Annotated in this window: 214 protein-coding genes, 7 tRNA genes and 1 riboswitch (1 of these 222 running past the window's edge); of the genes, 129 read left to right on the top strand and 92 right to left on the bottom strand. The window is 54.7% G+C overall.

What is annotated here, in order from left to right; genetic code table 11:
- Positions 1–679: 679 nt before the first annotated feature.
- Positions 680–2,017, top strand: coding sequence for an MATE family efflux transporter (locus tag TH468_RS14675; protein WP_085645284.1), 1,338 nt, complete (start codon positions 680–682; stop codon positions 2,015–2,017).
- Positions 2,018–2,048: 31 nt separating this feature from the next.
- Here TH468_RS14675 and TH468_RS14670 read toward each other — a convergent pair whose 3' ends face one another.
- On the bottom strand, positions 2,049–2,525 hold the full coding sequence (locus TH468_RS14670) for an Lrp/AsnC family transcriptional regulator (protein ID WP_007091953.1): 477 nt from the start codon (positions 2,523–2,525) through the stop codon (positions 2,049–2,051).
- A 481-nt stretch (positions 2,526–3,006) separates the two neighbouring features.
- Here TH468_RS14670 and TH468_RS14665 point away from each other — a divergent pair, with 481 nt between their 5' ends.
- The gene (locus tag TH468_RS14665; protein ID WP_246832346.1) at positions 3,007–3,504 is read left to right on the top strand and encodes a GNAT family N-acetyltransferase; all 498 of its coding nucleotides are present in this window, start codon (positions 3,007–3,009) and stop codon (positions 3,502–3,504) included.
- A gap of 4 nt (positions 3,505–3,508) precedes the next feature.
- Complete coding sequence (locus TH468_RS14660; protein ID WP_007091951.1) at positions 3,509–3,955, top strand: Rrf2 family transcriptional regulator; 447 nt, start codon at positions 3,509–3,511, stop codon at positions 3,953–3,955.
- Positions 3,956–4,046: 91 nt separating this feature from the next.
- On the opposite strand, the gene TH468_RS14655 is transcribed toward TH468_RS14660, so the two are convergent.
- Positions 4,047–5,996, bottom strand: a complete 1,950-nt coding sequence (locus TH468_RS14655; protein ID WP_085645280.1) for a DEAD/DEAH box helicase — start codon at positions 5,994–5,996, stop codon at positions 4,047–4,049.
- A gap of 214 nt (positions 5,997–6,210) precedes the next feature.
- Between TH468_RS14655 and TH468_RS14650 the strand changes: the two genes are divergently transcribed.
- A complete protein-coding gene (locus TH468_RS14650) occupies positions 6,211–6,771 on the top strand; it encodes a hydrolase (protein WP_085645278.1) in 561 nt (186 codons plus the stop codon).
- Complete coding sequence (locus TH468_RS14645) at positions 6,768–7,505, top strand: alpha/beta fold hydrolase (RefSeq protein ID WP_085645276.1); 738 nt, start codon at positions 6,768–6,770, stop codon at positions 7,503–7,505. The genes TH468_RS14650 and TH468_RS14645 overlap by 4 nt, the downstream gene beginning before the upstream one ends.
- On the opposite strand, the gene TH468_RS14640 is transcribed toward TH468_RS14645, so the two are convergent.
- Together TH468_RS14640 and TH468_RS14635 are read right to left on the bottom strand one after the other, a co-directional pair.
- Positions 7,502–8,434 carry an ABC transporter substrate-binding protein gene (locus TH468_RS14640; protein ID WP_168177151.1) on the bottom strand — a complete coding sequence of 311 codons (933 nt, stop codon included), beginning with the start codon at positions 8,432–8,434 and terminating at the stop codon, positions 7,502–7,504. The genes TH468_RS14645 and TH468_RS14640 overlap by 4 nt on opposite strands.
- Positions 8,435–8,683: 249 nt before the next feature.
- Positions 8,684–9,286 (bottom strand): hypothetical protein, encoded by a 603-nt coding sequence (locus TH468_RS14635; protein WP_139834726.1) that lies wholly within the window; start codon positions 9,284–9,286, stop codon positions 8,684–8,686.
- A 138-nt stretch (positions 9,287–9,424) separates the two neighbouring features.
- Here TH468_RS14635 and TH468_RS14630 point away from each other — a divergent pair, with 138 nt between their 5' ends.
- Complete coding sequence (locus tag TH468_RS14630) at positions 9,425–9,985, top strand: cytochrome b (protein WP_085645270.1); 561 nt, start codon at positions 9,425–9,427, stop codon at positions 9,983–9,985.
- Between the two features lie 23 nt (positions 9,986–10,008).
- Here TH468_RS14630 and TH468_RS14625 read toward each other — a convergent pair whose 3' ends face one another.
- Positions 10,009–10,929 (bottom strand): glutaminase, encoded by a 921-nt coding sequence (locus TH468_RS14625; RefSeq protein ID WP_085645268.1) that lies wholly within the window; start codon positions 10,927–10,929, stop codon positions 10,009–10,011.
- A gap of 86 nt (positions 10,930–11,015) precedes the next feature.
- Positions 11,016–12,998, bottom strand: a complete 1,983-nt coding sequence (parE, locus tag TH468_RS14620) for a DNA topoisomerase IV subunit B (RefSeq protein WP_085645266.1) — start codon at positions 12,996–12,998, stop codon at positions 11,016–11,018.
- A 273-nt stretch (positions 12,999–13,271) separates the two neighbouring features.
- Here parE and TH468_RS14615 point away from each other — a divergent pair, with 273 nt between their 5' ends.
- Complete coding sequence (locus tag TH468_RS14615; protein ID WP_007091942.1) at positions 13,272–13,697, top strand: acyl-CoA thioesterase; 426 nt, start codon at positions 13,272–13,274, stop codon at positions 13,695–13,697.
- Between the two features lie 110 nt (positions 13,698–13,807).
- Here the strand turns inward: TH468_RS14615 and TH468_RS14610 are convergent, their stop codons facing one another.
- From TH468_RS14610 to TH468_RS14565, 10 genes are all read right to left on the bottom strand, one after another.
- Positions 13,808–14,098: a type II toxin-antitoxin system RelE/ParE family toxin gene (locus tag TH468_RS14610; protein ID WP_085645264.1), complete on the bottom strand. Its 291-nt coding sequence runs from the start codon at positions 14,096–14,098 to the stop codon at positions 13,808–13,810.
- Positions 14,095–14,337, bottom strand: coding sequence for a type II toxin-antitoxin system ParD family antitoxin (locus tag TH468_RS14605; RefSeq protein WP_085645262.1), 243 nt, complete (start codon positions 14,335–14,337; stop codon positions 14,095–14,097). The genes TH468_RS14610 and TH468_RS14605 overlap by 4 nt, the downstream gene beginning before the upstream one ends.
- Positions 14,338–14,454: 117 nt before the next feature.
- Positions 14,455–15,477: a dipeptidase gene (locus TH468_RS14600; RefSeq protein WP_085645260.1), complete on the bottom strand. Its 1,023-nt coding sequence runs from the start codon at positions 15,475–15,477 to the stop codon at positions 14,455–14,457.
- 38 nt (positions 15,478–15,515) lie between these two features.
- The gene (locus tag TH468_RS14595) at positions 15,516–16,280 is read right to left on the bottom strand and encodes an ABC transporter ATP-binding protein (protein ID WP_168177153.1); all 765 of its coding nucleotides are present in this window, start codon (positions 16,278–16,280) and stop codon (positions 15,516–15,518) included.
- A 16-nt stretch (positions 16,281–16,296) separates the two neighbouring features.
- The gene (locus TH468_RS14590) at positions 16,297–17,139 is read right to left on the bottom strand and encodes an ABC transporter ATP-binding protein (protein ID WP_085645256.1); all 843 of its coding nucleotides are present in this window, start codon (positions 17,137–17,139) and stop codon (positions 16,297–16,299) included.
- 2 nt (positions 17,140–17,141) lie between these two features.
- The gene (gene nikC / locus TH468_RS14585; RefSeq protein WP_085645254.1) at positions 17,142–18,065 is read right to left on the bottom strand and encodes a nickel transporter permease; all 924 of its coding nucleotides are present in this window, start codon (positions 18,063–18,065) and stop codon (positions 17,142–17,144) included.
- A gap of 6 nt (positions 18,066–18,071) precedes the next feature.
- Positions 18,072–19,139 carry an ABC transporter permease gene (locus tag TH468_RS14580; RefSeq protein ID WP_085645252.1) on the bottom strand — a complete coding sequence of 356 codons (1,068 nt, stop codon included), beginning with the start codon at positions 19,137–19,139 and terminating at the stop codon, positions 18,072–18,074.
- Positions 19,140–19,154: 15 nt separating this feature from the next.
- Positions 19,155–20,744 carry an ABC transporter substrate-binding protein gene (locus tag TH468_RS14575; protein ID WP_085645249.1) on the bottom strand — a complete coding sequence of 530 codons (1,590 nt, stop codon included), beginning with the start codon at positions 20,742–20,744 and terminating at the stop codon, positions 19,155–19,157.
- 299 nt (positions 20,745–21,043) lie between these two features.
- Positions 21,044–21,120, bottom strand: a tRNA-Asp gene (locus tag TH468_RS14570).
- A 330-nt stretch (positions 21,121–21,450) separates the two neighbouring features.
- Positions 21,451–21,527 (bottom strand) — tRNA-Asp (locus tag TH468_RS14565).
- 268 nt (positions 21,528–21,795) lie between these two features.
- On the opposite strand from TH468_RS14565, the gene TH468_RS14560 reads away from it, so the two are divergent.
- Complete coding sequence (locus tag TH468_RS14560) at positions 21,796–22,134, top strand: hypothetical protein (protein ID WP_085645247.1); 339 nt, start codon at positions 21,796–21,798, stop codon at positions 22,132–22,134.
- 67 nt (positions 22,135–22,201) lie between these two features.
- Here TH468_RS14560 and TH468_RS14555 read toward each other — a convergent pair whose 3' ends face one another.
- The 3 genes from TH468_RS14555 to TH468_RS14545 form a co-directional block, all read right to left on the bottom strand.
- Positions 22,202–22,750 carry a transcriptional regulator gene (locus tag TH468_RS14555; RefSeq protein WP_085645245.1) on the bottom strand — a complete coding sequence of 183 codons (549 nt, stop codon included), beginning with the start codon at positions 22,748–22,750 and terminating at the stop codon, positions 22,202–22,204.
- Positions 22,750–23,244 carry a response regulator gene (locus TH468_RS14550; protein WP_007091654.1) on the bottom strand — a complete coding sequence of 165 codons (495 nt, stop codon included), beginning with the start codon at positions 23,242–23,244 and terminating at the stop codon, positions 22,750–22,752. The genes TH468_RS14555 and TH468_RS14550 overlap by 1 nt, the downstream gene beginning before the upstream one ends.
- 279 nt (positions 23,245–23,523) lie before the next feature.
- Positions 23,524–24,018, bottom strand: coding sequence for a dCMP deaminase family protein (locus TH468_RS14545; RefSeq protein ID WP_085645243.1), 495 nt, complete (start codon positions 24,016–24,018; stop codon positions 23,524–23,526).
- 310 nt (positions 24,019–24,328) lie between these two features.
- On the opposite strand from TH468_RS14545, the gene pyk reads away from it, so the two are divergent.
- The 3 genes from pyk to TH468_RS14530 all read left to right on the top strand — a co-directional run bounded on the left by pyk (position 24,329) and on the right by TH468_RS14530 (position 28,515).
- Positions 24,329–25,753, top strand: coding sequence for a pyruvate kinase (gene pyk, locus TH468_RS14540; RefSeq protein WP_085645241.1), 1,425 nt, complete (start codon positions 24,329–24,331; stop codon positions 25,751–25,753).
- A gap of 345 nt (positions 25,754–26,098) precedes the next feature.
- Positions 26,099–27,571 carry a DUF2336 domain-containing protein gene (locus tag TH468_RS14535; RefSeq protein ID WP_085645239.1) on the top strand — a complete coding sequence of 491 codons (1,473 nt, stop codon included), beginning with the start codon at positions 26,099–26,101 and terminating at the stop codon, positions 27,569–27,571.
- 5 nt (positions 27,572–27,576) lie between these two features.
- Positions 27,577–28,515: a hypothetical protein gene (locus tag TH468_RS14530; RefSeq protein WP_085645237.1), complete on the top strand. Its 939-nt coding sequence runs from the start codon at positions 27,577–27,579 to the stop codon at positions 28,513–28,515.
- 38 nt (positions 28,516–28,553) lie between these two features.
- Here the strand turns inward: TH468_RS14530 and TH468_RS14525 are convergent, their stop codons facing one another.
- The 3 genes from TH468_RS14525 to TH468_RS14515 all read right to left on the bottom strand — a co-directional run bounded on the left by TH468_RS14525 (position 28,554) and on the right by TH468_RS14515 (position 30,700).
- Positions 28,554–28,871, bottom strand: coding sequence for a ribbon-helix-helix domain-containing protein (locus TH468_RS14525; protein WP_071241408.1), 318 nt, complete (start codon positions 28,869–28,871; stop codon positions 28,554–28,556).
- Between the two features lie 102 nt (positions 28,872–28,973).
- On the bottom strand, positions 28,974–29,555 hold the full coding sequence (locus tag TH468_RS14520) for a DJ-1/PfpI family protein (RefSeq protein ID WP_085645235.1): 582 nt from the start codon (positions 29,553–29,555) through the stop codon (positions 28,974–28,976).
- A gap of 164 nt (positions 29,556–29,719) precedes the next feature.
- Positions 29,720–30,700, bottom strand: a complete 981-nt coding sequence (locus TH468_RS14515) for a mechanosensitive ion channel family protein (RefSeq protein WP_246832345.1) — start codon at positions 30,698–30,700, stop codon at positions 29,720–29,722.
- Between the two features lie 244 nt (positions 30,701–30,944).
- On the opposite strand from TH468_RS14515, the gene TH468_RS14510 reads away from it, so the two are divergent.
- Together TH468_RS14510 and TH468_RS14505 are read left to right on the top strand one after the other, a co-directional pair.
- A complete protein-coding gene (locus tag TH468_RS14510) occupies positions 30,945–31,844 on the top strand; it encodes an OmpA family protein (RefSeq protein ID WP_071241406.1) in 900 nt (299 codons plus the stop codon).
- A 173-nt stretch (positions 31,845–32,017) separates the two neighbouring features.
- Positions 32,018–32,659 carry a hypothetical protein gene (locus TH468_RS14505; protein ID WP_007091645.1) on the top strand — a complete coding sequence of 214 codons (642 nt, stop codon included), beginning with the start codon at positions 32,018–32,020 and terminating at the stop codon, positions 32,657–32,659.
- A gap of 84 nt (positions 32,660–32,743) precedes the next feature.
- Here the strand turns inward: TH468_RS14505 and TH468_RS14500 are convergent, their stop codons facing one another.
- Entirely contained in the window at positions 32,744–33,187 is a 444-nt protein-coding gene (locus TH468_RS14500) for a CoA-binding protein (RefSeq protein ID WP_085645351.1), read from the bottom strand.
- 208 nt (positions 33,188–33,395) lie between these two features.
- Here TH468_RS14500 and TH468_RS14495 point away from each other — a divergent pair, with 208 nt between their 5' ends.
- The gene (locus tag TH468_RS14495) at positions 33,396–34,277 is read left to right on the top strand and encodes a sulfite oxidase heme-binding subunit YedZ (RefSeq protein ID WP_085645233.1); all 882 of its coding nucleotides are present in this window, start codon (positions 33,396–33,398) and stop codon (positions 34,275–34,277) included.
- On the opposite strand, the gene TH468_RS14490 is transcribed toward TH468_RS14495, so the two are convergent.
- Together TH468_RS14490 and TH468_RS14485 are read right to left on the bottom strand one after the other, a co-directional pair.
- Positions 34,249–34,884: a LysE family translocator gene (locus TH468_RS14490; protein WP_085645231.1), complete on the bottom strand. Its 636-nt coding sequence runs from the start codon at positions 34,882–34,884 to the stop codon at positions 34,249–34,251. The two genes, TH468_RS14495 and TH468_RS14490, sit on opposite strands and share 29 nt — an antisense overlap.
- Positions 34,885–34,971: 87 nt before the next feature.
- The gene (locus TH468_RS14485; protein WP_085645229.1) at positions 34,972–35,781 is read right to left on the bottom strand and encodes an enoyl-CoA hydratase; all 810 of its coding nucleotides are present in this window, start codon (positions 35,779–35,781) and stop codon (positions 34,972–34,974) included.
- 154 nt (positions 35,782–35,935) lie between these two features.
- On the opposite strand from TH468_RS14485, the gene TH468_RS14480 reads away from it, so the two are divergent.
- The 6 genes from TH468_RS14480 to rpsI all read left to right on the top strand — a co-directional run bounded on the left by TH468_RS14480 (position 35,936) and on the right by rpsI (position 39,680).
- Complete coding sequence (locus TH468_RS14480) at positions 35,936–36,838, top strand: hypothetical protein (protein ID WP_085645227.1); 903 nt, start codon at positions 35,936–35,938, stop codon at positions 36,836–36,838.
- A 208-nt stretch (positions 36,839–37,046) separates the two neighbouring features.
- A complete protein-coding gene (locus tag TH468_RS14475; protein WP_139834725.1) occupies positions 37,047–37,385 on the top strand; it encodes a hypothetical protein in 339 nt (112 codons plus the stop codon).
- The gene (locus tag TH468_RS14470) at positions 37,382–37,948 is read left to right on the top strand and encodes a hypothetical protein (protein WP_085645223.1); all 567 of its coding nucleotides are present in this window, start codon (positions 37,382–37,384) and stop codon (positions 37,946–37,948) included. The genes TH468_RS14475 and TH468_RS14470 overlap by 4 nt, the downstream gene beginning before the upstream one ends.
- A gap of 160 nt (positions 37,949–38,108) precedes the next feature.
- The gene (locus TH468_RS14465; RefSeq protein ID WP_085645349.1) at positions 38,109–38,567 is read left to right on the top strand and encodes a PaaI family thioesterase; all 459 of its coding nucleotides are present in this window, start codon (positions 38,109–38,111) and stop codon (positions 38,565–38,567) included.
- A gap of 160 nt (positions 38,568–38,727) precedes the next feature.
- A complete protein-coding gene (gene rplM, locus TH468_RS14460; RefSeq protein WP_007091636.1) occupies positions 38,728–39,195 on the top strand; it encodes a 50S ribosomal protein L13 in 468 nt (155 codons plus the stop codon).
- Positions 39,195–39,680: a 30S ribosomal protein S9 gene (rpsI, locus tag TH468_RS14455; protein ID WP_007091635.1), complete on the top strand. Its 486-nt coding sequence runs from the start codon at positions 39,195–39,197 to the stop codon at positions 39,678–39,680. The genes rplM and rpsI overlap by 1 nt, the downstream gene beginning before the upstream one ends.
- 188 nt (positions 39,681–39,868) lie before the next feature.
- On the opposite strand, the gene TH468_RS14450 is transcribed toward rpsI, so the two are convergent.
- Complete coding sequence (locus TH468_RS14450) at positions 39,869–41,032, bottom strand: alpha-hydroxy acid oxidase (protein ID WP_085645221.1); 1,164 nt, start codon at positions 41,030–41,032, stop codon at positions 39,869–39,871.
- A gap of 387 nt (positions 41,033–41,419) precedes the next feature.
- Between TH468_RS14450 and TH468_RS14445 the strand changes: the two genes are divergently transcribed.
- The 3 genes from TH468_RS14445 to argC all read left to right on the top strand — a co-directional run bounded on the left by TH468_RS14445 (position 41,420) and on the right by argC (position 44,889).
- A complete protein-coding gene (locus tag TH468_RS14445; RefSeq protein WP_085645219.1) occupies positions 41,420–42,313 on the top strand; it encodes a GNAT family N-acetyltransferase in 894 nt (297 codons plus the stop codon).
- A gap of 27 nt (positions 42,314–42,340) precedes the next feature.
- The gene (locus TH468_RS14440) at positions 42,341–43,669 is read left to right on the top strand and encodes a hypothetical protein (protein ID WP_085645217.1); all 1,329 of its coding nucleotides are present in this window, start codon (positions 42,341–42,343) and stop codon (positions 43,667–43,669) included.
- A 173-nt stretch (positions 43,670–43,842) separates the two neighbouring features.
- Complete coding sequence (gene argC, locus TH468_RS14435; RefSeq protein ID WP_085645215.1) at positions 43,843–44,889, top strand: N-acetyl-gamma-glutamyl-phosphate reductase; 1,047 nt, start codon at positions 43,843–43,845, stop codon at positions 44,887–44,889.
- A gap of 62 nt (positions 44,890–44,951) precedes the next feature.
- Here argC and TH468_RS14430 read toward each other — a convergent pair whose 3' ends face one another.
- Positions 44,952–46,358, bottom strand: a complete 1,407-nt coding sequence (locus TH468_RS14430) for a PLP-dependent aminotransferase family protein (RefSeq protein ID WP_139834724.1) — start codon at positions 46,356–46,358, stop codon at positions 44,952–44,954.
- A 109-nt stretch (positions 46,359–46,467) separates the two neighbouring features.
- Between TH468_RS14430 and TH468_RS14425 the strand changes: the two genes are divergently transcribed.
- Positions 46,468–47,343 carry a DMT family transporter gene (locus tag TH468_RS14425; RefSeq protein ID WP_085645347.1) on the top strand — a complete coding sequence of 292 codons (876 nt, stop codon included), beginning with the start codon at positions 46,468–46,470 and terminating at the stop codon, positions 47,341–47,343.
- A gap of 15 nt (positions 47,344–47,358) precedes the next feature.
- Here the strand turns inward: TH468_RS14425 and TH468_RS14420 are convergent, their stop codons facing one another.
- Positions 47,359–48,153: an ABC transporter substrate-binding protein gene (locus tag TH468_RS14420; protein ID WP_168177150.1), complete on the bottom strand. Its 795-nt coding sequence runs from the start codon at positions 48,151–48,153 to the stop codon at positions 47,359–47,361.
- Between the two features lie 202 nt (positions 48,154–48,355).
- Between TH468_RS14420 and TH468_RS14415 the strand changes: the two genes are divergently transcribed.
- From TH468_RS14415 to TH468_RS14405, 3 genes are all read left to right on the top strand, one after another.
- Entirely contained in the window at positions 48,356–48,889 is a 534-nt protein-coding gene (locus tag TH468_RS14415) for a gamma carbonic anhydrase family protein (protein WP_085645211.1), read from the top strand.
- A 136-nt stretch (positions 48,890–49,025) separates the two neighbouring features.
- Positions 49,026–49,925 carry a DMT family transporter gene (locus tag TH468_RS14410; RefSeq protein ID WP_085645209.1) on the top strand — a complete coding sequence of 300 codons (900 nt, stop codon included), beginning with the start codon at positions 49,026–49,028 and terminating at the stop codon, positions 49,923–49,925.
- Between the two features lie 136 nt (positions 49,926–50,061).
- A complete protein-coding gene (locus TH468_RS14405) occupies positions 50,062–51,360 on the top strand; it encodes a cytochrome-c peroxidase (protein WP_246832344.1) in 1,299 nt (432 codons plus the stop codon).
- 2 nt (positions 51,361–51,362) lie between these two features.
- Here TH468_RS14405 and TH468_RS14400 read toward each other — a convergent pair whose 3' ends face one another.
- Positions 51,363–52,334 carry an NAD(P)-dependent oxidoreductase gene (locus TH468_RS14400; protein ID WP_168177149.1) on the bottom strand — a complete coding sequence of 324 codons (972 nt, stop codon included), beginning with the start codon at positions 52,332–52,334 and terminating at the stop codon, positions 51,363–51,365.
- Positions 52,335–52,383: 49 nt separating this feature from the next.
- On the opposite strand from TH468_RS14400, the gene TH468_RS14395 reads away from it, so the two are divergent.
- The gene (locus tag TH468_RS14395) at positions 52,384–53,172 is read left to right on the top strand and encodes a hypothetical protein (RefSeq protein WP_139834723.1); all 789 of its coding nucleotides are present in this window, start codon (positions 52,384–52,386) and stop codon (positions 53,170–53,172) included.
- Positions 53,173–53,205: 33 nt separating this feature from the next.
- Here TH468_RS14395 and TH468_RS14390 read toward each other — a convergent pair whose 3' ends face one another.
- Positions 53,206–55,008 carry an alpha/beta hydrolase gene (locus TH468_RS14390; RefSeq protein WP_085645201.1) on the bottom strand — a complete coding sequence of 601 codons (1,803 nt, stop codon included), beginning with the start codon at positions 55,006–55,008 and terminating at the stop codon, positions 53,206–53,208.
- 265 nt (positions 55,009–55,273) lie between these two features.
- On the opposite strand from TH468_RS14390, the gene TH468_RS14385 reads away from it, so the two are divergent.
- The 5 genes from TH468_RS14385 to TH468_RS14365 all read left to right on the top strand — a co-directional run bounded on the left by TH468_RS14385 (position 55,274) and on the right by TH468_RS14365 (position 61,934).
- Positions 55,274–56,602 carry an OmpA family protein gene (locus TH468_RS14385; RefSeq protein WP_085645199.1) on the top strand — a complete coding sequence of 443 codons (1,329 nt, stop codon included), beginning with the start codon at positions 55,274–55,276 and terminating at the stop codon, positions 56,600–56,602.
- A 137-nt stretch (positions 56,603–56,739) separates the two neighbouring features.
- Positions 56,740–57,981, top strand: a complete 1,242-nt coding sequence (locus tag TH468_RS14380) for an LL-diaminopimelate aminotransferase (protein WP_007091618.1) — start codon at positions 56,740–56,742, stop codon at positions 57,979–57,981.
- 124 nt (positions 57,982–58,105) lie between these two features.
- Entirely contained in the window at positions 58,106–59,410 is a 1,305-nt protein-coding gene (locus tag TH468_RS14375; protein WP_085645197.1) for a homoserine dehydrogenase, read from the top strand.
- Positions 59,411–59,547: 137 nt separating this feature from the next.
- Positions 59,548–60,507 carry a class II fructose-bisphosphatase gene (gene glpX, locus TH468_RS14370; RefSeq protein WP_062951815.1) on the top strand — a complete coding sequence of 320 codons (960 nt, stop codon included), beginning with the start codon at positions 59,548–59,550 and terminating at the stop codon, positions 60,505–60,507.
- Between the two features lie 134 nt (positions 60,508–60,641).
- On the top strand, positions 60,642–61,934 hold the full coding sequence (locus tag TH468_RS14365) for an Hsp70 family protein (RefSeq protein WP_085645195.1): 1,293 nt from the start codon (positions 60,642–60,644) through the stop codon (positions 61,932–61,934).
- Here TH468_RS14365 and TH468_RS14360 read toward each other — a convergent pair.
- A complete protein-coding gene (locus TH468_RS14360) occupies positions 61,931–62,248 on the bottom strand; it encodes a hypothetical protein (RefSeq protein ID WP_085645343.1) in 318 nt (105 codons plus the stop codon). The two genes, TH468_RS14365 and TH468_RS14360, sit on opposite strands and share 4 nt — an antisense overlap.
- Positions 62,249–62,399: 151 nt before the next feature.
- Between TH468_RS14360 and TH468_RS14355 the strand changes: the two genes are divergently transcribed.
- From TH468_RS14355 to recJ, 4 genes are all read left to right on the top strand, one after another.
- Positions 62,400–62,648, top strand: a complete 249-nt coding sequence (locus TH468_RS14355; protein WP_371268755.1) for a type II toxin-antitoxin system ParD family antitoxin — start codon at positions 62,400–62,402, stop codon at positions 62,646–62,648.
- Positions 62,635–62,955 (top strand): type II toxin-antitoxin system RelE/ParE family toxin, encoded by a 321-nt coding sequence (locus TH468_RS14350; protein WP_168177148.1) that lies wholly within the window; start codon positions 62,635–62,637, stop codon positions 62,953–62,955. Before TH468_RS14355 ends, TH468_RS14350 begins: the two co-directional genes overlap by 14 nt.
- A gap of 195 nt (positions 62,956–63,150) precedes the next feature.
- Positions 63,151–63,687: a peroxiredoxin gene (locus TH468_RS14345; protein ID WP_085645191.1), complete on the top strand. Its 537-nt coding sequence runs from the start codon at positions 63,151–63,153 to the stop codon at positions 63,685–63,687.
- A gap of 47 nt (positions 63,688–63,734) precedes the next feature.
- Positions 63,735–65,537, top strand: coding sequence for a single-stranded-DNA-specific exonuclease RecJ (gene recJ, locus TH468_RS14340; protein WP_085645189.1), 1,803 nt, complete (start codon positions 63,735–63,737; stop codon positions 65,535–65,537).
- Positions 65,538–65,623: 86 nt separating this feature from the next.
- Here the strand turns inward: recJ and TH468_RS14335 are convergent, their stop codons facing one another.
- Complete coding sequence (locus tag TH468_RS14335) at positions 65,624–66,160, bottom strand: hypothetical protein (protein WP_085645187.1); 537 nt, start codon at positions 66,158–66,160, stop codon at positions 65,624–65,626.
- 536 nt (positions 66,161–66,696) lie between these two features.
- Between TH468_RS14335 and TH468_RS14330 the strand changes: the two genes are divergently transcribed.
- From TH468_RS14330 to TH468_RS14310, 5 genes are all read left to right on the top strand, one after another.
- The gene (locus TH468_RS14330; protein ID WP_246832347.1) at positions 66,697–67,512 is read left to right on the top strand and encodes an ABC transporter substrate-binding protein; all 816 of its coding nucleotides are present in this window, start codon (positions 66,697–66,699) and stop codon (positions 67,510–67,512) included.
- Positions 67,513–67,707: 195 nt separating this feature from the next.
- Complete coding sequence (locus TH468_RS14325) at positions 67,708–68,889, top strand: MFS transporter (RefSeq protein WP_246832343.1); 1,182 nt, start codon at positions 67,708–67,710, stop codon at positions 68,887–68,889.
- A gap of 250 nt (positions 68,890–69,139) precedes the next feature.
- Positions 69,140–69,215: transfer RNA gene (locus TH468_RS14320), tRNA-Glu, on the top strand.
- A gap of 32 nt (positions 69,216–69,247) precedes the next feature.
- Positions 69,248–69,323: transfer RNA gene (locus TH468_RS14315), tRNA-Glu, on the top strand.
- Positions 69,324–69,361: 38 nt separating this feature from the next.
- Positions 69,362–69,437: transfer RNA gene (locus TH468_RS14310), tRNA-Glu, on the top strand.
- A 90-nt stretch (positions 69,438–69,527) separates the two neighbouring features.
- Here TH468_RS14310 and TH468_RS14305 read toward each other — a convergent pair.
- Positions 69,528–70,898, bottom strand: a complete 1,371-nt coding sequence (locus tag TH468_RS14305) for a DNA polymerase IV (protein WP_085645180.1) — start codon at positions 70,896–70,898, stop codon at positions 69,528–69,530.
- Between the two features lie 105 nt (positions 70,899–71,003).
- Positions 71,004–72,254, bottom strand: a complete 1,251-nt coding sequence (locus tag TH468_RS14300) for an EAL domain-containing protein (protein ID WP_085645178.1) — start codon at positions 72,252–72,254, stop codon at positions 71,004–71,006.
- A 321-nt stretch (positions 72,255–72,575) separates the two neighbouring features.
- On the opposite strand from TH468_RS14300, the gene TH468_RS14295 reads away from it, so the two are divergent.
- From TH468_RS14295 to TH468_RS14285, 3 genes are all read left to right on the top strand, one after another.
- Complete coding sequence (locus tag TH468_RS14295; protein ID WP_085645176.1) at positions 72,576–74,000, top strand: tetratricopeptide repeat protein; 1,425 nt, start codon at positions 72,576–72,578, stop codon at positions 73,998–74,000.
- 62 nt (positions 74,001–74,062) lie between these two features.
- Entirely contained in the window at positions 74,063–74,809 is a 747-nt protein-coding gene (locus tag TH468_RS14290; protein WP_085645174.1) for an S-adenosyl-l-methionine hydroxide adenosyltransferase family protein, read from the top strand.
- Positions 74,810–74,907: 98 nt separating this feature from the next.
- Positions 74,908–75,732, top strand: coding sequence for an MBL fold metallo-hydrolase (locus TH468_RS14285; protein ID WP_085645172.1), 825 nt, complete (start codon positions 74,908–74,910; stop codon positions 75,730–75,732).
- A 29-nt stretch (positions 75,733–75,761) separates the two neighbouring features.
- Here TH468_RS14285 and TH468_RS14280 read toward each other — a convergent pair whose 3' ends face one another.
- The 3 genes from TH468_RS14280 to TH468_RS14270 all read right to left on the bottom strand — a co-directional run bounded on the left by TH468_RS14280 (position 75,762) and on the right by TH468_RS14270 (position 79,272).
- Complete coding sequence (locus TH468_RS14280; RefSeq protein ID WP_085645170.1) at positions 75,762–76,454, bottom strand: flagellar motor protein MotB; 693 nt, start codon at positions 76,452–76,454, stop codon at positions 75,762–75,764.
- Positions 76,455–76,488: 34 nt separating this feature from the next.
- Positions 76,489–77,283 carry a motility protein A gene (locus tag TH468_RS14275; protein ID WP_085645168.1) on the bottom strand — a complete coding sequence of 265 codons (795 nt, stop codon included), beginning with the start codon at positions 77,281–77,283 and terminating at the stop codon, positions 76,489–76,491.
- 276 nt (positions 77,284–77,559) lie between these two features.
- On the bottom strand, positions 77,560–79,272 hold the full coding sequence (locus tag TH468_RS14270; RefSeq protein ID WP_246832342.1) for a methyl-accepting chemotaxis protein: 1,713 nt from the start codon (positions 79,270–79,272) through the stop codon (positions 77,560–77,562).
- 261 nt (positions 79,273–79,533) lie between these two features.
- Here TH468_RS14270 and TH468_RS14265 point away from each other — a divergent pair, with 261 nt between their 5' ends.
- From TH468_RS14265 to TH468_RS14245, 5 genes are all read left to right on the top strand, one after another.
- The gene (locus tag TH468_RS14265; protein ID WP_085645166.1) at positions 79,534–79,800 is read left to right on the top strand and encodes a hypothetical protein; all 267 of its coding nucleotides are present in this window, start codon (positions 79,534–79,536) and stop codon (positions 79,798–79,800) included.
- A gap of 240 nt (positions 79,801–80,040) precedes the next feature.
- Entirely contained in the window at positions 80,041–80,262 is a 222-nt protein-coding gene (locus tag TH468_RS14260; protein ID WP_085645337.1) for a hypothetical protein, read from the top strand.
- A 123-nt stretch (positions 80,263–80,385) separates the two neighbouring features.
- Entirely contained in the window at positions 80,386–80,913 is a 528-nt protein-coding gene (locus TH468_RS14255) for an adenine phosphoribosyltransferase (RefSeq protein WP_085645164.1), read from the top strand.
- A 125-nt stretch (positions 80,914–81,038) separates the two neighbouring features.
- The gene (locus TH468_RS14250; RefSeq protein WP_085645162.1) at positions 81,039–81,485 is read left to right on the top strand and encodes a hypothetical protein; all 447 of its coding nucleotides are present in this window, start codon (positions 81,039–81,041) and stop codon (positions 81,483–81,485) included.
- Between the two features lie 112 nt (positions 81,486–81,597).
- Positions 81,598–82,140 (top strand): Panacea domain-containing protein, encoded by a 543-nt coding sequence (locus TH468_RS14245; protein ID WP_085645335.1) that lies wholly within the window; start codon positions 81,598–81,600, stop codon positions 82,138–82,140.
- A gap of 34 nt (positions 82,141–82,174) precedes the next feature.
- On the opposite strand, the gene TH468_RS14240 is transcribed toward TH468_RS14245, so the two are convergent.
- On the bottom strand, positions 82,175–83,230 hold the full coding sequence (locus TH468_RS14240) for a ChaN family lipoprotein (protein WP_085645160.1): 1,056 nt from the start codon (positions 83,228–83,230) through the stop codon (positions 82,175–82,177).
- Between the two features lie 48 nt (positions 83,231–83,278).
- The gene (locus TH468_RS14235; RefSeq protein ID WP_085645158.1) at positions 83,279–84,460 is read right to left on the bottom strand and encodes a PLP-dependent aspartate aminotransferase family protein; all 1,182 of its coding nucleotides are present in this window, start codon (positions 84,458–84,460) and stop codon (positions 83,279–83,281) included.
- A 69-nt stretch (positions 84,461–84,529) separates the two neighbouring features.
- Between TH468_RS14235 and TH468_RS14230 the strand changes: the two genes are divergently transcribed.
- Positions 84,530–85,852: an FAD-binding oxidoreductase gene (locus TH468_RS14230; protein ID WP_085645156.1), complete on the top strand. Its 1,323-nt coding sequence runs from the start codon at positions 84,530–84,532 to the stop codon at positions 85,850–85,852.
- A 118-nt stretch (positions 85,853–85,970) separates the two neighbouring features.
- The gene (locus tag TH468_RS14225; RefSeq protein WP_210402252.1) at positions 85,971–86,699 is read left to right on the top strand and encodes a DUF4198 domain-containing protein; all 729 of its coding nucleotides are present in this window, start codon (positions 85,971–85,973) and stop codon (positions 86,697–86,699) included.
- Between the two features lie 108 nt (positions 86,700–86,807).
- Here TH468_RS14225 and TH468_RS14220 read toward each other — a convergent pair whose 3' ends face one another.
- The 5 genes from TH468_RS14220 to TH468_RS14200 all read right to left on the bottom strand — a co-directional run bounded on the left by TH468_RS14220 (position 86,808) and on the right by TH468_RS14200 (position 93,448).
- A complete protein-coding gene (locus tag TH468_RS14220) occupies positions 86,808–87,851 on the bottom strand; it encodes an MBL fold metallo-hydrolase (protein WP_085645152.1) in 1,044 nt (347 codons plus the stop codon).
- Between the two features lie 136 nt (positions 87,852–87,987).
- Positions 87,988–88,941, bottom strand: coding sequence for an ABC transporter substrate-binding protein (locus TH468_RS14215; RefSeq protein ID WP_085645150.1), 954 nt, complete (start codon positions 88,939–88,941; stop codon positions 87,988–87,990).
- Between the two features lie 72 nt (positions 88,942–89,013).
- Positions 89,014–89,811 (bottom strand): ABC transporter permease, encoded by a 798-nt coding sequence (locus TH468_RS14210; protein WP_085645148.1) that lies wholly within the window; start codon positions 89,809–89,811, stop codon positions 89,014–89,016.
- Complete coding sequence (locus TH468_RS14205; protein WP_210402251.1) at positions 89,808–90,632, bottom strand: ABC transporter ATP-binding protein; 825 nt, start codon at positions 90,630–90,632, stop codon at positions 89,808–89,810. Before TH468_RS14205 ends, TH468_RS14210 begins: the two co-directional genes overlap by 4 nt.
- Positions 90,623–90,734: riboswitch (TPP riboswitch) on the bottom strand. It overlaps the preceding gene by 10 nt.
- Positions 90,735–92,050: 1,316 nt before the next feature.
- Positions 92,051–93,448: a CoA transferase gene (locus tag TH468_RS14200; protein WP_085645330.1), complete on the bottom strand. Its 1,398-nt coding sequence runs from the start codon at positions 93,446–93,448 to the stop codon at positions 92,051–92,053.
- Positions 93,449–93,549: 101 nt separating this feature from the next.
- Here TH468_RS14200 and TH468_RS14195 point away from each other — a divergent pair, with 101 nt between their 5' ends.
- Positions 93,550–94,695, top strand: a complete 1,146-nt coding sequence (locus TH468_RS14195) for a citrate/2-methylcitrate synthase (protein ID WP_085645146.1) — start codon at positions 93,550–93,552, stop codon at positions 94,693–94,695.
- Positions 94,696–94,927: 232 nt separating this feature from the next.
- Positions 94,928–95,524 (top strand): N-acetyltransferase, encoded by a 597-nt coding sequence (locus tag TH468_RS14190; RefSeq protein ID WP_085645144.1) that lies wholly within the window; start codon positions 94,928–94,930, stop codon positions 95,522–95,524.
- Positions 95,525–95,530: 6 nt separating this feature from the next.
- On the opposite strand, the gene TH468_RS14185 is transcribed toward TH468_RS14190, so the two are convergent.
- Together TH468_RS14185 and TH468_RS14180 are read right to left on the bottom strand one after the other, a co-directional pair.
- Complete coding sequence (locus tag TH468_RS14185) at positions 95,531–96,619, bottom strand: S9 family peptidase (RefSeq protein ID WP_085645142.1); 1,089 nt, start codon at positions 96,617–96,619, stop codon at positions 95,531–95,533.
- Between the two features lie 54 nt (positions 96,620–96,673).
- The gene (locus TH468_RS14180) at positions 96,674–96,979 is read right to left on the bottom strand and encodes a DUF6506 family protein (RefSeq protein WP_085645140.1); all 306 of its coding nucleotides are present in this window, start codon (positions 96,977–96,979) and stop codon (positions 96,674–96,676) included.
- 119 nt (positions 96,980–97,098) lie between these two features.
- Here TH468_RS14180 and TH468_RS14175 point away from each other — a divergent pair, with 119 nt between their 5' ends.
- The 5 genes from TH468_RS14175 (at position 97,099) to TH468_RS14155 (ending at position 99,605) form a co-directional block, all read left to right on the top strand.
- Positions 97,099–98,259, top strand: coding sequence for an acetoin utilization protein AcuC (locus TH468_RS14175; protein ID WP_085645138.1), 1,161 nt, complete (start codon positions 97,099–97,101; stop codon positions 98,257–98,259).
- Positions 98,256–98,702 carry a DUF192 domain-containing protein gene (locus TH468_RS14170; RefSeq protein ID WP_062951848.1) on the top strand — a complete coding sequence of 149 codons (447 nt, stop codon included), beginning with the start codon at positions 98,256–98,258 and terminating at the stop codon, positions 98,700–98,702. Before TH468_RS14175 ends, TH468_RS14170 begins: the two co-directional genes overlap by 4 nt.
- A 184-nt stretch (positions 98,703–98,886) precedes the next feature.
- A tRNA-Pro gene (locus tag TH468_RS14165) sits at positions 98,887–98,963 on the top strand.
- A 127-nt stretch (positions 98,964–99,090) separates the two neighbouring features.
- A complete protein-coding gene (locus TH468_RS14160) occupies positions 99,091–99,384 on the top strand; it encodes an ETC complex I subunit (protein ID WP_062951849.1) in 294 nt (97 codons plus the stop codon).
- Positions 99,385–99,528: 144 nt separating this feature from the next.
- Positions 99,529–99,605: transfer RNA gene (locus tag TH468_RS14155), tRNA-Arg, on the top strand.
- Positions 99,606–99,614: 9 nt separating this feature from the next.
- Here TH468_RS14155 and TH468_RS14150 read toward each other — a convergent pair.
- The 6 genes from TH468_RS14150 to hisI all read right to left on the bottom strand — a co-directional run bounded on the left by TH468_RS14150 (position 99,615) and on the right by hisI (position 105,106).
- A complete protein-coding gene (locus TH468_RS14150) occupies positions 99,615–100,247 on the bottom strand; it encodes a hypothetical protein (protein WP_139834722.1) in 633 nt (210 codons plus the stop codon).
- A 201-nt stretch (positions 100,248–100,448) separates the two neighbouring features.
- On the bottom strand, positions 100,449–101,207 hold the full coding sequence (locus tag TH468_RS14145; RefSeq protein ID WP_085645134.1) for a hypothetical protein: 759 nt from the start codon (positions 101,205–101,207) through the stop codon (positions 100,449–100,451).
- 394 nt (positions 101,208–101,601) lie between these two features.
- Entirely contained in the window at positions 101,602–102,240 is a 639-nt protein-coding gene (locus TH468_RS14135) for a YitT family protein (protein WP_085645130.1), read from the bottom strand.
- A 183-nt stretch (positions 102,241–102,423) separates the two neighbouring features.
- On the bottom strand, positions 102,424–103,254 hold the full coding sequence (locus TH468_RS14130) for an aldo/keto reductase (RefSeq protein ID WP_085645128.1): 831 nt from the start codon (positions 103,252–103,254) through the stop codon (positions 102,424–102,426).
- A gap of 307 nt (positions 103,255–103,561) precedes the next feature.
- Positions 103,562–104,686 carry a GTP-binding protein gene (locus TH468_RS14125; RefSeq protein ID WP_085645126.1) on the bottom strand — a complete coding sequence of 375 codons (1,125 nt, stop codon included), beginning with the start codon at positions 104,684–104,686 and terminating at the stop codon, positions 103,562–103,564.
- A 9-nt stretch (positions 104,687–104,695) separates the two neighbouring features.
- Positions 104,696–105,106, bottom strand: a complete 411-nt coding sequence (hisI, locus tag TH468_RS14120; RefSeq protein WP_085645124.1) for a phosphoribosyl-AMP cyclohydrolase — start codon at positions 105,104–105,106, stop codon at positions 104,696–104,698.
- Positions 105,107–105,240: 134 nt separating this feature from the next.
- Here hisI and TH468_RS14115 point away from each other — a divergent pair, with 134 nt between their 5' ends.
- From TH468_RS14115 to TH468_RS14100, 4 genes are read left to right on the top strand one after another with little or no spacing between them, the layout of a single operon-like run.
- The gene (locus tag TH468_RS14115; RefSeq protein WP_085645328.1) at positions 105,241–105,717 is read left to right on the top strand and encodes a Fur family transcriptional regulator; all 477 of its coding nucleotides are present in this window, start codon (positions 105,241–105,243) and stop codon (positions 105,715–105,717) included.
- Positions 105,698–106,549, top strand: a complete 852-nt coding sequence (znuC, locus tag TH468_RS14110) for a zinc ABC transporter ATP-binding protein ZnuC (protein ID WP_085645122.1) — start codon at positions 105,698–105,700, stop codon at positions 106,547–106,549. Before TH468_RS14115 ends, znuC begins: the two co-directional genes overlap by 20 nt.
- Positions 106,546–107,349 carry a metal ABC transporter permease gene (locus TH468_RS14105; RefSeq protein ID WP_231886955.1) on the top strand — a complete coding sequence of 268 codons (804 nt, stop codon included), beginning with the start codon at positions 106,546–106,548 and terminating at the stop codon, positions 107,347–107,349. The genes znuC and TH468_RS14105 overlap by 4 nt, the downstream gene beginning before the upstream one ends.
- Before the next feature lie 58 nt (positions 107,350–107,407).
- The gene (locus TH468_RS14100) at positions 107,408–108,409 is read left to right on the top strand and encodes a homoserine dehydrogenase (protein ID WP_085645326.1); all 1,002 of its coding nucleotides are present in this window, start codon (positions 107,408–107,410) and stop codon (positions 108,407–108,409) included.
- Between the two features lie 14 nt (positions 108,410–108,423).
- On the opposite strand, the gene TH468_RS14095 is transcribed toward TH468_RS14100, so the two are convergent.
- Positions 108,424–109,347, bottom strand: coding sequence for a LysR family transcriptional regulator (locus tag TH468_RS14095; RefSeq protein WP_085645120.1), 924 nt, complete (start codon positions 109,345–109,347; stop codon positions 108,424–108,426).
- A gap of 220 nt (positions 109,348–109,567) precedes the next feature.
- Between TH468_RS14095 and TH468_RS14090 the strand changes: the two genes are divergently transcribed.
- Positions 109,568–110,668: an alkene reductase gene (locus TH468_RS14090; RefSeq protein WP_085645118.1), complete on the top strand. Its 1,101-nt coding sequence runs from the start codon at positions 109,568–109,570 to the stop codon at positions 110,666–110,668.
- Between the two features lie 77 nt (positions 110,669–110,745).
- On the opposite strand, the gene metC is transcribed toward TH468_RS14090, so the two are convergent.
- Entirely contained in the window at positions 110,746–111,930 is a 1,185-nt protein-coding gene (gene metC, locus TH468_RS14085; protein WP_085645116.1) for a cystathionine beta-lyase, read from the bottom strand.
- A 225-nt stretch (positions 111,931–112,155) separates the two neighbouring features.
- Here metC and TH468_RS14080 point away from each other — a divergent pair, with 225 nt between their 5' ends.
- Positions 112,156–113,112, top strand: a complete 957-nt coding sequence (locus TH468_RS14080) for a threonine/serine dehydratase (RefSeq protein ID WP_085645114.1) — start codon at positions 112,156–112,158, stop codon at positions 113,110–113,112.
- 127 nt (positions 113,113–113,239) lie between these two features.
- Here TH468_RS14080 and rpmF read toward each other — a convergent pair whose 3' ends face one another.
- The 5 genes from rpmF to TH468_RS14055 form a co-directional block, all read right to left on the bottom strand.
- Positions 113,240–113,419: a 50S ribosomal protein L32 gene (rpmF, locus tag TH468_RS14075; protein ID WP_007090029.1), complete on the bottom strand. Its 180-nt coding sequence runs from the start codon at positions 113,417–113,419 to the stop codon at positions 113,240–113,242.
- A 41-nt stretch (positions 113,420–113,460) separates the two neighbouring features.
- Positions 113,461–114,135 carry a GNAT family N-acetyltransferase gene (locus TH468_RS14070; RefSeq protein WP_085645112.1) on the bottom strand — a complete coding sequence of 225 codons (675 nt, stop codon included), beginning with the start codon at positions 114,133–114,135 and terminating at the stop codon, positions 113,461–113,463.
- Positions 114,132–114,689, bottom strand: coding sequence for a GNAT family N-acetyltransferase (locus TH468_RS14065; protein ID WP_085645110.1), 558 nt, complete (start codon positions 114,687–114,689; stop codon positions 114,132–114,134). Before TH468_RS14065 ends, TH468_RS14070 begins: the two co-directional genes overlap by 4 nt.
- A 17-nt stretch (positions 114,690–114,706) precedes the next feature.
- A complete protein-coding gene (locus TH468_RS14060; protein ID WP_085645108.1) occupies positions 114,707–115,564 on the bottom strand; it encodes a sulfurtransferase in 858 nt (285 codons plus the stop codon).
- Positions 115,565–115,733: 169 nt separating this feature from the next.
- Positions 115,734–116,444 (bottom strand): alanyl-tRNA editing protein, encoded by a 711-nt coding sequence (locus TH468_RS14055; RefSeq protein WP_085645324.1) that lies wholly within the window; start codon positions 116,442–116,444, stop codon positions 115,734–115,736.
- A 282-nt stretch (positions 116,445–116,726) separates the two neighbouring features.
- Between TH468_RS14055 and TH468_RS14050 the strand changes: the two genes are divergently transcribed.
- From TH468_RS14050 to TH468_RS14035, 4 genes are all read left to right on the top strand, one after another.
- Complete coding sequence (locus tag TH468_RS14050) at positions 116,727–117,497, top strand: hypothetical protein (protein WP_139834721.1); 771 nt, start codon at positions 116,727–116,729, stop codon at positions 117,495–117,497.
- A gap of 84 nt (positions 117,498–117,581) precedes the next feature.
- The gene (locus tag TH468_RS14045) at positions 117,582–118,103 is read left to right on the top strand and encodes a hypothetical protein (protein ID WP_085645104.1); all 522 of its coding nucleotides are present in this window, start codon (positions 117,582–117,584) and stop codon (positions 118,101–118,103) included.
- Between the two features lie 380 nt (positions 118,104–118,483).
- Positions 118,484–119,725 (top strand): tyrosine--tRNA ligase, encoded by a 1,242-nt coding sequence (gene tyrS / locus TH468_RS14040; protein ID WP_085645322.1) that lies wholly within the window; start codon positions 118,484–118,486, stop codon positions 119,723–119,725.
- 360 nt (positions 119,726–120,085) lie between these two features.
- On the top strand, positions 120,086–120,364 hold the full coding sequence (locus TH468_RS14035) for a tyrosyl-tRNA synthetase (protein ID WP_085645102.1): 279 nt from the start codon (positions 120,086–120,088) through the stop codon (positions 120,362–120,364).
- Positions 120,365–120,444: 80 nt separating this feature from the next.
- Here the strand turns inward: TH468_RS14035 and TH468_RS14030 are convergent, their stop codons facing one another.
- Together TH468_RS14030 and TH468_RS14025 are read right to left on the bottom strand one after the other, a co-directional pair.
- Positions 120,445–121,608 (bottom strand): PA0069 family radical SAM protein, encoded by a 1,164-nt coding sequence (locus TH468_RS14030; RefSeq protein ID WP_085645100.1) that lies wholly within the window; start codon positions 121,606–121,608, stop codon positions 120,445–120,447.
- Positions 121,609–121,739: 131 nt separating this feature from the next.
- Positions 121,740–123,365 (bottom strand): inverse autotransporter beta domain-containing protein, encoded by a 1,626-nt coding sequence (locus TH468_RS14025; protein WP_085645098.1) that lies wholly within the window; start codon positions 123,363–123,365, stop codon positions 121,740–121,742.
- A gap of 362 nt (positions 123,366–123,727) precedes the next feature.
- Here TH468_RS14025 and TH468_RS14020 point away from each other — a divergent pair, with 362 nt between their 5' ends.
- The 3 genes from TH468_RS14020 to TH468_RS14010 all read left to right on the top strand — a co-directional run bounded on the left by TH468_RS14020 (position 123,728) and on the right by TH468_RS14010 (position 126,192).
- On the top strand, positions 123,728–124,360 hold the full coding sequence (locus tag TH468_RS14020) for a LysE family translocator (protein WP_085645096.1): 633 nt from the start codon (positions 123,728–123,730) through the stop codon (positions 124,358–124,360).
- Between the two features lie 114 nt (positions 124,361–124,474).
- Entirely contained in the window at positions 124,475–125,002 is a 528-nt protein-coding gene (locus TH468_RS14015; RefSeq protein WP_085645094.1) for a TetR/AcrR family transcriptional regulator, read from the top strand.
- Positions 124,999–126,192: an MFS transporter gene (locus TH468_RS14010; RefSeq protein ID WP_085645092.1), complete on the top strand. Its 1,194-nt coding sequence runs from the start codon at positions 124,999–125,001 to the stop codon at positions 126,190–126,192. Before TH468_RS14015 ends, TH468_RS14010 begins: the two co-directional genes overlap by 4 nt.
- A 3-nt stretch (positions 126,193–126,195) precedes the next feature.
- Here TH468_RS14010 and TH468_RS14005 read toward each other — a convergent pair whose 3' ends face one another.
- The 3 genes from TH468_RS14005 to TH468_RS13995 form a co-directional block, all read right to left on the bottom strand.
- Positions 126,196–126,381, bottom strand: coding sequence for a hypothetical protein (locus TH468_RS14005; RefSeq protein ID WP_062959664.1), 186 nt, complete (start codon positions 126,379–126,381; stop codon positions 126,196–126,198).
- 4 nt (positions 126,382–126,385) lie between these two features.
- Complete coding sequence (locus tag TH468_RS14000) at positions 126,386–127,954, bottom strand: L-lactate permease (protein ID WP_085645090.1); 1,569 nt, start codon at positions 127,952–127,954, stop codon at positions 126,386–126,388.
- Between the two features lie 177 nt (positions 127,955–128,131).
- Positions 128,132–129,151, bottom strand: coding sequence for an LLM class flavin-dependent oxidoreductase (locus tag TH468_RS13995; protein WP_085645088.1), 1,020 nt, complete (start codon positions 129,149–129,151; stop codon positions 128,132–128,134).
- Positions 129,152–129,287: 136 nt separating this feature from the next.
- Here TH468_RS13995 and TH468_RS13990 point away from each other — a divergent pair, with 136 nt between their 5' ends.
- Complete coding sequence (locus TH468_RS13990) at positions 129,288–129,812, top strand: AAA family ATPase (RefSeq protein ID WP_085645086.1); 525 nt, start codon at positions 129,288–129,290, stop codon at positions 129,810–129,812.
- On the opposite strand, the gene TH468_RS13985 is transcribed toward TH468_RS13990, so the two are convergent.
- Positions 129,801–130,718, bottom strand: coding sequence for a LysR family transcriptional regulator (locus TH468_RS13985; protein ID WP_085645084.1), 918 nt, complete (start codon positions 130,716–130,718; stop codon positions 129,801–129,803). The two genes, TH468_RS13990 and TH468_RS13985, sit on opposite strands and share 12 nt — an antisense overlap.
- A gap of 109 nt (positions 130,719–130,827) precedes the next feature.
- On the opposite strand from TH468_RS13985, the gene TH468_RS13980 reads away from it, so the two are divergent.
- Positions 130,828–132,108 carry an MFS transporter gene (locus TH468_RS13980; protein ID WP_085645083.1) on the top strand — a complete coding sequence of 427 codons (1,281 nt, stop codon included), beginning with the start codon at positions 130,828–130,830 and terminating at the stop codon, positions 132,106–132,108.
- Between the two features lie 64 nt (positions 132,109–132,172).
- On the opposite strand, the gene TH468_RS13975 is transcribed toward TH468_RS13980, so the two are convergent.
- Together TH468_RS13975 and TH468_RS13970 are read right to left on the bottom strand one after the other, a co-directional pair.
- A complete protein-coding gene (locus TH468_RS13975; RefSeq protein WP_085645081.1) occupies positions 132,173–133,171 on the bottom strand; it encodes a cysteine synthase A in 999 nt (332 codons plus the stop codon).
- Positions 133,172–133,301: 130 nt separating this feature from the next.
- Positions 133,302–133,934: an NUDIX domain-containing protein gene (locus tag TH468_RS13970; RefSeq protein ID WP_085645079.1), complete on the bottom strand. Its 633-nt coding sequence runs from the start codon at positions 133,932–133,934 to the stop codon at positions 133,302–133,304.
- Positions 133,935–134,242: 308 nt separating this feature from the next.
- Here TH468_RS13970 and TH468_RS13965 point away from each other — a divergent pair, with 308 nt between their 5' ends.
- The 3 genes from TH468_RS13965 (at position 134,243) to TH468_RS13955 (ending at position 138,028) form a co-directional block, all read left to right on the top strand.
- A complete protein-coding gene (locus tag TH468_RS13965) occupies positions 134,243–135,877 on the top strand; it encodes a diguanylate cyclase (protein WP_085645077.1) in 1,635 nt (544 codons plus the stop codon).
- A 47-nt stretch (positions 135,878–135,924) separates the two neighbouring features.
- A complete protein-coding gene (locus tag TH468_RS13960) occupies positions 135,925–136,434 on the top strand; it encodes a GNAT family N-acetyltransferase (RefSeq protein ID WP_085645075.1) in 510 nt (169 codons plus the stop codon).
- Between the two features lie 133 nt (positions 136,435–136,567).
- Positions 136,568–138,028 carry an aminoacyl-histidine dipeptidase gene (locus TH468_RS13955; protein WP_085645073.1) on the top strand — a complete coding sequence of 487 codons (1,461 nt, stop codon included), beginning with the start codon at positions 136,568–136,570 and terminating at the stop codon, positions 138,026–138,028.
- 56 nt (positions 138,029–138,084) lie between these two features.
- Here TH468_RS13955 and TH468_RS13950 read toward each other — a convergent pair whose 3' ends face one another.
- On the bottom strand, positions 138,085–139,455 hold the full coding sequence (locus tag TH468_RS13950) for a DnaJ domain-containing protein (protein WP_085645071.1): 1,371 nt from the start codon (positions 139,453–139,455) through the stop codon (positions 138,085–138,087).
- A gap of 187 nt (positions 139,456–139,642) precedes the next feature.
- On the opposite strand from TH468_RS13950, the gene TH468_RS13945 reads away from it, so the two are divergent.
- A complete protein-coding gene (locus TH468_RS13945; RefSeq protein ID WP_085645069.1) occupies positions 139,643–140,689 on the top strand; it encodes a methyltransferase domain-containing protein in 1,047 nt (348 codons plus the stop codon).
- 150 nt (positions 140,690–140,839) lie between these two features.
- Positions 140,840–140,965, top strand: coding sequence for a type B 50S ribosomal protein L36 (gene ykgO / locus TH468_RS13940; RefSeq protein ID WP_007090004.1), 126 nt, complete (start codon positions 140,840–140,842; stop codon positions 140,963–140,965).
- Between the two features lie 92 nt (positions 140,966–141,057).
- On the opposite strand, the gene TH468_RS13935 is transcribed toward ykgO, so the two are convergent.
- The 3 genes from TH468_RS13935 to TH468_RS13925 all read right to left on the bottom strand — a co-directional run bounded on the left by TH468_RS13935 (position 141,058) and on the right by TH468_RS13925 (position 145,322).
- On the bottom strand, positions 141,058–142,896 hold the full coding sequence (locus tag TH468_RS13935; protein ID WP_168177144.1) for an adenylate/guanylate cyclase domain-containing protein: 1,839 nt from the start codon (positions 142,894–142,896) through the stop codon (positions 141,058–141,060).
- A gap of 97 nt (positions 142,897–142,993) precedes the next feature.
- Complete coding sequence (locus TH468_RS13930; RefSeq protein ID WP_085645065.1) at positions 142,994–144,838, bottom strand: adenylate/guanylate cyclase domain-containing protein; 1,845 nt, start codon at positions 144,836–144,838, stop codon at positions 142,994–142,996.
- Positions 144,839–144,884: 46 nt separating this feature from the next.
- Entirely contained in the window at positions 144,885–145,322 is a 438-nt protein-coding gene (locus TH468_RS13925; RefSeq protein ID WP_085645063.1) for an Lrp/AsnC family transcriptional regulator, read from the bottom strand.
- 177 nt (positions 145,323–145,499) lie between these two features.
- Here TH468_RS13925 and TH468_RS13920 point away from each other — a divergent pair, with 177 nt between their 5' ends.
- Both TH468_RS13920 and TH468_RS13915 read left to right on the top strand, forming a co-directional pair.
- A complete protein-coding gene (locus TH468_RS13920; protein WP_085645320.1) occupies positions 145,500–146,582 on the top strand; it encodes a saccharopine dehydrogenase family protein in 1,083 nt (360 codons plus the stop codon).
- A gap of 187 nt (positions 146,583–146,769) precedes the next feature.
- On the top strand, positions 146,770–149,181 hold the full coding sequence (locus TH468_RS13915) for a tetratricopeptide repeat protein (RefSeq protein ID WP_085645061.1): 2,412 nt from the start codon (positions 146,770–146,772) through the stop codon (positions 149,179–149,181).
- Positions 149,182–149,237: 56 nt separating this feature from the next.
- On the opposite strand, the gene TH468_RS13910 is transcribed toward TH468_RS13915, so the two are convergent.
- The gene (locus tag TH468_RS13910) at positions 149,238–149,744 is read right to left on the bottom strand and encodes a universal stress protein (RefSeq protein ID WP_037988523.1); all 507 of its coding nucleotides are present in this window, start codon (positions 149,742–149,744) and stop codon (positions 149,238–149,240) included.
- A 35-nt stretch (positions 149,745–149,779) separates the two neighbouring features.
- Here TH468_RS13910 and TH468_RS13905 point away from each other — a divergent pair, with 35 nt between their 5' ends.
- Positions 149,780–149,971 carry a hypothetical protein gene (locus TH468_RS13905; RefSeq protein WP_085645059.1) on the top strand — a complete coding sequence of 64 codons (192 nt, stop codon included), beginning with the start codon at positions 149,780–149,782 and terminating at the stop codon, positions 149,969–149,971.
- A gap of 12 nt (positions 149,972–149,983) precedes the next feature.
- Here the strand turns inward: TH468_RS13905 and TH468_RS13900 are convergent, their stop codons facing one another.
- Both TH468_RS13900 and TH468_RS13895 read right to left on the bottom strand, forming a co-directional pair.
- On the bottom strand, positions 149,984–150,742 hold the full coding sequence (locus TH468_RS13900; protein WP_085645057.1) for a TIGR02186 family protein: 759 nt from the start codon (positions 150,740–150,742) through the stop codon (positions 149,984–149,986).
- The gene (locus tag TH468_RS13895; RefSeq protein ID WP_085645055.1) at positions 150,742–151,665 is read right to left on the bottom strand and encodes a sulfite exporter TauE/SafE family protein; all 924 of its coding nucleotides are present in this window, start codon (positions 151,663–151,665) and stop codon (positions 150,742–150,744) included. Before TH468_RS13895 ends, TH468_RS13900 begins: the two co-directional genes overlap by 1 nt.
- 118 nt (positions 151,666–151,783) lie before the next feature.
- Here TH468_RS13895 and TH468_RS13890 point away from each other — a divergent pair, with 118 nt between their 5' ends.
- Both TH468_RS13890 and TH468_RS13885 read left to right on the top strand, forming a co-directional pair.
- On the top strand, positions 151,784–152,038 hold the full coding sequence (locus tag TH468_RS13890; protein ID WP_085645318.1) for a sulfurtransferase TusA family protein: 255 nt from the start codon (positions 151,784–151,786) through the stop codon (positions 152,036–152,038).
- Between the two features lie 45 nt (positions 152,039–152,083).
- Positions 152,084–152,566, top strand: a complete 483-nt coding sequence (locus tag TH468_RS13885) for a GNAT family N-acetyltransferase (RefSeq protein ID WP_246832341.1) — start codon at positions 152,084–152,086, stop codon at positions 152,564–152,566.
- 26 nt (positions 152,567–152,592) lie between these two features.
- On the opposite strand, the gene TH468_RS13880 is transcribed toward TH468_RS13885, so the two are convergent.
- The 4 genes from TH468_RS13880 to TH468_RS13865 all read right to left on the bottom strand — a co-directional run bounded on the left by TH468_RS13880 (position 152,593) and on the right by TH468_RS13865 (position 158,424).
- Positions 152,593–153,954, bottom strand: coding sequence for a DUF2336 domain-containing protein (locus TH468_RS13880; protein WP_085645050.1), 1,362 nt, complete (start codon positions 153,952–153,954; stop codon positions 152,593–152,595).
- Positions 153,951–155,600: a diguanylate cyclase domain-containing protein gene (locus TH468_RS13875; protein WP_246832340.1), complete on the bottom strand. Its 1,650-nt coding sequence runs from the start codon at positions 155,598–155,600 to the stop codon at positions 153,951–153,953. The genes TH468_RS13880 and TH468_RS13875 overlap by 4 nt, the downstream gene beginning before the upstream one ends.
- A gap of 86 nt (positions 155,601–155,686) precedes the next feature.
- Positions 155,687–157,510: an EAL domain-containing protein gene (locus TH468_RS13870; protein ID WP_246832339.1), complete on the bottom strand. Its 1,824-nt coding sequence runs from the start codon at positions 157,508–157,510 to the stop codon at positions 155,687–155,689.
- A gap of 227 nt (positions 157,511–157,737) precedes the next feature.
- Complete coding sequence (locus TH468_RS13865) at positions 157,738–158,424, bottom strand: GGDEF domain-containing protein (RefSeq protein ID WP_085645046.1); 687 nt, start codon at positions 158,422–158,424, stop codon at positions 157,738–157,740.
- 149 nt (positions 158,425–158,573) lie between these two features.
- Between TH468_RS13865 and TH468_RS13860 the strand changes: the two genes are divergently transcribed.
- Positions 158,574–158,885 (top strand): DUF5818 domain-containing protein, encoded by a 312-nt coding sequence (locus TH468_RS13860; protein ID WP_063092899.1) that lies wholly within the window; start codon positions 158,574–158,576, stop codon positions 158,883–158,885.
- A 39-nt stretch (positions 158,886–158,924) separates the two neighbouring features.
- Here the strand turns inward: TH468_RS13860 and TH468_RS21620 are convergent, their stop codons facing one another.
- The 3 genes from TH468_RS21620 to TH468_RS13845 all read right to left on the bottom strand — a co-directional run bounded on the left by TH468_RS21620 (position 158,925) and on the right by TH468_RS13845 (position 163,749).
- Complete coding sequence (locus TH468_RS21620) at positions 158,925–159,212, bottom strand: SPOR domain-containing protein (RefSeq protein WP_168177143.1); 288 nt, start codon at positions 159,210–159,212, stop codon at positions 158,925–158,927.
- A 495-nt stretch (positions 159,213–159,707) separates the two neighbouring features.
- Positions 159,708–161,969 carry a Lon protease family protein gene (locus TH468_RS13850; protein WP_246832338.1) on the bottom strand — a complete coding sequence of 754 codons (2,262 nt, stop codon included), beginning with the start codon at positions 161,967–161,969 and terminating at the stop codon, positions 159,708–159,710.
- A gap of 337 nt (positions 161,970–162,306) precedes the next feature.
- On the bottom strand, positions 162,307–163,749 hold the full coding sequence (locus TH468_RS13845) for a PLP-dependent aminotransferase family protein (protein ID WP_085645040.1): 1,443 nt from the start codon (positions 163,747–163,749) through the stop codon (positions 162,307–162,309).
- Between the two features lie 139 nt (positions 163,750–163,888).
- Here TH468_RS13845 and TH468_RS13840 point away from each other — a divergent pair, with 139 nt between their 5' ends.
- From TH468_RS13840 to TH468_RS13795, 10 genes are all read left to right on the top strand, one after another.
- Positions 163,889–164,113 carry a DUF1127 domain-containing protein gene (locus TH468_RS13840; RefSeq protein ID WP_246832337.1) on the top strand — a complete coding sequence of 75 codons (225 nt, stop codon included), beginning with the start codon at positions 163,889–163,891 and terminating at the stop codon, positions 164,111–164,113.
- Positions 164,114–164,229: 116 nt separating this feature from the next.
- Positions 164,230–165,198, top strand: a complete 969-nt coding sequence (locus TH468_RS13835; RefSeq protein WP_085645036.1) for a threonine dehydratase — start codon at positions 164,230–164,232, stop codon at positions 165,196–165,198.
- Positions 165,195–166,628: a pyridoxal-dependent decarboxylase gene (locus tag TH468_RS13830; protein WP_085645034.1), complete on the top strand. Its 1,434-nt coding sequence runs from the start codon at positions 165,195–165,197 to the stop codon at positions 166,626–166,628. Before TH468_RS13835 ends, TH468_RS13830 begins: the two co-directional genes overlap by 4 nt.
- 48 nt (positions 166,629–166,676) lie before the next feature.
- Positions 166,677–167,504: a PhzF family phenazine biosynthesis protein gene (locus tag TH468_RS13825; RefSeq protein ID WP_085645032.1), complete on the top strand. Its 828-nt coding sequence runs from the start codon at positions 166,677–166,679 to the stop codon at positions 167,502–167,504.
- Positions 167,505–167,783: 279 nt separating this feature from the next.
- Positions 167,784–169,655 (top strand): SLC13 family permease, encoded by a 1,872-nt coding sequence (locus TH468_RS13820; RefSeq protein WP_085645030.1) that lies wholly within the window; start codon positions 167,784–167,786, stop codon positions 169,653–169,655.
- A 160-nt stretch (positions 169,656–169,815) separates the two neighbouring features.
- A complete protein-coding gene (locus TH468_RS13815; RefSeq protein WP_085645314.1) occupies positions 169,816–171,021 on the top strand; it encodes a phosphoserine transaminase in 1,206 nt (401 codons plus the stop codon).
- Between the two features lie 143 nt (positions 171,022–171,164).
- Positions 171,165–172,331, top strand: coding sequence for an ATP phosphoribosyltransferase regulatory subunit (locus TH468_RS13810; protein WP_063092906.1), 1,167 nt, complete (start codon positions 171,165–171,167; stop codon positions 172,329–172,331).
- A 36-nt stretch (positions 172,332–172,367) separates the two neighbouring features.
- The gene (locus TH468_RS13805; RefSeq protein WP_062949251.1) at positions 172,368–173,663 is read left to right on the top strand and encodes an adenylosuccinate synthase; all 1,296 of its coding nucleotides are present in this window, start codon (positions 172,368–172,370) and stop codon (positions 173,661–173,663) included.
- A 225-nt stretch (positions 173,664–173,888) separates the two neighbouring features.
- Positions 173,889–176,012, top strand: coding sequence for a serine/threonine-protein kinase (locus tag TH468_RS13800; protein WP_085645028.1), 2,124 nt, complete (start codon positions 173,889–173,891; stop codon positions 176,010–176,012).
- An 11-nt stretch (positions 176,013–176,023) separates the two neighbouring features.
- Positions 176,024–176,500 carry a hypothetical protein gene (locus TH468_RS13795; protein WP_085645026.1) on the top strand — a complete coding sequence of 159 codons (477 nt, stop codon included), beginning with the start codon at positions 176,024–176,026 and terminating at the stop codon, positions 176,498–176,500.
- Positions 176,501–176,597: 97 nt separating this feature from the next.
- Here the strand turns inward: TH468_RS13795 and rpoH are convergent, their stop codons facing one another.
- A complete protein-coding gene (gene rpoH, locus TH468_RS13790; RefSeq protein WP_085645024.1) occupies positions 176,598–177,464 on the bottom strand; it encodes an RNA polymerase sigma factor RpoH in 867 nt (288 codons plus the stop codon).
- A gap of 111 nt (positions 177,465–177,575) precedes the next feature.
- Complete coding sequence (locus TH468_RS13785; protein ID WP_085645022.1) at positions 177,576–178,577, bottom strand: RluA family pseudouridine synthase; 1,002 nt, start codon at positions 178,575–178,577, stop codon at positions 177,576–177,578.
- Positions 178,578–178,784: 207 nt separating this feature from the next.
- On the opposite strand from TH468_RS13785, the gene TH468_RS13780 reads away from it, so the two are divergent.
- Positions 178,785–179,150 (top strand): hypothetical protein, encoded by a 366-nt coding sequence (locus tag TH468_RS13780; RefSeq protein WP_085645020.1) that lies wholly within the window; start codon positions 178,785–178,787, stop codon positions 179,148–179,150.
- Positions 179,151–179,176: 26 nt separating this feature from the next.
- The gene (locus TH468_RS13775) at positions 179,177–179,629 is read left to right on the top strand and encodes a Mov34/MPN/PAD-1 family protein (protein ID WP_085645018.1); all 453 of its coding nucleotides are present in this window, start codon (positions 179,177–179,179) and stop codon (positions 179,627–179,629) included.
- Here TH468_RS13775 and TH468_RS13770 read toward each other — a convergent pair whose 3' ends face one another.
- Together TH468_RS13770 and TH468_RS13765 are read right to left on the bottom strand one after the other, a co-directional pair.
- A complete protein-coding gene (locus tag TH468_RS13770; RefSeq protein ID WP_085645016.1) occupies positions 179,630–180,823 on the bottom strand; it encodes a glycosyltransferase in 1,194 nt (397 codons plus the stop codon).
- Positions 180,820–181,320, bottom strand: coding sequence for a MarR family winged helix-turn-helix transcriptional regulator (locus TH468_RS13765; protein ID WP_085645014.1), 501 nt, complete (start codon positions 181,318–181,320; stop codon positions 180,820–180,822). Before TH468_RS13765 ends, TH468_RS13770 begins: the two co-directional genes overlap by 4 nt.
- 455 nt (positions 181,321–181,775) lie before the next feature.
- Between TH468_RS13765 and TH468_RS13760 the strand changes: the two genes are divergently transcribed.
- The 14 genes from TH468_RS13760 (at position 181,776) to rfbC (ending at position 200,375) form a co-directional block, all read left to right on the top strand.
- On the top strand, positions 181,776–183,437 hold the full coding sequence (locus TH468_RS13760) for a type I secretion system permease/ATPase (protein WP_246832335.1): 1,662 nt from the start codon (positions 181,776–181,778) through the stop codon (positions 183,435–183,437).
- Positions 183,434–184,816 carry an HlyD family type I secretion periplasmic adaptor subunit gene (locus TH468_RS13755; RefSeq protein ID WP_085645010.1) on the top strand — a complete coding sequence of 461 codons (1,383 nt, stop codon included), beginning with the start codon at positions 183,434–183,436 and terminating at the stop codon, positions 184,814–184,816. Before TH468_RS13760 ends, TH468_RS13755 begins: the two co-directional genes overlap by 4 nt.
- 334 nt (positions 184,817–185,150) lie before the next feature.
- Positions 185,151–185,945, top strand: coding sequence for a calcium-binding protein (locus TH468_RS13750; protein WP_007089967.1), 795 nt, complete (start codon positions 185,151–185,153; stop codon positions 185,943–185,945).
- Between the two features lie 69 nt (positions 185,946–186,014).
- Positions 186,015–188,267 (top strand): glycosyltransferase, encoded by a 2,253-nt coding sequence (locus TH468_RS13745; protein ID WP_085645008.1) that lies wholly within the window; start codon positions 186,015–186,017, stop codon positions 188,265–188,267.
- Positions 188,264–189,109 carry a class I SAM-dependent methyltransferase gene (locus TH468_RS13740; protein ID WP_085645006.1) on the top strand — a complete coding sequence of 282 codons (846 nt, stop codon included), beginning with the start codon at positions 188,264–188,266 and terminating at the stop codon, positions 189,107–189,109. Before TH468_RS13745 ends, TH468_RS13740 begins: the two co-directional genes overlap by 4 nt.
- The gene (locus tag TH468_RS13735; protein WP_085645004.1) at positions 189,106–190,368 is read left to right on the top strand and encodes a glycosyltransferase family 4 protein; all 1,263 of its coding nucleotides are present in this window, start codon (positions 189,106–189,108) and stop codon (positions 190,366–190,368) included. The genes TH468_RS13740 and TH468_RS13735 overlap by 4 nt, the downstream gene beginning before the upstream one ends.
- A gap of 21 nt (positions 190,369–190,389) precedes the next feature.
- Positions 190,390–191,172: a hypothetical protein gene (locus tag TH468_RS13730; protein ID WP_085645002.1), complete on the top strand. Its 783-nt coding sequence runs from the start codon at positions 190,390–190,392 to the stop codon at positions 191,170–191,172.
- A 159-nt stretch (positions 191,173–191,331) separates the two neighbouring features.
- Positions 191,332–193,524: a glycosyltransferase family 2 protein gene (locus tag TH468_RS13725; RefSeq protein WP_085645000.1), complete on the top strand. Its 2,193-nt coding sequence runs from the start codon at positions 191,332–191,334 to the stop codon at positions 193,522–193,524.
- Positions 193,511–194,833 (top strand): glycosyltransferase family 4 protein, encoded by a 1,323-nt coding sequence (locus TH468_RS13720; protein WP_085644998.1) that lies wholly within the window; start codon positions 193,511–193,513, stop codon positions 194,831–194,833. Before TH468_RS13725 ends, TH468_RS13720 begins: the two co-directional genes overlap by 14 nt.
- Before the next feature lie 36 nt (positions 194,834–194,869).
- On the top strand, positions 194,870–196,060 hold the full coding sequence (locus TH468_RS13715) for a polysaccharide pyruvyl transferase family protein (RefSeq protein WP_085644996.1): 1,191 nt from the start codon (positions 194,870–194,872) through the stop codon (positions 196,058–196,060).
- Between the two features lie 105 nt (positions 196,061–196,165).
- Positions 196,166–197,164: a UDP-glucose 4-epimerase GalE gene (gene galE / locus TH468_RS13710; protein ID WP_085644994.1), complete on the top strand. Its 999-nt coding sequence runs from the start codon at positions 196,166–196,168 to the stop codon at positions 197,162–197,164.
- Complete coding sequence (locus TH468_RS13705) at positions 197,145–198,464, top strand: polysaccharide pyruvyl transferase family protein (RefSeq protein ID WP_246832334.1); 1,320 nt, start codon at positions 197,145–197,147, stop codon at positions 198,462–198,464. The genes galE and TH468_RS13705 overlap by 20 nt, the downstream gene beginning before the upstream one ends.
- Before the next feature lie 189 nt (positions 198,465–198,653).
- Positions 198,654–199,739, top strand: coding sequence for a hypothetical protein (locus tag TH468_RS13700; RefSeq protein ID WP_246832333.1), 1,086 nt, complete (start codon positions 198,654–198,656; stop codon positions 199,737–199,739).
- Positions 199,740–199,751: 12 nt separating this feature from the next.
- Complete coding sequence (rfbC, locus tag TH468_RS13695) at positions 199,752–200,375, top strand: dTDP-4-dehydrorhamnose 3,5-epimerase (protein ID WP_085644990.1); 624 nt, start codon at positions 199,752–199,754, stop codon at positions 200,373–200,375.
- Here the strand turns inward: rfbC and TH468_RS13690 are convergent.
- From TH468_RS13690 to proV, 6 genes are all read right to left on the bottom strand, one after another.
- A complete protein-coding gene (locus TH468_RS13690) occupies positions 200,351–201,424 on the bottom strand; it encodes an HD-GYP domain-containing protein (protein WP_085644988.1) in 1,074 nt (357 codons plus the stop codon). The two genes, rfbC and TH468_RS13690, sit on opposite strands and share 25 nt — an antisense overlap.
- 158 nt (positions 201,425–201,582) lie before the next feature.
- Positions 201,583–202,602: a glycine betaine/L-proline ABC transporter ATP-binding protein gene (locus TH468_RS13685; RefSeq protein WP_085644986.1), complete on the bottom strand. Its 1,020-nt coding sequence runs from the start codon at positions 202,600–202,602 to the stop codon at positions 201,583–201,585.
- The gene (locus TH468_RS13680) at positions 202,599–203,465 is read right to left on the bottom strand and encodes a proline/glycine betaine ABC transporter permease (protein WP_085644984.1); all 867 of its coding nucleotides are present in this window, start codon (positions 203,463–203,465) and stop codon (positions 202,599–202,601) included. The genes TH468_RS13685 and TH468_RS13680 overlap by 4 nt, the downstream gene beginning before the upstream one ends.
- Positions 203,466–203,670: 205 nt before the next feature.
- Positions 203,671–204,687, bottom strand: a complete 1,017-nt coding sequence (proX, locus tag TH468_RS13675) for a glycine betaine/L-proline ABC transporter substrate-binding protein ProX (RefSeq protein ID WP_085644982.1) — start codon at positions 204,685–204,687, stop codon at positions 203,671–203,673.
- Between the two features lie 63 nt (positions 204,688–204,750).
- On the bottom strand, positions 204,751–205,845 hold the full coding sequence (gene proW / locus TH468_RS13670) for a glycine betaine/L-proline ABC transporter permease ProW (protein WP_085644980.1): 1,095 nt from the start codon (positions 205,843–205,845) through the stop codon (positions 204,751–204,753).
- On the bottom strand, positions 205,838–207,043 hold the full coding sequence (proV, locus tag TH468_RS13665; protein WP_007089950.1) for a glycine betaine/L-proline ABC transporter ATP-binding protein ProV: 1,206 nt from the start codon (positions 207,041–207,043) through the stop codon (positions 205,838–205,840). The genes proW and proV overlap by 8 nt, the downstream gene beginning before the upstream one ends.
- Before the next feature lie 239 nt (positions 207,044–207,282).
- Between proV and TH468_RS13660 the strand changes: the two genes are divergently transcribed.
- Positions 207,283–207,777, top strand: coding sequence for a MarR family winged helix-turn-helix transcriptional regulator (locus tag TH468_RS13660; RefSeq protein ID WP_085644978.1), 495 nt, complete (start codon positions 207,283–207,285; stop codon positions 207,775–207,777).
- A gap of 135 nt (positions 207,778–207,912) precedes the next feature.
- Here TH468_RS13660 and TH468_RS13655 read toward each other — a convergent pair whose 3' ends face one another.
- Positions 207,913–208,917, bottom strand: a complete 1,005-nt coding sequence (locus TH468_RS13655) for an ABC transporter substrate-binding protein (RefSeq protein WP_246832332.1) — start codon at positions 208,915–208,917, stop codon at positions 207,913–207,915.
- A gap of 385 nt (positions 208,918–209,302) precedes the next feature.
- Between TH468_RS13655 and TH468_RS13645 the strand changes: the two genes are divergently transcribed.
- The 17 genes from TH468_RS13645 to TH468_RS13560 all read left to right on the top strand — a co-directional run.
- A complete protein-coding gene (locus tag TH468_RS13645; RefSeq protein ID WP_085644974.1) occupies positions 209,303–210,136 on the top strand; it encodes a 3'-5' exonuclease in 834 nt (277 codons plus the stop codon).
- A 159-nt stretch (positions 210,137–210,295) separates the two neighbouring features.
- On the top strand, positions 210,296–211,312 hold the full coding sequence (locus tag TH468_RS13640; RefSeq protein WP_139834719.1) for a Fe(3+) ABC transporter substrate-binding protein: 1,017 nt from the start codon (positions 210,296–210,298) through the stop codon (positions 211,310–211,312).
- Between the two features lie 227 nt (positions 211,313–211,539).
- Complete coding sequence (locus tag TH468_RS13630; protein ID WP_139834718.1) at positions 211,540–212,562, top strand: Fe(3+) ABC transporter substrate-binding protein; 1,023 nt, start codon at positions 211,540–211,542, stop codon at positions 212,560–212,562.
- Between the two features lie 12 nt (positions 212,563–212,574).
- On the top strand, positions 212,575–214,344 hold the full coding sequence (locus TH468_RS13625; RefSeq protein WP_246832331.1) for an iron ABC transporter permease: 1,770 nt from the start codon (positions 212,575–212,577) through the stop codon (positions 214,342–214,344).
- Positions 214,345–214,407: 63 nt separating this feature from the next.
- Complete coding sequence (gene glp, locus TH468_RS13620) at positions 214,408–215,712, top strand: gephyrin-like molybdotransferase Glp (RefSeq protein WP_085644970.1); 1,305 nt, start codon at positions 214,408–214,410, stop codon at positions 215,710–215,712.
- A 76-nt stretch (positions 215,713–215,788) separates the two neighbouring features.
- Positions 215,789–217,369, top strand: a complete 1,581-nt coding sequence (locus TH468_RS13615; RefSeq protein ID WP_085645302.1) for an MBL fold metallo-hydrolase — start codon at positions 215,789–215,791, stop codon at positions 217,367–217,369.
- A gap of 126 nt (positions 217,370–217,495) precedes the next feature.
- The gene (locus TH468_RS13610) at positions 217,496–218,698 is read left to right on the top strand and encodes a glycosyltransferase family protein (protein WP_007089940.1); all 1,203 of its coding nucleotides are present in this window, start codon (positions 217,496–217,498) and stop codon (positions 218,696–218,698) included.
- A 21-nt stretch (positions 218,699–218,719) separates the two neighbouring features.
- On the top strand, positions 218,720–219,988 hold the full coding sequence (locus tag TH468_RS13605) for a glycosyltransferase family 4 protein (protein ID WP_085644968.1): 1,269 nt from the start codon (positions 218,720–218,722) through the stop codon (positions 219,986–219,988).
- A 12-nt stretch (positions 219,989–220,000) separates the two neighbouring features.
- Positions 220,001–221,149, top strand: a complete 1,149-nt coding sequence (locus tag TH468_RS13600) for a glycosyltransferase family 4 protein (RefSeq protein ID WP_085644966.1) — start codon at positions 220,001–220,003, stop codon at positions 221,147–221,149.
- On the top strand, positions 221,146–221,751 hold the full coding sequence (locus TH468_RS13595; RefSeq protein WP_085644964.1) for a histidine phosphatase family protein: 606 nt from the start codon (positions 221,146–221,148) through the stop codon (positions 221,749–221,751). Before TH468_RS13600 ends, TH468_RS13595 begins: the two co-directional genes overlap by 4 nt.
- On the top strand, positions 221,748–222,875 hold the full coding sequence (locus tag TH468_RS13590; protein WP_085644962.1) for a glycosyltransferase family protein: 1,128 nt from the start codon (positions 221,748–221,750) through the stop codon (positions 222,873–222,875). Before TH468_RS13595 ends, TH468_RS13590 begins: the two co-directional genes overlap by 4 nt.
- Positions 222,872–223,630, top strand: a complete 759-nt coding sequence (locus TH468_RS13585) for a polysaccharide deacetylase family protein (RefSeq protein ID WP_085644960.1) — start codon at positions 222,872–222,874, stop codon at positions 223,628–223,630. The genes TH468_RS13590 and TH468_RS13585 overlap by 4 nt, the downstream gene beginning before the upstream one ends.
- Entirely contained in the window at positions 223,621–224,235 is a 615-nt protein-coding gene (locus TH468_RS13580; protein WP_085644958.1) for a hypothetical protein, read from the top strand. The genes TH468_RS13585 and TH468_RS13580 overlap by 10 nt, the downstream gene beginning before the upstream one ends.
- A complete protein-coding gene (locus tag TH468_RS13575) occupies positions 224,232–226,160 on the top strand; it encodes an ABC transporter ATP-binding protein (protein WP_085644957.1) in 1,929 nt (642 codons plus the stop codon). The genes TH468_RS13580 and TH468_RS13575 overlap by 4 nt, the downstream gene beginning before the upstream one ends.
- Positions 226,157–228,106, top strand: a complete 1,950-nt coding sequence (locus TH468_RS13570) for an ABC transporter substrate-binding protein (protein ID WP_085644955.1) — start codon at positions 226,157–226,159, stop codon at positions 228,104–228,106. The genes TH468_RS13575 and TH468_RS13570 overlap by 4 nt, the downstream gene beginning before the upstream one ends.
- 78 nt (positions 228,107–228,184) lie before the next feature.
- Entirely contained in the window at positions 228,185–229,183 is a 999-nt protein-coding gene (locus tag TH468_RS13565) for an ABC transporter permease (protein ID WP_085644953.1), read from the top strand.
- Positions 229,180–229,899 carry the 5' portion of an ABC transporter permease gene (locus TH468_RS13560; protein ID WP_085644951.1) on the top strand. The gene runs 450 nt beyond the window's last position, so only the first 720 of its 1,170 coding nucleotides appear in the window; it begins with the start codon at positions 229,180–229,182; its stop codon lies off the right edge, out of view. Before TH468_RS13565 ends, TH468_RS13560 begins: the two co-directional genes overlap by 4 nt.

Raw genomic sequence — 229,899 nt, 5'->3', positions numbered from 1 at the left:
TGTTCCTGATTAGCAATGCTGCGTCGCAACGGCCAGTCTTTTTATATCTGCTTATCTCTGGCGATTTCCCGTGGCAGAAATTTGACCGCCTTGGGTTCCCCTAAATGATGTGAAAGATGATCGGTTTGCCAAGGATTGCATCAGGCCAAAGAGCAGGTCCGTCGGACAAATGCCGGATGGGTATGCATCGGGCATGTAAATGACGGAATAGGGTCGTGATCCGGGCTATGATACAGCCTGTGGATAACTGTGTGGATGATTGGCCCGGTATAGTCGGAATTGATCAGGATTTCTGTTGTGAAAGTATGAATTTGCGCAGAAATACTATTCAATGGGATAGTATTTGGGGTGAAAATCATGACCAAATGGTCGAAAATTTTGTCACAAATTTATCGCGGTTTCACAGTCATTTGACGGGAATTGTGAAAAAACTGTGACACATTGTTTCGGGTGAAACCGGAAATTTGCCGGTATCGGATGCATACCAGAATAACCTTAAGGGTGAATAAGTCGCGGAGGTTATTCACGAATGTGGATTCTTTGATGCATAACAGTTCCAAAGGTGCCTTTTGCGCCGCTGCAAACTGTGTCACAAGAAGTCATCCGGGTGATCCGGAATTCGCCCCATCCGATCAGACGATTTTCCGAGGCCCCGATGAGTTCCCCGACGAGTTCCCGAGTGAGCCGCACGCGCCGCTGGTTCGGCAAGGGGGATCGACGCGTTCTGGCGTTGACCTTGCCGATCATTCTGTCCAACGCCACCGTTCCGTTGCTGGGCGCGGTTGATACCGCTGTGGTCGGCCATCTGGACAGTCCGCATTATATCGGGGCGGTTGCGGTAGGGGCGCTGATCTTTTCCTATGTGTTCTGGAGCTTTGGCTTTTTGCGCATGGCGACCACCGGGCTTGCGGCACAGGCCTATGGGCGGCGTGATCCCAACGGGGTCAGGGCGGTGTTTGCCCGCGCGGCCCTGATTGCGGTGACGGCGGGGCTTGCGGTTATGGTGCTGCAATGGCCGATCATCGAACTGGCCATGGCCTTGATCCGGCCGACCGCGGCGGTCGAGGCGGCGGCCCGGGATTATTTCCATGTGCGCATCTGGGCATCGCCTGCGACATTGATGCAGTACTGCATGCTGGGCTGGTTGCTGGCGATGCGCGACGCGCGCGCGGTGTTTATTTTTCAGGTGGTTCTCAACAGCCTGAACATGGTCCTGGATATCCTGTTTGTCCAAGGCTTTGGCTGGGACGTCAAGGGGGTGGCAGGTGCCACGGTGATTGCCGATTATTCCGGAGTGATGCTGGGCTGGTTTTTGATGCAGCCGCATCTTAAGCGGCTTGGCGGGACGTGGCGCGGGATTGGCATTTTTGATCGAACCCAACTGGCGCGGCTGATGAAAATCAATGGCGATATCTTTGTGCGCACCATGGCGCTGACATCGGCCTTTGCAATTTTCACCAGTTTCTCGGCGCGTTTTGGCGAGGTGACACTGGCGGCCAATGCGGTTTTGCAGAATTTCATGGTGTTCGGGTCATTCGCGCTGGACGGGTTTGCCCATGCGGCGGAAACGCTTGTCGGGCAGGCATATGGGGCAGAACGGCGCAAACAGTTCCTTTGGGCGGTGCGCAAAACAACAATCTGGGCGATTGTATCGGCGGTGGTTATGGTCGTGATTTTCGGCCTTGCCGGCCCGTGGATCATTGATGGCCTGACCACGATCCCGGAAGTGCGCGCCGCGTCATATGACTATCTTTTGTGGTCTGTCATCCTGCCGGTGACGGGGGTTCTGGGTTTTCAGTTTGATGGTGTGTTTCTTGGCGCAATGCAGACACGGCAATGGCGCAACATGATGCTGTTGTCGGTGGCAATCTATGCCGGGATGGCGTGGATGGCGGTTGTGTATGACAGCAATCACCTGCTGTGGGCGTCGCTTAACGCGTTCTTCCTGCTGCGCGGGGTGACGCTTGCGGTGCTGTTTCCGACGATCATTCCCGAAGGTCGAAAAGTACCTGCCTAACCCGCTGATCCGGATGTCGAAAGACCCGAGATCAGGCTTCGGGCACGGGCAGGGTGGTGCTGTTTTTGACTTCGTGCAGGGTGAAGCTTGATTTGATGTTGGCGACACCGGGCAGCTTCATCATGACGTCGGACAGGAAACGCTGATAGGCGGCCGGGTCCTGAACGACGATGCGCATCATGTAATCCTGATTGCCGACCATGGCATAGCAATCAACGATTTCCGGATGGGATTGCACGGCGGTTTCAAAACGGCGCAGCGACGGTTCGTCATGCTGTGTCAGGGACACGGTGACAAAGACATTCACACCCAGACGCAGATGTGACGGGGCCAGTAGGGCGACATATTTGCGGATCACGCCGCTTTCTTCGAGTTTGCGCAGGCGACGCAGACAGGGGGATACGGAAAGACCGACCTTGTCGGCCAGTTCGACCATCGAGATGCGCCCGTCTTCCTGAATCTCACGAAGAATTTTGCGATCAATTGCGTCGAAACCGTTGCGCGCCATGGCGTGCCCCACTCCTTATACTCGATGGATATTATTGTGATCCGGGTTGATTTTGCCGCATTGCGGGCTTTGCATAAATTACCCGCCAACGCAAAAATCATGCTGCGCGATAAGCCATGACTTCGCGTTCCTGTCAATCTTTGCGTGATCCGTGCGCGATGTTTTTACGGTAACAGATTGTGATTTCGAAGCCGGATCAGAGGGAGGCGAAATTCCCGGTTGCGGGACATGTCAGAATAGTCTGGTTTGCGGTGCCGAAAACGTTAGGACTTGCATAGAACAAATATCGGGGTTATGTCGTTCAAATCCTTGCATTGCTTTGCTTTGTTCGCACCTGCGGCGGAACTTATCGTTGCCGCGTGTGGTAATGACAGTGTAGTATAATCGTACCAATTTACGTATTTTTACGATGGTTATTCTCCTGTCAGGAGCTGGGGGGTTGGGGTTTTGCCAACCTGCAGGACAAGAAAGGCATTACGTGGTGGACGCTGCGCAAGATACACCGGGATATAACCTGGTCTCGATTGGCGAGCATAAAATCAATATCCGTCCGGCGGTCAAGGATGACCTTGCCAATGTGGTCGCACTTGACGACCGCACAACGGGCCTTCGCAAGCCGGAATATTGGGATGACCTGTTCACCCGTTATGGCAACAGGAAGGATTCCCGGTTTTTCCTGGTTGCCGAAGAAGGCGATACGTTGCTGGGCTGCATTTTCGGGGAAGTCCGGTCATGGGAATTCAACTCGGTCCCGTGCGGCTGGGTCGGCACGGTCAGTGTCGAGCCGAATTTGCGCATGGGCGGGATAGGCAGCATTCTTTACAAGGAAATCTGCCGCTGTTTCCGCAAGGCCGGTGTGACCAAGATCCGCACCATGATCCCGCGCGATGCGACCGACCTTATGTCGTTCTTCCGCGCGCAGGGCATGATGGCCGGCCCCTTTATCCAGCTTGAAACCGATATGGACGAAGGGGTGTAACGCCATGATGTCTTTGCAAAAGGCGACCCTGTTTGCGCTGTATGCCGTGCTGGAACTGGCCGAGGATACTGACCGGCAGCTTTCGGCATCCGAAATCGCCGAGAGATACAATATCTCGACCAACCATCTGGCGAAGGTCCTGCGTGATCTGGGCCGGGCGGGGCTGGTTGAATCGGTCCGTGGGGCCGGTGGCGGTTATCGTTTCTGCGGCAATGCCAAGCGCACGACGTTGCTTGATGTTGTCAGGCTGTTTGAGGAGGTCGGTGCAGGCCCGACAAGCGGCATTGTGCAGGACACCAATGCCGGTGTTGCGCTGTCGCAGGTGATGGACGAGATCGAGGAAATCACCCATGCAACCCTGCTGTCGATTTCGATTGAAACCATGCTGAAACTGATGCGCAAGCGCCGCCCGGAAAAACCGCGGTCGACAGGATTGTTCCGCGCGGTATAAGCCGCCATTTACGATAATCGCACCAAAATCAAAAGGCCGTCAGAGCAATCTGACGGCCTTTTGTGCATTCGATGAACCGGAAAGGAAAGGGTCAGCTTTCGCTGGCGGTTGATCCGGTTTCTGCGGGTTCCGCGGTCTCGGTTTTGGCGGCCTTTTTCGGGGCCGGTTTTTTGCGCGGACGACGGGCGGCTTTCGGTTTTTCTTCCTTGGCGGGGACGTCATCGGCCACCGGTGCAGATGCAGGCTCCTGAGCCGGAGCTGGAGCTGGAGCAGAAACGGCTGCTGCCTCGTCCTTGGTCTCTGGTGCCGGGCTTGCCTTTTTTGCGGTTGCCCGTGTGGTTCTGGTGCGTGTCGGTTTGGCGCGTGCGGTTTTCGCCGTACCCGTTTTTTCCGACGCGGATTTTTCAGCCGTTACTTTTTCGGCAGAGGCCTTTGACGATGTTTTTCTGGCCGGTGCCTTTTTCTCTACCTCGTCGGCGCGCGGCTTGCCAAGGCTAGAGGCCGGGACCGGGGTCAGAAGGAAGGCCGGAGTATGGTCAGCAAAACCGATGACCGGCTTGTCGTCACGATCATGCCGGTCATAACGATCATCGCGATCACGACGCGACGCGGAACGGCCAGAAGAACGATCATTACGATCCTGACGTTCAGGACGGTTCGAACGTTCGTTGCGCGGCTTTGCGTCACGCTGTGGCGCATTGTCACGCGGCTGCTGGGCCGGACGTGCGTCCTGCTGCTTTGCTTCTGGCGCGGCAGGGGCATTGGCACCAGCATTAACAGCCTTGCTGTCGCGTTCTGCGCGGTCGTTACGGTTATTGCTACGTGCCGGACGATCATTGCGCGGGGATGCATCACGCTGCGGCGCCTTGCGGCTTTTCTTCACACGGCGTTTCTTGCCGGTGAAGTCCAGTTCAAGGGTTTCGATGCCTTCAAGCTCGGTCAGGGGAATGTCCATGTTGATGGATTTGTTGATCGCGGCAACAAGTTTGCCGTCTTCGGGTACGGCCAGCATGAAGGCCTTGCCTGCGCGACCGGCACGACCGGTACGGCCGGTACGATGGACGTAATCCTCGGCGTTGAAGGGCACGTCGAAGTTAAAGACGTGCGAGACATCAGCAACGTCAATGCCGCGTGCGGCAACGTCCGAGCAGATCAGCAGGGTGATTTCGCCCGACTTGAATTTATCAAGCGTTTCGGTGCGTTCGCTTTGGACCAGATCACCATGCATGCGACCGGCATTGAAGCCGTGCTTCGTCAGCGATTTGAACAGGATATCGACGTCTTTTTTGCGATTGCAGAACACGAAGGCGTTCTTGACGTTTTCCTGACGAACAAGTTTGCGAAGGGCTTCGCGTTTGTCCATTTCATCCATGACAAGGAGTTTATGTTCCACCGTGGTCGCCATGGTCGAGGGCGGGGAAACGGTGATTTCCTTGGGGTTAGACAGGAATTTGTCGGCAAGGCGGCGGATTTCCTTGGGCATGGTCGCCGAGAAGAAAAGCGTCTGGCGCTGCTTGGGCAGCATATTGACGATTTTTTCAATGTCGGGGATGAAGCCCATGTCAAGCATGCGGTCGGCTTCGTCGATCACCAGCAGTTTGCAGTCCGACAGAAGCAGTTTGCCGCGTTCAAAGGTATCGATCAGGCGACCCGGGGTCGCGATGATGACGTCGGCACCCTTTTCAAGGATTTTCTGCTGTTCGACGAAGGATTCCCCGCCGATGATCAGCGCCTTGGACAGCGACATGTATTTGCCGTAGGTGTCGAAGTTTGCTGCTACCTGGGTCGCGAGTTCGCGGGTCGGTTCGAGAATGATCGAACGGGGCATCCGCATGCGCGCACGGCCATGATGCAGAATATCGAGCATCGGCAGGGTAAAGCTGGCTGTCTTGCCCGTACCTGTCTGTGCACAGCCCAGAATGTCACGTGCCATCAGGACGGACGGAATGGCCTGGCTCTGAATGGGGGTCGGGGTATCATAGCCGGCGTCTGCGACGGCTTTGAGGATATCTTCGCTCAGACCGAGATCGGCGAAATTCATATGGTTCGTTTTCCCGCAATAGAATGCGTTATGATGTGATTATCGCTGCGATAAAGCAGCTTGCGTCGTAAAGCGAAGCCTTAATTAAGTCAAGAAAAACGCCTCAAAAAAGGGTTAAAGAGGTAAATTAACCCGGTGCGAGAGGCTTGTTTGCCACAGACCGGAAGCGTAATCTGGTGAAATAGACAATGAAACGGGGAGAAAAACGGTGTTGATGGACGCATCACGTGCAAGTCTGGTGATTATCGATGTTCAGGAAAAGCTCTATCCGGCCTGTCAGGACCCTGACCAGACTGTCGAGAATTGCTGCTTTCTTGTCAAATGCGCCAACCGTTTGAATGTTCCTGTCATTGTGACTGAACAATATCCCAAGGGGCTTGGCCATACGGCGGCCTCGATCCTTGATTTGATGATGAAGGCGTCCGATACCGCCGATGGCGGCAATGTTGTTTCCAAGGTCAGTTTTTCCAGCGTGCCGGCCGACGGTTTCATGGAAAAGATCGAAGAAACACCGGGACGTGACCAGATCGTCATTGCCGGGATGGAAACCCATGTGTGCGTGCTTCAGACCGTGATGGAGCTGATTGATCGCGGGCGCGAGGTTTATGTGGTGGCCGATGCGGTGACATCGCGCAGCATGCACGACAAGATTTTCGGGCTGGAACGGATGCGCGATGCCGGGGCGAAAATCGTGACGCGGGAAAGCGTGATGTTTGAATGGCTGCGCGTGGCGGGGACCCCGGAATTCAAGGAACTGAGCGCACTGATTAAATGACGGCCATTCCCCATACGACCATTCCGGTTGTCTTTCTTTCGGGGATGCTGGCCGATCATCGGATGTGGCAGCCGGTGATCGCACGCATGGATGCGCGTGCCCGGCGGGGTGTCGCCCCGGCGATTACGCCGATGATCCCCGAACTTGATACCAAGGACGATGTGGCGGCGATGGCAAGGGATGTCCTTGATCTGGTGCCGGATCGTTTTGTGTTGGTCGGGATGTCGATGGGCGGGTATGTCGCGTTTGAAATCCTGCGCATGGCGCGGGAACGGGTATCGCATCTGATGCTGGTCAATACGCGCGCGACGGCCGATGACCCGGTGATGCGACGGCGCAGGATTTTGCTTGCCCGGCTTTCGGGGGTGAACCTGCCGTTTCAGGGGGTGAATGACGCGATGCTTGATGACATGCTGCATCCCGATCATCGGCACAATCACGAACTTGTCGGCCTGCTTTCGGATATGGCGGAGGATCTTGGCGAGGATGTTTTCAAACGTCAGATCATAGCCGTTGCCAACCGACCGGACAGCATGGCGTTGTTGCCGGAACTCGATATCCCCTGCACCGTGATGGTGGGGGAGGCTGATCGGGTGATCAGCCCGGTATCGCATTACGACATGGCGGCCCGCATCCCCGGTGCGCGGATGATCGAAGTTGCCGGGGCAGGGCATTATGTGCCGCTGGAACAGCCCCATATATGCGCCGATGCGCTTTGCGAGCTTATTACCTAGGGCGTTGATATTCTGGTGTCGGACGGGGTTAGCGTATCGCTCAGGACCATTTCGATGGTGTTTTCAAGGGTCAGATACCGCGCATAGAGTTTTTCCAATGCGCCACTGCTGCGCTGTCTGGCGAGGTAGCTGTTAAAGTGCCGCATCAGGCGGGCATTGCCGGGGGTGGCGGGCAATATCAGGCGGTTGATCGTATTCATCAGCGATGTCGGGTGGATCGACAATGCTGCAATTTCATCATCGGTCAAATGGGCGATCTGTTTAAGCGATGCCTTTTGGGCATATCCGCAATAGATCAGCGCAACATCAACCCGCCCGGCAAGCAGCAGGGCAATTGACTGACGAATTGAATTGAACCGGGTGATATCAAATCGACCTTCGCGCAGATGGCGGGCCAAGGGGCCATGCAGTTCAAGGCCGCGCGCGATGGAAACCTGAAGCCCGTCAAGGTCGGAGGCGGTTGTGATGTTAAGGTCGCGCTGCTTAAGGGTAAGGGCAAGGAGGCTTGTCGTGCTGATACCGTCCGAAAAGATGACGGTATTGCTTGCCGTGTTGCCGGGAATGCCGATGAAACCCGCGCGATTGTTGCCGCTGTTTTCAAGCGCGCGTTTGAGCGGCAATTGCTGAAAGGACATATCGATCTGCTGAAGTCTGCTGAAATCACGCAGCAGATCGTATAGCGCGCCATTGGCATGGCCGTTAAGCTGATAGCTTTGGGGATAGGATTCCTGATCGGCAAGCACGGTCAGATGCAGGTCATAGGCACTGTTTGCACTGGCGGGATCGGTTGCCGTATCGGGATGGCCATCATTGGCCTTTGCGACCACGCCAGAACCTGTGGATACAACGGCGATAGCAAGACCGGCACACGCCACGCGGCGCAAGGAGGGCCGGATCGTTTGCCAGACGGACAGAATATGCGACGTCAAGTGTACCCTGTTTTTCATTTCAGGGTTGCCAGCCAGTGCCAGAGGCAACCAGATGGGCGCGCGCAATTTGCCGATACGTGCCATTTCTGGCAACGGTCTTTCCCCATTCGAGTAGTCTTCCCTGTTTTTATCGGCACTTATTTTTATGCCTGATGCCTACCCTTCAGGGTAGTTGGCAACAGGGTGCCCGGAATAAAGGGCAAGAGCAAGCACGATGGGTGCAGAATTATACCAATTGCTATTTCCGGTTTAGCAGCCTGCGCGGAACATGCCACAGCGGCGATCGCTGTCATCGCGGATTTCGCGGGGGAAAAGCTGTGTGATGATGCTGCCACCAGTATTGGTAACCTGTTGTTCAAAATCCGCTTTTACGAAATGCGCCCGCAGTTCCGAGATCGGTTTGTCGCCCGCGCAAAAGGCAAGGCGAACCGGGATTTTGGTTGCATCTGCGGGATAGTCGGTAGCCTCGGGCGTGGTGCAGATTTTTTCACCCATCGTGGCTTGTGACGGGCTTACGACGACAACAACACGATACCCGTCACGCAAGACCTGATTCGGACCGAGTTTGGTGGAATCGGTGATGAAATCAAGGCGCGGTGGAAAGCCGTGACCGGACAGGGCGGATGCCCATGTTTCGGGCGATACAGATGATTGCTTGTCATGGACTTCGACCATCATGACCTGGTTTGGCGCGCCGTAAACCTTGAAGGTCTGCACATCATTGACCTGATAGGTTGGCGGTTCAATCGTTGTGATGTTGCCACATCCCGCCAGCAGCAGGACGCTTCCCAAAACGCCACCAGCAAGCACGCGCAAAGACAATCGTTTCGAAGCGTTGGAAAGGGTTCTCATGGGGGCTCCTTGCGGGGGTGGGCGATAAAAATGCTGGTCTGCGACAAATTGATACAGATGCGACAAACCCTTGCGAAACTTTGCGCCTAAGGTTTGGACGGGATCAGTTTCGTCATATTCCGTCATGAGGGTACAATTATGTCTGTTATCTCTGAAAGGCAAATTTCGCGATGGCCGCACTGGTCGGTTCCGGTGCTGCACTGGATCATGGCGCTTCTGATCATCGGAGCCTTTGCCATTGGTCAGGTCATGGAAGATTTCCCGCGCTCTGAACGGGGCGCCATCATGGGATATCATGCCCTGCTTGGGCTTTCGGTGCTGGTTCTGTTCCTGCCGCGCATTTGGGCGGTCTTGCACCAATCCCCGGCGACCGCGGGCGATGATCCGCGTATCGTTAAAATGATGGCACGCATCGCGCATGGTTTGCTGTATCTGGTGATGATTGCGATGCCGGTCACCGGGCTTTTGGCGGTGATGACATCGGGGCGCAGTTTTTCGGTCGCCGGATTGTTTTCATTACCCGATCTGGGGCGGATCGAATGGCTGCATGAAGGGGGCGAGGAAATTCACGAATTTTTCGTCCCGGTTCTGGTGACACTGGTCGTGCTGCATGTGATTGCCGCCCTTTGGCATCACTTTATCCGCCATGATGAGGTTCTGGCACGCTATGTGCCGTGGTTGCGAAGGCGCGATTCCTGATCCTTTTTGATCGGCAAATCCGGTCAGAAAACGGATCGTCCGATGGCGCGGATCAGCATTTCAAGTGCCTTGATGCCCGCGGCGGAATTGCCGCGTGTATCAAGGCGCGGCGACCAGACACAGACGGAAAATTCACCGGGAATGACGCCGATGATCCCGCCGCCAACCCCGCTTTTGGCCGGGATGCCAACGGTGAAGGCAAAATCGCCCACCCCGTCATACATCCCGCATGTCAGCATCAGGGCGTTGATGCGGCTGGTTTCCCCGGGTGCGATCACGGTGCGACCGTCAATGCCGACACCCTTGTTGGCAAGGAAGAAGGCGGCCCGCGCCATTTCACGGGCGGTCATCGCGACCGAGCATTGCTTGAAATAGGCGCGTACGACGTCTTCGACCGGGTTATCAAGCTTGCCGAAGCTTTTCATCAGATAGGCAATCGCCCGGTTGCGATTACCGTGCTGATCTTCTGACAGATAGACATCGTTATCGACGCGAATGCCGGGGTTGCCGCAAAGCTGACCAAGGAATTCGGCCACCGAACGGTCCGGATTGGCGTAGCGTGATGCGATCAGATCAGCAACACGGATCGCACCGGCATTGATGAAGGGATTGCGCGGGATGCCGTGTTCCTGTTCAAGCAGGATCAGGGAATTGAAGGCCGAACCGGATGGTTCGCGCCGGACGGCCTTCCATAAATCGTAACCATGCGCACGCTGCGCCAGCACAAGGGCGAAGACCTTGGAAATGCTTTGGATGGAAAAGGGCAGGTCGGCCTGGCCAATGGCAAGTTCGTTTCCATCGGCGGTGCGCAGCACCATGGCAAAATGATCGTCGGGGACGCTGGCGAGGGCCGGGATATAGTCGACCTTGCGGGCATCGGCAAAATCGGTCTGATGGATCGCGTCCGAAATATCCTGGAGGATGGCGGCATAATTGTGGGTCATTATGTGTCCGCTTTGTTTGTCAGGCTGTCAGGGACAAAAAACCCGGCGCAGGGCACCGGGTTTGATGATGAAGAATTTTAATCCGATCAGACGTCGATATCCTCGACAAAGCGGGCATGTTCCTGAATGAACTGGAAGCGGAGCTCCGGCTTTTTGCCCATCAGGCGATTGACCAGATCCTTGGTCTGGCCTCGGGCATCGGGTTCGGCCGCATCGGGCAGGCAGACGCGCAGCAATGTGCGTTTTTTGTGCGCCATCGTGGTTTCGCGAAGCTGCTGGGGCGGCATTTCACCCAGACCTTTAAATCGGGAAATCTCGACCTTGCCACGGTTTTTGAATTCGGTATCGAGCAGGACCTCTTTTTCCGCGTCATCCATGGCATAGATGGATTTTCCGCCCTGTGTCAGGCGATAAAGCGGCGGCATGGCAAGATACAGGTTACCGTTTTCAATAAGACCGGTCATTTCCTGATAGAAGAAGGTCATCAGAAGCGATGCGATATGCGCGCCATCAACGTCCGCATCGGTCATGATGATGATGCGTTCATAGCGCAGATCGGAAAGCCGGAAATCGGAGCCGGAACCGCAGCCAAAGGCTTCGATCATGTCCTTGATTTCCTGGTTGGCCATCATCTTTTCACGCGTCGCGGAGGCAACGTTCAGGATTTTACCGCGCAGCGGCAAGACGGCCTGTGTTTCACGATCACGTGCCTGTTTGGCAGAACCACCTGCCGAGTCACCCTCGACCAGGAAGATTTCAGTGCCAGCCGCGATGGAACGTGAACAGTCGGCAAGCTTGCCCGGAAGGCGCAGGCGGCGGGTTGCCGACTGGCGTTTGGTTTCTTTCTTTTCCTTGCGGCGCTGGCGTTCTTCGGCGCGTAGGATAATGCGTTCAAGCAGGCGCTTGGCATTTTCGGTATCACCGGTCAGCCAGTGATCGAAATGGTCGCGAACCGCGGTTTCAACCAGCTTGGTTGCCGATGCGGTGCCAAGCTTTTCCTTGGTCTGGCCCTGGAACTGCGGATCGGGAATAAAGACCGACAGCATAATACAGCCGCCGCCAAAGACGTCCTCGGCGGTGATCGCCGCGGCCTTTTTCTGACCGACCATGTCGCCATAGGTCTTGATCGCCTTGGTCAGGGCATAGCGGAAACCGGCCTCGTGCGTGCCGCCAAGCGGGGTCGGGACGGTGTTACAATAGGAATGGAAGTAGCCTTCGCCGCCATCCGGCCATGCAATCGCCCATTCGACGCGACCGGCACTTTCGGAAAACCTGGCTTCGCCTGCGAACGGGCGTTCGGTGATCAGATCACGACCTTCGATGGTCATGTTCAGGTAATCGAGAATCCCGTTGGGGAATTTCAGGACTTCGCTTTGCGGCGTCGGGTCATCACTGGTCAGCAATTCCGGATCGACCGACCAGCGGATCTCAACACCCTTGAACAGATACGCCTTGGAGCGCGCCATACGGAAGATCGTGGCGGGTTTCAGCTTTGCCCGGTTGCCGAAAATTTCGGGATCGGGGCGGAAGATGACCGTGGTGCCACGGCGGTTATTGACCGCACCACCATCCTGAAGTGGACCGAGCGGGGTGCCTTTGGAATATTCCTGAAATACCAGTTTGCGATCACGTGCGACTTCGACCCGGAATTTGTCGGTCAGTGCGTTCACGACCGACATACCCACACCATGCAGACCGCCGGATGTTTCATAGGCCTTGCCCGAAAACTTGCCGCCCGAATGAAGCGTGGTCAGGATGACTTCAAGGGCTGATTTATCGGGGAATTTCGGATGCGGATCGGTCGGAATCCCACGACCGTTATCGCGCACCATGACGGTGTTGTCAGGGCGCAATTCCAGCTCGATCCAGTCGGCATGGCCGGCAACGGCTTCGTCCATCGAGTTATCGAGGATTTCGGCAACCAAGTGATGCAGTGCGGCATCGTCCGTACCCCCGATATACATACCGGGACGGCGGCGCACAGGCTCCAGGCCTTCGAGAACTTCGATGTCCTTGGCGGAATAGGCGTTTGTGGTCGATTGGTTTGAATCTTCGAAAAGGTCGGTCATGCCCCGGAACGCAACTTCTTTATTATGTTAAAACAAGGTCCAACGACGTATATCTGTTAATTGATTTTACGAAGTTTGTGACCCTAGGCTTAACGAGTATCATATGTTTTCAGATGCGGCCCATAAAAATGTTTTTTGGGCGTGAATGCAAGCGGTGGTCTTGCCAGAGATCATAATTTCGTTGTGGCAGCGCAGAAAACGGTGCCAGACTTGTCGCGAAAACCTAGACCGTCAGGTCCAATAAAAATACCGGCTCAGACAGGAGTAAGCCCGATGGCGAATGAGAGTGAGATCACACACGGTACCGACAACAGCATGCCGCGCGGCGACATGTGCACCCGAACCCTTGCCATGCCTGCCGACACCAACCCGAGCGGCGATATTTTCGGCGGCTGGCTAATGTCGCAGATGGATATCGCGGGCGGTGTGATGGCAAGCCAGATCGCCGAGGGCCGCGTCGCCACGGTCGCGGTTGACGGCATGACGTTCCATCGCCCGGTCTATGTCGGGGATGTGGTGTGCGTGTATGGCGATATCGAACGGATCGGCAATACATCGATGGTGCTGCATCTTGAAAGCTGGGTACTGCGCAAAAACCAGCCGCCGCGCATCAAGGTGACAGAGGCAACCTTTACCTTTGTTGCCATTGACGCCGAAGGCCGCCCGCGCCCGGTGCGCAAGGATGAGGTTGCGGTTTAAAGAGGCAAATTCGGGTTTCCGGACGGTGCGAGGTGCCGAGCCGGAAACCGTCGTTGCGTCAAGTCTGGATTCCCGCTTTCGTGGGAATGACACGTGGAAATGGGGCGTCGTTATGCCGCCGATAAATCTGGGTTTTCGCGACCCAGAATGCGCATAATCAAAGGGATATTACCGTCCATGCGGTAATAAATGGTGTGTGCTGCAAAAACACAGCGACGATATCCGGGGTGGATATCGTCGACAGCCTGATAAATGGCGGGCGACCGCGCGATTTTGTCGAACTGTTCAAACAGTGCGTCAAAATAAATGTCCGCGTGTTGCTGCCCGAAAGTTTCAATGCCGTATCGATACAAGCGTCTGATATCGTCTTCTGCGAGTTTGCTAAGACGATACGCGGTCATTTGAGCTTCATGTCCGCCTTGACGCTCGCGCGTATATCTTCTTTATCCATTGAGGAAAAACCGCTTTCCTCGGCAGCATTCAACGCATTGCGAATGCGTTCGATTTCTGCCATGCGCATCTGTTTTTCACGCAAGGCTTCGCGCACGACCTCGCTGTCGGATGCGTATTGACCGGTTGAAAGCTGGGCCTGAATCCAGGCTTCCTGCGTTTCGGTGATGGTGATGCTCTTTTTGATCATAAGGTGATCTCTCGTCTTTTGATCCTACTTTATCCTACCATCGGCAACGTGGCCGACGCAAACATTTGCCGTAGAGAAAACGACAAGGCAACGGGGCAGGGCAATGGGCTGGGCGGTTCAGGCCGTCCAGCATTCCTTTGCCACGCGGATAAAGTTTTCACCCATGATCTTGTCGACGTCGTCGGGTTTGTAGCCCCCGGTGATCAGGGCGTCGGCAAGGGCGGGGAGCTTTTTCGGATCGAATACGGAAGCACCGCCTGCATTGGGGCCATAGCCGCGTTCTGCGGGCCAGTAATAGGCGCGGTCAACACCATCGGGGAAGTCGTTGGTGCCCGCGACACTGGGCATCGTATCAAGGCCGATGCCGACATGGTCCACGCCGACCAGTTTTACCGCATAGTCGATATGGCGGATCATGTCGGGGACTTCGGGGGCGTTGGGTGATTTGATGAATCGCTGGAAGCCGCAAATGCCGATCACCCCGCCGGTATCGGCACAGGCCTTGATCTGTTCATCATCAATGCAGCGTTCATGCCTGCCAAGCACCTTGGGGTTGGCATGGCTGAAGACGACCGGTTTGGTCGATGCCTTCATGATATCAAGGCTGCTTTGACGACCGGTGTGCGAGCAATCCATGATCATGCCGCCGTTATTAACAGCCCGGACCATGGCATGGCCAAGCGCGGTCAGCGGGATGTCGTCATCATGGCAACCGCCCGCCACCGAATTGTTGCGGTTATAGGCAAAGTGGATCTGCTTTACGCCCAGTTTGGCAAAGAGCGGGACCATTTCGGGCATGTCCTGTAACATGACCGAGCCTTCAAGGTCGAAACCAACCCCCAGCAACCCTTTTGATTTGGCAATTGCCAGATCATCAAAGCATTCGATCTGCATGTATTTGTCCGGGTGGGCGGCGATTTTGGCCCGGAAGGCGGCAATCACGCGCAGGATATGGGCAACGGAATTCATATCCATGCCGACATTGACACAGACATAGTCAACATCGCCCGCGACATAGTTATCAAGCAGGCTGATCGGTGTTTTGGGATCAAGCGGCAGACAGGCATGCGCATCCCACGTGAAGGCGGGGCGATGGCGTGACGGGTTGGCGGGGGTATGCGGGGCGGTGGTGACGTTCATGATGTCCCTTGTTCTTCTGGCGCGTGCGGGGCCGGTGTTCAGTCCCAATCCACGAAACTGTCGATGACGGCGCGGTCATATCCCCCGGCGGCCTTGAAAAGCTGCTGCGAATAGGGATTTTCCAGTTTGCCGTCGGCAAGCTGGCCCGCGGTGGCGCGTTCGACGATGCGGCCGTGGTTCATGATCGCGATATCGTCGCACATATGGGCGACCACGGCGAGATCATGACTGACCATGATATAGGTAAGGCCCAGATCATTGCGCAACCGGGTTAGCAGGTTCAGCACTTCGGCCTGGATCGAGACATCAAGGGCCGAGGTCGGTTCATCGAGCAGCAGAATTTTCGGTTCAAGAATAAGCGCACGTGCAATCGCGACACGCTGGCGCTGCCCGCCGGAAAGCTGATGGGGGTAGCGGAAGCGGAAGGAATTATCGAGCCCGACCTGTTTAAGGGCCTCGACCACGCGGGCATCCGAATTGCCGAGTTTGTGGATATTGACCGGTTCGGTCAGGATGCGGTCAATCGTGTGGCGTGGATGAAGCGAGCCGAATGGATCCTGAAAGACCATCTGCGCCAGACGGTAAAATGTCTTGTCGCGCTTTTTGGTCAGTTCCTTGTTATTCACAAGTATGTTGCCTTCCCAGTCATCTACAAGGCCGGTGATGGTGCGAAGGACGGTTGATTTGCCCGAACCGGATTCGCCCACCAGACCAAATGATCCGTTGGAGGGGATCGAAATATCGATGTCCTTGAGGACATGGTTGTCGTCAAACCAGGCATTGAGTTTGGTGATTTCAATCATGGCAGTCATTTTTATCTCAGGCCTCCGCCCAACTGGCTTCGCGGGTCAGGACGGGAAGTTCGGCATGATTGCCATCCATTTTCGGCAGGCAGTTCAAAAGGCCCTGCGTATAGGGGTGTTTGGCCTGATCCAGTTCGGATGCGCGGATTTCTTCGACGACATGGCCCTGATACATCACCAGAACCCGGTCGCAGAAGCTTGAGACCAGATGCAGGTCGTGGCTGATGAAGACCAGCGCCATGCCGCGTTCGCGCACCAGATCATCAAGGATCGCCATCACCTGAAGCTGTACCGTGACATCAAGGGCTGATGTCGGTTCATCGGCAATCAGGATTTCCGGATCGGGGATCAGCATCATGGCGATCATGACGCGTTGGCCCATCCCGCCCGAGACTTCGTGCGGGTAGGAATTGAACACGCGTTCGGGATCGCGGATTTTAACCGCGGCGAGCATATCAAGGGCGCCGCGTTTGGCCTCGGTCGCGTTGACCTTGTGATGTTCGCGGTAGGCTTCGATGATCTGATCACCGATGGTCATCACAGGATTTAGCGAATATTTCGGGTCCTGCATGATCATGGAAATGCGCGCACCGCGGACCTTGCGCCAGTCGCGTTTGGACAGGTTGCGCAGGTCCAGATCATGGAATTGCATCTGATCGGCGGTGATTTTGCCATTCGCCGCCGTCAGGCCCAGAATGGCGCGTCCGGTCTGGGACTTGCCCGAACCGGATTCGCCAACAATCCCAAGCCGTTCACGCCCAAGATCGAACGACACACCTCGCACGGCATGGACCGGTCCCTTGGAGGTCGAAAAGGTGATGGCGAGGTTTTTGACAGACAGAAGGGTTTCGTTCGTCATGATCAGTCGCCCCCACGTGGATCAAGAACATCGCGCAGGCCATCGCCCAGCAGGTTGAAGCCGAGGCTTACGATAAAGATCGCAAGGCCCGGCACGGTCGAGACCCACCATTGTTCCAGAAGGAACTGGCGACCTTCGGACACCATTGCGCCCCATTCAGGCATCGGCGGCTGTGCGCCAAGTCCAAGGAAGCCAAGCCCCGCCGCAATCAGGATCATGCCCGCCATATCAAGGGTGACACGCACGACAAGCGAGCTTATGCACATGGGGGTGATGTGGCCGAGGATCAGACCCATATTCGAGACACCCTGCAAGCGGGCGGCTTCGATATAGTCGGACCTGCGGACCGTGATGGTTTCGGCGCGCGCAATGCGGGCATAGGGTGGCCATGCGGTCAGTGCAATGGCCAGAACCGCATTTTCGATCCCCGGTCCCAATGCGGAAACAAAGGCCAGCGCCAGGATCAGTTTCGGGAAGGCCAGAAAGATATCGGTGATGCGCATCAATGTCGCATCAATCCAGCCGCCAAAGAACCCGGCGGCTGTTCCGACCAGAAGGCCGACGGGGGCCGCGGTAATCACCACAAGAGCCACGATCATCAGGGTGTATTGTGCGCCGTAAATCAGACGCGACAGGATATCGCGGCCCAGCTGATCGGTGCCAAACCAGTGTTCGGCACTAGGTGACTGAATACGGTTGGTAAGGTCCGCCGCCAGCGGGTCATAAGGGGCCAGAAGCGGGGCAAAGATGGTGACAAGGATCAGGGCCAGCACGATCGACAGGCCGATCATGGCGAGCCTGTTTTCGGTGAATTTAAGCCAACCCAGCCATGCGCGACCGCATTTTGCCTGCCAGCGCGATTGCGGGGTATCGGATGTCAGCCACTGTTTCAGGCCGGGTTTTTCGGTGGTGCTTGAGATATTCATGGTGACCTATCTCCGTGCGCGCGGGTCAAGCAGGCGATAGAGCACATCGGACAGCATATTGACCCCGATGAACACCGCACCCACGACGACGGTACCGCCCAGAACCGCATTCATGTCGGCATTGAGCAGCGAATTGGTGATGTAAAGACCCAGTCCCGGCCAGGCAAAGATAATTTCGGTCAGGACTGATCCTTCGAGAAGGTTGGCATAAGACAGCGCAATCACGGTGACGAGGGGCACCATCACATTGCCAAGGGCATGACGCCAGATGATCCGGGTTTCCGAGATGCCCTTGACCCGTGCGGTCAGGATGTATTCCTGACTGAGCTGTTCGAGCATGAAGGAGCGGGTCATGCGCGCAATATAAGCCAGCGAGAAATAAGCAAGGATCGATGCCGGCAGGATGATGTGCGAAACGGCGTTCCAGAACAGGTCCATATCGCCTTCGATCAGGGTATCGACCAGCATAAGCCCCGTGGTCGGTTCGATGAAATCGACATAGAAGGCATCCAGACGGCCCGGACCGGCAACCCAGTCGAGTTTCAGGTAAAATACCAGAAGCCCCATCAGACCCAGCCAGAAGATCGGCATTGAATACCCGGCAAGCCCGATGATGCGCACGATATGGTCGGGCCATTTGCCCTTGTTGATCGCGGCAAAAACACCAGCCGGAACCCCAAGGAAAACACCGATGATGGTGGCAAGGGTGGCCAGTTCCAGTGTTGCGGGGAAGACGCGCTTGATGTCTTCGAGGACCGGGTTTGACGTCAGAACCGATGTTCCGAAATCACCCTGAACCACATTGCTGATATAGACAAAGAACTGCTGCCAAAGCGGCAGGTTCAGGCCCATTTCTTCCTTGACGCGCTGATAGACCTGTTCGGAGGCATGATCGCCAACGGCGGCCAGAACCGGGTCAATGGGCAGGACGCGCCCGATCAGGAAGGTGACCAGCAACAGGCCGATAAAAGTGATCAGCAGCGAGAAGACGATCCGCACAAGGCTTGCGCCGGTGCGGGAAAAGAGACGGGCGCGTTTGCGCCCGTCCGATGCCTTTCGAGTAACGGCGAACATTCGACCGTTGTCTCCCTAGTCCTTGGTTACAAAGCGATAATAATTATTATCGAACGACGGACCGAGGACGAGATTGTTCACATTGCCCCGCATCGCGGCGATTTCGGTTTCCTGGAACATGATCACGAACGGACCGCTTTCGAGAACCTTTTTCTGAAGGTCTACATACATTGCAGCGCGTTTTTCGCCATCACGTTCAAGAATGGCCTTATCGACCTCGGCGGTCATGTCACCCGGATTCCAGGAGTTGCGCCATGCAAGCGGCTTGGCCGATGCATCGTCGGAATTGTCCGGGTTCCAGGCGAAGGTGGAGGCGTTGGTGTGCGGATCCTGATAGTCCGGGCCCCAGCGACCGATATAGATATCGTGCTGACGAGCGCGGTATTTGGTCAGGGTCTGTTTGTTATCACCCGGAATGATTTCCAGATTGATACCTGCCTGTGCCCAGGTCGCCTGGATCGACTGTGCCATCGACATCACTGCCGTGGTGTTGCGCGTATCCATGGTCACCTTGAAGCCATCAGCAAGGCCGGCGTCAGCGAGCAGCGACTTGGCTTTTTCGACGTCAAGCGAGTAGGGGTTTTCGTTATAGGCGCCAAGGAAACCTTCGGGCAGGAATGCCTGATGGGTCTGAGCGCGGCCCGCCATGATGGTCTGGGTGATCCCCTCATAGTCGACGAGATATTTCAGGGCTTCGCGAACTTCCGGTTTGGACAGGAATTCGTTTTTCTGCGACAGGCCAAGATACCAGAGCGCGCCTTTGCCTTTGGACAGCAGTTTGATGTTTTCGTCACCCTTGACCGAGGCAAGCTGATCGGCTTCGAGGTTACGCGCGATATCGATATCGCCTTTCTGCAATAGGAGCTGCTGGGATGCGGCTTCTTTGACGTTGCGGATGATGACGCGCTTCATGGCCGGTGCGCCGTCCCAGTAATCCTCGTTCGCCGTCAGGCTGAGGCTTTCACCCGGGGTCCATTTGTTCAGGGCGAACGGACCTGAACCAGCATAGTTGGTTTTCATCCATTCTGCGCCAAGGTCGCCGTCCTTTTCATGTTCAAGGACGAGTTCCTTGTCGACAACGGCACCGACGCCCGCGGTCAGGCAGTACAGCACGAAGCTTGGTGCGTAGGGCTGATCGACTTCCATGACCAGCGTGTTTTCGTCGGTTGCGCGGATCCTGTCCTTGACGTTATCGGCGGTAAAGCCGAACTGGCCAAGAATGAAGGCTGGAGACTGATCGAGCAGGACAACACGTTGCAGCGAGAAGGCAGCGTCTTCGGCGGTCAGGTCATTGCCTGACGCGAATTTGATGCCGTCGCGAATCTTGAAGGTAAAGGTCAGGCCATCTTCGGAAACGTTCCAGCTTTCGGCGACGACGCCATAAATTTTCGAGACGTCGTCATTATCGAAGCCGATCAAACGATCATATGTGTTGCCAGCATATTCCAGAGCGGAAAATTCGAACATCCCGGCCGGATCAAGCGTGATGAGATCGTCGATGGCAAACGCCATGACGAGTGCATTTTTCGGTGTTTCGGCCTGTGCGGCCATTGGCGTGGTAGCCAGTGCGGTTCCCAGAACCAGCCCTGCGATCAGTCTGCGCATTTTGCGCCTCCCGTTTTGTTGTTTGTTGGGTCAGCAGGCCATTCTAAGTGGGGCGACCTGCGTGATCTTCGACTAGAACCTGCAGAGCGAAGCATAAATTATACGATTAATCAATGACCAGACGGTCAGGAATGCCTAAAAAGCACGCAAGATATTATGTGGTATCTTGCCTGTTCTCGTGTCGGTTGTGACGACTGGATCGGGGATGGCTCGGAGAGCAGTTTGGGATGAGAAGGTGCCAGATTTCAGGCACAAAAAAAGCCGCTGTTAAAGCGACTTTCCGTACTCTTTAAAAAGAGTGGCGCGAGTGACGGGACTTGAACCCGCGGCCTCCGGCGTGACAGGCCGGCGCTCTAACCAACTGAGCTACACCCGCTTGGTGTGGCGCGGTTTATATAAGGGGTGGTTCGGTCTGGCAAGGGCTTTTTTTCAAAAAAATGAAGCCCTGATTGGTCAGGGTAAAAGGGGCATTGCAAATGCGTTGAAAACCGGGTGTCGGAATGCGTGGGCGGTGGGGTAGAAATGCCGTTTTCGCGCGGTACAGGATTGGGAAATCGACTTGGCTGTTTTTGCAACATGTTGCGCATGAGCGATGGATGCCATGTCGCTCGTCGGCATGTCAGTTCAATACGAAAAGGGGATGGGAAACAAAAAACGCCAACGGCGAACCGTGGCGTCTTTTTTGAACTTTCCATCAGGTGGAAAGTGGCGCGAGTGACGGGACTTGAACCCGCGGCCTCCGGCGTGACAGGCCGGCGCTCTAACCAACTGAGCTACACCCGCTCGGTGTGTGGCGCGGTTTCTAACAGCAGGTCCGAGGGGGCGCAAGACCTTTTTTGATCGTGTTCGATACTTTTTTGGCTGTCGCCACCATGGCGCGTTTTGTGTCTTGCAAAATATATCCTTGAGGTGATGGATTTCTGCTGCAGATTGTTTCCGGGACCTGTTTGATGCTGATCAAAGTACAGGTCTGTAAGCAGATGTAAAAGTTTGGGATGATTCAAAAACAGGGTGCGGGGCCCTGACAGGGAATAATCGAAGCGGGGGCTTCATGGGGAACACGATCCTTGCCGTGCTTGATGACATAGATGCCGGACTAAAAGCCGATCTTGCGACGAGATCAAACGCGATAACGTCTGCAATCCGCCCCAGAGGCGGCGTGACGTGCGATCTGCGGATCGTGCGCAGCCTGATTTTGCTGTGGAGTGGACAGAACGCCGCCTTGGCCGGGGGTAGTGACGAAGTCCGTCAATGGATCATGGATCAGCTGCCCGAAATTACCGAGCGGCTGGAGCGGATCGAGGCGCGCATGGAGCATGCCATTGATGACAATGAGCGTGACGCGGCCAGACAGGTCATGTTTTTCGCGGTGAACGGGAACGCACGGTGATGGCACGCATCGCCAGCACCCCTGTCCGATGCGGCCAAAGGCCTTTGATGGCTGGGTTGCTGGCAGGCTATTCGCGCGGCAGTTCGTAGCGTTCAGCAAGCTTGGTCAGTGCGGCAACGGTTGCCTGTTCGACGGTGGTGCCAAACCCGGTGACGCGGCTTGCCAGAATGACGTAAAGAGAATCAATATGAAGCTGAATGACGAGAAGCTGCTTCATGTTGGCAGTGGTCCGGTCTGCGACAAAGATTTCAAGTGACTTTGCGATCTGTGTCATCAGCGGATACTGGAATGTTCCCCCCAGTGCCTTCACCGAATAGGCAAGGTCGGAACTGTTTTCCAGCGCGGTTGATGCCTTTGAATTATCGCTGATGGCGGCAACGACCAGTTTGCGGCAGTCGGCAAGGTCCTTGCCTATATCGCGAACAAAGGTTTCCGTGCTGCGCTGGACGACCTGCTCAAGTTCGTCGAGCTGTTGAGGGGACAGATTGATGTCAAAGCCCTTGACGAAATTGACCGTACGTCGCTTCAGATCCGTCTGAGGCGGAATGATCTGGGCTTTTTTCTTTTTCTTTTCGGGCGTCACGATTGCTCCGGTCCCCCAATCATAATGGGTCATTAATCATCGGGGCTCCGTCTGTCGGGGCCGTCGAAGGCGACCTGTCTGCGGCGGCGATCCGGCCCGAAATAGGTGCCGGTATTGACGAAATGCCGCGGACGGGTGATGACCGATACCAGTCTGCTATAAAGTGCCTTGGCATTGAACGGTTTGGCAAGAAATTCCGTGATGCCGAGGTCACGCGCAGTGGTGACGTATCGCTGCTCCGAATGTGCTGTCAACATGATTACCGGAATGAACCGGTTGGGAGAATTGACCGAATTCCTGAGAACATCAAGGAATTCAAGGCCATCCATCCCGCGCAGACGCCATTCGGTGACGATGATATCAATCTGCTGGGTCCGGAGAACCTCGAACGCATCGTTCGGGGAGCGGACACGCTGCACGGCTGTCGCACCAAGATACGAAAGTGTATCGAAAACTACCTGGGCCGAAATCTTGTCGCCATCGACGACCAGAAAACTGATTTTACTGAAATCGATCTTTGCGCTCATTCGGCCTTTTATCCTGTGCGTCGTCACGGTCCCGGTCCTTGTTCTGGTCAGGGCCTTTTTTCGCGTGATGATCGTACTAGCGTGATCCTAATTGCTTATACCTTTGTCTGATTAGCAGCAAGGCTAAAGCGGCGTTTTGTCAGCTTGGAATTCTGGCAAATACTGACGCCTAACCTTGTGCAGATATTGAACAAACGACGTTTGCGTTCTATTTGTTCACGCTCATGACCCCACAGATCACCCTATATTGGGCGGGTCTGCAAAATTAAAAGGGCAAGATCAGGAATGATCGGGAACGGTGTCGGGCAGGGGTTCGGTTGTGCCTTCTTCGTCAATGACCTGAACGGCCACGCCCGCCTCGCCAAACATTTCGGTCGAGATGGTCATGTCCTGCTGCCAGCGTTCGAGAAAATCGTGGGTCAGTTTGCTTTTATCGACAAATACTTCGGCGATGCCGGCCTGAATGATGGCGCGCGCGCAGTCACAGCAGGGGAAATGGGTGACATAAAGCGCGCAGCCGTCAAGCGATGTGCCGGTGTAGCTGGCATTATAGATCGCATTGCGTTCGGCATGTTCGGTATAGGCGTATTTTTCCGGGCGTTGATGGCGGCTTTCGACATTGTCATCGACACCGCGGGGAAACCCGTTATAGCCAACGGCGCGAATTTCTTTTTTCGGGCCAATGACAACCGCGCCGACCTGGGTGCTTCGGTCTTTTGACCATTCGGCAATATGGGATGCCAGTCCCAGGAAGCGATGATGCCATTTGCTCATTTGTCCGATCCCCGATGTGTTCGCGCACGGTTGTAAATGTGCGGTTATCAAAAGCGATTGCCGGGCAGGGCCGCCTGCCAGCAATTGATTGCTGCACTGCTTCTTTAAAGGAGTGCCTGCTTGTAATTGTCCAGAGAAAAATCACATTTTTGTAAAGGCATTTAGCGAAAAGTCCCTGTTCAAACAGGGCTTGATTGACTATTAAGGGGGTACCCCCAGAGAAAAATCAGGACGTCTCGACGCCTCGCCGGGAAGCTATGGCCGAAGCGGAGAGACCCAATGGAAACCAAAAAACAAGAGGTAAGAGCCGATGCGCCGACAACGTAAGGCGAAGATCATCGCAACCCTGGGGCCAGCGAGCTCTCATCCGGAAACTCTGGAAAAGATCGTAAGGGCGGGTGTTGATGTATTCCGGCTGAATTTCTCGCATGGTGAACATGCAGAGCATCAGGCGCGTTTTGAAACAATCCGTGAAGTCGAGGCCAAGCTTGGCCGTCCGATTGGCGTGCTGATGGATTTGCAGGGGCCAAAGATCCGCTGCGGTACCTTTGCCGACGAAAAGATCGAACTTGAAGCCGGTGCGACCTTCCATTTCGATATGGACAAGAAGCCGGGGGATAAAACCCGCGTTTCATTGCCCCATCCCGAAGTTTTTGCAGCACTCAAGCCCGGTGCGAACCTGTTGCTTGACGATGGCAAGCTGCGCATGCGGGTGGAAAAATGCGATAGCAAATCAGCCGAGTGCACCGTTATTACCGGTGGGCCGCTGTCGAACCGCAAGGGCGTTAATCTGCCCGACGTGATGCTGCCGATGTCGCCCCTGACCGAGAAGGATCGTATTGATCTGGATTACGGTCTTGAGATGGGCGTTGATTTCGTCGCACTTTCATTCGTACAGCGTCCTGAAGACGTTGCCGAGGCGCGCAAGATCATCAATGGTCGTGCGGCAATCGTTTCCAAGTTGGAAAAGCCGCAGGCGATTGAGCATCTTGATGAAATCGTGGCCCTTTCGGATATCATTATGGTCGCACGTGGTGATCTGGGTGTTGAATGCCCGCCGGAAGATGTTCCGATCCTGCAGAAACGCATCATCAAGGCGTGCCGCGAAGCTGGCAAGCCGGTGATTGTTGCGACCCAGATGCTGGATTCGATGGTTAGCAACCCGGCCCCGACCCGTGCCGAAGCATCCGACGTTGCGACCGCCATTTATGACGGTGCCGATGCGGTGATGCTGTCAGCCGAAAGTGCGGTGGGCAAATATCCGATCGAAACCGTCAGCATCATGGACCGGATCATGATCCGGGTGGAGCAGGACGAGCTTTATTATCGTCTGCGCGATGCCAACCGTCCGGATCCCGAGCATAATGCGCCGGATGCGATCAGTGCTGCGGCCCGTCAGGTTGCTGGAACGATTGGTGCCAAGGCGGTCGTGACTTATACTACGTCGGGTTCAACGTCGCTTCGTGCGGCGCGTGAACGCCCGGAAGTTCCCATCCTTGGGCTGACGCCGAAAATCCAGACGGCACGCCGTATGACGTTGTGCTGGGGCGTGCATGCGGTCTTTACCCGCGATGCGACCAACTTTGCCGAGATGGTCGGCATTGCCTGCGAGGTGGCCAAACGTGAAGAGTTTGCGGCGGCTGGGGATTCGCTGGTGATTACCGCCGGTGTCCCGTTTGGGACCCCGGGGGCGACCAATATCCTGCGCATTGCGTGGTTGTCCGCGAAAAACTGATCAGACTATTGCGTGACGAAACGAGACGGGCGGCAACAAGCCGCCCGTTTTTTTGTGTGAGAGTTTCGCGATGTTCGAAATACCGGCCATACCGCCGGATAGTGGTTTGTATTGTTAATGTTTTTTTGAGTGTTTGCCGTGATAGTCAAAGTGTTCTGACCTGTATCCTTGGTGTTTCCGAGAAACGGTCATGACCATGAGTTTAAAAGGTTTTTGGCTCTTGTATTGTTGTTTGGGGTGGATTGCTTTGCTATAAGCGATCCAAGACCAGATAAAAAATGTTGGCGTTGCAAGGGGTTGACGCCGATTTGCCGAAAGGCAGGGGACAGGGGAATTACTGCGATAATGCTGAACTGGATGTTCAATCGGCAGAAATCGAAGGATGACGGCGTGCTTGACGACAAGTCGGCGGCGAAACTTCGTGATCTGGCGGAAACGGTCCGGAGCATCGCGCCAGACGAGTTTGGCGCGGCCGAACAGGCAAATTCGCGTGCCACCCGTATCCCGCGTAAAAAAGATTCCGATGGTCAACTGGCGCAAAGTGGCCTTGATTATGCCGCGCGCCTGTCTGCCGACCTTGCAGATGATGACGAAGATGAAGACGGCCAGCCGGATTTTGACAGCGACGTCCGCATGGATGTTGCGCGCCGCCTGCGCCGGCATCTGAATGATCTTAGCCCGTCCGAACGCCTTGATATGGTCGAGGAATTCGTAACGGCGATCGGCAATATGGCCGATTGTTATCGCCCGCAGGTCATTGCCCTGATCGAGCAGGAACTGAGCCATACACCTTATATGACACGCCAGGCCGCGATGCGTTTGCGTCAGGATATTGCGGCGATTGGCCGGGTGTCGCTTGGCGAATATGTCGAACTTTTAAGCGATGCCGATTTTCTTGATATTCTGCGTGGGCGCGGCGAGTTTGTGCAAACAGCCGCCGAGAAGCTGGAAGCCGAACAGGAGGCCGCCGCGCAGGCACGTCTGGCACGGGATCGTTCGGAAAAGGAAAAGGGCGGGTTGCTTAACCGGTTGCTGTCGTCGGATGACGCACCGCGCAATGTCGTTGCCCTGACCCCGAAATTCGGCAGCAGGAAAGAAAGCGCCAGCAAGACGCCACATGATGAAATGGCGGATGGTCGCAACAAGATTTCCCGTCAGGCGCAGCGCCGTGTGGCGCATTTCATTCTGGCATCTTTGTTCGACACGCTGGTCGAACGCGGTCGCATGCGGGCCGAAGTGGCACGCGCCATGCGCCAATCAGTGCGCCAGCGTATTGAAAAAGCAAAGTTCGAGAGTCGCATTGTAAGCCGCACGGCACCGGTTCCGGTGGAACATGAGTTTGACGATGTGATGCATGACGATGCGGGCGAGCAGGGCGGGCCGGTCGAGCCGGTTACCATCGATCATTACATTCTTGATGCGTTGTCGCGTAACGAAGACGCGCTGGTGGTTCAGAGCCTTGCGCATTATGCGCAGATGCCTGCTGCAATCGTTTCCAAAATCCTTGATTCGGGAAGTGCACGCGCGATTACCGCGCTGGCATGGCGTGCGGGGATGAGTGCCCCGTCGGCGGTTGTCCTTCAGATGAGTGCTGCGATCCCCGAAGACAGCATCGAGCGCCCGGCAGCGGGTGGCCGTTATGCCATGGCATCGACGGATATGGATTGGTATATCGATTTCTTTAACGAGCTTCAGCCTTCCGGACCGCGTGGTCGTGCGGCGGGTACGACGGCTGCGGCATCGCCGCACGGTTCCGAAAAGTCTGGTCGTACACGCCGCCTGTCGGATGATCGACCCCAGGGGCCGAAAGGAGAGTAAACGGGATGCGCAAGGATCTCGGAATCTCCTATGACGGGCTGAAATATGCCCTTTCCATCAAAGATAATTATCGCAGTGGCGAACCGCTGACTGTTACCGGGGCAGGGGCGCAGCAGCGGCTTCTTATGCCGGAGCATTTGCTGAGCAATGATCTGGCATTGATGCAGTATGATGATCCGCTGGCACTTGCGGTGATTGCAATCAAGGATCCGGAAAGCCCGATGGCATTGGCCGCCGCGATCCGTATGGGACCGCACGCCAAGTGCAAGGAACTTATTACCGGTGTTTTTGAAGTGGTGTCAGAAGCAACCAAGCATGAACTGGTGGCCGATTGCGCCAAGCTTCTGTCACGGAATGCGTTCAGCCCGGAAGCGTTCCAGTTGGTGCGCAACCGCGCAAGCAACCATGTTGTCGAAATTCGCGAAGCCTATCGCCGGGCGATGGCGGGTAATTTGCGCGCGCTTCTGGATGGCAAGATGGCCGCGCGCGAATTTGTCGAGGAATTCATCGAACTGGCATCGCATGGCAATTTGCGGATTGATATCTATCGTCGTCTGGTGATGAAGCTGATGCGTTCCGACGCTGTGCGCCCAAGTGTCAAATTCATGCTTCTGGAGCGGCTGGATAAGTTTCCGCAGATGGTCAAGCTGCAGATTGTTAACGAGGTTAACTCTGCGCCGGATACGCCGGAATACCAGACCCTGAAACAGGAACTGCGCTGGATCTACGAAAGCAAGGCACGGGAAAAGACCACGCCAGAAGCGCCGGAAACATCGAAAAACTGGTTTGGCGGTTCGTCACTTGATTACGGTGCCGCAGCAGGGCTTCAAAGCCGCAATGCGATCATCAAGCCCCAGCCGCCAACCCTGAAACGGCAAAGCGTTCCGTCGATGATGGCCAGTGGCGGGTTCAGTTCACGTGAAATTTCATCCTGGCTGAACTGATTTAAGCCAGACGTGCTGCAACACCCGGCAATGCCTGTTCAGCCCGCCAGACGACTGGCGGGTTTTGTTGTTTCCGGGGGCTGCGTGGCCAAGCCTGCCTGATGTTCCAGATAAACCGTACAGACAACACGCAGAAGCGATGCGAAATTGGGAATATCGCCGCGCTGGCTGACAACTTCATCATGGAGTTTGCCAAGGAATTGCGGGGTGCTGAAGCCCTCGCCCGCGGCGATTTCATCGAGGATCTGCCAGAATCGCTGTTCAAGGCGGACACTGGTTACAACGCCATTGATGCGCAAAGATCGACTGACGGATTGATAAAGTTCGGGATTGGTGCCGGAATAGATCTGACACATGATGACGACCTCTCCTGTTTTTGCCACCGACGATGGAACGTCGGTGGCTGGTTACAGGGTCATGGTCCGGCAAACCGTGCCGAAAGGCAATCGCCGATTGTTCTAGAGGCTGATTTCAGTCCCAAGCAGGGTCAGGAAACCGGCCAGCCATTTCGGATGTGCCGGCCATGCCGGTGCGGTGACAAGATTGCCGTCGATGCAGGCATCATCAATCGCGATTTCAGCATAAATCCCACCGGCAAGGCGTACTTCGGGGGCGCAGGCCGGATAGGCAGATACACGGCGATCTTTGAGGATATCCGCCGCAGCAAGAATTTGCGCACCGTGGCAGACCGCGGCAATCGGTTTATCGGCATCGTTAAAGTCACGAACCAGACGGATGACATCCTCGTTCAAGCGCAGATATTCCGGGGCGCGACCGCCGGGGATCAGAAGGGCATCATAGTCCTGCACCCGGGCTTTTTCGAAATCGGCATTCAGCGCAAAATTGTGCCCGCGCTTTTCGCTGTAGGTCTGGTCGCCTTCGAAATCGTGAATGGCGGTCGCAATCGAATCACCAGCTTTTTTGTTGGGGCAGACGGCGTCAACCGAATGGCCAACGGCAAGCAGCGTCTGGAACGGAACCATGGTTTCGTAATCTTCGGCATAGTCGCCGACCAGCATCAGGATTTTTTTCGCTGACATTATTTTATCCTCCCGTTTGTTGTGATCCTGAAACTATAGATCATGGCGGGGATCAGCAGGTAACAGCGGGCTACTACGCGCGAAAACGAGCGGGAAGAGCTGTGTAAAATAAAAAAGACGGCCCGGGTGGGGCCGTCTTTGGCAGATCAAATTTTTATGACAAATCAGCTTTTGGTGGTTGTTGATTTGCTGGTGGCAGGTTTTTTGGCTGCCGTCGATTTTGTTGCGGTTGTTTTAGCCGCAGGCTTTGCCGCCGTAGTGCGGGTTGCCGGTTTTTTTGCCGGTGCAGCTTTTGCCGGAAGAGCGGTTGATGCTGTTTCGACACCTTCCTTGATATGAAGATCGCGTTGCGGGAAGGGAATCGAGAAACCGGCGGCTTCCAGTTCGGTTTTCGAGCGGCGGCTAAGATCCCAGAAGGCGGCCCAGAAGTCAGCCGTATTGGTCCAACCGCGTGCGGTCAGATCAACCGAGCTTTCGCCAAGGTTGGCAACGAAGCTCATGGGTTCCGGATCTTTCAAGACGCGCGGATCGCTTGCGACCAGATTTTTGAGGAAGTCGAGTGCGGCATCGACATCGTCGTCATAGGAAATACCAACCTTGATATCGAGACGGCGGGTCGGGTTGCGCGAATAGTTTTTGATCGAGCTGTTCCAGATCTGCGAGTTCGGGGCCGACACATAGATACCGTCCGGCGTTTTAAACAGTGTGGTGAACAGGGTGATTTCGACCACGGTCCCGGAAACCGAACCGGCTTCGACAAATTCGTCGACTTTGATCGGGCGCAGGATCAGGATCATGACGCCAGCGGCAATGTTTGAAAGCGTGCCTTGCAGGGCCAGACCGATAGCAAGACCGGCGGCACCGAGTACGGCGATAATGCTTGCTGTCTGGACGCCGAAGTTCGACAGAACCGCGATCAGAACAAAGATCAGTATCAGATAGCGCACAATGCTTGCAGCAAGCGGCTTGATTGTAGAGTCGACGAATTTTGCGTTCTTCAGGGAATGGCGGACCAGGGCGGAGGCGCGACCAGCGACCCACCAGCCGACAATCAGAATAAGAACTGCACCCAGCAGGTCCATTCCGAAGCCCAGCGCAAATGCCTTTAGCATCTCGGCAATTGTCGCCATATCTGTTTCCATCATTTAAACCTCACTTGCTCAGATAATGTATGTGCTGCTAACATGGGTTGTAGTCTAAAGCCCACATACTAGCGTATGATGCTTCAGCATCGCAGGTTTAGGCGATCTTGAAAAGTGACCACAAAATACCACCTGAACCTAATGTTATGGAACTTTTCGTATTTTCGGTCGTTTAGAGACATAATATGACCATCATTGGTGATATTGTAGGTTACTGAATAACAACCTGAACTATAGGGGCAAAAACATGCAGCTTCGTCCGTCTTTTATCTGTGCTATCGGGGGCATCGCCCTTCTTAGCGCGTGTAGCAGTGTCGATAACTCGGGTACGGCCGTCATGTACGGTGGTAACCCGCTGACTTATGGCAACTCCGTCAACAGTGCCGTTACCGGTGCAGAGCCGACCACCGCGTTTGGCAAGGCACTTAAAGCCGAATACATCGCTTACGCACAGCGCGAAGCCGATGAATGGTACGATTTCTTCGACGCCGACTTCTTTGCTAAGAAAGCAGGCAAGGTCGCCGAAAACGAAACCATCCTTCCGGAAGATCCGGCCAACTGGCGTTTTGACGCCGAAGAAATCGCACAGAAGCGCGCCGTTCGTGATGAACTGATTGCTCTTCTTGACGATGGCAAGCGTGAAGCAAAACCGGATACAGCCGCAATTGCGCAGGCTCGTTTCGATTGCTGGATCGAAGAAAGCGAAGAAGGCTGGCAGACCGAACTGATCAGCCAGTGCTGGAAAGATTTTGAAGCAGCAATGACAGAATTGCGCGCAGAAGAGCCGAAAGAAATGGCACCGGCACCGGTTGCAGCCGCACCGCGCCTGTTCACCATCTTCTTCGACTTTGACAGCACCGCGATCACCCCGGTTTCCGAGCGTGTCCTTGATGCCGCTGCCGAGCAGTGGGCTTCGAGCATGAGCAACGTTACCGTTGTTGGTCACACCGATGCGTCTGGTTCGGCTTCGTACAACCAGGGTCTGTCGGAGCGTCGTGCTTCTTCGGCTCTGTCCGAGCTGACCAAACGTGGTGTTAAAGGCGACATGGTTGACAGCGAAGCTGTTGGCGAGAGCGATCTGCTTATCCCGACTCCGGATGGTGTTCGTGAACCGCGTAACCGTCGCGTGACCATCTCGATCGACTAATCCGCGATCGTTTACCAAATCTTCGGCAACGGGGTGGCATGATGCCACCCCGTTGTTTTTTATGGATAGTCTATTAAATACAGAATCTATCCTGTGAATAACGGTTGAAATTGGACGCAATACACCTAATGTCTGCGGGATATCCGAGCCGCGAAAGGGAGAGACGGGGGAAGATGATCAGAAATTTGTGCCGTTCATTGCGCGGTGCCGGTATCTGCGCGATGGCCGTTGTTATCATGGCCGGAAGTTTTGCCCGACCAGGGGCTGCTGCAGATAAAACGCCACCAGTACCATTTGAAAAGCTTTATGCCGCCGAGCGCGGTGACGGCAAGTATCTTCGTTTCAATGCCTTTTCGGGCGAAATTCCGGGCAAGCGGATCAAGGCACTTTTGCGGTCCGGTCAGGTCATCGGTGATCGCATCCTTCTTGCCGAGGACGTCGCGGTTTATTTCCCGGACGGTTATATCGTCCAGTCACAGGTTCGTTTTGGCAAATATATTCCGCGTCCCGGTCTGATCGCCGGTGCTGTTGCCAAACGTGATCATCTGATCGAAAACCCGCGCTATGCGCTTGTCGGGCAGTTTGACCAGATTCTTGGTAAGGAATGCGCGCGCACCGAATATGCCAATGGCTTTGCTGCGCTCCGGATCAAGTCCGATGGCGTGATGTCGCTGGTGATGGAAACATCGGGTCTTTATGACCCGCTGGTGGACGAAGCGACGACAACCTACACGGTGACCAGTGCCGTGCAGCCGGATTTCATCGGCAATCAGGGGCTGGTTCCCGATTTGATGAAAATGTGCGGTCGCGGCTGATTTCGGTCTGCTTGGTATGAAATGAAGGGCACCGCCATTCACGCGGTGCCTTTTGTGTTTTAGGGGTCGGTCCGGCAGGCCGTGTCAGGCGACTTTCCAGTCCGGGGCGAAAAGACGGGGGGTTTCGATTGCCGGGCAACGGTTCATCACGACATCAAGCCCGGCATCCTGCGCGCGGGTGGCAGCCGCGACATTGATGACGCCGAGCTGCATCCAAACGGATTTGGCCCCGATGGCAATTGCCTCGTCGATTACACGACTGGCATCCTCGCTATTGCGGAAGATATCGACCATATCGACCGGCTCATTGATATCGGCAAGGGTTGCAAAGACCCTTTGGCCGTGAATTTCACCGCCGGCCTGACCGGGATTGACCGGAATGACGTGATAGCCGCGCGATAAAAGGAACTTCATGACGCCATTTGACGGGCGTTCGGGTTTCGGGCTGGCACCGACCAGCGCAATTGTTTTGGTACGTTCAAGTAATGCCTGCGTGGCATTGTCGTCGGGATTTTTAAAATCGCTCATATCATCTGCCTTTGGTTTGCGATGCGGCATCTTTATGTCTGTATGATACATAAGGTTTTGATTTGCTGCCGCAATCTTCTGGCGTCGGGATTATGTGATGCCGCGACGCTCGCAGAAAGTTGATGGCAAATTTAACTGACGGATTGAACGAAACAGGGTTGAGTAGGGGATATATTGCCCATTACCCAAAACACAAAAGGTATCCCGCATGTTTCCATGGCTTGATCCGTCCGGTAGATTTTCGGTTTTTAAGCTGACCGTGTTTGTGCTGCTGCTTGTGCCGGGCTGTTTCATTCTCTGGCCGGTGATTGCCGAAGGCGGGGCGACCATTCCGGTCAAGGAAGCGATCCTTGAAAGTGGCGATTGGGCGATCAGGATGTTGCTGATCTCGCTTCTGATCACGCCGCTTCGCCGGATTACACGTGCCAGCAAGCTTGTCCAAATTCGCCGTCAGGTTGGTTTGGCGGCGTTGGGATATGCCGTGATCCATCTGTTGTTATATATGCTGAGCCAGTCGTGGGATGTCTTGCGCGTTGCCAATGAAATTCTGGTGCGGATTTATCTGACCATCGGCTTTGTGGCGCTAACAGGGCTTGTCATCCTTGGGGTGACGTCAACCAAATCCGCGATGCGCAGGCTGGGTAAGAACTGGACCCGATTGCACAAGATCAGTTATGGCATCGGTGTTCTTGCAGCGCTTCATTTCTTCATGCAGTCGAAAATCGATGTCAGCGAAGCGACCCTGATGGCGGGCTTCTTTGTTGCCCTTATGCTGTATCGCGTCGCGCATGCCCGGGACTGGTCGTTGCGATCACCGTTTGTCCTGGTTTCAGTCGCGGTTCTGGCCGGGCTGGTGACTGCGGGGATTGAATATGCGTGGTATGGCCTTGCGACGGGGGTGCCGCCATCGGCAGTTCTGGCCGCCAATCTGGATTTCATGTGGCCGTTGCGACCGGCATGGAATGTTTTTCTAAGCGGATTGTTTGTCGCGGTGATCAGCCTGTTCGGGCAGGATGCGATCGGCCGTGAATGGCTGGGTCAAATCGCATCCACCCTGTTTGTCAGACCGCAGCGCTCGCGCGGCGGGTAAAGGCAGTCAGAAGACCCGCACCGATCATGACGGCACCACCGGCACGCGTGAGGCGAAGCATGGCGGCCGGTTTGCGGAATTTTTCGCGCAAGGCGCCCGCCATGGTGGCCCAGATTGCGACATTGACCGCCGCCAGCGAGACGAAGGTCGCGGTCATGATCACGAACTGCGGCAGAATGGGCATCGAGGCGTTAACGAACTGCGGCACAAAGGCAATGAAGAATACGATGCCCTTTGGGTTTAAGGCCGTCACGATATAGGCCTGCAGGAACATGCGTGACGGTCGGTTGCGTTTGGCATCCGGGTTATCTTCCAGTGCGCCCGGCTTTTCGCGCCACATTTTGATGCCAAGATAAATCAGATATCCCGCCCCGCATAATTTCAGCACGGTAAAGGCATTTGCCGATGTCGCCAGCAATGCACCGGCACCAGCCAGCGAAATCGTCATCGCGGTCAAGTCGCCCAGTGCAACACCGGGAACCGTCGCCCATGCGGTCTGGCGACCCTTGCCAAGAGCGTAGCTGACGACAAGCATGATGGTCGGGCCGGGGATGGCCAGAACAATTGTGCAGGCCAGAACGAAGGCCAGCCAGATTTCCAAACTCATGATTACCCTCCTTCGGGTGATGTTCCGTAATGATCAAGCCTGAGCCAAATGGGGAAGTCGAGGCCAAAATAACGCGCGATATCGCAATTATTCGTGCTGCCATTCAGGATGGCGTTTTTCAACGAATGCGCCGATCCCTTCGCGGGCATCGTGTTTTTGCATGTTGTCGGTCATAATCCCGGATGCGTAATCATAGGCGTAGGATAACGGCATTTCGAGCTGGCGGTAAAATGCTTCCTTGCCCAGTTTTACCGTCATCCCCGAACGTGATGCGATGCGTTTGGCAAGGTCGTCAGTCGCGGTGATCAGGTCGTCATCTTCGACGACATCGGAAACCAGCCCCATCTGCCACGCTGTCCGGGCGTCTATCGGGTCACCGGTCAACAGCATGCGCATGGCATGTTTGCGCGATACATTGCGGCTGAGTGCGACCATCGGGGTCGAACAGAACAGCCCGATATTGACGCCGGGTGTGGCAAATTTTGCAAGTGTTCCGGCAACGGCAAGATCGCAGCTTGCCACCAGTTGGCAACCGGCCGCGGTCGCCACGGCATGAACGCGTGCGATCACCGGTTGGGGCAGGGTGACAATCCGCATCATCAGCGCGCTGCATTGGGAAAACAGAGCTGCATGGCCGTCGCAGGTGGAAATGCCGTTCATTTCCTTAAGGTCATGACCGGCACAAAAAGCCGCACCGTTTGCCGCAAGGATCACACAGCGAATGGCAGGATCGCCTGCGATCTGATCCAATGCCGTGTGCAGAGCCGCCATCATCGCCCCGGAAAGGGCATTGCGGCTTTTGGCGGCATTCAGGGTCAGGGTTGCGACCGGGCCCTCGTCTTTGCGCAGGACAAGGCTGGTTTCATCTGTGTGGCTGTTGGGCGAGTTACTGGTCATTTATGCCTCCCTGTGATGGCGCGCACTGTATGTTTTTTACTTTTACGTCAATATATTGTCGTTGTAGAATTTCACGTCCCGGTTTTGTTGGAAACTAAAAATACCGCAATAATGATCTAGACCGGTGGGCGGTCCCGTTTATGGGCAGTGGGAAATGACCGACGACGAAAAACGTAAACCACAACGGGCTCCTGGTCGTTTTGTCACGACCAAGGAAATCGTTAAAAAGCGCCAGCCGGTTTCGCCGGTCGCCAAGACGAAAATGAAACGCTATGACCGTAAGGAGGCCATAGACTGGGAGATGGAACGTCAGCGCGCCGAGGCACGCGCCCGGTTGTTAAGCCGCGGGTTTGACGTTCCCGAAATCCTTCAGCCCCGCCGACCGGAAAAAGATCCGGATAACCCGGATGTCAGCGCCCCTGATCCCGATATGGCGCGTGATATTTCCGGGACGGCAATGGCGGGACCGAAACCCGCCGCGCCGAAAAAGATAAAGCCGGTTACCGCAAATGATCTGAGCAGTACCGGTAAACCGGGCGACAGGCCGAAACCCAATCGTCACGTCCTTGCCGGAAATGCCGCCCTGTATCAGGCCCAACCCAATAGGGCGCGGGCAAATGCCGCGCAGGAAGACCTGCGGGGCGGGAATGACGGGACAGGAAGTGCGTATAAGGAATATCTGGAAAGTCTGGGCGATGGGGCGCAAACCGGTCTGGATATGCATAACGATATTGCCGGTCGTGTAGATGATCTGAAATCCACATCGCGCAATGGATCTGGCAATATCGATCTGCCTGATAACAGTGCAAACTGGCTTAGTCAGGAAGAAGCCCGACGACTTAATGCCGGCATCGTATCGCCGGCACATTCGGCACGCGTGGGCGGCCGGAAAGCTGCCAAGCAGCGCCGGGTCAACAAAAAAGCAACGGAACGCAGAAATGCTTTGGCGCTTGATAAAGTCCTGCCAAAGCTGGGTGCATATATGGTTGCAGCCATTGCTGTCGGTTATGTTCTGGTGCTGGTTTATACCGAGCTTGGCAAATTGATCAGCGGATAGCGTAAAAGCAATCCAGAATAGAATATCAATTCCTGAACTTTGCCTCAAACCTGCCTAAATGTGGGGACTATTATACCGTGTTGCACGCTGAAGCGTGTGACAGGGGATTTTATGATTTGTAATTATGCTTAATGGGGAGGGTGCAAGACGAGGGGGGAATCCTGTATTGGCTGGCAAGGTATGTCGGGTAAGGCAGGGTTGCTGGAATGTGACATTAACCCTTGTTGCAGGAGACGGCGGAGGTACCGCCGTAGTCGCCATGAAAAGTGACGTAAAAGGTCAGGAAGACCGCCACCCGGTTTACCTTCCGGAAAACCGGTATCGCTGGGCGTCCAACGATGAAGTGGACAAGCCCACAGTTATCCTGCGTGGTCCGGTCAGGCCAAGATTTAGACGGCCCGCATCCGATATCAGTTCCAATTTCGATCTGAATGACTGGTTGCGGAAAAAATTACCGCGCGCCAGTGCATCCCTGATTGTCAGTATCGTAATTGCGAGTGTGATCCTCGCGACCTATTCAGAACTTGCTGTTCTGTTATCGCGATGATGGCACGCATATCAGGGGCTGATCGCGCGGCGCCAGTGCGTCTGGTGTCGGCCGGTATCCGCCGTCGGGCGCAGATGCAGGGCATGGATAATCCCCAGCCAGATGGTAATATATCGGGGGTGCAGGACCCGATTGATCCGAACCCGGATCAGGATGCCCGCGACAGTGATCCACGCGAAAGCGGGGGGCAGCCCAAAAAAACAAATCCCAGTATCGCAGCGACCGAAACGATATCCGAAGACGGTAAACCGTTTGCAGATTTCATTTCGATCCTGACGCCCTTTGGGGACCGCTCCGTTGCCCAAGATGGTGACGACACGATGCATTCCAAGCCCCCACAAACCCGGCCCGGTGTGTTTTCCGAAGCCTTGCCGGGGCATCCACAAGAAATTCCTGTCCATGCAAATGATGTCAGGCCGACTGCATTGTCTGAGGGGGGCGTGAAGCGGAGCGGAGTGGAAAAGTGGTTGCCCAATATCGGATCCTTCCTGATTACGGTCATTGTGATTTTGGCCGTGATCTGGATAACGGTGATCGAGCTTTCGTCAATTCTTGGCGGGTAGAAGAAGGGGGGGGGCCGAGGTCGTTTCTATGCGGCACCGGTTGTGAACATCAAGGGGGGCTGGTTTGAAAATATTGACGTTAACGTAAACGTTATGTCAGGCTGTGCTCAAAGGGAACAGCGCCACCAAAGGCAAGGGTGGCGACAGGGAGGAACCCGCAATGACAGCCATGCCACCCCGCACGGGCATAATGCCTGCTGATTTTGATGTGATCATGCGTGAGAAAGTTCCGTTCGTTGGGGACATGAACGTACGAACCGAAGAACTTTCGGGGGACCGTGCCCTGTTGCGCCTGCCGTTCAATGAACGGCATATCCGGCCGGGCAATGTGATTTGTGGCCCGGCAATCTTTGGGTTGGCGGATATCGCGCTTTATGCGGTGGCGTGGCTTGTGGTACCCAAGGCCGATCTGGCGGTGACGACCGAGGCGACGGTGCACTTCCTTTCCGGGGCAAAGCCAGGTGATTTGCTGGCGGAGGCGAAAATCCTCAAAGCCGGGAAGCGCCTTTTGATTGCGGAATGTCATATCCGGTCAGCTGTTGATGGCGCACTTTGCGCGCATGTCATCGGGACCTATGCGATGCCGCCCGAAAAGGGAGCAGAGCCGAAACCGGTATGAAAATGATGAAAACTAGTGTGGTAAAATAATACCTATTGATTTAAGTATTTGAAATACAACGAAATATTCCTGTTGCTTTCCTGTTTAATGCTGGCATACTGCGCCGACTTTCAACGAGGGGCGATTCCCTCCGTGGAACCCAGTTTTCGAGTATTAAATTATGAAAACCTTCACTGCGACACCGAGTGACATCGAGCGCAAATGGTTTGTAGTCGACGCAGAAGACGTCGTACTCGGCCGTCTTGCAGCCGTTGTTGCCAACCGTCTTCGTGGTAAACACAAAGCGATGTTTACCCCGCACATGGATTGTGGCGATCACATCGTCATCGTCAATGCCGAAAAAGTCAAACTGACCGGCCGTAAACTTCAGAACAAGAAGTTTTACTGGCACACCGGTTATCCGGGCGGCATCAAAGAACGCACCATGGACAAGCTGCTGAATGGCGAGCATCCGGAACGTGTGATCATCAAAGCTGTCGAGCGTATGATGTCCCGTGGTCCGCTGCGCAGCCAGGTTCTTTCCAAGCTGCACGTCTATGCCGGTACCGAGCATCCGCATGATGCACAGAAGCCGGAAGTTCTCGATCTTGCCGCAATGAACGACAAGAATAAGCGGAGTGCTAAGTAATGGCCGACACCAAAACTCTTGAAGATCTCAAGGATCTCGCACAGGGCGGTGAAGCTGCTGCTGCAGAAGGCACCCTGCCGGAGCCGAAGATCGACGCACAGGGCCGTTCCTATGCAACCGGCCGTCGTAAGAACGCAATTGCACGCGTCTGGATCAAACCGGGCTCGGGTAAAGTCACCGTCAATGGCCGCGAATTCGAAGATTACTTCGCACGTCCGGTTCTGCGCATGGTGATCAACCAGCCGTTCGGCGTTGCCAATCGTAAAGATCAGTTCGACGTCGTTTGCACCGTTACCGGTGGTGGTCTTTCCGGTCAGGCCGGTGCCGTTCGTCACGGTATCTCGCGCGCGCTGACCCTGTTCGAGCCGGCACTGCGTCCGTCGCTCAAGGCAGGCGGCTTCCTGACCCGTGACTCCCGTGCTGTTGAACGTAAAAAATACGGTCGCGCCAAAGCACGTCGTAGCTTCCAGTTCTCGAAACGTTAATTCGTTTTCGGGCATCAGGCTCGCGATTTTATCGGGAAAGCGTCACCTTCTGGTGGCGCTTTTTCTTTTTGCGGGTTTGCGTTCGGTAGGGGCTTGCTTCCCAACAGAACCAGATAAAAACGGTGTCTTCTAGTGCTGAAGACGCCGCTTTTTATTTGATCTTGAAAGACGTAAGTGTCTCTGTCGCGTTATTGCCAGCGATCCGAGAAATCGCGCGGGATCATCAGAATATCGCGATCCACCTTGGTCACGTCAGTATGACCGCAAAGCGCCATGGAAACTTCAAGTTCCTTGTGAATGATCTCAAGCGCCTTGGTCACACCGGCTTCGCCCATTGCGCCCAGTCCATAAACATAAGCGCGCCCGATATAGGTGCCCTTGGCGCCCAGTGCCAGTGCCTTCAGCACATCCTGGCCGGAACGGATCCCGCTATCAAGATGGACCTCGATCTTGTCACCGACGGCATCCATGATGGCTGGCAATGCACGGATTGAGGACAGGGCACCATCAAGCTGGCGTCCGCCATGGTTGGAAACAATGATGGCATCTGCGCCAACGTTAAGTGCTTCCAGGGCATCACGCGGATCAATGATCCCCTTGATGATCAAGGGCCCATCCCACATTTTGCGGAACTCGCGAATACGGTCCCAATCAAGTGATTCATCGAACGCTTCGGCGGTCCAGGTGCTCAGTGATGAGGGGTCGCCAACCCCCTTGGCATGGCCGACGATGTTCCCAAAGAAGCGGCGCTTGGTGCCAAGCATGCCCAGCCCCCACTGTACCTTTGTCATCATGTTGGCGACCGATTTGACGGTCAACTTGGGCGGGGCCGAAAGACCGTTCTTCAGATCCTTGTGACGTTGGCCGAGCATCTGAAGGTCCACCGTGATGACCGCGGCCGAGCATTTGGCTGCTTTGGCCCGGTCAAACAGACGCTTCATGAAGTCATCGTCCTTGAGCGTATAAACCTGCAACCAGAAGGGCTTGGAGGTGTTCTCGGCAACATCTTCGATCGAACAGATCGACATGGTCGACAATGTGTACGGGACACCGAACTTCTCCGCCGCGCGGGCAGCCTTTATTTCGCCGTCGGCACATTGCATGCCGGTCAGTCCGACCGGGGCAAGGGCGACAGGCATGGCGACATCCTGACCGATCATCTGGCTTTTGGTTGAGCGTCCGGCCATGTCGATCGCGACCCGCTGACGGAGATGAATATCCTGAAAGTCGGCGGTGTTTTCGCGGAATGTCTGCTCGGTCCAGCTTCCGGATTCTGCGTAATCGTAAAACATGCGCGGTGCGCGACGTTTATAGATACGTTTCAGGTCTTCGACGCAGGTAATCACTGGCATGAGGTCAACTCCGAATAAAATGCGCTCGGTAATGGTAATACCAGTTTCGGAGGTTATCGCAAACCGAATTGAAAATCAGCTTCTTGTAGGGCCCAAATTGTTTCCGTATTCCGGAATCAGGGTGATGTTGTGGTCGGAAAAGAATTTTAAAAAGAAGGATCGAAAATTCGGTAGGTTGTGATAATAACAATCCATCGAAGAGACATTTTTTGAATTTAAGGTGACATCCAATGGTTGGAACAATGCGACGAGCTTTCAAGACATAAGTGTTTGAACCTCTGTTGGATTACCTTGCGATATGTGAAGGGCCGCTAATGGAGCGGTCTTTTTTTATGCCAATTCGGAAGGTTGGCAATTACCTGAAGCCCAAAGAAAGGGACCCCCGATATGCAGTACAGAAAGCTGCAAGATGATGATCTTCATGCCCTTGACGCATTTCTCGCGACCCATGCCGAAACCAGCATGGTTCTGCACAGCAATTTGCGAAAAACCGGCATGAACCGACGTCATCATCCGCTTTCAGGCTGCTATTACGGTGAAGTTTCCAGCGATGGCACGGTGACGGCGGTTTTGACGATATTTGGCAACGGTAATGTCTTTGTGCAAACCGGCGGTAAACCGGTGCCGAGCGATTTGATTGACCAGTTTCGTGCAGAGAATACGCAGGCAGTGGCAGGTTTCTATGGTCCGGCGGATCAGGCGAAAAGCGTGATCGAGATGCTTGGGCTTGGCGATGCGGAATTTGCAATCAATGCATGCGATGCCTTTTATCGGCTTGATCTTGCCAACCTGATCCTGCCGCAAAATATGCGGTCGGACAGTTTCCAGATGGTTGATGCCGAACGGATTGATCGCAATACGCTGCTGCGCTGGCTGCGCGCCTACGAGATCGAGGCACTGGGCGGGCAGGATACACCGGCCCTTGATAGCCGGATCGCCGGAAGGCTTGTTCATGCGCTTAATGATCGCAACATGTGGGCGCTTGTCGTTGATGGTGTTCCGGTCAGTCTTTCGGGGTTCAACGCCGAACTGCCCGACATGGTCCAGATCGGTCCGGTCTGGACGCCGCCCGAGCAGCGCGGCAATGGCTATGCCCGTATCCTGGTCGCGAAAACACTTCTGGCGGCACGGGCGCGCGGCGTGACCCATGCGGTGCTGTCAACAGATAGCCCGGCGGCGGCGAAGGCCTATGAGGCAATTGGATTTGAGAGGGATGGGGCGTATCGCTTGGCGTTGCTGGCGAGCCCGGTTAAGCTGATCGAAGAGCTTTCATGTCAATGAGGTGCGCCGGTGACGGGGCCTGAGAGATTGCTGCGCTTTAAACAAATCCTGCTGCCGGTCCTTGGGCTGGCAGCATGGATATTTGCCGGTGCAATGCCCATTGATGCAGTCGCACAGAATTTATCCCAGGTTTTATACCGTTTCGAAGACCGGCCGCTGGTTTTGGGGAAATACGGTGCGATTGCCGATTTTCAGAGCCGGTTGTTTGTTGCCGCGGCAAGTTGCAAGCGTGGCAGTACGTCTGCCTATGGAGCGACGGATGGTATTGTTGGCGCCAAGACGCGCAACGCAATCATGGATTTGCAGCCCTGCCTTGATCCAAGCGTTAAAGCGGCCATCGGGGTCGGGAACCCCGGCGCGATCACGGTCGGTTTGTGGAAACTGTTGATGCCAGCAGAGCAGCCCTTTCCCGACGCGATCACGCGGGCCAATCATCTGACCTTTGCGCTGGAAGGCACGGATTATGATGCCATCCAGTTCAATTTCTGCCAGTCGCGCAACCCGCGGAGCGGCAAGCGGTATCTGGAAGGCGATCCGTGGTGTTACACCAATGATCCCAATGCCTATCTGACTTGGGGGCCGCGTGGGGCAACCGCCGGGGCGGGGGCGGAAATCCAGCAGATTGTCTTTGCCGCCGAACGTGCCAATCCCGGATTGCTTAATGCCGTCTTTGGCCCGCATACGGATGCGATGCACCGGTTGGCGCTGGGCAATAATCAAAGCGCGTTTGATATCCTGTGTGCGATCTGGATCGATCCGGATCGCCGGGCCGATTTCACCGCCCGGTTTGCACGGTACGGCGCATTGCCCGAAGTGCAGCGCGCCTATCGCCGCGTTTATGATGCGGCCAATGCCGATGGCGGAAAAATCGCCCGGTTTTTTAAAATTTATGCTGCGCTAAAGCCTGTTATCGGTCGTGATCCGACAGAGATTGATCTGGCCTATTTTATCGACATGGCGACCCATGGCATGGCTCCGCCCGGCAATGTCTCCGATCTGTCGGCAAAGATGGTCAAGTTTGCCAGCCGGACGCGCAAGGTGCCAAGCCCGGGAGAATTGCGCCGCCAGCTTGCCGCGTGGTTGCCATCACAGCACAAATATAACGACCGGATCGCACGTGATGCGATTTTCCTGATTGATGATCCGGAAATCACATTGTCCGATACCCATCGCCGTATCTGGCAACAGCGATCGGGCTTGAAAGCCAGCGATTTTGGTCTTTCGGATCATCGATATGTTTCGGATTATCCGGTGGCAGCACCGACGGGGTTTGAAAAAATCGAACGGTTTTATACCGTTCTGCCCGAGGATAAGCGGGCCTGTCCGGCCAATGTGCGCAAATCCCGACGTCCGTAAAAGGCAACTTTTCCCTGTGATGCATGTCATCCCTGCATGGGGCATGATCGCGCAATGCACGGCAAATACCGCCTAAGGGCTTGCATCTGCGGGGCTTGTTTGCCAACATCCGCCCGTTAATCGCGCCCGGTGACCATAAAGGTCAGGGCGAGCCTATAGGAGCAAGATTTGAAATGAGCGACGTTAAGGTCAAAGTCGGAATTCTCGGTGCCAGTGGATATACCGGGGCGGAACTGGTTCGTATTCTTGCGCACCATGCCGCTGCCGAAATCACCCTGCTGACCGCAGACCGACGCGCCGGACGTCCGTTCGGGGAGGTTTTCCCGCATCTTGCCCATCTGAAATTGCCGACCATGATCCGGATCGAGGATGCCGATTGGTCGATGGTTGATGTGATTTTCTGCGCGTTGCCGCATGGCACGACACAGGAAGTGATTGCCGGTTTGCCTGATCATGTCAAAGTTGTCGATCTGTCGGCGGATTTCCGGTTGTTCGATGCCGCGACCTACAAGGAGTGGTACGGCGCCGAGCATGCTGCGCAGGATTTGCAGAAAGAGGTCGTTTATGGCCTGACCGAGCTGCATCGTGAAAAGATCAAAAAGGCACGCGTGGTGGCCAATCCTGGGTGTTATCCAACTCCGGTGCAGCTTTCGCTGACGCCGCTTCTGGAGCAGAAGCTGGTATATGCGGACGACATCATCATTGATGCCAAATCCGGTGTGACCGGTGCGGGCCGTTCGCCCAAGGAAGGCATTCTGTATGCCGAAGTCACCGAGGGTATTCATGCCTATGGCACCGGCGGGCACCGCCATGCGCCAGAAATCGAGCAAGGCCTTGCCTGGGCCGCAGGGCAGGATGTTGTGGTGAACTTTTCACCGCACCTGATGCCGATGAGCCGCGGCATCCTTGAAAGCATCTATGTCAAAATGACCGATGGTACCACGGCCGATGACATTCAGGCCGCCCTTGAAAAACGTTATGCCGATGAGCCGTTCGTTCGGGTCCTGCCGTTTGGCGTAACCCCGCAGACACGTCACGTACGTGGATCGAACTATGTTCTGATCGGGGTGGTCAAGGATCGCGTGCCGGGCCGGGTGATCATTGTGGCGGTCGAAGACAACCTTGTTAAAGGGGCTTCGGGCCAGGCTGTTCAGAACATGAATGTCATGCTGGGCCTGCCGGAAACCATGGGGCTTGAGATCGAGCCGCTGTTCCCGTAATCCGGTATCGGATCGTCAAAACAGAAAAAAAGGGGCGCTGTCCAAAAGGATTGCGCCCTTTTTTATTTTTCAAGCGCACGTTCAAGCACCTTGAAGATGCGTTCGTCCTGACATTGGGCGACGTTAAAGCGCATCAGGTTTCCAGCTGTTTGCGAGATGCTGAAAACATTTCCTGGGGCAAGAACCACACCATCGGAAAGCGCGTTTCGGGCCAGGGTTGCCGCATCCATGTGATCGGGCAAGCGGCACCATAAAAACAGACCAGCATCGGGATTGATTGCCGGTGTGATACCAAGGTTGCGAAGCCGGGTTTCTGTGATTGTCATGGTGCGTGTCAGTCTATCGCGCAGGGTTTCCATATATTTGCGATAGGTACCGTCTTTCAGAACGGTAAAAATCAGTTCGGCGGAGAAATTCGGACTGGAAAAGCCGGTTGCAATTTTAAGATCGGTCAGGCCTTCGATCCAGTCTGCAGAAGCCGCGATATAGCCGCAACGAACCGACGCCGAGAGTGTTTTGGAAAAGCTGCCGATATGGATTACGCGCTCTAGCCCGCCCAGTGCGGCCAGCCGCGGGGCAGGGGTGTTTTCGAAATCGGCAAAGATATCATCTTCGATGATGATCAGGTCGTGTTCTTCGGCGATGTTCAAAACCCGATGCGCAACCATTGGCGAAAGTGACGCGCCGGTCGGGTTGTGCAGGCCGGAATTGGTGATGTAAAGGCGCGGCTTGTGTGCGCCAGCAACCCGTGCGAAGGCATCGACATCCGGGCCATGTTCGTTAAAGGGGACGCCGACGATATTGGCGCGATGGGCGCGCAAGAGTGCCTGAAAATTGAAGTAACACGGATCATCAACCAAAACCGTATCGCCCGGTGCAATCAAAAAACGGCACAGCATGTCGATTGCCTGGGTTCCTGACTCTGTCAGAAGCAGATGGTCGGGATGGGCATCAATGCCGTAACCTGCCATGCGACGGGACAGGAAATGACGCAAGGATGCCAGACCAAGCGGAGTTCCGTAATCGACCAGTGTAGCGTCCTCCGCGCGCGACAGGCTGCGCAAGGCGCGCCTGATTGCGGCTTCGGGCATCCAGTCCGCCGGAAGCCAGCCGCAACCGGGTTTTAGCATATCGGGGCGTGCATCAAGCGACTGGCGTGAGACCCAGAACGGATCAATCGCCCGGTCCAGTTTCGGTCCAATCCGGGCGATTGAAAGCGGGACGGTATGAGGGGCGACATAAAACCCCGATCCTCGTCTGGACTGAATAACGCCTTCAGCCACCAGGCGATCATAGGCTTCAACAACCGTCGAATTCGACACCTTCATTTGACGGGCAAAGCCACGGATGGATGGCAGGCGATCCCCCGCAAGCAGGTTGCGTGTGCCAATCCGGTCGCGAATGACATTCATGACGCGGGTGACAAGTGTTCCGTCATCGGGTTGTTTTGATGCCCCGTTAGGCGCCACTGTATTGCTCCTGTAATCAGTACAGTTTGTTCAAATTGTATTTTATTGTGTCTGTTCGATTCGATGCTGGCAAGCCATAGATAAACCTTCGCACATGACGGAGGTTTTGATGGCAATTGCAGTTCAAAGATCAAGTGGTGGCTGGATCAGCGGGTTGATCGGTATCCTGATTTTCAGTGGATCGCTGCCTGCGACCCGGATTGCTGTCATGGATTTCGATCCCCTGTTTCTGACCGTTGCGCGCGCGGCAATTGCAGGTCTGCTGGCGGCGATATTGTTGCTGGCATCGCGAACCGCCCGGCCGCAGGCATCGGATTGGATGTCGTTGCTGGTGGTGGCGGGCGGGGTTGTTGTCGGTTTTCCGTTGCTGACAGCTCTTGCGCTTGAACATATCACCTCGGCCAGATCGATTGTGTTCATCGGTTTGCTGCCGCTGGCGACGGCGATTTTCGGTGTGCTGCGCGGTGGTGAGCGGCCAAAGGCCGTGTTCTGGCTTTTTTCGGTTCTTGGCAGTGCGCTTGTCGCTGGTTTTGCTGCCATGGAAAGCAATGTCGGGTCATTGCGCGGTGATCTTTGTATGTTGGGGGCGGTTATCGTTTGTGGGCTCGGTTATGCCGAGGGTGCAAAACTGTCCCGAGGTCTTGGCGGATGGCAGGTGATCTGCTGGGCGCTGGTGATTTCGCTGGTGCCGATGCTGGTGCTTTGTATTGCGACCCTGCCGGATAGCTTTGCGGGCATTGGCGTTCCCGCTTGGTTTGGTCTTGGTTATGTCTCGCTTTTCAGCATGCTGATCGGGTTTTTCTTCTGGTATCGCGGATTGGCGCTGGGCGGCATTGCGGCGGTCGGACAGTTGCAATTGCTGCAACCATTCTTTGGTCTGCTGCTGGCAGGGTTGCTCTTGGCCGAGCCGGTGGGTGGTCTGATGATCGTGGTAACAGTCGGCGTGGTTGCCTGTGTCGCCGGAGCCAAGCGATTTGCCCGATAGATTTTAAAAATCCAGCTATTCCGTCGGTTTGGGGCTGTCCGGATATTTCGCATCGTCACTGGCGGGCCAGTACCGGGCATGCACCCTAGCAATAAAGCCTTCTTCGCGTAGGTCGGTGATGATCTTCGATATCTGGTCTGTCTGGCTCATCAGCGGGGAATTGTGCGATATTGCGATATGAATGTCATTGTGATGATCGGGTCTGAAATCGGCCTTGCGGATGATATCTCCAAGGTTGTTGCGCCGGATTTCAAAATCGACATTGGCGTCGGACCCGACAATGACATCGACACGGCTTGCCTCGAGCATGCGCAGAAGCAGCATTTCGCTACTGGCTTCGAATTTGTTCAGTGATGTGTCGCTGTCGAATGGCTCGAAATAGCGCGAATCAACTACGGAGCCGACTGCAAGCGTTTTAAGATCGGCATATTGCGCGACGTGCGTATTTTTGCCTTGCCGGACATAGAAAACCGGGCTGACGCGGCTGTAGGGTGGTTTGACGTAAAACGCGAATTTTTCGCGCTCGGGCGTATAGGCAAAGCTTGAAAGAATGTCGATATCGCCATCTTCAAGCATTTTAAGGCATCGCCGCCAAGGGCAGGGGTTAAGCGACAGAACCTTGCCCATGCGGCTGGCGAGTTCCGTCAGGATCGCCAGATCGATCCCGTGTCGCCCTGTTTCATCCTCGATCACGAATGGTTCCCAGATCGAAAAGGCGACGCGCAATTCGCCCGGGTCTGAGGGGGAAGATTGCGCGGACGCCTTGCCATTCATTTGGATCGTGCCGCACACCACCACCGTCACCATCATCAAAATGATGCCAACCCGTCGTACGCCTGCGAAGAGGGTTAAATACCGAATTGCGTGCATCTTCACGATTTGAATGAGAACAGGGTTTCCATATGCACATGTTAGAATTTAAACTGTCAAATCAAGATGCCGCTATTTTCCCGGTAACGGGCAAGTGCAGTGCCAGTGAAAACCGATCCCAGAAGTGAAAGGTCGTTAGACCATGATCCTGTCCTATCGCGGGGTACGCCCGACTATTGACGAGACGGCCTTTATCGCGCCGAATGCAACCATCATTGGTGATGTTGAAATTGGGGCCGAAACCGGGATCTGGTTTGGATGTGTCATTCGTGGTGACGTGCATGAAATTCGCATCGGGTCGCGGACCAACATTCAGGATCTGGCCATGGTGCATGTCGCCAAGGGGAAGTTTGGCACCTATATCGGGGATGACGTCACGATCGGCCATTCCGCGGTTATCCATGCCTGCACGCTGGAAGACAGAAGTTTCGTCGGCATGAGTGCCACCGTCATGGATGGTTGCGTGATCGAGCAGGGGGCGATGCTTGGGGCGGGGGCGCTTTTGGCACCCGGAAAACGCATTCCGGCGGGGGAACTTTGGGCCGGTGTTCCTGCGCGCAAGGTGCGTGACCTGACACAGGAAGAAATCGAATTTTTCAAAGTTTCCGCGGATCGTTATGCCGATCTTGGACAGGAATATCGCGTGACAATTCCAGATGACCTGAAATCTGAATGACAACTGAGATTGTTGAACGCAAAGGATCTTCTTGCCTGTGTCAGGACCCTGCGTTAGCAAGCAATTCAGATATACATAAAAACATATAACCTGCCGCGCGCCACCACGCCCGGCGACCAGGAAACGGAACCGGGAAATGACGCGTTGGCAGGCGAATGCCGTAATCGTTTTTGTTGCCCTTATTTGGGGCACGACTTTTGTCGTCCAGCAAACCAGCATGGACAATATCGGCCCGCAATATTTTACCGGCGTGCGGTTCCTTCTGGGGACGTTTGTGGTGCTGCCGTTTGCCCTTCGTGAATGGCGGAGAATAAAGCGCGAAGGACGACCGCTTTCAGGGACCAACAAGCTTGGCCTGATTTTTACCGGCATTTCGATGTATCTGGCCAGCATCCTGCAGCAGATCGGCATCATGGATACCACCGTAACCAATGCGGCGTTTCTGACGGCGTTTTATGTGCCGTTGGTGCCGGTTCTGGCATTTCTGGTTTTCCGGGCAAAGCCGCATTGGTCGGTTTGGCCGGGCGGAATAATGTGCGTTTTTGGTACATATCTTCTGAGTGGCGGGAACCTCTCGGCACTTGGTGAGGGTGACTTCTGGGTGATGGGAAGTGCGCTGTTCTGGGCTGTTCAGGTGGTGATGATCGGTGTGATGGTAACACGCACCAATGCCCCAGCACTGGTCGCGACCGTTCAATTCTTCATTACCGGTCTGCTTGGCATGGCGATGGGCGGCATGTTCGAGACTTTCAGCTTTGCCGATATCCACAATGCCGGATTTGAAATCCTTTATGCCGGGATCATGTCGGCCGGGATCGCCTTTACCCTGCAGGCGGTAGCGCAGAATTATACCGAAGCAGCAGATGCCGCGATCATCATGAGTGCCGAGGCGGTATTTGCCGCAATTGCCGGGGCGTTTTTCCTGGGCGAGCGGTTGGCACCCGCCGAATATGCCGGATGCGGTGTTATCCTTGCCGCGATTATCGGAGTGCAGTTGCTGCCGATGATGGGGCGTCGGCCCAAAGTTGCCATTTGATCAATATCCGAGGTTTCATCGCCCTGAATTAAAGGACGGTAACCATTGACCTTTATCAAGGCAGGGTGCAATTAGGGTATTGTAAGTGATTATTGGTCGCGATCATGCGGCCACCAGTGAATACCGGATATCGAATATGCCTGTCTTGTCGCGCGTTTCCAGCATGCCCCTTCGCGGGTTTCTTCACCTTGGTTGTGCTTTTGCAACTACGATGCTGATGATTGGTGCCGGTGGTGTCGGGATTACCAGTGCAAAGGCGCAAAATGGCCATGGCGCGCCGAATTCGTCCGCAGCCTTGCTGACGGAACTGGCAAGCAATACGTCTTCGTTTGCAGATAAAGCGGCACTGGGCGAGGCACTTTATTTCGATACCAACCTGTCAAAAAACCGGACGCAGGCCTGTGCGAGTTGTCATGAACCGACAACTGGGTTCCGCGATCCGCGTTCCGAAATCGCCCATGGGGCCTATTCGCTTGGCGATGATGGTGCATCGCTTGGCGACCGCAATGCGCCGATGGCGGCATATGCGAAGTTCGCACCCGATTTCCATTTCAAAGAAGACGGCACGCCGGTTGGTGGGCAGTTCTGGGATGGACGTGCGAAGGATTTGGCCGAGCAGGCCGGAGGGCCGCCGCTGAACCCGGTTGAAATGGGCATGCCTGACAAGGCAACCGTTGTTGCGCGCCTTCAGGAAGATGAGGATTACGTCGAAAGTTTCAAGGTGTTGTTTGGTGACGATGTCTGGAGCGATACGGATCGTGCCTACGGGGCAATGACCGATGCGATTGCCGCGTTCGAACGCACCGATCAGTTCGCACCCTTTGATTCAAAATATGATCGTTTCCTGCGCGGGGAATACAAAATGACGCCGCAGGAAGAACTGGGAAGGGTGCTTTTCTTCTCGCAGCAATTCACCAACTGCAATGTCTGCCATCAGCTTAAATCATCGCCGACGGCAGAGGGTGAGACATTCACAAACTACGAATATCATAACATCGGCGTCCCCAGAAACGTTGCCGTGCGGCTGGAAAATGCCAAGGATCCGGACTTTACCGACAATGGATTGCTTGATAATCCGGCAATTGATGATCCGGCCCATAAGGGCAAGTACAAAACGCCGTCGTTGCGCAATGTCGCCGTCACCGGACCGTATATGCATAACGGTGTGTTTTCCGATTTGCGCACGGTGATCAAGTTTTACAACAAATATAACAGTCGCGCGAAATCGGCCCAGTTGAACCCGGAAACCAAACAGCCGTGGGGCGAGGCCGAAATCCCCGAGACCATTTCCCTTAAAGAGCTGGAGCAGGGGGACGCCCTTGATACCAAACGTATAGATGCGCTGGTCGCGTTTCTTAAAACCTTGACCGATGCCCGTTACGAGCCGCTTCTGGCCGAGCAGGAAGAAGTCGCAGCCAAAGCCAAGAAGAAATAGGATTACCGGCCGCGAATGGTTTCCAGCACGGCACTTTGTGCAAGGTCGCCAAACCCGGCTTCGATGGCGCGGTCAAACATTTCGGTCGCTGATCTGCCAACCGGCAGGTCAACGCCAAGTTCATTGGCAAGCCACATGGCATAACCGGCATCTTTGGCGCGTAACGCAGTTGTAAAATGAATGCCTTCGTTATGGTTGCCGCTGATCATGCCTGGGATTGTCATGACACCGGCCCGGCTGGCGACGGCACCATTGGCAAATGTTTCGGCAACCAGATTTCCATCCAGACCGGCCTTTTGCGCAACCGCAACCAGTTCGGCAGCCGCCGCAATATGAACGGCACCCAAAAGGTTGTTCATCAGCTTGTAGATTGTCCCCGATCCGATGGGGCCGAAATGTACGATACGGTTGGCAACCGATTCCATGATTGGGCGCGCCTGTTTCAGCACGGTATCATCCGCACCGACCAAAAACATCGTTTCACCCACTGCAACCTGTGCCGGAACGGCAGTGACCGGCGCATCAATGTAAAGGCAGCCTGCCGTCATGATCTTGGTGGATAGTTCCACAACAAATCCGTGCGAAAGGGTCGAGCATTCAATGGCAAGCGCGCCGGGTGTCATCGCACCAAGTGCACCATTGTCGCCCAGCCAGACGGTTTCGGCAGCGATGTCATCGGCCATGAACGAAATGACAGCATCAACATCATTTGCCGCTTCGCCCGGTGAGGTACAGGCGATTGCGCCCTTGGCGACAAGCGGGGTGATCTTGGCGGCACTACGGTTCCAGACCTTGACCTGATACCCCTGTTCAAGCAGGCGGGAAATCATTGCCGATGCCATGCGACCAGCGCCGAGAAAACCGATTTTCAATGCCATTAACCCATATCCATTTTTCGTCTGTTGTGTGGTAGTCCAAACCCGGGTGATGAGATGTTTAAAACTTAGCACCAATTTTAAAAACAAAGCTGCCATAAAGTGTTGCCAGTTTTGTGGGGGACAAAAAAATCGTAAGGAAATGGATGTGAATAAAGCCCTGTGTCTTTTCTCAACCCTGATTCTGGCCGGTTGCACCACTGCGGGTTCCGGGCCGGGTGAAGCCCGGTATCGGACGGAAGTTCTGGGCAAGGCGGCAGACGGGGAAAAGTTTTGTACCAATGATCTGCAATGGTGTGCTGGCATCGGAAATGATGGTTTGAACGACCCGGTTCTGACGGTTCAAAACGATGGCAAGATCATCGCACAACATGGCATTTTGAATATTCAGGGCGATCACGATCCTGTTGGTGGGACGGATTTTGCAATCTGGCCAAATATTATCCGCGGACAGGATGGGAATGTCCTTTTGGGGGTGCAAAGCAGTCTTCAAACCGGATATTCCGGCGGTGGCGCATCCGCGACCGCGCTGCGGCTGTTTCATATTGATCGGGGAAACCCGGATGCAAGCGGGTTTGTGCTATCGGTGCCGGTTGAAGGATCAAAGATGATCCGGGCCTGCTTTGACGAAGATGATTTGGTGAAGCGCCGCGAAGCCTGCCACGATGAATATGCATTTAGTGGAAGTGTTTCTTTGAACGGCAAAGAAAGTGGATTGCTGCCCGATATTTCCTATCGTACTGAGGCATCGACATATCCGGGCAGGGTATCGCTGTTTGAAGATTCAACCGAAAAGCCCACCCTTGGTGAGGAAGACCTTGTCTGGGTGCGTGACGAGACTTGCAGCTACAGCCGCGTCTTTGTTTTTGACGCGGCTGCCGAACGATATCGGCCAGATAAAAAGCTTCCTGATTGTTCGTCCTATACCGTGCCGTAAGCGCTGTTTGCGGGCGCGCGGCGCTTTGCAATATCAGGAAAGTTGCACTTTTACATATTCTCCGGGGGCGGGGCCAAGCACCTTAAGCTTGCCATCACCCGGTTCGCGGGCGTCAACCTTCCCGCCGGAACGGCGGCTGATCCAGTTTTGCCAATCGGTCCACCATGATCCTTCATGCTGGACCGCCTTGGCGAGCCAGTCCTCGGGTTCGGCGGGGTTGCGGTTATAGGTCCAGTGGCAATATTTGTTGGCGGCAGGTGGATTTACCACACCGGCAATATGGCCAGATGCTGATAGCACGAATTTCACCTGGCCTGACATCAATTGCGTGCCGGCATAAGTTGCTTTCCATGGCGCAATATGGTCTTCGCGGGTGGAGAGAAAATAGACCGGGATTTTGATGTCGCGAAGGTCGATCTTTTCGCCAAGAATCGTAATGCCACCCGGTTCACGCAGCAGGTTCTTGTTATACATGTTGCGCAGATAGAAGCTATGCATTGCCTTGGGCATCCGGGTCGAATCGGAATTCCAGTACAAAAGATCGAACGGGAAGGGATCCTTGCCCAGCATGTAGTTGTTGACCACAAATGACCAGATCAGGTCATTGGCACGCAGCATGTTGAACGACATCGCCATATCGCGGCCGTCAAGATAGCCTTCCTTCGACATGCGGTTTTCAAGGCTTTCGATCTGTTCGTCATCGACAAAGACCGAAAGCTCGCCGGGTTTTTCAAAGTCGGTCAGGGTGGTAAAGAACGTCGCCGATTTGATGCGTTCATCGCCAACCTTGGCCATGTAGGCCAGCATGGCCGCCAGAAGCGTTCCACCAAGGCAGTAGCCGATAGCGTTGACTTCCTTTTCGCCGGTTGCCTTTTCGATCATGTCGAGTGCCGCAAGCACGCCGTCACGCCCGTAATCTTCAAAGCTTTCTTCGGCAAGTTTGCTGTCCGGGTTGACCCACGACAGGACAAAAACCGTGTGGCCCTGATCAACAGCCCATTTGATGAATGAATTTTCCGGGCGCAGATCAAGGATGTAATATTTGTTGATCCATGGCGGCACGATCATAAGCGGCCGTTTCGCGACCTTGTCGGTTGCCGGTTTGTATTGCAGCAGTTCCATCAGAGGTGTTCTGCCGATCACCGATCCTTCGGTGGTTGCGACATTTTCACCGATTTTGAAAGCATCCAGATCTGTCATTTTGATCTGAAGCTTGCCCTTGCCACGTTCGAGATCGTCCAGAAGGTTGCTGAGCCCCTTAAGAAGGTTTTCACCGCCACTTTCGATGGTGGCGCGCAGGACTTCCGGGTTGGTCATCATGAAATTGGTCGGTGATATCGCATCGGCAAACTGGCGGGTGTAAAACTCGACCTTCTGGGCGGTTTTTTCATCCAGCCCGTCAACATCATGCACAACATTCTGCATCCATTGCGAGGACAGCAGATAGGACTGCTTGATGAAATCAAAAAGTTCGTTGTTTTCCCACGCCTCGTCGCGGAATCGGCGATCGCCCTTTTGCGGGGAAGCCACAGGTTCCGATTCCTGCCCCAGCATACGCATCGTTGTATTGTGCCAGAGCATATAATATTGCTGCCAGAGATCCATTTGTGCTTCGACCAGCTTGGTCGGATTTTGCATCATATGGGTGGTCAGTTCGACAAATGCCGATCCGATATTAAGCGGGTCCGGGTCGGAAATTTCCGGGTCTTCTGCCTGTTTTGCAAGGAAGTCGGACACAAGTCTTTGACTTCTCTCTGCTATTTCTGCCATCGCTGATGACAGCTCTTCGGGATCAGGAAGATGAATTTCGGTTTCTTTGGCCTGTTGATCGTTCATGGCGCATTCCCTTATGATACGGCCGCCGGTGCATCGGAACATAAAACGGGAAATCCGATCTTTGCGATATCGCAATCATTTTCCCGTTTTATGATCCAATGCTCTCAAACTGCGTGCTGGGTTGAAACTCTGCTTGATCCCAAGCTTATCATGGCCTTAGCCTAGCTCGCTGATGAGGGGTAATACAAGAATTATAAGGTGACGGATTTGTCGCAATCTTCAACGGCAACGTCACACATAACATAGTTTGGAGCAGCGAAATCAAATGGGCGTTCTGAAATCGACGACATGGCGGTGGTCGGGGCACGGGTCCGCGAAAGTTAAATTGCGGCCCTTGCTGCATGCCGGATCGGCGCTTGCTGTTGTGCTGATGCTGGGCGCCTGTTCTTCGGTCCCCGATGCAATCAATCCGGTCGAATGGGGAAAATCGATTGGTGATGCTTTTGACGGCGACGAGGAAGCTGCTGCCAAGTCGGATCAGCCGATTCCGGGTGAAGACGAAGATTATCCGCGTCTGGCCGATACGCCGGCCAAGCCGGTTGTGACCGGTGATGCGGAACGTGATGCGCTTGTCGCAGGTTTGGCTGCAGACCGCGCCAATGCGCAATATTCCCAGTCGGGCCGTCGTCAAAGCACGCCGCCGGTCAACGCGCTTCAGCCGCAGCCGCAGCAAAGTGCCGAAAGTGTTGATATGCCGACGATTGCGCCGGCACCAACCACATCTGTTAGCAGTAGCGCCATGGCGGAGCCGCAAAAAGCAGCTGAAACCAAAGCAGCCGCAACTGCTAGCGCCGCAACGGGCAGTGCTGTGACTTCGGCGCAGTCCGGTTCTAGGATTGCCGATGAATGGAGTGCCAAGGCACCGGCGTCTGGACCCGTTCCAACACCGCAACCTGCGCCCGAGAAGCCCGATGTTCTGAAATCTGAACAGGAAAGAGCCGAGTCTTCACAAGTCGCGCCCGGATCGTCAGGATCATCAACCGGTGACCCGGTGATGAATCAGTACAATCGGCGTCTTGCAGAAGGTCAGGGCGTGTTTGCCAATGAACCGCCGGCACAATCATTTGATTATTCTGCCTATTCCGATAATGGGGCGGTGATTGTCGATGAAAGCCAGCTTGGTAGCGATGGCAATGCCTATCTGTCCGATTCTGCCATGCCCTATGCCGAAACCGCGAACGAGGTTCTGGCATCGCGTCTTGGTGTGCGTTCCGTTGATACGCTGGGACCAAGTGTGAATGGTGTGCAGGTCGCACAAATCCAGTTTGGCCATGGTTCGTCGAATCTGTCGGGAACGGATAACAATGTCCTGAGCCAGGTTGCCCAGGCGTGGCGTCAGACCGGCGGTATCCTTCGTATTATCGGCCATGCGTCGATGCGTACCGCGAATATGAGCCTTGAAGAACATCTGGCGATCAACCGTCAGGTTTCGGAACAGCGCGCTTCGGCGGTGGTGTCGCAGCTTGTGTCTCTCGGTGTTAACCCTGACGCGATCTTTGTCGGGGCCGACGGATCGGCTGACCCGCGCTATTATGAAGGCGTTCCTGCCGGTGAAGCCGGAAACCGCCGTGTTGAAATCTTTATGGATTATTGATCCTAAAAAAGGTACATCCTTCGAATTGTACGGCGCGCCACCCGCATTTTGTCGTGTGGCGCGCAATTTTTTTCAATTCGACGACCCGGTTTTCGCAGGAAATTCGAAAATCGGCGAAATGACGAGGATGTAGGATAATGTCCCAGGAATTCCATCGCATAAAACGCCTCCCGCCATACGTATTTGCTGAAGTAAATGCGATGAAAGCGGCGGCGCGGCGAGCGGGAGAGGACATTATCGACTTTGGCATGGGCAACCCGGACCCGGCCACCCCGCAACATATTGTCGACAAGCTGGTTGAAACGATCAAGAACCCGCGCACGCATGGTTATTCCATGTCGCGCGGTATCCCCGGTCTGCGCAAGGCGTTGGCGGCTTATTACGGGCGCCGGTTCGGGGTGGATATTGATCCTGAAACCGAAACCGTTGTGACGCTGGGCTCCAAAGAAGGGCTTGCGAACCTTGCCGCAGCCATCACCAGCCCTGGTGACATCATTCTGGTGCCCAATCCGTCCTATCCGATCCATGCGTTCGGTTTCATCATTGCCGGTGCGGCATTACGCCACATTCCGATTGGTCATGACGAACAGGGCGAATTCAACGCCGAAAGCTTTATGGAGCAACTGCATCGGGCTGTGAAACATTCGGTCCCGAAACCGAGTGCGGTGGTCCTGAACTTCCCGGCCAACCCGACATCGCTGGTGGTTGATCTTGATTTCTATAAGGAAGTTGTCGATTTCTGCCGGGCGCAGGAAATCTATATCCTGTCGGATATCGCCTATTCGGAAATCTATTTTGATGGCAATCCGCCGCCCTCGATCCTTCAGGTCGAAGGGGCGAAAGACATTGCCGTTGAATTCTATTCCCTGTCGAAAACCTATTCGATGGCGGGATGGCGCATCGGTTTTGCCACCGGCAACAAAAAGCTGATCAATGCACTGACGCGGATCAAATCATATCTTGATTACGGTGCATTTACCCCGATTCAGGTGGCGGCAACGGCGGCATTGAACGGCCCGCAGGATTGTGTCGAAGAATTCCGTAACCTGTATCGTGACCGTCGCGATATCTTTATCGAAGGTATGCAAAGTGCCGGATGGCATATTCCGGTCCCGGCGGCGACCATGTTTGCCTGGGCCCCGATTCCCAAGGCGTTTGAAGAACTCGGATCGCTTGATTTCTCGAAGCTTCTTTTGCAGGAAGCGGGCGTTGCGGTGGCACCGGGACTTGGCTTTGGCGAATATGGTGATCGCCATGTGCGTATCGCGCTTGTTGAAAACAAACATCGCATCCGGCAGGCCAATCGTAATATCAAGGCATTCTTCCAGAAATATCCCGATGCAGAATCTGCACGTGAACTGTTGAAGAAATCCGTCTGATATTCGATAAAGCATTCTATGTTTCGCCCGGGACATTTCCCGGGCGAAGTTTTGTGTGCGTATCAGATGTTGTAAAAGACTCCGTCGCGCATGCGCAAATCCAATCACGGCATGAGGAGTTATCGTGCAAAACGTCGTAAACATCGGTGTGGCAGGCCTTGGTACGGTCGGTGCCGGAACCGTTAAACTGCTGAGCGAACACAGGGATAATCTGACGGACCGTTCCGGTTCCCCGATGATTGTCACAGCAGTATCGGCGCGCGATCGAACTCGGGACCGTGGATTTTCGACCGAAGGCATTACCTGGTACGAAGATGCCCGTGACCTTGCAACTGACAAGAATGTCGATGTGGTTGTTGAAACTATTGGCGGTTCGGACGGCATTGCCTATGACGTCTGCAAGGCCGCCCTTGAAAACGGCAAGCATGTCGTGACGGCCAACAAGGCGCTAATTGCATTGCATGGGGTGGAACTGGCGCGCATTGCCGATGCAAATAACGTGACCATCGCCTATGAGGCCGCGGTTGCAGGCGGTATTCCGGTGATCAAGGCGCTGCGCGAAGGATTGGCGGGTAATGTCATTTCGCGCGTGACCGGGATTCTGAACGGGACGTGCAACTATATCCTGACCACCATGCGCGAACAGGGGCGTGACTTTGCCGATGTTCTGGCCGAGGCGCAAAAACTTGGCTATGCCGAAGCCGACCCGACCTTTGACGTTGATGGCATTGATGCCGCGCACAAGCTTGCAATCCTGACCAGCCTTGCCTTTGGCGTCGAGGTCGACTTTGACGCGATTGCAGTTGAAGGCATTCGTAGCGTTTCCGCCCTTGATATCCAACTGGCTGAAGAGCTTGGTTATCGCATCAAGTTGCTGGCGATTGCCAAACAGACGTCTGAGGGCATCGAGCAGCGTGTTTCACCGGTTCTTGTTGACCGCAGCACCCAGATTTCAAAAGTTGAAGGTGTGTTTAACGCGGTCGTGCTTGAAGGCGATTATGTCGGGCCGGTCGTCCTGCAGGGGCGTGGGGCGGGCGAACGTCCGACCGCATCGGCTGTGGTGGCCGACCTTGTTGATATTGCGGCCGGGCGCAATGCGCCGGTCTTTGGTGTTCCGGCGGATCGTTTGAAAAAGAATGTGCGCGCCTCGCTCGAAAAACATGTCGGGCCTTATTACCTGCGTCTGATGGTATGGGATCGCCCGGGTGTCATGGCCGAGGTCACCGCGACCCTTGCCAAGCATGGTGTGTCGATGGCTTCCATGATCCAGCATGGGCGGGCCGAGACCGAGGGTGGGGTTGTTCCGGTGGTGTTCGTGACCCACGAAACCAGCGAAGCGGCGATGTCCGGGGCGCTTTCCGACATTTCGGCGTTTGAAAGCAATTCGCAGCCGCCGGTCCTGATGCGGATCGAAGGATTTACTTCGTAACAAAACAAAAAAAAGACATATGCGCCTCGCAGGTATAATACCGCGAGGCGTAATTATAAGTCCCGAGCCAAACGGGACACGCCGGGAAACAGAAAGACGGGGCCCCCAGACCCCGCGTTAATGACGAGGATGAAGTTATGGATCGAAATCTCGCGCTTGAAACCGTTCGTGTTACCGAAGCCGCAGCACTTGCCTGTTCCGGGCTTATGGGGCGCGGTGATGAAAAGGCCGCTGATCAGGCCGCCGTGGACGCAATGCGCAATGCCCTCAACAGCATGGATATTCGCGGTACCGTGGTGATCGGCGAAGGTGAACGCGACGAAGCACCGATGCTGTTTATTGGCGAAGAAGTTGGTTCGGGCGAAGGCCCGGAAATCGATATCGCGCTTGATCCGCTTGAAGGCACGACCATCTGTGCGACCGGTGGCCCGAACTCGCTGGCCGTTGTTGCCATGGCGGAAAAGGGCGGGTTCCTGAACGCACCGGATACCTATATGGACAAAATCGCCGTTGGTGGTGGTTTGCCTGATGATGTTGTCGACCTTGATGCCAGCCCGGCCGAAAACCTGAAAAGCCTTGCCTTGGCAAAGGGCTGCGACGTTTCCGATCTGGTGGTTTGCATCCTTGATCGCCCGCGCCATCAGGAAATCATCGCCAAAACCCGCGAAGCCGGTGCGCGTATCATGCTGATCGGTGATGGTGACGTTGCCGGTGTTATCGCGACCTCGCAGAAAACGTCGGGCATCGATCTTTACATGGGGACCGGTGGTGCGCCCGAAGGTGTTCTTGCGGCTGCCGCCCTTCGTTGCATTGGTGGTCAGTTTCAGGGGCGTCTTGTTTTCCGTAATGATGACGAAATCGCGCGCGCCAAAAAATGGGGTATCGAAGACCTGACCCGCAAATACAAGCTGACCGAACTTGCAAAAGGCAATGTCATGTTTGCGGCAACCGGTGTGACCGATGGGGCGATGTTGCGCGGTGTACGCCGTTTCGCCAATGGTGCGGAAACCGAAAGCATCGTGATGCGGTCGCAGTCGGGCACGGTGCGCTATGTGCGCGCGGTTCACGATTTCAGCCGGAAAATCTGGTACAAGTAATTCGCCAAAGCGGATCGCGAAAACAAGGGAGTGCCTTTGCGCTCCCTTTTTTCGTTTATCGCTTGCGGGGGTAGGCTGTCCGGGTTACATCCTCCGCCCCCTTGAAAATGAAACGCCTTTGCCGGAGCCACCATATGTCCGAGATTATCGCCCTTGATTTTGGTACGACCAATTCGGTGCTTGCCGTGGCCGACAGCAACGGCAATGTGCAATCGGCAACGTTCGAGGTCGGGCAGAACAGTTTTGATACCTATCGAACCATCCTGTATTTCTGGGAAGAACAGAAGCTGACCACACCAGGTGCGCCGATCAGTTTGCAAAGCTGTTCCGGGCCGTTTGCCATGGCCGAATATCTGAAGGAAAGTCAGGATTGCCGACTGATCCAGTCGATCAAATCCTATCTGGCGTCCAAGGATTTCGAGGGCACCGAGATTTTTGGTAATGTCTATACGATCGAAGATCTGATCGCGACGTTCCTGACCCAGATACATCATCACGCGCAATACAGCCTTGGTGGCCTTGGCTATCGTGTTATTTCCGGGCGTCCGGTCGCGTTTGCCGGAACAAATCCCGATAACGATTATGCCGAAATGCGCCTGCGTGCGGCCTATGAGCAGGCCGGGTTCGAGGTCGAGGCAATGGTGTTCGAACCCTTGGCGGCAAGCTATTATTACGGTCGGCAGCTTGATAAGCCCGAAACCGTTCTGGTCGCCGACTTTGGCGGTGGTACCAGTGACTTTTCGGTTATCCGCTTTACACCGGGTATGGGCATTCGCGGGGTCAAGGCGCTGTCGCATACCGGTCTTGGCATTGCGGGCGACAGTTTTGATTACCGCATCATCCAGAAAGCCATCTGGCCGCGTCTTGGCTTTGGCAGCGAATATCGCACCATGGGGGCGGCATTGCCGGTGCCGCGCCAGTATTACACCGCGTTTTCGCGCTGGCATTATCTTTCGATGATGCGCCAGCCCAAGGTGATCAACGAAATCCGAAGCCTGATCCGTACCGCGGAACAACCCGACGATATCGAAGATCTGGTAACAATCATCGAAGAAGAACTTGGCTTCCACCTGTATCAGGCGGTGTCAAAAGCCAAGGCGGAGCTTTCAAGCGAGGAAAGCACGATCCTGCAATTCAATCATGCCGGGGTCGAGATCGAGGAGCGCCTGACACGTGCCGATTTCGAAGCCGCGATTGCACCTGATATTGCCGAGATCGAAAAGGCCGCCAAGCTGTGTCTCGAGCAGGCGGGTATACAGGCCCACGAAGTTTCGCGCGTTTTCATGACGGGTGGGACGTCCTATGTCCCGGCGGTGCGCAAAATTTTTGAAGACGACTTTGGCCAGGAACGGGTCGAAATTGGCCAACCATTCCTGTCGGTTGCGCATGGTCTTGCGCTAATTGCAGCGGATGAGGGGATCGTTTAGCAACTAAAACTGCCCTGGCATTGGGTTTCAAGCAGGATCACGGCCACCGTTATCAGGACAAACCCGATCACGCCAAGCCCGTAAAGCCAAAGCGATTTCGGGTGGTTCTTTAAAATCCACGGCAGGATGCCGCCCATCAGGCACAGCACCGGAAACGCCAGAACGGCAAAAAACAGAAACCAGGTCAGGTTGTTTTCGTCCGACCTCGGTGCACCGAATATCATCGGTGAAAACATCACCAGTGGGGCGGCCATCAGTGCACCCATAATGGAAAGGACGGTCAGCCCGATCCGAAGACCTTTTCTATGGTTCATTGCGCGGATCCGTTTTTGTTTATCGCGCAAGGTATGCACAGCCTAAAGCTGTGTTCAAGTAGAACAAGGGTTTTACGGATGGCAATCTTTGTCATTGGGTTTGACATTTTTTGTCATTTTGCCGTATTCTGCTTGGAGCAATGAAGAGGTCATGATGGCAACCATGAATGTATCCCTGCCTGATCCCATGCGAGAATGGGTTGAGCGCCAAAGCAAAGATGGTAGATACAGCAATGCCAGTGATTATGTACGAGACCTGATCCGGAAGGATCAGGAAAGGCAGTCTGCGATTGCCACCTTGCAGGCCGCGATCACGGACGGCATCAACAGTGGCGAGCCGCAAGAGTTTGATGCTGACTCCTTCAAATTGCGTATGCGCGAACGCCATGTCGTTCGATAAGCTGACGCATTACAGGCTTTCTCCGCGTGCGTTTGACGATCTTGACGATATCTGGCGCTATACCGCAGAAACCTGGTCGCTTGATCAGGCGGACACCTATGTCGACAGGCTGACGAAAGTCTTTGATGGCATAGTTGCCATGCCCGATATCGCACGTGAAAGGATGGAATTTGATCCGCCTGTGCATATTCACGTGTATCAAAATCATTTGATCGTTTACGTAATCAGGCAAGATCATATTGTTATTGTGCGCATTCTCGGCAGTCGGCAAAACTGGCAGGCGATGTTGCGTGCGCTTGAGCCCTGATCAATCTGCACCGCGATTTGCGCGTATCCCTCAGCTTTGGCGTTTGCAAGAGGTTGCAGGCAGGCTCACGTTTTTCACGATGCGAAATCGTCACTTCTTTTTGTGAAAGATCGATCACACTTATCTTCAGATTATCAAGGGGCGGGCATTCGTGGCTGTATAAGCCCCGATGAGCTTTTTCAGGGAGGATGATTGATGAGTAGTGAAAGTGATGCACACGTTATTGCACGGTTGACGGGCCAGATGCTGCCGTCCCTTGCGTTGGCGGCAACCGATGGCCAGGCGGTTGATCTTGCGACCCTGACCGGGCGCACGGTTGTCTATGCGTATCCGCGCACAGCCGAACCAGACAAGCCAGCCCCCGATGGGTGGGATGAAATCCCCGGTGCCAAAGGTTGCACGCCGCAATCCTGTTCCTTCCGCGATCACGCCAAGGAGCTGTCGGCTGTCGGTGTCGATCATCTTTTCGGGCTTTCCAGCCAGACCGCGGAATATCAGAAGGAAGCCGCCGAACGGCTGCATCTGCCATTTGCGCTTTTGTCCGATGCCGATCACCGGTTCAAGGAATCCATGGCGATGCCGGACTTCATCGTTGATGACATGCGGCTGTTCAAGCGTCTGACCATGATCATTGATGATGGCAGGATTGCCAAGGTTTTCTATCCGGTTGATGCTCCGGCCGAGGATGCCGAAAATGTCTTGCGCTGGTGCCGCGATAATCCGAAGGGCTGATGGATTGAAATATCCGGTTTAAGCGCGCCCCGGATTAGGCTATTTCAATGAGCATGACAGACCATGCGCAAGAAAAGACATTTTTGGGAATAGAGCGATCCGTTACCGGAAAGTGGTGGCGCGAACGCAATCTGGATGACCGGCTGGCAACCACCATTGCCCAGCGTTTTGGCGTTCCCGAAGTTGTCGGGCGGGTGATGGCCGCCCGCGATATCGGGCTGGATGATGCCGAAAGTTTCCTGAACCCGACCTTGCGCGATCTGATGCCCGATCCATCGACCTTAAAGGATATGGACAAGGCGGCATCGCGCATTGCCGATGCGGTGATCAAGGGCGAGAATATCGCCGTTTTTGGTGATTATGACGTCGATGGTGCCACCAGTACCGCGCTGTTAAAGCGCCTGTTTGCGGCACTTGGGCGCGATGTTGTCGTGCATATCCCTGATCGCCAGAAAGAAGGATATGGCCCAAATAGTCCGGCCTTGCTCGATTTGCAGCGCCGGGGGGCCAATCTGATCCTGACGGTCGATTGCGGGGTGACGGCCTATGCGCCGCTGACCGATGCCAGGGAAGCGGGGATTGAGATCATTGTCGTCGATCACCACGCCGCCGAGCCAGAATTGCCGCCCGCCGTTGCGGTGGTCAACCCGAACCGTCTTGATGATGAAAGCGGCCTTGGGCATTTGTGTGCGGCGGGTGTCGCCTTTTTGCTGGCTGTTGCGATCCTGCGCGAATTGCGTTCGCGCGGCTGGCTGGAACAGGCAGGCATTCGTGCGCCCGATTTGCGCAACTGGCTGGATCTGGTGGCCCTTGGTACGGTCTGCGATGTGGTGCCGCTGCGCGGGCTTAATCGCGCATTCGTGACGCAAGGCATCAAGATCATGCGCCATCGCCACAATGTTGGCATGGCGGCGCTGGCCGATATTGCCGGGGTAAATGAAACGCCCAGTGCCTATCATCTTGGATTCATGCTGGGGCCGCGTGTGAATGCCGGTGGGCGTGTCGGGGAATCGTTCCTTGGGACGACGTTGCTTTCGGGCGATGATCCCGCCCAGGCGCTGGATATCGCGCGCAAGCTTGATGAATATAACCGTGAACGCAAGGCGATCGAGGATATCGTGCTTGATCAGGCGATCAGCGCCGTTGAAAGCCAATCAAAGGTCGGTGCAATGGTGCTGGTCGGCGGCGAAGACTGGCACCCTGGCGTGATCGGTATTGTCGCCAGCCGTTTGAAGGATCGTTATCATGTTCCCGCCCTTGTGATGGGCATGGTTGATGGCGTGTTCAAGGGATCTGCGCGTTCGGTACGCGGGATTGATCTTGGGGCTGCGATCATTGCTGCACGGCAGGCAGGGCTTTTGATCAATGGCGGCGGGCATGGGATGGCGGCTGGTTTCACCCTTGATCCGGAAAAACGCCCGGCATTCGAAGAATTTCTTGAAACCCGGTTTGCCAAAATCATCGCTGAAAATGATATTCGCCCGACCATGACGGTTGATGGTGGCCTGCATGCAATGGGGGCGACGCTTGATCTGATCGAAGCCCTCGAAAAGCTCGGCCCGTTTGGTGCCGGCAATGCCGAGCCGCGCTTTGTTTTCCCGGAATGCCGGGTAGTCAAGGCTGACGTAGTGGGCGCTGATCACGTGCGTTGCATATTATCGGGCAGCAATGGCAAGGGACGCCTTAAGGCCATCGCATTCCGCTGCCTTGATAATGATATGGGCCAGACCCTTCTGAAGCATGGCGGCCGTCCCTTGCATGTCCTTGGTCATTTGCGGCGTGACAGCTGGCAGGGACGTGAGGGCGTGCAATTGATGATTGACGATGTTGCCATGCCAGTTCTGGGGTAAGGTCCATTTTCAGGCCTTTGTACCGGGCCGTCCAAGCGGCCCGGTAATGCGCGGAAATAAATGCGGAAACTGCCTTGGCCATTCTTTCAGTTTTTGTCCGCGCGGCGTTCTTGCTGCCGATCAAGAATAATGGTGATCGCCTGCGACAATATGGTGGCCATCTCGCTGCTATCTCGATTATTTTCGAGGTTCTCGACGATCTGGTCATAGGCACCAATAATGTCATTGGCAATTTGAGGGCTGTTCGTGATGCCTTCGGCTGCGAGAAATCCGCTTATGATGGCGATAAGAACCTCGCGTTCTGCTGGCCCGGTACAATATGGATTTGGTGACCGGGTTGTTTCAGGTTCGTTCACTATATTCTGTTTCTTCGCGGTTCCTCTTGGGGGCTCACCGGTTGCGATCCACTGCAAAGAGATGCCTTTTGAAATGGCAAGGCGGGCAACGCCTACAAAGCGAGGTTCCGATCGTGCCTGACACCATCTGTTCAATTGTTCAGGGATGATGCCGGCGATCCGGGCGGCATCCTTTTTTCGATCAAACATATCGACGACATGGCGAATGCGATCCCCGAGCGCGCTGTCTAGTACGGGCAAAGGGGCGTCTGTGTCGCGCCTATCCATGATGTACGCAGTATATTGCGGGCTTTAAAGCATCATTACCCGTTTTCCGGCAAATACCGGAATAGCGAAATTTTTTAGTTGAATGTCGAATTTTTTCGTTGTAAATCTTGCTCATGTTCAACTTTAACTGGCTTTTTTAACCAAAGAGCTTGGTTTTGTTGTTCTGACTTGGGGATCGGCGAAGAGTGGGCGCCGAAAGAATCGAAAACAGCATACTACATCAACATGTTCTAAAATTAGATCGCTACCCTATTGGGCAGAATCCATCTTGCGCGCGGATTAATGGCGTCACGTGACGGCGCATTCCTGTCCAAATGGATGGTTCCCTTTGAATCTAGATATGTACGACGTTACTGGCAATCAACATGTCGGGCTACCATGTTGAATAAACAGGTTATGTGACAGTTCGTTCTTTCGGTTCTGCAAGTTTCTTCTTTGCGGCTTTTTTCATTTTATGGCTGACAGGGAAACATATGCGACGGACGGGTATATTCTTTCAACCAAGGGAGCGGCGGGGGATTACGATTTTGCGGCGCGTGATCGTAATTGGTGCCTTTGCTGTTGTCGTGCTTTGGTCGCACGGCATGTTAGCGGCTGCCCAAACGGGGGATACGCTTGCCGCGGCCCGGTCGGTAAAAATATATACCGAGGACTTTGCACCCTTTAACTACATGACGGATGCGGGCCTGACCGGTGCGGGGACGGATGTGGTTCGCGAAATGGCGACGCGCCTTGGACATGACGGAAAGTTTGAAGTGCTGCCTTGGAAGCGTGCCCTGCAAATTGTCGACAATGAACCCGGCACAGCTGTTTTTTCAATGGTGCGTACGTCTGAACGCGAAGATGAATACAAATGGGTTGGCCCGATTATTGTTACCCGCGGCTGGCTTTATAAGATGGCCGACAGCAATCTTGAAATCCGCGATTTGAGTGACGCGCGCAAGGTCGCTGCGATTGGTGTGCAAGCAGGTGGGGCGGCGGAACGAGTGTTGCGCGAACAGGGTTTTAAAAATCTTGCGGCTCTATACACGCCGGGGAATGCATTGCAGCTTCTGGCGAGCAATCGGATCGACCTGTGGGAAGCATCCGATCTGGTCCTGGAACATCAGCGTCGCAAGTTCGGAATTGACCGGTCCGAAGTTGAACCGGTTATCGGCTTGGGAATTTACGAGCTTTATCTGGCATTCTCACCGCAAACGCCGGACTTCATCGTGGATCAATGGCAGATGGTTCTTGACGATCTGCGCAGTGACGGGACATTTGCCGAAATCGGCCGAAAATACGGTGTTTCGATGCTGTATGAGGGGGCCGAAGTTCCGTCAGGTGAAGAATTCAATCTGATGACGCGTTGATTGCGACAGAGGGTGATCTGAACCCGCCTGTGTCATTGCGCCAAACGTATCACGGCAATACATCAGGATATATCTTACGGGGGCTTGCGGGTATCCCGTGATCGGATTATGCCATTTGGCATCATGAATGATCGTACAAAAACACCAAAGCAAGTGACGCATGGAGTAGGGGCCTTTTTATGGATCCTGGCACCCGTGGTGCTTGCCTTTTCGCTTAGCCAGTTTTTCCGTTCAGCACAGGCCTTGCTAGCCGAATCCCTTCGGGCGGAGCTTTCGACGTCGCCCGAGGAGCTAGGCCTTATATCGGGCAGTTTTCATTTTGCTTTCGCCCTGATGCAAATTCCCGTCGGTGTGATGCTGGACCGGTACGGTCCGCGTTTGACCAATGGGGTGATGATGATCATCACCGTTGCCGGTGTGCTGATTTTTGCCAATGCGCATAGTGTGGCCGGGTTGATGATCGGGCAGGCGGTGATTGGCCTTGGCTGTTCAGCGGCCTTCATGGCGGCATTGGTACTGGCATCGCGGTGGGTGGCTCCGGAAAAGTTTGCTGCGACCTCCGGGCTGATCGTGGCCTTCAGCCTGCTGGGTGTTCTGGCATCGGCAACACCCTTGGCGGCCCTGATCGAGCTGCGCGGCTGGCGCGACGTTTATTACGGGCTTGCCGTGCTCAGCGCGCTTTCGGTTATTCTGACATTCACCATGGTGCGCGACGCGCCGCCAAACCACAGTTTCCATTCCCGAAAGGGCGAAACCGTGGGTGAGGCATTGCGCGGCATGATCTCCGTCTGGAAAAACCGGCAGGTCTGGTTTCTGGTTGGTGTCGCCTTCTTCAGCTATCCGGCAATCCTGACGGTGCGCGGGCTTTGGGGCGGGCCGTACCTGCATGATGTTTTCCAGCTCGGGGCGGTGGATGTCGGTAACGTTCTTTTGGTGATGACAATCGGCATGATCATCGGACCGCCCGCCTATGGGCAGCTTTCGCGCCTGATGGGCGGTGCGGCACATCCCCTGATCGTCTTTGCCGTTCTGATTGCGGCTGTGCTGTGCCTGTTGCAGGCACTGCTGGGGACGACCGCCCTTTGGCTCGCCGCGGTCCTGATGGTCGCGCACGGGCTTCTGGGGAGCTGTGCAACGCTGAACTATGCCGCATCGCGCGCGGCTGTGCCCGAACATCTGATTGGCCGTGCCCTGACCACGGTCAATCTGGCGACCTTTGGCGGGCTGTTTGTCCTTCAGGGGATTGCCGGAGTGATCATCGGCCGGTTTGAGCCGGGCGCAACGGAAGGTTATCGTGTCATGTTTGCCTTCCTTGGTATCTGTCTTGCGATTGCCGGGGCGGCCTTCTGGATGGGCACGCGCAAGCGGGCGAATTGATTTCAAACGTTTTTGTGCCGGATGCCTTTGCGGTTGTCGTGGCGGGTATGCATTAGCATATATGTTGAACAGGGATATTGAAGGATCGGGCTATGATCCTTGCGGTTAAACAGGATGCTTGGATTTCCCGGCTTTTGGCGTGTTATCGCCCTATTTAAGGTGGGGGATTAAAAAAAACGTCACAGCGGCGAAAAACGCGCTTGACCTTACCCGACCCAATCGCTAAAAACCGGCCTCGTTAACGCGCTGCGTCCCCTTCGTCTAGAGGCCTAGGACACTGCCCTTTCACGGCGGCAACAGGGGTTCGAATCCCCTAGGGGACGCCACTCGTTAACACGGACTGCATTTTGGTGACTGTGTCCCCTTCGTCTAGAGGCCTAGGACACTGCCCTTTCACGGCGGCAACAGGGGTTCGAATCCCCTAGGGGACGCCACCAGAGCAGACCATACATAAGATCGCACCGCGATTTGCGTCCCCTTCGTCTAGAGGCCTAGGACACTGCCCTTTCACGGCGGCAACAGGGGTTCGAATCCCCTAGGGGACGCCATCTTCTTCCAAAAAAGATTATACTGATTGCAATGCTCGTTCGGTTCATGACGGGCATTTTTCGTTTTCAGCCAATCAAGCAACTGAAACGCTAAAACCTGAACCGGTGCTGGCGCGATGTTTTTTTGTGCAGGCGATACCGCCGTGTAAGGCTTTCGCGCAATTGTTCTGCCGTCGGGCGTGGGATTTGCGGGATCAGGCGGGCCGGGGGCAGGGTGCTTTCGCCATTATCCTCGATCAATTCGACGGGGGCTGTTTCCTCGGCTTCGCCAAACAGGTCGGCAGGGTCGGCTGTTTCGGCCGGGAAAAGATCGGCAACGCCAACACCCAGCAGACGATAACGCGTGCCATCGACTTCCTTTTTCAAAAGTGTCAGCGCGGTTTCAAGGATCAAATCCTCGCGTAATGTCGGGTAGGTCAGGCGCATGTTGCGCGTCCGCGTTTTGAAATCCGCTGATTTCAGTTTCAGGACAACGGTATGGCCCGCGATTTCCTTGCGTGCCAGATCACTCGCAACGCGCGCGGTCAGGCGTTTGGCGATATCGATCAGTTCATCGAGGTCGGAAATGTCTTCGTTAAAGGTTGTCTCCGATGACAGGCTTTTACGTTCGCTGCTTTGTTCGACCCGGCGATTGTCCTGCCCACGCGAAAAATGGAAGAACCGTTTGCCAATGCTGCCGTAACGGCCCTGCAGGGCATGTATATCAAGCTGTTGCATCTGTCCGATGGTTGTGACGCCATCGTCACGCAGCTTGCGCTCCATCGACGGTCCAACGCCCCACATCATGCGTACCGGCTTATCGGCAAGGAAGGATACGGCTTCTGCCGTGCCAATCATTGAAAAACCGAACGGTTTATTGAGGTCGGATGCGATCTTGGCCAGAAACTTGTTGTAGGAAAGCCCGATGGAAACCGTGATGCCGACTTCGCGCCTGATTTCCGCCTGAAGTTCGATCAGGCATTCGGCGGCTGTTTTACCATGCGCGCTTTGCGCGTTGGTCAGGTCAAGGAACGCCTCGTCAATTGAAAGCGGTTCAATATCCGGGGTGATGGCACGCATCATGTCACGTACCCGGTATCCTTCGTGCTGATACTTTGCCATATCGGGTTTCAGGAAAACGCCGTCGGGGCAAAGTTCGCGCGCCTTGAAGGCTGGCATGGCGGATCGCACACCGAATTTGCGCGCGACATAACAGCAGGTGGAAACCACCCCGCGATGCCCGCCGCCAATGATGACGGGCTGATCAATCAGTTCCGGTCGGTCACGCTTTTCGATTGATGCATAAAACGCATCGCAATCCAGGTGCCCGATGAAAAGTTCGGGCAGTTCGGCATGCGCGATCCCGCGTTTTCCGCCACATACCGGGCAGGGCACGTAGGCCCCTTCGCCGCTTTTGGCGAGCGGCCGGTCTGCATGGAAACGCCATTTGTGATGGCAATCGGGACAAAGCGCATAGATCATGCTTATTTGTACCGCTTTTGTTCCATTTGTGCCAAGCAAAGAAACGCGGCAAATCCCTGTCAGGTGACAGGATTTGTCAGGAGCAATAATCGGATTGGGGCGAGGTTAGCGTTTCTGTGCGGCGGCCGCACGTTTCGCGCGGCGCTGGCGGGCGATCATGTTATCGATATAGCGCCCCTGGAACAGGGTGATGCCCAATGACTGGCCGAATTTAATGGCGGTCGGGCTGTCACAACGGCACAGGATTACACGTTCCCGGCCAGAGTTTTTCACAAGATTGTCCATTTCGGAGTATTTCTTGCGAATGACGTTGTCTGTCATTTCCTCACGCCAGGCGACCTTGATGAAATCGGCCTTAAGGCTTTTGCGATCCACAAACGAAAGGGCTTCGACGGTCAGGTTATCGATCAAAACGCGATAGCCGCGTTCATGGAATTCGTCACGCAGCCGCAGATAGGTTTCGAGGTTTGAGAACAGATCGACCTGATTGAGCTCGATGATTACATTGCCCGGCCATTTTTTACGGACAACTTCATCGAACCGCTCGAAATCCTTGGATGTCAGTGTTTCCAGATTGAGGTTGATTGAGAACGAGCTGGCATGTGTCTTGAACGTCCGCTTGCACAGATAGTTCAGCATGCGTTTATCAAGCACTTCCGTCATGTGCTGAAACAGCCAGCGGTTGGACGCAAGGTCAATGTTGGGCATGATCGCGTTGCGCAAATCCGAGATCGAGACAAAGAATTCGTCAAAAACCGGATGCAGTTCCTTGGAGCCCGCGCGGGCAAATACGCAAACAGGTTGCTGGCGGATATGTTCGGAAAGATCGGCCGAATGAATGGTGTCTTCCAACTGGGCCAGATTTTCCGCATTGATCGGGCTCAGAACATTGGTTGGCTTCTGGGCCGGGCGCATATTGCTGCTTTGCTGCAGCTTTTTGGCGCGTTCATCAAGATGCTGGCACAGCAGCAGGAATTCCTGGAATTCCGTATTCAGATTGTACCATGTGCAGAATCCGGTTTCCTCGCTTTCGTCCTGCGAAAGCGGATCATCGCGGAACAGGTAGCGCAGCGTGTCAACTGCCGGTTCCACGTCGGCGATCGATTTGTCTTTCCAGATGAACAGAAGGTCATCGTTGCTTAGGACAAAGATACGGCCGACATAAAGCTTTACGTAGCTTTCAAAGGTATTGGTCGCGACCCGGATATGGTAATCACGCCGGTGAAATGGCTTGAGCCGGGACAAATGGATATGAACAGCGCGGTGCCCGAATTTGCGGGTTTCCAAGCGCTGGACATAATCAAGCATCAGGTATTCCTGAAGGGCCTGTTGGCCATATTGTTTTGGCTCAATCAATCTACTTCCCCGAAAGAGACAGGATTAATTCCTGATATTTTGAATTCATACAATGGTATGGGACGATCTATCAAACCATATTGTCCCTGAATGCCGCGTTAACAGGTGCGACAGTTATATAGTTTACTTTTACGAATTATATTTTGGACATGCCCTATTGCATAGTTTCTGACATTGGAAAATGCTTTTAACGAATTGTTCGCAGCCATCGGGCAGACTGGATCACCATCAGGGAAATGATGGGGCGGTGCGCGTTGGACTTGACGACAGCCTGGGAAACATGCTCCCTGAATTGTCTTTTAATAATAGGGGGTTGACACCATGAAGGTATCCGCAATGCGGACCGGGAACTGGCTGAAGATCGGCGGCAGAAGCCTTGCCGTTGTCGGCATGGTTTCATGGGTGTCTGGTTGTGCGCCACTGCTTGATCAGGATTTCTGGGACGAGGCGACTTCATTTACCGATGAAAATTATACAGCCAATGGTTTGCAGCAGCTTGCAACCGGTGATTATGCCTCTGCGGAAAAATTCTTTGACGAAGCATTACGCAAAAATCCCCAGGACGGGCATGCTCTTTTGTGGCGGTCGGTGATGTATCAAAACACCAACCGTGCCGATCGCGCACGGGATGGTTACGATACCCTTATCGCCATGAACCCGCCCGGAACGGTTCTGATGACAACGGCCAACGGCACGCAACCGCGCCCGTTGCGCGATGCGGCTGAATTCAACCTGATGCGTTTGCAGCGCGGTCTTCCGGGATCTCTTAGCATCAATGACCAGATTGCGACGGCTCCGGCCGGGTTGGGGACGGTAAATCAATCCGTCATGGCACCGTCGAATGCCATGGTCGCCCCCCCGATGGTCGCCAGCAATCAACCGCGTACGCGAAGTGCCGATATGCCTGCCGGTGCTGCATTGAGCACCGGTGACGAAGCCATCGCAAAGCGGTTTGCCATTCTGCGTGATTTACAGGCCGCTGGCCTTGTCACACCGGAGGAATTTTCAGCGCGCCGGTCTGCCAATCTGGGGGCATTGCTGCCCATGAGCCAGTCAGCACCGGCGGCATTTCTTGATAATCCGCCACCGGATAGCACGCAAATCGAGCAGCGCCTGAACCAGTTGAACCGTGCCCTTCAGATCGGGGCTATCACGGTGCAGGAACATGTCAATGAACGTACCGCTATTCTGGATGCGCTTTTACCGGCCCAACCGCGCCAGCGCGCAACCCCGCCGCCGGCGCCACAAGGCTTGATGGATGCCGCACGCCAGATTGCGCGTATCGAAGATTTTTCGCAGATGAAACTGGTGACGCCCGACGAATTCAAACGAGAGCGTGATGCAATCGAAGCCGCCATTGTCGAACCGGCAAAGGCCAATGTAACGACCTTAAGCGCGGGCGAGCCTGTTCGTCGTGTTGCCACCGGCGAAAGCCGTGCGGTTCAGTCGGGCGGCGAAATGGCAGCGGCCCCGACCATGGGGACGGCAAATCCGGTTGCTGCAACGGCCGGGGGCAAAAGCCTGCATCTGGCATCTTATCGCAATCAGGCACAGGCCGAACGCGGTTGGCAAATCCTGACGCAGCGTTATGCCCAGCTTGCACCGCTTCAGCACGGTGTCACGCAGGCAAACATTCCTGGCAAGGGGACCTATTTCCGTTTGATGGCGACCGGGCTTAGTGACAGTTCTGCCAGTTCAATCTGTGCTGAGCTTAAACGTCGCGGTCAGTTCTGCGAGGTCAAGTAACGGCGCTTTGCGCGCAACCTGACTGAAATCAGGCAGGTTTGCCGACGATCCGGATATCCGACATGATCCTGATTTTCAGCGATTTTGGCGTAATCGGCCCTTATAGTGGGGCGATGCGTGCGGTTGTTCATCGTAATGCCCCCGACATTACGGTTTGCGATCTTATGGTCGATGCGCCGGATCGCAATCCACGTGCATCAGCCTATCTTCTGGCCGCACTGTCGCGCGAATTTCAACCGGGCGATGTCGTGCTTTGCGTCGTTGATCCGGGTGTTGGCAGCCAGCGTCGCGGCATTGTTGTTGAATGCGACTGCGTTTTTTACGTCGGTCCCGACAACGGCTTGTTTGAAATACTGATTCGGCGGTCGAAAACATGCCGGGTGAGAGTGATCAACTGGCATCCCGAAAATGCGTCGGCAAGCTTTCACGGGCGCGATATTTTCGCCCCGGTGGCCTGCATGATTGCCAAGGGTGAACCAGTGGCACTTGGCGATATCGATGTCGGGTTGCGTTATGTCCCACCCCAGAGCTGGCCGGATGAGCTTTCAGAAATCATTTATATCGACAGCTATGGCAATCTGATGACCGGTCTTCTTGCCGCACCGGGGTGGCAGAACCGCAATCTGACGCTTTTGATCAACGGACAGTCTCTTTCGCCTGCCCGGACATTCTCCGATGTCGCGCTGGGGCAGGGCTTTCATTACCTAAATTCAATCGGACTTTGTGAGGTTGCCGTAAACTGTGGACGTGCCGATCAGGCGTTCGGGGCAGAGATCGGTACAGCGGTGTTTATCAAGCCGCAGAATTAGAACGCGGGTAATTTTCTTTTGCGAAATGAGTGTTATAAAGGGATTGATGCATTCGTCTGTCGCCGACGACAGCCACAGACATATGTGAAGGGCAGCGAATGGCAATTGATGTAAAGTTCTGGGGAGTCCGTGGGAGCATTGCCTGTCCTTCCCCCGACCATGTTGTTTATGGCGGCAATACCAGTTGTGTCGAAATGCGGATCGGTGATCATACCCTGATCTTTGACGCAGGAACAGGTATTCGCAATCTTGGCAAGGATCTGATCCGGCGCAAGGTAACCGAAGCCAGCATTTATCTGACGCATACCCACTGGGACCATATCAACGGGTTCCCGTTTTTTGTCCCGGCCTATAATCCTGCTGCGCGGTTTCACGTGCTGGCCGGACATTTGAAAGAACAGGGCGGGGTCGAGCGCGTGTTTTCGGCCCAGATGGCCGATCCAACCTTTCCGGTACCGCTTTCGGCCATGCAGTCAAAACTGACATTCGAAGATTTCACGGTCGGGACGGTTTTATACCCGGCCGATGGGATTACCGTTCGGACCGCGCCGTTGCGTCATCCCAACGGAGCGACGGCGTATCGTGTGGAGCATGGCGGCAAGTCTGTCTGTTATGTCACCGATACCGAACATATGCCGGGCCAACCTGACGAGGTGATTCTTGATTTCATCCGGAATGCTGATCTTGTGATTTATGACAGCACCTACACCGACGATGAATTCCCGGCCAAAGTTGGTTGGGGGCATTCGACCTGGCAGGAAGGAGTTCGGCTGTGTCAGGCGGCAAACGTCAAACGGCTTGCCCTGTTTCATCATGATCCCGATCACAATGATGTGGTAATGGCCGGGATCGAACAGCAGGCGCGCAGCCAATGGTCAAATGTCTTTGCCGCGCGCGATGAAATGGTCGTCGTTATCGAATAGGGTACCCGGCAGAACGCGCACCACCAACATCAGAATACGCGTGAATATTTTGGGAAAATACGAATTTCGATACGACGGTTGGCTTCGCGGTTTTCTTCGATCGGGTTGCCATCATCGCCGCGGTTTGGCAATTTCGGCTTGGTATCGCCATAGGAAATTGCCCGCATGCGGTCACTTTCCGGATCAACCCCGACCGCAGTTAAAAAGCGCACAACGGCAATGGATCGCCCGGCCGCCAGTTCCCAGTTCGACGGGAAACGTGGTGTGTTGATCGGGCTATCATCGGTATGACCGGTCACTTCGACCTGAAAGCCAAGATAACGGGGTTCTTTTAACAGGTCCCCAACATCTTTAAGGAACAGGACCGCATCCTGCTTTAAATTGGCCGATCCGGGATGGAAAAACGCACCGCCGCCAAGTTCCATCAGAATACCTTCGTCGTCGGTCGAAACATTGACGGCATTATCCATTGATGTGTTGAACACAACATCCTTCAGATCGGTTTCGAGAACCTGCGTCGGGCGGACGATCTCGCGTTTGCCAATCTGTTCGGCAATACCTGATTGTACCTTTTGGAAAAGCGGGATTTCGACCTTGGAAAAGCTGACCAGCATCACAAAGAACGCCATCAGAAGCGTGATCGCGTCGGCATAGGTGGCCATCCAGTCCTCATCGACCGGTTCGTCCTTGCGTTGTCCCATGGGTGATTTACGCCGGGCCATTATGGCCTCCTGTCTTCAAACGTATCGCTAGTCGCTATTTGGCGGACTTGTCGATATTGAAATGGATCGCCGGATCAAGGAACGAGTTCATCTTATCCTGTATGGCACGCGGTCCCTTGCGATCGGCCAGCATGATCAGGCCTTCGGCAATCAGATAATTGCGAAACCGCATGATTTCCTCGCGCTGCTGGATTTTGCTGGCGGCCGGCATGAAAAAGAACCGGGCGGCGACAATCCCGTAAAGGGTCGTGATCAGCGCAATCGCAAGACCGGCACCAAGCTGTGTCGGGTCGTCGGCCATTTTATCAAGCATGATGACAAGACCAACCAACGTTCCGATCATGCCAAATGCCGGTGCGGCACCCGCCATGTTTTTAAGGATGGATACCGGTACCAGATTGCGGCTGAACGCGTTTTCAATCGCGTTATGGAGCATTTCGGCGGTTTCGTCACCGTTATAACCGGTGATGACGACTTCCATTGCCCAGCCCAGAAATGGCTCGTCCTTGCCGACGCGCTGTGCTTCCTGTTCCAGCGCGTTGATGCCCTTTTTCTGAAGCAGATAGCCCCATTTGACAACACGGCCTACTTCGCCGGTCAATTGGCCCCGGCCCATCTGTGGTGCCCGAAAGATTTTGAAAATCAGCTTGAGCGCAAGCAGAACATAGCGTGCCTCATAGGCAATAAAAGTCGCTGCCAAGGTCCCGCCGATCACCATCAACGCACTCGACAGACTGATAAACACAAAGTAGTTGTCGGTCGAAATGAAGATGGAGCCGACAAAAAGCCCCAAACCGACCAGAATCCCCAAGATCGTCGTAAAAGACATTGTCTTTTATTTTCTCCAAGCGTGAGCCGCTCGAATACCCCCAACCCGATTAGAATTTTAAAGGTTTAACACCTTTTTTTTCAGAATAGACAAATTGCCGGTTATCGTCAGGTTAATTTTGATGTCAAGATTTTAGGCAGGCCCATATTTTTCGAAAATTTGTGACATTAATTCAATTTTGGATTTTGCCGGGGAATTGCAATACACCAAAAAACAAGCCCCGCATCACCAGATAATGTTGCGGGGCACAAAATGCAGTTCTGGAAAATTTTAGGATCAAGCCGACCGGATACTGATCAGGAAACTATCGACCTCTCGGCGAAGTTCTGTTGAAAGTTGTCCCAGTTCTTCAGCCACATTCAGGACCTGGTGGGCGGCCTGATCGGTTTCGGCCACCGTATCGCTGACGCGTTCGATATTGCTGCTGACTTCCTGTGTGCCAATCGCGGCCTGTTCGACATTCTGTGCGATTTCCCCGGTGGCATCGGCCTGTTCACGAACTGCATCGGAAATTGTGTTTGTGATGTCGGTAATCCGCGAAATAACGTTGGAAATGTCGTCCATTGACTGGACCGTTTTGCCGGTTTCTTCCTGGATGGCCAAAATCTGTTCGGAAATTTCGCTGGTTGCGCGTGCTGTCTGATTGGCAAGGTTTTTGACCTCTGCGGCAACAACGGCAAAGCCTTTACCTGCTTCGCCTGCGCGGGCGGCCTCGATAGTCGCGTTAAGCGCCAGAAGGTTGGTTTGGCCAGCAATGTCGCTGATCAGCTCGACAATCTCGCCAATGCGGCCTGCGGCCTCTGAAAGGCCGGCGACGGTTTTGCTGGAAACTTCGGCTTCGCGCGATGCTTCGGCGGTGATTTCAGTTGAATGATGGGCCTGATCACCAATCTGGGTGATCGAATGCGACAGGTTTTCGGCGGCGTCCGCCACGGTGCGGACATTGACGGTGGCTTCTTCGGAGGCGGCAGCGACGGTTGTGGCACTTTTGCTTGCCAGATCGGCAGCACTGACCAGTGCGCGGGCCGTACTTTGCATACGGTCGGCCGATGTGGCAACCGAACCGACGATATTGGCAATAACCCCTTCGAAGCCGCCAATATGTTTTTCAAGCATCTGCATGCGTTCTTCGCGTTTGCGCGATGCCGCTTCCTGTTCGGCTTCCATGCGTTTTTTGGCGATTGCATTGGTGCGGAATACATCAACCGACTGCGCCATACGACCGATTTCATCCTTGCGCTCAAGATCGTGGATGGTCAGGTCAGTTTTGCCATCGGCAAGTTCGGTCATCACCGAACCCAGCTTGCTAAGCGGTTCGGTAACGATTTTCGACAGCAGCAACCGCATGCCAAAGATGGTTGCAAGTGCAATGACGATGCCGCCAATCACAATACCGATCAGGATCTGATTGGTTTTTGCCTGTTCGGGGGCAACCGAAAGACTTGATGACAGAACCGCAATCACGTCGCCCTTTTCGGCTTCCATTGCGCCATGGCAGCTAAAGCAAACCTCGCGATCAGCACCTTTGGTCACACCAAGAACAATTGGCATCGACAGGCGATAGGTACCTTCGTCGGTATAACGTCCAATGGTTTGACCGGTTTCAATGGCTTCCTGATCAATCGCATCGCGCGGCGTTTTCAGGTCCTTGTCGCCATATTCCTTCATATAGGCCAGCGTGGTAGGGCCCCATGCCGACCATAATTCGCCGGGATAATCCAGATTTCGGCTTTCAAACCAGTTGTTGAAAACATCAATACCGATGTCATCAGAGTCATCAGGACGGGCGGCCATCACATTTACAATCAGCGCATGAAGCGATGTCAGTTCATTCTGGCTTAGCTGATTAAGCTTGGCATCCATTGCCTTTTCTTCGGCAAACATCATCATGGCAAGTGCGATGATCACGGTGGAAGTAACGCCGAAGGCCGACGCCCACATAAAGCGTTTGCGAATGCCCATGGCATTGAAAGCCGATAACAACTTCATCACTGATCCCCGAATGGATTATGCAAATGCACGTGAACGGACCATCAATGATCCACTGATAGTCCGTATCAAACTGTCCCGAATGCAGCATCGGACCATGCGGGATACAGGTCTTTGATTTGTCTCAAGTCGGATGGCAAAATGCCCGGATCATTCGGATAGGTAAGGGCGCGCCGGTATAGTTCGCGGGGGCGAAAACTTGTCATCTGGTAACTTGCAGGGCATAAGGCGCGTGGTTATCGTATCAGAACAGGAAACATCATGAGCATTTCATTCTCGGACGCGCAGAAAAAGCTCGAACAGATCACAGCCGAAATGCTGGAGCTGATCCGAAAATATGGTCTGGATGCTGAAAGTCCGTTTGATGTGATCCCGGTTGCACGCACCAAAATCGACAATCAGCAGGACTATATCCGGTTTCTGGAGCTGTCGATCGAAGGTCGTATCTACGGCGAATATGCCGATGCGCTGCAAAAGAAGTTTGATGAAGAAGCGCGTCAGGCCGAAGCCCAGAAAAAGACGCACTGAACCGAGCTGGCTATTCGCCGGTTGGCGTCTTTTTTCTGTCTGATAGCAGTTTGTTCTGATTGCATTTTTTTCGATTAAGGCGAGGTGTCACAAAATATTCCCGATCTTGTCACCGTCCTGCCGTTGAGAGGCGGCCTTTAGGGGATTATATCGCTGCTTGACGATGCGCTGGCAAAGCCGGGCGTCGTTATTCCGAAGGGAATTGTCATTCGGAACATCACGAGCAACAGGATGGCTGACATGAACAAAAGTTATGTCCAGACCTTGATGGAAGTCGAAAAAGTATTTGGTCAGATCAATGACCATGATTACCGCCTTTATCGCGCAGTATGGGGTAACCGGCAGGCCGCCGGGACCGGTTTGCCGCGCGGCACACGTGCTGAAATCAGCAAGAAACTTGCAAATGACTTTGTCGCGGCAAACAACGCCGTAATGCATCGAAACACGGTGCACGCGGCCTAGCTGCCATTGCGGGCCGCAAACCCGATTTGCTGCCAGTATTCGGGAACGCTTGATTTTAAACCGCCATCTGGTGTTAAAGATGGCGGTTTTGTTTTTCAGGTTAACCTCGGCCGGAGTTCTCCCATGTCGATCAAGTCGCTGATCCGTACCATTCCCGATTACCCGAAAAAGGGGATCATGTTTCGCGATATTACGACCCTGTTTGCCGAGGCAGATGGTTTGCGTGATGTGGTCGACGGTTTTGCCGCCGAATTCCAGGATAAAAAGATCGACGTGATTGCCGGCATCGAGGCGCGCGGCTTTATCATTGGTCCGGCCGTGGCGGTCGCCCTTGGTGTCGGTTTTGTTCCTATCCGCAAACGCGGCAAACTTCCTGCTGAAACCATCGAAGTCGAATATGAACTTGAATACGGCTCGGACGTGATCGAAATGCACACCGATGCAATCAAGCCCGGACAGCGTGTTCTGGTGATGGATGACCTGATTGCGACGGGTGGCACGGCTCTTGCCGCGATTGATCTGATCAAAAAGGCAGGTGGCGAAGTTGCCGGTTGTGCCTTTATTATCGATCTTCCTGATATTGGCGGGGCACAAAAAATCCGTGATCGCGGTGTCGATGTCTTCCATCTGGTCGAATTTGACGGCGACTAATGCCTCAAAACAGCTCGATAACCACTGAAAATGACGATTCTTGTCTCTTTTGAGCCGTAATTGGGATACAATCTTACGGTTGAATATTTCTGTAATATGTTCAGGTTTCGGCTGGAGAGAGGAAAATGGTCGCACCTGCCGTCAATAACCAGTCCATAAGCCAGGTCAGCCAGTATGGCCGACTTGCGGCTGCTGGTGCGCGCGGTGTGGCGACGGTTGACCGCAATAGCCAGATTCAGGCCCCCAGCGAACATTACACTTATGACCCCGATAATGACGGTATCCTGTTCAATGCCTATATCGACGGCAAAGGTAAACAGCAATCCGGACAGGGAAGTGCAGGTGATCAGAAAGACCAGCGCGCCGAACAAAGCCGTCTGTCGGCAGCTCGTCGGGCAAGCGACCGCGAAGGTGCGATTTCACCCGAAAGCGATATCGATTTCGCAAGCCTTCTTGATCCGGAAATTCCATTCGATCTAAGCGCGAACAGCGGAACATCATTCTATGCGGTGGTTAATGCTGTTGTGCATGGTGCGGGTATTCGTGGCACACGGGTTGATGCTTTGATCTGACAGCTTGCCGGATTTCCTTGAAAAGTGAATACATTCCGTTCCGGTCCTTGTTGTCGTGCCCAAGCGGCATTATGATCCTGATCCGCCATGCGTTTCGTTTGCTGGGTCAGATATGCAGAACAAGCCGGTCCTTAATTCCGTATTCGAAGCCGTTTTTCGCCTGATTGATCATGCGTTAAACGACAATGAATATCTGCAACCGCAAAAGCTTCATCGTTTGCTGTATCTGGCGCAGGCCTATTACGGGGCCAATTATCACGGCCGCATGTTGATGCCCGCTGTTTTCATCGCAGATGATATTGGTCCGATTGAACCGAACGTCTACGCCGTCATGGAAGAAAGTCGTCCGGATGTGCGACTTAAATCGGTTGATCCCAAAACGCAGCATTTTATAGAAAGTATCTGGTCGCAGTTTGGTCACCACTCTGTCGAACATCTTAGCGAAACCGTGCGCAATCATCCGCCTTATCTTGATGCATACAAACAGGGCAGGGGGACATTGATCCCGTTTCAGGTGATGGTGGATTTCTATGCCTCGGTCCGCAAAAGTGCCACCACGCCCGAGGCAAAGGAAGTCGTCCGCCCGCGTGTCATGCGTTCGCATAAGGGCAAACCGGTTGCGACCACCGATTGGTTGCCCCGTCGAATCAAATAATTTTCGATAATTGTCTGGCGATAATTGTGTGGCGCTATTGACCGATCTGAATGTCTTCGCACGGATCGGCACGTGGCAGATCATTGGTGAACCACATGAAATCCGCCACACTTTCTGATCCCATCCGAAGCGCATAATCACGCACACCAGGAAGGTCTTCACCCGGGTCATCTGCCTCGACCAGAATGACAACTGCAATGTCGTTATCGTCGATATCAGGTGCATAACGCCGCAGATGGTAGGGTACCGCAATGTCATCACGCACATGCATCGCACCGGCAATCAGGAATGCGCCATCCGGGCTAATGGTTTTGTTGACGTCAATCATTGCGCGCGCAAGTGACGCATCGCGGGCAAACTGCACAAGCGAAAAGGCAGGTAATTGCGATTTGGGCAACATGTTGCAATGACCGTCTGCAATTTCCTGATCAAATCGTGCCGCAATATCGTCGGGTAGTGCCGGCAGGGAGAGCTTTTGCGCAAGCTCGGTCGGCAGGGCGCTGATACCTTCGTTGATCATGGGCCGCAGGACATCCCGGGGCAGGTTGCCGGCTGCCATCTGCAGCCCGTTTTCCCGGGCTGCCTCGGCAATCGGGGCATAGTCGTGCCAGGAAGGCCAGCCGCTTTCACCCCAATTCATTTCACTGCCGAGTTCATCGGGGGATACAGTCTGCCACGCCTGATCAAGGCTTTCCTGCTGGTCGCGATCAAACATTTCCCAGACAACCGCACGCTTGGTGTCTTCACGTTTACTTAGCGCGCGGACCAGTTGTGCCTGATGATGATGATGGATCGGATTGTCGTGTTTTTCCCCGATCAGGATAAAACGCGTCCCGGCAAGATGCGAAACCAAGTCGTCAAACATGATATAGCGCTGCTCGGCCATATCGAAAATCAGTCCCGGTGCCGGGGGCAGGGAATTGGCATCGGGAATATCACGAATGCCTGCCGGTTGGCTTGACGTGCGGGCTTGCGCCTGCGCCGAACGAACCGGAAATTCCGTCGCCGCGATCATTGCTGTAATAGCAAGACACAGCGAAAGTGATTGTTTGAAACAAGATCGTGTGCGGGCACGAAACACAGTTTTCATCACGCGTGGAATTTCCAGTCCGTTGATTGGCCGATTTTCATTCCGCCTTTATTTACTCAAATCCAGGGCGGTTTCAATATCATGGATCAAATCGTGGGCATCTTCGATACCGACGGACAAACGCAACAGATCATCGGGCACAGGGCTTGTTGGGCCTTCGACCGATGATCTGTGTTCAATCAGACTTTCGACCCCGCCAAGTGACGTCGCGCGTTTAAACAGTTTGCACTGATTGTGGAAATCCACGGCCCGTTTGCCGCCGCCCTTGACCCGGATCGACATCATGCCGCCAAATCCGCCGGTCATCTGACGCTTGGCAATGTCATGGCCGATATGGCTTTCAAGGCCGGGATACTGGACCTGCGCGATTTCAGGGTGGTTTTCGAAATGGCGGGCGATTGCCATGGCATTGGCACTGGCCCGTTCGACCCGGATTGACAGGGTACGCATACCACGCAAAAGCAGCCATGCTTCGAACACGCCCAGAACACCGCCGCCGCCTGCATGCTGTTTGCAAACCCTTTGCCAGAATTCGCTGTCCTTGTTTGCAGTGGTAAGTGTACCGGCCAGAACGTCGCTATGTCCGTTAAGATACTTGGTTGCCGAATGCATGACGATATCTGCACCCAGTTCAATCGGGCGGGTCAAAAGCGGTGTGGCAACCGTATTGTCAACTGCAACAATCGCCCCGGCCTTGTGCGCGGCATCGGCAACGGCGGCGATATCGGTGATCTGCCAGTCCGGGTTGGCGGGTGTTTCCAGCCAGACCATTCTGGTTTTGCCCGGCTGGATATGTTTTACCCATTGGGCCGTGTCGCCATTATCAACAAAGTCAAATGTCAGTCCGGCACGTACGCCGCTATCGAGCATGAAGCTGCGCAGCGCCCAGTACATCACCTTTGGCGCGACCACATGATCGCCTGGTGATAACGCATGCAGCAAGGCAACGGCTGCTGCCATACCCGATGCGAAAAGCCGCGTCTGTGCGCCACCTTCGAGCGCGTCAAGAACCGCACAGGCCTGATCATAGGTCGGGTTGTCGGTCCGGGTATAGCATCGGCCATCGTGATAGCTAAGATCGGCATTGCGTTCGAACGTGGTCGAGGGATAGATCGGCGGGGTAACCGAACGGGTGGTTTCCTCGACCCAGCCCAGTGCCTGGGCCGTGATGGTTGCAGGTTGCTGTTTCTTGTTATCGGCAGACATGGTGGCACCTGATTTTGTTGTCATTTATTGCCACGCAACATAACGTGGAACGCGCGACATCCCAAAACGAAAACAAAAGAACGACCCATTCAAATGCCCCACACAATGAACGCCCCCAAAATTGACCTTCCCGAACAATGCGATGTCGTCGTCATCGGCGGCGGGATTCACGGTTCTTCCAGTGCCTATTACCTTGCCAAGGCGGGTATGAAGGTTGTCCTTCTGGAAAAGGATACCATTGCCTCGCATCAGTCCGGTCGTGCCTGGGGCTTTGTGCGCCAGCAGGGCCGCGATCCGGTTGAATTGCCCCTGATGATCGAATGCAACCGCATCTGGCAGGGGCTTGAAAAGGAACTGGACGCTGATCTGGAATGGCGGCAGGGCGGGGTGATGTTTGTTGCCCGCGATGATGCGGAAATGGCCGAATTTGAACAATGGATCGAAGACGCCAAAGGATTTGATATCGAAACGCAGGTCCTTGATCCCAAGGGGGTGGCCCGGATCGCACCGGGCATTACGCGCCCCGGTGTCGGCGGGATTTATACGCCCTCTGACGGGCAGGCGGAGCCCAAGAAAGCCGCCCCTGCCATCGCAAAACGTGCCGGTGAACTTGGTGCGGTCATCGCCGAGGGCTGCGGTGCCATTGGCATTGAAACGAGCGGCGGCGCAATCAGTTCGGTGATATCCGAACGTGGCGAGATCAAATGCAAATATGTTATCTGTGCTGCTGGTGCCGCGACGCATAAATTCGTTGCCAAATTCGGACGCCGTCTGCCGCAACAAACCACGCGTGGTACGGTGATCCGTACAACTCCGGTGCCGGATATTTCGGCCGCCGGAACGCTGGCATCCGGCCTTGCGTTTCGTCAGCGCGCCGATGGTTCGATGAATATAGCCGACGAGTTTATGACCGATCTGGATTTGACATTGGGCCGGTTCAAATATGCCCGCGATTTTGCGCCGGGCCTGTTTGCCAACTGGGCGACCTTCAAATTCCATCTGAACAGGCGGTTTGTTGATGATCTGGTCGATCGCCTGCCGGGTTCGGCGGCATCAAAGCAGCCCTTGATCGGTCGCCGGGAAAATCAGGCACAGCCATACGAAGTGCGGGTGAAGAACGCGATGGCCAATTTGCAAAAGGTCTTTCCGCAAATCAAACAGGTGGGTGTTGTCGACAAGTGGGCTGGCGATATCGACGTGACCCCCGATGCGGTGCCGGTGATCGATCAGTTCGACAATCCAAAACATTTCTTTGTCGCCACCGGTTTTTCCGGCCACGGATTTGCCATGGGGCCGGTGGTCGGCAAGGTGCTGGCGGACTGGATCACAACCGGGCAGCCGTCCATCACCCTTGCCGGGATGGAGCTTTCGCGGTTTGAGGATGGCACCATCCGCAAACCGCGCACGCGGGTCTGATTTTGTCTGGATGAGGAATAATCTGGCGTCGGGATCGTTTTCAAACGGTCTTGACGCAGGGTACCTCTCATGCAATTAAATGTTATATTATAACGTAACATTTAATTTGAGGTTCATGATGAAATTTGCATCGGTCGTCGGTGTTGGTCTGGCTCTTTTCGGTGCGGCACAAATCGCCAATGCGCATGGCGTCTGGGTTGCCCAGCGCTGGGATGAATATGGAATTATCTATGGCCATGGGGCCGAGGATAATGACTATGATCCGGCCAAAATCAAATCGGTCACGGTCCTGACCGAGGATGGCAAGGCCAGCGAAGGCAAGGTCGAGGCCCGCGATACCCACGCCATGATCGTGCCGGATGAGGATGCGGCCATTGTCCTGATCGATTTCGATAACGGTTTTTACACCGAGGGACCGGACGGCAAATGGGTCAATCAGCCCAAATCAGCCGTCGAGGGGGCAAAACAGGCGGGCCGTTATCTGAAGCATTCGGTTTCACTGCTGCATATTCATGGCGATATCCCGGCCTTGCCAGCACAGGCATTGCAGATCGTGCCGCTATCCAACCCGACCGAACTTGAAGCGGGTGACGATTTCAAGGTCCGGGTCCTTTATGATGGCAAGCCCCTGCCGGGCGTTGCGATCATTCCCGATTATGTCAATCTGGCCGAAACCCTGATTGGCGAAACCGATCAGGATGGCGTTGCCTATATCACCGTGCGAAATGACGGGCTGAATGTGATTGCGGTCAAACATTCTGTGTCGCTTGAAAACAATGCGGATGCGGACCTGATCCAGCATTTCGCAACCCTGTCATTCACCGCAGGGGGCGAGCACAGCCACTAATCAATTCCCATAGCCGAAAACGCGTTTGCAGTTCTCCCAAACATTGTGATCGCGCTTTGCGGCTAACGAAGACCGGCAACGATCTGCACGTTGCCGGTCTTCACCTTTTTACCGGGCTGCTTCCGTTTCGTTATCCGCGTTTATCGGATGGCTGATTTTGCCGGGAAAGAAGCGTGTTGCCCCAACTGGGGCTGCAATGAAATCATCGTCGGCAATGCTGGCATCCTTGCGCGCCGATGCCAGCCGCAATGGCGGTTCGTCAACCGGTTCCGCGGTCAGGACGAACGTGCCCCAATGAATGGCAAGCGCCTGTTTGACGCCCATCACCTGCATGATCTGAACGGCTTCTTCGGGGTTGGTGTGGGCATGACGCATGAAATCGCTGGGCTCGTAAGCTCCGATCGGGATCAGGCCAAAATCTATCCCGCCATATCGTTCGCCCATTTCGGCAAACAGCCGTTCGTTCCAGCCGGTGTCACCGACGAAATAGAAACGATAGCCGTCGGCGAATTCAAGGATATACCCGCCCCACAGCATTTCCTTGCGGTCCTTGGTGGTTCGCGCTGACCAGTGATTGCTGGGCACATGAGTGATTTTCAAATCCCCGTGCGAAAGGCTTTGATCCCAGTCGAGTTCTTCGTACTGGTCGGGGGAGATTCCTGCCTTTTCCAGAAGAGTTCCGTTTTTCAGCGGCAGGATATAGCGCGGGCCATTGCCAATCTTTCCAAGGCTTTCGATATCGAAATGGTCGTAATGATTGTGCGATAGCAGTACCAGATCAAGATCTGGCAACTGATCGATCCGCAATCCCGGTTGGCTGTATCGTTTGGGGCCGACATAACGGAACGGCGATGCCCGTTTGGCAAAGACCGGATCGGTCAGGATATTGAGCCCGCCATATTGCACCAGAGCCGTCGCATGGCCGATCCATGTGACTTGCAGGCGTACCGGATCGGGATTGTGGATCGCGTTCATATCCGGGGCCTCGCTCGGGATTTTGCCGTGCTGGTGTTTGGCTTTTGGCCAGTTTTCAGAGCCGAAATAACGCCGCTTTAGGAAGCGCCAGAATGATCTTTTGCCGGTTTCCGGCAGGGGATAGCGATTTTCAAATCCGGATTCTGTGTGGTGCGTTGGGCGTTTTTCGTCAGTCACGCGGTCAAATCCCCTGATCGGCTGATTGTTGTTTTCGATCTTATGAATGTGTCGCGGATCGGGAATTGTGCAAGTGCGGGCAGGGCAATGGAAAAGGCCGGAACCGCGTTTGGTTCCGGCCTTCGTCCCGGTCAGTCTATTCGATCACGGTCACGTAGCTATCAAGTGCCGGAGTGGTTTCGATAATGCCCTGATCCTTGAGATAATCAGCAAAGCGGGCATAACGGGTGCGGTCAACGGCTGCAGGACGGAGCGCAAAGCGCGGCAGGGTATCGGCCCATGCCTTGATGTTAAGTTCGTCATCAAGGTTTGGATAGGCTGCGATAAAGGCCTGCCAGCTGTCATCGGGATGGTTCACCAGATACTGCACGCCTTCTTCAAGGGCGGCCAGCATGCGCGCAAAGCGCGGATCATCGGTTTTGTCGTTACGCACCGTCAGGATCAGCTCGTCATAGGGCGGAACGCCTTCTTCCTCGACATAGAAAGCCTTGCCCGGCTTGCCTTCGATTTCCATCTGGTTAAGTTCGAAATTGCGATAGCCGCCAATGATCGCGTCGACCTGTCCGGAATACAGCGATGGCGAGAGCGAGAAATTGACATTCACCAGCTCGACATCATCAATCGAAACCCCGTATTTGCCGAGCATCGTGCCGAGCAGGGCATCTTCAAAACCGGCAAGCGAATAGCCGATTTTCTTGCCCTTCAGATCTGCGATTTCCTTGATCGGGCCGTCTTTCAGAACGATCAGGCTGTTGAGCGGGGTCGCGACCAGCGTGCCGATCCGGGTCAGTGGCAGGCCTTCGGCGGCCTGTACGTGAAGCTGCGGCTGATAATTCACGGCAACGTCACCCTGGCCGGCGGCAACAAGACGCGGCGGGGCGGACGGATCGGCCGGTTCGATCAGCTCGACATCCAGATCATGCTTGGCAAAAAAGCCCTTTTCCTTGGCGACGATCAGCGGTGCGTGATCGGGATTAACAAACCAGTCGAGAAGAATGGTGAGCTTGTCTGCGGCAAAAGCCGGGCTGGTCATTCCCATCGCAACCGCGCCAATCGTGGCTGCGGTGATCATGGATTTCAGGCGTGACATGGATGAACCTCCTATCGGATATCGGATATATTTGTGATGTTCTGCCCCGCAATCTTTCGCGGGGAATTCGGTTTATTTTGCCGGTTTCAGGCTGTCGGGTTGCCAGGGCAAAGCCGCACGTAGCGCCCGGTCGACAAGGAAATATTGCGTGATTGAAAAGGCGCACAGGATCAGAAGGCAGGCAAAGACCATATCGATCTGAACCCGGGCATTGGCATGCAGCATCAGATAGCCAAGCCCGTGACTTGACCCGACCCATTCGCCGATCACCGCCCCGATGGGGGCAACCGCGGTTGCGACCCGAAAGCCCGAGGCAAATGAAGGCAGTGCGGCGGGCAGGCGCACATGGGTCAGCAACCGCCAGCGGCTGGCACCCATGGTGCGGGCAAGGTCAAGAAAGCCCGGTTCGGTGCGCGATAACCCGTCAAAAAACGCGACCGTGACGGGGAAGAAAATGATCAAAGCCGCCATCGCGATTTTTGAGCCCAGACCAAAGCCCAGCCATAATACCAGAAGCGGTGCCAGCGCAAAAAACGGGATCGCCTGCGACACGAGCAGGATCGGCATCAGCCAGAACCGCACGGGTGCAAAAAGCGCCATCGGAAGGGCCGCCAAGGCGCCCAGTGCCGCCCCGGCAAAAAGCCCGATCACGGTTTCGGCAATCGTGTATCTGGCATGGTCAAGCAACACGTCATGACGCTTGATCAGGGTCAGCCAGACTTCATAGGGGGCGGGCAGCATATATTTCGGCGCGCCGGTCACGGTCACGACAATCTGCCATGTCGCGATCAGGGCGGCGATGATGATGATCGGGCGGGCGAGTTTCAGCAGACGCCGTTCGGTAAACGGGGTGCGGGATGTCTTCGTCATGCCGTTCCCTCCGCCCGGTTGAGTTCCTCGGCGGTGGCGCCAAGCTGACGGAGGAGTTCGGCCTGATGGCGGAGTATTTCCGGATCGGTGATATCACGCGGGATGCTACCCGCCGGAAGCATGGCGTCGCTCAGGACCGCCGGGGTGCCGCGCAGGACATGAACCCGGTCGCCAATCCGAAGCGCTTCGAGCGGATCATGGGTGACCAGCAAAACCGTTTTGCCGCGCAATACCCGTGCGGCGAGGTCCTGAAGGCGCATGCGGTTAAGCGAATCAAGGGCGGAAAACGGTTCGTCCATCAGGACAACCGGGCGATCTTCCATCAGGGTGCGGGCAAGGGCGGCACGCTGCTTCATGCCGCCGGAAAGTTCGGCCGGGCGCAGGTGGGCGGCATCCGATAGCCCGACCTTGGCAATCAGCGCATCGGCGCGTGCAAGATCGGGGCGCTCATTGCGAAGCACCGCGCCCAGAACGACATTTTCCCGCACACTGCGCCACGGTAGAAGCAAATCCTGCTGCGCCATATAGGCAACCCGGCCCAAAAGCGGCCTGCCATCCGAGCAGGCAATATCCCCGCCAGCCTCGCCATCGACCAAGCCTGCGAGGTAACGCAGCAATGTGCTTTTGCCGACACCAGATGGACCCAGCAGACAGGTGATGCTGCTGGCGGGCAGGGTCAGATCAAGATCATGGAAAATATCGTCGCCGTTAAAGGCCACCCGACCACCGTGCAGATGAATATCAAACGGCGTTGTGTTGCCCGGCATGACGGGGTGATTTGGGGATGTTGCCGGTTTCGGCACTGGTTCAGTCTTGCGCATGCGATCCTTCCTACGCCGGTCTTAACCGGTTCAGGTTCAAAGGGTCGTCCGGCAACACCGAACCTCTCAGCCGATTTACGATCGGCCCCCCTGGAGATGACGGGACTATGCGCAGATCATGGCGGGACGTCAAGCATTGGAAAAAGTTCTTGATTTGTTCTTTTGTTTGTGGCATAAAGATAAAGTCAACGGGAGAAATGCACCCGGACAGAAACCCGCAAGGCCTTGTGCCTCGCGGGTTTTTGCGTTTGGGGCTGGATCAAAGAGGGGGGGGCAGGATGCTGCGGCAAGGATTGAGGCAGGGCGGCGGGGTACTCCGCAGGATATGGGGCGGCGGATGGTGGAGCCATTACGGCGGTATTCCGCGCCAGTTCTAATACGCTTTTAACACGCTTGTTTGTCATGACGGGAGAGGTGCGTCTTGTCGGGGAACGGACCCCGGATTTGCCGGAAGCGGCAGCAATGGCAGCAGTGACGGCATCGGATTATGGCTCGTCGGTGGTGGACAGGTTGGGGGCCGTACGCCCGAAATCCGTCTGCTGGTGAAAATGGCGGCAGCCCGAGGTGGGTCTGGACGCCGGGGTGGCAGGTTGCCGCCGTCGCCGGAAGATGATCGAAGTGGGCAGCGAGCCCCTGGACCGTCTGCTGGCGAAAGCCCGAGGTGCGTCTAGGCGGCAGAGAGCCCGATGATTGTCCGTCGGCGACGGTTGCTGGAGGCCCGAGTTTTGTTCCGGCATCGGTGGTCGGTGGTCATGGCATCGTCGAAAGAGCCCGAAATGGGCAGCGAGCCTTTGGGCCGTCTGTGGACCGTCTGTGGACCATCGGTTGGCGGGGCTGGCGGCGGCCCGAGGTGTGTCTGAATGTCGGGGGAGCAGGTTGTCGCCGTGGCCGGAGCGGGTCACGAGCCGTTGGGGGTTCCGTGGGGTGTGAGTTGGCGAGGTTGCTGGAGGCCCGAGATTTGTCCGGGCTTCGGTGGTCATGCCATTGGCGGAGGTAGTTGGAGCGGGCAGCGAGGCTGAGGGCGTTTGCGGATCGTCTGTTGGGGAGGATGGCGGGGGCTTTAGGTTTGTCCGGGCTTCTTGATCATGGGGGTGCCGAAAGGGGCAGGAGTAGGCGGCGAGGCTTTGGGGTGTCTGGTGGCTGGTGGAAGCCCGAGGTTTGTCCAGCGTTGCCAGAAGTCCCGCATCACTGGAAGTCGCCGTGGAGGATTTGCCGGAAGAGGCACCGGAAGAGACAGCAGTGCCAGCATCGGGCCATGCCCCGTCGATGATGGACAGGTGAGGGCCGTGACCCGAAAGCTGTCTGCTGGAGGGGCTTGCGAAAGCCCGGGATTTGTTCGGGCTTTCTGGTTGCGGGAGGTCCGGTTTGCGGCTGTGTGTTTTGCTGTTGCATCCGTCCGGATTTCGTTTGGAGCGGCATCACCACACCGGATCGGCCGTTCGGAGTTTGCCCGCCGGGTGATCCCAGCCATGTGCGACGCCGTCGATGGTGGCCGGGAAACGAACGCGCCGGGCCTTGCCCCAGTTTGTGGTTTCGATATGCGGGGAGATATCGTTTTCGGTTTCGGGGGCGATGGTTTGGGGTCGGGTGGATTGGGCGGTCTGGCAAAGCAGATGGGCGGTGCGGGCCAGCGAGTGGCGGGCGGTGGTGATCTGGCCGGTCTGGCTGCGGAGCAAAAGGGCGTGGATGGTGCTTGCCGCCATCAGATAGCCGGTGGCGTGGTCAAGGGCCTGAACGGGAAGGGGCACTGGTTTTGGTGCGTTGGCCTGTTTCATGCCGAAATCGGCGATGCCGCAGCTCATTTGCACGAGGCTGTCAAAACCGCGCCGTTTGGCCCACGGGCCGGTCCAGCCATAGGCGCAGAGGGTGACATCAATCAGGCCGGGATTGATCCGGCGAAGTCGGGCTGCGTCATAGCCAAGACCGGGCAGGGCATCGGGGCGATAGCCGTGCAGCAGGATATCAGCACCTGCCAGAAGGCTTTCAAATGTTTGGCGATCCTCGGCACGTTTGAGGTCAAGCCCGGCACAGCGTTTGCCAAGGGTGATTTCGGGGATTACCGCGCCCTCGTCCCAATGGGGCGGGTCGATGCGCAGGACATCCGCGCCATAGGCGGCGAGAAATCGCCCTGCGACCGGACCGGCCAGAACGCGGGTCAGGTCAAGCACGCGGATCCCGGCCAAGGGGCGATCCGACCGGATAACGTGGCGGGATTTTGGGGTGATACCGTGATGCTGCCAGCCGATCAGCGGTTCGGCCGAAATCGCAACCCCTTGCTGGTGGGATTGCCAGTCACCCAGGCTTCGCATGGTGGCCGCACAGCCGCCCGCGGCAATGATTGCGGTTTCGAGGTCATCGGCCTTCCATCTGGCGACAATCGGGGCGAGGGCTTCGCGGTCGGTGTAATCGCCCAGAACCGACAGGGCGGCAGCGCGGTGATGCGGGGCGTTGGTGTGAAGCCGTATCCAGCCATCAGCGGTTTGATAGTCACCGGCAATCGCATCCCACACCGGCGGCAATTCCCAGCCCATCGGGCGGATCGTCATATCAAACCATTTTGACGCCAGCCGTTGATCAATGGTGACGTCTGCCAGATCGCCAGTCGCCAAACCGCGATAGCGGGAAATCATGGCGGATGCGATGCCCATCGAGGCCGAAGCAAGATCAGTGACGGCAAAGAAGGATGGCAGGGCGTCCGTGCCGGTGATTTTGATATCGGGCAGGGCGTTTGTTGCGCCCGGAAGATCAGGGGCGGCGTTAAGGGCATCGGTAATCGGGGCGATGAACGGGTTGGGCTTGTTGGTCATGGCGGTCATGCTGGTGGCTCCTTTTTCCGCATCGGTGGCGCGGGAGGGGTTGATCACCCAAGGATCACGCGGGGCTGGACAAATCGTCAATCTTGATCAAGATAATCAATATGAAAAATCTGGATGATCCGATGAATGAAACCGCATTTTTCACGCTGTCGGCACAGGAAGTCTGTGCGGCGACCGGCATATCGCGCGATACGCTTTATGCCTATGTCAGCCGCGGGATCGTGCGCGCCATTGCCCATCCGGGGGACGCACGCAAAAGCCTTTATGACCATCGCGATGTGCGCAAAATCATCGCGGGTAAAAAACGCGGCCGGTCGCGGCAATCGGTGGCGGCATCGACGATTGACTGGGGCGAACCGATACTGGTGTCGAAAATCACCCGCATTGCCGATGGACGGTTTTTCTATCGCGGCAGGGATGCGGTGGTGCTGTCTGATACCATGACGCTTGAAGATGCCGCGCTTCTTCTGGCGGGGTTGCGGGTCGATCAGGATCGATGCTGCGCGCCCGATTTCATCCCGGCCAATCATGCCACACCGTTTGACCGGATGATTACGATGATGGCGGGCGAGGTGACAAATCACCCGGCCGGGGATGGCCGCCCGGCGGCGGCGAAGCTGATGCGGCTTGCGGCATTGGCGGCGGCCGGTATGCGCGATGACGGTGAAAGTCCGATCCATGTGATGCTGGCGCGGGCCTGGTCGGCAAAGCCGGAAGCGGTGGATTTGCTGCGCCGTGCGCTGGTGCTGTGTGCCGATCATGAATTGAATGCGTCGGCCTATGCGGTGCGGGTGGCGGCATCGGCAGGCGCGAGTGTTCCGGCGTCGTTGCTGGCGGGGTTGGCGACATTATCGGGCACCCGGCATGGCGGGTTAACGCCGCGCTGCCGGGCATGGATGGACCGGGTGGAAAAGCGCAAGATTGATCCGGTGCAGGATGGCGTGCCGCCCGGTTTCGGCCATCCGCTTTATCCCGATGGCGATCCGCGTACGCGTGCGATCATGCAATCCTGCGGGCAGGTCGGCGATGCGTTCTGGGCACGGATTGCGGACCGGGTGACGGATGAAACCGGGCAATATCCCAGCCTTGATTTCGGGCTGGCGTTGCTGGAACGCGAGCTTGATCTGCCGAAAGGGGCGGGGCTTGGCATTTTTGCCGTCGGGCGCATGGCAGGCTGGATCGCGCATCTGTTCGAGCAGCGCCAAAGCGGCAAGATCATTCGGCCGCGGGCGGCTGTGGCCGGGTGAGGGTCCGGAGTTCTGCCCCGGTATGGAGCGTGCGGTGAGATGGACTCCCGCGTTCGCGGGAATCCAGAGGGTAGGTCAGAAAGGGATGATTTCGACCAGCAGCGGGCAGCGCGCCATTTAAGGACAGGCAAGCCCGAGCGCGGGTCAGGCGCGTGATCTGTATCACATCCTTAACTTGTGAAATCATGCCGTCCGGCTATCTTTCTGATCGACAGGATCGCGGAAGGTACAGATGCAGGACCGGCAAACATTTTCCATTCATCATGGCATCGAGGATGGCCATATCGACAAGGCGCTTGATCTTTTCTGGCAGGCGTTTCGTCAGAAACTGGCCCCGGTGATGAAGCCCGAAGACAAGGCGCAATTATTCCTGAGGCGGGTTGTTGATCCGGCCCATGCGATCAGTGCGGTATCGTCCGATGGCGATCTGTTGGGCATTGCCGGTTTCAAAACGGCGCAGGGGGCGTTTATTGGCGGGACGTTATCGGATGTCTGTGCGATTTATGGCCTTTGGGGTGGCTTGTGGCGCGGGATTTTGATCGAGACGCTTGAACGGGATCTGTCCGAGGGGGTTCTGTTGATGGACGGGATTTTTGTTGATTCTGATGCGCGCGGCAGGGGTGTCGGGACGGCACTTCTGGATGCGATTGCACATGAAGCCCGGATGCGTGACCTGAGGCAGGTGCGGCTTGACGTGATCGATACCAATCCGCGTGCCCGGGCACTTTATGAACGATGCGGCTTTGTGGCGGGCGATGTGCAGGAACTTGGCCCGCTTCGTCATTTGTTCGGGTTTCGCACGGCAACAACGATGATGTTACAGGTTTGATGCTGGTTATTGTGCCGGGGATGGGGTTTGCGTGACCTGTCTGATCCAGGTGATGATGTGATCCATCGCGCCGGGGGCATAGGCATGCCGCCCCATCACGACAAAGGCCAGTTTGACGATGTCGGGCATCTGATCGGCAAGCTGATAATTAAACAGGCCTGCGCGCAGCAACCCGTGTGTTGCATCGGGAAGGGTGATGACCCTGTTGAGCGGATTGTTGGGCAGGGCAAGTTTGCGATAGATCGTTGCATTATAAGCGGCATCAACATTCAGATCATCCTCGCCCCAGAGGGCAAGCAGGGGGGATGTGATTGTTTCAAGCAGCCCGGTGGCGTCCGATCCGATATTGCGTTTGACGAATTCATAGCGGTCCTCTGCCATGACTTCCTGATCATGGGGGATGGCGAGATAATCCTGATAGGTGCTGTCGGGGCCGAAAATCCGGTCATCCATGTTGTGCGCGGTTTCAATGCGCATGGCGATTTCATCGGGCCGGGTGCCTAGGGCCGCGAGCCGCGTGCGCATGTAATAGGTTCCCTGTCGCTGCCAATTGACCGCCGCGCCGACCAGGATGTGAAAGGCGGCATCGGGCAGGCGATTGGCGATATCGGGGATGACCCAGCCAGCCTGCGAGAAACCGAGAAAACCGATTTTGCGGTTCTGATTGCCATCAAGATTGCGAAGGGCGGCGAAGGCCGCCATCGCCTCGTTGGCGCGATCATTCATGGATTGATCAAGCCAGTTTCCCGTGCTGTCGGCCACACCTGCCTTGTCCCAGCTATACACACCGATCCCGCCATCCAGCAGTGTATTGATCAGCGGCAGGTAACCGTCATTTGAAAAGCGGTCCTGCGGACCATCGCCATGGATCAGAAGGACAATGGGGGCGGTATTGGCCGCCGCACCATCGGGCAGGATCAGGGTGCCCGAAAGCCGGTTGCCGTGATCGTCAAACTCGACAAGGCGGGTATTGCGACCTTCAAGATCAAAATCGGCAAGCCCCGAAAGGGCAAAGCCAGCGCCAATCACAATAACGATGATCAGGATCGCAAGCCCCGCGAAAAGGCGGCGGCGGTTTGAGGTTTTTTGGGGCACGGGTGGGGCTCCGACTGTTTTGGGGCGGTGGCGGTGATGACTGATTGAAAGTGATCAGGACGATGTCATAAAACGGGTCAGAAGGGCCTGATTGGCGGCGTCAAACGTTACCCGGCCAAGGGCGACCCGGCCATCAAGTGCCTTTTCGACCGCATCAAAATCGGTATCGGAAAAACCGCCACAGGTTTCAATGACCTCTATCCCGTCCTTGGCAAAGCCCTGCGCTGCGACGATCAGGGCCGCGATATTTGACGCGGCAAAGATATGGGTGGTGAAGCCATCGCCGGGCAGGGTGGTTTGCGTCCCCCGCACCGGATATCCGTCGGCCTTGATCAGGAAGGCATAGTTTTTGATCGGCATGGGGCGGCTCGTCGTTTAAGAAAGGAGAAAGTGTTCCGGGAGCAGAGTTACGCGGATGCGTTTGCGCGTCAATCCTGCGATGCCCCAATGAGCCCAGCCCGAATGAACCATGATCGGTCATGATGCCATCTGATGAACCTGTTCTGAATTATCCCGATCATCGCCGCCATGATATCCGTCCGCGCATGATCGCGGCCGAGATTTATCGCGGGTCGAGTTACGGGCCAAAGCACCCGCTTGCGATCCCGCGGGTGTCGCTGGTGGTGGATATGGTGCATGCGATGGGCTGGGTCGATGGGGATAATTATCTGATCGGGCCGGTGGCGACGCCCGGACAATTGGCACGCTTTCACGATCCCGACTATATCGCCGCCGTCGCACAGGCCGAACGCGACCGGATGCTGCCCGAAGACATGATGGTGAAATACGGATTGGGGAAAAACGGCAATCCGATCTATCCGGAAATTTTCCGGCGTCCGGCGACGGCGGCCGGATCATCGATTATGGCCGCACGTCTGATTTCGGATGGCGGGATCATCCATCATCCGGCGGGGGGTACGCATCATGGATTGCGCGACCGGGCATCGGGGTTCTGTTACTTCAACGACCCGGTTCTGGGGATACTTGAATTGCTCGATTCGGGGCTGGATCGCGTGCTTTACCTTGATATTGATGCCCATCACGGGGATGGTGTGCAGATTGCATTTGCCGATGATGACCGTGTTCTGACCGTGTCCATGCATGAAGAAGGACTGTGGCCGAAAACCGGGCATATCGATGATATTGCGGGGGGATTTGCGCGTAACCTGCCGATGCCAAGCGGCATGAATGACGATGAAATGCGTTATGTCCTGAACGAGTATTTCCTGCCACTCGCGCAGCAATTTTCACCACAAGCCATTGTTTTACAATGTGGTTGTGATACATTAGCAGAAGATCCATTATCCAGACAGATGCTGGGAAATCAGGCCATTTGGGACGTGGTCGGGGCCATGATCAAGATGGCACCCAGATGTCTTGTACTGGGGGGCGGAGGATATAATCCTTATGGGGTTGCGCGCTGTTGGTCCGGGGTGTGGGCGGTTGTAAACGAAATCGAAATACCCCCTGTGTTATCCGTCACAGCGGAAAATATCCTGCGTGCCATAAAATGGGCACATAGCCGTGGAAAGCAGCCGGACGAAAAAATGCTGACCAGCATTAGAGATCCGTGGCGCGGCGGGGACATACGTGACGAAGTCAGGACACGCGTCCATAGACTGAAGGGGTATGGGTTATGAAGTCGTTCATTCAAATGACCTTGGTCGTTTGCTTTATCAGTGCTGCCGTTGTGGCGGGGCTGAATGCAAAGGCGACAGGGTTTGAACGATCGCGCCTGCTGGTCGATGGCAAGGTTTTCAATGTTGAAATGGCAGTAACACCTGATGAACGGTCGCGCGGATTGATGTTCCGCACCGAAATGGCGGATGATGCCGGGATGCTGTTTGATTTTGGCCGCGCCAGCGACATTTCGATGTGGATGAAGAACACCTTCATTTCACTTGATATGCTGTTTATCGACAAGAATGGCGTGATTGTCGGAATTGAAAAACGCACGGTGCCGAAATCCGAAACCATCATTCCGGGGCCAAAGCCGGTGCGCTTTGTTCTGGAACTCAATGGCGGATCGGCCGACCGGTTGGGATTTGAAGTTGGCGAGAAGGTCGAAGGGCTGCCGCGCTAAGACATGGTAGCGGCACCTGCGATGCGCCCGTTGCGGCCACGTGATCCTCAATCAGCAATAGCAAGGCCGCGGATGATTTCTGCGGCCTTTGGTTTTTGACCTGCATTTTATTTCCAATCCGGGCAAAAAACGCATAATGCGGTCTTGCCCACCCGGAATTATGGTGCTAAATCCACATCCGCGTCGGGGAGTAGCGCAGTCTGGTAGCGTACCTGCTTTGGGAGCAGGGGGTCGCGAGTTCGAATCTCGCCTTCCCGACCATTTTTCCCTTTTGCCATACGGACACGTTTTCATGTGCCGGCAAAAGGTGTAAAAGATGATGTGACAGCGGGTGTTAGAGAGCCCCGTATTGTTGTCATCTTATCCGACGGTCAAGACGAGGGTCCCGATGAAGGTCCGTGTTTACAAACCTGCCAAAAACGCCATGCAGTCCGGTCGTGCCGCGACCAAACACTGGGTGATGGAATTTGAACCGGGTGCAAAGAAGGTTGCCGATCAGCTTATGGGCTGGATCGGATCGACCGATACCCGCGGCCAGGTGCGCATGTATTTCGATACCCTTGAAGAAGCACAGGCATTTGCCGCCCGTCACAAGCTGATTGCCGATATCGAACAGCCGAAATCGCGCGTCCGCCGGGTGCAGGCCTATGCCGACAACTTCGCGTTCAAACGCGTCGTCTGATCTTTCGGCCACCAAGACGGTCGATCACCATCATCGGGGCGGTTTCCGCCCCGTTCGTCTGACAGAAGACGTTAAAGACTGAAAAGATATCAGCCGGGCAGGCGTCCAATGCTTTGCCCCGGGGCACCAACCGGCCCCCACAGCGGTCCCTTAGCTCAACTGGATAGAGCAACAGACTTCTAATCTGTAGGTTGCAGGTTCGAGTCCTGCAGGGATCGCCATTCTTCTGTTTAAGCATCATATAAATATGGCTTGGGCCTTTGCTCTGAGTTGATATATTCTTCTTCGATTATTTTTTCGATATTCTGAAGGCTTGTTATTACATCAGAAACTATTTGGCGTGCTGAGAGTAGTGCGCCTGAATTTTTAAACTCAAGTGAGTTTTCTGGCTCTTTTCTTGATCTCTCAATTAGAAATTTTAATTGAATGAGGGATATTGAAATATCATTCAGTTCTTTCGATAGTATTAGGTCGTATAGGTTAGCCTTACAGCAAATTTCCCAGATGCTCTCGTAGTTTTTGAGAATGAGTTCTGTGTGCGGTGCGGCGTCAAAATCATGTTTCAACTGTGATGTTGCCGAGAAAATATCTGCTTTAAACATCATTAATATTCGGAAGTCACGAGATATAAAATTCAATGTATTTTGATTGTCATTTTGTGTTTGACGGAGAGTCGCCGCTTGATAGGCTATTAATGCTGAGTAAAGTGCAAATCCTCCTACTGATAGTGCCTCCCATTCAATGTGATTTATAAAATCTAATTCATGTGCACCTGAAATATTCAAACAAGTTAATATTATTCCTGATGCGGATATAAAGACGCTAATTATTAGAACGTATTTATATTTCTGATAAATTTTCATATTATTCATTTTGATGACTATATTTTACGCTAATCAATGATATTTAAATTTTTGAATTTATTTTAAAATTTATAGTGATTTCTTCTATTCTCTCATTTGGGACCTAAAAGGGGATAGTTCCATTTTTCTGAGAGCGAAGGTCTACTACTTGTTGATATGTTTCAAAGTGCTGCCCCTTTATTAACAGTTGGCGCAGTGATGCTAGTGAACTGCACGCAGCCCTTTGATTTGCAAGAGGGTAGAGGCTGCGAACCTGATGATCTGACGTTCGGCTCGAAAGACTGCATCAGGTAGTTGTGGTAGACTGGGCAGCAGATTTCCTTGGTTTTCTATGTGTTGCATCTCACGCCAAACGTTCGAGCAAAATCGGGCGGCATCATTCAACTTGGTGATTTCTTCAATCAGAGTGCCGATGAACTCTATTTCAAGAGGAGAAAGTTCCTCTCTCTTATGTTCGCGAAGCCAAGTTAGCTCTGTTGAGGTTCGTTTTGCCAGCCTAATTATCTCGTTAAATTCGTCCAGAGGATAATCGTTGCATCGAATGACAATTTTGATAGCTAATGCTGGAGGTGCTTCGTACCGAGCAAGGTCAGCTATATTGACGGGGTTCCAAAGGTTTGGAGCATCCACTATTTGCTTGATGTCTTCAAACAGAGTTCGCTGCAATTTGCTGTGTTTCTCCGCCAGCCCAGCTATTCTCATAAGATAGTTGTCGCAGTATTCAAATCTCTTTTGAATTGGACGTAGAAGCCTTTTTTCTTGGGCTATCAAGGATCTATGAAAGCTCCAATTCGCTACAGCGAACGTCCCCATGACACCAACAAATGCACCTCCAATGCTTGCCCAGCCGTCTCCAATAGCAATTGGGAGGAAGTTGGCTGCAACTATGGACCCAATCGGTATGCCTGCTATGGCACCCACCGTCAGGGCTACGGCAATGTATACCGGTTTTTCACTCACGGCGTTTTTGTTCCCCTGATCCCCACGACGTTGCTGAGGTTAACATACTGCAACCTGCAATCGAAATGTCTTGTAATAAAGAAGGCTGCAAGGCGCCGGATTGTAGGACGCTGACCATCATGAGCGTCGGTGCGGCAAACATACTCCGCGGGAATTTACTCACCACAATCGCATTGTGTCGGGACAGGAAAAAGAATTTGAGACAGTCGGCGAATTGCGAGCCAATCAGCGCAATCCAGCTCAGGGGGAAGTTTGGTTTGGCGATGGCATACAAGGAAAACAACGAACCGCAAAAGGCAGATAGGGGGTATCTTGCCGTCCGATTGTCTATCAAGGTTACCGATCTTGCGGCCTTTCGGCGGCGGAAATATCAGTAAGGCGTTGTTCGGGCGTATTATCTCGCAGCGAGGTATCGACCCGGGCGGTGATTAAGAGCGATGATCAGGTTGAGCACGACAGCGCCGAGGATCGAGAGCAGGACCTTGTCGAACGGCAGGGTCAGGAAGGCGCAGGCGAGGATGACCAGATCGACGGCGAGCTGGAAATAACCCGCGCGGATGCCGAGATGTTCCTGCAGGTACAGGGCGAGGATATTGATCCCGCCGAGCCCCGCGCGATGGCGAAACAGCATCAGAAGGCCGATCCCCATCAGCGCACCGCCCGCAATGGCGGCGAAGATCGGGTTGAGCATCGAGAAATCGATCCACATCGGCATCAGTTTGGAAAACACCGAAACAAGCCCGACCGCGATGAAGGTCTTGATGGTGAAAGCAAGCCCTATGCGTTTGAAGGCCAGCCAGTAAAACGGCAGATTGATTGCAAAGAAGATCACGCCAAAACCGATACCGGTAGCATGTTCGATCAGAAGGGCCGCCCCCGCCGTGCTGCCGGTGACCAGCACGCTTTCGCTATAGAGCATCACACCGAGCGACACGACCATGGTGCCGAGCAGAAGCGCCAGCACATCCTCGTACAGGCGATGGCCGAGATCGGGCTTGGTGGTTTCGGCGGTGTTGGTTGTGGTGCTGGTCATGAAGCGATCACGGGCCCAAGGATTGAATAGACTGTCAAATTACGCTTTTCGCATGTGCGAAACAAGCCGGGTGCGGAAAGCGGGGGCAATATGATGGTTTTTGGCGGGCCGGGGGGATTTAACGCAAAAGACCGGCCTGCTGGGGGCCGGTCTTGATGGTTTTATGCGCTATGCCGCTGCTTCTCAGGCGGCGCGATCCCATTCCGGGGCGAAATCGGGATCGATCAGGCGGCCGTCTGGCTTGGCGAGTTCGTGGATGTCGGCCATGTCGGCGTCCGACAGCTCGAAATCAAAGATATCGAAATTGGCCTGGGCGTTTTTGGGCGAACCCGATTTGGGGATGGCCATGACGCCATCCTGTTGCAGCAGCCAGCGCAGGGTGACCTGTGCCGGGGATTTGCCATAGGATTTGGCGATGGCAACCAGCGTTTCGTCATTCATCACCTTGGCACGTGCCAGCGGGCAATAGGCGGTCAGCAGCATGTCATGGCTGCGCACGCAATCAAGCACCTTGGACTGGTCAAGATAGGGGTGATATTCGACCTGATTGACGGCAAGGGGAAGGTTGCTGTGGCCGACGGCGCGTTCGATCAGGGCGGTCGGGAAATTGGAAATCCCGATCAGGTGCGTCATGCCGAGGTTTTTGACCTCGTTCAGCGCCGCGATGGTTTCGCGCAGCGGGATTTCATCATTTGGCCAATGGAGCAGCAGCAGATCGACATGGTCAAGGTCAAGCTTGCGCAGGCTTTCGACCACGGATGTTTGCAGATCGCCGCTTTGGAATTTGTCGGGCCAGATTTTGGTGGTGAGGAAGTAGTCATCACGTGAAAGGCCGGATGATTTCAGGCCGCGACCAACCCCTTCCTCGTTATGATACATCTGGGCGGTATCGAAATGGCGGTAACCGATTTTGGCGGCTTCGGCGACCATATGTTCGGCGGCCGCGTTATCGAGCTCGTATGTCCCAAAGCCGAGTGCGGGGATTTTCGTACCCTGCCAGTTCCGGAAAATCATGATGTTCTACCCCCTTCGATTTGATTTGATTGTTTTGAGAGTTCGGAAAACCGAAGTCAGCTTTCCTGATCTGTGTCAGATTTAGTGCAGCGCAACAGCAGCGCAACCTGTACGGGCGGATGGTGGATGCTGTCCTTCGGTTTGGCGAGGGGATAGAATGCCGATGAAAAACGGCAAGAAAAAGGGCGATCACCAAGAATGGGATCGCCCGAAGTTCAGGACTTAGAGTGAGGCTGTATCAAGCCAAGACCCAATCTGATCCAATTTCGGGTTGGGGGCCTTGATGTGGCTCAAATGCCAAAAACAATCAGGATTTTTCGGCGGTTTCCGAGACGGCGGCATTCAGGTGATGAAGCGAATCACGGATGACCTGCGGGCCGAGATCCTTTGTGATAAACACGATTTTTGATCGGCGATCCTCGTCAGGCCATGCGGGCAGGGTGGCGGGTGGATGAAAAACATGCTGCACGGCATGGATCGCGACCGGGCTGCTTTCACCGACCAGGTTCAGGATGCCCTTGACGCGCAGAAGGCTTTCGCCGCGCATCTGGGTGAAGATTTCCGCCCAGGTGACGAACGCATCCCAATGCAGCGGTTCGTCAAAGGTGATGCAGAAGGACCGGATATGGTCATCATGCCGGTTGACGTCTTGTGCATCGGCGTGGTGGTGGTGATCATGGCCGTGGTGGTCATGCGCGTGATCATGCCCGTGACCATGATCGTGAGGGTCGTCGCCGTGCTGCTCATACGCCTCGTCGCGCAGCCATTTCTGCACATCCATGCTTTTGGTCGCCGGGTCATACAGCCCGGCATTGAACAGCTTGGCCGGATCAATATCGCCCATGGTGACGGCATGGATCGGGGCGGCCGGGTTAAGATGCCGCAGGCGGGCTTCAAGGGTTGCCAGCATTTTGGCATCGGCCAGATCGGATTTGGTGATCAGGATGCGGTCGGCGACGGCGGCCTGCTTTACACTTTCGGGATGGTCATCAAGCTGGCCCGCGCCATGCAGGGCATCAACGGTGGTCACCACGCTATCAAGGCGGAATTTGGCGGTCAGCAACGGATCGGTCATCAGGGTGTGGAGGATCGGGGCGGGATCGGCCAAGCCGGTGGTTTCGATGATCACGCGGTCGAATTCCGGTACTTCGCCACGGGTGCGTTTGACAAACAGATCGCGCAAACCCGAAATCAGATCACCGCGCACCGAACAGCAGATGCAGCCGGAATTCAGCAGCACGACATCCTCGGACACCTCGCGTACCAGAAGGTGATCAAGCCCGATTTCGCCAAATTCATTGATCAGAACGGCGGTCTTTGCCATGCCGTCGTGAGCGAGAAGGGCATTGAGAAGGGTTGTCTTGCCACTGCCAAGGAAGCCGGTGATGACGGTGGTGGCAACGCGGTCAAACTGTTCGTCGGAAATCGCCATGTCTGATGCTTACTTTTTGCCGTAAAGGTCTTCGACGGCGATTTCGGGTTGGGAAATCACCACTTCCTCGCCATCGCGGGCGGCGAAATAGAAACAGTTGCGACGCCCGGTGTGGCAGGCAACGCCAAGCTGATCAACCTGTACCAGCACGGTATCCTGATCGCAGTCATAGCGGAAATCGATCAGTTTCTGTAGCTGGCCGGAGCTTTCGCCCTTGCGCCAGAGCTTGCCGCGCGAGCGTGAGTAATAGCAGACCCGGCCGGTTTCAAGCGTTTCGATTACCGCATCGCGGTTCATCCAGGCCATCATCAGAACCTCGCCACTGTCATGCTGCTGGGCGATTGCCGGGATCAGGCCGCTTTCATTGAATTTCAGTTTGTCGGCAATCTTTGAATTGGCGGCAGTTGTGGTCTCGGTCATCGAAGGCTCCGGTCGATGGTTGTTGACTTTTTGCGGCAGTCACGTCAAGAAATGATATATTATAACATATCACCCTGTGCCATGGCTTTTTGCAGATTAACGCAAATAGCCCGGCGTGACTTCGGATGTGCGACATGACCGATCTTTTCCCGAAAAAGGGCCACGATCACGACAGATGTATCGATAGCGCAATCGCGCAGGCAGAGAAAGTCTGCGAGGCGGAAAATGCGCGTTTTACCGATATGCGCCGCAAGGTGTTCAGCCTGATATGGCAATCGCACAAGGCGGTTACCGCCTATGAACTGCTTGATGCGCTTCAGGCCGAGGGGCAGCGCGTGCAGCCGCCGACCGTGTATCGGGCGCTGGAATTCCTGACCGATCTTGGGCTGGTGCACCGTATTGAGTCGCTGAATGCCTATTTCGGTTGTGATCAGCCCGATTGCGATCATCTGGGGCAGTATTTCATTTGCACCAGATGTGGGCGCGTTGCCGAAACGGTGGATGAGGATGTAAGCATCGCGGTTCGCAAGGCGGCCAAGCAGGTCGGATTTAAAATCGAAGCCACCACTGTTGAAATCAAAGGCCTGTGTCATGACTGCACCACTCATTGAAGGACGGGGACTGATCCTGTCCTTTGGCAATGAACGGGTGCTTGATAACGTGACGCTTTCGATCAATGCGGGCGAGATCATGACCCTGATCGGGCCAAACGGGGCGGGTAAATCAACACTGGTCAAAACCCTTCTGGGGCTTCAGAGCGCCGATCAGGGCGAGGTGATCCGCAAGCCGGGCCTTCGTATTGGCTATGTGCCGCAAAAGCTTGCGATTGATCAGGTTTTGCCGATGACGGTGAAACGGTTCCTGACACTGACCCGTTCGGCATCGCGCGGCGATTGCCAGAAGGTTCTTGAACAGGTCGGTGCCAGCCATGTGATCGATAGCCAGATGAGCAGCCTTTCGGGGGGCGAGACGCAGCGCGTGATGCTGGCGCGGACTTTGTTGCTGCGCCCGGATTTGCTGGTGCTGGACGAGCCGACCCAGGGGGTTGATGTGACCGGGCAGGCGGAGCTTTACCGCCTGATTGATGATATCCGGGCCGAGCTTAACTGTGCGGTTTTGATGATTTCGCATGATCTGCATCTGGTGATGGCAAAGACCGATCAGGTGGTATGCTTTAACCGGCATGTCTGTTGTTCCGGCATCCCCGAAACCGTGCGTCAGCATCCTGAATACAGATCCCTGTTTGGGGATCGGGCGGCGGATGCGATTGGCATTTATACCCATGCGCATGATCACGAACATGACCTTGCCGGGCATGTTGTTGATGGCGGGGATGGCCATGATCATCATCATGGCCATGTTCACGGGCCGGGATGCGCGCATGGCCATCATCATCATGAAGAAGAAATCGACGAAAAAGATCGGATATGGCGGCCGCAATGATGGATGATTTTCTGACCCGTGCGGTGATCGGCGGGATTTTGCTGGCATTTGTCTGCGGGCCGTTCGGGGCGTTTATCGTCTGGCGACGCATGGCGTTTTTTGGCGATACGCTGGCGCATTCGGCGTTGCTGGGGGTTGCACTTGGACTTTTGATGGGGGTGGATGTCCGGATCGGGATGATTGCCACCTGTCTTGCCGCCGCCCTGATCCTCGCCATCGGACAACGTCAGAGCCGCCTTGGCAGTGATACGGTTCTGGGGATGCTGGCGCATTCGACACTTGCCCTTGGCATGGTCGCACTTGCCTTTGTGCAGGGGATTGCGGTTGACCTGATGGCATATCTGTTTGGGGATATTCTGGCGGTCAATGTTGCCGACATCTGGCTTTTGGGGCTGGGCGGTGGATTGGCGCTTCTGGTACTGGTCTGGATGTGGCGGCCTTTACTAGCGCTTACCGTCAGCCCGGAAATTGCCGCGGCCGAGAGCATTCCGGTCGAACGGCTGCGTCTGGTTTTCATGCTGCTGATGGCGCTTGTGATCGGCATGGCGATCAAGATTGTCGGGGTTCTTCTGATCACGGCCCTTTTGATCGTGCCGGCCGCCAGTGCCAGGTTTTTTGCCAGAACACCCGAACAGATGGCGATTGGTGCGGCCCTGTTTGGCGCGGCGTCCGTCATGGCCGGGATCAGCCTTTCGTGGCATGTCGATAGCCCGGCTGGGCCAAGCATCGTGATTTCGGCGGCGGGGTTGTTCCTGCTGGTCGGGATGGCATCCCCCGTGATTCGCCGTTTGCGGGGATAACCCGGTATCGGTAATGTTTGGATTGCGCGCAGTTATAAATGAAACAGGGACGGACAATATGCGGGTGATCAGGGTTGCGATTGCGGGTTTCGGTGGCGTTGGCCGCGCCACGGCAAATCTGCTTTTGGCACGTCGGGAGCATTACCGCAGCGTTTACGATACGGATGTTCGTCTGGTGGCGGTGTGCGGATCGCGTTCGGGCCTGTTTGATGCAAACGGGCTTGATGCCGATCAGTTTGATGCGCTGGAGCCGGGCCTGAGCGGGCCGGACTTTATCAGCACGTCCGGGGCAGATGTCCTGATTGAGGCCGGACCCAGCGATTTCCGCACGGGCGGTCCGGGGCTTGCCTATATTCATTCCGCCCTTTCGAGCGAGCGGGACACGATTGTGATTTCCAAGGGCGCGCTGGTCCATAGCGGACGGGAATTGCGCGATCTGGCGAAGGCATCGGGGGCGATTTTAAAGCTGAGTGGCGCAAGTGCCGCGGCCCTGCCGACCATTGATCTTGTTGAACATAGTCTGACCGGCTGCCGGGTTTTAAGTGTTGAAGGCATTTTGAATGCCACGACCAATTTCCTTCTGGATGCGATGGTGTCGAAAGGTGTGGGCTTTGACGCAGCGCTGAAAGAGGCGCAAAAAGGCGGCTTTGCCGAGGCTGATACGCGCAACGATACCGAAGGCTGGGACACGGCATGCAAGCTGTTGCTTCTTGCGAATTTTGGTCTGGGGGCGGAGCTTGCGATGGATGACCTTGTTGTCGAGGGCATTCACGGTGTTACCGCAGACCGGATTGATGCGTGGCGGGCGGAGGGCCTTGTTCCGAAGCTTGTCGGCCGTCTGGAATGTGCGGATGACGGGACGATTTCTGCGCGTGTCGGTGTCAGGGCTTATGCCAATTCGGATCCCCTGGCGCAAGTCAGTGGCAAGAACAAGGCAATCCGGATCACCACCGATGCAATGGGCGAGACAATCGCCATCGGGTGCGGTAAAGAGCCGCTGGCGACGGCGGCCGCAGCCCTGAAGGATTTTGAGCATATCCTGAAAGCCAGAGTGGCCTGATCCGTGCAGAACGCCTAGTGTTTCGGACCGGATGGGGATTGGGGAATCCCGCCATTTTCAAAGGCGGCTGATAGAAAATCGATCAGGCAGCGGACCCGTTTGGGTTGGTTGCTGCCAGCGGGAAATACGATCTGAAGGTCGGTTCCGGGCGGCGAGAAGTCTTTCAGGACCGGAACGATGCGGCCATCGCGGATATCGTCTTCGATATCCCAATGGGACTTCATCCCGATCCCGTATCCGCCCAATATCCATTGGCGGATCAAAGAGCCGTCATTGGCGCTTTTGTTGCCCCGGACCATGAACATCTTAAGTTTGCCATCAACGATAAACGGCCATTCCTGATTGAGCTGATTGCCAAAGCGCATGACAAGACAATTGTGGTTGGCAAGATCGTCGGGGGTTTTGGGAGTTCCGTATCTGGCAAGATATTGCGGCGATGCGCAGGCAAGCCGGTAACTTGAGCCAAGGCGACGGCGCATCAGGCTGCTGTCTGCCAGCGCGCCATAGCGCAAGGCAAGGTCGATGCCCTGGGCAACGATATCAACATACCCATCCGACAGGACAAGGTCGATACGGATATCGGGATGCATTTCCATAAACTGATCAAGGATCGGGGCCAGTCGGTTACGGCCAAGATCAAAGGTGGCACTGATGCGGATCAGTCCCGAAAGGTGATCTGCCCCGTGGCGGATTTGCGATTGCAGGTCGTGGGCATCGCCCACCAGCTGTTTGGCGCCGTCCAGAAGCAGGCGGCCTTCATCCGTCAGACTGATGGCACGTGTGGTGCGATTTAAAAGCCGTACGCCGTAATGGTCTTCGAGGGCGGTGACACGTTCGGATACCGATGCCGGAGAATAACCGAAATCACGCCCGGCGGCGGCAAGACCACCTTTTTCAACGATGCGGACAAAGAGTGACAGATTGGCCAATAGGTCCATTGTTCGGATTTTCCAAAAAGAATTTGCGAAATTTTGCCAATTATTTTGGAAACCCGCAATTGATAAGGTTTGCCCAATGACCTCAACGCCCCGGTCATGCAGGGGAAACTGGCGATTTGATTGTGTAAGCGGCGATTCCGCAATAAGCTGTGCGCCCCAATCCCGCAGTCACATAGACCTTGCATGGTCGGGCATCTTAACAATGGAAAGAGACGTGACGATGAGCAGCTTATTGTTTGCAAGCCATGACCTGCGCGGGATTGACATACCAAACCGCATTGTTATGGCACCGATGACCCGCTGCCGTACGGATCAGCCGGGCGATATTCCCAACGATCTGATGGCAACCTATTATGCGCAGCGCGCAACGGCCGGGTTGATCGTGACCGAAGCAACCCAGATTTCCAAGCAGGGACAGGGATATTCCTTTACCCCCGGAATTTACAGTGATGATCAGATTGCCGGTTGGCGCAAGGTAACCGATGCGGTTCACAAGGCTGGCGGGCGTATTTTCCTGCAGCTTTGGCATGTTGGCCGGATGAGCCACGAAAGTTTCCATGCGGATGGCAAGCCGGTTGCACCATCGGCCCTGTCGCCGGATGCACAGGTTTGGGTGGCCGATCCCGTGACGGGGGTGGGGGGAATGGTTGATTGCCCGGTCCCGCGCGCCCTGACACTTGAAGATATTGCCGGTGTGATCGAGGATTTCCGCAAAGGGGCGGCCAATGCAATTGCCGCCGGTTTTGACGGTGTTGAGCTGCACGGGGCGAATGGATATCTGATCGATCAGTTCCTGCGGACAACATCAAACCAGCGTGACGATATTTATGGTGGCAGTCAGGAAAACCGCATTCGGTTCCTTAAGGACGTTTGCAAGGCGGTTGCCGATGAAATCGGTGCGGACAGGGTCGGTATCCGTTTGTCGCCCTTTATCACCCAGCGCAATATGAACGATCCGGAAATCATTGATACGATGCTGAAAGCATCCGAAGAGATCGAGCGTATCGGGCTTGCCTATATCCATCTGTCGGAAGCCGATTGGGATGACGCGCCGCAAATCCCCGAACAGTTCCGCAAGGATTTGCGCAATGTTTATTCCGGCACGATCATCGTCGCGGGCAAATATACCAAGTCGCGTGGCGAGGCGATCCTGCAAGCCGGTTATGCGGATCTGGTGGCCTATGGTCGTCCGTTTGTCGCCAATCCCGATCTGGTGGCGCGTTACAGAAATGATCTGCCGCTTGACGAGCTTGATGGGGCAACGTTGTTTGGTGGTGACGGCAAAGGTTACACCGACTATATGCCGAGCAAAGCGGCATAAACCGTTATATTGGTTCGATGTATTGAAAATGGCGCGGATGCTTCCGCGCCATTTTGCATTTTGGGGGCGTCTTTGCCTTAGGCCATTTCAAGTCGTGCAAACCCGGCTTCCAGATCGGCGATCAGGTCGTCGGTGTCTTCAAGACCGATATGAAGGCGGATCAGTTGGCCGTCTTCGTTCCATTTGGTCGCGGTGCGGATGTTTTTCGGATCAGACGGCAGGATCAGGCTTTCGAAGCCGCCCCAGCTAAATCCCATGCCAAACAGATCCATGTGATCGACCATATTGGCGAGCTGCGTTTTTGTGACCGGTTTCAGGATAAAGGAAAACAGGCCCGATGCGCCGATGAAGTCACGTTTCCAGATGGCATGGCCCGGATCATCGGGCAGGGCCGGGTGCAGGACGCGTTTGACCTCGGGGCGGGTTTGCAGCCATTGGGCGACCTTAAGGCCGCTTTCATGATGCTGGCGCAGGCGTACGCCAAGGGTGCGAAGGCCACGTTGTGCCAGATAGCAATCATCGGGGCCAACTGCATCGCCCGAGATGATGATCTGCTTCTTGATGGTCAGAAGGTCTTCTTCGGTCGCAGTGGTGATCGTGCCCAGCATGACATCGGAATGGCCGACGATGTATTTCGTGCCGGCCTGTACCGATACATCAACCCCCATGTCAAACGGACGGCACAGCATCGGCGATGCCCAGGTGTTATCAAGCAAGACCTTGACCCCGCGTGCACGGGCCGCCGCCGAAATCGCCGGGATATCCTGCATTTCAAAGGTCAGCGAGCCTGGGCTTTCGCACCAGACGAGGGCGGTATTGTCGCGGATCAGGTCGGCGATATCGCCGCCGATGGCCGGGTCGTAATATTCGGTTTCAACGCCAAAGCGTTTCAGAAACGTGTTGCACAGATTGCGCGTCGGGTAATAGGTGCTGTCGGTCACCAGAATATGATCGCCCGGTTTGACAAAGGCCAGGATCGCATTGGTGATCGCCGCCACACCGGACGATACGCACAGGGTGCCAAAGCCGCCTTCGAGCTCGGCCACGGCTTCTTCAAGCAGGAAGCGTGTCGGGGTGCCATGCCGCCCGTAAGTCACCTTGCCCGGTGCGGATGATCCGGCCTTTTCAAGGTCGGCCAGGCTTTCAAACAGAATGGTCGAGGCATGCAGAACCGGCGGGTTGACCACACCGTGATATTCGCTGGAACGCCGACCGGCATGGACCAGTTGGGTTGCGGGCTTTTGGGGGCGGTGACCTGACATGGGTGGCTTTTCTCCTTGGGTGCGCCGGGGTTGACGACGCGTGGGGCCTTGAATTTGTTCCATAACTCAAAGCATTTCATGTCACCGGGTTCAAGGTTTTTTCACCGCAAAGAGTTGTGAAATCGCCATTTTGCGATATTTCAAGCCTTATGCCTCGCGTCCGGTTCAGGGCCGCGTTACAACAGGTAAAACCCGTTTAATCCGATCCGACTTGCAGGAGGCCCCGTGCTTGAACTTCAGGATTTTCGTGCGGCGCGTCGCGCCATTTCCGAACATGTGCGCCTGACGCCGGTATTTGCCGCCGATATTTATGGCGACAAGTCGGTTTTTCCCGACCGGGATCATATTCCGGATTTGTATCTGAAACTTGAAAACATGCAGGTATCGGGCTCGTTCAAGGCGCGCGGGGCGATGAATGCCGCCCTTGCCCTTGATGAAGACAAGCGTGCCATGGGGCTTTGCACAGCATCGGGCGGCAATCATGGCATGGGGGTGATCAATGCGGCCCGTGTGCTGGGCGTGCCGGTCAAAATCTTTTTGCCGACCAATACGCCAAAGCCCAAGGTCGAAAAGCTGCGCAAGCAGGGTGTTGACGTCGCATTGACCGGGGCGGTCTGGGACGATGCCAACCGGGCGGCCATGGATCATGCACGTGAAAGCGGCATGGCCTATATCCATCCCTTTGCCGATCCCAAGGTGATTGCAGGGCAGGGCACGATTGCGCTTGAGATGCTTGAACAGCAGGCCGACCTTGATACGCTGGTGGTGGCGATTGGCGGTGGCGGGCTTATTTCAGGGGTGGCGACGGCGGCCAAGCTTTTGCGGCCATCGATCCGGGTGATCGGGGTCGAGCCGACCGGGGCACCGACATTGTTCGAGAGCCTCAAGCATAACGAGGTCGCGACATTGCCAAGTGTGAATACGGCAGCAACCAGTCTGGCACCGCGTCAGTCATCGGCGTTGAATGTTGATCTGATTGGCAGGAATGTCGACCGGATCGTTCTGGTCAGCGATGATGAAATGCGCGATGCGGCACGCTGGCTTTGGCGGGAATTGGGAATTGCCGTGGAGCTTTCGGCGGCTGCCGGGATTGCGGCAGTGGCTTCTGACCGGCTGGGTGTTGAAAGCCCCGGCAAGATCGGGGTCGTGATTTGCGGTACCGGTTCGGACGGGATGGCGTGATCAAATAAAAAAGGACGAAACCGCTGGGCTTCGTCCTTTTTTAAACCAAACGCCATCCGAAAAACGGATGGCGTGGAAACTTGTAGCGTCGCAAACCGCCAAAGAGCCAAAGCTCTCCGGTGCGGAATTACATCTTCGGCTCTACCACCTGACGACCACGGTACATACCGGTGTTCGGATCAATGTGGTGCGGGCGATGCAGTTCGCCGGTTTCTTTGTCTTCGCGGTACGAGCCCTTGGCGAGCTTGTCATGCGAGCGACGCATGCCCTGACGGGACTTGGTCACTTTTTTCTTTGGCACTGCCATGGGTCATCATCCTCTGGCTTGGGTAAACTCAGGCGCGCTTGTTAACGTGCGCGGTCGGGAAAGTCAACGATCAAAGTGCCGGAATTTTCATTTTCCTGCGACCTTTCGGCTTTTTTGCCGTGATCGGCACCGGCATCATGATCAACATGATGGTCGATGGCCGGTATCAGGCCGGTATCACGCGGATCGTCAACAATATCTGTTCGCTGGTCGTATACACCAAAGCCTGCCTTCTGGTAAGCCCCCAAAGCAGTTGGATGATCAAGCGAGCATGTATTGACTGTTATGCGTTGCGGTTTAAGGCCCCAAGCGGTGTCAATCGCCCAGTTCAGAAGGTATTTGCCATACCCCTTGCCGATGAAATCGGGGATCAGGCCCATATAATGCAGGTCGATCACGCCGTTTTCTTCAAGATCGGTCAGGTCCAGTTCGGCAAAGCCGGCCGGGACACCCGCGACATATAATACGTAAACATGGGTTTCGGGCTTGGCGAGGATTTCGGCAAGTTCTTCATCGCCCATCAGGCGGCGCAACCACCACAGCCATGGTTCGCCGACCGTATTATAAAGGTAGCGATAAAAGGACAGGGTGGGGTTTTCGGCGCGCACGATGGCGACCTTGCCCGGCGGGATGGTGGCCGCAGGGCGGTCTGGCGGATCAAGCATTTCAAGGAAGGTGACGACGACTTCCAGCTTGCGCGGATTGGATGCACTCATGACTTCAGCCTTTTTCGCATAACCACGAAATCGTTACCGATTTCAGATGTTTGCGCATTGGTTCGCGGGACGGTTTCGATAATTTCATAACCGAGCTTGCGATAAAAATCACGCACTGCCGGGTCTGTGACGGTGACCTTGTTTACAGCAAGGCCGGTGGCAGCAAGGATATCTTCGGCCAGCGCCAGAAGCCCCGATCCAAGGCCGGTGCCGCGCGCATCGTTGGCCACGGCAAGATAGTGAACCCAGCCACTTTCGCCGTCATGACCGGCCATGACAGTGCCGATGATTGTAGCGTCTTTTGCCGTTCGCGCCAAAATCACGCTGCCGCGCCCGGAATTCAGGCATGCGGCGAGATCACGACCGGCATCATGGCCCGGTCCGGTCAGCCCGGATTTATGCCAGAGGTCGCCGATGGCGGCGATGTCGTGCGCAGTCGGTGATTGCAGTCTTTCAAGAAAAACGCCCGGATCCTTGGCTTTGTCGCCTGTGCCGACCGCGTCATATCGGGCGGTATCGGCGGGGGACAGGGTAGGGGAGCCGGGCGTTTTCATATCTTTTATGCGCCGTGTTATGCCGGGCCTTTATCGACCGGGCTTCCCTCGGTGCTGGCCCATTCGGCCCAGGAACCGTCATAAACCGCGACTTCCTTTTTGCCAGCAATATAGGCACCAAGGGCAAGCACGCAGGCGGTCACGCCCGAGCCGCAGGATGTGACAACCGATTTATCAAGATTGACACCGGCATCATGGAAGGCGGTGCGAATGGCATCGGCATCCTTGAAGGTGCCGTCAGCATTCAGGAGCCTGTCAAACGGCAGGTTATAGGAACCCGGCACATGGCCAGCCTTGCCCCAGGGTTCGTCGGCATCGCCGGTGAAGCGTTCGGTTGCGCGGGCATCGACCAGCTGTTCGCGTTTGCTTTTGACGTTTGCCAGCACCTGATCATATTCGCGCAAAAGGAAGCTGTTGGCGCGCGCGGTGAAATGGCGTTCGCGCGGCGGGGTTGGTGCATCGGTCACCGGGCGGTTTTCCGCCAGCCATTTCGGCAGGCCGCCATCAAGCACGGCGACATCGTGATGCCCGAAATGGCGCAGCATCCACCATACCCGGCAGGCGGCAAGGGCGGACCCCGTCTGGCCATAAACCACGATGCGGACACCGTCGCCAAGGCCAAGCTTGCGGACCTTGGCCGAAAACTTGATCGCGTCGGGCATCATGTGGGGAAGCGGCGCACTATCGTCGGCGGCGATTTCATCGATATCGAAGAATACCGCGCCCGGAACGTGCTGCGCGTTATAAATCTCGCGCGCATTTTTGTTCTGGGCGGGCATGTACCAGCTGGCATCGACGACGCGAACGTCGGGTGCATCAAGGTGATCCGCAAGCCACTGGGTGGAGACCAGTGCGTCGGAAGTTGGGTTGGTCATCAAAGAGACTCCGGTTTGCAATGGTGGGTATTGCGCGATCCGGGGCGTTTCCGCAGATCTGTATCTTCAAACTCAAATGTTTCTTGTTTTAATTTCTATCCGTCCTGAAAGCGCATGGCAATATCCCGACTTGATTTGTGGATATGCCGATTGCGCGTTTCCGGGGAATTCATTCATCAAAGACGATATTGATGCGGCGGTTCTGGCGGCCTTTCTTTTCGATCTTGGCAACCAGAACCCTGCCGATTTCGGCCGTACTTTTGACATGCGTTCCGCCGCAGGGCTGATAATCGATCCCCTCGATCGTGACGGTGCGGATGCTGTTGCCATCCATTGGTGGTTGCACCGACATGGTGCGGACCAGTTCGGGGTTGGCTTTAAGCTCGGCAATGCTGATTTCACCGTCATAAACCTCGGCATTGCTTGCGATCAGTTCGTTTAGCCGAGCGGTCAGCTCATCCTTGTCAGGCGCTTCGTCGGGCAGGTTGAAATCAAGTCGCGCTTTGTGGGCGGCGATATTGCCGCCTGTGACGTCGCCTTCGACAATTGCACAGAGCAAATGCAGGCAGGTGTGAAAGCGCATCAGGCGGTGGCGGGTTTCCCAATCCAGTTCGGCCGTGATCGTATCGCTGATTGCTGGCAGGTCGTGACCCTCGGCGATGATATGCAGGATTTTGCCGCTGTCGCGGTCCTTGATCGTGGTTGCGACCGGCATTTCACGGCCATCGGCGGTTTTGAAAATCCCGACATCCCCGGTCTGGCCGCCAGCGGTGGCGTAAAACACGGTTTGGTCCAGTTCAATGCCGCGGTCGGAAATCGACATGACTTTGGCGTCGCAGTTCCGGCGATAGGCGTCTTCACGAAATAAAAGGCGGGTCACAGACTCCTCCATACTTGGTGGCGATCAGATCACGTGACCGTCGGATTGCCGCCAAAATCGGGGCGGCGGTGGATGTGCCTTTGGTGGGACTGGGCAGCATCGCGGTGGCGGTCCGGTCTGAAATCTTGCAGTGAAATCATGGTGCTGCCGGAAGGCTTGGTTTGTCGAGGAGTTTTTGTGAATTCGGTTTATGTATGTGTTGATACATATTTTCGGAATTGATGTTGAAAATGATACGATATGTATGTTATCCCCTTGGCCCAAATTGGGGGTGAAAGAAACTTGGCTGCTGTTATTCATGTCAAACTGACGGGCGAAGGTGATTTCGGGCCGGTGGATCTCGAATGTGCGATCCCGCCTGCGCGCCTGCCGTTGGTGATGGCGGCCCTGTTTGGTTCTCCGAACGGTTTGCGGGCGGGCGCGGCACCGGTGAGCGGTGCAGTTGACCATGGGGCAGCTTCTTCGGGGGCTTCGATGTCGCCTGCTATGCCGGCTGCCACGTCCTCTTCCATGTCACCTGCGGCATCATCTCCGTTTGCGCCATCTTCGTCATTCGGGCCTAGTGGCTCTTTGCGGGAAATGTCTGCTGGCGGGCAATTCCCTGTAACGGCCCGGTCGGCTATTGCGGGCGAGGCTGCATCTGGACCGGAAAACGTACCGGGGCAGGCGGCCGGGCAGGCGCCAGGGCGAGATTTCGGTGGGGCCGGTCTGGTTGGTGAAGGTACTGCGGATGCGATTGATCCGGCGAATTTCCTGATTGGATATATCGGCAGTCTGGGCGATCTGATTGCCCGGCTGCAGCCGCGTGGTTTTGCCGAAACGATCCTGATTGCCGCGATCTGGCTGCATTACCGCGACGGGCGCAGCTTTGTGACGCGCGACGATATCCGGCGGTTGTTACGGCGGCAGGAACATCTGCGCATGCCAAAGAATTTCGGCCGTGATTTTCATAGCGCAATCACGCGGGGCTATATCGAACCGGTTGACGGGGATGGGGGATTTGCCGCCACCGGGACCGGATATCAGTGGTTTCGTGATGCTTGTATTAAATGATACAAAAAGTCGATAAGGTGGTTGACGTAATGTATTGATAATGTATCATTCTCGACGTGGGACAAGAAAACAGGCGGGGACAAAATGCGGGAATGGGAAGTACGGACAAGCTGCAGGGTCTGGCGTGGCCGATATGTGATCCGTGGGGGCGTTGATCGCATTGCCAGTGATATCGTCACCCTGCAGCAAAGCCGCTTTCCGGGGATTGAAACCGGCAAGGTTTCTCTTCGGGTGGTGACCATGGCGGTGATGGCGGTTCTGGCCGAGGAATGCTGCGAAGACGGCGTGACGGCAGCGGAACTTTCCTTTTTGCTGACCACATGCCTTGGTCGGCCGATTTCGCCGACCCGGATCGAACGCGAAATGGAAACGCTTTCGGGGCTGGTCTGGTCGGGGCCATGGGGGGCGGAAACGCTTTATGTTCTTGAAAAGCGCGGTCTTCGCTTTTTTGAAAGCGCGCGCATGATGGCGATGAACGACACCGACGCCCAAGGCAAGGATTTGACAGAATATACAGGCGCGGAGGAAGGCGGGGTTTTGCCGAAGATCGATCCGTCGATCACGGCAAGCCCCGCGCCACACGCCCGGTACCGGGTGGTGGGATAACCCCGACTTTGACCTGCTTTTTCAACACCCGCCTGCGGCTTTGCCCGGGCGGGTGTTTTGCTGTTTGCATGGCTGCATTGCCGCAATAAGAGGCAAAGTGGCTTGACCGGTGGGGCAATGCGCCATATCCGATAGGGCATGGAAAACGCAATTCAACATCACAACGCCTATTATCCGCTGCACATATAGTGCGGCGTGTGTTGATTTGTGCAAATTGAACCGGCCGCCATTGGGCGGCCTTTTGTTTTTCCATAACCGGTCTCCCGGTGTCGGTCATCCGTATCGAAGGACAGACCGAAATGACATTTCTTCCCGACCAACCTGATACGACGCCGCAAAATGCCAGCGACGTCAAAAGCAATGCGTTTGCATCGGACGCCATGCAAAGCCTGCATGCGCGCGGCTTCATTCATCAATGTACCGGCTTTGACGGGCTTGATGCCTTGCTGGCATCCGGTGCCGTGCCGGTTTACATCGGTTTTGATGCGACGGCAGACAGTCTGCATGTCGGCCATCTTCTGCCGATCATGACGTTGCGCTGGTTGCAGAAACACGGGCACAAGCCGATTGTACTGGTGGGTGGTGGCACAACACGGATCGGAGATCCCAGTTTCCGGTCCGATGCCCGCCCGATTTTGGATGACGAGCAGATTGCTGCCAATATTGCGGGTATTCGCAAGGTGTTTGACCGTTTCCTGACCTTTGGCGAGGGGCCGGCCGACGCGGTGCTGGTCAATAATGCCGACTGGCTTGATCAGCTTGGCTATGTCGATCTGCTGCGCGATGTCGGGCGGCATTTTTCGGTCAACAGGATGCTGTCATTCGATTCCGTTCGCACCAGACTGGAACGGCAGGAAAGCCTCAGCTTCCTTGAATTCAATTACATGATCCTGCAGGCGTACGATTTCCTTGAACTGTCGCGACGTTTCGGATGCCGTGCGCAGATGGGTGGTGGTGATCAATGGGCCAATATCCTTGGCGGTGTCGATCTTGTCCGACGCGTTGATGGTGATGAGGTCTTTGGGATGACGGCCCCGCTATTGACGACATCGTCCGGGGTCAAGATGGGTAAAACCGCGGCTGGTGCGATCTGGCTGAACGAGGATCGTCTGGCACCGTTTGATTACTGGCAGTTCTGGCGCAATTGCGAGGATGGCGACGTTGGTCGTTTTCTGCGGTTGTTTACCGATCTGCCGCTTGCGGAGATCGAACAGCTTGAAAACCTGTCAGGTGCGGATATCAACGAGGCCAAGATTGTGCTGGCGGACGAAGCCACGCGACTGGCGCATGGGGAGGTCGCCCTTGATGCTGTCAAGCAAACGGCATCGGGTGTCTTTGCCGGTGCGGGCCATCGTGATGATCTCGACGGGTTGCCATCGGTTGATGTCACCGCAGCGGAGATTGCGGATGGTGTCGGCATTCTGGCGCTGCTGGTGCGTGCGGGCTTTGCTGCATCAAACAGTGCGGCGCGACGGCTGGTTGCCGGTGGCGGGGCACGGTTGAATGATCAGCCGATCATTGATCCCGAAATCCTTGTGACGGGTGATGATTTTGGCGAGGCTAGCCTTATCCGCCTTTCATCAGGTCGCAAACGCCATGTCGCCTTGCGACGCATGAAATAGTATCGGGGTATCCCGTTCGTAAACTCCGGAACCCATGCTCTTGTCAATGGCGCATGGGTTCCGGAGTGCTTCGCGTCGCCTGAAATGGCGATACGTGCCTAACGCAATTGCATCTGCCCGTTGGCATTCGGGCGGACAAAGCCGCTGCAATCAGGGTTGACCTGACAGCATAAGGTACGTAATGATTTAAAGATGGAAAACATTGTTACACATCAGAACGCCTATTTTACGTCGTGCACATAGCGCGGCGCCTGTTGATGTGTTTGTAAATTAAACCAAGACCGGCTGCCCCAGGGCGGCCTTTGTTTTTTCCATAAACCGGTTTGCCCGAGGTGGCCCCACCAACAAGGAAACCGGAAAATGACCCATATCTCCCTTGCGGATCGCATGCCGACACTTGATTTCACGCCCAATGCCCTGAAAGACGGGATCGGGGTGGTGCCGCTTATTCTGATGGCGGGTTTTGCCGATACCATTACGGCGGCGAGCGAGCTGGTCGCAAGTGGTGCTGTCATGATCGAGAACAGACAGATTGTTGATCCCGATCATCATATCCTGAGTTACGCGTTTGATGATGGCGAAGTCTTGCGCCTTACCGTTGGCGGCCAAAGGGCGATGCTGATCCGTCGTGCGGAGTGAGCGGGGCGGAGTGATCGGCTTGGTGCCCGCCGGTCGCGCGAGCAGGGCTTGGGGGCGAGGGGGCGATGTTGCTGGTGATCTTAGAACAGCGACATCTGCCCGTTCGCGTTCGGGCGGACAAATCCGCTGCAATCAAGGCTGAGCGACCGGCCGGTCATGCCGTGTTTTTTGCGTGCGGCATCAAACCGTCTGGCGATCAGGTCGGCAATCGGGCCGGTGCCGCGCATGCGGGTGCCAAATTCGGATTGATAGCGTTCGCCGTCGCGCATCTGGCGGATCAGCGACATGACCTTTGCCTTGCGGTCCGGATAATTGGCTTCGAGCCATTCTTCGAACAGGTCGGCTATTTCAAGCGGCAGGCGGACGACGATGTGCGATACCGACGTTGCCCCGGCATCACGAACCGCAGCAACCAGATTTTCGATTTCCATGTCATTGAGGCCGGGAATGATTGGCGCGCACAGGACCGTGACCGGGATACCGGCATCGGCAAGTTTGCGAATGGCATCAAGTCGACGGTGCGGGGCGGAGGCACGCGGTTCAAGAAGGTTGGACAATCTGTTATCAAGGCTTGTGACCGATACCGCGACCGACGCACGGTTTTTTGCGGCCATTGGTGCGATCAGATCAATGTCGCGGGTGACAAGTGCGCCTTTGGTGATGATTGAGAACGGATGCTGGCAATCGCCAAGTACCTTGATGATGGATCGGGTCAGTTGCTTTTCACGTTCAACCGGCTGATAGGGATCGGTGCTGGTGCCAATGACAATCGGGGCGGGCATATAGCTTTTGGCGGCGAGCTGTTTGCGCAATAGCGCCGGGGCGTCGGGCTTCCAGAACAGCTTTGTTTCAAAATCCAACCCCGGCGACAGGCCGAGATAGGCGTGTGTTGGTCTGGCAAAGCAATAGATGCAGCCATGTTCACAGCCGCGATAGGGATTGATCGAACGATCAAACGGGACGTCCGGGCTTTGATTTTTGGTGATCACGCTGCGCGCGCCATCAATGCCAAGGGTGGTACGGATGCGCGGCGCGTCCTGATCTTCCATCAGGCTGGTCATCCAGCCATCATCAATCGCCTGATGGATATGGCGTTCAAATCGGCCATCAATATTCGATACCGCCCCGCGGCCTTTTTGCCGACGCGCGGGCAGCAAATCCGGATCAAAATCCGGATGGCTCCATCCTTCGCCCGGTTGGGCGGTTTCGATGTGATCGGATGTCGGTTCGATGATGTTTCGCATATGCTCAAAATATAGAACAAAAGAGGAACATTCAAGCGAAATACGCTGTACCCAAGTTGCCCACGCCGATGTCAACGCGGACAGCGGCAGGCCGTTGGTATGACATCATCCGGTTATCAACAGCTTCCTGATTACGGGCAGGTCGGCGTTGCTGTCATGAAACTGATGGAGCCGGTGTTTGTCCCGCCACCAATATTGCATGTGCTTACATTGCCGCTGTTACCGGAGCCGGAGAGATTCGTATTGTTCAGGTTAAAGAAGATCAGGTGGTTGTTTGTTGCCCCGCTGACATTGAGTGTGTTGTTCTCGAAGACGAGGTTGTCTGATCCGATGACTGACAGGGCATAGGCAAAGGTATCGTTACTGGTGGCTGTGATCGTATTGCCGCGAATGACCGTGTTTTGTGCGTTTCCGATAACCTGTATGCCAAAGGACGTGTTGCCCGTAGCGTTGCTGGTCAATGTGCTATTGATGATTTCGACGTTATTCACGCCGTTGATCCGCACTGCTGCGGTTGCCTGTGTGTCGGAGGTTGAGACGGTAACGCCCACAAGACGGCTGTTGCTGGCCATGTTGAAGATATGGCTTGGACTGCCGAAACCGACCGGAGAGGATCCTTCGCCGCTTAGGCTGGCACCAGGTGTGGTAATGGTCACGGTACGACCGGACGGTGTTTGAACGCTGAGGTCGCCAGCCCCCATGATGGTTTGGCCGTTTTGAACATCAAGGCGGCTGTTCACGTTGGTAAAACTGCCATTCAGGACCACGGTCGAATTGGCACCGGCGGACGAGATGGTCGTGGCAAGGCCGGCACTTGCTGTTGTTGCGCTGCTGACAAGCGTGATGGTGTTGCCGGTGGCCGTGCTTGTTATTTCCTCTGCCGTGGTGAATTGCCCGGCCTGACTGACGATATCAATGTCGCGCATGATCGGGTCGGTCATGCGGCGTTCGATAGCGTTCAGGCGCGGTTTGGGGTTATCGCCAAAATCCTGAAGCGGGATGCGCAGGCGGAAGCTGGCAAAGCTTTGTGTGCCGCGCGGATCGTCATGCTGGATTTCAGCCCCCAGCGAAAAGCGCGAGCCTTCCCACAGGAACGGTATTTCATCAAAGGTCAGGTCAAGCCGCCCGCGGGGTCCCTGCACCGTGTCCACATCGTCTTCGGTAAAGCGATAGCCGCCTGCGTAAAGGCGCAATTGTTGTGGTGCCGTGGCTTCAAACAATGGTGTGCGCCAGCCGATTTCGGTATCAAAACCGCGAAGGGCGCGTTCTTCGCCCTGACGGTACATGATCGTGGTGCCGGAAAAATCCACCGTACTCAGGCTGTCTTCGATATAGCTTGTCCTGCCGACCGGAATATAGGCATTGGCGCGAAAATCCCAGTCAAGCGAGAGGGCTTCGGCCCCGAAAGTCACCTGATTGAACTTGTTGTCATACGCGCTGTGGCGGCGATCAAAGTACCCATAGCCGCCAATATTCCAGCCGCTATCAAGCATCTGGCGAATGCCGACACCGAAATTGCCTTCGTGACTGTTGGCATCATCCATCCGTGCGCGGATGTTGGCAAAGGTCAGGGTATCGTCATCCTGCCACAGCGGAATGAACAGATCGGTTTCACCAAGGTTGCGGTCTGTGCCGGCCTTGCCTTCAAGGTCGATATGCGGTCCCCATTTGTTGCCGACTTCCGCGTCCTGAGCATGCGCGGATAGCGCGAAAGAGACGGCGCAGCTACAGACAAATCCAACCGCATGTTTTTTCATTTTTGTTTTCAATCATCTTGATCTGACTTCTGCGCGACAGGAAAAGTCGTTGGCATTTTACCATCAGTCAGGCCGACAGTTAAGCCAGTTCATGAAATGGAAGTCCGAGGATTAGGGGATTTGTGCATGGGTCGCCACAGCAACGGCAGGGATGCGATATTTTCCTGCGCGAATTGGATATCCATTGCGTTTTATGGATAGGAAACAGTGCGAGGCGCGCAAAAGAGGACTATTGAGCCCCGTCTTTTTGTCGACCTTTTAGATTGCCTTTTCGATTGTCATGTATCGGTACAATCGCCCGCTTGCCGGTTTTTACAATCCGTCTATAGTTTCGGGGCCACCCTTTTTATGGAGCCATTCCGATGGATTGGACACAGTTTGTCAGCTTCACGCTTGTTACAGCCCTTCTGGTGATGTCGCCGGGGCCCAATGGTGTTCTGATTGCCAAAACCGTTCCGACATCGGGCCGCGCGGCAGGCTTTGCCAATGTTGCCGGTTTCGTGACTGCCTTTTACCTGCATGGCACATTGTCGATTTTGGGGATCTCGGTGATCCTTGTGCAGTCGGCGCAACTGTTCATGATGGTGAAGATTGCCGGTGCGGCATATCTTTGCTGGGTCGGCTTCAAGGCGCTGCGCGAGGCATGGCGCGGGGTTAAAACCGTTGCCGAAGTTGTCCCGGCCAAACGCCGCAGGACGCTTCTGGTGGCGTATGGCGAAGGGTTCCTGACCAATGCGCTTAATCCCAAGGTATCGATTTTCTATCTTGCGGCATTTCCGCAATTCATTCCGGTCGGCGAGAGCGCGATTACATCGGCCTTCATGCTGGTTTGTGTGCATGCCAGCATCAATATCATCTGGTTTTCGACCATGATCATTCTGTTGTCCCGCCTGACCGGGATGGCACGCAATGGATCGTTCCAGCGCGCGTTAAAGGCCGTGACCGGCAGCGTGTTTATTGCGTTTGGCATCAAGCTTGCGATGTTCCGGCCTTAACGGCGTTTCATGAGTTGAAATCGTGTCTGGTTGCCGTGTCGGGGTGTCTTGCAGGACAAACCGGCAGGGTCTCCTTGTGTTGACAGTGTAAAACGACCGTTTTACACTTTACCCATGGATATCAAGACAAACCTTATTGCAACGGCCGAGCGGCTTTTTGATCGTAATGGCTTTAGCGCAACCGGCATGGATCGGCTGACGCAGGAAGCGGGTCTTTCCAGTCGCACACTTTACAAACATGTCGGCAGCAAGACAGTGCTTATGGCGCTGGTGCTTGGCGTGCGCGAACGGCGTTTCATGGAACGCCTTGATGTGCAGACCGTTGATGAAATCTTTGACGTGCTGGCGCAGTGGACGCGTGATGAAGGCGGGCGTGGATGCCTGTTTTTGCGAAGTTACGGTGAAACCGGGGGGGACATCCCGGAAATTGCCAATGTTGTCCTGACACATAAAGAGGCAACCAGAGCCAAAATTGCCGAAATCGTCCAGCGTGATCTGGGGGGCGGGGATCATGGGGAACTGACAGAACAGATTTTGGTTTTGTTTGAAGGGGCCGTGGCCGCCGCGGTTTATCGCGGGATGGATGCCATAAGTGCCGCACGCAAGGCGGCGGCCAGTCTTGTTGCGCAGGCGCGTTCATGAAGCCCGATTTCAAACCTGCCGTCAGTCCGGCGGTTCAGATTGGTCTTGCAGGTTTTGTGCTGATTGCCATTTGTTATGGTTTTGCCCGATTTGCCTTTGGGCTTCTGTTGCCGCAAATCGATGCGGAATTGTCACTTGGCCCGACTGTTTCCGGCGTGATTTCCGGCGGGTCATTTTTGGGTTATTGCCTGTTCATCATTATTTCTGCGATTGCGACCGAACGCCTTGGCCCCCGCGTGGTAGCGACGGCGGCGGCATGTGTTGCAGCGGTCGGCATGGCAGGGATTGCCGTCGCGCCGGATGCGGTCTGGCTGGCGGTGGCGGTTATGATTGCCGGGGCCAGCACCGGTCTGGCATCGCCGCCGATGGCTGCGGCTGTTGCGGTGGCAGTGCGACGTGACCGGCAGGATATGACCAATACCGTGATCAATTCCGGGACCAGTGTTGGCGTGATGTTATCGTGGCCGATTGCGTTGATGATTGGTGGCCAATGGCGGCTTGTTTTTGCTGTCTTTGCCGGTGCCGCCATTATCCTGACGATTGCCCTTATACGGACAATTCCGCGCGGGACAAAGGCCGCGGCCACACAGTCCAAAGGAGAAATGCCGTCCCTGAAAGGGGATGTCGCCAGACTGATTTGCGCGGCCTTTCTGATGGGGGCGGCAAGCACGGCAATCTGGTCATTTGGCGGGCAGCTTGCACGGATGCAGCTTGATCTGGGGGAAAGCGGCAGCGGTGCATTGTGGGTTGCCATCGGGATCGGTGGTATTGCCGGTGCATGGGCAGGGGCATTTGTGGCCCGGTTCGGGATCAACCGGGTGCACTGGGCTTTTCTGGCACTGATTGCGATCGGTATTCTTGCCGCGGGAACAGGCACGTTTATGGCCGTAACGTTCGCAGGCGGGGTTTTGTTTGGCGGGGCCTATGTCACGTTAACGGGGGTGTATCTGGTGTGGGGTGTACGGGCACTTCGGGATCGGCCCGCCACTGGCCTGATGATCGGTTTTTTGACCATTGCCATCGGTCAGACGGCTGGCGCACCGGTTTTCGGGTTCCTGCTGGACCAAATGGGATCAGATAGTGCCGTGGTTATTTTTGCCTGTCTTGGCCTTCTGGCCGGGACAATGAGAGCACGCAAAAAACGGGTTGCCGTCGATCCTGAAATCCGGCGGGCAACATCCGCAGGCTAGCAGCTATTTCTTGATGACGATCAGGGCCATGATGGCGGCAAACAGGCCAAACAGAATGCCGCCCACCGGGACGCCAGACAGGATGCCGGAAAGGGCGGCATCTTCGTTGATCAGGGCTTCGAACGCGACCAGCGGCAGGATCAGGGATGCCAGAAACAGAAAGACCGGATTGAACAGTTTGTTTTTCATGGTCTTAACCCCCGATCATCGCAATCAGCAACAGGCCCAGCGCCATGAAGCCGCATAGGGCGGTCAGAAGCACACCGGTTTTCAGCACGACCGATAAAACCGGTCCTTCCTTGCCCGAAAGCCCGACGGTTGAGCAGCCGACCAGAATTTTTGACGGGGCCAGCATGCTGCCAAGCGACGCGCCGGTTGCCTGTGCGGCCAGAACAAGGGCGGTTGAAATGCCCGAAAGTTCGGCGGTGTGGCGCTGGAACATGCCAAAGACCACGTTGGAATTATTCGTGCTGCCGGTCATGAAGGCCCCGAGGGCCCCGATTGCCGGGGCCACCACCGGATAGGCGATGGCAAAGGAGCCGGAAAACAGCGCAGCACCGCCTTCGGCCAGGGCATAGGTCATGCCGGCATGATCCATGATGATGGCAAGGCCGATGACCGGCACCATGCCGATGCTGGTCGGAAGGCCGCTTTGGACCGTGCGTTGCCAGATGCGTCTGGCGATGCCGTTATCATAGCGTCCGCGAATTTTGAAGAAGGCAAAGCTGATGGCGGCGGTATACAGCAGCAACGCGCCGGGATGGCCGAAAATGGCAATCGGCTTGGCGCTTTCGGCATTGATATTCCAGCCAAGATCGGTTGAAACCGCCGGGAAATCGAAGGTCAGGCGAAGGCCGGACAGGAAATCCTCGACCGGTGCGACGAAGGTTGCCAGACCGACAATCACCATGAAAACGAGGTAAGGGGTCAATGCCTCGATCAAAGGCATGTGGTGATGGTCGTCTTCGGTGGTTTCGGCAACGTCATCAGGATGGGGTTTCCAGAACCGGGTAACGATGATCGAGGTGACAAGTCCGGCAATCCCGGCAGTCAGCCCGCCCAGCGTCCAGACGCCGTAATTCGCCATCAGATATTGAACAACACCCATGACACCGGCAATCAGCACCAGCGGCGCGATCCGGCGACGCACGGTGCGAAAACCGCCATCAAGCCACAGAACCGCCGCCCCACAGGTAAAGCCCGACAGGCCAAGCAGAATGGCGGAATAATGCGTGAGCTCGGTACCCGGAATGCCGGTAACGCCGATCAGGGCCTCGAACGAGGTTGCCATATTGCCAAACAGCACCGACCAGCTATGGCCGATCATCGGGGCGGCAACCGCGATGACGGGCGAGAACCCCATGCCGAGCAAAAGTGGTGCGATCACCGCAATCGGCACACCGAACCCGGCGACACCCTGCAAGAAGGTGGCAAAGACATAACCAAGGATCAGCAACTGCAACGGGCGATCATCGGTTAGCTGGCGGATGGCGCGCCCGATGGTTTTGATGGCCCCGGCTTCTTCGGCTGCGAAATAAAGGATCAGGGCGGCCCAGACGATATAAAGGATATAAAGCGCCAGCATCACGCCCTTGGCCTGGGCGATGATCAGCATATCTGTCGGCGCACCAAACGCGATCATGGCGATGGCAACGGTGACGAACCATGCGGCCGCACCGGCGCGTGCCGCGCCCCAGTTTGCCTTGATCATCAGAAACAGAATGGTGGCGATTGGCAGGGCAGCCAGAAGGAAGTCTGTCATGGGGGCGAGCCAAAACCTTTTGGAACAATGTGTTGCGGTTGATTTTCCAACCGGGCCGACATCTTGTCCCAGTGCATCTGCAAGCGCAAGAAAACAGTTATGGCATTTCGTATGATGAAATACAAAACCGGGCCCGACTGGTTTCAGTCGAGCCCGGTAATTGTATTATTAATTGTTTCAGGCGCAGTTTTGCGCGGTTTGTTCGGTTTCAAGTTCGTCGCGCAATTCTGCGGCAATCGAGAACGATTTCAGCCGTGCTGCGTGATCAAAGATATTGGCAGTGACCATGATTTCATCGGCCTTGGTCATATAAATGAAGTCGCGCAGTTTCTTGCGTGCGGTATCGCGCGAGCCGATTGCGGCACAGCGCATGGCATGATCGACACCGGCCTTTTCCACCCGGTTCCAGATTTCATCCATCGATTTGACCGGTTTGGGCAATTGGCCCGGCGAACCGCGCCGCAGATTCAGGAATTGCTGCTGCATGGAGGTAGCAATAAATTCGCCTTCCTCGTCGGTATCGGCGGCAAAGAAGCCCATTGCGGCAATCGCATAGGGTTTATCAAGCTGTTTGCTGGGCTCGAACCGGTGACGATACAGCGACAGCGCATCCATCAGCATATCGGGCGCAAAGTGTGACGCAAAGGCAAAGGGCAGGCCAAGACGGGCGGCCAGGTCAGCCGAAAACAGGCTGCTGCCCAGAAGCCACATCGGAATTTCGGAGCCATAACCCGGAACGGCCCGGATTGGCGGGTTGCCTTCAAGGGGGGCAAGGAATTGCTGAACCTGAAGCACGTCCTGGATAAAGCGTTCCTCGGTCCCGTGCATATCACGACGAAGGGCGGCGGCGGTGCGTTGGTCGGTTCCCGGTGCGCGCCCGATGCCAAGGTCGATACGGTCGGGATAAAGCGCATCAAGGGTGCCGAACTGTTCGGCAATCACCAATGGCGCATGGTTGGGCAGCATCACGCCGCCTGAACCGACACGAATGGTTTTGGTGCCCGCCGCGACATGCGATATGACAACCGAGGTTGCGGCACTGGCGATACCGGGCATGTTGTGATGTTCGGCCAGCCAGTAACGATGAAAGCCGAGCTTTTCGGCATGCTGGGCCAGTTCAAGTGTATTGCGCAAGGCATCGCGCGGATGTTCGCCCTCGTTCACGGGGCAAAGATCAAGAACGGAAAAACGGGGCATAGGCATAATCCCAGTTGGGCGCAGGCCGAAAACGGCGCGCCGGATTTCAGTGTTGGGGTTAATCTAGCCCAAAATCAGGTGCTTGCCAGTGCGGGAGTGTCGGTTTTAGGGTCAAGACCGGAGAAAGGTATAGAATATGCTAATCATTTTTGGCGGTTTGCCCGGTGTTGGCAAGACATCCATTGCACGCGCACTGGCGCAAAAAATCGGTGCGGTGCATCTTCGGATCGACACGATAGAGCAGGCGATCCTTGATGCCGGGGTACCACCCGATGATGATATCGGCCCGGTCGGCTATATGGTTGCCAACCGGCAGGCGACCGATAACCTTAAGCTGGGCCTGACGGTGATCGGCGATGCGGTCAATTCGGTTGAAGAAACCCGAAGCGAATGGCGACTGGCAGCAGAGCGCGCCGGGAAACCGTATGTGCAGATTGAGCTGATCTGTTCCGATCCGGCGGAGCATCGCCACCGTGTCGAAACCCGGCCCTGTGACATTGAAAACCTGCATCAGCCCGATTGGGACAAGGTCCTTGGCCGCCATTACGAACCGTGGCACGGGGTTGATCTGATCCTTGATACGGCAAAGATGACGGTCGATCAGGCCGTTGATGCGATCTGTGATGTTATCGATAAAAACAAAACAGGTTCAGTTGTTTAGGTCGATTTCCTGATCTTCTGCGCGATGCGCATTCAGCGTGCGGCCAACGAAGTTGCGCAGCACGGTCGAGATATCGTTGCTGCGGTAGGCCAGTGCCAGATGTGCCATCGGGACATCCCCCGCGACCTTGCGATAGACGACCCCATTGACCTGCAATTGTGCCATGGCGGCGGGGACAAGCGAGAAGCCAAGTTCGGCGGCGACAAAGTTGATCACCGATCCCAATTGCGGCGCGCTTTGCCCCATGACCGGTTCAAACCCGGCGGCACGGCAGGCGGCAACGACGATATCGAAATGGGTCGGCCCGACCTGTCGCGGGGTCAGGATCAGGGCATCATCACGCAGGGTTTCAAGCGCCACCGTTTCATGCCGGGCAGCCGGATGACCCGCCGGAAGCACAATCAGCATCGGTTCGGATGTCAGGCGGTGCAGTTTGATGTCATCGCTGTTGGCGGCACCCTGGCGCAGGAAGACGGCATCAAGCTGTTCATCCATCAATGCATGCAAAAGGCGGGCGGAATTGTTTTCTTCCAGCGTCATTTCAACACCGGGATAGGACCGGCGGAAATCACGGAAAACACGCGGGACGCTGGGGCTGAAGGCGGCGGATGCGGTAAAACCCACCCGGATTGAGCCGATTTCACCACGACCGGCGCGGCGTGCGGCGCGGATGGCGCGTTCGGCCAGTTCGGGGAAATGCTGCACGATATCGCGAAAGGCAATTCCGGCCTCGGTCAATTCCGCGCCATGCGGGACGCGGTGAAATAGCTGGGTGCCGATTTCGGTTTCAAGATCGCGGATTTGCTGGCTTAGGGGCGGTTGACCGATGCCGATGCGGGCTGCGGCACGGGTAAAGTTCCCCTCGCGGGCGACTTCAAGAAAATATCGAATATGGCGCAGTTCCATTCGGTATCTCCAAAACATATCGAAAATGACTGTGACATATATTGGACGGATATCGGGAAAGCTGCAATCCTTTCGGTCAGATCAGAATTCTTCAAAACGAGGCCGGAATATGAGTGCCCACCGGGCGAAAAGCCCCGCAGCGCAGGCTGCCAATGATGATATCAAGCCAGCGACCGCCGGGGCGGAGCCGGTTTATACCGAGCCGGGATCACCGGAATTTCGCCGGATCAGTCTGGCGCTGTTTCTGGCGGGGTATGCGACCTTTTCGCTGATTTACTGCGTTCAGCCGCTATTGCCGGAACTGGCTCGGGATTTTGCCGTCAGCCCGGCATCCAGTTCGCTTGCGCTGTCGCTGACGACCGGCTTCCTTGCCTTTGCCATCCTGCTTGCCGGGGCGGTATCCGAGGCGTTCGGGCGCAAGCAATTGATGTTTGCATCAATGTGTGGCGCGTCACTTTTGAACCTGATTGCGCCGTTGCTTTCCGACTGGCATGCATTTCTGGTTGTGCGTGCGCTTGAAGGCCTGATTTTGGGCGGGGTTCCTGCGGTTGCGATGGCGTATCTGGCCGAGGAAATGCATCCGCGGGGCCTTGGTACCACGATGGGAATTTACATCAGCGGGACCGCCCTTGGCGGGATGAGCGGGCGCGTGGTGATCGGCATTCTGACCGATATGTTTGGCTGGCATCTGGCCCTTGGCGCGATGGGTGCACTTGGTTTGCTGGCAGCGCTTGGGTTTGTCATTCTGTTGCCTGCATCGCGCAATTTCGTGCGCCGCCCCGGCTTTCAATTGTCATACCATGTTCGGGCGTGGGAAGGACATCTGCGCCATCCCGGTCTGCCATTCGTGTTCCTGATCGGGGCATTTACGATGGGCTGTTTTGTGACGGTCTATAATTATGCCGGGTTCCGTTTATCCGCTGCCCCCTATGACATGAGCCAGGGGCAGATCAGTCTGATTTTTGTGGTTTATCTTTGCGGGATGGTGACGTCTTCCATTGCCGGTGCCATGTCCGACCGGATCGGCCGGGGCCCGGTTTTGCTGGCGGGGATCCTGATTGCAGGGGCTGGGGTGGCTTTGACTTTGCTTTCCAGCCTTTGGGGCATGATCGGCGGCATCATGGTTCTGACCAGCGGCTTTTTCGTAGCCCATTCGGTGGCAAGTGGCTGGGTCGGGCGGATGGCGAAACAATCCAAGGGACATGCGTCGTCGCTTTATCTGCTGGCCTATTATCTGGGGTCTAGCATCATGGGATCGGTCGGCGGCTGGTTCTGGTCGCATGGCGGCTGGGACGCGGTGGCGGCGTTTGCCGGGGCGCTTCTGATTGGTGCGGCGATTTGCGGGACTTACCTTTGGCAGGCCGCAAGACGGGCCGAGGCCGTTGCCTGACACACAAAAAGAAACCCCCCGCCAGAAGGCGGGGGTTTTTGTTTGCTGCCTGTTGCAGGCGGGCTTAGAGCCAGTCGGGGCTCGGCAGACCTTTTTCCTTGAGGAAGGCCGGGTTCCACAGCTTGCTTTGATAGCGGGTGCCAAGGTCACACAGGATGGTGACGATGGTTTTGCCCGGGCCGAGTTCACGGGCCAGACGTACCGCACCGGCGATGTTGATCCCGGTCGAGCCGCCCATGCACAGCCCTTCCTCCTTGAGCAGGTCAAAGACGATCGGCAGCATTTCATCATCTGAAATCTGGAACGGGTGATCGATATCGATGCCTTCGAGGTTGGCGGTAATCCGTCCCTGACCGATCCCTTCGGAGATCGAGCTTCCTTCGGATTTCAGTTCACCAAACTTGTAGTGGCTGTAAAGAGCAGCGCCCATTGGATCGGAAAGACCGATCTGAATGTCCTTGTTGCGATCCTTAAGCGCCATCGACACACCGGCAAGCGTCCCGCCGGTACCGACTGCACAGATAAAGCCGTCAATCTTGCCATCGGTCTGTTCCCAGATTTCGGGGCCGGTGGTGTCGATATGGCCCTGACGGTTGGCGACGTTATCGAACTGGTTGGCCCAGATGGCACCGTTCGGTTCGGTCTTTGCCAGTTCTTCGGCCAGATGGCGCGAAACGTGAACATAGTTGTTCTTATCGCGATAGGGGACGGCGGGGACTTCGCGAAGGTCGGCACCGAGCAAACGCAACAGGTCTTTCTTTTCCTGGCTTTGCGTTTCGGGAATGACGATCACGGTGCGATAGCCAAGCGCGTTGCCGACCACGGCAAGACCAATGCCGGTATTGCCAGCCGTTCCTTCGACAATCACGCCGCCCGGCTTCAGAAGGCCGCGTTTTTCCGCGTCACGAATGATGGCAAGGGCAGCGCGGTCTTTGACCGATCCGCCCGGATTGGCATATTCCGCCTTGCCCAGAATGGTGCAGCCCGTTAACTCGGAAACCTTTCTGAGTTTCACAAGCGGGGTGCGGCCAATGGCTTCAATGGTGCCATTGCGAATGTCCATGACAGACTCCAAGCGTGGTTAGAATGTGTTTTGTTATCTGTTGATTGGGTCTTTTATACACAAAAGTCAAGATTGATTAAAAATTACCACTAAATTTGTGTGTTAATTAAGTCGCATCCGGCAAACAGGTTCACACGCCCGAAACCCCGGCTTCCCGGCGAATACGCTCGCGATTGAGCATCAGCCACTGAACGGCAATCGTCGCCGTTGCATTGCAGAGTTGTCCGTCACGCAACATGGTAAAGCATTCCTCGGACGATACCCTATAAACGCGGATGTCTTCGCCTTCTTCTTCCAAGCCATGCAGGCCGACCGCTTTGGACGCATCAACCCGGCCATAATACATTGTCACCGTCTCGCTTGAACAGCCGGGGGTGACATAATAGCGCGAAATCAGTTCAAGGTCGCCGATGACCGAACAACCGGATTCTTCCATGGTTTCGCGGTGCGCGACATCCTGCATTTCCTCGCCATCCTCGACGATGCCAGCGACAATTTCCGTCAGCCAAAGCGGCATTTCAGGGAAACGCTGATGGACCGAAATGGCACCAGGGCGGAATTGTTCGATCAAAACAACTTCATCACGTACCGGGTCATAGGGCAGGACCGCGACGGCATGCCCGCGTTCAAGGACTTCGCGCTGCAGAACCGCACTTTGACCACCGTCAAACAACTGATGACGGAGTTCATAGACATCGAGTTTGAAATGGCCATCCCAGCCGCGTCTGTGACGGATAATTTCGTAATTATTATTGTGTTTCATAAATTCTGTCCGCTGGTGGTGCTGGAATTTTCATTCTGGCGACAACATATACCTCATGGTTTCACATCAGATTTGTGAAGAGAAGAGGGCAGAGCCACTTTGCGGTTGATGCGCGCTTCCCGTGAGGGCGTGATTAGCCGAAGTCGTTCAGGTTGCACTGCAACTATTCGCAAGGGTGTGAGGGCATGTGCCGTATTTTAATAATTTTTAATATAGTGTAGCATTTGATCAATTAGCGCGCGGAATGAACGCCACCAAATCGAAACGATGGCGCGTTAGATCGCATTGGCGGGGATGATGGGGCTTTGATGCGATTCGAACCGACAGAAATTGCGCGTCTTTACGGGCGGTCGCGGGTGGGAGTTGTCGTGCACAGGGATTTGAACGCTGTGTATGTCAATGACGCCTATGCGAAAATGCTTGGCCGAAAAGACGTGAAGGATTTCATGGCGGAGCCCGATCTGCGCCAGTATATCCCGCCCAGTTTCCATTACGAAGCCAGCAAGCTTGTTGCTGAATTTCAGGACGCCAGAGGGTTTCACGGCTGGAAAAAGGTTTATAACATCCGCACGGATGGAACCCCGGTCTGGATGGAGATCAGCGACGAAACCGTCGAATGGGGCGATAACAACGCGGTTCTGACCACTGCACAGCTGATTGATAATGGCACGACGGCCATGCAGGTCGATCACATGCTGGGACGATCCTTTATCGGGGTTATGGTCCATCGCGACATGACGGCACTTTATGTCAATGATGCCTTTGCCTGCCTGATGGGGGCGGACAATGCCAGTGCCTTCATGGAAAACCCCCATATCCTGCGTTTTATTCCGGAAGCGGACCGTGAAAGAGCGATAAAACACGTAGCCGATATTTTACACGGTGAACGCGAAGGCGAACGTCATCGTGTGCGCGATGTTCTTGATGATGGCAGCACGGTTTGGCGGGATCTGACCGACGAGAGGATTTTGTGGCATGACGGCCGCCCGGCCATCCTGACCACGGCACATGATGTGCGCGAAGAAGTCGAAATGAACGAAGCCCTGATGCGGACCAAGGCCGGGCTTGAAGAAGCCGTAACTGAAGTCATCCGCATGGTGCCATCGGCCGTTGCGATGCTTGACATTCATCAGAATGTTACGAACTTCAATCGTGAATTTGCCCGCCTGTTTGGTGAAGAGCAGAACAACAGTGATGACAGTCCTGTCTTTGACATTGCTATTCTGTGCGGCATGTATGAATCCATGATCAAAAGTGGCCATGGGCACGCCAATGTGGACAGTGTTGAAACGCCGTCGGGCTACCATGCCGATATCCGCATGAACCTGATGGAAGATGGCAGGGTGATGGTTTCGGCATTGGATATTTCCAGCCACAAGCGCAAGGAGCAGCATCTTGATGCACTTGCGTCGACCGACCCACTGACCGGGGCATTGAACCGGCGCGGGTTTGAATCCGCCGTCAGCAGGCTTCGTGAAATCCGTCAGCTTAAAGGAAAAGTCTGGCAGTTCGGGCTGATCGTGCTGGATCTGGATTATTTCAAATACGTCAATGATACCTATGGTCATTCCGTCGGTGACAGAGTTCTTGAGAAAATCGCCATCACCTTGCGGCAGGCGCTTCGCGATGATGACCTTGTCGTGCGTCTGGGCGGAGAAGAATTTGCCGTCCTGCTGCCATCGGCAACCACGGCGGTTACCAAACGCATCGCCGAGCGGCTTGGGAACATGATCCGGGCAATTGAAGTCCCGGTTGGTGTTTCAGGGGACGAAATGGTGACCATCACGGCCAGTTTCGGTGTAACTGTGGGCGGGGAACTGCGTGGGCAGTTTGTGGAACTGGAGCAGGCGTTGCTGGTGGCTGACCGCGCGATGTATGACGCCAAGGAAGCCGGTCGCGACACGATCAGGTTCCTGACCTTCGATGATGATATCGACAACTGAATTTCCGTGAACTATCTTCGCGCTTTGCGCAATCGGGCAGGCGAAAGATGACAATTCGTGAAATGCTGTCTTCGGACGGTGATGCTGTTGTCGATATCTATGACCGGGCACTGAAATCCGGCCATGCATCCTTTCAACAAAACGGCGGAAGCTGGGGCGACTGGGATAACGGGCATTTGACGAAATGCCGGTATGTTGCCGTCGATGAGGCCGGTCAGGTGACGGGCTGGGCGGGATTGTCTGCTGTTTCGGGGCGCTGTGCCTTTGCCGGTGTTGCGGAGGTATCGGTTTATGTCGATCCGCAATGCCAAGGGCGGGGCATCGGAAGTGCGTTGATGAACGCATTGATCCGTGGTTCGGAACAGAACGGTTTCTGGTCGCTGGAGGCCGGAATATTCCCGGAAAATACTGGCAGTGTTGCCCTTCATCAAAAACACGGGTTCGAGATTCTTTGCCAGCGTAGCGGATTTGGCCGGATGGGATATGGCCCGATGCAGGGGCAGTGGCGCGATGTGCTGCTGCTTGAACGGCGCAGCAATGTTGTCGGGATCGACTAGATATCAATCCAATCATTTGTCACTAGGTTGCGTAAAAACCCGTAGACGATCTGGAAATTGCGGTGCCGATGCGCTAAGCAGCAGGGGCACCCGCGATAAATGCCGCGAATAAACGATACAGGAGAGCGCCACCGTGAATGAGATCAGCAAAATTGCCCCGGTCGCAATCTGGGAAAACTTCCAGAAGCTTTGCGATACTCCGCGCCCGTCGACCAAGGAAGAAGCCGTTTTGCAGCTTCTGGAAAAGATTGCCGATGCCAAGGGTTTCGCCCATTTCCGCGACAGCGGCAGCAACCTTGTGATTTCCGTCCCGGCCAAACCGGGGTTCGAGAATCGCAAGATGGTCATCCTTCAGGCCCATGTCGATATGGTGACCCAGGCCAATAGCGGATCGTCCCATAATTTTGATACCGATCCGATCCGTATGATCATGGATGGTGAATGGATCACGGCCGACAATACCACCCTTGGTGCTGATAATGGTATCGGGGCGGCGGCCATGATGGGGTTCATAACCGAAGAAGGTCTTGAACACGGTCCGCTGGAGCTGTTGTTCACGGTTGATGAGGAACGCGGCCTGACGGGTGCGATGAACCTTGAACCGGGGCGGCTTAAGGGCGAAATCCTTCTGAACCTTGATACCGAAGACGAGTACGAGCTTTGCGTGGGTTGTGCCGGTGGTGGCGATCTGGTCGCGAGTTTTGCCTATACCCCCGAAGCCGTTGAAGGCGGGCAGGTCGCGCGTGAAATCGCGTTGACCGGGCTTAAGGGCGGTCATTCGGGCATTGATATCATTCTGGGCCTTGGCAATGCCAACAAGCTGATGGCGCGCTTCCTGCGCACCGCCATTCGTGATCTTGGTGCGCGGATTGTGACCATCAATGCTGGTACGGCACGTAACGCGATCCCACGGGAATCCTTTGCAACGGTTGTTCTGCCGTCCGACAAGGCATCGGCCTTTGATGGTGCACTGAGCGCCTTTGCCGCCGAAGTCAAAGACGAAATCGGCGTGATCGAGCCGAACTTTGCCATTGCAGCCAAAGATGCTGAAGTGCCCGCAAAAGCGATGAGCGCAACGGACTCCAAACGTTTTAATAACGCGGTTGTCGGGGCGCCGAATGGTGTGCACGCCATGAGCACCAGTGTTGAAGGTGTGGTCGAAACGTCGATCAATCTGGCGATTGTCAAGCTGGCCGATGGAAAGGCGGATGTGACCCTTTCGGCGCGCAGTTCGATCAATTCAGCGCGTGATGCCCTGCGCGAGGTTGCGACATCGGTGTTTGAAAATATCGGTGCGACGGTGAAGTGGGGCGATGCCTATCCAGGTTGGAAACCGAACGCCGATAGCGAAGTCGTCAATATGATGAAAGCGGTTCATCGCGACATGTTTGGCAAAGACCCTGAAATCCGGGTCATTCATGCCGGGCTTGAATGTGGTGTATTGGGCTCTAAATATCCGCATTGGGATATGGTTTCATTTGGCCCGACCATCAAACGCGCACATAGCCCGGACGAGTGCGTCCATGTGCCAAGTGTCCTGCGTTTCTGGGATTATCTTCTGGCGGCGCTGAAGGCGATTCCGGTCAAGAACTGACCGGTTCCATCAGGCCATATCAAATGAGTTTCTGTTGCGACTGATCGTGTTTGCGGTCAGTCGCAACTGTTTGTAGCGCACCATTCATCGCGGGCCTTGGCACCGCTTCCGGGCACCAGGGCATCCAGATTGACGAACCCTGTTTCGCCAAGGGCTGTTTCAATTTCAATCCAGAAATCCTCGCTTGGTCCGTCGACATAGACGGTTTCGAAGCGTGCCAGACGCCGCATGACCGGATATTCGATGCCGGGGCCTTCGCGCATGTTCAAAAGATCACGGTCGATATAATAGGGATCGCGATCTTCGCCGATCAGCTTTTCGACGGAGCGCGTCAGTTCACTGGTCTTGTCTGCAACAAGTTGCGGGATATCGTGGCTGACAAAGCCTTGTCCGGGGCCAAACGCCACCAGCAAACAGAAAATGGCAACAAACAGCGGGCTTAAATGCAAAAGGGCATCCAGCATCCCGGCCTGTTTCCATTCGCTACGGACCCGGCGAAGGGGCTTGCCGTCATCCAGACGCCGCAGATTAGCGCGGATCTGTTCGGCCAGCACCGACCGGTTGGTGCCGATGAAATCACTGGCTTGTAACAACACGGCCCGGGCAAGGGGTTTGTTGCCGCTGCGTTCGAACGCGGTGGCCTGAGTGAACAGAAGTTTTGCATTTCCTTCGGGGGGGAGGGTCCCACCCCGCATATTGCCAATGATCGCACGCCATGCCGGAATAAAGCTGCGCCAGCCCCAGAAACCGCGTAGCCATGTTTTGAAACTGGCTTTAAGCGCCATGCGCTTTGCCCCTTTGGGAGCAAGATTAGCGGTGATTTTTTCGATTTTCAGGGAATTGAGAAAACCGCGCACAATGGTGAATTCAACCATGCGGGGTTGGGCGGATACGACTTCTGTCACGGCACAGCGGACAAAACCGGCCTGATCAGGCTTGGCGCGTGCTTTTGCGTGGCGCTTGGCACCTGGATGGATGTTTGATTTGCGGGCCGCGTTGCGTTCCTGCTGCTGACGATATGCTTCGTTGGCGCGGGCAAAGCGGTCTTCTTCGCTTTCGCGGCTGGTTTCGGCCTTGCGCCCTGTACCGGCAAAACCCTGACGGGTGCGTTGTTGCGAATTGGCGTTTTTGGCACCGGCGGCCTGTGGGCCATAGGGGCCGCTTTGCTGTTTGCCGGCTGTGCCGTCATTTGTGCCGGTACCGTTTTTACCGTTGCGTGATGGGTTTGGCGGTGCCTTGCGCGCGCCCGTCAGGATTTCATAGGCTTCGGTGATGTCCTTGAATTTTTCCTCGGCGTCGATATCTGTATTGCGATCAGGATGAAATTCAAATGCCAGCTTGCGGTAGGCAAGCTTGATTTCCTTTGCGCTGGCACCCGGCGCAATTTTCAGCAGGCGATAATAGATCCCGAGGTGATCCTGGCTCATTCGTGAAAAGGCATCCTGCACATAAACATTGTCCCGAAGCCGGGCAGGTTAAATCACATTCACTTTATATTCGTATCGATGCTGGGATCATATGATTGAAATCTTAACACGTTGTCACTTTTGCGTATTTGCCATATTTTGCAAGAATTGATCCGCTTATCTGCGAACCGCTTAGCGAGTATCCGCCTTGAAACTTAAATTCTGGCAACGCAATGCCGACCATGACGGCGATGTCCTTGATCACAATGGTGGTCATGGTGGTGACATGGCGGAATTCGTGATGCCCGAAGGTCACAGTCTGAGCCTTGCAACAAAGCTTCGTGCGCGTTGGCAGGGGTATGACAACCCGGTCGAATATTATCTTCTGCAAAAAGAAATCGATGATTACCGGGCGTGGCTTCACAAAATGCGCCTGTTTCTTGCCCGGCCGATTGAGCCGGAACTGGGCGAGCTTGACCTTGATGATGAAATCGGTCGCTGGCCACCGGAACGAATCAAGCTTTATGCCAAGCTGTTTGATCGCGGCATCATGATCCCTGGTGGTCATGATTATGCCTTGGAACTGGCAAAGCCGCTTGCACTTGACGAGACGCTGAGCTGCCTTGAAATCGGGGCGAAGCTTGGCGGGGTTGCGCGTTTGCTTGCCGATAAGCTTGGTGTCTGGGTAACTGCCTATGAGCGGGATGGCGAACTGGCGTTGCTGGGGATGGAGCGGTCCGTGCAGGCCGGAGTTCAGAAAAAAGTCCCGGTGCAGGCCTTTGATCCGGCCAACCCCGATTTGCGCAAAGCCTATTTCAACGTGGTTTATTCGTTTGGCGATCTTTTCCACATCGAAAAAAAGGATGTCTTGCTGGTCTCGGTGGCGGAAACGCTACGTGATCACGGCCAGATATTGTTGACCGACTATGTCCTGACGTCCGAGGGCCACGAAGATGAGGTGGCCAATTGGGCAAAGTACGAAGACTTCAAACCGTTTCCATGGACGGCTGACCAATACAAAAAGGTGTTGGGCAAGCTGAAATTCGATATCCGTATCGCCAAAGACGAGACGGATGTGCATGTCAGTCATATCAAAGCAGCCTGGATGGCGATGCTGGCAGATATCCAGAACAGCGGTTTGGACCCGGATGTGCTGACATATCTGGTGCCAGAGATGGAAATGTGGATGAATCGCGTAAAAATGCTTGAAAACGGAACGCTAGCCTTTTATCGGTTCTACGCAACAATCAGGTGATTGCCCTGTTTCATGTCTACGGCGGGCGACGAAGGAATGGACTTTGTCCGGAATTCTGTCGCTGCAACCTGTTTTAGGTGTTGACAGGGGCTGGGTGTACTTCTATTTTCCGGCTTCCTCGAAGGGGCCAAGTTTCTAAGGTTTACTATTATGAAGATCCGGAACTCATTGAAATCCGCGAAGCTGCGGGAAAAAGGCTGCCGTATCGTGCGCCGCCGTGGCCGCGTATACGTGATCAATAAAAAGAACCCGCGTTTCAAGGCGCGCCAGGGTTAATTCCCGGTACCTTGTTCTCTCAGGTTTTACAAAACGCCGCATCGGTTTATCCAATGCGGCGTTTTGTGTTTTGCGGCTTGCCAACCCTTTTCTTAATCAATGCCATCTATCGGAATGGTATAGACAGCGGTTGTTTCGCTGCGTCCGCGCAGCAGAATTTCATCGGCAAGGCGGGCCTGTGACGGGTCTGAAAGTTGATCGAATGTGGTGCTTGCGATCAGGATGCGTGTGCCCAGTTCCTTGTTCTTGGCTTCCAGTCTGGCCGCACTGTTGACCGCATCGCCATGTACGGTAAATGTCAGCCGATCCGGTGCGCCGACATTGCCCGCCACCAGCAGGCCGGTATTGATCCCGCAACGACAGCGCAGTTCTTCGCCGTCAAACAGTTCATTGTGAACCAGCTTTTGCAGGGCCACAGCCGTGCGGACCGCCGCATCGGCGTGATTGGGCACTTCGTCAAAGGCATTGAACACGGCAAGGATGGCATCGCCCTGAAACTGGGTAATGATGCCGCCATTTTGTTCGATGATTGCCGTTGCCTTGGCGAAATAGGCATTGAGGATGGTGACGATCCGCTGTGGGGTGATCTTTTCGCTTAGGGTCGTAAAGCCGACCAGATCGACAAACAGGATGGATGCCTCGCACTGGCGGGATTGGATATTGCCGGTATCATCGTCAGAGGCCAGCAATTGCTGGGCGATGGCCGTTGGCAGGAATTTGCCAAACAGCCGTCCGATGCGTTCGCGGTCACGCAGGGTGATGGCCATATTGTTGAATGATCGTGATGCATCGTTAAATTCGATGATATGGCTGCCGGGCAGGATCGGCAGATCGTCAAGCATGCCGGTTTCAAGTTGCCTTGTTGCGGCTGAGAACCGTTTAAGCGGGCGCGTGAAATAATGCGCGATCATGACGGCCAGTATGATCGCAAGAACCATGATTGCTGTTCCGATCAGTGTCGCGAGATTAAGCCGTTCCCATTCGCGGTTAAAAACGGTCGGATCAAAATGCATGCCCATCAGAATAGGAAGATTTGTCGATTCTTCGAATTTCCGGGTGATGATAACGTGATATCCGCCCGCGGTTTCCAGTGCAGAGGCCGTCGAGCCATTGGTTCCATCAGGTGTTCGGTCGTCTTTGAAATCAAATGTCTGCCACTGGTCTATCTGCGCAAGAACCGGATCGGCAAGGTCGTCGATACGGGGCAGGACGCCAAGAACATCATCGGTTCCAATATTTGCAGGCGGGTGCATCTGATGCCAGTCGGACAGGGCGGGATGGGCAATGACATGATCATTGACAATGACAAATGGTGTGCGTCCGGCCTCTGTCGGGTCTGTTTTCAGATCGCGTGAAAAATCGCCAAGTGATACAAGCTGCACAAGCGATCCGATATATTCCCCCCTTTGAAACAGCGGGATCATTTCGGTGATCACGACCTGATTGACCAGGCTGTTCCAGCGCGGAAACTGTGTGATGCTTTGGCTTGGTCCATAGGCGATCAGGGATCTGGCGATGATATCTTCTTCGGCGTCGGCTTTGCCGGAAAAAGGTTTGTCTGTCTTTGGAGTATAGCCCCGGAAACGACCTTCTGGCGTTAGAAGCCCGATCGCTGTGACGTCGGTTTCATTGGTCACAAGGGCCGCCAAGGTGTTGTCCCAGATGGCAGTGTCATCGGGTGAAAGATCGCCATTTGCCACTTCGCGGGCGACCCAGATATTGCGGCGTTGCATCCGTTCGATCCGGTTGCGCATGGCATTTTGCGCATCTTTCAGGTCGGCATGGGTCATCGCAATCCATAGATTGCGGGTGTTGTCATAAGCCGTATCAAGGCCAAGGCGAAGTGCAAGCCCCACACCGAGTACGCTGGTAATAAAAAACGCGCCCAGCAATACGCCAAGTATCGAAAAACGCCCCCTGCGTTTGGTCATCATATTCCCCGTATGCCCCCAATGGCCCGGTTTGTCTTTCCGGGTTATCGGCAAAGCTTACTGATGATTGAACGCAATGAAAAGAATATCGCGCGGCTCAATTCCGGCAGGTATAGATTAGAGTTTCGGTATGACGGCCACGCAACTGGATTTGTCCGGCTTTTACCACCCGCTCGGGATCGGAAAGGAGATCGCGGGTGCTGTCTGATAGAAGGATGCGGGTTCCCAGTTCCTTGTTTTCCCGTTCAAGCCGCGATGCGGTGTTAACGGCATCGCCGTGCACGGTAAAGGACAGGCGGGCACTTGCACCGACATTCCCGGCGATCATGCGCCCGGTATTCACCCCGCAGCGGCAATGAATGGAAAGTCCGTCAAACTGGCGGGTTTCGACGGCATGCTGAATGGCGAGGGCCGAATCAAGGGCCGCATCGGCATGGTCATGCAATTCATCAAAGGCGTTAAATACCGCAAGAATTGCGTCACCCTGGAACTGGGTAATGATGCCACCATGTTCTTCGATAATGCCGGTCGCGCAATCAAAATAGGCATTCAGCATCGAGATGATCTGTTGCGGTTCAAGTTCTTCACATAATGTCGTGAAGCCTTCGATATCGACAAACAGGACAGTTGCCTCGCACTGCTGCGGCGGAAGAACCCCGGAATCGGTTCCCGATGCCAGAAGTTTGCGGGCAATGGAGGCCGGCAGGAATTTACCAAACAGGCTGCTGATCCGTTCGCGGTCATGGACGGCCTTGATCATGTGATTGAATGATCGTGCGGCATCGTCATATTCGCGAATACGGCTGCCTTTAAGGTCGGGGAAATCGTGATTTTCGATGCCATCTTCCTCAAATGCCCGGGCGGCAGCGGCAAAACGGCGGATCGGTTTGGTAAAGTGACGGGCAATGATCACGGCAACGATGATTGATAGCAGCAAAACAGTCCCCCCCATCACCGATGCCAGAACCAGCCTGTTCCATTCGTCATCAAACAGTTCTTCTTCGAAATGGATCCCGATGATGATCGGCGAGAAGGGGGTATTCATCATTTGTTTGGTGACGATCATCGAATAGCGGCCATCAAGATCAAGGCCGGACAGGCGAAGGTTTTTGGCCTCGGGGCGTTTTTTGCTCTCATCGCCAATATCAATGGACTCGGACTTGCCTATATTGGCCAGAACCGGATCACCGATATCATTGATCGTCGGAAGGGGAATCGGGCTGCGTGCGATATCCGCGCCATTTACCAGTGCAGATGCAGCGCTATCGCCCCATTCACGAAGACGTGGATGGGCCATGACACGGTTTCCGGCGATCAGGATAAACGGAACACCCGGCAAGTCCTCGCGCCCACGGATAAGGCTGTTGGACAGGTTTGACAGTGACAGATACTGGATGAATGTTCCGACGTAGCGGCCATCCGCAAACAATGGAATCCAATCAGCAATCACTGTCTGCTTGAAATAGGGGTCCCATCTTGGAAAACCGGTGTGATTAACCGTTGGTCCGCGCAAATGCGCCAGTTCTGAAAAAATAACATCATCGCTGGGCAGCGTACGGCGTATTTCGCTCATATTTTCGGGATTATAGCCGATAAACTGGCGGTCGCCGGTAATCAGACCATAGGCCATCACATCGATTTGCGACGCCGAAAGTGCGCGCATCGCATTGTTCCAGCCATACTGAAAGCTTGGATCCAGAGCGCCACTTGCCACCTGGTCGGCGACCCAGACCGCACGTTTACCCACATTTTCCATCCGTTCATGCATGGTGCGCTGGACCGATGTCAGGTCCAGATCGCTAAGCATGACCCAAAGGTTGCGGGTGTTTTGATAGGCGGCCCCAAGTCCGACATAAAGGGCAATACCGACACCAAGAATGCTGGTGACAGAAAACCCGGCAAGCAGAACAGTCAGGACGGAATATCTGCGTTTTTCAGCCAATTTTTTGAAAATTCCCGAACAGAGGCTCCCCAACCCGGGGGGCAGTTTATCGTCTATCAAATTTCGTGGAAAGGATGATTGAGCTTGCCGTACGTTTAATTCCGGGCAGGGCACCGATTTGATCGAGAACGGTATCAAGTTCTTCGGATGTGTCGGCGGCAATTTCGGCGATAAGGTCATATTCACCGGAAATTGCAAGGCATCGAATGCAGTGGGTTATTTTCTGAAGCGCGCCGACCACCCCGGCGGACTGTTTCTGTTCGACCTGTATCATGACTTCGGCAAGCAAAAGCGCCCGTGCTTGTTCGCCAAGCTGTATTGTGTATCCGGTTATGACCTTTGCCTTTTCAAGGCGTTCAAGGCGTTCCTGAACAGCACTTCGTGACAGATCGACATCACGCGCAAGGACCGCAATCGGGGTGCGGGCATTTTGTTGCAGCCGGGCGATCAGGCGGCGATCAATGTCATCAATGTTGCGTTTCATCGGTGTAGCCCGTGATTTTAATGGTTAAATCATGAGAAATGACAGTATCGCCGGGTTGTAACCGGCAGTCCAGCGGAAGACCATCAAGACAGCATAACAATAACGTTATCAGGGCCATAATCAGGCGGGGCCACGCATCATATGCGGTCAAAGGCGTCAAAATGGGAGTTTGCTGAAATGAAAAAAGTTCTGATCCTTGGGGCAGGTAAAATTGGTCGTATTGCTGCTGTCATGCTGCGTGAAAGTGGCGAATATGCGGTGACTCTGGTGGATTCCAACGGGCATATGCTTGAAATTTGTGCCAAGGATGATGCGGCAACGCTGGTCAAGGTTGATGTCACCGACGAGGCGGCATTGACGGAAGTGGCCAAAGGCCATGATGCAATCCTGTCGACCTGTCCGTTTTACCTTAATGTCGCGATTGCGCGTGCGGCGCGCAGTGTTGGCGCATCTTATTTTGATGTCACCGAAGATGTTGAAACCACCCGTGCCATTCGTGATATTGCCAAGGATGCCGATGGGGCGTTTGTGCCGCAATGTGGTTTGGCACCTGGCTTTATTTCGATTGCGGCACATGATCTGTTCAAGCGGTTTGACAGCGTTCAGAACCTGCGTCTTCGTGTCGGTGCCCTGCCGCAAAACCCGACCAACCGGTTGAAATACAACCTGACATGGTCGACAGATGGTCTGATCAACGAATATCTGAACCCGTGCGAAGCCATCCACAAGGGCAAGCGGATCGAGGTTCTGCCGCTTGAAGGATATGAGCGTTTCACCATCGATGGCACCGAATACGAGGCATTCAATACATCGGGCGGGGTCGGTGCGCTTTGTGACATGCTGGAAGGCAAGGTCGAAAACCTTGACTACAAGACCGTGCGTTACCCCGGGCATCAGGAAATCCTGAAAATCCTGATCGAAGACCTTGGGCTTGGCAAACGCCCTGATCTGATGAAGGAAATCTTTGAAAAGTCGCTGCCGATCACAAGTCAGGACGTGATCGTGATTTTTGCCGATGCAATTGGTACCCGCGATGGCGAGCTTTGCGAGGAAAACTTTATCCGCAAGGTTCATGGCACGGCAATCGGTGGTAGGAACTGGTCGGCGATCCAGATCACGACGTCGGCCGGGCTTTGTGCGGTGATGGATATGGTTCTGACCGGGAAGCTGGCGGGCAAGGGATATATCCGGCAGGAACAGGTTTCGCTTGATGATTTCCTTGCCAACCGTTTCGGTCGTTACTTCAGCCACGAGGCTTGACGAATAACCCCCACATCATGCTTTTTGGCGTGGTGACAAACTTCGCCATCCGGTCTTGTCAGGCCGGGTGGTTTTTTGTGTGTGCTTGCCATAGTCAGAACCCATATTTTGTGGCAAAGACGTGGTTTGTTAACGCTTGGCGCCTATGGTGGCGGATTAAACAAACTCTCGGGTGGCGATACGATCCTTGTCTGATCTTGGCGAGATGTTCCGGTTTGCAATCGACCTGTTTGAAACGGGTCAACTGGCGGAGGCAGAAAGCGCCTGCCGCAAGATGACGCTTGCCTATCCGCAGGCGGCAGAAGCCATGCATCTGGCCGGTCTGGTGGCGATGAAACAGGGTAATGGTGATATTGCTGCCGAACGCATGGGCCGGGCTGCAATAGCGGATGCCAATAACGCCGAAATCCAGCACGATCATGCGCAGGCGTTAAAGGCAGTCGGAAAATTGCGCGAAGCCGTTGGTGCGTTCAAGCGCGCGATTCGCCTATGCCCCGATTCCCCTGCACTTTATTGCAATATCGCCAATACCTATCGCCAGCTTGATGAACTTGAACTGGCGCATGAAAACTACATGCTGGCCCTTCGACTGGCACCCGATGTTGCCGAAATCCATGCCAATCTTGGGGCATGCCAGTATGCCATGGGGGATGTCGCCGGGGCAGAGGCATCCTGCACAACCGCGCTCAGGCTGCGTGATGATATCGTCAATGCACTTGTACTTATGGGGCAGATCCGGCTTGATCAGGGGCGAACGGTTTCGGCATCCGAACCCCTTTTGCGTGCCCTTGAACTGCAACCGGGACATCAGCGCGCCCTGACGGCTTATGGCGATGCGCTTTTCCGTCTGGGACAGTTTGCCGGGGCGCTGCATTGCCTGCGTCAGGTTCTGGCACTTGATCCGCAGGATGCCGGGGCGCGGCGTACGCTGGCACTGCTGTATTTGCGGACCGGGCAGGGGACAGATGCGATTGGTGCGCTTGAAGCACTTTTGCACGCAAATCCCAACGATCCCGAACTTCTTTTGATGATGGGCGAGGCATTAAGCCTTGCCGGACGTCACAGCGAAGCCGTCGAGCGATTTGGGGCGTCGATTGGTGCGGGTGGTGGCGATGATGCTGTGTTCCGGCTGGCGGTCGAGCTGGCCGAAGAAGGCGACGCGGCATCGGCCCAATCGGTTTTGCAGAACGCCATTGATCGCAAGATTGCCATCGGGGAAAATACGGCGTTGTTCCGAACGGCCCGCCGATTACTGTTTGCGCCGGTTCCGGCCGATCTGGCAGCCCAGAATGACGAAGTTGTTCGTGATCTTCTCGATGATACGCTTGATGAAGATGATCTGGACCTTGATCTTGGCCAAAGTGACCTGATCGATCCGATTACCCTGACACGGTTCCCGCCGGTATGGCGTGCGGCGCTTCGTCCCGAAGGCGATGCGCAATTGCGCGCGGTTGGTCATTATTGGGAACGGCTGGTTTCGGGGTATGACGTACCCCATGTTGCGGCGCGAACCAGACCAAAGGGCGGCAAGGTTCGGCTTGGTGTTGTGTCAGCCAATATGCGCGACAACGGTATTGGCCGGTGGATTTCGGGGCTGGTCCGGGCGATTGATCGGGATCGTTTCGATATTACCGTGATCCGTCCGCCACTGGGCGAAGATGACATAACCGCCCGTATTGATGCCGAGGCCGATCTGGTGGTGCCATTGCCACTTGATCCGTTGCATTCGGCGCGGGTGATCGCGGGCCTTGATCTTGATGTTTTGCATTATGCCGATCCGCAGGCCGATGCTTATACGATGCTGCTGGCAAGCTGGCGGCTGGCACCGTTGCAAATTGCCGGTGGCGGGATTGCCGCGACGACCGGGCTTGCAAATATTGACTGCCACCTGATTGCTGAGGATTGGGAAACCGCGGGCGGTGAAACCCGCTTTAGCGAGGAATTGATCCGTCTGCCCGGATTGTTTGTCAACGCAACACGGCCCGATGAGATCACCTTGCCGCCGGGCGATTTGCAGCGCCGCTGGCGGATTGATCAGGATCGGAATACCTATCTTTGCCCGCAGCCGCTTGATGTTCTGACGGCTGATTTTGATCCGCTGATTGCCGAAATCCTGCGTCTTGATGAAACCGCCGAACTTTTGCTGATCGCACCGGAACGCGATAGCTGGGACGCGGCTTGGGGGCGGCGGTTTGCTCTTAACTATGCCGATGTCGCCGGACGCATGCGGTTTGTTTCGGTACATAGTCGTGCAGATCTTCATTCCCTGCTGTGTGCGGTGGATGTGGTTCTTGAAAGTCCGGCATGGAATGATGCGATGCTGGCATTTGATTGCCTTGGCCTTGGTGTGCCGCTTGTGACCCTGCCGGGCAAAGGGGCGCGATCACGGCGTAGCCATACCTGTTATCGCCAGATTTCGGTTTTTGATTGCGTTGCCTATCATTCCGCAGATTACGTTGAAACCGCCCTGACACTGGCAACGGATAAACGGCGACGTTCGGTCGTCTCACAGGCCATTCGTAATCGTGCCCATGTCCTGTTTGGGCAACGATCGTCTTTTGAAACCTATATGAACTTCCTTGAAGATCGCGCCGTTTGATAAGCCTGTTGATATCAATACGCAAAAAGCCGGGCTATGCGTTGTCTGGCGTGCGATCAGCTGAGCGCGTCGATATCGGCTTCTGACAGGGCCGCTGGCACGATGGTCAATGGCAGGCGCAATTGACCTACCACATCCCGGTTGGTCAAAGCCGTGATCAGCGGGCCGGGGCCGTCGCTGTTGGTGCCTGCGGCCAGAACCAGAATGGAAATCTGTTCTTCTTCGTCGAGCAAATTCAGAAGTTCGTCTTTCAGACGTCCTTCCCGGATGAACAGAAGCGGCATGGAGCCGGTTTGTTCATGGACATAGGCGGCCAGTTCGTTGACACGTGTTTCCGCATTCTCGCGGGCTTCTTCCTGCATCAGATCGCCAACAGCCATCCAGTGCTGAAATTCGGCTGGCTGGATCACACTTAGCAATGCGACGCGTCCGCCGGTATGCTGTGCACGGCGGCAGGCATAGCGGAGTGCCTTGGTCATTTCGTCACTGTCGTCGACCACAACAAGGAACGTGCGGTCCGTGGTGGCAGCGCGCAGTTCGCGGTCGGCATCAAATGAATTCATGTCGTCCTGTCCTGAATAAAATGGGTTCCGGGTGAATGGGCACCAACGTGCGGGGCGAGGCGCAATCAAGCCGGACAGACAAAGTTTGCCGTAATTCAAGCCCTGTTTCCAAGTTATTTTTCAAGCATTCCGGCAAAGAAAATATCTTTACGCAACTGCAAAACGCGATGGTGCATGTGCGAAAATCCGCAGATGAAAGGGACCGTTCGCAAAAGTTCAATCAGTGATTGGAGCCCGGATTAGCGTTTGCGGAAGGCGACGCTTGCGATCCAGCCGGCACCGATCGCAATGATGACGGCGATGATGCCATAAAGTGCCGAATAACGATGGGCGAAGTCATAAACCTCGGCGCTTACGCCGGTTTTTGATACGACCAGCGGTGTTGTTTTAACACTGGCAATGCGACCATCCCGGATCAGATAGACATTGATGGTGTAGGTACCAGTCGGCGTATTTGCCGGAAAATGGATATCAGTCCGGAAAAGCTGGTTGGACAGGAAGCTGATTTTGGCGGGCCGCTGATTGAAAAGTCCGGCCGCGCGCATGTTACGCAGCAGCGCATCGCGATAATCGCTGCTGTTGCGGTCCTTGTCATCGATTTCGGTGACAAAGCGCTGATGTTCAAGCCCGATACGGTAATCGTTATAAAGCTGGGAATTAGCGATGATTTCCATCGGCCGGTTCGACGCACTGGCATAATAGGCGGGCACATTGCGGAAAGTGGCACTTTCGCTGTTGACCCATATGCCGACTTTACGTTCCTTGCGCCGCACGACCATATCCTGATCGGGGCCCTTGACGGTCACGATTACATCGCCTTCGCTTTGCACGGCACCAAATAACAGGACATCTGTGCCGGTAAATCCGGTGGTGATGGCAACCAGATGGTTGGAGAGATCGACAACCAGCGCATCAGCACGCGCGCGGTCAGGCGTGGTCATAGCCAGCACCGCTGCAACGGCAAGCAGTGTGCGGATGATCGCGCCCGATTTGTGCATTACAAATTCTCCGGCGCAACGGAATAAAGTTCGGTCGGCGTGATCACGAGATCGAACAGAAGTTTCAGACAAACCGAGAGCACCAGAAGCCCCAGCATTGCGCGTAAATGCTCTGCCTTAAGCCGCGATCCGAATTGCGCGCCAAATTGCGCCCCGATGACCCCGCCAATCAAAAGCAGGATGGCAAGGGCGACATCGACGGTCTGTGTCTGGATTGATTGCAGGAAAGTAACGTTGGCAGTCACGAAAATGATCTGGAACAGCGACGTCCCGATAACGACACTGGTCGGCATGCCAAGTATATAGATCATGGCCGGAACCATGACAAACCCGCCACCAACCCCCATCAGAGCCGTCAATAATCCAACAAAGAGCCCGACAAGAAGCGGCAGTAATGCGCTGATATAAAGGCCCGAGCGATAAAACCGCATTTTAAGTGGAAGACCGTGCACGAAGCTGTGCTGGTGCTTTTTAGTGCGGCGGAGCTGACCGCCGCGGCGTCGGGTACGGAAAATGGCGCGCGATGCTTCGATCAGCATCATGCCGCCAATGATTCCCAAAAAGATCACATAGCAAAGTGAAATGACCAAATCGATCTGGCCTAGGGAACGCAACCAGGCAAAGACCCAAACCCCGGCGGTCGATCCGGCAATACCACCCGCAAGCAGCACAAGGCCCATTTTAAGATCGACATTGCCGCGCCGCCAATGGGCAAAGACCCCGGAAACCGAGGACGCAACGATCTGGTTTGCCGCGGTGGCAACCGATACTGCAGGGGGGATTCCGTAAAAAATCAAAAGCGGCGTGATCAGAAATCCGCCGCCAACGCCGAACAATCCGGACAAAAATCCGACGCCGCCGCCAAGCCCCAATATCAGAAAAATGTTTACCGACATCTCGGCAATAGGCAGATAGATTTGCATTGCGGGCGGGCATCAGCGTTTGATTGATTCTGGAAAATCAGTCTAACATATTGTGCAAATGCAACAATCGCCAATTCACGGATTGGCGGTTATTATCCCGATTTTTGTAAGGTTTTTCATGTCGCTTACTCCAGAAGACCCTTTCGACCTTGTTCTTGATGCCCGCGGGCTGATCTGTCCGATGCCGGTGCTGAAGGCAAAGAAGGCGTTGCGCGATGTCCCCAGTGGCGGCGTTCTAAAGGTTTTGGCAACGGATCCGGGATCGGTTGCAGATATGAAATCCTTTTGTGATATGACAGGAAACCGTCTGTTGTCATCGACACAGGAGGATGGTGTGTTTATCTATCATATCGAGAATCTGGCCGCGAAATAACCACAAGAACCGCACCGGCCACGTCCGGAAATGAAAGTTGCCGCCATGTCCGCCTCATCATCACCCCTGCAATGGGTTCATTGTGCCTTTGACGATATGACGCCGCGTCTGGTCCATGACCTTTTGCAGTTGCGGCAACAGATTTTCATCATCGAACAGGAATGTCTTTTTCCCGATATTGATGGATTGGATCCACTTTGTCAGCATGTTCTGGGATTGCTTGATGGCAAGGTGGTGGCCGCCGCACGTATTGTCGCACCCGGTATAGATCCGGACCATTCCGCACAGGGCAGCCATCCGGCGATTGGCCGTGTTGTGGCAAGCCCGGATTTGCGCGGGCAGGGGATCGGCCGTAAACTGATGTTGCAGGCCATTGCATCCTGCGAAGACACCTTTGCGGGTAAGGGCATTTTTCTGAATGCCCAGCTGTATCTTAAAAACTTCTACGAGGGGCTTGGCTTCATGCAGTTCGGCGAAGCTTTCTATGAAGATGGCATCGCCCACATATCAATGCTGCGTTCGGCCTGATCGCGGGCGGGTATGGCCGGTAGGGTTTAGCGTAGGCCGACCGTTGCCATACCGGTAAAGAATTCAAGCTGCCACTTCATGTCTTCTTCGCTTAAGGGATATGCCTCGCCACGGGGATTAAGCGTCTGACCGGGCGGAACATGACCGAGTTTGACCTGAATTTTAACGGCCAGTTCGGCTGAAAGGCCGGCCTTCCATGCCAACGATACAACCCCCTTGGCCGAATGGGTATTCAGGACCTTGCTTACCGCTTCTGGCGGAATTCCGGCAAGCACGGCCAAGGCTGCACGTGCCAGTTTGACATCATTGGCGGCCAATGCCTTGGCAACTTCCTTGTCGGTGAGTTTGCCTTTGCTGTGCAGGGCCAAGGCCTTTTCGTAAGAGGATTCTTCTTCCTCTTCGCCCGCTGCGCCGTCTGCCTTGGCGGCGACTTTCTTTTCGGCCTCTTTTTGCTTGGCCTTGCGGGTTTCAACCGGGACTTCGTCGCGTTTGTCAAATTCGCCTGACGAAATGCGGCGATTGACCACTTCACGCACGGCTTCCAGCTGTTCCTTTTTCAGGTCTTTACGACGTTCAAGCACACTGATGAGGCTTTCGGCCACAAATCGCGCCAGTTTCCCGGCCGCTGTTGGTGGCAGTTGCGGGCGTTCAACCAATGGCTTGTGCCATTCGGGATAATCCGGGGCACGATCAATCAGCTGATCAAGCGTCTCTTCGCGGATTTGCGCCGATTTATTGCCCAGAAGGTGCGAAATCGCGTCCTTATCGCTACTTGCCGCAATCGCATCAGCCAGTTTTTCGCCGACATTGCGTCTGCGCGAAATAAAGCTTAGCGATCCGCGCCCTGTGCTGCCTTCGATGATTTCAAGCAGGTCCGTTTCGGTCAGAACCGGCGAATATTGCAGAACTGGTCCGCACACGACACTTTCCGTATCGCGTGCCAATTGCTGAATGATCGGTTGCGGCGCGTTGGCGATATCCTTGAGCGTTTCGGAAATCACCTGACGGACATGGACGGCCTGATCACGGGCAAGCTTGTCCAGCGCCTCGTAGGTCATGCGGCGCAGCTTGTCCGACTCGTTGGGTGTCAGTCCGGCTGACAGATTGGCAATCTTTTCGGCCAGACTGCCACGAACGCTATCATCCTTGTCGTCTGTCAGCAGGACGTCGGCTTGTACCGGGGTTGCCTGGTTTGCTGCAATATGACGCCGCACCTGGGAATCCGCATCACTTGCAAGATAGTACAGGATTTCGGGTTTGGTATCGTGGCGCTGGGCCAGTACCCCGCGCACATTTGCATCCGGGCTGGCTGCCATATCCTTGGCTTCATCATACGTGATCGGGGTTTCCCGACGTTTGGTGAAGACCCGCTGCAAAAAGCCCTTCATCGGGGTGTCTCCTGGTTTTCTATTTTTGCCGGTTCATCCGATCCGGGAGGGGCGGCAATGCCGAAACTGCCTTTGCCGTGTTTTTTCACCTGATACATGGTCTGATCGGCGCGAAGCACAAGCTGTTCAAGCGGTTCTTTGGATGCTGCATCCCGTACGGCAATGCCGACAGAAATGCCGAGCGGCCGATCTTTGGCGCCAGAGAACGAGGACAAGGCGGTACTTTTTTCCAGCAGTATACGTGCGCGTTTTGCTGCTGTTTCCTTATCTGCACCATCCAGCCAGACAACAAATTCATCCCCACCAAGGCGCGCGACCAGATCAACCGGGCGGGTGTTGTCCAGAAGGATACGGGTTAGTGCCAGAATAGCCTCGTCACCAGTTTGATGCCCGTGCACATCGTTGACCAGTTTAAAGTTATCCATATCAACATACATCAGCGCGGCAGGCATGTCGTCATGCAGCAGTCGGGCATGACGGCGACCGAGTTCGTCGAAAAAGGCACGCCGATTCAAAAGGCCGGTGAGGCCATCAGTTCGCGACAGGGTGACAATACGATCATGTTGTGCGGCCTGTTCGATTGCAATGCCGATTTGATCCGAGACCTCCGACATAATGGCGCGTTCGCCTTCATTTGGGACGGGGTGATCGGCATTGAAGATAAATATCACTGCACCATTCACCCGCTGATGATAGTGGGAGTGATGAGCAAGAACGCGATAGCTTTCGATTTCTGCTTCGAAAACATCGTCGGTTTTGCCAAGTTGGTTCAAGGCCTGATTAGAGATAAGCTCAATGTCTTGACGACCGTGACAGGCAACCATTTCGATCTTGTTGGTATCTTCGTTCCGACGAAAAATTGCACATCCGGCACAGGCCAATGCACGGGCACTGGCTTCGGCGGCACCTTTGAGAACAAGGGTTGGGTCGATTTCATCGCGCATAGTGCGCACGATATAGGTCATCAGTCGGTCACGATTTCGCGCGGTTGCAACTTCGCCTTCACGGCGGCGCTGTTCCGTAATGTCATGGGCAAGGCCGCGTGTCCCGGTCCATCGGCCATCACGTGTATAAACCGGGGTTGAGGAAACGGCCAGGCAAGCGGCATTACCATTGGCGCGTTTGAGCCAGACCGGGACATCTCGAGCGGCCTTTTGGCTTCGAAATACGATTTCGCTATCCTGATCTGCAGTATCAAGCAGGAAATCAAGTGGGGACCGTCCGACAAGTTCTTCGGCTTTGTAGCCAAGTGCCCCACGCGGCGAGACGAAAATGAATTTGCCGGTATCGTCGGTTTCCCATGCGAAGGCAGAGGATACTTCAACAATGTCGCGGTAACGCTGGCGCGAATCAATCAATGCTTCACGCAGATTGCGATCCATGCTGACGTCTCGTGGAAGTAATAATAGTCGGTCATCCGCCATTGGTAATACGGTAAGTTCCAATGTCGCGGTGCCGCCCTGAACTTCGAAAGTCAGTAACTCGACAACTCCGCCCGGTGTAATAGCCGCCTGCAGGATAAGCTGGTTGATTTCGGGAAAAAGTCCGTCGCGGATACCGTCTGCAAAACTCTTTGCATTTTTATTTGCGAAAATCGGCGTGCCGTTTTTTTCCATGACCAGAACAGGAGCTTCCGCGTTAGCCATCGTCTGGGGATCAAGTATGAATGCTTGCCTTGCTGTGGTTGGACCATATTCAGGCATCGTTTTTTCAGCTTCGTTATGGGCCCGGTTCATTCTTGCCCCCTGTTTGTGGCGCTTGTGGTGTCTGACGATCCGGCGCGGATATCAGCAAGAGTAACAGGTGCACCAAGATAATATCCCTGACCATAATCAATGCCCAGATCGCGAACCAATTCAAAACTGGTTTGGTCGTAAATCATTTCCGCAATTGTGTGGATGCCAAGGTCGCGACAAAGCAGGGCTGTGGCTTTGATAAAGGCGCGGCCCTTGGGTTTGGCCAATGCTGTTCGCATCGCACCACCATCAAATTTGATGATGTCGACATCAAGCGCGCTCAGGTATTCGAAATTGGCGGCGCCCGCCCCAAAGTCGTCAAGACATACAAGGTGTCCACGGGCGCGCAGGCGCTGCAAGTCTTCATTCACATCACGAAGTCCCCGAATGCGCGACGTTTCGGTTACCTCGAACATGATTTTTGCTGGATCAACATCATACCGATCCAGAATTTGTTCAAGTGCAGGTAGAAAATCCTGCTGTTCAAGGGAGTGTCCGGATAAATTGACGGCAACAGGATGAGTTACGCGATCAGGTTCGAGCGTGATATGGCCAAGTACCTTCTGGCACATCGCCAGATCGAACTCGGTAATCAGCCCGGTGCCTTCGGCAAAATGAATGATCTGATCAACGGCAAGTGCGCTGCCACCGTCATGGAACCTTGCCAATGCTTCATAGTGATGCATTTCAAGGCTTTCGAGATGTGCGATAGGTTGCAATGCGACGGCAAAGGATCCGTTCTGCACAATTTCGCGAAATGCCCGAACCGATTTCAGCGTTTCCTGAATAAGATGCGGCAAGCTTGCAGAAAGACGTTCGGCCGATACATCAGAATCACCTCGGTGCTGTATGCGGTTAAGCGCATAAGCGATAGCACGCGTCAGGTTGGTTTCTTTTTCGACATTGTCGGTTTGCGCATCAATAGCGTGTGTTTGCCGATGCAAACCACTGGCAAGGTCATAGTCGCTTCCAAACAGATCTTTGGCGTTGGTTGGCCCTGAATTACTTGAACTGCGGGCGTCAGGGCTCAGGCCCTGAGATGAGACGTCAGTATTCAAAACGCCGTCGCAATCGGCATCGGCATCCTTTAGGTCGTCACGTAGCGCACTGGCGTAGGCGACTATCCGGCGTTCGAGTTCAATCATCGGCTCGTTAACCAGATGGCCGTTCTCTGGATAGAGGCTTTGGCTATTTTCTCTGTCTCGGGAACTGCTGCCAATCAAACCCGCAAGTTCTTTGGTTGCATTTGTTTCTGCTTGGCTGCGAACAGTGGCAAGATTTTCCAAGACGACAAGCGTTTCGCTGTAGCTTGGCATCGAGTTTGCCGCAGCTTCATGTTTTTGTTCGTTTTTTTCCGATGCCGTGTTTAACGAAGACAGCGTGTTTTGAAGGATCAAGCGGTCAATACTGGATCTTGCGTGCGTGCGGCTGGCGCGATGGCGGGCTGCAATAAAATAACGTCCGATCGGTTCGGAAATCATATAGCCGCTTAGTGACAGGGGAACCGGATTGCCTGAGGTCGTTCCATTATCTTCGATTAATTGAAAATCAAGATCGATTTCTTCTAGCCGTTTGATGCCTGAACGAGCATGGAGATAGGCGCGTAACAGAGGGCGCTCCGTCCGAATAGCCAGTTTTTCAAGGGCTTCGCCAATCAAGCGTTCCGGTGGGCAGCCCAAAAGGCTCTCGGTCGCACCGGCCACAAACAGGATGTATCCGTTCTCGTCGACTTCAAGCAGCATGTCCGCCCAGCAAAACGCCATGGCAGCCAGTAGATCCCTGTCGTTTGTTTCCGCCGAATACCCCATATTGTCTGTCATAAGAGAACCATCACAACCTTACCCCCCAAAAGCTTCGGAAGAGCTCCGAAGTCATTTGCCATCTTCTTCTTAAATAGCGATCTTATGGGGCAATATGAAGGAAAAGGGCTTAATAAATAAAAAAAGCCGGTGAATACCGAACTTGGGAATTTAGCCGGGATATTTTGTGCCAGAAGGTGCGCGAGAGATCTTTGATTCAGGTTCTGAAAGTGCCACTGCGATTATGGTCAGGCAGCGTTGTGACTGCTTTCGGAGGCGGGGCGTTTTGCATGCTTGTTGGCATACATGGCGTTATCGGCCTGCTGCAACAGGTGTGTTATGTCGCTTTTGCCGTCATAGAACGTAAAGCCGAAGCTGGCTCTGATCGGAAGGGCTGCTCCCTGCCAAATTAGCGGGAAGCGCGATGTCGCTTTTTCAAGATCACTTATCCGACGTTCTGCGACTTCGGGAATGCTGCCGACCAGCAGTATGGCAAATTCGTCACCACCAAAGCGGGCGACAAAATCATCAGCGCGTGTATGTGTGCGAAGGTTTTGGCCGAAATGGCGCAGGATGGCATCGCCAGCGGCATGGCCATGGTGATCATTGATCAATTTGAAGCCGTCAAGATCGGCAATGACCAGAATGCCGTTTTCCGGGTGACGGGCGGCGCGTGCCATGGTTTCGCGAACACGACGCAGGAAACCGCGACGGTTATAAAGACCGGTCAATTCGTCGGTTTCGACCATTTGTTCCAGCTGTCGGATACGATTTTGCTGCTGGTCCAGGCGGCTTTGCATGTCGCGGGCAAGATCAACAAGTGTTGCAAATGCATCGGAACTTCCGGTTTCAACATTTGCGCGGATGTTGACATCCGTGCGCGGTTGAAACTCGTCAGCCAGTTTCTTTAGAAGCTCTAGATGCGAGTTGTTCATCTTTGATCTTGTTATCAATGACAATACAAATTGAAACGCGTAAAACGTTTCGCAGGATCCTTTTTAAAGTCTAGTGCGTTACAACATCATTAACGAAGAACGTAAGGTTTTGTGACGGCAGGAAACCGCACGAGCACAGGAGAACGATAATGAAAACAGGAATTGGCGCCGTGTCTGGCAAGTTTGCTGCGATCCTGGCTGCGGGAATGTTGATGTCGGCATGTTCGGCATTTCAGAAAGAAAACATGACCCTGACCGGGGAAATCACCGATAATGGCAGGGAATGCGTCACGTTTCGTGCGGATGACGGCACCCTTTATGCGCTGGCAAACAAGGCAAGCAGTTTCCGCCCTGGCGACAAGGTTCGGGTAACCGGCCATGGCGCGTTGATGACGACCTGCACCGAGGCCGAAACGCTGATCGTTGACAAGATTGTATTGCTGGGCGGTGATGCCAAATAGACCCGTTTCCGGTCGCATTCACGCAACGTGAATGCGACTTTATTGATCATGCGTTGCAAAGCAATCCGTGCCGTCAGCCAAAAGCTGGCGGCATTGTTTTTCAGCGCTGGCAATATCAGAAAACCCGCCAAGGCGCAGCCGATGAAACGTCCCCTTGGTTCCGAGATCTGTGGTTGAAAGGTTGCGGGGGTGGGATTGTGCCAGATCGGGATACCGGATCATGAAACTTGCCCAATAGGTTTGGGCGCTGATCGTATCGCGAAAGGCACCAAGTTGGATCGCAAATGCGCCGTCGATCCCGGCGGGGTAGACACTTGTCGCTGTCAATGTTGATGCCTGTGACGCACCGGTTTCTGGGATTAAAGGCGATACTGTCATATGCGGCGTGTTCGCGGATGCAGATGCAGATTTTGGCTGGGCGATGACTGCTGGCGCAGGTTTTTCTATGATTGTGCGTTTTGCTACTGCGGCTCGCGATGGCGCGCGTTTGATACCCTGTTTTTCCATTCGATATTGCTCGGCAAGGCTTGGCCGATCTGTGTCTTCAAGTAAAACGGGGGCGGTTCGGATGGTGCCGGGCAGAAGGCTGAAAGGTTGGTTGACCGGCGACGGGCTGCTGGTGTGAACGGGTAAATCCGTCGGTATGGCGTCCAGACCAGATTTCATTTCTTTGCTTGCGGGATGTGCTGTCTCGATATTTTGCGCCGTGACCTGACCCGGCCCCACGGTCAGAAAAAGACCGGCGGCAATGCATCCTGTCACGATACTGGCCAGTTTGGATCTGTATCGAACGCGAACAGGGGATATCGCCGCCGGTATCATTTATTGTTCCGACCATGCCGGGAAGGCGTGGCGTTCGCGCAGGATGCGGTCATTCTGGCGCAGCCGTTCCATTGCCTTGCCATAAACGCTGTCGGCGGTGTACTGGCCTTCGGGGTGATCGCCACATGGCTTGCCACTTAGGAGTTCGATGGCATCGTTTATGTGTTCTACCGTCCAGATGTTGAACTTGCCCTGACGGATCGCCTGAACAACTTCCTCGCGCAGAACAACATTTTCCGCATTGGCCAGCGGGATGATCACACCCTGATCGCCGGTAAAGCCCTGATCGGCACAAATGCGATAAAATCCTTCGATCTTGTGCGAAATGCCCCCGACGGGCTGTGCCTGCCCGAACTGGTTCATTGATCCTGTTACACCGACATTCTGGCGCATCGGGATGTTGGAAATTGACGAAATGATCGCGCAAAGTTCGGCCATGGATGCCGAATCACCTTCGATCCCGCCATAGTTCTGTTCGAACGTCACGTTACAGGCAAAGGATAGGGGGAATTCCTGCGCAAATCGGGATTTAAGGAAACCTTCGATGGTCATGACCGATTTCTGCTGGAGCGGGCCTGACATATCGACCATGCGTTCGATATTCAAAACCCCAAGGCTGCCAACATAGGACCGGGCAGAAACACGGGCGGGCAGGCCAAAGGCGTGATCGCCATAATCCAGAACGGTGAGGGCGTTGACCTGGCCGACAACCGCGCCATAGCTGTCGATCAGGATTTCACGACGTTGAACCCGTTCATGCGACCGGTCTTCAAGGCGACTATTGCGGTGGCGGCGTTCTTCGATGGCGCGTCTGACATCGGCCGCACGGATGCTGCTGCGTTTGTCGGTCTTGGCCAAGGCGCCGGCCTCGATTGCGACGTCTTCGACCCGCTCGATCTGGGCTGTCAGTTTGTCACGTTCCCCGGCCCAGCGTGCTGCCTGCCCCAGTAATTGACGAATGGCCCCGTTATCAAGCGGGATGCCGGTACGTGACAATGCAGAATCACGCAGTAACCCGGTATAGATCGAAATGTTACGACCTGCGGCGGGCATGTCGGCATCGATGTCGGCCTTCACCCGGAAATGGTTGCGAAAATCAACATCCAGCGAGAAGAAGGTGTAGTAATATTTCGGTGCCCCGACGATTACGACCTTGACGTCAAGCGGGATGGGACGCGGTTCCGGTGCACCGGCAGTTGGTGGGCCGGATTTATGGGTTTCCTCGATCCGGATTTCGCCATCACGAAGGGCTGCTTTCAGGAACGCCCAGCTGTCTTCGTGTTCGACCAGCGATTCCGCGCGTAAAACCAGAACGCCGCCATTGGCGCGATGCAGGGCACCTGGCTTGATCAGGCTGAAATGCGGGTGCATGCCACCGGCTACCGGGCGGTACTGGATTTGGCCAAACAGGTTATCATAGCTTGGGCTTGGTTCCAGAACGACATCGGGATGCTTGTCGCGCGAATGGTCGATCAGAAGATTGACCGCATAACGGTCATCGACGGTTTCGGGCATTTTGCCATCGCCGCTGTCGATGGCGGGCTGGTCGCTGGCTTCTTCGAACGCGTCGATATTATCCAGAATGTCTTTTTCAAGCGCTTCGAACCACGCCTTCATTCCCGGCGCGGTGAATTTGTCGCGGATTTTGCGAATGCGCGGCTTCAGAACGACCTTTGCGGCCCCGCGGCGAAGCGCATCAAGCGTATCGGAAATCTGTTCTTCAAGATCGCGGGTCGAAAGCAGTGTCTTGCGGGCTTCTTCGGCGACTTCTTCAAATGCATCTTCGGCTTCGGCGCGGCGCTCTTTGGGGATTTCGTCAAGCGAAACGGGCTCGCCTTCTTCGTTCAGCGCGACGATCATTACGCCTTTTTCGTTTTCCTGAACGTCCAGGCCACGTTCACGGGCATATTCACGCAAGGCGTCGAATTTTTCGCGCAGCTGTGTGCGCGCTTCTTCCGTCTGTGTCTGGGTTTCGGTCAGGTGGGCTGGCGCGTTGAATGCGGATGCAAATGCCTCGCGCAGGTGCGATACCAGCGTTTCCATCGCATCGGCCAGTTTGCGGCCTTCACCGGCGGGAAGGGCATATGGGCGAGGGCGATTGGTGCGGGAAAAGTTGTTCAGATATACCCAGTCCTGCGGCGCCGGGCGCTCTTCCATCGACTTTTTAAGATATTCGAGGGTTGCGGTCATACGACCAGCACGATCAAGGCCCAGAACAAAGATGTTGAAGCCCGGCTCGGACATTGAAAGACCGAACTTCAATGCCTCTGCTGCTCGGTAATGCGATGAAAAAGCAAAAATTTCAGGAGACTGGTCTTTGTGTGGGCTGCGAATCCGGAAGTGGGGGAAGCCACAATCATCAGCGTCGAGGCGGGAAACTGGCATTTGCTGTCTTTCTGCTGCCCAAGATGGATGCGATCAGGCAAGGACGCCGATCACGAAATCTTATCTTGGAAGCAACGCGATAGGACGGTCAAGAGCAGCTTGTCGATTTTGCGATATGGGCGTCCCGGGAATTGATGATGCGATGGTGTAATACCCCGTGCAGCTATTATCAAACCGCAACCAAGCGGCATTTCAGTCATGGACAAAAAGCGGTTTACATCACGACCGTATTGCCAAATTCGCTGGTTTGCAGCAGGCGTTCGACAATCTGAACGCCCTGACGCAGACGTTCGGTCGATTTTTCTGCCCCGAAACAAAGCCTTAGCCCGCGTTGCGGATGCCCGACCGAAAACTGCTGTGCCGCGGTCAGGAGAACACCGTTATTGGCGGCATTCATGACCAGTTCGCCCGGGTCGATATGATCGGGCAGGTCGAGCCAGATATGATAATTGGTTGGATGGAACCGGACATTGTAGCCCTTTAGCGTGCCCAGAATGATCGAAAGCCGTCTTGCGGCTTCTTCACGGTGCCAGGCTTCATATCGTTTTAGGCTGCCATCTTCGATCAGGCGTGAAACAAGTTCCAGATTGATGGCCGATACCATCCAGCAGGTTGATCGAATGGCACTTGCGAGTTTGGCGATCATTTCGCTTGGGGCGTGGATATAACCGACGCGAAGACCGCCGCCGATGCTTTTGGATACCCCGTCCAGATAGATGCTGCGTTCCGGCGCAAAGCATGAAAGCGGCGGTGGCGCATCGGGATTGAGGAAGTGATAGATGCCATCCTCGATCAAAAGCAGATCATATTTGCGCAGAATTTCAGCGATTTCCATGCGTCGCTGTTGGCTCATGGTGCAGCACAGCGGATTGTGCAGGGTTGGCATCAAATAAATGGCGCGCGGGCTTTGTGTCCGGCAAAGGGTTTCAAGAACGTCCGGAATGATGCCTTCGTCGTCCATGGCAACTCCGCGCAGACGGAATTGCAGCAGATTTGCAAGGCTGCGCAGGTTCGGATAGGTCAGTTCCTCGCACAGCACCAGATCACCCGGTCGTACGGTTGCCAGCAATGAAACCGTCATGCCGTGCTGAACGCCGGCGGTTGGCAGAACACGTTCCGGATTGTCATCCAGTCCGAGTGCACCGGCCATTGAGGCAAGGGCGCGCCGGTGGCCCGGCATACCATATTCCGACTTGTAGGTGATCATGTCATTTAACGGCGTGCATTTGGCAACGTCGATCAGGACATTGCGAATATGGTCTTCACGCGGGGGCAGGGGGCAATTCATCCGGAAATTGACCGGGCCGATATCCTCGGCGTCGTCATTTGCCGTTTCCCGGGTCATCGCGCCGATATTGTTGCTGAAATGGCCCGGTGCAGGGACTGTTACCGCCATATCCAGTTCGCTTTGCAATCCGCCCAACACATATGTGCCGCGCCCTACTTCGCCCGCGACAAGCCCCAGTCTTTCCGCCTCGCGATAGGACCGGGTGATTGTGCCGACGGTGACGCCAAGGTGATATGCGAGATCGCGATGGGTGGGAAGGCGGTCGCCGGGTTTGAGTGACCCGTCATTAACCGCGCTGCGGATGGCGTGTGCGATCTGCCGATAAACAGGACCGCTGCCGCCTTCAATGTTTGGAAGCCATATTGTCATGGTGACAATGTTTAAATTGACACGGTGACAATGTCAATGACAAAACGAAATCGGTACAATTAATCGACAGGAGAAAGTGATGGTAAATTGTAACGATACAATCCGGTTTTCCGAAATCAATATCAAAGGAAATGCACAGATGAACACCAAAGGCGCCGTCAAGGCGACTACCTGGCGTTCTGCTGTTGCCGGCATCGCTGTCTCCGTGTTGGAACGTGTCCGCGTATGGCAAGAAAGTGCACGCAATCGCAGAATGTTAGAGAAACTTGACGATCATCTTTTGAAAGATGTCGGAATGACGCGGTCTGATCTGGATCGTGAATTGTCAAGGCCGTTCTGGATAGGGTTCCCCCCGCGCAGCTAGGTGAAGTTGCGCCGAACGGAGGTTCACGCTCCCTCGTGCCTCCGTTCGAACCTTGTCTGGAATTGTACCAATAATTCACATTCGATTGTACTCATAAACTATCCTAAAGGGTGGCAATGTCGTTGTTTACGGTAAACGAACTTCGCGAGGCTGCGGCTTATGTCCATGAATATGTGGCGCCGACGCCGACTATTCGCTGGCCATTGCTGGATCGGGCGACGGGATTGTCCCTGTATGTGAAACATGAAAACCATACACGCCTTGGGGCGTTCAAAATTCGCGGCGGGCTGACATTTTGTCGTTATCTGAAAAACTCCATCGGAGTATCGCGGGGCATCATAAGTGCCACGCGTGGCAATCACGGCCAAAGTCTGGCACATGCCGCCAGCCAGTTGGGCCTTTCGGCAACCATTATTGTTCCGCGGGGCAACTCGGTTGAAAAGAACGCTGCAATGCGCGCATGGGGTGCTGAAGTCATCGAGCATGGCGACGATTTTCAGGATGCCGCGGAATATGCAGGCCAATATGCCGCTGCCGAAGATTTGGTGATGGTGCCGCCCTTTCACCCGGAACTGGTGCGCGGCGTTGCATCATACGGGCTGGAACTGTTTGATGCTGTCAGAAAGCTTGACCGGATTTACGTGCCGATTGGCATGGGGTCAGGGATTTGTTCGTTGATTACAGTACGCGATGCACTGGGCCTTGATACCGACATTATCGGTGTTGTCGCGACGGGGGCAGATGCGGTGCTGCAATCCTTCCGGGCGGGCAAGGTGATCACAACACCAACCGCGAATACGTTTGCAGATGGCGTTGCCTGTCGCAGTCCTGATCCGGCAGCGTTCGCAATCATCAAAGACGGCGCGTCAGATATTGTTGCGGTAAGTGATGATCAAATCCGCGATGCCATGCGCCTTTATTTCAGTTCCTGCCACACCCTTGCCGAGGGTGCGGGGGCGGTATCACTTGCCGCGGCGATTGCAGATCACGAACGCAATATCGGCAAGAAGACTGCCGTCATTCTGAGTGGTGCCAATATCGACCGGACCGACTATGCCCGTATCCTGAACGGAGATACCCAATGAGCCGCCCGTTAAATCGTGCCGAAAGCAGCCCCACTGCGACGACGGCGCGTCATCTGATGTTTGACGATCTTGAACAGCTTGACCAGATCTTGGCCGCAACCAGCGATATGGCACGCGACTTTGTTCAGGGTGCTGACGACATGGATGTGACCTGCCGCGACTTTTCTGCCTTTGATCCCTCGCGCCCGATGCCGGGGCAGGGTTGCGGTACGCTTGATGCGCTGCGGGCAGCGCAGGAAGAAATTCTGCCGCTGCTCGCCGCATCAATCGGTCCCCGTTATCTGGGTTTTGTGACCGGCGGCACGACACCGGCCGCTCTTGCCGGTGATTGGTTGACTGGCGCAATTGATCAGAACGCAACCGGCCCCGAGGGCAGCGTTACGGCAGCGGTCGAAGAACAGGTGATCAACTGGCTTTGCGAGATGGCCGGGCTACCCCACGGGCGTTTTGACGGTGTGCTGACAACGGGTGCGACCGTATCGAACCTTTTGGGGCTTGTTGCCGGGCGCCAATGGTGCGGTCAGCAGATCGGCGTTGATGTTGACGCCGACGGGGCGGGTGTGCTGCCAGGTTTTGAAATATTTGCCGCAAGCCCGCATGCCAGCATGATCAAGGATTTGTCCGTCACCGGGATTGGTCGCAATAGCTTTACCAAGGTTGCAACCCGACCGAGGACCGAGGAAACCGATATCACCGATCTTAAGGCCAAGCTTGTGGCAAGTACGGCCAGGGCCAAGCTGGTTATCGCGTCTGCGGGCACGGTGAATGCGACGGATTTCGATGATCTGATCGCGATTGCCGATTTGTGTGCGGCTTATGGGGCGTGGCTGCATGTTGATGCAGCGTTTGGCATGTTTGCCGCCCTTGATGATCGGCGCGCCCATTTGCTAGCAGGACTTGACCGGGCAGACTCGATCACCTCAGATGGTCATAAATGGCTGAATGTTCCATATGATTGCGGGATTTTCCTGACCCGGCATATCAGTGTGCTTGAAACCTGCTGCCGGGCGTTTGCGCCGTATTTGCAGACGGATGCGGTTGGAAATATGTACATCAATCGTGGGGTGGAAAATTCCCGCCGGTTCCGGGCTTTGCCGCTTTGGCTGGCGATGGTCGCCTATGGACGTGGCGGTTTTGCCGGGATTGTTCGGGCGAACTGCGATCAGGCTGTTGATCTGGCGCAATGGGTGCGTGGTCATGACCGGCTTGAATTGCTGGCCGATCCCAAACTTAACGTAACCATGTTTACCGGCCCGGGCAGCGATGATGACAATTGTGCCTTGCTGTCGCGTATCAATGCGACTGGGAAACTGTTCATGACGCCAACGATCTATGGTGGACGGTTCGGGTTCCGTGCGGCGTTCAGCAACTGGCGCATACAGGATCACGATATGGAGATTGTCAGAAACGCAATTGACAGTGTCCTGTAACAGCGTTGTTTTTCGACATATGTAGAGATCATTCAGGATAGACGACTTATGACCACGCTTCCGATTTACCAGATTGACGCGTTCGCAGACCGGATGTTTGCCGGTAATCCGGCGGCGGTCGTGCCGCTTGATAGTTGGCTGTCTGATGCGGTAATGCAGAATATCGCCTTGGAAAACAATCTGTCGGAAACAGCCTTCGTGGTGAAGCTTGATCCGTCAAAGAATGACGGAGCTGATTTTCATATCCGATGGTTCACACCAACGGTCGAAGTGCCGCTTTGCGGGCATGCGACGCTAGCAAGTGCGTTTGTCATTTTCAATATGCTGGGCTTTAGCGGTGATTTGATTCGCCTGCAAAGTGCTAGCGGAATTCTGACTGCGCGCCGTGATGGTGATGCGATTGTGCTTGATTTCCCCAAGCAATCGATTGCTCCTGACGATGTTCCGGTGCACGTCCTTGCCGCCATATCCGACGCAAGGCCGACAGGAACATTCCGGGTTGCCAGCCGGGATACGGATTTTGTCGTGGTCTATGATGATGCATCGGTGGTGCGGAACATGACCCCCGATATGTCAGCATTGGGAAAACTGGCCGAACGCGGTGTGATCGTTACCGCACCGGGCGATCAGCCGGGCATCGATATGGTATCGCGGTATTTCCTGCCCGCCCTTGGCATCGATGAGGACCCGGTCACCGGCTACATGCATTGCGTTGTCTCGCCGTATTGGGCGGAACGCAACGGGAAATCCAATGTTGTCGGCTATCAGGCGTCCAAGCGCGGCGGGATTGTTGATTGTACGATTGATGGTGATCGTGTCCATCTGAAGGGCAATGCGCTTTTGTATCTCAAGGGCGAGATTTATTTGCCTGATTGACGTAGGACAGACTGTCGAAAAGCGATCATTGCAATGGCGGGCAGGGCACAACACTGCCCGCCATTTTTATGGAAAGTCGCTGGTTTTCTATGACCTTACGTGGCTGGCTGATCTACCCACTATCGCGCAGGGCCGCGATCACACGTTTGATTTTTATTGACCTCTTGCAGGGGCTTTCGTCTAAGTAAGGACAAAATACGACTTTCGGGGAATGGACAGACCTTCAAAATTGTCTGCCACAACCCCGTATCAAAGCGCTGTTGCAGGGGAAGATAGATCGTGATCGATAGTGTTGTCGCCAGTTCTGCGACGCCATTACAGATGTGGGTGGTTCTGGCACTGGTCGCCGGATCGCTGGTCCTGTATGGGCTGGAGCGCATATCGCTTGAGCTGACCAGCATGGCGCTGGTTGCCACTTTGCTGCTGTTCTTCAATTTCTTCCCGTTGCCCGATGCCGATGGCAACAACCTGCTTGATCCTGGTGCGCTGATGTCGGGGTTTGCCAACCCCGCCTTGCTGACAGTGCTTTCATTGTTGGTCGTCGGGCAGGGCATGGTGCTGACCGGCGGGGTCAGTTATATCGCTGGTCTGATTACCGAACATGGCGGCAAGAATGCCTCGATGGCGATTTTTGTCGGCTTGTTTGTCGTGATGCTGATGTCGGCATTTCTGAACAACACCCCGGTCGTTGTTATCTTCATACCAATCATTCAGGCGCTGTCGGAGCGTATTCAACGTTCGCCCAGTGCATTGATGATCCCGTTATCTTACGTCGCCATTCTGGGTGGGATGACGACCCTGATCGGGTCTTCGACCAACCTTCTGGTATCAAGCTCGTTGATCGAACTTGGGATGCCTGCACTTGAGTTTTTTGAATTCACGGTGATTGGCAGTGTGCTGGCGCTGGTGGGCTTTATCTATGTGCTGTTCGTCGCGCCCCGCCTTTTGCCCGCGCTGGCATCGATGCGCAGCAAGCTTGCCAATCCCGATAGCAGCGGCAAACAATTCATCGCCCAGATCACGGTCGGTCCGGCGTCTCAGATGATCGGTACCCGTCCTGTGGCCGGGTTCTTTAAAGACCTGCCCAATATTACGATCCAGATGATTGTTCGGCGTGAACATGCCGATCTGCCGCCGTTTGACGAAGATATGGAAATTCAGGCAGGTGACGTTCTTGTCGTTGCAGCCACGCGCAAGGCCCTGACCGAGGCGTTGCAAAAAGACCCGGGCCTTCTGCATGCGGAAGCCGCTGCCGTCCATGAAGGCGGTGAAGAAATCCCGCAAAAATCGACCCAGCTTCTGGCCGAGGTCATGCTGCCGCCAGGATCGCGTCTGATCGGTTTTAACCTTGAACAGATCGGTTTCCGCTATCAGTACAAATGCCTTGTCCTTGGCATTCAGCGCCGTTCGCGCATGATCCGCACGCAGATGACCGAAATCCGCCTTGAAGCCGGTGACGTTCTTCTGGTGCAGGGGCGGTCCGAGGATGTTGAAGCCCTTCGTACCATTCGCGATGTGGTTTTGCTGGAATGGTCGACGCGCACCTTGCCGCGCCCGTTCCATGCGCGCCGTGCCGCGACCATTTTCCTTGGCGTGATTGCGGTTGCCGCGACCGGCCTTGTGCCGATCATGGTTTCAAGTTTTATCGGTGCGGCACTGATGATCGCATCCGGGGCGCTTAATCTGCGTCAGGCAGCGCGCGCGATTGACCGGAAGATCGTGCTGCTGGTGGCGGCTGCCCTTGCCCTTGGCAATGCCTTGCAACTGACCGGCGGGGCGGAATTCGTTGCCGATCAGTTGCTAGCGGCAACGCGCGGGGCACCGGCACCGATCATCCTGTCGCTGTTTTTCCTGATCGTGGCGGTCTTTACCAATGTGCTGTCGAACAATGCCTGTGCTGTTCTGTTCACGCCAATCGGGATCGGCATGGCCCAGAATCTTGGGGTTGAGCCGCATATCTTTGCCATTGCTGTGGTGATGGCTGCGAACTGTTCGTTTGCATCACCAGTCGGATATCAGACCAACCTTCTGGTGATGGGGCCGGGACACTATCGATTTGTCGATTTCCTGCGCGCGGGAACACCGTTGATCATCATTTTGTGGCTGGCCTTCAGTCTGTTTGCGCCGTGGTATTACGATATCCCGTTCTGATCTTTGTCTGGATGCGCAATTGGCTGATCTGTCATGCAAATGCGGGCAGTTATAATGCGCCAAAGGCGTTTGACTTTTGTGCGTGTCGCAATAGGATCGGGCTCCGATTTTGACGCAGAATGGTGCGCCTGCACTGTTCGACTATCTCAGGAATATGCTGATGGCCCAGAACGCCAATGTAACCGCCAATTCCACTGATGCCTTTTCCAAGCCAAACCGGCGTCCTGCAAGCCCGAATTTTTCGTCGGGCCCTTGCAAAAAACGTCCCGGCTGGTCGGCGGATGCACTTGATACCCGTGTTCTTGGCCGGTCGCATCGTTCCAAATTCGGCAAGGAACGCATGGAAGAGGTTATCGACCGTTCGCGCGCGATCCTGAACCTGCCTGATGATTATCTGCTGGGGGTTGTTCCGGCGTCCGATACCGGTGCGGTGGAAATGGCGTTGTGGTCACTTTTGGGGCCACGCGGCGTTGATATGCTGGCATGGGAAAGCTTCGGGTCGCTTTGGGTGACCGATGTTTTAAAACAGCTAAACCTGCCTGATGTTCGGGTCATGGAAGCCGATTATGGCAAGTTGCCCGATCTTGGTGCGGTTGATTTTGACCGGGACGTTGTTTTCACGTGGAACGGCACAACAGCCGGTGTGAGGGTGCCAAATGGCGACTGGATCGCATCGGACCGCAAGGGCCTTACTATTTGCGATGCTACCTCGGCGATTTTTGCCATGGAACTGCCTTGGGACAAGCTCGACGTTGTGACCTATAGCTGGCAGAAAGTTCTGGGCGGCGAGGGTGGTCATGGCATCATTATTCTGAGCCCGCGTGCCGTTGAACGCCTTGAAAGCCATAATCCTGCGTGGCCGATGCCGAAAATCTTCCGCATGACCAAAGGCGGCAAGCTGATCGATGGCATTTTCCGCGGGGAAACGATCAATACCCCCTCAATGCTGGTGGTTGAAGATGCTATTGATGCCCTGAAATGGGCCGAAGATATCGGTGGTCTTGACGGTTTGCTGAAACGCACCCGTCAGAATCGCGCCCATCTTGATGAATGGCTTGCCAAAAGTGACTGGGCGGCTGACTTGTCGGAAAAGCCGGAAACGGCGTCCAATACATCAATGTGCATCAAGATTGTCGATCCATGGGCATTGTCATTGCCATCAGAAAAACAGGCAGCATTGCCCAAACGCATTTCGCAGCTTCTTGAAGCTGAAGAAATCGCGATGGACATCAATGGCTATCGCGATGCGCCTCCGGGGCTGCGGATTTGGGGTGGTGCGACTGTGGAACCAAGTGATGTCAAAGCGTTGCTGCCATGGCTTGATTGGGCATATGCGACGGTCAAAGCTGAAATTCAGGCTGGCTGATCAGCATTTCGTAAGTATTATTTGCGTCTTCGGGGGTTTTCCCGTTGCCCTGTCCGGAACAAAGCGTTAGTAACCGCTACCGGATATATAGATCAGGCACGACCTGAACCGATTTTGCGCGCCTTGTCCGGAAAGCACACATAATGACCGAACTTGCCAGGAAAGCTCTTTTGCCCGCCGGCCTTCAGGATGTTCTGCCTGGAATCGCCGCACGTGAAGCTGACATCCGTGAAAAGCTGATGAGCAGTTTCGCACATGCGGGCTACGACCGGGTCAAGACGCCGCTGGTCGAATTCGAAGAGAGCCTTCTGGAAGGTGCAGCGCCGGAACTAGCCACCCAGACTTTCCGCCTGATGGACCCGGTGTCGCACCGGATGATGGGTGTTCGTTCCGACATGACCCCGCAGGTCGGTCGTATCGCGGCAACCCGCCTTGGCGATGCGCCGCGTCCATTGCGTCTGTCCTATTCCGGCGATGTATTGCGGATCAAGGGCACACAGTTGCGCCCGGAACGCCAGTTTGCCCAGGTCGGAGCCGAACTGATTGGTGTGTCCAGCGCCGCAGCAGATACCGAGATCGTGTTGCTGGCGCTTGAGGCGTTGGAACATGTCGGTTTGCCGGATGTTTCCGTTGATCTGAATTTGCCGACCTTGCCGGTCCGTCTGTTTGATGCCTTTGGTGTTGCCGCCGATGATCGCGAAACGCTGATCGCGGCCCTTGAACATCGCGATGTCGCAGCGGTCAAAGCGGTTAGTGGCAATGTGACCGATGTGCTGGTGGCCCTGCTTGAAGCCGCCGGTCCGGCGCAGGCAGCATTGCCGAAGCTTAAAAAGCTTGAACTGCCGTTGGGCGCGTCCGAAGAATTGCACCGTCTGATCGAGGTTGCCGAACGTATTCTGGCATCTGATCTTGATGCGGCCTTGACCATTGATCCGGTTGAAATGGCTGGTTTCCGGTATCAGACCGGTGTCAGCTTTACCCTGTTTGCCAAACATGTTCGCGGTGAATTGGGTCGTGGCGGTCGTTATCGTGCGGGTGGTTCGGGCGGCGAGGCCGCAACCGGCATGTCGCTTTTCATGGATACGATTTTGCGCGGCCTTGCCGATGTAAAGCCGGTTGAACGGGTTTATTTGCCGTTAGGCACCCCGCAGCGCGAAGCGCGCCAATTGCGCAAAGACGGCCATTATACTGTGGCGGCACTTGAAGGTGCGGCCGAAGCCAAAACAGAAGATGCGGCGCGCAAGGAAGCACGCCGCATGGGATGCAGTTTCATTTATCTTGGCGGCCAGATCGTGCCGCTGGGTGCGTAACCCAGAACCATTTCTTATCGCGCAAGGAGTTTTGCGATGACCAATGTTGCCGTGATCGGTTCCCAATGGGGGGACGAGGGGAAAGGCAAGATCGTCGACTGGCTGTCCGAACGGGCAGACGTCGTTGTGCGTTTCCAGGGCGGTCATAACGCCGGTCATACTTTGGTGATCGACGGAACGACCTATAAGCTTAGCCTTCTGCCGTCGGGTATTGTTCGCAAGAACAAGTTGTCGGTTATTGGTAATGGCGTTGTCGTTGATCCGTGGGCGCTTCTGACCGAGATTGACCGCCTTAAAGGGCAGGGCGTTGAAATCACGCCGGAAAACTTGCGCGTTGCAGAAAATGCCTGTCTTATTCTGCCGCTGCACGGCAATCTGGACAAGGCACGCGAAGCCGCGGCAACCGGCAACAACAAGATCGGTACCACCGGTCGCGGGATCGGCCCGGCATATGAAGACCGCGTTGGTCGCCGTGCGATCCGCGTTGGTGATCTGGCCGATGTCGAACTTCTTGAAGCCAAGGTCGAAAACCTTCTGACCCACCACAATGCGCTTTTGCGCGGTCTGGGTCAGCCGGAGGTCGATGGTGCGGAACTGCTTGCGCAGCTTAAGGAAATCGCACCGAAAATCCTGCCGTTCTCGGATACTGTCTGGAAATCGCTTAACCAGTTTAAGGAAGCCGGTCAGCGTATCCTGTTTGAAGGCGCGCAGGGCACGATGCTTGATATCGATCATGGCACGTATCCGTTTGTGACCTCGTCCAATACGGTTTCGGGACAGGCTGCTGCCGGTTCTGGCATGGGCCCGTCGGGGGTCGGTTATGTTCTGGGGATTACCAAGGCGTACACCACCCGTGTCGGCGAAGGCCCGTTCCCGTCCGAACTGTTTGACGCGGACGGCGAACGTCTTGGTGAACGCGGTCATGAATTTGGTGTTGTCACCGGGCGTAAACGTCGTTGTGGCTGGTTCGATGCGGCTCTTGTCCGTCAGTCGGTCAAGGTTAACGGCATTACCGGTATTGCATTGACCAAGCTTGATGTTCTTGACGGTTTCAAGGAAATCAAGATCTGCACCGGCTATGACATTGATGGCAAAATCTATGACCATCTTCCCGCCAACCAGCGTCTTCAGGCCAAGGCCAAACCGGTTTATGAGACCATTGAAGGCTGGTCTGAAACCACGATGGGCGCGCGCAGTTGGGCCGATCTGCCGGCGGCAGCGATCAAATATGTCCGCCGTATCGAAGAATTGATCGAGGCACCGGTGGCGTTGCTGTCAACCAGCCCGGAACGTGATGACACCATTCTGGTTCATGACCCGTTCAGCGCCTGATCGCGTGTTTGAATAAAAATGCAAAAGCCACCGGGTCTTCCGGTGGCTTTTTTCGTTTCAGGTGAATGATTTGGCCGATCCGGTCCTTGTGTGCAGCGCGGATAACGGCTTGCTCCGTTTTGCTATCGGCAGTATCGTTTCGGCAGATCAGAGGACGGGCTGAAACTGCTTTCCAGGTAGGGAGGCACAGAGCAGGGATCCTCCAACAAAGAAAAACCGGGGCTCATGGCACAAGAAGCGGAAATGCAGAAACAGGATGTTTCCGACGGCGCTGACGAACAGGCTGCCGCAGCGGATAATAAAGATACCATGCCCTCCGCAGGTTTGGGCGGCGAGGACCCAACTGCGTTGGGGAGTGGTGGACGGAGTATCGAAATTGGTAATTTCCGGGTGTTTTCAGATCTGCGGCTTCCGGAATACGATATGGGAAATTGCAAGGCCTACGCTGCGGATAACCTGCGCCGTGAAGAAGGTGGTGCCTTTGCTCTTGTAACTGATCCATCAATACCGACGCGCTACGATCTAATTCGCTTTTTGACCGGTGTCCATATCGGCGGGCAGATTGATCTTCTTGATCACGAAATTGCGCCTTGGCCACCGTTTGACCAAAAAACTATGATGCTTTTCTATGAAAAGCCTGCAGGCGGGCGGGTGCTTGTACCGGGTGAAAAACAAAAAAAGATAGATGAGCATGATTTCTCAAAGATTGTAATTGAACCCCTGATGAATGTGCTGCAGGCGGTGGCTGAAAAGGGGCTAACCCATCGTAATATTCGCGCGGACAATCTGTTCTTTGAAGGCCCAATGGCAGAGAAAGTCGTTGTTGGGGATTGTTGCTCTGCTCCCGGAGGGTTTAACCAGCCTTTAGTTTACGAAACCATATCACGTATGACAGCTGATCCAGCTGGACGTGGTTTGGGGTCGGTATTGGATGACTTGTATGCGCTGGGTATGACCATTGCGGCTCTTGGTATAGGGCATACACCGCTCGAAAAGCTGCGTGAGCAGGACATTATTGATGTCAAACTGTCCAAGGGTTCTTTCCAAGCTATTGTAATGAACGAAAAGCTGCCGCTGGCGTTGATAGAGCCGGTACGCGGCCTTTTGTGCGATGACCCTGAAGAGCGTTGGGGCTTTGCTGAGCTCCATGCGTGGCTTGACGGAAGGCGGGCCAAGCCAGTTCAGTCCAACACCGAACGTCGAGCCGCGAGATCCCAAAATATCTCGGGCAAGGATTACTATACCGCGCGGTCGCTTGCGCAGGGAATTTCAAAAAACTGGGTCAATGCGCTTGCCCCATTGCGAGACGGAACTGTTGAAAATTGGCTGCGGCGCGGGCTTTCAGACAACGACAGGGCCAAGCATATGGCCGAAGCGACCCGGCAATTGCAATGGGGGGGGGCAGACAAGAGGGCAGCCGAAGATATTCTGGTCGCCAAATCAATCATTATCCTAGACCCCACTGGAGCCATTCGCTTTAAGGGGTTTTCTGCGATGGTTGACGGGCTGGGAACCATGTTGTCATACGACGTGCAGCATGGGCGTGGACCTCAGCGTTTTGCAGATGTGGTGATGCGGGATATCCCTGCTTTCTGGTTTGGCAGGCAAGTCGGATATAATGCGGAAGTCCAAAAATTACAGCAGGCATATAAGAACCTACGTTACTATGTGCAGCAGCAAAGTGCGGGCTACGGTTACGAACGCTGTCTTTATGCAATGGTCCGTAATCAGCATTGTTTAAGTCCTATGATAGAAAAGAGTTATGTCGTCAATATAGGTCAGCTTTTACCCGCACTTGAAAAAGCTTCGGAAACGTTACCTGATGATGCATGGCCAATTGATCGGCATATTGCAGCTTTTATTGCAACCCGCCTTGATGACGATGTCGAGCCCCAACTTCTGGCACTACAGAATCCGGCTGATGAGGTTGAATACAGTCGTGCAATCATTAGTATGCTGGCACTTGTTCAATGGCGACATGGTCCTGACAATCTGCAGAATCTGTCACACTGGGTTGCGCGCTTGATGGAGCCGGCGGTTAAGGTGTTTCATAGTAAAGCGCGTCGCGAACGTGTCGAACACGAAATTCCGAAACTGGCGAAGCGTGGCAATCTTGTTGAACTATACAATTTGATCAATGATGAGCAGGAGCGCCGGAAAGATCAAACCGAATTCATTTCCGCTGTAGAACAATATTCTGAGTCGGAAAGTGAGGTTTTTGACCTTGAGTCTTCGGGGCCGGCGAGACTTGAGCTGGCAGAAAAAGTTGGGCAACAGGCCGCAGCATTTGCTTCGACGATGATCGCACTGCTAACGGTCTCGGCACTGTTTCTTATGCATATCTGGTAAAGGAGGTCTGGATGGCAAGGAAACCTGCAGGCAGTAAAAAGAAAGGTACCTTTTCTGGTTTGTCCGTAGTGGCATCAGCGGTGCTTTTATTTATGGTTGCATTGCCAACGTTTATTACTTTGGCCGTGGGGCTTTTGCCCTCGATGATTGCATTTTTATTTGATCGGAGCCAAGGGCGTACAATGTCACGCTGCATTTTTGGCCTGAATTTCTCAGGAGTTGCGCCCTATATCTTGGAAGTTTGGCAGTACGGTTCACAGAGTGCAAGTGTGGCTACGCAGCATGTTTTCCAACCCATTGCCTTGTCGATCATGTATGGCTCGGCCGGTCTTGGATGGCTTTTGTATCTGGCGATGCCGCCGATCGTTGCCAATGTGCTTAACCTTTCGGCTCAGCGCCGTGTTTCTGAATTGCGTAAAAGGCAGCGTGGTTTGATCAAGACCTGGGGCGACAGCCTGATCAAGGAAATCGACCGTTCCGGCAGTTAAACCGAAAGTGGACGAACCAAAGACCACGACCCAATAAAAAGGCGGCGGACAAATTGTCCGCCGCAGTCATGTTGGTTGAAGAGGGTAAGCAAGGCACTCACATCGGCAAATCGGTGTGGATCGATTTGCGTACTTTTTCAAAGGCCCGAACTTCAATCTGACGAATGCGTTCGCGCGATATTCCGTATGCGACGCTAAGGTTTTCAAGCGTTACAGGTGAATCGAGCAGGCGGCGCTGGGTCAGGATGTCACGTTCACGCGCATTCAGGTGTGACATCGCACTTTTCAGCAGATTCATGCGCTGGATAAATTCCTCGCGCTTGCCGTACAGGGTTTCCTGATCTTCGTCTTCGCTTTCGATCCAGTCGACCCACTCACCGTCACCGTCGATGCGTACCGGTGCGTTCAATGAATGGTCCGGTCCGGCTAGACGGCGGTTCATCATGATCACGTCGTCTTCGGAGACATTAAGCTTGGTTGCGATAAGTTCAACTTGTTCAGGTCGCAAATCGCCTTCGTCAATTGCCTGCATCTGGCTTTTGAGTTTCCGAAGATTGAAGAAAAGCTTTTTCTGGGCGGCAGTGGTGCCCATTTTCACCAGCGACCAGGAATGAAGGATGTATTCCTGAATGGCGGCGCGAATCCACCACATTGCATAAGTTGCAAGGCGGAAGCCTTTGTCAGGGTCAAAGCGCTTGACCGATTGAAGCAGGCCTACATTGCCTTCGGAGATCAATTCGTTTATCGGAAGTCCATAACCGCGATAGCTCATGGCTATCTTGGCAACCAGTCGCAAATGGCTGGTTATCAGCTTCTCTGCGGCAGTTGCATCATCATTGTCACGGTATTCACACGCAAACGTCGTTTCCTGTTCAGGTGTAAGCATGGGGTAACGGCGGATGCGCTGCAAATAGACTGTCAGACCATCTTGGGAGATGATTGGAAGTGCATTTCCCTGTTTCATTGAAGCCTCCCGTTACGCTTCGTATAAAGTGCGGTTTATCCCCTAGCACTTACTAAAACTTATACGGGAGTATTAGGTGGCGTCAATAAAAATTAGACCAAAAAGGCTAGGTCAAACTATCCAAATGGGTAGGTCAAGGCAGGTGATGAGTTCCTGTAGGTCTTCCGGAAGGGGAGCTTTGGTAAGGATGTAATCACCTGTTTTTGGGTGTAAAAATCCCAGTGTTCTGGCATGTAGCGCCTGTTTTTCAAAGCCCGTCAGAACCTCGTGAACATGCTTGCTGAACTTCTGGGTAAGTTTGCTTCTACCGTAAACTGGATCACAAATAAGTGAGTGACCAAGATGGGTCATGTGAACGCGAATTTGATGCGTTCTGCCGGTCGCAAGCCGGCACTCAACAAGGGATGCCAACGAGTCGTCGCGTTTTGCCAAAACCTTGTAGCGCGTAAGGGCGGGTTTTCCCCCATTTCGAAGCACCGCCATCTTCTTTCTGTTGCGCGGGCTTCGGCCGATATTTCCCTCTATAACGCCTTCGCTTTGGCGTGGTACACCCCATACAACGGCGATATAAGCGCGTTCGATATTTTCCTTGTCCTCGGAAAACAGGGTCGACAGTGCCCGGTGGGTTGCATCGTTCTTGGCAACAACCATTGCCCCGCTGGTATCTTTATCAAGCCGATGGACGATGCCGGGGCGCTTTACCCCGCCAATGCCCGATAGGCTGTCACCACAATGGGCCAGCAAAGCATTGACCAATGTACCGCTTTCATTGCCCGCAGCAGGATGAACAACCATCCCGGCGGGTTTATTGATCACCAGTAGATCGTCGTCTTCATAAAGGATATCGAGCGCGATTTTTTCGGCGATTGGGTCGGCCGCGACCGCGGGTGGAATTTCAAGAGCAAAGCGGTCGCCACTTTTTACCTTGTGTGACATCTTGGCGATCGGCGTGTCATTCAGCAGCAGATGTCCGTTCTCAATCAGGCTTTTGATGCGCGAACGGGATTGCTCGGGCCATGCGGTTGCCAGAACCTTGTCGAGCCGCGCTCCCTCGTCAGCGGGAGAGGCAATATATTCAAGATGTTCGGTGTTCAAGCCGCTATCCATATTCATATCTGCTGCTATTCTGGCCTGCGATGACCGTCAGTGTCCGTTAAAGGGCGGTTTTAATCGCTTACTGATGAAATGCAATCCCGCTTTGCAAACTTGCAATTGGCTTCTCTTGTCGCTATGGCCTTCAATATCGTCCTGTCAGGCCTGTTGTGATCGTAGCGTGACGCGAGACAGGGGCATTCTATCAACTTATCAATCGGAAATGTGATGCGCGTTATCAAGATTCTGGTCGCTTTTATGGGAGTGCTGATCGTTGCGGGCGTCGCACTTGTGGTTTATGGCCTGTCGCGTCAGGAAGATGGCAGCGTTGCATCCGATGCGCCTAAGCTATCCGCGCCGATTGCGGGGCAGTCTGAGATGCCAACAGATACAGGCCCACGATCAGCAACACAGATCGCACCGTTCGGAACGATCAATGTTGATTTGGCACCGGGGGAGACCTTGGTTGATTTTTCCCGTCAGGGAACAGAGGCAACTCTTCGTCTTGAGGGACGCCAAGGAAGCCGTCTGGTGATTGTTTCTTTGCGTGATGGCGCTATTCTTGGGCAGATTTTACTGGTGGAGCCGCAATAAGCACCGCTTGAACTGATGGTGGTTTGATGATCGACGCGGGTAAAATCATAAAACTGCGGACAGGTTTGCTGGCAGAGATTTCAGATATCGCAGCTGCGGCATGGCCGGAGGAGTGCTGTGGTCTATTGATTGCCGACGCGGAAAGTCCCGAAGTTATTTTGCGTTTTGTTGCAGCACGCAATGTCGCCATTGATCGCCAAAAAACATTCGAAATTGATCCGCACGTTCTGATTGCGACGCATCGATCGGTTCGGCAACGCGGAGAGGCGATTATCGGATGCTATCATTCACATCCGAATGGCGATTGCCAGCCATCGAAAACCGATTTGTCCCGCGCCGAAGAAGCAGGTTTTCTGTGGCTGATTTTCGCCACCGGCAAAAACGGCGTTGATGAATGGCAGCTATATCGCCGGATGCCGGAACGTGCCGATGACACAGCACCGCGTTATTTCAAAACTTGTGAGATCGCCGAGCCCTGATCATTGCTTTGCCATGCGTTCGATCAGGCCAGTCTGCTTTTCAAGTGATTGCTGAAGCGCGAAGTTTTGCGTGATTGTCCGACGCGCCAGCTGGCGTATTTCGCGAAGCCGGTCAGGATTGGCCAATGCTTCGGCCATTGTGCTGGCAAGCTGGTCTTCATTCCAGAAGCCACACATTAATCCATTCCTGCCATGACGAATGATATCGCGGCAAGGGCCCGTGTCCGATGCGATCACCGGCGTTCCGCATGCCATGGCTTCAAGTACCGACCATGACAAAACAAACGGATATGTCAGATAGACATGGGCCGAACTGATCTGGAACAGACGGATCAGCTGATCATGCGGGATTTGCCCTAGAAAGACGATGCGAGAGGGATCCATACCGGTTTCAGCCATCATCGCATCACGCCATTTCTGGCCGTCGGCGCGCGGCGTTCCATAACTGACGCCATCCCCCCCGGCGATGACAAAGGTTACATCGGGGTTGCGCCAGGCCAACTTAGCTGCGGCACGCATGAATTGTGGAAAGCCGCGATAGGGTTCGAGATCGCGTGCAACATAGGTCACTATCGGATCGCCATGTCGCAGCACACGACCATCGGGCAGGCGCAGCAGTGCCTTATCGTCCGGACGGCAACGATGGATATCGATGCCATCGTGGCAAATACCGATCTTGTAATGGAAACTTTGCGGAAAGGCGGCTTTCTGCCATGCCGTGGGGCTGATCCCGGTGTCTATTGCCTCCAGACTTGAAAGCTGTGCGCTGTTGCGCAGCCGCAGTTGTGTGCGTTTTGCCAAGGTCACCGTTTCTGTCGGGTCAAAGCCGACATCGCGACCTTCGGCGTGGTAAAAATGTTCGCAATAGCCAACCAGTGGCGTTTTGCGCAGGACATCGCGCGCAAACATCATGCTGCCCCAACCGATATGTCCGTAAACGATGTCGGGTGGGCCTTCCTGTGCGACGAGTGAATCAAGTGTTGTCGCCGCATGCATGCCGATCTGCTGGTGATATTGCGGAAATGGGGTCGCAGGCGGTGGCGGAGTTGCCCGCTGGCGCAGGACGCGAATGCCGGGAAGCTGTACGTTCATTGCTTCGCAAAGGAAGGAAACCTGCCATCCGGCATTTGCCAGATGACAGGCCAGGTGAACAAATTGTCCCGGTCCATGACGGTGGACAAAGACAATTTTCATCGGCGACTGCGAAGCTCGTGTGTCATAACGCCACTTGTGACGGGGACACCGCCATACCGAAGGGTCTGTGTCCAGAATTCCTCCAGGCGACGCAAAGTTCGAAGTGCCGTTTCCATTTCCTGCTGGTCCTGCTGGCCATTGGTCAGTGCGTTGTGATATTCTTCGTGAAATTCATGCAGGGATTCACAAAGTTCGTGCCCCTTGCGCGTCAGTTTTATTCTGGCAGACCGTCGGTCACGGGCCATGACATGTCGTTCGACATAGCCCGATTCAGCCAGCTGTTTCAGATTATAGGATGCATTCGATCCCATATAGTGGCCGCGATCCAAAAGATCACGTACCGACAGTTCATCGTCGCCGATGGTGAACAGCAGCGCGACTTGTGCGGGGCTGATGTCATCTTTGCCGAGTCGAATAAGATCTACACGAAGCAGATCAGCAAAACGCCGATAAATACGCTCGACAGTATTTGCAAGTTCAAGATGAGTGACGGTCATGTTGTTTGATCCGTTATCTGGTCCCAAGCGAGAGTTGATGCCATGGCCTTTCGACCAAGGCAGGCCTTTCGTGTGGGGAAGATAACAGGACGTTGCTCTTGAACGATTTTTCCGCACGCCCAATTCTTCCCTCAGTTTGCTCGTAATTTCGAAGTAATTTCAAAGTGTTTTTATTTTAAAATTACTTCGTATTATTCTGTTTTTACATTGTCAGATCATGAACATGAGATCGACATATTTGATTTTATTGTAGATCATCATGACATCGCAACTATGTGATTAGATTGCGGAAAAACTATGACTTTTGGCTGATTGGATGAAAATCAATGCATTTTGGTCGTAAAAACACGCCAAAAACCGCAGAAAGCAAAGCTGTCAGACCATCTCTGGATGCAAAATCGGTTATCCGCGAGGCGAGATTCACTTTTGTACGCGGTCTTGGATGGGCCGGGGTCTTGAGTGGCTTTATCAATGTTCTGCAACTGACCGTGCCTCTTTTCATGCTTCAGGTGCATGATCGCGTGATTAACAGTCAAAGTACCGATACGCTTAAATTGCTGCTCGCAATTGCGATTGGTGCCATCATTCTATACGGCATCCTTGATTTCATTCGGGCCCTGATCTTTCAGGAAATGGCCAAATCATTGTTGCGTCGCCTGAACTTGCCGGCCATTTCGGCGGCAATGAGCGTGGCGCTTGAAAAAGGATCGATACAGGGCACGCAGGTTCTGCGCGATTTGTCGGATTTGCGCAATTTTATCAATGGCAATACCATCAGTGCGCCACTCGAAGCGATCTGGTCGCCGATTTTCCTTGGCGTGATGTTTGCCCTTCATCCGTTTTACGGTATTGCGGGGCTTGTGGCGGTGCTGGTCCTGATCGGGCTTAGTCTGTTGGGTGATTTGCTGGTGCGACAGATCACCAAGGAAGGCACCGATGCCAATCTGCGTAATATCGGCGATATCGGGTCAACCGTATCAAATGCCGAGGCGATTGAGGCAATGGGCATGTTACCCGCACTTGCCATGCGCTGGCGCCAATCGCAGGTCCATGCCAGTGAGTTGCTTGATATCGGGAATGTCCGAAGTAAAGGCATGTATTCCGTCACGCGCTCGGCCCGTTTCGGCATGCAGATTTGCGTGCTGGCGATGGGGGCGTATCTGGTTATTCTGGGTGAAACAACACCTGGGGCGATGATTGGCGGTACGATTATCATGGGTCGTCTTCTGTTACCGTTTGATAATGTTACGCGCGATTGGCGGGCGTGGGTTTCTGCTCTTTCGTCCTGGAAACGCATCCGTAATATCCTTGAAGAGCGTCAGTCCGAGCGCGAAATCGAACCGACACCGCGTTCCGAAGGGCCGCTTGTTGTCGATAATCTTGTATATGCGGTCCCCGGCTCGAACGTGCCGGTTCTACGCGGGGTGAGCTTCGATCTTAACCCGGGCGAAATTCTGGGCGTGGTTGGGCCGTCGGCCGCGGGTAAATCGACCCTGTCGCGTCTGCTGGTCGGATCTGCGAAACCGACTGCTGGCGGCGTATTTCTCGACGGGCATAGCACCTATCTTTGGGAGCGCGGTTCGTTTGGCAACATGGTCGGTTATCTGCCGCAATCCGTGTCGCTTCTGAACGGCACCATCCGTGAAAATATTGGTCGCATGCGTGAAGCCAATCCGCGCAAGGTGATTGATGCGGCCCGCGCAGCAGGGGTGCATGAAATGATCGGCCGACTGCCACTTGGTTACGATACGCCGATCGGGGCGGGGCGACATACCCTGTCTGGCGGACAGCAGCAACGCATTGCACTTGCCCGTGCTCTTTATGGCTGGCCACGTCTTCTGGTGCTTGATGAACCCAACGCCAACCTTGATGCTGAAGGTGAAGCATCACTGATCCGGGCGGTCCGTCAGGCAGCAGAAGGTGGGGCAATGGTTGTTCTGATCGCACACCGGCAAAGCATCATGCAATACGCCCACAAGCTGCTTGTCATGCAGGAAGGGCGGGTCAAACAGTTTGGTGAACGCACCAATGTGATCCGGGCGATGACGCAGGATGATAACGACATCAAAAACCTGCCCCCGGTTAAGCGCAATCAGCAAAACGGGGGTGCAGCATGAACCGAGTGATCAATGTCGACAACCGTGGCGAGGTCATGATTCCCGAAGACCCGCAACCGGCATGGTATCAGGTCCTTGACGAAGAGCGCACCGCGTCGCGTCAAAGCCTGCGAAAGCCGATCATGGCGGGGATCATCGTTATTGCCGTCGGGTTTGGCGGCTTCTTTTCCTGGGCTTTTACGGCCGAACTCGACAGTGCTGCGGTGGCATCGGGATCTATCATTGTGGATTCCCGCAAAAAGGTTGTGAACCATTTCGAAGGCGGCATTTTGAAGAAACTGCTGGTTGAAGAAGGTGATCGCGTCAAGGCGGGGCAAACATTGATGTTGCTGGATGGAACACGCAGTGAGTCCGAGTTGGGCCAGCTGCGCGGTGAACGATATGGGCTTATCGCCAAGCTTGCCCGACTGCGTGCCGAGCAAAGTGGCCGTGGTGAAATCGATTTTCCCCAGCAAATACTGAATGCGGAGCAGGATTATGTTGCCGATATCTTGCTGGATGAAAAGCGATTATTTGGCAAGCGTAATGAGGTTTACGATGCCAAGCGAAATGCCCAAGCCAAGCAAATAGAACAATTTGATGCCGAGGCACGCGCGCTGGAATCCCAGATAAATGCCCGCACCCGTCAGGAAAAGCTTGTTGCCGAGCAGCTCAAGGGCATCCGGCAGCTTGCGGAAAAGGGCTTCGCGACGCGCACCCAGTTGGTCGAGATAGAAAATAACTGGTCTGATCTTGTCGGGGATATGGGCGAGTTCAAGGCCCAAAAAGCCGCCGCCGAACAGCAAAAGGCCGAGGCCGAAATCAATCTTGCCTCGATTGAAATGGAATGGCAAAGCGATATCGCGACAGAAATCCAGGAAGCGCAACTGGCACTGAATGATGTGACCCAGCGTATTCGCGCCAGCGAGGATGTTCTGAACCGGCGCGAAGTCAAGGCACCGCAGGACGGTATTGTTGCCAATATTCAGATCCGCACGCCGGGTGGCGTGATCAGTCCGGCGGAACCCATCATGGATATCATTCCGGAAAACGAGCCGCTTCTGATCGAAGCCATGATCAACCGTCAGGACATTGATTCGGTTCATGTCGGATCAAAAGCCCAAATCAAGCTTACGGCATATAGTCAGCGCCGGTTGGCGCCGCTTGATGGCGAAGTCCGCTATGTTGCCGCCGACCAGACGGTCGATGAGAAACGCGATTCTTCCTATTACATCGTTCGGGCCGCAATTAACCCCGATGCATTGGCAAAACGCGATGATATCGAAATTCGACCGGGTATGCCGGCCGACATTCTGATCCTGAAATCCCCCAGAAGGGCGATCGACTATCTGATTGATCCGATCACTGAAAGCATGAGCAGGGCCTTCCGCGAGGACTGATTTTTGCTGATACTGCGGGTGCGAAGGCCGCGGGCTGGAAAGGTCTGCGGCCTTTTTCTTTGGATTATTGTTCAAAAGTAAAACTAAATAAAAATCAAACAAACAACAAATATTTATTGAATAAATCTGGATGTGTAATGCGATTTTTGCCTTAATCCATAATATTGACACAATAAAAACACGAGAATATCTTCCTAAGATAAAAGAAAAGAATATAGGGTTGCTGTGTGGCCGATCTCAGGGTGGCCTCTAGCTGCCTTGAGGGAACGGCCAGCCTCTCGTGAGGGGATAACCCCCGCGATGTCAATAATGTTGGGACACGAAGGAGGATACCATGGCAACTCTCGAAGGCGGCGCCTTTGATGATGCGCTTCTAGGGTCTCGTTTCAGCGACGTGATTTTCGGACGTGGCGGTGACGATACAATCTTCGGACAAGGTGATGACGATGTTCTGTTTGGCGAAGAGGGCGATGACGTCCTGTTCGGCGGTGCAGGAAACGATGTCGCGATTGGCGGCGAAGGTGACGATATCCTGTTCGGTGGATCGGGTGACGATGTGCTGATGGGGGATTCCGGCAGCGACCTGTTGATAGGTGGCTCTGGCGAAGACGTACTGTCAGGTGGTGCCGGTGACGACACCCTGCTTGGCGGTTCGGACAATGATGTCCTTGATGGCGGCGCAGGCGATGATCTTATGGTCGGCGGTGGCGGCGATGACATCATGCTTGGCGGTGCAGGCGACGATCAGTTGCTGGGCGGTTCTGGGGACGATGTTCTCCAGGGTGGCGATGGCAATGACGTCCTGCTTGGCGGCTCCGGGGACGATGTCCTTGACGGTGGTGCCGGGGACGACCTGCTGGTCGGTGGCTCGGGTAGCGATACCTTTGTCTTCACCGGTGGCGGCGGCAACGACGTCGTGCTCGACTTCACGGTTGGTGAAGACATGCTTTCCATTAGCAGCAACATCAATGATACCGGCATTGAAAGTGCCGATGATATTGCCGCGCGTGCATCGCAGGTTGGTGCCAACACTGTTATCGACCTTGGCAATGGGGATTCCATCACCCTCAACAATGTCGATGCAGAAGACGTCCAGGACAATCCGGACAGCTTCTTCAGCGTCCAGTAATCCGAATGCTGGCGTCCGCAACTTATGTTGCGGGCGTCACCCCGTTCTTCTTGTGAAGTGAAAATCGCCATGCTTGAATTTGCCTCGTCCGATGCCGTGCGGACGACCGGTGATGCGCCGGACGTTTGCCTGCTTAACCCGGAAACATTGCTTCTGATCTGGGATATGCCGACCCGCTTGTGGGCGGTCCCCAAACTTGAAACTACCGAAGGCAAGGCAATCTCGCCGCAAGCCACACTGCGTTTGCCGCTTAATGGTGGCGGCACGCGACTTCTGCGCCTGATCCGTCGACCCAAGGACGAACCGGTTTCGTTCCTGGCAGAAGCAGGGACTCTTGGCCGCAAAGATGAAATCACCATTGATCCGGAAGGTGATTTTGAATTCGCCAATGCGAGCATTCTGCTTGAAGACGTGACGCCATCTGGACGCTTGTCTCTTATGTCTGCGCTGCTTGGTGCGTGGGCAAGCATGTTTCGTACCCGCCGCAGCAAAAGTTACACCGCATTTCTCAATAAACTGGTTTCCGAAATTGTCGATGCGCCACAGCGCGCCAAAGCGGTTGCGAAACTGTCCGATCAGCAAATCCTGATCTCGGCCGGGCTGCCGGTGGCGTTCGGTGAAATCGAAGCGATTTATATCGTATCCTCTTTCGGGTTCCGCCGTCTGCCTGTGCCTCCGCACGAAAGCAGCGAGGGCCCGCAAGGCAAGAAACAGACCTACATGATCGCTGATCGCGACGGTACCGAGAACGGTGCCTATCTCGTCGTGACCGGCGGACGCGCGCTGGCCATTCGCCATCTGGCGGCGACGCCAGTTTTGCCCTCGTTGTCGCGATGGTGGCTGGCGCGCGGCAAATCCGATGCCGATCTGCGCGAATATATCATTGGCGCAATGGCGCGTGGCGATACCAAGGCCAGAAAGGCCGCGCTTGAATTCCAGCTACGCTGTCCTCTTTCAAGCCAGCGGGTTACGGGTGGCGGTGGCTTGCCCAGTGGTGAGGTCGACCTTGCCGTAACCACTGCGCGTGGTACCCTGATTGGCGGCTGGTATCGTGATCCGGCTGAAATGATCGCCAGCATCGATATTCTTGACAGCAAGGGCACAGCCCATCCATTCGGCGATGGTTTTTATCGCTATGCCGGGAACGTCATGGATGACGACCGAACGGTTTCGGCCACCGGGTTTGTCGGGTTTTATCGTGACATTCAAAGCCAGGTACCGATCCTTCAACCGCGCAGCTTGATGCGGCTGACGTCGGGCAGCCGTCATCTGATGGTGCCGACTGCCCAGCCCATTGACCCGGCAGAGGCGCGGGCACGTATCCTGCGTGCGGTCCCACCGCAGCACCTGACTGACGAGATCATTGAAAACTGTCTAGCTCCGGTCATTGGTGATTTGCAGCAGAAATTGCTTGCTGCTGCCAAAACGGATCGAACCATCGAGTTTGGTGAGCAGCTTAAAGAGCCCGCTGTTTCGATTGTTGTGCCGCTGTATCGGGTGCTCGATTTCCTGCGTGCCCAGGTTGGTGCCTTTGCCTGTGACCCTTGGATTTCACGATATTGCGAAGTGATTTACGTTCTGGATTCTCCGGAACAGGCAGAAGAGTGCGAACATCTGCTGCGTGGGTTGCATCTGCTATATGACATGCCGATGCGTCTGGTGGTCATGACCCGAAATGGGGGGTATGCGCGGGCCTGCAATTCAGGTGCCGAACAGGCTCGGTCAGACCTGATCGCGATGCTTAATTCGGATGTCATTCCCTATCAGATTGGCTGGCTGGAATTGATGGCCTCAAAAATGGGCGGTCCGCAGGATGTTGCTGCGGTCGGGCCTAAGCTTCTGTTTGAAGATGGTTCGTTGCAGCATGCCGGAATGTATTTTGCCCGCAATGAACGCGGACAATGGCTGAACCATCATTTCTATAAAGGGCTGCCCGATCAGTTCCGTGACGCCAATGTTGAACGATCCGTTCCGGGGGTCACCGGGGCCTGCATGCTGTTGCATCGCGGCACGTTCAATGATGTCGGTGGCTTTACCGAAGATTACGTGATCGGCGATTACGAGGACAGCGACCTTTGCCTCAAAATCCGCAAGGCCGATTTCGATATTAAATATGTACCTGACGCCAGCCTTTATCATTTCGAGCGCAAGTCGATATCGACCCACACCGATTACATGCTCGGTGTGGCGACACAATACAACGCCTGGCTTCATGCCTCGCGTTGGTCGGACATGCTCGAGGATTTCCACAAAAACGATGTTCCACAGAACCGGCCGTACAACCGTGTTTCGGATGAAGATGATCAAGGAGAAGCGGCATGAGCCAGGTTCTGGCATTTTCCAACCATGATGAACCGGTGCTCGGCGCCAAAAGCGAACAGCATCTGGACTGGCTTTGCGAGCAGATCATCTCCAATCATTTTCTGCCGGTACCGCCCGAAGAAGCCGTTTTTGTCGGCGATGGCGACTATCGTGCCATCGGTGCCGAATTTCTGGGGCATTTTGTCCGTCGGGCGGACCTTATGCCTGATCATGATGTGCTTGATATCGGGTGCGGCATCGGGCGGATGGCGGTGCCATTGACCCAGTATCTTGATGCGTCCAATGCGATCTACGAAGGCGTTGACCCGGTTGCAAACGGGATTGAATGGTGCAAGCGCACGATTTCACCCGCTTATCCAAATTTTGGTTTCCAGACGCAGGACGTCAAAAACGCGCTGTATAATCCCGAAGGATCCATCGGCGGGCGTGGCATGCGGTTGCCTTTTCAGGATGGTGCATTCGATTTCACCGCAATGATCTCGGTGGCAACCCACTTGCCGCCTGAAGAAATCGAAACCTATTGCGCCGAGGTGTTCCGCGTGCTGCGCCCGGGCGGGAAGCTGTTTCTAACGGCCTTTATCATTCGTGATCCTCAGGAACTTTCATATCCCGGCTGCGACCCGCGTTTGACCAGTCTTGAGAGACTTGAAAACCAGCCGTGCTGGCATCTTAAGGGTGAAAACCCGATGGCGGCCGTCGGCTTTGATGATGGTTTCATCGACGGCGCGATGAGTGCCGCCGGATTTACCCTGAAATCCAAAAGTTTCGGAACCTGGCACGGTGATCAGGCCGATCATTACCAGGACTTCCTGATTGCAGAAAAACCGCGGAGGAACGCATGAACCCGCGCATCATGGTTCTGGCTCATAATCATCCCGATTTGCATCCCGGCGGCACCGAGATTTTCGCCCACGATTTGTTTAATGCCTATAAGCGGGCAGGATGCGAAGCCATTTTCATTGGCGCGACCAACGATATCCATCGTGAACGTCGCCCGGGCACCAGCTTTCAGGCGATCAATGATGCCGGTGATGAAATGTTGTTCTGGGCCGGGCATTTTGACCGGTTCAACATGTCGCAGACGGATCTTTATGCCGTTGCGCCGAACTTTACAGAATTGCTGAAAACCTGGGACCCTGATGTGGTGCACATTCATCATCTGGTTCTTTGGGGGATCGAGTTGCCGATGCTGATTCGGCGGGTTCTGCCGCATTGCCAGATCGTTATGACGTTGCACGACTATTATCCGATCTGCCCCAATGACGGACTGATGATCCATCGCGGGACCCGTCAGCGTTATCTGGAAGCGGACCGGATTGGCAAACGTTGCGGTCTTGATGGCATTGCGCCGGAACGGTTTTCAATGCGCACGGTCAATCTGCGCAATCATCTTCGCGTTGTCGATCGATTTCTGTCTCCCAGCGCGTTCCTGCGTGATCGCTATGTCGATTGGGGAATTGACCCGGCAAAGATCGAAGTCATGCATAATGGCCGCCCGTCCGTACCCGCCGCACCCAAACGCGATATGGGGGCCGGGATGCCAAATGTGTTTGGCTATTTCGGCAATCTGAACCCATGGAAGGGGGCGGATGTCCTGCTGGAAGCCAGTCAGAAGCTGGCCGCCGATGATGTCGATTTTGAATTGCGTATTCACGGCGGGGCACCGTTCCAGACGGTTGCCTTTAATGAAAAGATTGATGGTCTTTTTGATGCAACCGGTTCGAAAGTCCACCGTATGGGGGCCTATGAACGGGCTGATATTCCCGAACTTATGGCACGTGTCGACTGGATCGTTGTGCCATCAATCTGGTGGGAAAATGCTCCGCTGGTCATTCAGGAAGCATTCCAGCATGGCCGTCCCGTCATCACAAGCGGTATCGGCGGCATGGCTGAAATGGTCCGCGATGGTCATGACGGCATTCACGTGCGCGCCGATGATCCGGCCGATCTTGCCCGCGTGATGAAGGACTGCGCCACCAATCCGAAACTCTGGAAGAAGCTGTCGGGGCATGTGCGTCCGCCAGCCGGTATCGATCATGTCGCGCAAAAGCATCTTGTGCTGTTTCGCAAGATGATCCGTCCTGATTTCGTCGCGGCCTGATACAGATAAAAGGAGGTATTCATGGCGATTGCCCAGAAAGACCTATCAGAAACATCTGCAAAGCCCGTTGCCAATGATGCGGCAAAAAACGACGTCGAACCGGCGATCCCGACAGTCGAGGGACGCGTTGATGCCATTGACCGTCAACGGTTGTTTGGCTGGGTCTGGTGCCCGGAACGTCCGGATGCGCGCATCGAAGTTATCGTTCGTCTGAACGGGCATACCTTGTTGCGTATGAAGGCCGAAAACGAGCGTGTCGACCTGCGCCGTAATGGCATAGGCGACGGTGCCCACGCATTTGAGGTGGAGCTCCCCGAAGCCGCCTTGGCAAGTGTTGAAAATGTTAGCGTTTTCGCGATTGCGCCTGAAACCGGCGATCAGATCGAGTTGCGCATTCCGTCGCAAAGCGAACAACAGGCGCAATCGGCCGTCAACGCGCCGCTTTCGAAAATTCTGGACCGGCTTGATCGTTTGCTGGCGGCTCAGCACATTTTGCAAAATGGTCAGCGTGAAGCCGCCAAGCGCCTTGTTGATGCATCCAAGCGCATGGATGAACTGGCGTCCGCCGATGACGGGATCGAGGCCGGTGTGAAGCTTGTTCGTAGCGGGCAGGACGAACTAACCCGTCGTGTTGAGGAGCTCGAAGTTTTCCTGGTTCGCTTCGACAAGTCACTTGGCGGATTTGACGAACGTCTTTCCGTATTGACCGAGCGGCATCGCAACGATCTGAAAACGCCGCTTCTTGTGCTGTCCTGCCTGATTGGTGTGACGGTCGGGCTTTCTGTCGGCGCAATGGTTTGGTGAGGCAGGGCGTCATGACAAAGGCCACCAATCATCGCGAATTGCTCGAAAGTACAGGCAGCGCGGATTTTTCGGCACCGTCATTTGTAATGACGTTGCCGTTCGGGCGGGCTGCACTGTTTTTCAATTCACAATCACAAGAAATGACAAGGAGGGCAGGGCATGACTGAACCGTCTGGAATGCCGCTGGACGGCAGGACCGTTGTGGCCGCTTTGGTCGATGACGGGCTTGCGCTTATGGCGGGTGTCGGTGCTGCGATGCCCGCGACAATCGATGTATTCCTGAACGGTCAATCCGATGCCAAGGTTCAGGCATCAATCATCAGCTGGCGTCGTGCCGATGGTCCACCCGAGGCTGCTTTTGGTTTTGTAGCACTTCTGCCGATGCAGAATGTATCGCAACGCCGATTGAAAACGGCCCTGTTCAAGGCACCGGGACAGCCCGGAGAATATCGGATTGAAAGCCGCTCGCAGGGACTTGAATCCATTCTATCTGCGGTGGCCGAGCAATCCGGGTCGGCATTCGCGACCGTGATTGACGGGGTTATCGAAGCGCTTCTGGCTGGCAACCCGAACAAGAAGCGTTTGCGCACTGTGGCTGCCCTTGTCCGGATTGCTGCACGAAGCAACGGCTTTATCGAAGTTCTGGGCGGTCTGGAAGAAGGCGATATTTACATTCAGGGCTGGTCGAGCAATTTCCCGACCGGCCGCACCCGCGTGATCGCGATAGACGAAGGTCCGGTTCTTGCCGAACTGACCAGTGCTGAATTTCAACGCGATGATCTTGGTGAACATGCATCGGGCGTTACCGGGCTTATGGCTGGCGACACCAAGATCAATCCGAGCAAGTTGCAGCGCGTTTATTTCCGTGGCCGTGATGGCTGGTTCTCGATCGAGGTTTATCAGCAGCGCGTGCTGGTTGCCTTGCAAGACGTTCCTGCGCATATCCGTTCTGTTCTGGATCGGGTGAAGGCGCCCGATAACATCCTTGCGCAAATCCGGATGGCAGCCCATCGCTTTGATGGTCGCGATACTGTTTCCGAACTGGATCGTCCGGTGCGGATCGGGATCGACTTTTCGTTGGTGATAGAAGGCAGTGGTATTCTGGTATCGGGCTGGATGCTTGACCCTGATCGTGCGGTTGAAGCCGTCATGTTGCGCGTTGGCGGTGAAGCGGTTCGGATTGATGATCGCTGGACCCGGCAGTCACGGCCCGACGTTACCAATGCATTTCTGAACGATCCGATGTTTTCGGGGCTTAACCCGGCACGTAACAGCCATGGTTTTCTGGTGTTCTGTCCGCTGGAAGATACACCGTCATCCGATCAGCCGGTTTATCTGGAACTGGCCATATCCGACGCGTTCCCGGCCTATTGCCCGCTAAACCCGACCCGTGCGTCGGCGCGACAGGCATTGTCGCGGGTTCTGCCGTCCCTTGATCCACGTTCGGTTACGGCATCAAACAGCATCGAACGACAGTTTGGCCCGATGTTACAGAACATGACGGCGCAAAGCCCGTTTGCTATCGATACCCATGATATCGGCAATTTCGATGAAGACGCGCCAGTTGCCCTGATCGTTGGTGTTGACGACACGATTAGCGATATCGGTGTCACTATTGCCTTGCTTGGCCTTGATGAGGTCACGCGCCATCTGCCGATTGTGATTGCAGGCCCCGCCGAAAGTTTTGATCAGGTCGGCAGTGACATGATGAGGCTGGCGGCCTTTTACAAACTTAATGTCCGCATCGTTTTTGCCGAGGGTGTCGAAGATTTCTGCGATGCGCTTGAGGTTGGCGTTGCTGCAACGAATTCCGAAACAATCGCGTTGGTGTCAGCACACATCCTGCCGCATGACACAGGCTGGTTCGAGCCATTGCTGGCGGCTTATCGCAAACGCGGCAGCAAATGCGTCGTCTGTCCGACGATCTTGTTTGAAGATGATTCCGTCCGTTGGGCAGGCACCTGGATCGAGGGCGATGTCGACGGACAGTATCTGTCGGATCGTTATGTCGGTTATCCTCGTGCCGTTTTGGCCGACGCCGAACCGACCGAAGTCAGTGCCGGAACCCCGGAATGCTGCATCATGCCGCGCAAGGCATTCGAAGACATAAACGGTTTTACTCGTGGCTATATTGGCCCGTCGGAAAAGGGGCTCGACCTTGCGCTGAAACTGCGCATGGGCGGAACGGCTTCATGGTGGATTCCGGAAATCGAAGTCCTGGGGAGCGAACAATCGATAACAAGCGCCCCCGCCTGGGAGGCACTTTCGCATCGTCTTGACCGCTGGGCGTTTGATCGCCGCTGGTCATTGGTCGTCTCAAATTTGCGGAGCCACAATTATGCCGTCGACTGACCTGCGTGTCCTCATCATTTCGCACGGACATCCCAGCATGTCGCTGGGCGGGGCCGAAGTGGCCTCTTACAACCTGCATAAAGGCTTGAACGAACTGGACGGGGTGGAAAGCTTCTATCTGGCCCGTGTCGGTCATCCGGTGCCGCGTCACGGTGCGTCTGCACTGATGAGCTTGCGCCAGAAAGATAACGAAATCCTGTATCATGCAGAAAACTATGATCATTTTCTGCTGTCGAACGGGAATACTGACGAAATTGATCGCGATCTGTTGCGCTTTGTGCGCGATTATGAGCCGGATGTTGTGCATTTTCACCACTATCTCGGCCTCGGTTTGGAAACGATCTATGCGATCCGCGAAGCCATGCCGGATGCTGCGATCTTCTTTACCTTCCACGAATTCCTGACGATCTGCCACAACCACGGTCAGATGGTCAAAAGCGGTGGCACGAAGCTTTGCAACCGGGCAAGCCCCATCGAATGTAACGGCTGTTTCCAGAACATCTCGCCGGCATCCTTTCTGCGTCGTGAACGGTTCATCAAGGCGATGCTTAATCTGGCCGATCATTATGTGTCGCCCAGCGATTTTCTGGCGGACCGGTTTGTCGACTGGGGATTGGATCGTGACAAGATGTCGGTGATCGAAAACGGTCTGGACGTCAAGGAGGCGGCAAATACCCGGGCACTTTCGAAGGCACAGCCACGCCGGTCGCGTTTCGCGTTCTTTGGTCAACTGACCATGTTCAAGGGTGCTGATATCCTGCTGGATGCGGTGGGCCGTGTGCCTGATGATATCTGGGGGGATGATGCCCGGATGATGATCTTTGGTGGCAATCTTGAGCGGCAACCCATTGAATATCAGGAAAAAGTCCACGACCTGATCGAAAAGGCCGGTGAACGTGTCCGGTTCTATGGCGCTTATCAGAACAGCGAAATGCCCAAACTGATGGAGCTCGCCGACTGGACGATCATTCCGTCGATCTGGTGGGAAAATTCACCGATCGTCATTCAGGAAGCCTTCTTCCATGGGCGTCCGATGATCTGTTCCAACATCGGTGGCATGGCCGAAAAAATTACTGATGGCGTCAATGGTCTGCATTTCCGTGTCGGCAGTGCCGAAGACCTTGCCGACCGTCTTGTTGATGCCCTTACCGACAATAAAATCTGGGATCGGATGCGTGAGGGGATTCCTCGCCCGCCGACCTATATCAATTGCGCCGAGCAACATCTCGCGCAGTACCGGGAGGTTCTCGAGACCCGCCCGATGTCTGTGACTCCTGTGTCGCAGCACTCCGTCGCCAGCACGGCATAACGATAATCAGAAGTCACCTAGCCAAGGAGAAATACTATGGCGCGCGTTCTCGTAATGATTCCATCGGGCGAAGTCTACGACCATGATTGTGTCCGCTGGTACAATTATCAGGATATTCAACGTAGTATCGACCACTATCACAATATTGGCGATGCGTTCGTATACGATTCATCACTGAAATTGATGAACTATGACAAGCTCGGTGTTCTGCCGATTGCAGAGCCCAAAATGGAAGACATTGATCGTCTGCGTGAAGAATACGATTACGTCTTCCTGCGCGGGTCGAACTATATCCATTCTGACATGGATTGGCGCAATACCATCGAAGTCCTTGAACGGCTGCGCCTGCCTGTTCTGGGTTTTGGTATCGGTGCGCAGGCCCCGGTCAAGGGTAAGCTGGAATTGTCCGACCAGACCAAACGCGTCTTGCGGATGATGGCCGATTCCACGACTTCAATCGGTGTGCGCGGGGCTTACACTGCCCAGGTTCTTTGGGATCTTGGTATAGCCAATGTTCGCATTGTCGGGTGTCCGACGGCCTTCCGGTCCAATAATCCGGATATGCGCATCAAGCTCCCGTCGCTTGACGCTGTACGCAATGTCGGCATCACCCTGCGGCGCGAAGTTTCCCCGGCCTATGCACAGAACATCGAACGGTATCTGACTTTCCATCGTGACCTGGTCAAGGAACTGGCACATCGGTTCGATGACATCACCCTGATGGCCCAGGGCGAACCCGAAGAAAAGAAACTGGTTTTCGGGACAAATGCCCAGAAAGAAGAGGCAATGCAGGCCCTTAAAAACAACGATTGGGTCAAGAACTGGTATCTCGATCCGACGATGGAAAAGCTGTATCGCGAAAAGCTGTTCTATTCGGATGTCGTGGCCGATTACGAACATCTGGTCCGCACCAAGGATTGTGTTCTGGGCTATCGTTTGCACGGCAATCTGATGGCTTTGTCGAACGGTGTTCCGTCGATCTATTTCACCTATGACAGCCGCACGGTAGAATTTGCCGAAACCTATCAGATTCCTTCCTACGACGTGTTCTCGAAAAAGGAATTCGTGCTTGAGGATTACTGGAATCAGGATCTGTTCGACAAATTCAATCGCGCCTGGTTCCAGACCTATCGCGAGATGGCAACGTTCCTTACGGAAAACAATATCGACCACAAAATGGTTGATGTGATGGCCCGAGACGCTCAGCCCGAGCGCAAGGTCGCCTGATTAAACCCGGTGCAGCCATTTCGCACCGTACTATCTATCGGGCGGGATGGCTGTGCCACCACAAGCATGTCCAGAAATGGACAGCGATAACAAGGAGATACGGCAATGACTGTACTTGTAACGGGTGGCGCAGGTTATATCGGTAGCCACGCAGCGCTTGCACTTCTGGATGCCGGGCGACATGTCGTCGTCCTCGATAACCTTAGTCAGGGGCACCGCTGGGCCGTTCCGGCCGGGGCTGCCTTTGTCGAAGGTGACTGCGGCGATTATGAGCTGGTTCGCAAACTCATCACTGATCACGATGTGACGGCAATCATGCATTTTGCGGGCTCGATCATCGTGCCGGAATCCGTCGTTTACCCGCTTGATTATTACTACAACAACACGGTGAATTCGCGTGCTTTGGCGCAGGCCGCTGTTGATGCAGGTATCCGGCATTTCATCTTTTCCTCGACCGCAGGTGTTTATGGTGAACCGGCCAAAACCCCGATCCTTGAAGATTTCCCGTCAAAACCGATTTCGCCTTATGGCACGTCGAAAATGATGACGGAAAAGATGCTGGCCGATGCATCGGTTGCCCATGACATGAATTATGTCGCATTACGCTATTTCAATGTTGCCGGTGCCGATCCCAAAGGTCGGGCAGGGCAGACGTCACGCAAGGCGACCCATCTGATCAAGATCGCAAGCCAGGCCGCGACCGGTGTCCGCTCGCATCTGGAAATCTATGGCGAAGATTACGAAACCCCCGATGGCACCTGCATTCGCGACTACATCCATGTTTCCGATCTTGCCAATGCGCATGTTCTTGCATTGGAATATCTGGAAAATGGCGGCGAAAGCGACGTGATGAATTGTGGTTACGGTCGTGGTTTTTCCGTCAAGGAAGTGATTTCGGCGGTCAAGGAAGTATCAGGCGTTGATTTCCCGGTCAAACTGGCCGAACGCCGGCCGGGTGATCCCGCGGCCCTGATTGCCGGAGCAGACCGTGTTCGTGAAAAACTCGGTTGGGTGCCGAAACATGATGATCTTGAAATGATCGTGCGTCATGCCCTTGACTGGGAGGAAAGCCTGAAAAACCGTCATGTGGTCGACGCCGCATAACACCCGAGCGCCAGAAAGGGAGGAAACGTCCATTACGAGCAAGCGGTTCAGAAGGATCAAAATGGCCCGAACCGCAATAGCAGGAGTACCAGAAATGAGCCAGATAACCCCCTCAACTGGCCAGAGGCCCCGTATCGGCGTTCTCATGCCGGCAGGCAGAGTTGTCGAAAATGTCGGAGTGGTAACGCATACTTTTGGATCCCCGGAAAAAGCCACTCGGCTATTTACCAATATCGGTGACTGCTTCGTCTATGACTCATCCCTGAGAATTCTTGATTACGCTGAACTCTATCCTATTTATGCTTCGGCCAATGGCGATATTTCAGAAGCCCAGATCGAAAAAATCAACCAGCTTGATTATCTGTTTCTGCGCGGATCGAATTACATCCATACCAACGGTCAATGGGATCCGATCATTCGGGTGCTGGAGCGAACCAAAGTTCCGGTAATTGCATTTGGTATTGGTGTACAAACACCTGACAATTCCGAAGACTACGTCAATGAGTCGACCAAGCGTTTCCTTCAAATCGTATCTCATCGGTCGGCAACGCTGGGGGTGCGCGGGAATCTTTCGAAAAAGGCGCTGAACTCAATCGGGATCAAGAATGTCCGCGTTTTTGGGTGTCCGACGGCGTTCCGCCACTGCAAACCGAAACTCAGTCTCCCCCGCATCAAGGCCAACGAAATTAAAAGGCTCGGTTTTACCCTAAGGCGCAAAACACATGGTTTTGGGACGCTGCAACGCTATTTGATGCGCACACTTGCTGAACGATATCAGACCGAATTCCTGTGTGCGGGTGAACTGGAAGAAAAGGCCATTTTCTATGCCCGCTGCAACCAGATTGCCAACGCGGACGAAGTGATGGCAAAGGCCGTCAATCAGCTTATCAAGGAACGCTGGCTTTACGGTGAAAACGACCCGATCCTGCAACTGTATAAATCGTCACTGGCGGTTTTCGAAACGGTGGCAGATTTCGAGGAAGCAGAACGGCATCTTGATGCCGTAACCGGCTTCCGTCTGCATGGTAATCTTCTGGCGCTCGCCAACGAAGTGCCTGCGCTTTACATCACGTATGACACGCGAACCCGCGAATTTGTCAAAACGCTGGGCATTCCGCATGTCGACGGTCGCTATATCGACAAGTTTTCTTTCGAAGAAGCTTGGGATCAAGCCGATTTCGGCCATTTCGAGGAAACCTACCAGATGAGGTTTGGTGAACTCAAAACCTTCCTCGAAGAGAACAGCATGGCACACCGCCTTGGTGCAACTCCGACCCCATACGTCGTCGAGGCGGCGTGATCAATGCTGTGCGGGTATGGCCGGTTTTCCTAGTGCCGGTCATGCCCGTATTTCTTTTCGTTTCAAACGGCAATGGATGGCGACGTGTTAATCAGATCGCATTTCCGCTACGCGGCAGTACTGATCGCAACTGTGTTGTCGGGGGGCGGCATACTTGCTTTTACATCTCCGAATTCCTCGGCGCTGGAATTGTCCGTCACAGGGCCGGAAAAAGTCATTTTCGACAGTGACGTTGCGGGCTGTGATTCACATCATCTACCCGATGCACCGGCACGTGCCTTTCGCGATGACAGGGGGCGCATGATCCTGTTCGCGCCGAATTTTCAGAACCGGGCATTTGTCGGGTATGGTTTCGATAGCCTGAAACCCGATTGCGACAGCCGGTTCATGGCGGCGGGCAAAGCGCAACCCGATCTTCTTGATGACCGCACCTGGATTCACGCCATTTACACCAATGATGGCAAAAATGTTTATGCGCTCGGCAGCGCCAGCTTCATGCCATATCGGCATGAAATGCCCTGCAAGGGACGTACAAAACGTATTGATTGCTGGATCAACGGACTGGTTACCCTGAAATCGACCGATGGTGGCAAGACATTTGATTATCTGGGAAAACCACCCCATCACGCGCCATTCCCGCCGCCGGAACCTTATCGTGATGATCGCAAACGTGCACCAAGCTATGTAACCGTGACCAACATCATCAATTGGCAGAATTATCTTTATGCCATTGTCTGGCGACGGGAAGAGGAATGGAAGAATTCGCGCAATTGTCTGGTCCGCGCGCCTGCCAATGATCCGTCAAGCTGGCAGGTTTGGGATGGCAAGGATTTCATTGATGCTGCCCGTCTGACTGATAGCGGATGGCAAGTCAAACAGACTGATTGCGCCCGCGTTGGCCCAAAAGGCATTACGTCGATCCGGGGGCTGGTACGACACGAAGGCACCAATAACTTTATTGCGATCTATCAGCACCGGCAGCGCAACAAGGACGGTACAGATCGTCACGGCATCTTTTATTCGACGTCAGCAGATATGAAAAACTGGTCGGGTCCGCAGTTCCTTCTGGATGAGGATCTGGACCCGGATGCCGGGCCAAGGGACCCGTTTGCCGCCTATGCCACGATGATTGACGAAGACAGTCACGACCGGCTTTTTAGTACCGTCGATGACGAGGCCAGCCTCGTCTTCGTGCGGCTGATCCCCAAACCCTATAAGGGCAAGTGGCGGGTGCCGCGACAGTTGGTGCGTTTTCCCGTTTCCATCAGGAAGTAAAAGGATAAGGCTATGGAATTTGATCGTTTTGACATAGACGGGCCGGTGCTTTTTGTCCCCAACCGTCATCGTGACCCGCGTGGAACATTTGCCGAAACCTTCCGCGAAGATGAATTTCGTGCCGCGATTGGCGACGTAACACTGGTGCAGGAAAACCAGTCCATCAGTAAACCGGTCAACACCATTCGTGGTTTGCATTACCAATCTGAACCCCATGTTCAGGGTAAGCTGGTCCGGGTGACAACGGGGGAGATCATGGATATCGCCGTTGATATCCGACCGCATTCACCGACTTTCGGGCAGCACATCAAGATCAAACTGTCGGCGGAAAACTGGTATCAGCTATGGATACCGCCGGGGTTTGCCCATGGGTTCCGTACCATGCGGCCCGACACAACCGTGATTTACAAGGTGTCGGATTATTACAGCCCTGAAAATGACCGTGGGATCGCGTGGAATGACCCTGATCTTCAGATCGATTGGGAATTATTTGGTCAGCAGCCCGTACTATCGGAAAAAGACAGAGCGCAGCCCGCATTGATCGAACTGTTTTCAGTTGATGTTGCGCGTGCGGCGGCAGCGCATCATGCTCTTGCCGGGGATATCGGGCGTTATCGCGCGTCGACGGGTGATTGATATAGCGGGGCCAGCGCAATCAGGCTTTCGTCCGGGATTTTATTGTTGATTGCGTTGACGTTCTTTTCAAGCGTCCTGCCTAGGGCGTGCACCAAGACCTTTTCCACTTTTCCGTCGTTGGCCATTTGCAAAAGGATGGATAAAGATTCTGTGACGCTGAAAGGTTGTTTGTAGGATCGACGTTCAAGCAGTGCGCCCATGATATCGCAAACGGTCAGAATACGGGTCAGATCGCTAATTTGGTCACCTGAAAGGCCATCAGGGTAGCCAGTGCCGTTTAGGAATTCATGATGATGCAGGATGGCATCCAGAACGTCTTCGTCAATGCCGCCTTGCCGGGAAAGGAACTGGTAACCCGCCAAGGGATGGGTACGGATGACGTCAAACTCTTCGGGGGTTAATTTTCCCGGCTTATCAAGGATTGCAGCCGGGATATCGACCTTGCCGATATCATGCAGCAATCCGGCGATGGTCAGCTTTTCTATATCGCTACGCCGCATTCCCATTGCTGTTGCAAACGAGCAGGCAAGACCGGTTACGATCAGGATGTGCTGGAACGTTGTCTGGTGATAGGCCCTAACGGTCGAAAGCCATTCATTTATCCCAACATCGCCGATGGTTTTTGCAACTTCTTCGCCGGTTGCGGCAACTTCCTGCAGATCGACAGGCCTGTTTGCACCGAACTGGGCAAAGGTGTTTTCAAGTGTCTTTGCCGCCGCGTTTATTGCTTTGGTCGCGGTCGGGGTAAATATGCCCTCCGCCTCGCGAATGTCTTCGATAATTCTTGCCAGGCCGACATCGTTTAACGGTTTGTGGATTGTCTTTCGCGCCCCAAGTGTAGTCGCCTGCAATTCTTCCTGCAGGTTACCTTTTGTAATCGCGAAAATCTGTTTGCAGCGGGCAGGAGCCGTTTTGCGAAACGCTGTCAGCTTGGTGATATTATCGGCCTTCGCAAGATCGATATCCAGAACGATGGTTTGCGCGTCCAGCGGAATTTTATCAGCAATGGACGAGATCCGAATGTCAAAACCAAGTAGGGATACCGGCATCAAAGCCGTGCGGTCGCTTTCGCACACGACATGCAATATGTTTTGGGTTCCGGTGGTCAACGAAGTGCCATGAGACTGAATTCCTGCCCGATATTATCGCTTGTATTCGTATGAATATAAGAATTTTATCAAGCAATTAGAAGCCTCTAATCAAAAAATTATGCGGCCAGTGCTGCAATCACCTGTTGTTTGCTTAAGATGCCGACCGTTTCTTGCCTGTCGTTAATCACGGCCATTGATCCCTCGGTCGCCAGTGCGACGGGCAGGATATCTTCAAGGCGCATGTTCCCGGCAATCCTGGGCCAGCCCGCATTGACGTCGCAGCCATTTGCAACGGGCTGCATCAAGGTACGGGCACGCAGTACCCGTGATCTGTTCACATCGCGGGTGAAGGCACGTACATACGCATCAGCGGGCTGCATGATGATTTCTTCGGGTCGACCGACCTGAATGAGTTTGCCATCCTTCAGGATCGCAATCCGGTCGCCCAGCTCAAGTGCCTCGTCCAGATCATGGGTAATGAACACGATGGTTTTATGAAGCTCGCCCTGAAGCTTCATCAACTCATCCTGCATGTCATTGCGGATAAGGGGATCAAGGGCTGAAAATGCCTCGTCCATCAGAAGGACTTCGGGGTCGGTCGTTAAAGCACGGGCAAGGCCCACGCGCTGCTGCATGCCGCCTGAAAGCTGATCGGGGAATTTATCTTCGTATCCGGCAAGGCCGACCCGTTCTATCCAGTTGCGAGCCGCATTTTCGCGTGGTTTGCGATCAATCCCCTGAATTTCCAAACCATAGCCGACATTGTCGATCACACTGCGGTGGGGCAAAAGCCCGAAGCGCTGAAACACCATGCCAAGCCTTTTGCGCCGAAATGCATTCAATTCATTGATGCTCATGGCAAGGATATCGGTGCCGTCAAAAAGGACTTCGCCTGATGTCGGATCAATCAGGCGGTTCAGATGCCGGATCAGTGTTGATTTCCCCGAACCCGAAAGCCCCATAACGACAAATGTTTCGCCCCGTTCGACAGAGAGTGATACATCATGCAAGCCGACCGTATGGCCGGTCTTGGCAAGGATTTCATCCTTGTCGGCGCCGTCTTGTGCCAGTTTAAGTGCTGTTTGCGGATCCGGGCCGAAGATTTTGAAAATATTGCGGATTTCAATATAGCTCATGATTTTCCCTCCGCCTTGTGGCTGCGATGTGATCGCTTGCCATAAGCCTGACCGATCCGGTCAAACACCACCGCCAGAAGCACAATCGCAATGCCGGCTTCCATACCGGCACCAACATCAAGGCGCTGGATGCCCATCAATACCTGTTCACCAAGGCCGCGCGCACCGATCATGGAAGCAATCACCACCATCGAGATCGACATCATTGTCGTCTGATTGATCCCGGCCATGATGTTTGGCAGGGCAAGCGGAAGCTGTACTTTCCACAGGATCTGTTTGCGGCTGGCCCCGAATGAACGGGATGCTTCAAGCACTTCGGGATCAACCAGTCTGATACCAAGATCGGTCAGGCGGATTACCGGTGGGGCGGCATAAATCACGGTCGCCAAAATTGCCGGAACTTTGCCCAGACCAAACAGCATCAAAGCCGGGATCAGATACACAAAGCTTGGCATGGTCTGCATGGTATCAAGGATCGGCAGCATTACGGCGCGTAGCCGGTTTGACATCGCCATCGCAATACCGACCGGAACGCCGATGATCACCGAAAGTGACGTTGCCACGATCATCAGGGCAAGGGTCTGCATCGCCTTGTCCCAAAGCCCTAGCGATCCGATGGTAACCATGGCAATTGCCAGTCCTGCAGCAATTTTCCAGTTGCGGCTGGCATGAAATCCGATGATCGCAACCGCGATCACCACGATCCACCACGGCGTTCCGCGCAGGATTTGTTCAAGCCAGACCAGAATTGTCAGTAGGCTGTCGGCAAACGCTTCAAACGCATCGCCATAATTCACCACCAGCCAGTCGACAAAGCGATTAACCCATTTGCCCAAGGGCACATTCAATTGTTCTGGAAACATCGTGCGCGTCCGGCCGGTTGTGTTCAGAAAACCAATGAACGTAGGAGCCTAGCAATATGATCCAGCCTGCGCACGATTAATTGCTTGAGGGACTGACATCTCCTGACAGTTTTTTGCGTCAGGAACTGATAATAAAGCAGCCCGCCCCATTCGGGCGGGCTGCTTTACACGTCAAAGACGTCAAAGCTTAAAAGCCTTAACGCGATTACATCGCAGCTTTACGTGCTTCTTCAAGCCAGCCGTCAAACTTCGCCTGATTTGCCTTGATCCAGGCATCGGCATGACGGTCGATATCTTCGGCTGATTTTTCGCCGTCGCGCATGCGAAGGTTCTGGGCCGAGATGTCATTGGCTGACAGTTCCATGATCGCAAACAGTTTTGCCGCAGCCGGGTTTTCTTCGGCCCATGCCTTGTTGGCGATGATCTGCTGGTTGTTCACCTGGAAGCCATAGTTTGAACCGTCCGGAAGGGCGGTGTCGGCATCCTTGTTTTCACCCGGAAGCGACGAGAACGGAACCTGCAACCAGGTCACGTCTTTGCCCGGTACCAGAACGCCCGAAACCCAATACGGGGTCCAAGTGTAATACAGGATCGGTTCACCGGCTTTGTAACGGGTGATGGTATCGGCGATGATCGCCGAATAGGAACCCTGATTGTGGGCCACCGTGTCTCGCAGGTCATAGGCATCAAGATGATGTTCGATCACACCTTCGCAGCCCCAGCCCGGGTTGCAACCGGCAAGGTCGGCTTTGCCGTCACCATTATTGTCAAAAATCTTGGCGATTTCCGGATCGGACAACTGGCTGATATTGGTGATGTTGTGTTCATCAGCGGTTTTCTTGTCGATCAGATAACCCTGCAACGCACCCGGCGAATAAACGCCTTCGCGATAGATTTTCTCATCGCCACCGGCTGCTTTGTAGAAATCGGCATGTAGCGGGTTCCAGTGATCGGCCATGAAAGTTGCGTCGCCATTACCAATGGCAACATGACCAGCAGCATATTCGATTTCCTGGATGTCCTGGACGTCATAGCCAAGTTCTTCAAGCGCCTTGTTCACCAGAACGGTCTGGAATGTTTCTTCGGCGATCGAGCTTTTAAGCGGCTGAACTTCAACGCCTTCGCCCGGTTTCATGTTGTCGGCAAAAGCAGTGCCGCTGATCAGAAACGAGCTGGTCACAGCAATGGCTGCACCGGTGGAAAGTTTCTTCAGGATCGTCATTAGCTTCTCCTTGTTGGTTGATTGGAGCAGTTTTCTGCCCTTGTTTTCAAACCGGCGTGCCGGTTATTTTTTGCCCATAAGGGAACGGATAGCTGCGGCCGGGCCGCTTTCGTACCAGTGGCGGGTGCCCTTGCTGCGGCTATCCTGACCAAGCGCCTGCGTCATGCGGTCAAGCACGATGGCCAGAAGGACAATCCCGACACCGCCAACTGTGGCAAGGCCCATGTCAAGGCGACCAATGCCGCGCAAAACCATCTGACCAAGGCCGCCAACAGCGATCATCGAGGCGATCACCACCATCGAAAGGGCGAGCATCAGGGTCTGGTTCACACCTGCCATGATTGTCGGCATGGCAAGCGGGAGCTGAACGCGAAACAGAAGCTGTTTCGGACTGGCGCCAAAGGAACGAGCCGCTTCGACCAGATCGCCGGGCACCTGACGGATACCCAGAATGGTCAGGCGGATCAGTGGCGGCAGGGCAAAGATGATGGTCACAACCACGCCCGGAACGTTGCCAATACCAAACAGCATCACGATAGGCACAAGGTAAACAAACGCAGGTGTTGTCTGCATTGCGTCAAGGACGGGGCGTGCCGTATTTGCTGCCCGTTCATTGCGCGCCAGCCAGATACCGGTCGGCAGGCCCAGAACCACGCAGAACAGAACCGATGTGATAACCAGTGACAATGTCACCATGGCTTCTGACCAGGCACCGATCAGACCAACGGCAATCATCGAAATCAAAGTCCCAATCGCAAGGCGACGACCGGCCAACTGCCATGCAATCAATGACAGGATAAGAATGACAACGATGGCTGGTGTTGCCTGCAACCCGGTTTCGACACCCGATAGGACCGCATCAATCGGCCAGCGGATCGCCTGAAAGACGCTGCGGAAGTTATCTACAACCCATTCCAGTCCGTGATTTACCCAGATATCAAGCGGAATGACCGCATCCTGAAACGGATGAAGGATATCAAAATGATGTTCCGGGGCAGGGGTGGCATTGGAAAGCCAGTCGCCTGCCGTATCAGAAGCGCCGCTGCCCCACGGGTTGGAGGCACCACTCTGGGCCGCATCGGCAGCCCCCGATGTGGTTGCGTCTTTTGCTGCGCCGGTATCGGTGGCAGCACCCCACGGATTGCTGTTATCAGCCATTTGCGCCATCTCCTTCGCGGTCGAGAGTCGCCAAAAGATTGGCTCTGTTGATTACGCCAAGATATTTGCCGTTTTCATTGACTACCGGCACGCCGCACGGCGTATGCGCCACGGTTCCGATGAGGTCGGAAAGCTGGGTGTCATGGGAAACTGCTTCGATATCAGGCAGGAAAGCTGCTGAAAGTTTGTCGGCACCGGATTTGATCGCCTGATCGACGCTGTCGACGGAAATGATCCCGTGGAAATCAAGCTTGTCACCAACGATATAGCCATATTCGCGGTCTTCGTTACGCAGGCGGTTAAGGGCTGTTTTAAGGCCGACACCTTCGCGTTCGATCACGGTAACCTGACGTTTGACGACGATATCCTTGGCCGTAAGAATTGTTGAGACATCAACACCACGGAAGAACGATTTGACATAGTCATTGGCCGGATTGTTGAGGATTTCCTCAGGCGTTCCGACCTGAACGACAATGCCGCCCTCCATGATCGCGATACGGTCACCGATGCGCATCGCTTCATCCAGATCGTGCGAGATGAAGATGATGGTGCGCTTGTGTTCACGTTGCAGGGTTAGAAGTTCGTCCTGCATTTCGGTACGGATCAGCGGATCAAGGGCGGAAAATGCTTCGTCCATCAACATAACGGATGGGTCGTTGGCAAGGGCGCGGGCAAGGCCGACGCGCTGCTGCATGCCACCCGAAAGTTCATCGGGGTATGAATTAGCCTGTGCTTTCAGTCCGACCTGATCAAGCGCATTCAGGGCGCGCTCATGGCGTTCGTTTTCGGCAACACCCGCCAATTCAAGGCCAAATGCTGCATTTTCGACGACGCTCATATGGGGCATCAGTGCAAAGGACTGGAATACCATGGACATGTCCCTGCGGCGTAATTCGCGCAATTCCTCGTCATTCATGGCGGCAATGTCGGTGCCGTCATAAAGAACCTGGCCCGACGTCGGCTCGATCAAACGGTTCAGCAGGCGAACAAGTGTCGATTTTCCAGACCCCGAAAGCCCCATCACAACGAAAATTTCGCCCTGGCGGACGGTGAAGCTGGCGCCGCAAACCCCGACGGTTTGTCCGGTTTTGTCAAAAATTTCGGCTTTGTCGATCCCGTCATTGATCATCTGCATTGCCTGATCAGGACGGTCGCCAAAGACTTTATAAAGGTCCTTCACAACGATTTTATCGGTCATTGGCCCTTGTCATTTGTTGTTGTCGGACAACAAGCGTCGTCGATCCCGGGTTCCGGAAACCACGCGATGCCATCCATTGAAAATGTCATGTCGAGACAGGTGTGATCTTTGCGCCGGATCGCGCCTGCTCCCCCAATTTCGTCACATTCTGTGTTTTGATAGTTACAGATCAAAACATTTGATGTCAAATTATAATGACGCTAAGTTGGCCCGATAACATGACAGGGAGAACGGTGCGTATGATCAAGGATCAGCAGAAAAGAAGAGAGTTTCTCGATGTTCTGGTCGCGCTGCGGCAGATCATTCGTGCAACCGATCTGCATTCAAAACATGTGATGAAGGTTTGTGGTCTTACTGTTCCGCAGCTTGTCGTGCTTCTGGCGATTGAGGAACTCGGTGCGGTAACCATCAAGGAAATCTCGCGGCATGTGTCGCTTAGTCAGGCAACCGTTACGACGATCCTGAACCGGCTTGAAGATCGCGGTTTTATCGAGCGGGCCCGCAATGCGGATGACAAAAGGGTGGTCAATAGTCGCCTTACCGACAAGGGACATGCCGTACTGAGCGATACGCCACCGCTGATGGACGGTGAATTCATGCAGCGCTATGAAATGCTTGATATGAATGAACGCAGCCGAATTCTGACCTCATTGCAGCATGTTGCCCGGCTGATGGATAGCGAAGAAGTTGATCCTAGGCCGCCGACCGGATGCGACCGGTTTTCCGTGGACTAGAATAGGGCAATCCGGATTGCCTCGATTGTTTCCACCCCTAACCAATTTTGAAGGCGCAGCAAAAAGGGGCAGATCGAAATCTGCCCCGCGATCAATATTTGCAAGACCGTATTGCGATCAGGTTGCTACCTGTTTTTAAAGCGCTGCCTCAACCCGCTCTGCCACTTTCTCCGGCACCCAGGCTTTCCAAACGTCCGGCTTTTCTTTCAGGAAATAAAGTGCTGCATCTTCGGGTTTTTCTTCGTTTTCCTGCATATAGGCCAGCATTTCCGAAACCATGGCGTTGCTGGTTTCATAATGCGTCAGGAATTCGATCAGTTTGGGCGCTGATTTCATGAATTCCGTATTAACCCCGACCGTAACCGTGCTTTCGGGATAGGCCGTGGCTTTTTTGGGATTTGGATCTGTTTTCAGCTTGTCGAAAATCGACTGATCATAGGCCGGTTCTTCAAGGCGATAACTGTCATAAAGACCCATCACCCATGTCGGCCCCCAATAGTAATAAAGTGCTGGCTCGCCACGCTTGTGCGCAGAGGCGATTGCCGCAGAAAGCGCTGCACCGGTGCCCGGGCGGAAATTGGTGAAGCTGTCATCAAGGCCATAGGCCACGAGTTTCGCCGAATTGACCTTTTCGCAAACCCAGCCCGCCGGGCAATTGTAAAAGCGGCCTTTGTACGGTTCTTCGGCGTCTTCGAACAGTTTGGCGTATTTGGGCAGATCATCGACCGACTTCAGATCGGGTGCCATCGGCTCGATCCCACGTTCCTTATCGCCTTCGATCACATAACGCGGCACGAACCAGCCTTCGACGGCATCATCGAAATTCACCCCGATCTGGGTAACATTGCCATCGGCTTCTGCCTTTTTCCAGGCATCGGCGACGTTATCGCGCCAGATCTCCATGACGACATCAATGTCACCTTTGCCCGCACCGGTCAAAAGCGGAATCACATCGCCGGGCAGGGCGTCGGTCTGGCAGCCATAACCCTTTTCAATGATAAAGCGCGCGACAGCATTGTGGAAAAGCGCGCTGTCATAATTCAGCCCGGCGAACATCACCGGGCGATCAATCTCGCAACTGGCATCCTGTGCCTGTGCGCTTGTGAAACTGGAAAATGCAAGGCCAGCGGCCATAAGCATTGCGGCTCCGGTAGGCAGGATGTTCATCATTTTTCCCTTTGATTATCTTCTACGGTCCGGAAGCGCATCAAATGCAATGTCCGACGGTTGGATGCCGTCATGTCACCAGTGGTTGTTCATTTGGTCCCCTGACTGGACTTTGCCCCTGATACAGGTAGATCAAAGTTTAACCTCGGGTCCAAAGATGACGCAACCCTGCTTGCCGACATTTGCCGGACTTGTGATGAGCCATGATGGGTTGCAGTCTAAAACCCTCCTCCTGACAACGATGTCAGGAGATGTCAGTGTATTTACGATTGCGGGGGTGGAATTTTGACCGGAAGTTCGTGAAACTTTCCTGTGGCATGTTTATGCTGCGCCAAACGCATTTTCGCCGGGGGGCACCATGACGCATGACAGTCTGTTTGTTTTTGATATCGAAACCGTTCCCGATATCGATGTTCTGCCACAATTGACCGGTGAAACCGCACCTGATCCGGCAACAGGCCGCGTGATGCTCGAAAAATATCATCTAGATATCACCGATGGTCGAAACGGTTTCCCGCGCCAGCCGTTTCACAAGGTTGTCGCGATCAGTTTCCTGCGCGCCACGATCCAGCGCGACGGAAATCTTGAAACTTACGAGATCGAAGAACTGCGTTCCGGTGGTGATCTGACCAGCGAGGAAAAGGACCTTGTGAACGGTTTCTTTGCCTATTGCGGTAAACTTTATCCTAGGCTTGTCAGTTTCAATGGTCGCGGGTTCGATCTGCCGGTTTTGAAATATCGCGCGATGAAGCATGGGGTGAGTGCGCGGTGGTTGCACCAATCCGCCAACAAGTGGGAAAATTATACGTCGCGTTATGCGCCAAACTGGCATTGCGACCTTGCCGAAGTTCTTTCCGACTATGGTGCATCCGCAAGAACCAAAATGAACGAGGTCTGCGCCGCTCTTGATCTTCCGGGCAAGACTGGCGTTGATGGTAGTAAAGTTTCGGACATGTATGACAATGGCGAGATTGAAGGCATTCGTCGATATTGCGAAACTGATGTTCTCAACACCTATCTTCTTTATCTGCGCTACGTTCTTCACACGGGATTAAGCGACCATGACGGTTATAATCACGCCATCAATCTGACCGTAGCATGGCTTGAGGAACGGGCAGGGGATATCCCGGCTTATCAGGAATTCCTCGACGCCTGGCGGGCTTCAAGCGCCGGATCATTCAATCTGCTTTAAGATATCCCGGTTTCGGTAAAGTGAAACATTTCACACCGACGGGATCGTTTTGTGTGATCTGTATTGAATTGCGAATCATTTGCGATTAGTGCTGGTATCTGGTTGCAAGTGACTTGCAAACGCATGTCGTGGTGAAAAGATTTCAAGGGAAACGTTTCGATGGATATCAGGAGAATCATCTGTGGCACGGTGTTGGGTGCTGCCGCCGTTACGGCTTCGGCCGCCTCAGCACAGGAAGTGAATGTCTACTCCCTGCGCCAGCCTTTCCTTGTTGAGCCCCTGTTCGAGAGCTTCACCAAGGAAACCGGAGTTAAGGTCAATGTGATCTTCGCGGAAAAAGGTCTGGTTGAGCGGATCAAGCAGGAAGGTGCAAACAGCCCGGCGGATGTCCTGATGACCGTCGATATCAGCCGCATCAAGGAAGCCGTCGATGCCGGTGTCACCGACGCCGTCAATAGTGATGTTCTGGAAGCAAATATTCCGGCCCACTTGCGCGATGAAAACGATCAGTGGTTCGCGCTGACCCAGCGTGGTCGCGCTCTTTATGCATCGAAAGACCGTGTGACCGAGGGCGAAATTGCCACATACGAAGATCTTGCCGATCCGAAATGGAAGGGCCGCGTTTGTACCCGTTCTGGTACGCATGATTACAATATCGCGCTGGTTTCTTCGATGATTGCGCATCACGGCACAGAAGAAGCCAAAACATGGCTCGAAGGGTTGAAAGCAAACCTTGCACGCAAGCCACAGGGCAATGACCGCGGTCAGGTCAAGGCGATCAAGGAAGGCGAATGCGATGTCGCGATTGCCAATACCTATTACTACGGCAAGATGCTTGATGATCCGGAACAGCGCACATGGGCGGAATCGGTAAATATTATCTTCCCCAATCAGAATGACCGCGGCATGTCGATGAACATTTCCGGCATGACCCTGATCAAAGGTGCCCCGAACAAGGAAAACGCCGTCAAGTTGATGGAATTCCTTTCGGGTGACGAGGCACAGAAAATCTATGCCGAAGTGAATTACGAATATCCGGTCAAGCCGGGTGTTGAATGGTCCGACTATGTGAAGTCGTGGGGCACGTTCAAGGCTGATGAGCTGCCGTTGTCTGAAATTGCGCGTCTGCGTGCGGATGCCGTACGCATGATCGATGAAGTGGGATACAACGAATAAACGAATTTTCGTTTTTCGAATCATTCCGGAAAGGGGCGGTAACCATTACCGTCCCTTTTTTTATGTCTGTAAACCCGGCAATTTCGCGGCGCAAACCGACATGGACAAGGCGGTTATGTTCTATTGGCTCTTGCAAAACAGGGTAGCAGCCCTTTAATTTCCCCGACAGCGAGTACAAATCATTCTTACTTGCCCCATCGCTTTGCGACCATTTCAGGAGATTCAAGATGACTTCACTGCGCAACAAGGTCTTTGGCATTATGGGCGCGGTGGTCGGATTGACGGCATTTCAAGCGAATGCTGCCGAGGAGGTGAATGTATATTCGCTTCGCCAGCCTTTCCTGATTGAACCGATGTTCAAACAATTCACTCAGGAAACCGGCATCCGGGTCAATACGCTGTTTTCGCAAAGCGGTCTGGTCGAGCGTATCAAACATGAAGGCCGCAACAGTCCGGCCGATCTTTTGCTGACGGTTGATATCGGGCGCATCCAGGATGCTGTTGATGCCGATATCGCAACACCGCTTCAAAGCGATGTGATCGATGCCAATATCCCCGAACAATTCCGTGATCATGACCATCTGTGGGTCGGTCTGACCACTCGTGCACGTGTTCTTTATACGTCGCTTGATCGTGTGAAGCCCGACGCCATTTCGACATACGAAGAACTTGCCGATCCGGAATGGAAGGGACGCATTTGTGTCCGTTCTGGAATGCATGTTTACAATATCGCACTGGTGGCCTCGATGATTGCCCATCATGGCGAGGAATACACAAAAACCTGGCTTCAGGGACTGAAAGACAATCTTGCTCGCAAACCGCAAGGGGCCGATATCGACCAGATCGAGGCCGTATCGCAGGGTGTTTGTGATCTGGCAATCGGCAATTCCTATTATTACGGCAAGATGCTTGATGATCCGAACAAAGCCGATGCCGCCAAGGATGTCCGGATTGTTTTCCCCAATCAGGGTGACCGCGGTACGCATGTGAATATTTCGGGCGTTGCGCTGATCAAGAATGCACCGAACAAGGAAAATGCGATCAAGCTGGTCGAATTCCTATCGGGGGACGAAGCACAGCATATGTATGCTGACGTCAATTTTGAATACCCGGTCAAGCCGGGGGTGGCATGGTCGGAAATGGTCCGTTCCTGGGGAACTTTCAAATCCGACACGCTGCCGCTTAACGAAGTTGCCAACAATCGTGGCGCCGCCATTCGTCTGATCGACGAAGTCGGCTTTAACGAATAGGGCATTCTTCGCGTGAACAATTCCTGTCAGACCAAAGATGATCGCGATATCCGGTCGTCGGCTGTGACCGAAACGCTTGATCCGTTGCGCGAACAGTCGCTTGGAACCTCGATGCGGTGGTTGCCGCGCGGCCAATCAGGTCTTTGGTTGGCCGGGGCGTTCATTATAGCGCTTCTTGTGGCGACGCCGTTGATTGCGGTTGTCTATCTGGCTCTGTTCCCTACCGAAAATATCTGGCCGCATCTGGCATCAACCATGTTGCCCCGATACCTTAAAAATACCGGCATTCTGATGCTGGGCGTCGGTGTTGGTGTAACATTGATCGGTGTGTCGGCGGCATGGGTCGTAACGATGTGCCGTCTGCCGGGCAAACGGTTCTTTGAATGGGCGATGCTGCTTCCGATGGCCGTTCCGGCCTACATTGTTGCCTATGTGTACACCGATCTTCTGGAATATGCCGGTCCGTTGCAGCGCCTTCTACGCGAGATTTTCGGCTGGCAAACAGCGCGTGATTACTGGTTTCCTGATATCCGGACCAAGGGGGGGGCAATTCTGGTGCTCAGCCTGACGCTGTATCCTTATGTTTACATGCTGGCCCGGGCTGCCTTTTTGGCGCAATCGGTCTGTGTCCTTGAAGCTGCGCGCGTTCTTGGGCGTTCGGCGTGGAATTCGTTTGTGACCGTTGCCTTGCCATTGGCGCGGCCTGCCATCGTGGTTGGGGTGGTCATTGCGTTGATGGAAACGCTGAATGATTTCGGTACCATCGATTTCTTTGCGGTTCATACCCTGACCGCCGGTATCTTCAATGTCTGGCTTGGTATGGGAAATGCCGGTGGGGCGGCGCAGATTGCGCTGACCATGCTTGCGGTTGTGATGCTCCTGATCGTGGCCGAACGCTATTCGCGTCGTCGCCAGCGCTTCCACGACACAACCAATCGTTTTCAGGAATTACCGGGCTACGAGCTTGGCCCGGTCGCCAAGTTCTTTGCACTGGCGGTTTGTGTTCTGCCGATTGTGCTGGGTTTCGTGATCCCGTCGCTGGTGCTGATCTATTACTCCGTTGGCTATTTTGACCAAAGCTGGACATCGGACTTCTTTGAATATGCGGGCAACAGCCTTCTGGTTGCTGGTCTTGCGACCTTTGTTGCGGTCGGATGTGCTGTGTTTCTGGGATATGCCCTGCGGCTTTTCCCGCAGCCGCTTTTGCGGTTCTGTATCCGCATGGCGTCGGTTGGCTATGCCGTGCCGGGGGCAGTTCTTGCAATCGGGGTTCTGATTCCATTCGCAAGGTTTGATAATGCTGTTGACGCCGTGATGCGCGAAACATTCGGGATTTCAACCGGTCTGCTTCTAAGCGGTACGGTCTTTGCCATCGTGTTTGCCTATGCCGTGCGGTTTATGGCTGTTTCTTATGGTTCGATCGAGGCCGCCCTTGGCAAGGTCCGGCCAAGTATGGATGACGCCGCCCGGACATTGGGGGAAAGCCCGTGGGGCACGTTGAAACGTATTCATTTCCCGATGGTGCGTGGCGGTATTCTTGCCGCCGCGGTTCTGGTCTTTGTTGATGCGATGAAAGAACTTCCGGCGACACTGATCCTGCGGCCGTTCAATTTTGAAACGCTGGCAACGCATGTCTATCAGTTCGCCAAGGACGAAATGATTGAGCAGGCAGCCCTTGGTGCCTTGACCATCGTCATTGTCGGCGTCGTGCCGGTGGTTATGCTCAGCCGTGCAATTTCTCGGTCCCGCCCCGGGCATGGCAGTGCATCTTCGCCCCATTGACGTTCCTGTTCCGGCGGACCACTATCGCTGCTATATGATCCCGATAAATTCGACAGGCTGCCGATGACCACGTCGCAAAAAAATCCTGCCAAGACCGACCTTTGCCATCAACCGGGCCTGACCCGGTTGGAAGATGCACTGCGTATTGCGTTTAACGACGTGGCTGTTCGCGCCCCGGTGATTGAGGCACCACTTTCTGATTGTTATGGCGCAATCCTGCGCAAGGATATCGTTGCCAGGGTCGATATTCCGTCTGCTGATAATTCGGCGATGGACGGATATGCATTTTGTCATGCCGATTTGCAGGAATTTGTCGGGGCGTCGGATGCACAAATCATTGTGGGCGGCGTATCACTGGCAGGTCATCCTTTTGCCAGAGAAATCCCGCGCGGGCAGGCAATCCGCATTGCGACAGGGGCCTCCATTCCTGATGGTGCGGATTGCATCATCATTCAGGAAAATATCGCGGCCAATGCCGATGAAACGCTTTTGACCATCCCGCAGGACGTGATCGCCAAAACCCGTCTGCATCAACATATCCGTCGGCGCGGTGAAGATGTTGCAGCCGGTATGGTTGTCCTGCCAGCCGGTAAACGTCTACGCCCACAGGATATCGCAGTGGCGGCCGGGCAGGGGTATCAGTCCCTGCCGGTTTCCAGACCATTATCAGTTGCCGTTTTCTCGACCGGGGATGAACTGGCAAAGCCGGGCGATCCACTTCCAGCCGGTGGCGTTTACGATTCCAACCGGTTTGCCATGATCGGTATGCTGCGCGCTTGCGGGTGCAGGGTAACCGATGTCGGTCTTCTGGCTGATGATTTCGACGTCCTGAAAACGGCCTTGAAGGATGCTGCTCAAACCCATGATGTCATCATGACGTCGGGTGGGGTTTCGGTTGGCAAGGCCGATCTGCTTAAACCTGTCGTGGATAGCCTTGGCGAAATTCAGGCGTGGAAACTGGCAATCAAACCCGGAAAGCCCTTGATGCGAGGCCGTATCGGGGATTGTGTGGTTATTGGTTTGCCTGGCAATCCTGTTTCGGTGATGGTGTCAGGCCTGCTTTATGCCGTGCCATTGCTTTTGCATATGATGGGGGCTGCTGATCAGGTTTGTGCCCCCGTGCGATTGCCCGCAATCGCCGGATTTGATTTCAGGCGAGGTACCGGGCGCCGTGAATGGTTGCGCGCCCGTCTTGTGCAGGATGATGATGGTCAATGGCTTGCCATGCCTTATCATTCGGCAAGTTCCGGTATGTTATCCTCGATGGTGTGGGCAGAAGGCCTTATTGAAATCGTCGAGGATTGCGGACAGGTTAAAAAGGGTGATGGCGTGCTTTATTTGCCCTTCGGTGGTTTGCAGGCGTTTTAAAAACTGATCCAGATCATGGATTTGCTGCCTTTTTTCGCTGATGTATAACAAACAACGGATTAAGGGTGGAAAGCAGATGACTGTATCAGTTACTTTTTGCGGGGCTGCGGGTGGCGTTACCGGTTCGTGTTATCTGCTGCGTACCGACGGTGGCGATATCATTGTCGATTGCGGCATGTTTCAGGGCAGTAAGACGGTTCGCGAACTGAACTATGGAGCTTTCCCGTTCAAGGCTGCGGATATTCGTGGCGTGCTTCTGACCCATGCGCATATTGATCATTCCGGGTTGCTTCCCAAACTGGTGAAGTCCGGTTTTAACGGGCCGATCTACGCGACCGAACCCACCTGCGATCTTCTGACCTACATGCTGCCTGATTCCGGCTATATTCAGGAAACCGAGGTCGAACGTCTTAATCGCCGCAATGTTCGGCGTGGCCGCCCGGAAGTCACCCCGATCTATACCCGCGAAGACGCGGAAAAGACCCTCAAACGTTTGCAGCCTGTCGACTATCATGAATGGCGCGAAGTTTTACCAGGTTTGCGGGCACGCTACTGGGATGCAGGGCATCTTTTGGGATCGGCCTCGATCGAGGTCGAAGTGGATGACGAGGCACCGGACGGCGAACCGCGCACCTTGCGGTTGCTGTTTTCAGGTGATATCGGCACGGGAGAGGCGGTGTTTAACGATGCCCCCGAAGGCCCGAAAAACATCGATTATCTGTTTGTTGAATCGACCTATGGTGATCGTAACCGACCTGAAGTCGGCGACGCCGAACGTCGTGAAATGCTTGCCGTGGAAGTTCGCGCTGCCATTCAGGCTGGCGGCAACCTTGTCATACCAAGCTTTGCTGTTGCTCGAACGCAGGAATTGCTGGTCGATCTGGCAGCCCTGTTTAACCGTGGAAAGCTGCCCAAGGCGGATGTTTTTGTCGATAGTCCGCTCGCACAGCGCGCGACCGAGGTGTTTGCAAAACATCTTTCTCATGAGGATGCGCGTGCCTTGGCGCATCCGAATTTCCATATGGTACCGGATGTCGAAGCAAGCATGCAACTGGCGCGGGTCAAAAGCGGGGCAATCATTTTATCTGCAAGCGGCATGTGCGATGCCGGGCGTATTCGTTATCATTTGAAAAACAATCTTTGGCGGCCGGAATCCACGGTTCTGATGGTTGGTTTCCAGGCTGCGGGCTCGCTCGGTCGCGTGTTGCAGGGCGGGGAAAAACATGTCCGCATTCACGGTGACGAGATTGATGTCCGTGCCCGGATCAGAACGCTTGATATCTATTCCGGTCATGCCGATCAGGACATGCTTCTGCGCTGGACAAAAGAACGTATGCCGGTATCGCGGCGTATTTTCCTGACCCATGGTGAAGATGGCGCACGTGCCGGTTTGCAGCAGGCGATGATTAATGCCGGTATCGAAGAAAGCAAAATCGCCCTTCCGATGCTTGATGACACCGTTATGCTCAAACGCGGGCAGGCAAAACAGGCCGAATTCAAACCGCGTCTGTCGGCTGGCGAAATGTCCCGGGACGACTGGCATAACCGCTATGCCCATAGTGTTACAGAGCTTTCGGAAAAACTTCGCGCACTCGACAGCAACGAAAAACGCGAGGCCCTGCTCGAAAAAGTCTTGCAAGATATCGCATCGGCATGAGAGCAATAGCCCGATGGCAGGTTTTAAATACCGTAAAATACGGAAATACTTGCCAACGGGCGATATCGTGTCACCTTATATCAGGTTGAGAAGGTATCGAAGGACACTACGAGAGCGGGCGGATATATGTCGATCGTGGGGAATACCGGCTATCGTGTTCTGATCTATAGCCACGATACATTCGGCTTGGGCCATCTGCGCCGCTGCCGAACCATTGCGCATGCGCTTGTTTCGCGTCGGGACGATGTATCTGTGCTGATCCTTTCTGGATCGCCGATCATTGGCAGTTTCGAATTCCGTTCACGAGTCGACTTTGTGCGCATTCCGGGCGTGATCAAGCTCTCGAATGGTGAATACACGTCACTTAATCTGAACATTGATGTCGATCAGACCTTGGCGATGCGTGAATCCATCATTCAGCATACCGCCGACGTATTTAACCCTGATCTGTTCATCGTCGACAAGGAACCGCTTGGTTTGCGTGGCGAAGTTGAATCGACACTTCAAATGCTTCGCCATCGCCGTACGCGCCTTGTCATGGGCTTGCGCGATGTGATGGATGACCCGGTTAATCTGCGCGAAGAATGGGACCGCAAAAAATGCGTTCCGGCCCTTGCCGATCTTTACGACGAAATCTGGGTCTATGGCCTCAAGGACATCTGCAATCCGCTTGAAGGTATTGATTTGCCACCGGGTGTCGAAGAAAAAATGACCTATACCGGCTATCTGCCGCGCACAGCCACCCGCAAACCAACCCCGGAACATGGCGCGCTTGGTCTTGAGGAACCCTATTACCTTGTCACCACCGGTGGCGGTGGTGATGGGGTTAATCTGGTCGATTGGGTGATCAGTGCCTATGAAGCCGATCCTGACATTCCGGTTCCGTCGCTTGTTGTGCTGGGCCCGTTCATGGCACCAAATGATCAGCAGGCGTTCATGGAACGCGCCGAAAAGATCGATAAACTCTCGGTCATCACCTTTGATGCCAATGTTGAAATGTTGATGGATCGGTCCGCTGGCGTGATCGCGATGGGCGGATACAATACCTTCTGCGAAATTCTGTCTTTTGACAAACCCGCAATCATTGTGCCGCGAACCGTTCCGCGGCTTGAACAATATGTTCGTGCGTCGGCGGCCGAAAAGCTTGGTCTGGTCAAGATGCTGACCGAGGACGGTGGTCGTCCGCCGATGCAAATGGCCGAGGCCCTTCGCAGTCTGATTGATCAGCCAAAGCCGTCGCATGTGACCGTGCCAAACCTGATGGGCGGCCTTGATAGTGTTGGCGATCAGGTTGAACGCTGGCTGCCGCCGCAGCTTGCTGCCGAGTAAGATTTTCCGGGATAACAACAGATGACATGCGACAAGCTTGCAATCGTGGTGAAAGGATATCCACGATTGTCGGAAACCTTTATTGCCCAGGAAATACTCGGTATTCAGCAGGCAGGTATTCCTTATCGCATTGTATCCCTGCGTCATCCGACCGATAAAAAACGCCATCCGATTCACGAACGGATCATGGCTGAAATCGATTACCTGCCAGAATATGTTTATCAGGAACCGATGCGCGTGTTTCGCGGCTGGTTAAAGGCGCGCAAAATGCCGGGATATCGTCGTGCCAGAAACATCTGGTGGCAGGACTATCGTCGGGATCGCACGCCGAACCGTGCCCGTCGTTTCGCCCAGGCATTGGTAATGGCGTCGGAGCTGCCGAACGATATCACACGCATCTATGCGCATTTCCTGCACACCCCGGCATCGGTTGCGCGATATGCCGCGATAGTTCGCGGTCTTCCATGGTGTTGTTCGGCGCATGCCAAGGATATCTACACCAGCGAAGATTGGGACATGCGTGAAAAGCTGGCCGATATGGATTGGCTGGTGACCTGCACGAAGGCCAATGTCGATCATCTGCAAAAGCTTGCCGATGAACCGGCCAAAGTGAATTTGCTTTATCACGGCCTTGATTTTTCCCGTTTCCCCGAAGATTTGCCGGACCGGATGCCCCGTGACGGCCGGGATCCTGATCATCCGGTAACGATTCTGTCGGTTGGTCGGCTGGTCGGGAAAAAGGGTTATGACGATCTTCTGCGTGCACTTGCTGATTTACCCAAGGATCTGCATTGGCGGTTTGTTCATATTGGTGGTGGCAATGGCGATAAATACAAATCGCTCGCGACCGATCTTGGAATTTCCGATCATTGTGACTGGCAGGGGCCGCGTGACCAGAAAGAAGTGATTGCGGCCTGTCAGTCCGCCGATCTGTTCGTTCTGGCAAGCCGGGTGGAACAGGACGGTGATCGTGACGGATTACCAAACGTCCTGATGGAAGCACAGCTTTGCGGTCTGGCTGCGGTTTCAACGGCAATTTCCGCCATTCCGGAACTGATTACCGATGGCCTTAACGGCAAACTTGTTCCCGAACGTGATCCCAAATCATTGTCCTTGGCAATGGCGGACCTGATTGTCGATCCGGCGTTGCGCGATCAGATGGGGCACAAGGGCAACGAAATCGTTCGACGGGATTTCTCATTTTATACCGGCATGAAGGAACTGGCACATCGCTTTGGTGTTGATGCACCGGTAGTTGGGACTGCCATGGAACAACCGGCAGCGGAGTAGGGGACGGCAAACTTGCAGATTGCCTTTTATGCACCGTTAAAGCCGATTGATCATCCGATACCATCCGGGGATCGCCTGATGGCGCGCCTTCTGTGTGACGCGCTTTCGCAAGCCGGACATAAAGTTGATATCGCATCGCGCCTGCGCAGCCGGGTTGGCGATGGCAATATCCTGCGTCAGGCGCAAATTGCCGAACTGGCGTCAAAGCTGACCGCGCGGCTATTGCTGCAATATCAGAACGGCAAACGCAAGCGCCCTGATATCTGGTTTACCTATCATCTATATTACAAGGCCCCGGACTGGATTGGCCCGGTGATCGCGAATGTCCTTGGCATTCCCTATGTCGTGGCCGAGGCATCCTTTGCCCCCAAACGCGCAACCGGCCCCTGGGCGCAAAGCCACACAGCCGTTGAACATGCCTTGCGATGTGCCAGTGCGGTGTTTTCACTTAATCATGCGGATATGGAATGTCTTGCGACGATATGTGCTCACGACCGGTTGCATTATCTGCCACCCTTTACCCATACTAAAAACTGGCATGCTGCTGATCGCGGCCAAATTGATCCGGATAAACCGGTTCAGTTGGTAACAACCGCCATGATGCGACCGGGCGACAAGCTGAAATCCTACGAATTGCTGGCAAACGCACTCGGCTGGCTCAATGCGCGGAATGTGACGAACTGGCATCTTACGGTGATCGGAGATGGTCCCGCACGCGCGGATGTCGAGGCAGCCTTTGAACGCCACGCAATCAAATATGATCAACTTGATTTCGCCGGTCTTTGCGATGCCGATCATACGCGCATTCTTTTGGCGCGATCTGACATGTTTGTCTGGCCGGCGATCAACGAGGCCTATGGTATGGCACTACTTGAAGCACAGGCGGCAGCATTACCTGTTCTGGCAGGCGACTGTGGCGGTGTTTCGGGTATTGTAGCTGATTGCAAAACCGGATGGTTGGTGCCAGTTGGGGATGTTGATGCCTTTACCGACAAACTTGCCGAATGCTTGGCATCGGATCGGTACAGCATATTGCGCGATATCGGGCAGTCGGCCGCGCAAAAAGCAGAACAGATGCACACAATAACCGCGGCGGCCGAAAAGCTCGGTACTGTCCTGCATGATGTGATGGAAAGTCACGGGAAATGGAAACAGGGATGAGCATCTTTCATTTTGCCCTGTTAAGGCACGGTGTTACCGCGTGGAATGCGGAAAGACGTATTCAGGGCCAAAGCGATATTCCCCTGCTTCCCGAAACCGTTGATGAATATCGTGGCCTTCAGTTGCCCAAAAAATGGTGTGTTGTTCCATGGCGTGTCAGCCCGTTGATCAGGACAATTCAAACAGCAGACGCACTGGCGATTGATGGTGTTTCACCCGACGAGCATTGGATTGAGATGAACTGGGGCGACTGGGAAGGGAAAAAGCTTTCCGATCTGCGGCGTGATCTTGGTGCGCGAATGCAGGAAAACGAAGATCACGGCTGGGATTTTCGCCCGGATGGAGGCGAAAGCCCGCGTGAAGTTCTTTCCCGGGTCGAGGCCGCCTTGGCCGGGCATCGTGACGGTGATTTTGGTGTCGTAACCCACAAGGGTGTTATTCGTGCGGTCTATGCTGCGGCATGCGGTTGGAATATGATGGGAAAAAGCCCGGACAAACTCGATTGGAAAGCCGTTCATGTCTTTTCATGGTCTTCGGATGACGGGCTTGGCGTCGTTGATCTTAATTGCCGTCTGCTTGAACGGGACGGAACAACCTCATGACTGACATCCTGATATATGTTCAGCATTTGCTTGGTATTGGTCATGTGCGCCGTATCTCCCTGATCAATACGGAACTGAAAAAGCTCGGCATCAAGACAATCGTTGTCACCGGTGGTATCCCCGATGCCGCACTGGATTTCGGAAGCGACGATGTGATTCAGTTGCCACCTTGCCGAACCGCCGATAGCGGTTTTTCTGGATTGGTCGACGAGGCAGGCAATCCGGTTGATGAGGCATGGAAGCAGGCGCGAAAACACGCATTGCTTGATGCGTTCAAATCCGTGGCGCCCAAGCTTTTAATGATCGAAATGTTCCCGTTTGGCCGCCGTGCCTTCCGATTTGAATTGCTGCCACTGCTGGAACGGGCTGGGCAGGCGGGGATTCCCCGTGTTTGTTCTGTTCGTGACCTTCTGGTTCGCAAATCAGACCCGTCAAAAGAAGTTTGGATGCGCGATATTGCACGCAGTCATTTTGACCACGTGTTGGTTCACGGTGATCCGATGCTTTTTGGTTTCGGGCGTAGCTTCCCGTTTGCCAGTGATATTGCCGATATGATCGAATATACTGGTTATGTTGCGCCCAAAGCTGAGTTCGTGGGCGGCGAACGACAAGGTGTTCTTGTTTCTGCTGGCGGTGGTGCGGTCGGGGCTGCGCTGATTGAAGCTGCAATTATTGCGCGTCCGCTTTCAAGCCGGTTTGCCGATCAGCCATGGGATATTGTCACAGGGCCGCATTTCCCGACCAACACATTCCATCGCCTTGCGCAAAACCTGCCGTTCGGGGTCACGTTGCATCGCTTTTTGCCTGATTTCCGCGAACGGATGGCACGTGCCTGTGTTTCCGTCTCGCAGGCAGGCTATAATACCTTGATGGATGTTCTGGCGACGGAAACCGCGTCGGTAATGGTTCCATTCGCCGATGGCGGTGAAAGCGAACAGACTGAACGTGCTACTATTTTGGCGGGAAAGAAGGTGCTGTCGTTGCTTGATCCCGATGATTTAAGTGCACAATCCTTGGCAAATCAAATAGATCGGGCGAAAAATCCTGTTAAATTAGATATATCTCTGGACGGGGCAGGGATAACTGCGGCTAAACTCGCAGAAAGAATAAGAGGGAAGGCATGAGTAGCTGGGATCAACTTCGCGCAGAGCTGGATCTGTGGCAGTCCGAAGAATGGATTGCCACGATGTGGTGGCGCGACGATGACGCAGTTGCCGTTACATCGGCACTTGAAACGATGCTTGCCTTCGAACAGGATTATCGTGTTCCCTTGGCGCTTGCGGTGATTCCGGCTGATCTTGAGCATGATCTGGTGCTACGTCTGGCAGAAACACTTGATACCCGTGTTTTCCAGCATGGCTGGTCCCATGCCAATCATATGCCTGCTGGCCGAAAAAAGCAGGAATTTGACGATGTTCGCGATATTGGTGCGGTCCTTGCCGATATCCGCCGCGGCTTTGATATCCTGTCATCCCAGTTTGGCAATCGTTTCCTGCCGGTGATGGTGCCGCCATGGAACCGCATTGCCGATGACGTTATGCGGGCTTTGCCATCGCTTGGCCTGCGCGGCATCAGCACGTTTAATGCGAGACCGGATACATATCCTGTTTCCGGCCTTCTGATGGTCAATACCCATGTTGATGTTATTGACTGGCGCGGTACCCGTGGCTTTGCGGGCGAAGACCAATGCATTGCGGCGATGATTGCGCATTTGTCGGCCCGCCGAACCGGGCTGGTTGACGCCGCCGAGCCCACAGGGCTTCTGACGCATCATCTGGTTCATGACGACGCCACAACACGATTTCTTGAAAACCTGTTTTCGTTTGAGCATGCGGCGCTCAAATGGTTGCGAATTCCCGGAGTTTTCCCATGGCAATAAGCCCTATCGAAGAAACCGGCGGTATCGAAACAGTCGATCCGGTCAAGCCTGCGGGTGTGCGTGATCGTGATGTTCAGATCATGGGATATCCGCCGCGGCTTATGGCACCTGATATGGCGAAATCGGTTGCCGGATTGCTGATTTGCGGTGTCATTGCCCTGATTCCTGAAATGCTGCCGATTATTCAGTGGACGGCAGCCGGGCTGGCGCTTTTGTTCATTCTTTATTTTGCCCGCACATTAATGCAGTTTCAGTCAAAGATTTATGTTTCGGAATATGGTATCCGGATCAGCAACTTGCGCGGCGGGACCGCATTTGCATGGTCGGAACTTTCCAAATTCCGTTTGCGTTATTTCTCTACCCGTCGCGATGGCAGGAAAGGCTGGTTTGAACTGACCCTGCAAGCCGGGGATGCGAAAATCGTCACAGAATCAACATTGGACGGTTTTGATGATCTGCTTGAAATTGCGCGGGATTGGGCCAAAGATAACCAGTTACTGGTCGACGATATAACAAGAACGAATCTGATGCGTATGGACGAGGCCGAAACAATGGTTCAGGCAGCCGCATCAAGTCGGGCAGGCGGCATTGGCGAGGGAAGATGACCGATATTCTGCGTATCCGCGATTTGAAAGTCGAATTCGTTTTGCCGCATATGCGGGTCAAGGCGGTCGAAAATGTCAGTTTTCGCATTGGTGCGCAGGAAACCGTCGCCCTTGTTGGGGAATCCGGTTCTGGCAAAACCACCATTTCACAGGCGATCATGGGGTTGCTGCCCAAATCGGCACAGATCACCAACGGATCAATTGTTTTTGCCGATCCTAAAAAGCCGGGAACCCGCGTTGATATCGCGATGCTGGATCGCTCGGGTGCTGAAATGCGTTCCATTCGCGGTGGCCGTATTTCCATGATTTTTCAGGAGCCGATGAGCTCCCTGTCACCTCTTCATACCATCGGTGATCAGATTTGCGAGGCCGTGCGCCTCCATCGCAAGGTCGGCTCCAGCGAGGCCAAAGAGCTTGCCAGTGACATGCTGGGACTTGTCGGTTTTCCCAATCCAAAAAGATCCTTAAAGACATATCCGTTCGAGCTTTCCGGTGGTTTGCGCCAACGTGCCATGATTGCCATGGCAATGGTTTGCCGGCCGGCACTGCTGGTTGCGGACGAACCGACAACGGCACTTGATGTGACGATACAGGCCCAGACACTTCGCCTGATCAAGGATATGCAGGCCGAATTGCAAATGTCCGTACTGCTGATCACCCATGATCTTGGGGTGGTGGCCAACATGGCGGACCGCATGGTCGTGGTTTATGATGGCCGTGTTGTCGAAAGCGGTCTGACCCATGATGTGTTCGTCAATCCCGGTCACCTCTATACACAGTCGTTGCTGGCTGCTGTTCCGCATTTCGATATGGGACCTGACGAACGTTTGCGTCCCCTGCGTGAAATCAAGCCGAAGGTCGATAGTCTGCTGACTTTCTGCGGCGACAAAGACACATCTGAGCAAGGCGGGGATGTTCCTCCGTCGCTGGCATTGCATCCGGCAATGGCAAGCGAGCCGGTTCTGGCTGTGCGCCACCTTTACAAAAGTTTTGCGGTGCGCAAAGGCAACTGGCTAAAGACCGAGGAACAAGAAATTGCCGCTGTGGCGGATGTGTCTCTGACTGTTAATCGCGGTGAATGTGTCGGTCTGGTCGGCGAAAGTGGATGTGGCAAAACCACGCTTTCCAAACTGATCATGCGGGCGATGGCACCCGATAGCGGGTCGATCCTGTTCCGGGGGGAAAGCGGTCAGATGACCGAATTGACCGGCTTGAACGAAGATCAGCTCAACCCGTATCGCAAACGTATCCAGTTCGTTTTCCAGGACCCGTTCGGGTCCCTTAATCCACGGATGACCGTGCAGGACATAATTACCGAACCGTTGATTATTCATGGTATCGGTGATGCATCCTACCGTAAGAAAATGGTGCTGGAACTGATGGAACTGGTCGGGCTTGATCCCCGGTTCCTGAACCGGTATCCGCACAGCTTTTCGGGCGGCCAGCGCCAGCGTATCGGCATTGCACGGGCGCTGACGCTTAAACCCGACCTTCTGATTTTTGATGAACCGACATCGGCACTTGATGTATCGGTTCAGGCACAAATTTTAAACCTTCTCAAAGATTTGCAGCATGAACTTAAACTGACATACCTGTTTATTTCGCACAATCTGGCGGTGGTTGACTATATTGCGGACCGGATTGCTGTGATGTGTGCGGGGCGTATTGTTGAATCCGCACCACGCGAACAATTGTTCAGAAATCCGGTCCATCCCTATACCCAGGCATTGCTTAACGCCGTACCCTTTGCCGATCTGGATCATCTTCTGGATTTCACCAAGATTGTCGACGGCAAGGCTTCCGACCCGCGCCGCTGGCCTGCACCCTTTACCATTGATGCCCAATCTGATCCGCGCATGGTCCAGTTTGCCGAAGATCACTTTGTTCGTGCCGCACGTGCCGATTATCAGGAGATGGCCATATGAAGCCGACTATCGTTCCTGCGTTCTCTGCGGGTTGGTTTAACAAATCGCGCATGGCGTTCGTATGTCTGGGGTTCTCGGCGGTGATGTTTGCGGGGATGATATCGGCGGTCGACCCGGCAAAGGCTGAAATCCCGTATTTCGAGGATGCCGTATCAAAGGGGGAACTTCCCCCGATGGCGGCACGTCTGCCTGAACATCCCAAAGTCATCGACTTCACTGCCGAGAATAAGGAAATCGGCAAATATGGCGGTGATCTGGTGACCATCATGGGCCGTTCGCGCGATATTCGCATGGCGGTGGTTTATGGCTATGCCCGGCTGATCGGATATGACGAAAACCTGAACCTGCAACCTGATATTCTCGAAAGCCTTGATGTCAACGATGCCAGTAATGTCTTCACCCTGCATATTCGCAAAGGCCATAAATGGTCCGATGGTGAACCCTTTACCGCCGAGGATTTCCGCTATTTCTGGGAAGACATCGTCAATAACGATGAACTGTTTCCGGTCGGTCCGCCGCGTTTCCTGTTTGTTGGCGATGAACCGGCAACATTCGAGATTCTCGACGAATATACCGTTCGTTACAGTTGGTCCAAACCCAACCCGTTTTTCGTAACGGAACTGGCTGCAACCCGGCCGCCATTCATCTATCGGCCTGCACATTACCTGAAACAGTTTCACGCGAAATATCGAGATGCGGCCGAGCTGGATGCAATTGTCAAAGAACGAGGATTGCGCAGCTGGGCGGTGCTTCATACAGATAAGGACCGTCCTTACCGGCTTGAAAATGTGGAACGCCCATCGCTGGAACCATGGTTGATCCGGACCGAAGAACCGTCTGATCGCTTCATCTTTGATCGTAACCCGTACTATCATCGCGTTGATCCGGATGGCAATCAGCTGCCTTATATTGATCGGATGATCTTCAATATCTCGAATGCCAAACTGGTTCCGGCCAAGGTCGGCGCGGGCGAGGTTGATCTGCAAAGCCGGATTCTGTCCTTGCAGGATTACACCTTCCTCAAACAGTCCGAGCCGCAGCAAAACTTCAAGGTGAACCTTTGGGATGTCGGTTACGGTGCCTATGCGGCACTTTATCCGAACCTGACCTGTTCTGATCCGGTTTGGCGGAAATTATTGCGCGATGTGAAATTCCGCCGGGCATTGTCGCTTGCCATCAACCGAACAGAGATCAACCGGGTGATGTTCTTTGGTCTGGCGGCACCGACCAACAATACGGTCCTGCCCAAAAGCCCGCTTTTCAAACAGGAATACCGCGACAGTTATATTGAGTTCGATGTCAAGAAGGCCAATGCGCTGCTTGATGAAATGGGTCTGACCAAACGCAATGGCGATGGCATTCGCTTGATGCCCGATGGTCGACCGCTTGAAATCATTGTCGAAACCATGGGCGAAAACCCCGAACATGACGACATGCTTGAACTGATCGGGGATAGCTGGAAACAGATTGGTATAAAGCTGTTCGTCAAGGGATTGCAGCGCGAAGTTCTGCGCAATCGGGCCTATAGCGGCGAAACCATCATGTCGATCTTTAATGGTGTCGATAGCGGCCTTGCAACGCCGGGTACAGTTCCGGCGGAATTCGTTCCGATCCAGCAGGACAGCCTGCAATGGCCGAAATGGGGACAGTATTTCCAGACCAATGGCGAGGCGGGCGAGGCACCGGATATGCCCGCCGCCAAGGAACTGATGGACCTTTATGGTAAATGGGCCAATGGCAATGACGCGGCCCGAAAGGACGCATGGCAGCGTATTCTTGATATCAATGCGGAAAACATGTTCTCGATCGGTCTAATCGGCAATGTGCCGCAGCCGGTCGTGGTTCGCAACGATCTGCGCAACGTGCCGGAAAAGGGCATACATAGCTGGGAACCGGGTGCATTCTTTGGCATTTACCGTCCCGATACATTCTGGTGGGACCGTTGATCGCAATGATCTGAAAACGAACGTATCATTCCGGACAGGGAAACCTGAGCCGATGCGACAGGGGGAGCTTAACCGCCGATGCTGACTTTCTTGGCAAGACGGCTTTTTGTCATGATGCCCACGCTGTTTTTCATCAGCGTGCTGGTGTTTATTATCATTCAATTGCCGCCGGGCGACTTCCTGTCCACCTATCTGAATGAATTGCAGGCGCAGGGCGAGGCGGTCGATCCTGCCAAAATTGCTTTCCTCAAACAGCAATACGGTCTCGATCAACCGCTTTGGCAGCAATATTTCGATTGGGCGTGGGGTCTGTTACACGGCGACCTTGGTTTCTCGTTTGAATATAACCTGCCGGTTACCGAGGTGGTTGGGGATCGTCTGTGGTTATCGGTCGTTCTGAATTTCAGCACGGTTCTGTTCATCTATGCCGTCAGCTTCCCAATCGGGATTTATTCTGCAACCCGCCAATATAGCTGGGGCGACTACGGCTTTACCTTGCTCGGTTTCCTCGGCCTTGCCATGCCGAACTTCCTGTTTGCGCTGATCCTGCTGTATTACGCCAATGTTGTGTTTGGGACTTCCATCGGCGGTCTGATGGACCCGGAATTCATCAATCAGGGTTGGTCTTTTGCCAAGATCATGTCGGTTGCCGAACATCTTTGGGCGCCGGTGCTGGTGATCGGGACATCAGGGACCGCGTCGATGATCCGGCGCCTGCGTGCCAATCTTCTTGATGAACTTGGCAAACAATATGTTGTCACGGCCCATGCCAAGGGCTTGTCGCCAAAGCGCGTTTTGTTCAAATACCCGCTGCGCATGGCATTGAATCCGTTTATCGCCGATATCGGCAATATCCTGCCTCAGGTCGTATCGGGTTCTGTTCTGGTATCTGTTGTGATGTCGCTGCCAACAACCGGGCCGATGTTGCTTGCCGCCCTACAAAGTCAGGACATGTATCTGGCCGGATCGTTCCTGATGTTTCTGGCATTGCTGACTGTGATCGGCATGTTTGTGTCCGATCTGCTTCTTGCATGGCTTGATCCCCGAATTCGTCTGCAAGGAGGGGTATCGCAATGAGCCGCAGCGACGATAAACGTAACGAGCATTTCGTTGATACCGCGCCCTTCGATCCCTGGGATCGCGAGGAACTGACACCCGCGCAGGAAAAATACTATCTCGCATCGCAGTGGAAGCTGATCTGGTGGCGGCTTAAACGCCATCGGCTGGCGTATGTTTCGCTGATCATTCTGGCGATCATGTATGCATCCGTTTTCATTGTCGAAATCCTGGCGCCCTATGCACAGGAAACCCGGAATTCCGAATACATCCATCATCAACCGCAAGCGATCCACCTGTTTCACGACGGGAAATTTGTCGGGCCGTTTACCTATGGCACCGATTTCTCGATTGATATGGAAACGCTGAAACCGATCTATACGCCAAGCGACAGCCGCGTTGAAAAAATCCGCTTCTTCTGTTCCGGCGATCCCTATGAATTCTGGGGCCTGTTCGAGGCCGATTTTCATGTCATGTGCCCGGCCGAGGAAGGAACCCTGTTCTTGTTGGGTACGGATCGTCTGGGCCGCGATATGTTGTCGCGCATGATTTATGGCGCGCGTGTGTCGCTGACCATCGGTTTGGTCGGTATCGCCGTAAGCTTCATTCTGGGCATCCTGATCGGCGGGGCGGCGGGATATTACGGCGGCTGGGTCGATGCAAGCGCGCAGCGCCTGATCGAAGTCATCCGCTCGATGCCGGAAATTCCGTTATGGATGGCACTTTCAGCAGCATTG

This window comes from Thalassospira sp. MCCC 1A03138, assembly GCF_002115785.1.
Lineage (GTDB): Bacteria > Pseudomonadota > Alphaproteobacteria > Rhodospirillales > Thalassospiraceae > Thalassospira.
This window is presented reverse-complemented; position numbering and strand designations above follow the sequence as displayed.

What these genes read in the sequence shown, in the direction of transcription:
- TH468_RS14670 (WP_007091953.1), bottom strand. Translation starts at nt 2,525, where the DNA reads ATGGCGCGCAACGGTTTCGACGCAATTGATCGCAAAATTCTTCGTGAG.
- TH468_RS14660 (WP_007091951.1), top strand. Translation starts at nt 3,509, where the DNA reads ATGATGTCTTTGCAAAAGGCGACCCTGTTTGCGCTGTATGCCGTGCTG.
- TH468_RS14655 (WP_085645280.1), bottom strand. Translation starts at nt 5,996, where the DNA reads ATGAATTTCGCCGATCTCGGTCTGAGCGAAGATATCCTCAAAGCCGTC.
- TH468_RS14650 (WP_085645278.1), top strand. Translation starts at nt 6,211, where the DNA reads ATGGACGCATCACGTGCAAGTCTGGTGATTATCGATGTTCAGGAAAAG.
- TH468_RS14645 (WP_085645276.1), top strand. Translation starts at nt 6,768, where the DNA reads ATGACGGCCATTCCCCATACGACCATTCCGGTTGTCTTTCTTTCGGGG.
- TH468_RS14635 (WP_139834726.1), bottom strand. Translation starts at nt 9,286, where the DNA reads ATGAGAACCCTTTCCAACGCTTCGAAACGATTGTCTTTGCGCGTGCTT.
- TH468_RS14630 (WP_085645270.1), top strand. Translation starts at nt 9,425, where the DNA reads ATGTCTGTTATCTCTGAAAGGCAAATTTCGCGATGGCCGCACTGGTCG.
- TH468_RS14625 (WP_085645268.1), bottom strand. Translation starts at nt 10,929, where the DNA reads ATGACCCACAATTATGCCGCCATCCTCCAGGATATTTCGGACGCGATC.
- parE (WP_085645266.1), bottom strand. Translation starts at nt 12,998, where the DNA reads ATGACCGACCTTTTCGAAGATTCAAACCAATCGACCACAAACGCCTAT.
- TH468_RS14615 (WP_007091942.1), top strand. Translation starts at nt 13,272, where the DNA reads ATGGCGAATGAGAGTGAGATCACACACGGTACCGACAACAGCATGCCG.
- TH468_RS14610 (WP_085645264.1), bottom strand. Translation starts at nt 14,098, where the DNA reads ATGACCGCGTATCGTCTTAGCAAACTCGCAGAAGACGATATCAGACGC.
- TH468_RS14605 (WP_085645262.1), bottom strand. Translation starts at nt 14,337, where the DNA reads ATGATCAAAAAGAGCATCACCATCACCGAAACGCAGGAAGCCTGGATT.
- TH468_RS14600 (WP_085645260.1), bottom strand. Translation starts at nt 15,477, where the DNA reads ATGAACGTCACCACCGCCCCGCATACCCCCGCCAACCCGTCACGCCAT.
- TH468_RS14595 (WP_168177153.1), bottom strand. Translation starts at nt 16,280, where the DNA reads ATGATTGAAATCACCAAACTCAATGCCTGGTTTGACGACAACCATGTC.
- TH468_RS14590 (WP_085645256.1), bottom strand. Translation starts at nt 17,139, where the DNA reads ATGACGAACGAAACCCTTCTGTCTGTCAAAAACCTCGCCATCACCTTT.
- nikC (WP_085645254.1), bottom strand. Translation starts at nt 18,065, where the DNA reads ATGAATATCTCAAGCACCACCGAAAAACCCGGCCTGAAACAGTGGCTG.
- TH468_RS14580 (WP_085645252.1), bottom strand. Translation starts at nt 19,139, where the DNA reads ATGTTCGCCGTTACTCGAAAGGCATCGGACGGGCGCAAACGCGCCCGT.
- TH468_RS14575 (WP_085645249.1), bottom strand. Translation starts at nt 20,744, where the DNA reads ATGCGCAGACTGATCGCAGGGCTGGTTCTGGGAACCGCACTGGCTACC.
- TH468_RS14560 (WP_085645247.1), top strand. Translation starts at nt 21,796, where the DNA reads ATGGGGAACACGATCCTTGCCGTGCTTGATGACATAGATGCCGGACTA.
- TH468_RS14555 (WP_085645245.1), bottom strand. Translation starts at nt 22,750, where the DNA reads ATGACCCATTATGATTGGGGGACCGGAGCAATCGTGACGCCCGAAAAG.
- TH468_RS14550 (WP_007091654.1), bottom strand. Translation starts at nt 23,244, where the DNA reads ATGAGCGCAAAGATCGATTTCAGTAAAATCAGTTTTCTGGTCGTCGAT.
- TH468_RS14545 (WP_085645243.1), bottom strand. Translation starts at nt 24,018, where the DNA reads ATGAGCAAATGGCATCATCGCTTCCTGGGACTGGCATCCCATATTGCC.
- pyk (WP_085645241.1), top strand. Translation starts at nt 24,329, where the DNA reads ATGCGCCGACAACGTAAGGCGAAGATCATCGCAACCCTGGGGCCAGCG.
- TH468_RS14535 (WP_085645239.1), top strand. Translation starts at nt 26,099, where the DNA reads ATGCTGAACTGGATGTTCAATCGGCAGAAATCGAAGGATGACGGCGTG.
- TH468_RS14530 (WP_085645237.1), top strand. Translation starts at nt 27,577, where the DNA reads ATGCGCAAGGATCTCGGAATCTCCTATGACGGGCTGAAATATGCCCTT.
- TH468_RS14525 (WP_071241408.1), bottom strand. Translation starts at nt 28,871, where the DNA reads ATGTGTCAGATCTATTCCGGCACCAATCCCGAACTTTATCAATCCGTC.
- TH468_RS14520 (WP_085645235.1), bottom strand. Translation starts at nt 29,555, where the DNA reads ATGTCAGCGAAAAAAATCCTGATGCTGGTCGGCGACTATGCCGAAGAT.
- TH468_RS14515 (WP_246832345.1), bottom strand. Translation starts at nt 30,700, where the DNA reads ATGATGGAAACAGATATGGCGACAATTGCCGAGATGCTAAAGGCATTT.
- TH468_RS14510 (WP_071241406.1), top strand. Translation starts at nt 30,945, where the DNA reads ATGCAGCTTCGTCCGTCTTTTATCTGTGCTATCGGGGGCATCGCCCTT.
- TH468_RS14505 (WP_007091645.1), top strand. Translation starts at nt 32,018, where the DNA reads ATGATCAGAAATTTGTGCCGTTCATTGCGCGGTGCCGGTATCTGCGCG.
- TH468_RS14500 (WP_085645351.1), bottom strand. Translation starts at nt 33,187, where the DNA reads ATGAGCGATTTTAAAAATCCCGACGACAATGCCACGCAGGCATTACTT.
- TH468_RS14495 (WP_085645233.1), top strand. Translation starts at nt 33,396, where the DNA reads ATGTTTCCATGGCTTGATCCGTCCGGTAGATTTTCGGTTTTTAAGCTG.
- TH468_RS14490 (WP_085645231.1), bottom strand. Translation starts at nt 34,884, where the DNA reads ATGAGTTTGGAAATCTGGCTGGCCTTCGTTCTGGCCTGCACAATTGTT.
- TH468_RS14485 (WP_085645229.1), bottom strand. Translation starts at nt 35,781, where the DNA reads ATGACCAGTAACTCGCCCAACAGCCACACAGATGAAACCAGCCTTGTC.
- TH468_RS14480 (WP_085645227.1), top strand. Translation starts at nt 35,936, where the DNA reads ATGACCGACGACGAAAAACGTAAACCACAACGGGCTCCTGGTCGTTTT.
- TH468_RS14470 (WP_085645223.1), top strand. Translation starts at nt 37,382, where the DNA reads ATGATGGCACGCATATCAGGGGCTGATCGCGCGGCGCCAGTGCGTCTG.
- TH468_RS14465 (WP_085645349.1), top strand. Translation starts at nt 38,109, where the DNA reads ATGACAGCCATGCCACCCCGCACGGGCATAATGCCTGCTGATTTTGAT.
- rplM (WP_007091636.1), top strand. Translation starts at nt 38,728, where the DNA reads ATGAAAACCTTCACTGCGACACCGAGTGACATCGAGCGCAAATGGTTT.
- rpsI (WP_007091635.1), top strand. Translation starts at nt 39,195, where the DNA reads ATGGCCGACACCAAAACTCTTGAAGATCTCAAGGATCTCGCACAGGGC.
- TH468_RS14450 (WP_085645221.1), bottom strand. Translation starts at nt 41,032, where the DNA reads ATGCCAGTGATTACCTGCGTCGAAGACCTGAAACGTATCTATAAACGT.
- TH468_RS14445 (WP_085645219.1), top strand. Translation starts at nt 41,420, where the DNA reads ATGCAGTACAGAAAGCTGCAAGATGATGATCTTCATGCCCTTGACGCA.
- argC (WP_085645215.1), top strand. Translation starts at nt 43,843, where the DNA reads ATGAGCGACGTTAAGGTCAAAGTCGGAATTCTCGGTGCCAGTGGATAT.
- TH468_RS14425 (WP_085645347.1), top strand. Translation starts at nt 46,468, where the DNA reads ATGGCAATTGCAGTTCAAAGATCAAGTGGTGGCTGGATCAGCGGGTTG.
- TH468_RS14420 (WP_168177150.1), bottom strand. Translation starts at nt 48,153, where the DNA reads ATGATGGTGACGGTGGTGGTGTGCGGCACGATCCAAATGAATGGCAAG.
- TH468_RS14415 (WP_085645211.1), top strand. Translation starts at nt 48,356, where the DNA reads ATGATCCTGTCCTATCGCGGGGTACGCCCGACTATTGACGAGACGGCC.
- TH468_RS14410 (WP_085645209.1), top strand. Translation starts at nt 49,026, where the DNA reads ATGACGCGTTGGCAGGCGAATGCCGTAATCGTTTTTGTTGCCCTTATT.
- TH468_RS14405 (WP_246832344.1), top strand. Translation starts at nt 50,062, where the DNA reads ATGCCTGTCTTGTCGCGCGTTTCCAGCATGCCCCTTCGCGGGTTTCTT.
- TH468_RS14400 (WP_168177149.1), bottom strand. Translation starts at nt 52,334, where the DNA reads ATGGCAGCTTTGTTTTTAAAATTGGTGCTAAGTTTTAAACATCTCATC.
- TH468_RS14390 (WP_085645201.1), bottom strand. Translation starts at nt 55,008, where the DNA reads ATGAACGATCAACAGGCCAAAGAAACCGAAATTCATCTTCCTGATCCC.
- TH468_RS14385 (WP_085645199.1), top strand. Translation starts at nt 55,274, where the DNA reads ATGGGCGTTCTGAAATCGACGACATGGCGGTGGTCGGGGCACGGGTCC.
- TH468_RS14380 (WP_007091618.1), top strand. Translation starts at nt 56,740, where the DNA reads ATGTCCCAGGAATTCCATCGCATAAAACGCCTCCCGCCATACGTATTT.
- glpX (WP_062951815.1), top strand. Translation starts at nt 59,548, where the DNA reads ATGGATCGAAATCTCGCGCTTGAAACCGTTCGTGTTACCGAAGCCGCA.
- TH468_RS14365 (WP_085645195.1), top strand. Translation starts at nt 60,642, where the DNA reads ATGTCCGAGATTATCGCCCTTGATTTTGGTACGACCAATTCGGTGCTT.
- TH468_RS14360 (WP_085645343.1), bottom strand. Translation starts at nt 62,248, where the DNA reads ATGAACCATAGAAAAGGTCTTCGGATCGGGCTGACCGTCCTTTCCATT.
- TH468_RS14355 (WP_371268755.1), top strand. Translation starts at nt 62,400, where the DNA reads ATGATGGCAACCATGAATGTATCCCTGCCTGATCCCATGCGAGAATGG.
- TH468_RS14350 (WP_168177148.1), top strand. Translation starts at nt 62,635, where the DNA reads ATGTCGTTCGATAAGCTGACGCATTACAGGCTTTCTCCGCGTGCGTTT.
- TH468_RS14345 (WP_085645191.1), top strand. Translation starts at nt 63,151, where the DNA reads ATGAGTAGTGAAAGTGATGCACACGTTATTGCACGGTTGACGGGCCAG.
- recJ (WP_085645189.1), top strand. Translation starts at nt 63,735, where the DNA reads ATGAGCATGACAGACCATGCGCAAGAAAAGACATTTTTGGGAATAGAG.
- TH468_RS14335 (WP_085645187.1), bottom strand. Translation starts at nt 66,160, where the DNA reads ATGGATAGGCGCGACACAGACGCCCCTTTGCCCGTACTAGACAGCGCG.
- TH468_RS14305 (WP_085645180.1), bottom strand. Translation starts at nt 70,898, where the DNA reads ATGATCTATGCGCTTTGTCCCGATTGCCATCACAAATGGCGTTTCCAT.
- TH468_RS14295 (WP_085645176.1), top strand. Translation starts at nt 72,576, where the DNA reads ATGAAGGTATCCGCAATGCGGACCGGGAACTGGCTGAAGATCGGCGGC.
- TH468_RS14290 (WP_085645174.1), top strand. Translation starts at nt 74,063, where the DNA reads ATGATCCTGATTTTCAGCGATTTTGGCGTAATCGGCCCTTATAGTGGG.
- TH468_RS14285 (WP_085645172.1), top strand. Translation starts at nt 74,908, where the DNA reads ATGGCAATTGATGTAAAGTTCTGGGGAGTCCGTGGGAGCATTGCCTGT.
- TH468_RS14280 (WP_085645170.1), bottom strand. Translation starts at nt 76,454, where the DNA reads ATGGCCCGGCGTAAATCACCCATGGGACAACGCAAGGACGAACCGGTC.
- TH468_RS14275 (WP_085645168.1), bottom strand. Translation starts at nt 77,283, where the DNA reads ATGTCTTTTACGACGATCTTGGGGATTCTGGTCGGTTTGGGGCTTTTT.
- TH468_RS14270 (WP_246832342.1), bottom strand. Translation starts at nt 79,272, where the DNA reads ATGAAGTTGTTATCGGCTTTCAATGCCATGGGCATTCGCAAACGCTTT.
- TH468_RS14265 (WP_085645166.1), top strand. Translation starts at nt 79,534, where the DNA reads ATGAGCATTTCATTCTCGGACGCGCAGAAAAAGCTCGAACAGATCACA.
- TH468_RS14260 (WP_085645337.1), top strand. Translation starts at nt 80,041, where the DNA reads ATGAACAAAAGTTATGTCCAGACCTTGATGGAAGTCGAAAAAGTATTT.
- TH468_RS14255 (WP_085645164.1), top strand. Translation starts at nt 80,386, where the DNA reads ATGTCGATCAAGTCGCTGATCCGTACCATTCCCGATTACCCGAAAAAG.
- TH468_RS14250 (WP_085645162.1), top strand. Translation starts at nt 81,039, where the DNA reads ATGGTCGCACCTGCCGTCAATAACCAGTCCATAAGCCAGGTCAGCCAG.
- TH468_RS14245 (WP_085645335.1), top strand. Translation starts at nt 81,598, where the DNA reads ATGCAGAACAAGCCGGTCCTTAATTCCGTATTCGAAGCCGTTTTTCGC.
- TH468_RS14240 (WP_085645160.1), bottom strand. Translation starts at nt 83,230, where the DNA reads ATGAAAACTGTGTTTCGTGCCCGCACACGATCTTGTTTCAAACAATCA.
- TH468_RS14235 (WP_085645158.1), bottom strand. Translation starts at nt 84,460, where the DNA reads ATGACAACAAAATCAGGTGCCACCATGTCTGCCGATAACAAGAAACAG.
- TH468_RS14230 (WP_085645156.1), top strand. Translation starts at nt 84,530, where the DNA reads ATGCCCCACACAATGAACGCCCCCAAAATTGACCTTCCCGAACAATGC.
- TH468_RS14225 (WP_210402252.1), top strand. Translation starts at nt 85,971, where the DNA reads ATGAAATTTGCATCGGTCGTCGGTGTTGGTCTGGCTCTTTTCGGTGCG.
- TH468_RS14215 (WP_085645150.1), bottom strand. Translation starts at nt 88,941, where the DNA reads ATGTCACGCCTGAAATCCATGATCACCGCAGCCACGATTGGCGCGGTT.
- TH468_RS14210 (WP_085645148.1), bottom strand. Translation starts at nt 89,811, where the DNA reads ATGACGAAGACATCCCGCACCCCGTTTACCGAACGGCGTCTGCTGAAA.
- TH468_RS14205 (WP_210402251.1), bottom strand. Translation starts at nt 90,632, where the DNA reads ATGCGCAAGACTGAACCAGTGCCGAAACCGGCAACATCCCCAAATCAC.
- TH468_RS14200 (WP_085645330.1), bottom strand. Translation starts at nt 93,448, where the DNA reads ATGACCGCCATGACCAACAAGCCCAACCCGTTCATCGCCCCGATTACC.
- TH468_RS14195 (WP_085645146.1), top strand. Translation starts at nt 93,550, where the DNA reads ATGAAAAATCTGGATGATCCGATGAATGAAACCGCATTTTTCACGCTG.
- TH468_RS14190 (WP_085645144.1), top strand. Translation starts at nt 94,928, where the DNA reads ATGCAGGACCGGCAAACATTTTCCATTCATCATGGCATCGAGGATGGC.
- TH468_RS14180 (WP_085645140.1), bottom strand. Translation starts at nt 96,979, where the DNA reads ATGCCGATCAAAAACTATGCCTTCCTGATCAAGGCCGACGGATATCCG.
- TH468_RS14175 (WP_085645138.1), top strand. Translation starts at nt 97,099, where the DNA reads ATGATGCCATCTGATGAACCTGTTCTGAATTATCCCGATCATCGCCGC.
- TH468_RS14170 (WP_062951848.1), top strand. Translation starts at nt 98,256, where the DNA reads ATGAAGTCGTTCATTCAAATGACCTTGGTCGTTTGCTTTATCAGTGCT.
- TH468_RS14160 (WP_062951849.1), top strand. Translation starts at nt 99,091, where the DNA reads ATGAAGGTCCGTGTTTACAAACCTGCCAAAAACGCCATGCAGTCCGGT.
- TH468_RS14150 (WP_139834722.1), bottom strand. Translation starts at nt 100,247, where the DNA reads ATGAAAATTTATCAGAAATATAAATACGTTCTAATAATTAGCGTCTTT.
- TH468_RS14135 (WP_085645130.1), bottom strand. Translation starts at nt 102,240, where the DNA reads ATGACCAGCACCACAACCAACACCGCCGAAACCACCAAGCCCGATCTC.
- TH468_RS14130 (WP_085645128.1), bottom strand. Translation starts at nt 103,254, where the DNA reads ATGATTTTCCGGAACTGGCAGGGTACGAAAATCCCCGCACTCGGCTTT.
- TH468_RS14125 (WP_085645126.1), bottom strand. Translation starts at nt 104,686, where the DNA reads ATGGCGATTTCCGACGAACAGTTTGACCGCGTTGCCACCACCGTCATC.
- hisI (WP_085645124.1), bottom strand. Translation starts at nt 105,106, where the DNA reads ATGACCGAGACCACAACTGCCGCCAATTCAAAGATTGCCGACAAACTG.
- TH468_RS14115 (WP_085645328.1), top strand. Translation starts at nt 105,241, where the DNA reads ATGACCGATCTTTTCCCGAAAAAGGGCCACGATCACGACAGATGTATC.
- znuC (WP_085645122.1), top strand. Translation starts at nt 105,698, where the DNA reads ATGACTGCACCACTCATTGAAGGACGGGGACTGATCCTGTCCTTTGGC.
- TH468_RS14105 (WP_231886955.1), top strand. Translation starts at nt 106,546, where the DNA reads ATGATGGATGATTTTCTGACCCGTGCGGTGATCGGCGGGATTTTGCTG.
- TH468_RS14100 (WP_085645326.1), top strand. Translation starts at nt 107,408, where the DNA reads ATGCGGGTGATCAGGGTTGCGATTGCGGGTTTCGGTGGCGTTGGCCGC.
- TH468_RS14095 (WP_085645120.1), bottom strand. Translation starts at nt 109,347, where the DNA reads ATGGACCTATTGGCCAATCTGTCACTCTTTGTCCGCATCGTTGAAAAA.
- TH468_RS14090 (WP_085645118.1), top strand. Translation starts at nt 109,568, where the DNA reads ATGAGCAGCTTATTGTTTGCAAGCCATGACCTGCGCGGGATTGACATA.
- metC (WP_085645116.1), bottom strand. Translation starts at nt 111,930, where the DNA reads ATGTCAGGTCACCGCCCCCAAAAGCCCGCAACCCAACTGGTCCATGCC.
- rpmF (WP_007090029.1), bottom strand. Translation starts at nt 113,419, where the DNA reads ATGGCAGTGCCAAAGAAAAAAGTGACCAAGTCCCGTCAGGGCATGCGT.
- TH468_RS14070 (WP_085645112.1), bottom strand. Translation starts at nt 114,135, where the DNA reads ATGAGTGCATCCAATCCGCGCAAGCTGGAAGTCGTCGTCACCTTCCTT.
- TH468_RS14065 (WP_085645110.1), bottom strand. Translation starts at nt 114,689, where the DNA reads ATGAAAACGCCCGGCTCCCCTACCCTGTCCCCCGCCGATACCGCCCGA.
- TH468_RS14060 (WP_085645108.1), bottom strand. Translation starts at nt 115,564, where the DNA reads ATGACCAACCCAACTTCCGACGCACTGGTCTCCACCCAGTGGCTTGCG.
- TH468_RS14045 (WP_085645104.1), top strand. Translation starts at nt 117,582, where the DNA reads ATGCGGGAATGGGAAGTACGGACAAGCTGCAGGGTCTGGCGTGGCCGA.
- tyrS (WP_085645322.1), top strand. Translation starts at nt 118,484, where the DNA reads ATGCAAAGCCTGCATGCGCGCGGCTTCATTCATCAATGTACCGGCTTT.
- TH468_RS14035 (WP_085645102.1), top strand. Translation starts at nt 120,086, where the DNA reads ATGACCCATATCTCCCTTGCGGATCGCATGCCGACACTTGATTTCACG.
- TH468_RS14030 (WP_085645100.1), bottom strand. Translation starts at nt 121,608, where the DNA reads ATGCGAAACATCATCGAACCGACATCCGATCACATCGAAACCGCCCAA.
- TH468_RS14025 (WP_085645098.1), bottom strand. Translation starts at nt 123,365, where the DNA reads ATGAAAAAACATGCGGTTGGATTTGTCTGTAGCTGCGCCGTCTCTTTC.
- TH468_RS14020 (WP_085645096.1), top strand. Translation starts at nt 123,728, where the DNA reads ATGGATTGGACACAGTTTGTCAGCTTCACGCTTGTTACAGCCCTTCTG.
- TH468_RS14015 (WP_085645094.1), top strand. Translation starts at nt 124,475, where the DNA reads ATGGATATCAAGACAAACCTTATTGCAACGGCCGAGCGGCTTTTTGAT.
- TH468_RS14010 (WP_085645092.1), top strand. Translation starts at nt 124,999, where the DNA reads ATGAAGCCCGATTTCAAACCTGCCGTCAGTCCGGCGGTTCAGATTGGT.
- TH468_RS14005 (WP_062959664.1), bottom strand. Translation starts at nt 126,381, where the DNA reads ATGAAAAACAAACTGTTCAATCCGGTCTTTCTGTTTCTGGCATCCCTG.
- TH468_RS14000 (WP_085645090.1), bottom strand. Translation starts at nt 127,954, where the DNA reads ATGACAGACTTCCTTCTGGCTGCCCTGCCAATCGCCACCATTCTGTTT.
- TH468_RS13995 (WP_085645088.1), bottom strand. Translation starts at nt 129,151, where the DNA reads ATGCCCCGTTTTTCCGTTCTTGATCTTTGCCCCGTGAACGAGGGCGAA.
- TH468_RS13990 (WP_085645086.1), top strand. Translation starts at nt 129,288, where the DNA reads ATGCTAATCATTTTTGGCGGTTTGCCCGGTGTTGGCAAGACATCCATT.
- TH468_RS13985 (WP_085645084.1), bottom strand. Translation starts at nt 130,718, where the DNA reads ATGGAACTGCGCCATATTCGATATTTTCTTGAAGTCGCCCGCGAGGGG.
- TH468_RS13980 (WP_085645083.1), top strand. Translation starts at nt 130,828, where the DNA reads ATGAGTGCCCACCGGGCGAAAAGCCCCGCAGCGCAGGCTGCCAATGAT.
- TH468_RS13975 (WP_085645081.1), bottom strand. Translation starts at nt 133,171, where the DNA reads ATGGACATTCGCAATGGCACCATTGAAGCCATTGGCCGCACCCCGCTT.
- TH468_RS13970 (WP_085645079.1), bottom strand. Translation starts at nt 133,934, where the DNA reads ATGAAACACAATAATAATTACGAAATTATCCGTCACAGACGCGGCTGG.
- TH468_RS13965 (WP_085645077.1), top strand. Translation starts at nt 134,243, where the DNA reads ATGCGATTCGAACCGACAGAAATTGCGCGTCTTTACGGGCGGTCGCGG.
- TH468_RS13960 (WP_085645075.1), top strand. Translation starts at nt 135,925, where the DNA reads ATGACAATTCGTGAAATGCTGTCTTCGGACGGTGATGCTGTTGTCGAT.
- TH468_RS13950 (WP_085645071.1), bottom strand. Translation starts at nt 139,455, where the DNA reads ATGAGCCAGGATCACCTCGGGATCTATTATCGCCTGCTGAAAATTGCG.
- ykgO (WP_007090004.1), top strand. Translation starts at nt 140,840, where the DNA reads ATGAAGATCCGGAACTCATTGAAATCCGCGAAGCTGCGGGAAAAAGGC.
- TH468_RS13935 (WP_168177144.1), bottom strand. Translation starts at nt 142,896, where the DNA reads ATGACCAAACGCAGGGGGCGTTTTTCGATACTTGGCGTATTGCTGGGC.
- TH468_RS13925 (WP_085645063.1), bottom strand. Translation starts at nt 145,322, where the DNA reads ATGAAACGCAACATTGATGACATTGATCGCCGCCTGATCGCCCGGCTG.
- TH468_RS13920 (WP_085645320.1), top strand. Translation starts at nt 145,500, where the DNA reads ATGAAAAAAGTTCTGATCCTTGGGGCAGGTAAAATTGGTCGTATTGCT.
- TH468_RS13910 (WP_037988523.1), bottom strand. Translation starts at nt 149,744, where the DNA reads ATGAATTCATTTGATGCCGACCGCGAACTGCGCGCTGCCACCACGGAC.
- TH468_RS13905 (WP_085645059.1), top strand. Translation starts at nt 149,780, where the DNA reads ATGGGCACCAACGTGCGGGGCGAGGCGCAATCAAGCCGGACAGACAAA.
- TH468_RS13900 (WP_085645057.1), bottom strand. Translation starts at nt 150,742, where the DNA reads ATGCACAAATCGGGCGCGATCATCCGCACACTGCTTGCCGTTGCAGCG.
- TH468_RS13895 (WP_085645055.1), bottom strand. Translation starts at nt 151,665, where the DNA reads ATGCAAATCTATCTGCCTATTGCCGAGATGTCGGTAAACATTTTTCTG.
- TH468_RS13890 (WP_085645318.1), top strand. Translation starts at nt 151,784, where the DNA reads ATGTCGCTTACTCCAGAAGACCCTTTCGACCTTGTTCTTGATGCCCGC.
- TH468_RS13885 (WP_246832341.1), top strand. Translation starts at nt 152,084, where the DNA reads ATGTCCGCCTCATCATCACCCCTGCAATGGGTTCATTGTGCCTTTGAC.
- TH468_RS13880 (WP_085645050.1), bottom strand. Translation starts at nt 153,954, where the DNA reads ATGAAGGGCTTTTTGCAGCGGGTCTTCACCAAACGTCGGGAAACCCCG.
- TH468_RS13875 (WP_246832340.1), bottom strand. Translation starts at nt 155,600, where the DNA reads ATGGCTAACGCGGAAGCTCCTGTTCTGGTCATGGAAAAAAACGGCACG.
- TH468_RS13870 (WP_246832339.1), bottom strand. Translation starts at nt 157,510, where the DNA reads ATGACAGACAATATGGGGTATTCGGCGGAAACAAACGACAGGGATCTA.
- TH468_RS13865 (WP_085645046.1), bottom strand. Translation starts at nt 158,424, where the DNA reads ATGAACAACTCGCATCTAGAGCTTCTAAAGAAACTGGCTGACGAGTTT.
- TH468_RS13860 (WP_063092899.1), top strand. Translation starts at nt 158,574, where the DNA reads ATGAAAACAGGAATTGGCGCCGTGTCTGGCAAGTTTGCTGCGATCCTG.
- TH468_RS13845 (WP_085645040.1), bottom strand. Translation starts at nt 163,749, where the DNA reads ATGACAATATGGCTTCCAAACATTGAAGGCGGCAGCGGTCCTGTTTAT.
- TH468_RS13840 (WP_246832337.1), top strand. Translation starts at nt 163,889, where the DNA reads ATGAACACCAAAGGCGCCGTCAAGGCGACTACCTGGCGTTCTGCTGTT.
- TH468_RS13835 (WP_085645036.1), top strand. Translation starts at nt 164,230, where the DNA reads ATGTCGTTGTTTACGGTAAACGAACTTCGCGAGGCTGCGGCTTATGTC.
- TH468_RS13830 (WP_085645034.1), top strand. Translation starts at nt 165,195, where the DNA reads ATGAGCCGCCCGTTAAATCGTGCCGAAAGCAGCCCCACTGCGACGACG.
- TH468_RS13825 (WP_085645032.1), top strand. Translation starts at nt 166,677, where the DNA reads ATGACCACGCTTCCGATTTACCAGATTGACGCGTTCGCAGACCGGATG.
- TH468_RS13815 (WP_085645314.1), top strand. Translation starts at nt 169,816, where the DNA reads ATGGCCCAGAACGCCAATGTAACCGCCAATTCCACTGATGCCTTTTCC.
- TH468_RS13810 (WP_063092906.1), top strand. Translation starts at nt 171,165, where the DNA reads ATGACCGAACTTGCCAGGAAAGCTCTTTTGCCCGCCGGCCTTCAGGAT.
- TH468_RS13805 (WP_062949251.1), top strand. Translation starts at nt 172,368, where the DNA reads ATGACCAATGTTGCCGTGATCGGTTCCCAATGGGGGGACGAGGGGAAA.
- TH468_RS13800 (WP_085645028.1), top strand. Translation starts at nt 173,889, where the DNA reads ATGGCACAAGAAGCGGAAATGCAGAAACAGGATGTTTCCGACGGCGCT.
- TH468_RS13795 (WP_085645026.1), top strand. Translation starts at nt 176,024, where the DNA reads ATGGCAAGGAAACCTGCAGGCAGTAAAAAGAAAGGTACCTTTTCTGGT.
- rpoH (WP_085645024.1), bottom strand. Translation starts at nt 177,464, where the DNA reads ATGAAACAGGGAAATGCACTTCCAATCATCTCCCAAGATGGTCTGACA.
- TH468_RS13785 (WP_085645022.1), bottom strand. Translation starts at nt 178,577, where the DNA reads ATGAATATGGATAGCGGCTTGAACACCGAACATCTTGAATATATTGCC.
- TH468_RS13780 (WP_085645020.1), top strand. Translation starts at nt 178,785, where the DNA reads ATGCGCGTTATCAAGATTCTGGTCGCTTTTATGGGAGTGCTGATCGTT.
- TH468_RS13775 (WP_085645018.1), top strand. Translation starts at nt 179,177, where the DNA reads ATGATCGACGCGGGTAAAATCATAAAACTGCGGACAGGTTTGCTGGCA.
- TH468_RS13770 (WP_085645016.1), bottom strand. Translation starts at nt 180,823, where the DNA reads ATGAAAATTGTCTTTGTCCACCGTCATGGACCGGGACAATTTGTTCAC.
- TH468_RS13765 (WP_085645014.1), bottom strand. Translation starts at nt 181,320, where the DNA reads ATGACCGTCACTCATCTTGAACTTGCAAATACTGTCGAGCGTATTTAT.
- TH468_RS13755 (WP_085645010.1), top strand. Translation starts at nt 183,434, where the DNA reads ATGAACCGAGTGATCAATGTCGACAACCGTGGCGAGGTCATGATTCCC.
- TH468_RS13750 (WP_007089967.1), top strand. Translation starts at nt 185,151, where the DNA reads ATGGCAACTCTCGAAGGCGGCGCCTTTGATGATGCGCTTCTAGGGTCT.
- TH468_RS13745 (WP_085645008.1), top strand. Translation starts at nt 186,015, where the DNA reads ATGCTTGAATTTGCCTCGTCCGATGCCGTGCGGACGACCGGTGATGCG.
- TH468_RS13740 (WP_085645006.1), top strand. Translation starts at nt 188,264, where the DNA reads ATGAGCCAGGTTCTGGCATTTTCCAACCATGATGAACCGGTGCTCGGC.
- TH468_RS13735 (WP_085645004.1), top strand. Translation starts at nt 189,106, where the DNA reads ATGAACCCGCGCATCATGGTTCTGGCTCATAATCATCCCGATTTGCAT.
- TH468_RS13730 (WP_085645002.1), top strand. Translation starts at nt 190,390, where the DNA reads ATGGCGATTGCCCAGAAAGACCTATCAGAAACATCTGCAAAGCCCGTT.
- TH468_RS13725 (WP_085645000.1), top strand. Translation starts at nt 191,332, where the DNA reads ATGACTGAACCGTCTGGAATGCCGCTGGACGGCAGGACCGTTGTGGCC.
- TH468_RS13720 (WP_085644998.1), top strand. Translation starts at nt 193,511, where the DNA reads ATGCCGTCGACTGACCTGCGTGTCCTCATCATTTCGCACGGACATCCC.
- TH468_RS13715 (WP_085644996.1), top strand. Translation starts at nt 194,870, where the DNA reads ATGGCGCGCGTTCTCGTAATGATTCCATCGGGCGAAGTCTACGACCAT.
- galE (WP_085644994.1), top strand. Translation starts at nt 196,166, where the DNA reads ATGACTGTACTTGTAACGGGTGGCGCAGGTTATATCGGTAGCCACGCA.
- TH468_RS13705 (WP_246832334.1), top strand. Translation starts at nt 197,145, where the DNA reads ATGTGGTCGACGCCGCATAACACCCGAGCGCCAGAAAGGGAGGAAACG.
- rfbC (WP_085644990.1), top strand. Translation starts at nt 199,752, where the DNA reads ATGGAATTTGATCGTTTTGACATAGACGGGCCGGTGCTTTTTGTCCCC.
- TH468_RS13690 (WP_085644988.1), bottom strand. Translation starts at nt 201,424, where the DNA reads ATGCCGGTATCCCTACTTGGTTTTGACATTCGGATCTCGTCCATTGCT.
- TH468_RS13685 (WP_085644986.1), bottom strand. Translation starts at nt 202,602, where the DNA reads ATGAGCTATATTGAAATCCGCAATATTTTCAAAATCTTCGGCCCGGAT.
- TH468_RS13680 (WP_085644984.1), bottom strand. Translation starts at nt 203,465, where the DNA reads ATGTTTCCAGAACAATTGAATGTGCCCTTGGGCAAATGGGTTAATCGC.
- proX (WP_085644982.1), bottom strand. Translation starts at nt 204,687, where the DNA reads ATGACGATCCTGAAGAAACTTTCCACCGGTGCAGCCATTGCTGTGACC.
- proW (WP_085644980.1), bottom strand. Translation starts at nt 205,845, where the DNA reads ATGGCTGATAACAGCAATCCGTGGGGTGCTGCCACCGATACCGGCGCA.
- proV (WP_007089950.1), bottom strand. Translation starts at nt 207,043, where the DNA reads ATGACCGATAAAATCGTTGTGAAGGACCTTTATAAAGTCTTTGGCGAC.
- TH468_RS13660 (WP_085644978.1), top strand. Translation starts at nt 207,283, where the DNA reads ATGATCAAGGATCAGCAGAAAAGAAGAGAGTTTCTCGATGTTCTGGTC.
- TH468_RS13655 (WP_246832332.1), bottom strand. Translation starts at nt 208,917, where the DNA reads ATGCTTATGGCCGCTGGCCTTGCATTTTCCAGTTTCACAAGCGCACAG.
- TH468_RS13645 (WP_085644974.1), top strand. Translation starts at nt 209,303, where the DNA reads ATGACGCATGACAGTCTGTTTGTTTTTGATATCGAAACCGTTCCCGAT.
- TH468_RS13640 (WP_139834719.1), top strand. Translation starts at nt 210,296, where the DNA reads ATGGATATCAGGAGAATCATCTGTGGCACGGTGTTGGGTGCTGCCGCC.
- TH468_RS13630 (WP_139834718.1), top strand. Translation starts at nt 211,540, where the DNA reads ATGACTTCACTGCGCAACAAGGTCTTTGGCATTATGGGCGCGGTGGTC.
- glp (WP_085644970.1), top strand. Translation starts at nt 214,408, where the DNA reads ATGACCACGTCGCAAAAAAATCCTGCCAAGACCGACCTTTGCCATCAA.
- TH468_RS13615 (WP_085645302.1), top strand. Translation starts at nt 215,789, where the DNA reads ATGACTGTATCAGTTACTTTTTGCGGGGCTGCGGGTGGCGTTACCGGT.
- TH468_RS13610 (WP_007089940.1), top strand. Translation starts at nt 217,496, where the DNA reads ATGTCGATCGTGGGGAATACCGGCTATCGTGTTCTGATCTATAGCCAC.
- TH468_RS13605 (WP_085644968.1), top strand. Translation starts at nt 218,720, where the DNA reads ATGACATGCGACAAGCTTGCAATCGTGGTGAAAGGATATCCACGATTG.
- TH468_RS13595 (WP_085644964.1), top strand. Translation starts at nt 221,146, where the DNA reads ATGAGCATCTTTCATTTTGCCCTGTTAAGGCACGGTGTTACCGCGTGG.
- TH468_RS13590 (WP_085644962.1), top strand. Translation starts at nt 221,748, where the DNA reads ATGACTGACATCCTGATATATGTTCAGCATTTGCTTGGTATTGGTCAT.
- TH468_RS13585 (WP_085644960.1), top strand. Translation starts at nt 222,872, where the DNA reads ATGAGTAGCTGGGATCAACTTCGCGCAGAGCTGGATCTGTGGCAGTCC.
- TH468_RS13580 (WP_085644958.1), top strand. Translation starts at nt 223,621, where the DNA reads ATGGCAATAAGCCCTATCGAAGAAACCGGCGGTATCGAAACAGTCGAT.
- TH468_RS13575 (WP_085644957.1), top strand. Translation starts at nt 224,232, where the DNA reads ATGACCGATATTCTGCGTATCCGCGATTTGAAAGTCGAATTCGTTTTG.
- TH468_RS13570 (WP_085644955.1), top strand. Translation starts at nt 226,157, where the DNA reads ATGAAGCCGACTATCGTTCCTGCGTTCTCTGCGGGTTGGTTTAACAAA.
- TH468_RS13565 (WP_085644953.1), top strand. Translation starts at nt 228,185, where the DNA reads ATGCTGACTTTCTTGGCAAGACGGCTTTTTGTCATGATGCCCACGCTG.